Genomic DNA, 173083 nt, shown 5'->3' with positions numbered 1-173083 from the left:
GCACGCTGACCGCAATCCGCTATTCGGGTTACCTCAATGCCTTCTACCGGCGCATCAAGGACCGGCGTGGCCCGGGAAAGGCCATCATCGCCACAGCCCGCAAGCTGCTCACCATTATCTTCGACACCCTGAAAAACGGATGGGTCTTCGAGGACTTTCCAAACTTCATCATCGCCGGAAAAGAAAATCCGGCTCGACAATCATCATAGGAGGAGGAACAAGGATGACCGAAAGCGAGAAGACGGCGGTAGTGACAGGTGCAGCGGGAGGCATCGGCAGGGTCCTCGTGAAGCAGTTCGTCGAGCGGGGTTTCAACGTGATTGCGGGCGACGCGGACGCAAAAGCTCTGGAGGACGTCGCGTCCAATCTCAATCGAAACGGTCCTGCGGTCTGGACAAAAGCCGGCGACCTCAGGTCGAAGGCCTATTGTGAAGAACTGATCGATTTCGCCGTTCAAACGACGGGTCGGCTCGATGCACTCGTCAACAACGCCGGGATTATTACGCGTGGCACCATCGTTGAAACAAGCGACGAAGATTGGGAAAGGACGTGGGACATAAACGTCACCGCGATTTTCTACACCTGCCGGCGGGCAATTGCCTCCATGAAGGATCATGGCGGAGGATCGATCGTCAATATCTGGTCTTGTTGGGGTCTCTATCCCGGGCCTGGCCATCCGGCCTATTGCGCCAGCAAGGCAGCAGTTGCGAGCCTCTCGAAATGCCTTGGGCGCGACCATGCCGGCGACGGTATAAGGGTCAACGCGGTTTGCCCGAATGAAGTGAACACGCCGATGCTGCGCACCGGCTTCATACGCCGCGGATTTGATCCCGACACGGCGATCGAGCAACTGAACCGAACCGTCCCATTGGGGCGGATTGCCGAGCCGGAAGACATTGCAGACGTCGTGAGCTTCCTGACCTCCGATGCGAGCCGTTACATCGTGGGGACAGCGATAGAAGTCAACGGCGCGAAGCCCGTTTACTGAGGAGGCAGGAATGGCTGACAGACTCAAAAATAAGGTTGCCGTCGTAACAGGCGGCGGCCGAGGCATAGGATCGGGCATCACGACGCGCTTTGTCGAAGAAGGCGCGACGGTAGTGATCGTTCAACGCAATGCGCCGTCGGAACACATGCTTAACGATCGAACGTTCTTCGTGGAAGCCGATCTCTCCCGGTCGTTCGATATTGCGAAGGCGATCGAATGGACCGTCCAGCGGTTCGGCGGCCTCGACATTTTGGTCAACAATGCCGGGATCATGTTCGAAAAGACCGTGGAGGAGACCTCCGAAGAGGATTGGGATCAGATGATGACCATCAATCTGAAAGCGCCCTTTCTTCTCACCAAGATGGCGGTTCCCCATATGCGGCGGCGCGGCGGCGGAAGCATCATCAACATCGGTTCGATCGAGGGACTAGGTTCCAACCCGGGTCATCTGGCCTATTCCGCTTCCAAGGCAGGTATCCACGGGTTTACCGCTGCCGTCGCCGTGGATCAGGGCCGCGATGGAATCCGTTGCAACGCGATCGCGCCGGGATGGATCAATTCGGACCTCAGCGACACCTATATCGACAGTCTGCCCGACAGCGCCCGCGTGCGTCGTGAACTCCTCATCATGCACCCGGTCGGGCGCCTGGGCGAGCCGCGGGACATAGGCAATCTTGCGGTTTGGCTTGCCTCGGATGAAAGCGGTTTTGTGACAGGGCAGGTTTATGTCGTTGATGGCGGTCGGACCAAGAAATTGCCGCTTCCTGTGTCGTAACGAGCCGTGATTGCAAATCCCGTTTCAGCGGGTGGAGAGCGGCGCCGTCGTCGGCGCCAGCGCTCCCGCGCCGCTGCGGTCTGCCGCGTCCCCGCTGCCAGGACGTCTCATTGGGGCGAGTTGTCTGGTGGGCGCCTGCTTCGAAGCGCACGCCAGATCGACGGAGCAGCTATAAGAAACATTATGAAAGCAGCCAGCATAACAAGTGCAATACCCGTCTGCAGAAGGTCGAAGCGCACGCTGTCCCGGGAAACAAAATGCCCAGCAATCATTCCGGCAAAGGCGAGCGGAAGGCGAACGAATATTGGCATCTCCATCGTCTTTTCCCCCAATAAGAACCGCTAATTCGTTTGGCGCTTAATCGTAAGAATGCCGGCGTTCCGCGGAAGTATAGCATTAAAAAAGGTCCTCCTCACTCTCGGACGGCAAATCTCGTCCCGGGGGACCGCCGCTTCCAATGCGACTGAAGACCCGTTCGCTGATGTCCTTGCATAGCTTCCACAAGCTTGTGCGCAAGGCACGCTAAAGCTTGATGAAAGATCATATCCCTATCGCCCAGAACATGATCCGGCCGGAGTGAAGGGCGCTCTAGCCAGAAGGATGGAGGTATGATGACCATTGCATCACCGATTATCTGTAACGGCACGCCAAAATCGGGCACGCATGCGCTTCTGCAGGCGGTAGAAGCCATAGGGTTTGAAAAATATGCATTCGTGCGCGCCCTGCCCAAGGACCAGCCCTGTTACGCTCGTCGGATAAATTACAACGAAGAATCGATCTTCCTGTCGCAGCAGGCGAAGAGAAACTTCGACAATTACCTCAAGAATACACCCAAGGTTCAGGGATATAACGATGTCTCCAGGCTCCTGCATGGTGCTCCATCCCGGATCGTTGTCCATGGTCATGTGTGCTGGAACAAACGTGCGCTGCTGCGCGGTATGACGACCGTGACGATCATCCGCGATCCGCGCGACAATTTCCTGAGTTGGGCGCGCTGGTTTGGCCCCAGTGCCTCCGACGAATTCTTCTCGACCTATGCCTCTTTTACGTCCTGGCGAAAAGATAACCTATTCATCTACGAACGTTTGTGGGAGCCGGATCATATCATCGCGCTGGGAAATACTCTCGGCCATGCGATCACATCGCATCAGGTGAACGAAATCGTTCACAAATCGCACGGTAAATCGCTGACATGGACAAACAAACCCAGCAATCACCAGTCTGTCTGGAACAGCGATCTGGATAGTTTCTGGCGCGCGAATCACGGTGAGTGGCTTGATGCCGCCTACGAACAGATCGCATCCGAATGGCAGGCCGACCGCTTCCATTAGCGGGTGGAGAGCGGCGGCGGTGGCGGTGGGGTGGTCGAGCCGGCGGCGAGCGAACGCTGGACCATCACGGTGTCGGCCCAGCGGCCGTAACGATAGGCAACCGCCGGCAACAGGCCGACGCGAACAAAGCCGAAGCGTTCGTGCAGGGTGAGCGAAGCAGCGTTATCGGCGTCGATATAGCCGATCATCTGCCGGAAGCCGGCCGCCGCGCAGGCGTCGATCAACCCGCGCATAAGCAGGCTCCCGACACCTTGGCCGACATGATCGTGATGCACATAGATCGAGTGCTTGACGGTGTAACGATAGGCCGGGCGTTTGCGGAACAGCACGACATAGGCATAGCCCACGACCTTCTCACCTTCGACCGCAACGACATGCGGGAAACGGCGGTCCTTTAAATTCTTGCGCCGCTCCCGCAGATCGTCCGGTTGCGGCGTGTCGCTATCGTCCACCCCAGCCTCGATGCCGCGGCGAATATGGCGGCGATAGATCGCCAACATGGCATCGACGTCGGTCTCCCGGGACGGGCGAATGACGATGGTCTTCTCCTGCTTCATGACCGAACCTGAATTCCCAGCCTATTCCGCAACGACGTAGGTATAGAGCCGGATGCGGCCGGATGCATCGATCTCGCGATAAACGCCCTGAATCTCCACCTCGAAGCCGGGGAAGGTGTTGAAGCAGGTCTCGAACATCTTGAGATAGTCGATCATGGGCTTTGCATTTTCCGTCAGGCGTTCGCCCGGCACGATGGTGGCGATACCCGGAGGATAGACGACGAACGGTGTTGTTGCGATGCGACCGGCGATGCCGTCGATCGGCAGATATTCCACGTCGTTGCGAACCAGGCAGCGCGCGGCATCATGGGGCGACATGGCCAACGGGGGCAGGTGCTCGGCAGAAAACTGCTTTGTCTGAAGCGCGCTGACGTCGGCTTGGCGGAAGAAATTGTGCATGTCCATGCAGAGATCGCGCAGCCGCACTCCGGCATAGCGGCCCGGCCGGCGGCGATAGAATTCCGGGATTGCCTCTTCCAGCAGCGCATTGTCGTCGTGGAGTTTTTTGAAGGCGACGAGGCCGCTGATCAAGGTGCCGGCTTTGCTGGCTTCCACGCCCGGGGTGAGAAGGAATAGCAGCGAATTGAGGTCGTTCTTTTCCGCAACGATGCGGTTCTCGCGCAGATACTGCGCGACGACAGGCGCCGGTATGCCATGTTCGGTGTATTTTCCGCTTTTCCGGTCGAAGCCGGGGGTGAGCAGGGTGAGCTTGTTCGGATCGGTCATGGCAAAGCCCGGTTCCATGTCGGAAAAGCCGTGCCATGCCGCGCCGGGCGTCAGGTGCCAGAAGGCGGGATTGGTGGCGAGCTGATCGGTGGCGATGCTTTCCCATGGCACGTCATGCACCGCGCCGGGGCTCGACACATCCGGGATCGCCACGCGATCGGGCACGAACGGCTCGAAGAACCAGCGGCGCTCGGGGCGATGTTCCTTTTCCTCGAATTCGCGGCGCACTGCGCGGATCTTCTTGCGCAGCTCGATGCCGAGGCGGATCGTGTCGTCCCAGAGCACTTCGCCGGAGCGGCCCTTCATCATCTGTGCGCCCACATCCAGCGAGGCAAACAGCGGATAGAAAGGCGATGTCGAGGCGTGCTGCATGAAGCTTTCGTTGAAGCGACGGTGCTCCACGCGGCGCTTCTGGCCGGTGATATGCCGATCCTTCATGTGGATCTGGGAGGCTTGCGAGAAGCTTGCGAGCTGCTTATGGGTGGATTGGGTGGCGATGATGCCCGGCGCGTCCGGGCCGAGGTCGGTAAGACCCATGGCGAAACGGCCGGCATAGAGCGGGTGAAACTTCATGAAGCCCGCCCAGGCCTCGTCGAAGAGGATGTAGTCGCACAGATGCCCGATACGCTTCAGGATCATCTCGGCATTGTGAATGGTGCCGTCATAGGTGCATTGCTCCACCACCGCGACGCGGAAGGGACGGGCCTTCTTGTAGGCCTCAGGGTCTTTCACCAGCGGATGGGTGCGGATGCGCTCTCTCAGCGCATCCTCGTCCATGGTCGCAAAATCGATGGGACCAATCAGCCCATAAAGATTGCGTATGGTCGGCAAGTAGACCGGAATGCCGCCGGAGATCATCAAGGCGCCGTGATGGGCGGCCTTATGGTTGTTGCGGTCGAACAGCACGAGGTCGCCATCGGTGACGAGCGCTGACAGTGCGACCTTGTTGGAGGTGGAGGTGCCGTTCAGGACGAAATAGGTCTTCTCGGCGCCGAAGATTTTGGCGGCTTCCTTCTGTGCGGCAAGCGCCGGACCCTCGTGGGTGAGCAGGTCGCCGAGATCGAGCACGGAATTGTCGAGATCGTCGCGGAACACCGCCTCGCCGAGATGCTCCATGAAGACCCGGCCGATGGGGCTGCGGCTATAGAAGATGCCGCCATTGTGCCCGGGGCAGGTCCAGAGGTGGTTGCCCTCTTCGGCATAATCGACCAGCGCGCCAAAGAACGGCGTCTTCAGCGTCTCGGCATATTGCTTGAGCCGGCTGATGAGGCTCTTGGCGATAAAAGCGGGCGTTTCTTCGGACAGGAAGACATAGCCGTCGATGAAATCGAGAACCTCGACCGGCACATCCTCGAAGCGTTTGCGCCGGATCAGCAGGATGATCGGGAATTCCAGGCCGCGCCGACGCATCAGGTTGATGAGAGACGCAGTCTTGCCTTCAAGCCCCTTCTTGCCCCAGTCGACCAGCATGCAGCCGATGGCGGCGTCCGTCTGTACGGCGATCTCCGCATCTTCGAGATTGCGCGCGCGCACCACCTCAAAGCCGGAGCGCTCGATCTCCTCGATGATCTGGTTGTAGCGGGCGCCCTCCAGATCCTCGCTGTCAAAGGCTGGCGTTGCGAATAGAAAGTTGAAACGTCTGAAATAATCCATCTGGGTACCCGCTCTTGATCTGGCACGACGTGTCGACGCATTTCATGACATGGATGTGACAAAGCATCGAATGCCCGAAACACCGCACAGAATGGCACCCTGTCGGATACCGGAACTTCCCTTCATATCTCCAGCAGGCGCGGTGAATGCTCTTGGCTGCGTCAGAGGACGCTATCGAAAGAGGTTATTGCCTCATCCCGCATTGGCGGATCGATCGTCAGATGAATCATCTGCATGAATTCGATCGCGGCCGCCAAGCTTTGCCATATAAAGTGCCCGGTCCGCGCGGGCATAAAGGCTGAGGGCTGTGTCACCCGGCTGGGCGCACGCTAGACCTGCCGAAAATGTATATTGAAAATCTGGATGCTCCTGCAGCGGCCTTGCTTTGCGAACGGAAACGAGCATCCGTTCGACAATCAAGCGTGCCTGAGCGATGGGCGTGGATGGAAGTGTGAGCACGAACTCTTCCCCGCCTATCCGTCCAAAGCAGTCCGTGCGCCGGACCAGGTTGTGAACCCGCTTTGCGAAATCTCTGAGCACCAGGTCGCCGATCTGATGGCCGAATTGGTCGTTGATACTCTTGAAGCGGTCGATATCCAGGACGCAGAGGCAGCCAAGCAATGGCTCAGCATCTCCTCGTGGCTGCAACATGTCTTCGATGCGCGCGGTGACGAAGCGGCGATTGGCAATACCGGTCAGTTCATCCGTATAAGAGGCCTTTATCGCCAGATCCCGGTCCTGCCGGACGGCGCGCGACTTTGCCTTCAAAGCCGTCACATCGCTGGCGACACAAAGCATCCAGCCATCCTTTTGGACCATCTCGGTCATCCAAAGCCAGCGTCCGTCGACAAGATCGGTCTCAAAGGCTCTGAAGCCAGTCTTCCCGCGGCGAGATTGAGTGGAGATCAGCCATTCTTCAAAGTCTGCGGCGTGGATGACGGTCCCGCGTTTCGCATTGAAATTCCGCCGCATCAGATCTGGCCAGAACGGTGTCGCATCCGGCTCTATGAAAAAGGCCGTCCGAAACGCCTTATTTGCATAGCGCAATCGGTCGAACTCATCGTAGGCAGCTACGAGAACAGGAGTGGTCTCGAACAGTTCAAACAGTCGGCTGATGTCGTTATCCATTCGATCGATTTTGACAATCCTGGTTGGACGTTCCGATGAAGCCGGACGTTGAAGCCCCCGCAGCGTCTGTTAGAAGTTTGTGGTGGAACGATGACCAGGTCAAGCTTGAGTGCGCCGGTAGACCCCTGTTTGCTCATGCATTCTTCGAATGGTTTCGAAGCGACAGGCACCAAGCGGTCTAATACCTAGGCCTCGATTGCGCTCGCGGCGATATCGATCGGATCGCTTCGTCCGCTCCGTCTGATAGCCTGCGGCGGCTGTCCGAAGGCGCGCAGGAAAGCTCGCCGCATGCGGTCGCGGTCGGCAAATCCCGTCTGGCGGGCGATGACCTCGATCGGGTGGCGGCTCTGCTCCATCATCAGCCGTGCCGCCTCGACGCGAAGGCGCTCCACCACCTTCGCAGGCGGCTGTCCGGTCTCCGCCAGAAACGCCCGGCTGAACTGACGCGGACTGAGGCTCGCCACCTTGGCCAATGCGGTCACGGACAGTTCCGTCTGCAGGTTGCGCCGTGCATAGGTCAGCGCGCGCTGAATGCGATCAGATCTTGGCGCGAGGTCAAGAAGCTCGGAGAACTGCGACTGTCCCCCTGGTCGTCTGTGATAGACGACCAGCTTGCGTGCGACCGAGCGCGCAATTTCCACGCCATGGTCCTGCTCTACGAGCGCAATCGCCAGATCGATCGCAGCGCTTGCGCCCGCAGAGGTCCATATCGGACCATCGACGATGAAGATGCGGTCTTGCTCGACCTTGACCTGCGGAAAGCGCTCGGCGAGTTCGCGAGCGTAGAACCAATGCGTCGTCGCCCGTCTTCCATCGAGGAGACCTGCTTCGGCCAGGACGAAGGCGCCGGTGCAGGTCGAAACCACCCGGCGGTGACGACTGGTCGCGTCGCGCATGTGTTCGATCAGCTCGGGTGGCGGCGGAACGATCGTCGGACCTCCCGCGATCATAAGCGTATCGAAGCTCTGTTCGCGCAGTTCGACGCTGTCGACACCCACACCTATGGAACTGCGAACGAGCCCCCCGGTCATCGACACAGTCACGACCTCATAGACCGGTTCCGGCATGGCGCGATTGGCAAATTCGAACGCCGACAGCGCACCCAGAGAGAGCATGTGGAAGCTTGGATAGACAAGGAAACCGATGGTTTGCATCGTTCTCACCGTGAATGTCTCAAATCGTCGTATATATGACATTTGTGCCGTGGCACTGCAACCCCACATCCTTTTTGCAAGCGTGCAGCTCGTCGAATTCGAGCCGGCACGTCCTCACAGAAAAGGATGGAAAGCCATGCCAATGAAAACCCTTTACACTGCAAAGGTTCATACCGTCGGCGGCCGCGAAGGCGCGGCACGCAGCGCAGACGGCCGGATCGACGTTCGGCTTGGCACGCCAGGCTCGAAACGGCCCGGCACAAATCCTGAGCAATTGTTCGCCGCCGGCTGGTCAGCCTGCTTCGAAGGCGCACTGGCCCACGCTGCGGGAGAGGTCGGCGTCACTCTGCCGGTCGACACGGCTGTCGATGCGGAAGTCGATCTCAACATCGACGAGATCGAAGGTTTCTCAATCAGCGCTCGGCTCGCCGTCAGCCTGCCGGGGCTTGAACGGGAGGCCGCGCAGGCGTTGATTGACCGCGCCCACGCAATCTGCCCTTATTCGAAGATGGTCCGCGGCGGGATCGTAGCCGCTGTCATGCTGGCCTGATCGGAGACCCAAAATGTCCATTACCGAAACCAAGATTGATCGCCGCAACTTTCTCGCGTCGTCCCTGGTCGGCGCGGTCGCTTTGAGCATTCCGTTCACTAAGCCGGTGCGGTCGGCCGCCGCGGCAGGCGACGCGGAAATTCGCCCCTTCAGTTTCGAAGCGTCGAAGGTGTCGCTTAGCGACCTGTACGCGCGTATACGCGCGACCAAGTGGCCGGAACGCGAGACCGTTGGCGACGCTACGCAAGGCGTGAACCTCGCCACGATGAAGAAGCTTGCTGACTATTGGGCGAACCACCACGACTGGCGTAAGGCCGAGAAGGCAATCAATGCTCGGCCGAACTTCATCACCAAGATCGATGGGCTCGACATTCACTTCATCCATGTGAAGTCGAAGCATCCCGATGCCCTTCCGGTCATCATTACGCATGGTTGGCCGGGCTCCGTCATCGAGCAGCTCAAGATCATCGACCCTCTGACCAATCCGACCGCCTATGGCGGGACCGAGGCGGATGCCTTCGACGTCGTCATACCGTCGCTTCCCGGCTACGGCTTCTCCGGCAAGCCGACCAAGACCGGCTGGGATCCTCAGCATGTCGCGCGAGCATGGGTCGAACTGATGCGGCGTCTCGGATACACGCGTTACGTCGCCCAGGGCGGTGATTGGGGAAATGCGGTCACCGAGCAGATGGCGCTCCTCAAGCCGGCAGGATTGATCGGCGTTCACACCAACATGCCGGCCACCATTCCAGGCGACATCGCCAAGCTTCTGCCCGGTGGCCCCATGCCGGCAGACCTCTCGGCCGACGAACGCTACGCCTGGGAGCAGCTCGCATTTTTCTATAAGCATGGGCTCGGCTATGCGCAGGAAATGGCAAACAGGCCGCAGACGCTCTATGCACTCGCCGATTCGCCCATCGGACTGGCAGCCTGGATGCTCGACCACGATGATCGCAGCCGCGATTTGATCACGCGCGTCTTCGACGGCGCCCACGAGGGACTGACGCGAGACGATATCCTCGACAACATCACCCTCTATTGGCTGACGAACACCGCCGTCTCCTCGGCACGCCTGTATTGGGAGAGCAAGCTTGCCTTCTTCCAACCGAAGGGCGTCGAGTTACCGATGGGCGTCAGCGCGTTCCCCGACGAGATCTATACCGCGCCGGAAAGCTGGGCTCGCAAGGCCTATTCGCATCTCGTTCACTACAATCGTCTGCCGAAAGGCGGCCATTTCGCCGCCTGGGAACAGCCGCAGCTCCTGACCGCGGAACTGCGCGCGACCTTCCAGACGCTGCGTTGAAGCGGCTCATTCCGCCGCCAAGGAATTTATGAAGGCCTCACACATGAGGTCTTCATAAATCAATCGAGGTCACGAGCAGGGCTCCTTCACAATTGGGCCGAGGGTGCGTGACCCATCCAAGCTGCGCTTCACCGGCTTCTTCCTTGGCGCCTGCACCGGCGACCTTGTCTCCATCGATATCGGTGTGAGAGCCGAGCATGAGCGGAGTCTCGTCGGCAACGCCGACGGGCTTCCATATGCCGAAAATATTGCCGATGCGGTCGACGGCAAGTTCTAGCCCAGCCCGCTCGATCCAGGAGACGAACTTGCCGCGACCCAGCTTTTCGGAGTCCGTGGCGGCGAGACGGGTGAGTTGACCGGGCCATCGCGGCCGATGTTGCCGAGTTCCGCCAGCCGGCCAAGCAGCCGTTCGGGATTGATCGAGTTGACGCTCATCCTGCGATCCTTTCTGCATTCCTCGACAGCACTTCCGACGGCGTTGCTCCGACGAGCTTTTGATAGAGGTCCGGATCGGTCGCGCCTTCGGTGTTGATCAGAAATATGCGCGATGTCGCGCCGAGACCGATCTTGTCGCGCAGTCCCTTGTCGGAGGCCAAATTCAGAAGGGCGGCAAGCCCGACGCCGCCGCTTTCGCCCGCAATCATCGCAGGGTCGGAACCCTTAGGATTGGCCAGAAGCTTCATGGCCGCGATATAGCACTCGAGCATCGCCATCACCGTGGCTTCGCCATGCTCGACCCTCACCGGATGGCCAGCACATGCGGTCTCGAAAAGGCAGGCTGCGCGAGACGGATCGACGACGATGAAACAGGGGCGAGCGTCCCCGAAAAGGACGGAGAAATGGCCGGCCACGGTCGCGGCGATACCTCCGACGCCGGCCTGAACGAACACATGGGTCGGCGGCTCCGGCATCTGCCGAAGCGCTTCGCTGAGGAGGGCGGTGTATCCTTGCATGACAAGGCCGGGGATGCGCTCGTAGCCGGGCCAGGACGTGTCTGACACGGTGATCCAGCCCTTCTCTTCGCCAGGAAATTACGGTGTTCGTGGAAGTGGAGATGAATAACGAATATCAGGACATGCATGATCAGGCCAAGAAGGCCTTCAGCGAAGCGCCCGAGGTGCAGCAGTGCTACTACGTCACCGGTGAGGTGGACTTCATTCTCTTGGTCGTCGTCCGGACGATGGCGGACTACGAGGCCATGACCAGACGTCTGTTCTTCGCCAACAACAACGTGAAGCGCTTCCGCAGCTTCGTCACCATGGACAGGGTGAAGGTTGGCCTGAACGTTCCCCTCGATATTCGCCGAGACCGTGCATAAAGGCGCGGCCTGCATTCGGTGGCTGCCTCCTGGAAAGCTGGTCAAAAAGGAAGACGGTGAATGCACCTTTGCAAAGTCGACGATATAGTCGCGGACCACGAGGCGCTGGCGCAACGGGGCGTGTTGTTGCTGCTCCGTTCATCCGTCGGCGGCTCAAATCGCCTTGCCCGATAAACGCCGATATGTCGGCGCGATCAGGAACACGATGAGGAAGAGATCATGAGTAATCATTTGTTCGACGCGATCCGGAATGCGGGGCGGGGCGAGGCGGTTTTCATGGAGTTGGCAAGCGGACGGACATGGACCTATCGACAGGCCCTGTCCTTTTCTGCTCGCCTGGCGCACGCGATTTCGGCGCTTGGCGTGCAGGCAGGAGACAGGGTCGCCGTACAGGTCGAAAAGAGTGCCGAAGCCCTGATGCTTTATCTCGCCTGTATTCGGTGCGGGGCCATCTACCTTCCGCTAAATACCGCGTATACGCTGGCAGAACTGGAATATTTTATCGCCGACGCCGAACCTCGGCTTTTGATCGTCGCGCCGGCGGCGAAGGAGGCCGTTTCACCGATTGCCGCGGTTTACGGCGCCGTCGTGGAAACTCTGGATGCCGACGGCGGCGGAACGTTGATCGAAATCGCCAACGGCAGAACGGACGATTTTGCCCAAGCCCATCGTGGCGCGGATGACCTTGCGGCGATCCTGTACACATCCGGAACCACCGGTCGTTCGAAGGGCGCGATGCTCACGCATGGAAACCTGCTCTCCAATGCATCGACCTTGTGCGACTATTGGCACTTCACATTGGCCGACCGGCTCATACACGCCTTGCCGATCTTCCATACTCACGGTCTCTTCGTCGCGACGAATGTGACGCTGCTGGCGGGCGCCTCGATGTTCCTGCTTCCGAAGTTCGATCCCGAGGAAGTCATTTCGCTGATGGCGCGATCGACAGTGCTCATGGGCGTTCCGACCTTCTACACGCGGCTCCTGCAAAATCCGCGCCTCGACAAGGACGCTGCCGCGAACATGCGTCTTTTCGTATCGGGTTCGGCCCCGCTGCTGGCCGACACCCACGCGGATTTCCGCAGCCGTACCGGTCATGCGATCCTGGAGCGTTATGGAATGACGGAAACGAACATGAACACTTCGAACCCCTACGATGGCGAGCGTGTTGCTGGCACCGTCGGTTTTCCCTTGCCGGGCGTGAGGGTTCGTGTCGTCGATACGGCGGCCGGAAAGCCGTTGCCTGCCGATGAGACGGGCATGATCGAAATCAAAGGGCCGAACGTGTTCAAGGGCTATTGGCGCATGCCGGAAAAGACGGCCGCCGAGTTCACGCCGGATGGCTTCTTCATCACCGGTGATCTCGGAAAGATCGACGAGCGGGGCTACGTCCGCATTGTCGGGCGAAGCAAGGATCTCGTGATCTCCGGCGGATTTAACATCTATCCCAAGGAGGTCGAGGGGGAGATTGATCAAGTCGAGGGCGTGCTCGAAAGCGCCGTCATCGGTGTCCCACATCCGGACTTTGGCGAGGGCGTAACGGCTGTCGTGGTGCGCCGGCCTGGAGCATCGGTCGACGAAGCCGCAGTGCTAAAGGCGCTCGCTAGCCGGCTTGCGCGCTACAAGCAGCCGAAGCGAGTGATGTTCGTCGACGAACTCCCGCGCAACACGATGGGAAAGGTCCAGAAAAATGTGCTGCGCGAGCAGTATGCCGGTCTGTTCGTGAACGATTGATGCTCGGAGCCCGAGTTTGGCAAGGGTTTTTAAAGCCTCATCGCTGTGTGTTCGACGGAGAATATCGGCCGTTTCCAGTGCAGCGCTGCTCCCAGCAAGCATTGACATGAAGGCTGGAGAGCAACATGCCGAGACTGCAGGTCGGTTAGCCGTCGCTATCGCTCAGCGACTACCTTATTCGCTGAAGGGTTTACGCTGCTTTGTTGCGGTGGAGGGCATTTCGCCGAAGGATCTGCGATAAAGCGCTGCGAAGCGCCCCATATGGGAGAAGCCCCAACTCTGCGCGATTTTCGCGATCGACAGAGATGTGGTGGGATCCATCAGCGCGTTGCGAGCCCCCTCCAAGCGGATTGTCCGCAGATAATTGAGGGGCGTCGTGCCTTTGAATTGCTGAAAGGCAGCCTGTAGCGATCGAATGCTTGTGCCGGCCGCCTCTGCGATATCGGCGGTGTTCATTGGCGACGCGACGTTGGCGTGCATATATTCGATTGCTCTCTTCAAATGTTTGGGTATCGCCGGCGACGCTAATTTTGCGAGCCGTCCCGAATAGTTGTTCGGGACCGTTTCCAACAACATGATCATCATTGCATTCAATAGGTGTTCGATGAGCATTGATGGGGGATGGGCAAAAAGGCTTGTGTCCAGACAACTCCAAATGAGGGTACCCAGCATCGCTATCCGGGCGCCTCTTGCGGTCGTCAGACCAATTTCACCTGTAAAACTTATATCGTTGACAACGGGGGCGTCCAGCAAAGTGCTCAGTTGCCGGATCATGGCGGACTTTTCGCATGCTATGCCGATATGGCCGAGGTCTACATGGGGTGTCAGCGTCTCGAAGCTTGACATGTCGCATATTAGAACGCTCGTCGGCTTCGAAGTGTCCTGTCTCTCGCTCGTTCTTATTGCTCTCGTATCCGCAAATGGGATGTAGAGTACAAAGACGTCCGGTCCGTCCGAAAGTTTCGCTTTTATTTCGGAATGACGTCTTCCGTTCCAGATTCTGTAGTGCCCGACGTGGTAATGCCGGTCTTCGGCAGAAATCCACGCGTTTCGGCGTAACGCTTCCATCATCAATTGCGTCACGGGCCATGCGGAGAGCTTGGACCCTTTGTCGAACTTAAACCCGAAACCCACATGATTTACGTACCTCAGTATTACCCTGCGGAATTGGAAGCGGCCAAGACCTATCCATAGATAAAGGGATTGCGCGCCAGCGAATCCGGTTCCGCATATGTGGGATTGAGTGTCGTTTCGTACAGCAATCCGATATACGCCCTGCGTATTTGATATCCGCTTAGCGCAAAATAATCTGCTCGCACGTGCAGCATTTTCCTCGTGGCGGACTGATGGCGCGGTACATCGCCTGATTGCGGACCTGAAAATCTTTAGCACCGTGGTCTCGGCAAAAGCAGCTGCGACGCGGTTTTCGTGGATTTGAAAGCAACCGTCGGCGGCATCGAGCTCCTGCTCCGACGCGATGCGCCGCAGCGTGAGCGAGACTTAACCGCCGACCCCGGTCGGATATCCAGGCCGGCCGATATTGTCGGGGAGCTTGCGGCTTCGTAGGCAACAAGATTTGCCATCCCACAAAACGGAACCGCTACGCCGCCGATGCCTGTTCGATGGTGGCGAACATTTGATCGAGGTTGAGGAAGCAGACCATGCTGTGGTCGAGTGGGATAATCCCATACGAGAAAGTAGGGTCGAACTCGGTGCCGAAGTCCGGCACCGGCTGGATTTGTCCATTGCCGATCGACAGGATGTCCGACACGCGATCAACCACCAGGCCGGTCGTGCTTTCTCCGACCTCGGCAACGACGATGGCGCTGCGGCTGGTGTGCACGGAGCTGTGCACACCGAGCTCGGCTGTCGGACGGACCGGTTGAAGTCCTGGCGTGGCGCCTCGAAATCCGGCGCGAAGGCCTCGTTGATTTGGAAAGCGACGCCAAGTTTTCGGACGCAAAGCGCAACCGTTCGGCTTCCTGCTCGGTGCGGCGCTGCACCTCGGCGCGCTCGGCCTCCTGGTGACCGCGCGAGGCGGCCGCCTCTTCCTCCAGACGCCTATTGGCGACGGCGTTCTGTTGAAAGACCTTAACGGCTTCACACATGGCACCTATTTCATCCCGGCGCATCTTGAAGTCGATATCGACACTTGTGTCGCCGTCAGCAAGTCGGCGCATCGCCTCGGTCATCATCTTCATGGGCTTGGCAACGTCAATCATCAATACGATCGCCGATGCGAACAGGACGAAGATGACGCTTGCGCCAATGATCAAGGAGACAGTTTCGGCGCTTGAAACGGCGGCCGCTAACGCTGTTTTTGCTTCCTCCGTAAAGTGACGAGCGTTCTTGATGGAAGCCTCTGTTGCTGTGCGCGTGCGCTCCATGACCTGGTCCATATCCGCCGCAGGTACGACCGCCAATGCCGCATCGGTCTCCGCCTGGCTCAAGGAAGCACCATTCCTTTTCGCCATAGCCGCCATCAGAGCGGAGGCTCGCTTTGCGATAAGGCCTTCATACTCGCGCATGCCATTGCGGATGTCTTTCAAGACATCCGGCTTCAGAGCGATATTGATGGGCTGTTCAAGACCATCCCAGGCCTGTTGGCTGCTCGTTTTAGTCTGGTTTAGCGCGGCTTCGACATTCCGAGCGGTCGTGCCGGAGCCGACTTCATTGGAAGCCGCCTGCATTTCCGAGAGATACGGCGGCAGTCTGAATGCCATTGAGAATCGTTTGCTCACGAGAAACGCCGGCATTCGCCGAACCGATCTCACCGCTGGCTATCTGCTGATCTATGAGGATGCCCGCGATCAGTACAATTCCGATACCTTATGAAAGCGCGAGCTTTGTGCCAATCTTGAGGTTTGCCAGGAAGGATATAGTCGAAATCCTTTCTGTTTGAGCGTCGGCAGCCTCCTCCCTGCCGCCGTGCGCCTTGAATCGTTTTTCGTTAGTGATGAAAGAGCGCGCAAGCCCTCACGCCTTTTGCACGGCTCGCCCGTCTGTGTTCACGGCATGGTCCGCCATGGCATCGATGTCGTGCTTCAGCGACGTACAAAGCGCCTCCAGGTAGTTCGTCGCGCGAATGAGAAGCTCACGTTTGTTCGTGAACAGGAATTCAAGTTCTTCATCTTTTTCCCCCTCTGTAGGAACGAGGTCGTTTATGGTGCGCTTTGCTTCACAAATGCCCGGCCATTCACGCAGGGCGAGCGCGAGTTCTTATCAATGATGGTCGAACCGCTGCACAGCGCCGTCACCAAAACCATCATGGATAGGTTTGCTGCCGATCATCTTCGCCTGACCAGAGGCGAACTGCTTTGCTTGAAGCTCGCCAGTCGCGGTTTGACGAGCGAGGAAATCGCAAATCAATCCTGCTACACGTTGGAAACGATCAACAGCTATCTCAAATCGGCGACCCGGAAGCTCGGAGCGTCCAATCGGGTCGAGGCGGTCGCAGAAGCGATAAGAAAACGCTTGATTGATCGCGCGGCATGCGACTCTGACTATCCCGATTGCGCTTGTGTTGTCCGCACAACGCAGCATAGAAACGCATCGTTCTGGTTTTTAAGAATTTGTTGACCCCCTGGCGGTCCTGTCAAAAGCGCTATGATTGACTTTCGTCCCGATGCGGTGCGCTCAGCGTGCCGCAGCAAGGACCCGGTCGGGCAAGTGCGTTCCTCGCGGTGCGCAGCCGCGGGATGATCCCGCTCAAATCTCTGAACTGTGCGGCGCGCGGAGTTATCCGCCTCGCGGGGCCCGTCCGGAAGGCGGGCGTATCCGTAGACACAGATGGGACACATGCATTTGAGCGTTCGAAAGCGGGACTAGTCGATCTCCCGCCCCGACGCCTTTTTAGAGTAAGACGGTGAATCGATTAATTAAAGTTGTCCTGCGTTATTTCTGTTCGCTCGGTAGTGATCGCAAAGGCAGCATCGCCATCATGACCGCCATTTGCCTGCCGGTCGTCCTCGGCTTCGCAGCACTTTCCATCGAATACGGTTACGGACTTTTGGTGCGTGACCAGAACCAGCGCACGGCGGATCTCGCTTCCTATGCCGGCGCACTTGCCTACAGCGATACGAACTCCGAAGATCAGATGAAGGACGCCGCGCTTCCGGTGGCGGAACTCAATGGTATCGATTCCGCAGATGTTACGGTATCGCTGACGAATTCCCCCCAAGGATGCGCGCGCTCAAGCGGTGCATGTGAACGTGACCACCACGGACACGCTTTTCCTGGCGCCTATTCTGGGCGTCAGTTCCAAACTCGATATTGCAGCCGAAGCCTATTCTTCCCTGGGGTCTGCCGAGAGTGGCTGCATCATCGCCCTGGACAAGTCTGCATCGGGCGTGACCCTGTCGGGTGGGGTGCAGGTCAACGCAAGCAATTGCTATGTGGCCTCCAACAGCAATCTGGTTGCCCCCTGCGGCACGAAGATCACCGCAAAAAGCGCCACCTACGATGAGGGTTCTTCGCAGCCTTGTCCCTGGACGGCGAACATCGTTCAATCGGACGGCAACTCGGCCCCGATCACCAAGCAGTACACCAGCGATCCGCTCGACGGCAATGATGGGGTCAGTGAACTGACCGGCCGTTTTGACACAATGCGCAGCGCCTCGTGGCCAAGCAAGGCCAAGGTAAGCAATGGCCAGGACATCGAATTCGGCGGCAATTCCTCTCCGAAAGATACTGCGGCGGCGATCGAGGCCGCAGGATGCACCTATAACCCGGCCAACTACAATCAATATTGGACGACGAAATGGGACATTAGCTGCTCCGGCTCGAAGATCAGCATCGGTTCGCTCCTTGTACACGGCAACATGCAGGTCAATTTCAATACTTCCGGAAACAAGAACACGACCTACAACTTCTCGGGCAGCATCCAGAATGATTTCGGCACAAAGCTGGTCTTTGGCGATGGCACCTTCAACGTTGCCAAGGGGGTCTACGGAGCTGACCTGACGTTCGGAGCCGGCACCTTTCATTTCGGCATGGGCGACCAGAGTTGCGGAGACGCGCGTTACAGCCTCTGCAGCTCGGGGAAACTTACCATCGACGGGCCGAGCACCTTCACCTTGGACGCTGGCTTCTATACGGGCGACGGTGCTACCCTGAAACTCGGAGCGGGCGCGACCAATAGCTATACGATCGGCAAGTCCAGCGGCAGCAACGGAATCCCACTGGGCGGCGGGTCGGTCACTTTCATGGCGGACGCCAACGCAGGAACAGGAAGTTTCCGCGTCGACGGCGGCATCAACGGCGGCGGAGGCGGCAGTTGCATCACTATTCCCGCTAGCGCCCAGCACGACATTTCCGGCAGCGTTAACTTGGCAGGCGGTGCCAAGCTTGGAGCCGGGATTTACACGGTCGATGGCTATTTCTCCGTCAATACGGGCGGCGCAAGTTGCGGCAATTCAGTCGCTGTTTCCGGAACCGACGTCACGATCGTCATTTCAGGCACAGCCACGCCTTCGGATTGGGAGTGCAACGAAAAGGCATTCTGCCTGACCGGCGGCAATGCCATCACTCTTACCGCACCTCAATCCGGCTCCAATGCAAATTTGGCGGTGATTGGTCCGCAGTCGTCGAGCAATACCAAAGGCGCAGAGATCACCTCCGGCGGCGTCGGCAAGATTTCTGGCGCATTCTATTTTCCGAACGGGATGATCGACTTCGGCGGCGGTGGCTCCTTGGGCAATGTTCCAGGCGGCTGCCTTCAGTTGATCGGCGCGAGCATTTCATTGTCGGGTGGCTCCCAGGCGCTTTCGGAATGCGCCTTGTCCACCAGCAGCGGGAAGGTGGCCTTGATCCAATGAGATTTGGTCCGTTCATCATGCAGAAAATCAGCTTCAACATATTTCGTCAGGCGAATGCCCTGAAGCAGGACGTGAGTGGCAACGCCGCCATCGAGTTCGCGATCCTGGCTCCGATCTTTACGCTGATCCTGGCCGTGAGCTTCGACATAGGCGCGCTCGTTTTCGCCCGCTTTCAGTTGGAAGCCGCGATCTCCAACAATGCGAGTTACGCCATCGTCCATTCCGACCAGATCGATGGCAAGAGCGACAATCAATTGGCCAAGAGTCTCGCCCTCATGATCGCTGGCCAATTCACCTCAGGCGACGCAAGTGCTTCGGTCGTCGTCAATGACGGCGTGCAGGCCAGCTATGACGGCGCAATCGTCAAGATCGACGGCACCCCTGGCCCGACAGGTGCCTGCTATTGCCCAAAAGGCATGGCGTCCTCTTTTAACTGGGGCTCTCAACAGACCTGCGGTTCCTCCTGTCCCGATGGCGCGGTGCCGGCAAGTACGTCGTGATGACAGCGAAACAGGCATATGCTCCGATGTTTTCCGGCTATGGTCTTGCCGAACACGGTTATATTTATGCCAGCGCGGTGGTGCAGACGAAATGATCCGCGACCTGCGCAGACTTTGGCACGCCCGCGCCGGCGCGAGCGCCGTGGAATTCGCTCTGGTGGCGCCGCTGTTCTTCCTGATGCTGTTCGGCATTATAGAGTTCGGCCGATTATTCTGGGCGAGCCACGCCCTTCATGAAACAGCAATCGCGACTGCCCGATGTATGGGCCTCCCGCAGCTCGAATGCGAAGACGGAGGTCTACAATGCTTCCATGGCAATCGCCTTTGCGCAGACCAAAGCATCGGGCTGGCTCATCAATCTCGATGCTTCTTCGATCACGCTCAACAAGGATGCGAGCTGCTACGGTCTGGAAGGTTTTTCGCAGGTCAAAATCGCCTATCAGTTCGCGACCGTGCTCCCCAATCTTCTGTCTTCGATGGCTGGTGGAACCGATTTGACAGCGCAGGCATGCTACACGAACCATTGACCCTACCGACAGCGGGTCCCGCAAAGACGATGACCCAGCTTTCCACAATTAATGCGCTATATGGCAATTTGATACCACATTTTCCGGTTGCTGCACGCGTACCCTCAACAGCCGGGTGGCTACCAAGCATATAGTCCGCTGATGCAGACTCCTTCGATATCGATTTTCAATTTTTCCACCTGATATTCCCCGAAAAGGATCGATTTCAGGCTTGGGTGGGGGACAATCATTGCGATTGCAAGTTGCGGGACGAGAATTCAATTTCCTTCAATGCGGAGGCAACCGGTGCTCCCCTTGGTCCGCTTATCATATCGGGCAGGAAGTGGCTCGATCAGGGCCGGGCTCCCGCCTATGAAATCCGCAGAACGGAAAGACTTGCCGCATCGACGGCCATGATTTCTTCCGGTTCAGCCTGATGCTAAGGGGTCGATTGATTTGCTGGTCGACAAGCCAAAACCCCACCAAAACCGCCGGCGATCTGTTCGTCGTCGATGCTGCGCAAGTCAACGAAAGCCTAGTCGAGGCGGATGACGTGATTTCGCTTCTGGTACCCAGGGATTTCCTGACGGGACGAACGGAGCGCCTGCACGGGCACACGCTGTCAAGCGGCGCGGCGCGCCTTTTAGGCGACCATATGATCTCGGTGTACCGAAATCTTGCCAATCTGAAGCAGCATGAAATTAGGTTTGTCGCGCAATAGCGTGCAGCGGTTTTGCGACGGCGACATGCGAAACCAGGGCTCTAACACGTCAAGAGCAAATCTCGGAGATCGCGATCGCTTTAGGCCACCGCCATGATTACGTGTGCCTGAATTTTGGCTGCCACATCGCTGCTACCATGTTTCGCTGCGATCGCGGATGCAACATAGTCGGTCGCGGCCTCCAGGCTTCCCGCTTCTCTAGCCTCTATTTCGTTGCGAAGAACTGTCCCCTGACAATAGGCGACAGCCGGTAGGCGGGGCGATGATGCTCGGCTTTGTTCGGCTCTCGTTTCGATCACCACATGCGAGAAACCGGCATCCTCCAGCTCGGCACGGATCAGCTCACGGTCATGATAGCCGTGCGGCGTGCGCGCCAGAAAGCGCGGCGGATGGTTCGGAAAAATCTCGGCGAGCGCATGGGTCACATCATCCGCAAATACATTCTCCTCGATGCGATCCCATACGCTGAACAAAAAATGCCCTTTAGGCTTCAGAACCCGCTTTGCTTCGCGATAGGCAGACGGGCGGTCGGGAAAGAACATTGTTCCGAACTGACAACAGACGAGATCGAAGGTCGCATCTTCAAATGGCAGCGCCAGAGCATCGGCCTGGCGCCATTCGATGCGGTTGTCGGGAGCTTGCCGCGAAGCGGCGTAGTCGATCATCGGCTGGTTAAGGTCGGTTACGACATAGCGTGCATCGGGAGATAGTTTGGGCGCCAGCGCGCGGGTTACGACTCCCGTTCCCGCAGCTATTTCCAATACGGCGCCTGGCGCCAAGGACGCTGCGCGCTGCGCCAGATCTGCGGCGAAGGCCTCGAAAATCAATGGAACCATATAGCGGTCGTAGTTTTCCGGAATCGAGCCCGCGAACACCTTGTCCGTTTCCAACATCGCTGACACCCGCTATGCGTTCGATGGCTGACGAGATTAGCACGGATTGCCCGGGTCGGCCATCAAGCCTTCCCTGCCGAATAAGCCGTGCGGTGTGTCACGATTGATCAAGGTACCCGAACGAGCAGATGGCGGGTTGAGATGAACTGCAGCAATGGCTATCTGCTGCTAACCCCAAAACGACACTTCGCGAACCACAAGGCCCATCTCCCGCATGATCCCAGATTTCCTCGTCACCCATTCCGGCGGCTTTCATGCCGACGAACTGCTGTCCAGTGTCATCCTGACGCGGCTTTTTCCGAACGCTCGCCTGATCCGTAGCAGGGCGCTGGAATGGACGACGCCCGGCGAAGACCGCATCATCTACGATGTCGGCGGCCGATATGACGAGGCCGAGCGGATCTTCGATCATCATCAGCGCGGCGCACCGCTGCGGGAGAATGGCCAACCCTACAGTTCGTTCGGATTGATCTGGAAACATTATGGCCGTGACTATCTTGCGGCGTCGGGCCTTCCCGAAGGCAATATCGAGGCGCTTCATGCCTCTTTCGATGCCAGTTTCGTGCTGCCGATCGACCTGGTTGACAATGGCGCGCTTAGCCCTTCCATCGCAGGATCGCTGGCTGGGCTCACGCTGCCCGCGCTGCTGGAAACCTTAAAGCCGGTTTTCGACGAGACGAATCCCGAGGCCGAGGATCGCGGCTTCCAAAAAGCCCTTGTCATTGCCAGGAGTTTTGTTGAGGCAAGGATTGCCCAAAGCGCCGCCAAGTTGCGGGCCGAGGCGCTCGTGCTCCAGGCCATTCTGGATGCAGGCAACGGCCGCATTCTGGAACTGCCAAGGGGGATGCCGTTCCGCCCAGCCATCGTCAAGGCAGGCGCCGATCACCTGCTGTTTGTCGTTCACCCGCGTGAAAATGATTGGTGCCTGACCGGTATCCGCCGTGCGGATGAGGGGTTTGAACTCAGAGCAGACCTGCCCGCCGCCTGGGCAGGCCTGACCGACCATGATCTCGCCGCGGTTTGCGGCATAGAGGGCGCGACCTTCTGCCATAGCGGCCGCTTCATCGCTGCCGCCAACACCCGCGAGGCCGCGCTCGCCATGGCCGAGTTGGCGGTTGCGGAGGCGATCCAGGGATGAAATCGGTGTGAGGCTCGAGATCAGCAAAGCAACATAGCCAAGGAGGCGTGCGCGCGGTGCCAGAGGCGGCGCGCGAAACGCCGTGCCTGTCCGGAGTTGATCCAAAGCGCATTTGCATCCGAGCATCGACGCTTGCGGTCGGGTTATACATTTCACGAGTGACTATCCACAAAGCGCATGAAAAATACACGTTAATTTCTTTGTTTAAGAGTTCTCAATTTCTGGTTCACAAATAGCGACTTCAGCTATGAAAGCGTAAATGATGTCCTGAAATTATATGGCCAATGTGGCGAAAGTCGGCGGCGCAGATCAGGAATAGCCGGGTGACAATATGCTTTTCTCGCCAACCTGAATATCAGAACAAAATACTTTCCGTCGTTTTGCCATTATGTGCGGTGGGGATCGCTGACTTGCCATGATGTCCGTCAATTACAAGGATGCGGACAACAGATACTCCGATTTTAACGCCCACGACAACTTCGCGTCTATTAAGGCGGCGCAAGCCAGCCAGCGGTTGATGGCACTTGGATACGATCTATATCAAGTCATCAAATATAAGCCAGAAACCGACGACTTTAGGCGTGCACAGGCAGATTATAAGGACAGTACCTCGCGGCTTATGATCATCCTTGACGATGCGATTAGGCTTATCCCCGATCCGGCGACTGAACTGGAAAAATTCAGGAAGCAGGCCGTCGATATAGTCGCAACGACCGACAAGGGGTTAGAGTTCGGGAGATAGGATCTCGACGACCAGGCTTACGAGCAAGCGGCGATCGCAGATGACAAGATCGCCACTACCATCAGTCGGATCCGGCCCTTGGGAGGGCACATACGTGTCGGTTTCGAGAACAATCTTTTCACGGTAAACGGCAGTTTGGCTTCGTCGGACGCCGATCTGGTGCGCGACACGGTGTCAGCCCTTCAATGTTTGGAGCTCCGGCCATAGCGGCTGCGTGAAGTGCGGCCGGGAGCAAGGCGTTGCTCTTAGCCAGTCTCCGAAAGTTCCTTATCCTTCGCACGGCAAAATTCGATCAACTGCTGCGAGGTCATTGGTCGTGCCAGGGCATAGCCCTGCAGCAAATGGCAGCCAAGATCTTTCAGGATCTTCGCATGCTCCATCGTCTCCACGCCCTCGGCAACGATGTCGATGTTTTGTGAGCGGCCGATTTCGATAATCGAGGAGACGAGACGGCGTTGAGACGGAGACGTGACGATCGGGTTGATGATTTCCCGATCGATCTTCAGCCTTCTTGGCTCGAATCTGAGCAAACTAACGATGCTGGCATGCCCGGTGCCGAAATCATCGATCTCGATTTCAATGCCCAGCTCTTTGATTGCGGGAATTATCTCATTGAGAACAGGTTGGAAATCGTCGAACGAGATGGTCTCAAGCAGTTCGAAACACAGTCGGCCCCTCGCCAAGGGAAGTGCCGCCAGCTCGGCAAGCAGATTTGTCTGCGCGAGCCGCCGCGCCGAGATATTTACGGAGACGCGCGGGATGTGCATTCCCAGGCTGTCCCATCTCGTAAGCTCGAACAACGCCTTTTGCAGGATCAGCCTGTCCATGTCGCCGGAACGTCCCAGATTTTCGGCGACGGCAAGGAATTTATCCGGGCCGAGCAGACCTTTTCGCGGATGATCCCAGCGGGCAAGCGTCTCGACGCCGGCAATTTCCAAGGTGTTCGCGTTAAACTGCGGCTGGAAGAATGCAACGAGTTCATCGCGATCGAGCGCATGATTGAATTCGTTTGCCAATTCTTTCGAATGGATGGCGGCGCTGCGAAGCTCTTCGGTGAAGATAGCAGCCCGGCCGCGGCCCGTCTGCTTTGCCTCGTACAGCGCCAAATCGGCGTTTAGAAGCAATTGGCTGAGGTCCCGCCCGCGCGCACATTCAGTTTCCCAGGCGACGCCAACGCTTGCACCGACAACGCATTCCGAACCATCAATGAAGAGGGGTTGCTCGAGCGTGGCGACAATCTGTTGGGCCAATGTGTTTGCTTTGGACTCGGGAGTGTTGCTCCAGCTCGCGAAGATGAACTCATCTCCGCCGATCCGGGCCGCTACGTCATTCGGGCCGGCCAGATTGGCAAGACGCGAAGCCGTTGTCTGCAGGACTGCGTCGCCTCCGGCGTGCCCTTTCGTGTCGTTGATCTCCTTAAATCGATCGAGATCGATATGGATGAGTATCAGACAATCCTCTGGGCCGGGTCTCGAGGGTTGCGAGATCATCTGGTCAACAAATCGTCTGTTAGGGAGCCCCGTCAGTGCGTCGTGCAGCGACAGGTACTCCAGCCTTTGCCGTGCCCGGACGAGCTTTTTCTTGTGAAGGCGAAGCTTCTCGATGGTTTTCTGGCGTGATTTGGTCAGAACGCCAACCCAGACAATCGGTGCAACGACGCAAAATGACAAAAGGCAGGCATAGAGTTCAAAAGTGGCAATGCCTTTATTTTGACCCCATCCGCCCTTGGGCAGCGCGCCGAGGGTCCATCGGCCATAAGTCATATCGACCGATGCCACGACGGGCCGCTTCGAAAAGGTTTCCAGGCCGCCGAGAAAAACCTGTTTGGTCAAGCTCGGCTCCGGTACCGTGCTGATGGCGATCTCAAGGTCGGTCGATCCAAGGCCGCTATCTTGGTAGAGCCTTGGTATGTCTACCACTCCCGAAAGAAGGCCCCAAAAGACCTGGCTTGTTCCGTCATTGACATAAACTGGGCATCTGACCAGGAAAGCAGTTCCACCCTGGACAAGTTCAACGGGGCCGGTCAGAACGATATTGTGGGTGTTGCGCGCCAGCATCGCGCTGTCCCGTTGCTTTTCGTTCGTTCGATAGTCGAGCCCTACTGCCTTTTCGTTTCCTTTTTCAGGGTAGACCCACTTGACCACCATGCCGGGGGCGGCAGCGAAGCTTCGCAATTGTGAATCGGGCTGCAAAATCTGTGCGGCAAGTTTGGAAAAAGCGTCCTGCTCCATCTTCGGATTGACTGCAATTCCGGCCGCCAGGCCTTGCAAAAGCTTCACGTTACTATTGAGATTTGTCTGAAGCCGAGATGATATGGTGGCAAGCTCACCGGCAACGATTGCCCGTTCATTGGCCAGCGACCGCTCCAGCCGCCAGTTCGTTGCAACATAGACGACGATTACTGCAATAGTTGCCGCAAATATTGCTGGAGCAAATGCGCTGGTGTGCCCTATCGCAGAGCTCGCGAACCCGCCTAATATTTTTGGTTTTCTTCGAAACTTCATCAGGTTGCCGGTATAGAGAACAGGCGGGCATCCTTGCACAGTTTCTTTAAAGCAACGCTAAGCCGATTTTCTCTGCTCAAGCTTGGAGCTCCGCAGCGAAAATCGCCTGCGAAACCGAGATGGCAGGATCGAAAGCAATCGGTTCCGCAGGTGTCGGTTCGGCTCCGGTCGATGCCGTGCTGGCCGAATCCCGGTCGCCGCCTTACCGGCAGCGACGAGGACTGCCGGTGCGTAGCTGCGACGAGCACGTTGGTTTTGCCGCCCGGAATTACTACTTTCCGTCAGCGTTTCCCGATTGTTGTATCGCGGTCTTCAGCACACCTTTCTGCAGATCAGCCTCATCGGCAAGAATAGAGGCGGCCTCGTTCAGCAAGACGTCCTTGACGTTCTTGCGCGCATTTTCAATGGCAATATCCGCACTCAGGCTGCGCTCGTTTGCCTGCAGGCCATCGTCGTCACCAGCGTTCACCCCATCGTTGATTTTGTCGCCCGATTTGTGACGATTTGCCTGGGCAATCAGTTCGTTGCGACGCTGCGTCTCATTGAGGGAGACAACCCGTTTGTCGCGCTGCGCCTTCAAGTCTGCAACGTCCGCCATAAAGCGTTGGAAATCCGGATTGTCCTGCACCCGGGCATCATGGCGGCTTTGCAGCTCAGGTAGAAGCGCCTTTATGTCACCCGAAGGTTTGTAGTTTGCGGGTTTGACTTGGGTCCAAGGCAGAGCGTTGTCGAAACTCGACTCGCCAAAGGTCTTGAGATCCGAAAGACCCGGCAGGCTGATATCGGGCACCACGCCGCGTAGCTGCGTCGTGCCGCCATTCACCCGGAAGAACTGAGCGATGGTTACTTTCAGCTCGCCGAATTTTGGTTTGAGGTTATGAGCCACCTGATCGAGATTGACCACGGTCTGCACGGTACCTTTGCCGAAACTCGGTTCGCCGACGATCACGCCTCGGCCGTAGTCCTGTATTGCCGCGGCAAAAATCTCCGAAGCTGACGCGGAGCCGCGATTGATCAGCACGCTGACGGGACCAGCCCATACGGGAGCCGAGAGATCGTCTTTCGCCACCTCCACGTCGCCATCTGCATTGCGCTGCTGAACGACCGGACCCTTGCCAACAAACAGGCCAGTCATATCGATCGCCTCGGACAATGAACCGCCGCCATTGTCGCGCAGGTCAATCAGGACGCCGTCGACCTTGTCCTGCTTCAGTTCGCCGAGGAGTTTGGCAACGTCGCGGCTGGCGCTTCGGTAATCCTTGTCGCCCTTTCGCCGTGCTTCGAAGTCCTCGTAGAAGGCGGGCAGCGTAATCACGCCGATCTTGCGCGTGGCATCGCCATCCTTTACCGGCAGGATCGTCTTCTTGGCCGCCTGTTTGTCGAGGCTGATCTTGTCGCGCACCAGGCTGATGATGTGATGCTTGCCATCCGGTCCGGCGTCCGCCGGCAAGATGTCCAGGCGCACGACCGAACCCTTTGCCCCGCGTATCATCTGCACGATTTCGTCGAGGCGTGTACCGACCACTTCCTTTATCGGGCCGTCCGCACCCTGACCGACGCCGGTGATGCGATCCCCGACGGCAAGCTTGCCGGACAGTTGTGCCGGGCCGCCAGCCACCAGCTCGCGGATCGTTGTATAATCATCCCGTTCCTGCAGCACTGCGCCGATACCAACCAGCGAGAGCTTCATTGAAATATCGAATTCAGCCGAAGCGGCGGCGCCGAAATAGTCGGTATGCGGGTCTATCGATGTCGTATAGGCGTCCATGAACGTTTGGAAAACATCATCGCTCTTGTACTTATAGGCGCGTTCCAGGGAATTTTCGTAGCGTTTGTCGAGCGTGTCGCGAATGGCGGCATCGTCTTTGCCAGCAAGCTTCAAACGCAGCCAGTCGTTCTTGACGCGCTTGCGCCACAAGTCATTGCTTTCCGCTTCGGATTGCGGCCAGGGCTCATTGTCGCGGACGAGAGGATAGTCTTCCTGAACGCTGAAGTCGATCTTCTGGTTGAGCAGACTGCGCGCATAACTCATGCGATCGACGACCCGCTGCTCATAAACGTTGAAAATCGAAAATGGAATCTGCAAGTCTTCCTGATTGATGGCGTCGTCGATCTTGGCGCTGTTCGCCATGAACTTGTCGATATCGGCCTGAAGGAAGAGGACACGATCCGGATCCAGAGATTTGATAAACCGGTTCATGATCTTGGCCGACAAGGCATCATCAAGTGGAACGGGCTTATAGTGGAAACGGGTCAGAAATTGCGCGCTCAGATGAGCCGCTTGCGCCTGCTGCTGTAGCGGCGCCAAAACGGGTGGTGAGCCGGTTTCCAGCGCATATGCCGAAGGGGCAATTGCCAGGAACACCCACAGGAAACCGTGTCGTATACGCATTAAGCTTCGATCCAAATTGTCAACGTTGAGTCTTTAATGTGTGATGTTCGTGGAACAATTATGGTTTTTTGGCAATAAACGAACATGCTCGGTCTAAAAGCGCGTTTCACAGACTCCCGGACATGGATTTCGGTAGGTCACCGATCGCTGATTCAGGCGTGGATTCTCAGTCTGCCGCTTCTGCAGCAGAATCACGGGAGCCGATCTACCCAACCGGCCGGGCGCTGTTGAGAACCTGCTCTTCCTGACGGCTGCGTCGCCCTTCTTCGACCAGCCAGTCACGCACGCGCCTTGCTTGGGCATTGAGTTCTCTCGATCGTGGCCAGACGACGTGGAAAGCCGCGTTGGTGTGAAGAACATGCCCGCCCACGGGAACCAGCGCTCTCGATCGGATCTGCTCCTCGATAAGATGCTGCCAGCCGAGAGCCACGCCTTCGCCTGCCAGAACGGCCTGTATGACGAGCACATAGTCGTTGATCGCCAGCCGCCGCGCTTGAGCGGAATATCGCACTCCCGCACTTGCAAACCACTCCGACCAATCGCACGCAACTCTGACGGGTTCTTCCAGATGAATGAGAGGTAACGTCAGGAGGTCTTCTGGCCGCTCGGGAAGACCGCGCCGTTCCACGAAGCCGGCGCTTGCGACGGGAAAGACAACTTCCGGCGCAAGCATGACGGAGTGGTAGCGCGGCCAGCTTGCCGAATCGCCGCCACGAACGCCGAGCGGGATGGGCTCCTCGTCCAGATCGAGGTCTCGCATGCTGGTTTGGATGCGCAGATCGATGTCCGGCAGGTCGGCACGGAAACGGGTCAGACGCGGCAGCATCCACATGGAACCGAATGCGGTCGAGGCTGCCAGAGTGACGTTGAATTCCCGGCCTTTCGTTCGAATGTCCTCTGCAGATTTGTGGATGCGCGAAAGACCGACGGTGACATCCGCATGGAAACGCTCGCCCACCTCGGTCAATTCGACACTGCGATGCTCGCGATGAAAGAGGGGTACGCCGAGCTGGTCTTCAAGCTTCCGCACGGCAAACGAGACCGCAGCCTGGGTCATTCCGAGTTCTTCGGCGGCCCGACTAAAATTCTGATGCCTTCCCGCTGCCTCGAAAATTATCAGGCTGGAGGCGGACGGCAAAAGTCTTCTGAAAGTTTCCATAAATGGAGCTTATACAAAGGCCAAGTTTTTTCCAGCGTTACAAAGCGCCAAAGTCGTTTAGCCTCTCCTTGGATTATGGAGGTGGAAATGACCGAGGCGGCAATTGAAGAGAGAGTTGACAGACGTGGACGAAGTGGGCGATCCGCCCGGCGCGATGGCGCGGAAAAGCTTCACGTTCCCTATATCGTCCGCAACATCCCGGCCTATGACATTCTGTCTGAAGAGAACCTGCAAAAGATCGAGCGAACGGCGGACCGTATCCTGGCGGAAATCGGAATAGAGTTTCGCGACGACCCGGCTGCCGTCGAACACTGGAAGAAGGCTGGGGCCAAGGTGGACGGCGTGCGCGTTCGCTTCGAACCAGGAATGCTTCGTGAGATTGTCTCTTCTGCCCCGAGTGTCTTCACCCAGCACGCCCGCAATCCAGCGAACAGCGTGCAAATCGGGGCAGGCAACGTGGTCTTCTCGCCAGCCTACGGTTCGCCTTTCGTCATGGACCTCGACAAAGGCCGCCGCTACGGCACCATCGAAGACTTTCGCAATTTCATCAAGCTCGCTCAGGCAAGCCCGTGGCTGCATCATTCCGGCGGCACGATCTGCGAGCCGGTGGACGTGCCGGTGAACAAGCGTCACCTCGATATGGTCTACAGCCACATCAAATATTCCGACCGCGCGTTCATGGGGTCGGTGACGGCGGAGGAGCGGGCCGAGGATTCCATCGAGATGACACGGATCCTTTTCGGCGCTGACTTCGTCGACCAGAATTGCGTCATCCTCGGCAATGTCAATGTGAACTCTCCCCTAGTCTGGGACGGCACCATGACGAAGTCGCTGCGGGCCTACGCCCGCGCTAACCAGGCCGCCGTTATCGTGCCATTCATCCTCGGTGGCGCCATGGGGCCTGTCACGAATGCGGGCGCCATCGCCCAGTCCTATGCCGAAACGCTCGCCGGCTGCGCGCTGACACAGCTCGAGCGCAAGGGCGCGCCGGTCATCTTCGGCAACTTCTTGTCTTCAATGTCGCTGCGGTCGGGATCCCCCACCTTCGGCACCCCCGAGCCCGCCATTGGCTCGATGGTCATCGGGCAGCTCGCGCGGCGGCTGAAGCTGCCTCTGCGGTGTGCGGGCAACTTCTCCAACGCCAAACTGCCGGACGGCCAGGCCATGCAGGAAGGGCTGATGTCCATGCTGTCGGCCATCCACTGCGGCGCGAACTTCATCCTGCATTCGGCCGGCTTCCTTGATGGTCTGCTGTCCATGTCCTATGAAAAATTCGTGATGGACGCGGATTTCTGCGGAGCGCTCCATTCCTATCTCGCTGGCGTCACGGTGGACGACAACACGCTGGCCTTCGACGCGTTCGAAGAAGTGGGCCCCGGCAGCCATTTCCTTGGCTCCGCCCATACGATGCGAAACTACCAGACCGCCTTCTGGCAAACGACGTTGTCGGACAACGAGCCTTTCGAGAAGTGGAGCGAGGAGGGCGGATCGACCGATATTGCGACCCGCGCCAATCGCCAGTGGAAAAGGACGCTCGAAGACTACGAAGCCCCACCTCTCGACAGCGCCCTTGATGAGGCCCTTCGTGACTTTGTAAACAGACGCAAGTCGTCGATGGCCGATGGCTGGTACTGAAAGGAAAGGTGCGGACAGGGAAGCCTTATGAAGGCCCTTGTTGCATTCGTTCGAAGGCGTCCTAATTGCGATCAGAGAAATGGTGGCAGAAGATTGCACCGCTGCCGCCAAATGCCTGCCATCCACGGATGCGCCGCGAGGAACTGATCATGAGCATGTCGCGGCAGGGAGATTTGTTTGCTGAAGCGGAGCGACGACTGCCCGAAGGATTCCGCTACCAACCCGATGTCGTTCCGGAAGCTATGCAGTCGGACCTGCTTCGCGAGGTCAGGCAACTGCCGCTGAAGCCGTTCGACTTTCATGGTTTCGAGGGCAAGCGGCGGGTCGTCTCCTATGGCTGGAAGTATGATTTCGATACGGAGCGGGTGGCGCGTATCAACGACATACCCTCCTTTCTTTTCCCGGTCCGCGATATTGCGGCAACGTTCGCTCATATTCAGCCCGACAGGCTGCAGCAGGCGCTGATCACGGAATATGCGCCTGGTGCGCCGATCGGCTGGCATAAAGATAAAAGAGTGTTCGGCAGAGTGGTCGGCATTTCGCTGCTCTCGCCATGCGTCTTCAGACTGAGGCGCCGTGCCGGCGCAAAGTGGGAGCGCGCCTCACTGATTGCCGAGCCGGGTTCCATCTACGTGCTGTCGGGCGCGGCCCGGAGCGAATGGGAGCATTCGATCCCACCCGTGGAGCAGCTTCGCTACTCGATTACCTTCCGGGAAATCGGCTGACGAAGCGCGGTTTCCTGAACCGTAACCAATGCCGAGGCGTTCATAGTTAAATGGACCATTGCAGCACGACGAACATGAAGAGCGGCGAAGAGAACCACACCAAAGGGGATGATTGGGTGGGCGCGGCGGCGACCTTTCCCTATGATCGTATGACGGTCGAACGGTTCCGCAAAAGCTTTCCACGTGCCCGCTGGAGTGACGATCTCAAAGCTTGGTTCGTGCCCGGAAAGACGGCAGCGCGGCGTTTCGACCGTTGGTTGGAGCGCGAGGCTGCTGCCGCGGATGCCTATGCCGATATCAAGGGCCGTGACGCCTATGCTTTCGACCCGATTTTTTCGAACTATCTCCTCGTGCGCGACGATCGCCTGGAGGTGAAAACGCCTTATTCCCATACGGTCGTCGATGAGATGCGGGACGTACCATTTGCCTCGTGGGATGCGGACAATCGGGTCTGGATCATTCCCTACCGATCTTACGAAGATTTGCGTCGATGCTGGGACCGGATCGAGGCTGCCGCCAAGCGCAACGAACCTGAGGAGCGCAGGAAGCGGCAGGCGGAAAGACGTGGATCAGAGCAAGAGCGGGCATCGCGTGCCCGTGCAGCCGAACGGCGCCGCCGGCGCTATCCTTTGCTACCGGATGAACTTCCGCCCCTTGGCCGGCCCGTGATGACACAAAGCTACGGCATCGTCGTCTTCACCGGCTTTGACGGGGAACTCGTTGAGCCGGAAGCCCTTCGTGCCCTCTACGGCGGCGTTCCGCCGGATGACGATTATATCTGGGGACGCTGGCGCCCGGCCACTTTCGATGAACTCTTAAAAACCTGGCCGTCGCGGCAGGGTTCACAGACTAGCGACAGCGGCGCCCTCTGGGCACAGCCCACACTTGAGGAATTGCGTGTGGCAAGGAAAGCTGCCCGCGCACTGGAGCGGCGGCGAAAGCCATCAGACTCGCCGCCGCATCGCCTCGGCGCTTGATCCCCAAACGTCGGTCCAGCGCTCAGGCGCCTTCGGCATCGAGGAAAATTGGTCAAAAACGTCACACCGAGAGGGGATTGGTTCAAATGCACGCTTTTAGAGAAATCGTTGTTGAACAATTTCGATCTAAACTTTTCTGCGAGACTGTTACCACCAAATGCAAAAGCAGGTTGTGAAATTCTCGAGGACAAAATGCGAAGGGTGTTGGGATTTTTTTCGATCAATAGCAAATTTGGAACGACTGTAATCTTGGAAGGAAGGTCGGACCTTCCCATTGGAAAAGAGCTTCGTGCCGAGATCTACGCTCCAGGCCGAGCAGTCGTTGAAGCCACCGCATATAAGGACTGGCCGCATCCGAGGCCCGTTGCCTACGAAGGCTATATTTTAATGGGAATTGCGAAAGCCGATCTCATCGACGGAACGGCTGTTAAGCTCAAACTGCAATAACGCGTAAGCAGCTCTAAAAACCGCCGATCTCGCGGGCGACAGTCTGCAGGGCAGGTGCGCCAAATCCGTTACCCGGTATTAAATCGTTTCACGTGATCGATGAACGCGCGGAGTTTCACTGCCATGTTGCGGCGGTTCGGATAGTAGAGATAAAAGAGACAGCGCGCGGCTCGGGCCACATCATCAATCTCGCTTCGGTGGGAGCGCTTTCGGTGTCACCGACGGCTGCCGTCTATTGCGCGACAAAATTCGCGGTGCGGGCCATTTCGGACGGATTGCGTCAGGAGCGGAGCGACATCCGTGTGACCTGCATCCATCCCGGCGTGGTCGAAAGCGAGCTTGCCGATTCGATTACCGATCCCGCTGCAGCCGAGGCGATGAAGACCTACCGCGCCATAGCGCTTCGGCCGGAGGCCATCGGACGGGCAGTTCGGTTCGCGATCGAGCAGCCGGAAGACGTCGACGTGAATGAAATCGTCGTGCGTCCAACGCAGGCGGCGCATTGATGCGCGCCCGCCTTCATGTCGGGGCAGTCCCGTAGTTTGCGGCGCTTTTGCGAGGACGATATGAATCGCACGAGTGAAATGCATCCCTTCGTTGGCACTTGGGTGACCGCCGACGGACATATCCGTCATGAACTGTTGCCGAACGGCCGGTACGACGAAGCGCGGGGAAATCGGAAGAGCGCTTATCGGGGCCGGTACGAGGTGACCGGGCAGCATATCGAATACTGGGATGATACGGGCTTCACTGCCGATGGTGACTTCGTCGATGGCGTGCTGCATCACGCCGGAATGATACTCCATCGCGAGCGGTAGAATAGCAGGTGCGCCGGCGGGCTATATCACCCTGCCGGCGCCCCGTTTGGATGTCCGCGTGGAGTTGGCATCCGATGGATTGGTGACGGCGCTCGAAAGATTCCTGCCGGAGAGCGCCAATCTGTATGCGGTCACGAATGGCACCGCGGCCAGTCATCGCGTTCGAGCCCTTATCGATTTCCTGGCGGATGAGTTGCAGCAGGGGGGTTGATCTCGAAAACCGTCTCCATCGATTTTGGCGGTCTTCTTTTGAGGACAAGCAGATTTCCGCATAGAACGAATGCGAGACCGACACCAATCATAGGCGTCGGTACATATGCCTCCAGAAACACGGAAATCGTCAGCGCGACGACGGGAAATAGCACGGTCATATAGGCCGCTTTCTCCGGTCCGACCCAATGCAACACTGTAAGATATGCAGTAAAGCCGATGACTGAGCCGCCGATTGCCAAATACAGCAGAGAAATCAAATAGACCGGTGACAGATCAAGGGTGAACGAGGCTCCGCGGAGCAGCGCAAATGTCGAAACGATGATTGCGCCATATAGCATCGCCCAGGCATTGACGGAGGCGGTCGGCAAACCCTGTTTCTGATTGCGGGCCGAGACGAGGTTTCCAACGGAGAAAAACCAGGTACCCAACAACGCCAGAAACAGCCCGATGATCATATCCCTGTTCATCGCTGCATTTGCGATGCTACCCCAGAACAGGATCGTGATGCCGGCAACTCCGAAGATGGCGCCCGCCAGAATGTTTTTGGCTGGCCTGCGGCCGTAGAAGGCGAAGGCGTTTAGAATATTGAATATGGTTGCGGAGGAAAACACGACGGAGACAATTCCGCTCGGGATATAAATACTTGCGATATACAGGCATATGAAATTGCACGAGAAGAGGCATAGCGCCTGTAACAGGAGGTAGGGCTGCTGCCGAAGCGGGATCCGCTGCAGCTTCCGCCTCGCAAGGAGGACACAAATCAAAATGACGCTCGCAAGTGCGAATCTGTAGGTGATCGATGCCTCGACCGATACGATGCCGACCTGGTGCTTGATGGCGATCCAGGTTGTTCCCCAAATGAAGACGGTCAAGATGTAATAGAACGCGGTCATTGCCGACTTTCTCCTGAAGACTGCTGGAACCTCCATTTCCAACGTCACGAGGAGTCGGTCTTTCACGATCTTGGCTCGATGTTATAAGATCTTGGGTATTTCTGGGGCTCACCCGCGCAAATCATAGAACACGGATTTGCATCGCCAAAGAACGGTTATGCATGTGGCGGAATAATTCCAGCGTGAGTGAGGCCCTTACCGGGACCGGCGCCTACCTTGAGCGGGCGGGTTCCCTTTCCCATGGGCTCTCATTGGCCGTTTGGAAAAATGACGGTTATCCCACCGACTATGAGTGGCCCGATCATCACACTTTGAGCCTATATCTGTCCGGCGGCGACAAGGTGGTGCGGGAGGACAGGAAGCTCTCGGGTGGTGCCCCGGGTAAGATTTGCCTCCTGCCCGCGGGACATCTGAGCCGATGGAGTGTCGGCGCGCCCGTTCGGATGCTGCATCTCTATATCGCCCCGACGATCATTGAGCATCAAGCTCTCGATTGTTTTGGTATCAGGCAAGGCGCTTTCGAACTCAAGGATCTGACTTTCCTGGATGATCCTTCAATTGCGATGATTATGGGTGGCGGGGTATTGCCGTTTGACTGGGGCGACAGGAGCGATCGGCTGGCTCTGGACTCTGCCTGCCACCTGCTGATCCATCACATCATCAAACGTCATGTTGGGGATGTAAGAAGCCAAATCGACCATGGCGGCCTGTCACCGCGTGTGCGGCGCCGGATATGTGATTTCATCGAGGCGAGCCTCGAGCTTCCACTGACATTGGATCAACTGGCCTCGGAAGCACGTCTGAGCAAGTTCCATTTTGCGAAGATGTTTCGCGTGAGCTTTGGCGTTTCTCCGCACCGCTACCTCATGGAAAGGCGGCGGCAGCGCGCCAAGCAGCTTCTGCGCCATGACAATCTCACGCTCGCCGATGTTGCCTTGGCTTGCGGCTTTGCGTCTCAAAGTCATTTTACCAAGGCCTTCAAGGCGGAATGCGGAGTTACGCCTGGCGAGTGGCGTAAGACACGATAAGTCCTCCGATCCAAGCGTTGCGAGCCATTCACACATCGGAAATCGCGGGACGGTGACCAGTGCCAGGAGGCCTCAGATGTCCCCCTTGCCGGTTGTGAAAAAATTTTTGGACACCGTCTTGAATCTGAAAAAAGCACAAACCAAATCGATGTTCACCGGCAGCCCAAAGGGGGCCGGAGAGCCGGAGACGCAGGTTTCCGACGCGTCTCCTTTCCATCTCGCTTTACGGAGGATTTGGCTATGAGAAACGAATTCGACTTCGCACCGCTGTACCGGTCCAGCATCGGCTTCGACCGTGTGTTCAATCTCCTCAACAACGCCCAGCGCCTGCAGGCCATCGATACCTGGCCGCCCTACGACATCGTCAAGACGGGTGAGAACGACTACCGCATTCAGATGGCGGTGGCTGGTTTCGCCGACGCCGATCTGGACATTACGCAGGAGCGCAACGTCCTTGTCGTGAAGGGTCAAAAGGCAGAGCAGAAGGAAGGGGAGTATCTGCACCGCGGTATTGCCGGCCGCGCCTTCGAACGGCGCTTCGAACTGGCCGACCACGTCAGGGTCGAGAATGCCTCGCTGACGAATGGCCTTCTCAGTATCGAGCTAAAGCGCGAAATCCCCGAAGCAATGAAGCCGCGTAAGATTGCGATCGGTGGCAGCCAGCCCCAGGCGACGCCGCTTCAGATCGATGCCGAAAAACAGGTGGCCTAAAAGCAGCGGATGCCGCTCGACCTCGGGCGGCATCTCTCAGTCGGGTACCTCGAAATGGAAACGATCAACGTTCAAAAATCGGCTTTTCTCGATGCCCGCGATCTCGCCGCCTGCCAGTTCGTTTTCGACGAACTGCTGAAGGAGATCGCGGTAGCCAAGGACTCGGAAGAGGCCGAACGCATTGCGGCCATCGTAATTGAGCTCTATCGGCAGGGCATGCACGATGTCTCCCATCTGAAGGTCATGGTGGAGAGTGCGCGTGGCCTGTTCGGCCGTTCCAAGCCGGAGGCGGCCGCATTCGGCTAGTGTTTTCCGGTCGCTCGCGATCGTCGGGCGACCGGATCCGCCGGGGCCAAATCTGGATCGGACATAAGCAATTTCCGAAAGGGGAGTGAGGCAGCAGGTATCAGCTACTGCCTACTCCGGTTATGGGCAGTTTGAGGAGGCTGCGGGATTGGCCGCCTGGTCCTGCTTCATCGTGGTCGTGTTTTTCGATGTCGACATTGCGTTGCAGTCGCTGGCCTTTCCGGCGTCGTTGCTGGCGCCGCTGGTGCTGCCGCTTGTGGTGCTGCCGCTGTTGGTCTTGGAGCCATTGGTGCTGTTGGTGCCGGTGTCTCCGGAGCCCGAAGATGTCGATGCCCCCGAACCGCTCCCTGAATTGGATCCGCTACCGCTGCTGCCGGACTGCTGGGCCAATGCCGACGTTGCAAGGCCAATGGAAAGAACCGACACTGCCATGATCTTTAAGAACATGATTTTCTCCTTCGATGTTCTTTGTTTGCCGACGTCGAACAAATATCGGCCTGGCATGTTCCACACTTTCCGGTCACCAATCGTTGAATCAGCTTATCCTTCGCCGGTGGGGCATAAGCGGCGTCGTTTCTGTTTAGCCTGGTGGCGTCTTAAGTATCTTGTGCCGGAACTGCTGCGTTCATCTTTGCGTTATTCCTCGCCGTTGTAACGCGAGGGTATCATGACCGACATTTCCGCCTCCAAATTGTTCTCCAAATTCGCCGCCACGATCGCAGACCTCTGCGGAAAACCCGCTACCTTCGTTGTGGCGGCAGGGCTTGTCCTTGTCTGGGCGATCTCCGGACCTTTCTTCGCCTTTTCCGAAACTTGGCAGCTTGTCATCAACACCGGAACGACGATCATTACCTTCCTGATGGTATTCGTGCTTCAGAACTCCCAAAACCGCGACGGTAAGGCCCTGCAGGCAAAGCTCGATGAGCTCATTCTGACATCGCAGGCCCAAAACAGATTTGTCGGCATTGAGAAGCTCGACGAACAGCAGCTCCGAGAAATGAGCGAGGCACTTACGCGCAAGGCGGAATGTATTGGAGACGCCGCTGATGATCGGGCGAACCTGCGGGAAGAGGCCCGCAGTTCTTCGGCTGATTAGCACGGTCCGGCCGTTGCCGGATCAGGGCCGGCCCTGGCACAGATCCGAATGGCCGCGCTTTTCGGCATGCTCGGGAGGCGAACGTCTACGTCTTCGCGAGGGCAGCCGTTTCGATCGGATTCAGCAGCGTTGCGAGTGATACCGGGCGGCGCAGACTCTGGGCGTCGACGCCGACGTCATACTGGCGGGGGAGCGGTTTGAGCCTTCCATGGGAGTGGCCGTGCAGATTGATCGACTTCTTGCCCATCTTGTTCCAGGTTCGAAAAGGATAGTGACAGAGGATCAGCAGGTGGTCGTCGAGGATCATCTCGGTGTAGTGCTGGACGCTTTTCCAGCCGCTCGCCTTGACCGTGGCTTCGGGGTCGTTGTTCCCGATAATAAGATGCTTACGGCCATTCAGCATCGAGAGAAGCTGATCGCAGTCGCCACCGCGTGACGACATGAAGTCGCCAAGGTGCCAGACGTCGTCTTCGGTTCCTACGATCTCGTTCCAGTTCTTGATCAGGGTTACGTCGTGGAATGCCGTGTCCGGGAAGGGACGGCGGTCGATCTTCAGCACGCGTGGATCGGCAAAATGGGTATCGCTCGTAAAATAGATCATTCGGTCAAGATGGCAGACTTCGATGGGAAACCAAGGGCTTTCTGGTGATTTGCCTGATGGAGGGAACGCCGCTTCGCGGCGTGGCGATCTATTTGGGGATTTCCTCAAGCACGAGCCGAAGTTCGATGATCGGCTTGCGTTCCGCATCGAACACTTCGACCGTCAGCATATTCAGCGGTTCTTCGGGAAGACCGTCGCGCGCCATCTCGGCCAATGCCGTCCGAGCTTGGCGCTTGGCCTCCTCTGCGGTGGCAAAGTCGTGTTCCACCTCGACCGGTTCCGCGCTCGTCCGGTCGATGATTTGGAAAAAGAATTTCGGCAAAGGACCCTCCTGTCACGGAAGAGAATGCGCCCGGCTGATTGCGGTTCCCTGGCGGATCAACCTATCTTTTCCGATCTTCACCCACGGACGACGACAGGCGCAATCTGCGCAGCCGCTCCGTTTTCTCCTCGCGTTTCCTGCGCTCTTCGTCCGCAGCTTCCATTGCCACCCTGTTTGTATGTTCGAACGCGGCCATGCGTTGTTGCACGGTCAGCGTCTTTCTGATCCTGCTAACCATCGTATCGTCTTTTTTGTTGAGCGTTTCTCGACAGATGGGGATGTCGGTCCGTCCGATCAATGGTCTCAAACGTACGAAGCCGGGCGCAACAAGGAAAGCTCGCAGAAATGGATGGCCGTTAGCCATAAATCCGAGGGCAAGTGCGGTCTGTAAGATGAGGGCGGATACGAGCGAGGCTCGGAATACGATCCTGATCGGGCGAGCTCGGAGGGCGCTTCCGAACGTTCCTTTATCAGACGAAAACACCTGGCGTCCAGGCAGATGTCTCGCCGGGAACAAACCGGGCGATTGTCGGGTTCTGTCGCAAAGAAGGCCTTCGCCGGCCCAGAGCGTGCGAGCTGGATGCAGTCCTACGGCAAACGAAGCATAGCTCTTGCAAGTCGCATGAGCAGCAATTGGCATAGCAGCCGCCCGTCGGAAGCAGCTTCGGAGGAGCAGATTTGAGCGTGGATGATCATCGTGATATCCAGAACCTCCTTCTTGCGACGCTCTTGCCCGAGGACATGAAGCTGCTGCGCCCGCTTCTCGATGCGGTGACCCTAAAGCAGAAAGATGTGCTGTTTGAGCCGTTGCAGCCCATGGAGCATGTCTACTTCTTCGAGAGCGGTCTTTCCTCCGAGATTGCGATCAATGCCGGCTCCAAACAAATCGAAGTTGGATGTGTGGGGCGCGAGGGTTTTTCGGGAGTGCCGGTGGTGCTCGGGGTGGACAGGACACCTCACCGGAGCTTTATGGAAGCGGGCGGGGTCGCCCTGAAAATGCGCTCCGACGATCTCCAGCGCGTCATGGATGTCAGTCGCCCATTACGCCAGCTTCTGCTTCGGTACGCGCATGTCTTCATGATGCAGATCGCCTCGACTGCGCTTGCAGACGGGCGCTACAACGTCGAGCAGCGCCTCGCTCGCTGGCTCCTGATGTGCAACGACAGGATTGGCAATGAGCTTCCTTTAACCCACGAATTTTTGGCTCTGATGCTGGGTGTCAGGCGTCCAAGCGTAACGGACGCACTTCATATCCTTGAAGGACAGCGGCTCATCAAAGCGGAACGGAGCCTGATTTCGATCAAAGACCGTAAGGGGCTTGAGGCTCTCGCCGGCGAAGCCTATGGACTTCCCGAAGCAGAATATCGTCGTCTCATTGCAGAAATTTAGGCTGTCTTGCACGGAGCAATTGAGCCTCCTCCCGTGCCGTAATGCTAGCACATCCGCAGATCTCTGCGTTTGACTGCCACCGTACGAACGCACGCTTTCGCTCTATCAACCATTGATTAGTGCATCTCTGCATGACACGATCACTTTCCCGCCGGCCCGAATTGGCACAAGGAACCGCTTGCATGCTCTTGCTCGCTCTCTCCCATGGCATTTTTCAGCCGGAAGATCTTGTCGTTCCGCAGCGCGTGTTCGATCGCGTGAGCTCCGAGTCCTGGTTTACGTCGGCGCCAGACGCGCGGGAGGAGTTTGCCCGCTATGTGCTGCGAATGTATTCGCGGGGTCTGGTCTTGCCAGAGCGGTTGGAAGAGCTGTGCCGGGTAGCGGCCAGAAATCGTTTCGCCACCGTGACGGTCCAACATGATATCACGGGCCGCCACTTTCTCGTGGTCGAAGACGAATACATGATCGCTCGGGAAGCAGCCCAAAGGTTGACTGAGTTGGGCGCAAAAGTTGTCGGCCCGGTGGGAAGTGTCAGCGACGCTTTCGAAATCGTCGAGTCGCCGCATGTTCGGGTCGATGCAGCTCTCCTTGACATCGTTTTGGACGGACAGATGATTTACCCGGTCGCTGCATTCCTCAAAATGAAGCACATTCCGTTCGCCTTCGTGTCAGGTCGCGACGATAGGCAGATACCTGCCTTCTATCGCTCGACACCGAGATTTTCCAAGCCGGTGGATTGGGGATTGATTGCGGCCCATCTGACGGAAAGGTCAACGACCATCCCATCCGATCCCGCCGAGTCAGCGGTCGACCGCTGCCTGAATTCCCAACCTGTTTGTTGGCGATCTCAGTAGCTTCGAAAAGATGGCGTGCGTCTTGTGGCTGTGTCGAATACCTAAAAGCCGGCTGATGCAATGGCCATGGCGGCGGCTAGCAGTCCGAGCAGGTTGAGCGATAAGGCGATCATGCCTGCCAGACCTTCGCTAGCCAAATGGCGCCTTCCGAAACGGGAATCGACGGAAACGGATATAAGCCCGGCCAGGAACCAGCTTGTGAGTGTGAGTGAGCCGAACAGGATGGCGAGTTGCGCTACGGTCATATGAATATCCTCTTCAGCGGTTGGCCATTCCACAGGTTGCCCGGATGATCGGCGGGCATGGTCCGCTCGATCCGAGGCGTCTTGTTATGGAGGCTAACGCGTTCTCGCCGGCTGATGCTTTTCGCGACCGTGGTGCTCGGCGATGTAAAGATATCCATTCCCGCGCAGTGCGCGCCTGCTTGATCCAAGATGTCAAACTCGTGCCAACTATAAAAGTGGCGATCAACAGCAATGGAAGATACTGCATCATAATAGTCTCCAATGGCCCCAACTGCCGAAATTCAGCATAGTTCCTTCGGGAAGTGATTTTTAACTGATCAGCTCTTTCGAAGCCGGCGGATATACCCGCGTGATCAAATTCTGCTGGAAAAATCTCAGCTATCGTCTGGCTCGTTGCTTTGGCAGCAATGGACACCTTCGGGAATGGAGCGAACGGATCGGTAAAACTTGCCGTGGATGCCGGAGATTATGCGACATCGGTAAAGGGCTGCTCCGTGATTTGCAAAGCTCGCGTTCTGGCAAGATCGCTCAACATCCGCTGCGCTACGCTAGGGGCCACGTGATGCGGCAGGTGCCCGACGCCGTCGAGCAGTTTGACAACGATCGCAGGGTGCCTCTGACGAAGCCAGTCGATATGCACAGCCGGGTCAACGATGTGATCTTCAGAACCGAAAAGAACATGTATGGGCATGTCCGCCGGCAGGTTCGGCAGCAATGCCATATCCCGGTTGAAGGCCCGTAGTTCATCGGCCATTGTTTCAATTGCAATCGGATTGACCATATGACTGGCCGGCAATGCTGCGAGGTGTGGCGGCAAGGTATCGGGAAACGATGATGCTCGAAGGCCACGATCCAAGAAGAATGTCGCCAGCCGGCTGATGACGTGGCGGCGGATCAGCCCCCCAACGAGCGGAGCCGACGCAGCCCTCAAGACAATCAAGGGCTTTGCCCGAACCGGACTGCAGCAAGGAGAGATGAGCAGAAGCGCCTTCACCAGATCGGGCCTGCGGGCAGCCAGGTGCAGCGCTGAGGCGCTGCCGATCGAGTGCGCGACGATCCAGACTGACGCGAGCCCAGAGGCATCGAGAAAGCGCTCCAACCAAAAGGACTGGCCAAGCGGCCCACGATCCGCAGTGGGGAGTGATGTACTGAAACCATATCCCGGGCGATCAGGGGCAATCAGCCGAAACTCGCCGTTCTCAAAAGGGATCAGCACTTCTTCCGCAAGGCTGCCGCAGCCGTGAAGAAGGACGACGGGGCTGCCGTTTTGCGAACCGCTTTCCAGAATATGAATCTGCTGATCACCGAGAAGGCGTGTGGTGCCGGATCTAGGTTGAATTAACTGTTTCGTGAACATGAGCCGTAGAACGCCTACGATTCAGCAAAGTTCCGGTAGATCAGTCCTGGAGGCTTCGTGAGGTAAGGCGGCGCTTTGCTGCGGAGCGATTGCGTGAAACTTCTCGAAAGAGCGGGCAAAAAAAAGCCGTTAGCAGGGACGGGATCCTGCCAACGGCAACAGGACACGATCTTGGGCACAAGCGTGCCCAGCCATGTCTCCGGCGGCTCATCGAACTTGCCGGGATCATCATTGTTCCCGCCTCGGGCTCCGATTTTTGCCGAAGCGTAGGAACGTCACCGATCCTGCAGACCATGGCTTGCTATTATCCGCCGTCGAAAGCGGGAACGGCAAATGCTGCTGGCCTGTCCAGCGTAATCTCTAGCCGACCTGGTTGACCACGAGCATGCCCGCAGGAAGCGGCTTTATCAGCGACTTTGCCGACATGGTTGGATCGAGCCAGTCGGCCCATGCATTGCGCTCCAGGATGGCGATCTGCCGATCGTGGTATGGGGCGATGTCCGGCCCCGGCTCCGTCGTCAGCATGGTGAAGGCCTGGCCAACATCCGGCGTTTCGCGCCAGACGCCCGCGATGCAGAAGATCGCTTCATCGTTCTTGGTGAACAGCCACTTGTCCTTGCGCTTCTTTTGCGGGTCCTTCGGGTCGGTGAACTCGTAAAAGCCATCCGCAACGATCAGGCAGCGGTTGGAACTGAACTCGCGGCCCTCCGACCGGAAATTATAGACCGGTCGCTTGTTCGGTCCGGACCAGCTCCAACGCCTCTGCACGAGTTCGGCTTCATCGCGCGTTCCGTCGATTGTCCTGACGATCGGTCCGACATCGGTGATCTTGATATCCTCCCGCGCTTCGAGGTTCGGCGTTCCTTCCGCGAAACGGATATTGATCTTCAGGTGGGAGAACTCCCTCACGATCGAGGCGACGTCCACTAACAGCCGATAATCATTGCACATTGGTCGTCCTTTTTGCCGTAGATTGATCCGCTCGCGGCCAAGCCGATGCAGGTGCGATATCGATGCTTTTGGAGAGGGGCGGACACGCCTTGTCTTTTCCTCTCCCCCGGGTCGCGTCGGCGCTGCTCTAAAAAGCGTTTAATTAAGACGTGAGATTTCGAGCTTGAGTTCCGTGTGGGGCCATCATCCTCTTCGTCCATCACAGAGAGGAACGATTTAATTCAGCAAATAGCTGAGGAGTTCCCGCCGCCAAATCCTGTCGGCATCTCAGAACGGCGCGTTTGGTGGCTCTAGGGTAACAAAATCCGGGATGAAATATCCGAGCCTCATATAGATGCGGGCTTCGTAAGCCGCCACGATGAAGGCATCTCTTGCAAGCTCAGGATCGGATCTGCCCTCGATTGCGGCGCGACAGATCATCAGCGCATCCTCATAAGCCTGGTCTTCTTCGGCCGGCCAATCTGCCACCAGACAATCGAGTGCTTCGGAACTGCTCCTGATCGTTCGAAATTCGCCGATCCGGTGTAGCTCAAGACTTACGGGCTCCTGCCATGTTTCATGCGCCAACATGATGTACCTCTGGTGCTAAAACGGAGCCACGGGCATCTTTGTTCCTGCGGAAGGATGAATGCTGGGCCTTTTTCCTCCTGTCACTCGTGTGAGCTTGAGCGAATTTGGCGAGGGTAGGCGCAGGCACATTGCACGGCGGTGCATTGAGGTTTCGGCGTTTGCCAGTAGCAACACACAGCTAAATTGAGTTGGCCGTCAAAACGGCAACGAAGCGTGTATTATCTTATTTTAAAATTTATCCGTGTATTAATCGTGCAAAAGAACAGGATGAGGAAGCTTATACGGCAGAATTGCTTTAAATTACCGGAGCAAGTGAAAGAAGGCGGCCGCGCGAATTGAAAAGCTCAGCCTTGGCGGGCAATTCTCTTTGCGAGACCAGTCGCCAAAATCTGATCCGAGGCGGTGCACGAGCACCAAACATACGAAGAGAAATGGGGCGGAATGAAAAAGCTTATGATTTTGGTGGCCGCTGTGGCGGCTTTTTCTATGTCGGCGAACGCCGCGTCGGTCACGAGCAAGGGCGGATATGAATATGATAGAAATCAACTGAGCGATGCCACGGTTCTCAATTGGAACGTCCAGGCATGCAGCCACAGTGGCATCGAGCCGGACGCGCAAAAGAAGCTTGCGAAGCTGATGGGCGTTTCGGAGGCCAATGTCCGCCTTGAGTTTCGCCACCGGATCCTCACCGCTTACGCGAAAGGCGCCATCCCCTACGACGACTATGTTCAGTTTGTCCAAGGTCACGTCATGGCTCCCAGCATCTCCAGGGCTTTGAGGATTGCTGGTTCGAGCCCCTCGAAGAGCCGTGGACAAGATGACATAGTACTTCCGGTTTTGGCGAAAATGGATTCCGGCGAGACCTTCAAAGGCTCGACGAGAGCATCGCACGGCAACGGCCACTTCTCGGTCCAGTCGTCACGGCATTCGGTGAAATGTTCCGGCGCTTACGACCTGAAGGATCGGCGCCCGACAGTTACTCTTCCGATTAAATGCTCGGATGGTCGTACCGGGCAAGCCGAGGTCACGAGAGCGCCGGATTCCATGTCGGCTTGGGGAAAGGTAAAGCTTTCCGATGGAAGCGCCGGTCGACTGGTGGTGGGCACAGTTCGAAAACAGCCGTGACAGGCAGGCGTGCGCCCACGCCTTCATATCCGACGACAAGATAAGATTTCCGGCACGGAACAAGCCGGGGCGGTCGCTCCGGCTTCTTCTTAGCTGTGCAGTCGCGTCGACTTTTATTGGTAATGACAAGGGCTTTCCTAAGCCGTTCTGCAGAACGTCACCGTGGCAGGCTACCGCGCCAAAAGCAAACACGCGCAAGCTTCGGATCAGGTGCCTCTGTTACGGATGTTAGCAAGAAACATCCTAGCGAGTAGCGCGGGCACTATGAAAACAAAAGCAGTCAGCTAGTTCGCATCGCGTTTATTCCGACGCCTTTCCCTCCGCGGCCAGCCATCCCAAAACCACTATGGCGGCCTGATTAGGCAAGGCGTGATCAAGCTAACATTTGGAACGCTCGTCTATGACTATCATTTCTTCTCTGTCCGCCAGTGCGATCAAATCTCTTTCCACCGCCACCATAGCGTCTCTGAGTACGGATGAGGTCGCGGCGCTGAGCACTAGCGCAATCAACGCGCTTACCTCAGTCCAGATCGCCGCGTTGGATACCGAGGACGTTGCTGTCCTTAGCTCGAAGCAAATCAATGCTATATCGGCGAGCGCCATTGTTGGCTTGGGGTTGGACCAACTGGCCGTTCTGTCGTCGGTCCAGATTGGGGGGCTCTCCACGGTCGATGTCAAACGGCTGACCACCACTCAGATCGGGGCGCTGTCGACAGAGCAGATCGGTTCATTGACGACGACGCAGATCGCCGCTCTGTCTGCCGCAGAGGTCGGTGCCCTGTCCTCCGAGGATATTGTGGCGCTGTCGAGCACCCTAATAGGCGCCCTCAGCGCGTCGGTGCTATCCAAGCTTTCCACCGCTAATGTTGCATTGCTCACCACCAGCACGATCGCCGGCTTGACGACGGCACAGATCGCTGCACTGACGACCGGCCAGATTGCGGCGCTTACGACCGGTCAGATCGACGTCTTGAGTTCCACCCAGGTAGCCGCTCTGAGCCTGAGACAGGTTGCGGCTCTGGGCGCCGACGGCGTGGCCGCACTTTCGACCGCGCAAATCGCTGCGCTGAAGACTGCCTCGATCGCCGGGCTGACCACTGGTGAGATCGCCGCTTTGTCGACGACGCAAATCGCGTCGCTGTCGACGGCGCAGATCGCAGCACTCTCTGCCGCCGAGGTCGGTGCCCTGACGACTGCGGATCTTGCGGCACTGTCGAGCAGCCAAATCGGCGCCATCAGCGCGTCGGTTTTGTCGAAGCTTTCCACTGCTAATGTCGCATTGCTCACCACCGGCACGGTCGCAGCTTTGAAGACGGCGCAGATCGCGGCGCTGACGACCAGTCAAATCGCGGCGCTAACGACCGGTCAGATCGACGTTTTGAGTTCCACGCAGATCGCTGCTTTGAGCCTGAAGCAGGTTGCGGCTCTGGGCGCCGACGGCGTGGCCGCACTCTCGACCGCGCAAATTGCCTCGCTGAAGACTGCCTCGATCGCCGGGCTGACCAGCGATGAGATCGCGGCGCTGTCGACGACGCAGATCGCGTCGCTGTCGACGGCACAGATCGCCGCGCTCTCTGCCGCAGAGGTCGGTGCTTTTTCGTCGGAAGAGATTGCGGCGCTGTCGACCAGCCAAATCGGCGCCATCAGCGCGTCGGTCCTATCGAAGCTTTCCACCGATAATGTCGCGTTGCTCACCACTGGCGCCATCGCCGCTTTGAAAACGGCGCAGATCGCGGCTTTAACGACTAGCCAGATCGCCGCGCTCACGACTAGTCAGATCGATGTCTTGAGTTCCACGCAAATCAGTGCTTTGAGCGCGAAGCAGGTTGCGGCTTTGGGCACCGACGCGGTGGCTACGCTTTCGACCGCGCAAATCGCTGCGCTGGGGACGGCCTCGATCACCGGGCTGACCACCGGTGAGATCGCGGCGCTGTCGACGACGCAGGTCGCCGCATTGACGACGACGCAGATCGCCGCTCTTTCTGCCACAGAGGTCGGTGCCCTGTCGTCGAAGCATATTGCAGCGCTGTCGAGCAGCCAAATGGGAGCCATCAGCGCGTCGGTCCTATCGAAGCTTTCCACCGATAACGTCGCATTGCTGACCACCGGCACGATCGCCGGCTTGACGACGGCCCAGATTGCTTCGCTGACGACCAGCCAGATTGCGGCGCTCACGACTAGTCAGATCGATTCCTTAAGCTCCACGCAGATGGCTGCTCTGAGCCTGAAGCAGGTTGCGGCTCTGGGCACGGATGCCGTGGCCACGCTCTCCACCGCGCAAATTGCCGCGCTGAAGACCGCCTCGATCGCCGGGCTGACCACCGGTGAGATCGCGGCACTCTCGATGACGCAGGTCGCCGCATTGACGACCTCGCAGATCGCCGCTCTCTCTGCCACAGAGGTCGGTGCTCTCTCGACGGCGGATATTGCGGCACTGTCGAGCAGCCAAATCGGCGCCCTCAGCGCGTCGGCTCTATCGAAGCTTTCCACTGCTAATGTCGCGTTGCTCACCACCGGCACGGTTGCGGCTTTGAAGACGGCGCAGATCGCGGCGCTGACGACCAGCCAGATTGCTGCACTGACGACCGGTCAAATCGACGTTTTGAGTTCCACACAGATCGCTGCTTTGAGCCTGAAGCAGGTTGCGGCTCTAAGCACCGTCGCCGTGGCGGCACTCTCGACCGCGCAAATTGCCTCGCTGAAGACCGCCTCGATCGCGGCGCTGACGACCAGCCAGATTGCCGCGCTGTCGACGGCGCAGATCGGCGCATTGACGACGACGCAGATCGCGGCACTGACCTCCTCAGAGATCGGCGCCCTGTCTTCGAAGGACATTGAGACCTTATCGACTGATCAAATCGAAGCGATTGGCACCCGAGGCGTGGCCGGACTGTCCACCTATGATATTTCCATCCTGTCCAGCGCTCAATTATACGCTATTACGACAGCCCAGGCGGCGGCATTGGACTCGGCCCAAGTGGAGGCGATCATTGCGGCCTATGCGGCTTATAGCTGAGGATGCCGCGCTGTAGAGGCCTAGTCGCTTGCATGGCTTAAGCTCTTCGCGGGACGCCGCGTGTGTCGGCCATGCTTTGAAACAGCTCGCCATCAGGCGAGTTGTGGCTTTGGATGAACCACCGAACTCGTGATGGCAGGCGATACGCTCCCGCGTGGTGACGGGAGCGCATTGGCTCTATGCGCCTTCGGTGAGCGACACCCGCTTGGTGGAGGGTCTGAGGACATTGTCGAGCGCCCAGCTACCTGCACCTACAAAGGCGATATAGAGGAAGATAAAGCAGAACATGATGGCTGCCTCGCCCATATTAAGCGCCGGCCAGAAGCCTTGCGGCGCATGCGCCATCCAATAGGCGGCGGCCATCTCGCCCGAGGCGATAAAGGCGGCAATGCGGGTGAACAGGCCGGCGGTGATCAGCAATCCCGTGACGATCTCGATTGCGCCGGCGACGAGCATGATGGCTGGCAATGGATATGGTACGCCAGGAATTGCCGCCGGGAACTGGAAGAACTTCATGGTCGCATGTTCGAGGAACAGCAAGGCGGTCACGATTCGCAAAATCGCGAGGACATGAGGTGCCCATTTGGTGGTGTTCAACATAATACTTCTCCTGAATGGCCGTTGAGGTCGTCAAGCGGCAGTGGTGTTGAGGTCGAAATTTCGGAACTTCATCACGGCGCGCTTTTGATGAGACTCTTGCACGCGCACATGTCGGCAGGTTTCGACGGCTTGCTCAGCTATTGCGCTTTTCCGTAGCTGATTGGCCCTTGGGGGCATTGCCGAAGCGGAAGCTGGATGCCGTGAGCCCGCCTGCGAAGTCTTTCTGGTGATAGGTAAGGGCGCCGGGTTCATCCCTTGCGGCTCCGACTGCCACCATCAGCGGAATGAGATGATCCTCGCGCGGATGAGCGGCCCGTGCGGATGGTGCTTGCTCCCATTCGAGCAGTAGTTTCGCGCGCTCATAGGGAGAAGAGTGGATGAGCGTCTGCTGGAGCCAGGCATCGAACTGACGGGATGGCTCGTAGCCGTCGTTGCCCCGCATTGCCCTCAGATTGTGATAGCTGAGGCCGCTTCCTATGATCAGCACACCCTCGTCGCGCAACGGCGCCAGCGCGCGTCCAGCTTCGAGATGCAGTGCCGGATCGTAGCTTGCATACAGCGAGAGCTGAACGACAGGAACCTTTTCCTCGGGGTAGAGCGGCTTCAGGATGCTGAAGGTGCCGTGGTCAAAACCGCGGGTCGGGTCGAGCTTCGCCTCGATGCCGCATCCCTGCAGCAGAGACTGCACCTGCTTGGCAAGCTCGGGCGCGCCCGGCGCGCCATATTTGATGTGATAAAGATATTCCGGAAAGCCGTGATAGTCGTAGACCATCCCCGGCTGGGCGCCTGAAGATATGGCAAAACCCTGCTCTTCCCAATGACCCGAGACGACCAGGATCGCCTTGACCGCATCGTCCAGTTCGGCGCGCATCTCGATCAGCGATTGCTCAAGCTTGTCGAAGTTGCGGCGGAACCCATCGGTGATGTAGGGCCAGGGGCCACCACCATGACTGACGAAATAGGTCGGAAGGCTAAGCTGATTCATATGGTCTGCCCTTGTCGAATGGTGCCAGTGCCGAACAGCATGCGGCGTTGATGAGGGACCTTGAACTTTTCATTGATGTTGATCAATGTGGCTTACATTGAAGAAACAATTCCTCCTGGTTGATGATCTATGGACACCTTGACGAGTTTGCGGGTCTTTTGTGCCGTGGCTGAATTCAAGAGCTTCACCGTGGCAGCAGACCGCCTTGGCCTATCGCCCGCAATGGCAAGCAAACATGTGATGCATTTGGAGGGGAGGCTTGGAACCCGGTTGCTGAACCGAACCAGCCGGCACGTCAGCATGACTGAAAGCGGCACGCTCTATTTCAACCAGACGAGGCAAATGCTCGACGGGCTGGACGAGGTGGAGGCGGCGGTGAGCAATGTCACGGTCATGCCACGCGGAACATTGAAGCTCAGCGCCCCGGTGTGGGCCGCAAATTCGCTGATCGCCCGGGCGCTTGCCGAATATCAGCAGCGCTATCCCGACGTGCGCTTCGACATCGATCTCAGTGGCCGGATCGTCAATCTGGTGGACGAAGGCTTCGATCTCGCTTTGCGTGCGACCGCGCCCGAGCGGCTCGATCCGAGCCTTGTTGCACGTCCCCTGATGCAGGTCGCCTTTCATCTCGTGGGCTCTCCTGCCTATCTGTCGCGAACGGGGCGTCCCGCCGAACCTGCCGATCTCAACGGCCACGCATTGTTGGCTTATAGCGGCATGAATACGAACGGCAGCTTGGCGCTTAGAGCACCCGGCGGGCCGGAAACGGTGAACTTCCGGCCCGTCATGCAAAGCGAAAACGAGATCATGTTGCATCTGGCCGCGCTCGAGCACATGGGGTTGGTCTTTCTGCCGATATGGATGACGCAAAATGACATTGCCGACGGCCGGCTGGAAATGGTGCTTCCGAACGCCGCGACATTCAACGCCACTCTTCATGCCGTATATCCCAGCAAGAAATACCTTTCAGCCAAGGTTCGCACCTTCATCGACTTTCTCGCCGCCCGAAAAAACCTCTGTTCGGTAGCAGCCGGAGAGCAACCTGCCGGGTAGGGGCATCCGATCGAGCGCTGAGCAAACCCTGCTTGCGATCGCCCCGCGGCTGAACTTCAGATGCGGCTTAAGGCCGAGCCTGCTCAGGCGCGCTTGCTTGCCGGTGCGTAGGCCGCCGGCCTTCGAGGAATTTCAAGGGTGATGGTCAAGCCGCCGGCCGCCGGCAGCGATGCGGAGACTCGCCCGCCGTGATGCTCGATCGCCTGCCGCGTGATTGCAAGGCCGAGGCCATATCCCCCTTCCGGCACGGCGTCGTTGCCGCGGGAAAATGGCTGAAAAATGCGTTCCAGCTCATCTCGCCCGACCCCCGGTCCTTGATCCGTCACGCGGATCTTGAGGAGATCGGCCGTCGTTTCACAGGACACCGAGATGCTTGAATGCGGGGCCGTATATTTAATGGCATTGCGAACGACGTTTTCGAGTGCCCGATAGATCAGCTCGCCTTCGACTTCGGCCAAGAACATGCCGCCGACGCCGGGCGTGATCGAGATCTGTCTGGCCTGGGCTTCGAATGCTGCGTCGCCCAGGATCTCGTTCAAAAGCTCGATGACATCAAGGGATTGCGTTTTCAAAGGCAAGCTGGAGCCGGCGGTCAGTCTGGCAAGTGTCAGGATTTCTCCCACTAGCATATCGAGCCGCTCGACCTCCCTGTCCATGCGATCCAGCATGACGTCGAGTTTCGCCGGATTCTGCCGGAGGACACCCACGGCGGCCTGCAGGCGGGATAGAGGCGAACGCAGCTCATGGGATACGTCGTGAAACAGCCGCTGCTGCGCATCCTGGAGCTCCTCCAGCCGCGAGGCGCTGGAATCGAAATCATGGGCGAGCGCAGTGACTTCGTCCCTGCGTCCCGCCATCTTGTCTCCGATACGGAAGTCGAAGCGCCCGTGGGCCAGCGCGCTCAGGCCATCACGCAGATGGACGACGGGGCGAATGAGGTATCGGGCGAGCGCACCCGCGGCTATCGTGCTGGCGATCAGGGTGATGATCCAGGGCAATATCGGAGCCAAGTTCTCAAGGGTGAAACTCATCGGCTTCGCGACGAAGATTCGGTAACAACTCCCCTCCTTTAGGAGTGAGCGTGCATCGGGCGTGGTCTCCTGCACACACGCATTGTCGTCTGACGTCTTCGACATGGACAGGCCGAGCGGCTCCGTCCTTTCGCTCGTGAGCATGAAATGTCTGGCGGCATCTTCGCCATCGGCTAGCAAGACGTTTGCAGTGAGATTGACGAGAAGCGTCCGCCTATCCTGTTCCAGTTCATGCGCGAACGGGACCGCCTGACTGAGCTTGAAGATGATCATGATGACGCCGACGGTTGCCGCCAGCGTTAGCCAGACGATCGCGAAGAATTTCCAGAACAGCCGGGGCATGATCAATCCACCAGAAGTTGGTAGCCTTGGCCGCGCACGGACTGAATCCAGGGTTGTCCGTCCTCCCGCAACCCGAGCTTCTGGCGAACGCTGCTGATATGGACGTCTATGCGGCGGTCGAACGGTGTCAGCGGCTTTCCGAAAGCCCGTTTCGAAATGTCCTGCTTCGACACGAGCTGGCCGGCGCCGCGGGCGAGGACTTCGAGGAGGCTGAATTCGGTGCCGGTCAGATCCAAAGCCTCGCCGCGCCACTCGGCGGTTCTGCTGCCCGGATGGATGACGAGCTGGCCTGCTCTTAGCGTATCGGTCGACGCCCCGGTTGCAGCTTGGCCGGTCCGTCGCAGGATCGCCCGCAGGCGCGCCGCAAGCTCGCCAGGCGAGCATGGTTTCGGGACATAGTCGTCGGCGCCAAGGTTCAAGCCCGAAATCCGGTCGATGTCATCGCCTCTCGCCGTCAGCATCAGCACGGGAACCTGGCTTAGCTTCCGGATTCTCTGCAGAACCTCGATCCCGTTCATCCGAGGCATCATAATGTCGAGTACGATGATGTCGACCGTATTGCCGGCGGCAGCGGCAATAGCCGCACGGCCATCCGTGTCCGTTATGACCTCATATCCTTCCTCGATCAGATATTCCTGAAGAAGTGTCGTCAGCTCGACGTCGTCGTCGATGAGAAGAACCTTGTTCATGCACGTTACCTGTCATTCCTATCAGCGATTCATACCGCACAAATGCGGGCGCAGGACGAAGTTTTACCCACCTTAACACTAACTTGACCGCACTTAACGTTCGCCCGGCTACTGATCAATGTGGCGGCATCGGTCGCGCGGCGGGAATAGCCGCGCCCGTGCCGGAACTCGCAAGGAATGCATCGTTGAAAAAGCCATTCATGACATTCGCCGCCGCATTCGTCGCGGTTGCGCTTCTTTTCCCTCTCCGCAATGCCACGGCGGAACAGGTTGCCGCCCCCGCGCTCACCGTCTCTCTGACGGCCCCGACGCAACGGGATTGGCCGGAGACCGTTCCCGCGAGCGGCTGGTTGAAGCCTTGGCAGGAAGCAATCATCGCCTCCGAAACGAGCGGCCTGCGCATCACCGAAGTTCTGGTCGATGTCGGCTCGGTGGTCACGAAAGGTCAGACGCTGGCCCGGCTGTCGCAGGACAGCGTGCTGGCAGACCTTCGCAAACAGGAGGCGGCTGTTGTCACCGCCAAGGCGAAACTCGCCAAAGCCACGGCCGACGCGGATCGTGCGCGGCAGCTTCGCTCCTCTGGCGCTCTCTCCGCTGAGAAAATCACCGAATATTTCGCCGACGAGCAGACGGCGACGGCAAGCCTGAGATCCGAGGAAGCAGCGCTCGACAGCGAAAAGATCAAGCTCGCGAAGACAACCATTACAGCCGTTGACGACGGCCTCATAACCTCGCGTTCCGCCGACCTCGGCGCAGTCGTCTCCACCGGCACCGAGCTGTTCCGCATGGTGCGCCAGCAGCGTGTCGAATGGCAGGCCGAAGTATCGGCGCGTTATCTGCCGCGGATTTCGGAGGGCCTGAGCGTCGCGATCAACGGACCGGACGGCCAGGCCATCGCAGGTAAGGTGAGGCTGGTCGGACCCTCTGTCAGCACCGACACCAGCCGGGCGATCGTCTATGTCGCGCTTCCCGCCGACGTTCGTCCGCGCACCGGCCTCTACGTCACGGGCAGCATCGAGCTGCAGACCACGCCGGCGCTGACCGTGCCCGAGACGGCAATCGTGTTCCGCGATGGCATCAGCTATCTCTTCACCGCCTGCGAGGACAAGCGGGTGCGGCGGGTCCGCGTGGAAACCGGTCGCCGCAACAACGGCGAGGTCGAGATCGTCTCCGGCATCGACCGATCGGCGAAGGTCGTAACCACGGGCGGTGCCTTTTTGTCTGATCATGACCTCGTGAAGATTGCGGAGGCGAACTGATGAACTTCTCTGCCTTCTCGATCCGTAACCCTGTCCCAGCGATCCTGCTATTTGTCATGCTTGCCGTCGGCGGGCTGTTGGCCTTCCGCCATCTGTCGGTCCAGAATTTTCCCGATATGGACCTGCCGACGATCAGCGTCACCGCCACCCTCGATGGCGCGGCGCCGACGCAGCTTGAAACCGAGGTCGCCCGCACCATCGAGGATAGCGTTGTTGCTTTGAGTTATCTCGACCACATCACGACGACGATCACCGACGGCACCGTCTCGATCAAGGTGTCCTTCAAGCTGGAGAAAGACAGTGAAACAGCTCTCAATGAGGTCCGCAATGCCGTCGACAGCGTCAAGGCCGATCTGCCCGCGCAGATGGAGTCGCCGAGCGTCACCAAGGTCACGGTGCAGAGCTCCGCGCTCGTCACTTATGCCATCCGCTCGACCGCTCTCAACGAAACCGAGCTTTCGTGGTTTGTCGACAATGATCTGACGAAGGCGCTGCTGTCGGTGCAGGGTGTCGGGCAAGTCAACCGCATCGGCGGGGTCGACCGTGAGGTTCATGTCGATCTCGACCCTAAGACCATGGCATCGGTCGGCGTCACCGCCGCCACCGTATCGTCGCAGCTAAAGGCCGTGCAGGCGGATACGTCCGGCGGACTTGGCGAAGTCGGCGGTACCCGGCAGACCCTGCGTACGCTCGGCGCCTTACCGTCGGTCGAGGCGCTGAAGGGGCTGCGGATCCCACTCGCCAATGGCCAGCAGGCCCGCCTGGACGACATCGCCTCGGTCAAGGACAGCTTCGCGGATCGTTCCTCGATCGCCTATCTCGACGGCAAGCCGGTGATCGCCGTCGAGATCAAGCGTTCGAACGGCTTTTCCGACAGCGGTGTCGCGTCTGACGTCGGCAAGGCGATCAAGCAGTTCGCAGCCGCCCATCCCAATGTGCAGATCGATGAGGCCTACAGCACGATCGGGCCGATCATCGACAACTATGATGGTTCGATGCACATGCTCTACGAAGGGGCCATCCTGGCGGTCGTGGTCGTCTGGTTTTTTCTTCGGGACTGGCGCGCGACGATCCTGTCGGCGGTGGCTCTGCCTCTCTCGGTCATACCGACTTTCCTGGTGATGTATTTCGCCGGCTTCAGCCTGAATATCGTCACGCTGCTTGCGCTGTCGCTGGTGGTCGGCATCCTGGTCGACGACGCCATCGTCGAGATCGAGAATATCGCCCGCCACCTACAGATGGGCAAGCGACCGATGGATGCCGCTATGGAAGCGGCCAACGAGATCGGGCTTGCCGTCATCGCGACCACCTTCACGCTGGTTGCCGTCTTTCTGCCGACGGCTTTCATGAGCGGCATTCCGGGCCTTGTGTTCCGCCAATTTGGCATAACCGCCTCCGTCGCGGTCGTTGCCTCGCTCGTCGTGGCGCGTTTGCTGACGCCGATGATGGCAGCCTATTTCATGAAGGCCCATCCGGCGGAGGAGAAGGATGGGCGCATCATGCGCGGCTATATGACGATCGCTAAGGCCGCTTTGAACCATAGGGAGACCACGATTGCCGCAACCGCTGTCGTCGTCGCGCTCTCGCTATCCACCATCCCCTTGCTGAAATCCGGCTTCCTGCCTGCTTCCGATGATGCCCGCACCCAGGTCACGCTCACCATGCAGCCCGGCGCCACTCTCGAGCAGACGGACGCGAAGACCCGGAAGGCTGCGGATATCATCGGCAAGCTGCGCGACGTAACGCATGTCTTTTCCTCCGTCGGTACGGCATCTTCGAACGGCGGTGGACCCAACGTCACGACCACGAGCGATGTCGGCTCGGCCACGATCGTCGTCGTGCTGACCCCGATCGCCGATCGAGACCGTAAGCAGTCGGAAATCGAAAATGACATTCGGCAGGCGCTTTCCGTCCTTCCCGGTGTGCGCGTGGAGGTCGGTAGCGGCGGTAACGGCACCAAGCTCGAGATCACGCTTGCCAGTGACGATGCTGGTGCACTTGATAGCGCCAGCACGGCGCTGGAGGAGCAGCTTCGCACGCTGCAGGGTATCGGCGCGGTGACATCGACGGCGGCGAGGCAAGCGCCGGAAATCCAGATTACGCCCGACTTTGCGCGCGCCGCGGCGCTCGGGGTAACGTCGAATGCGATCGCCAGTGCCGTGCGCGTGGCAACGAATGGGGAATATTCCTCCGACCTGCCGAAGCTCAACCTGCCACAGCGGCAGATCCCGATCGTCGTCCGCTTCTCGCCTGAGACGCGCACCAGTCTCGACGACATCAAGAGCATGCGCGTCGCCGGCACCAACGGCAATGTCGATCTCGGATCGATTGCCGACATCCGCATCGGCGGCAGCCCTTCGGAGATCGACCGCATCGACCGCATGCGCAATGTCACGGTCTCGGTCGAACTTAACGGCCGCATCCTGGGCGACGTCAACCGAGAGGCGAAGGCGCTGCCGGCGCTCCAGCATCTGCCGCCGGGTGTGACTCTTGTCGAACAGGGCGAGTTGCAGCGCAGCTCCGAACTGTTCCAGAGTTTTGCGCTGGCAATGGCGATCGGCGTCTTCTGTATCTATGCCGTCCTCGTCCTGCTTTTCCATGACTTCCTGCAGCCGCTCACCCTGCTGATGGCCCTGCCGCTCTCGCTCGGCGGCGCGCTGGTACCGCTCGTGGTGACTGGCACCAGCTTCTCGATGCCCGCCGTTATCGGTCTGCTGATGCTGATGGGCGTGGTGACGAAGAACTCCATCCTGCTGATCGAATATGCGATCATGTCTCGCCGCCAGGGCATGTCCCGGTTCGATGCACTCGTCGATGCCTGCCACAAGCGGGCGCGGCCGATCGTCATGACCACCATAGCCATGGCCTCGGGCATGCTGCCGGCTGCACTCAGCTTGACAGGCGGGGATTCGAGCTTCCGGCAGCCAATGGCCATCGTGGTGATCGGCGGCGTTCTGATGTCAACGATGCTCAGCCTGATCGTCATTCCGGTCATCTTCACCTTCGTCGACGATCTGGAACAGGTGCTCAAGCGGCTCCTGCGGCGGGTCGGGKTGAGCCACGAGAGTGCAGAGGATCAGGCGCCGCAGGCATCCAATGACCGTGAGGCGATCGCTTTCAAGCCTGACCAGAAGCAAGCCCGCGGCCACAGATGATCTGGTGTCGGCAAGTTACTGGTCCGAGCATCGACAATGCCTGTCAATGCTCGTGGCAACCTCTTCGGTCGCGTTCCTCCCCCGGAACGAGGCCGCGGGACGTATTCCCCACGCAGGCGGCGTCATGCCGCCTGCGCGTCCTGCCGTCCGACGGAAAGGTCGATGAACTTCCAGGCGATCACGGCCGGGGCTCGCGACCTGCGAGCCAATCATGAAAGGCGGCAACCTCGTACCGGCGCAGCGCCTTCGGTGAGGCGGCGACGTAATAGGCCCATTTCACAGGCCAGCGGACTTCCGGAAGGAGATGGACCAGCCTTTCACTGTCGAGTTCCTGCGCTACGAGGGCTTTGCGCACAAGGGCTATGCCCCTCGCGGCAACGGCCGCCTGGATCACGGCGGCCGTGGAATTGATCTTCAGCCCACGGTCAGCCGGCGCCTGGTTTGCACCGGCTTTAGCCAGCCATTCCGCCCAGGTGGGAAAGTCGCCGCCCGGATGAGGCGTTCCATCATGGATCAGCGTCTGTTCGGCGATCCAGCCGGACGTCACGTCCTGATCCTGCGGTAACAGCCGGTTTTGGCAAACCGCGATGACCTCCTCGCTCATCAGAAAGGTTGACCTCACGCCTTTCCAGGAGCCGAGGCCGCACCTAATGCCGATATCCGCTTCCCCTTGCGCCAGATCGATCACCCGATCGGAGACGTCGAGCCGGACATCGATGTTCGGGTAGTTCGTCGAAAACTCGTCGAGCCGGGCAAGAAGCCAGTTAGCGACCAAAGCCTGAGACGCCGTCACCACAACGACCGAACGGGCCTTTCGGCCTCTGAGCTTCTTCAGCCCAGCCTCCAGAAGATCGAGTCCTTGCGCAATATCCCCAAGCGCGTCCTGCGCCTCGTCTATCGGCGTCAGACGCTCCGTGCCCGATCGGCTTCGGCGGAACAGAGGATAGCCGACCCAGTCTTCCAGCGAGCGCACGAGCTGGCCGACCGCAGGCGGCGTGACGTCCAGCTCCGTTGCTGCGCCGACGAAACTGCCGTGTCGAGCCGCGGCTTCAAGAGCCTGAAGAGATTTTAGCCTCGCAAGGTTTCTCATGACGCCTGCCTTCCGCTCGTCCTCGATCGACAAAGATTTTCTTTCTATCCGGTATGGCTCGTTTGCCTCGCCAAGGCAACGCTGAAGGTCGCATATGTCGGGCAGCAACAGGAGTAGCACTCATGCTTCATGGAAAAAGGCGCTCGTTACGGGCGGTTCGAGCGGAATTGGTCTGGCGGCCGCCAAGGCGCTGCGTGACAATGGCGCGCGCGTCGCCGTCGCCGGCCGGTCGTCGGAAAAACTTCATTGCGCAATGGCCGAACTCGGCGGCGAGGCCCTTGCGATCCAGGCCGACGTCTCCTCGCTCGATGATCTAAGGCAGATGAGAGAGACGCTTCAAGAGGCGTTCGGATCGCTGGACATCCTGTTTGCCAATGCGGGCATCGCGCTCGCTACGCCGCTCGCAACGGCCGACGAGGAGACCTATCATAGAATCATGGATGCGAATGTAAAAAGTGTCTTCTTTACCGTGCAGGCAGTGCTCCCGCTCATGCGCGACGGCGGCTCCATCGTCCTCAATACCTCCTGGCTGAACCAGGTCGGTATGCCTGGACGTGCGATCCTCTCCGCTTCCAAGGCGGCTGTTCGCTCCTTTGCACGGACGATGTCGGCTGAACTGATCGACCGCAAGATCCGGGTGAATGCCGTCGGTCCCGGCTCGATCGAAACGCCGATCCACCGCGGAAAGAACCAGAGCGAGGAAGAGTTCCGCGCCTATGCGGACCGGGTTGGTGCGCAGGTGCCAATCGGACGCATGGGCAGGCCGGAAGAGATCGCGTCCGCCGTCCTCTTCCTGGCCAGCGACGCGTCGAGCTACATGCTCGGGGCGGAAATCGTCGTCGACGGCGGTAGATCGGAGCTTTGAACATGCTACTCAACGACGACCTCTTAAGGCGCGCTATCGTCCATGCCGCCCGGCTCGAATGGCTGCCGAGCCCGGTGGCGGGCGTGGACCGGCGGATGCTTTTTCGCATCGGTGGCGAGAAGGCCCGCGCCACTTCCATCGTGCGCTACGCCGCCGGCAGCCGTTTTTCGCATCACGAGCATCCGGGCGGCGAAGAATTTCTTGTTCTGGACGGCGTATTCCAGGACGAGAGCGGCGACTTCCCGGCCGGCACCTATGTTCGAAATCCCCCAGGAACCGGGCATGCACCGCAAAGCGAGGAGGGGTGTGTGATCCTCGTGAAGCTTTGGCAGTTCAAGCAAGACGATCGCGAACGGATTGTCCGGCTGCCCGGTGAAGGTGAGGCAGGCGAGCTTCGCGATGGGGTCATGTCTTCGAAGATCCTTTTCGAGGGCGCGGGCGAGCATGTGATGCTTGAGGACTGGCAGGCAAACGCCGATGTCGAGCTGACCAATCCGCAGGGGCTTGAACTCTTGGTGATCGACGGCTCCTTGACCGAAGCGGGTGATGAGCTCGCGCGCTGGTCTTGGCTGCGCCTCCCTCCGGGGCAACCTTTTCGAGCTCGCGTCGGACAGGACGGTGTGCGGGTCTGGTACAAGTTGGCGCCTCTCCTTCATGATGACGTATGCGTCTTCGATGGTTCCGAAGCGCACAAGGACAAGTGAAATGAAAGCTTGCAGAGTAGCCGTCGTCGGAGCGGGCCTCGCCGGATTGTATGTAGCACGCGCGCTTCACGCTTCGGGCGTCGACGTGGCAGTCGTGGAAGCCAGAAACCGGCTGGGCGGCCGTATTCTGACCGCCAATGAATCCGGCAAGCCGACAGATGACGGGTTCGACCTAGGTCCCTCATGGTACTGGCCGCAGATGCAGCCGGCGATGGACACGCTCGTCGGCGAACTTGGCCTGCACTCCTTTCCGCAGAACGGCGAGGGCGATGTAATGTTCGAACGGATGTCTCGGGAAAAGCCGCAGCGCTACATGCCCGCAATGCAGGAACAGTCGTCGATGAGGCTCTCCGGCGGTACTGCCGCGGCGGTGCGCGCGCTGGCTGGGGACATACCAGCCGACCGAATTCTTGTCGATGCAAAGGTGACGGCGATTGCCTTATCCGATGCCGGGACTGAGCTCACGCTGGAAAGAAGCGATGGCCAAGTCGATCTCCTCCGGTCCGAGCAGGTCGTGGCCGCATTGCCGCCGCGGCTGCTGGAAGCGACCGTAACCTTCAGCCCCGAACAAGATCCGGCGACCGCTGCCCGATGGCGCGACACGCCGACATGGATGGCGCCGCATGCGAAGTTTTTCGCCATATATGATGAGCCGTTCTGGCGGGCCGCTGGACTTTCGGGCACCGCTCAGAGCATGGTGGGGCCACTGATGGAAATCCATGATGCGACGACCGCCTCGGGCAAGGCGGCCCTCTTCGGCTTTCTTGGTGTCGGTGCGGATCAGCGGGCGACACTCGGCGAGGAAATGTTGAAACAAGCTTGCCTCGCACAGCTTGCCAAGCTTTTCGGGTCCGATGCGCTCAAACCGCAGTCGGTTCTGTTCAAGGACTGGGCAGCCGATCCGCTGACAGCCACCGTCGCAGATCGTGTAAGCGGCGGGCATCCAATGCCGGGGCGCTCGCTATGGGTATCCGGCGCGTGGAAAGGCCGCCTGTGGCTGGCCGGAAGCGAGACCAGCCCCGCCGAACCCGGCTATCTCGCCGGTGCGGTCATCGCGGCCGGTCGGGCAGTCGCCAACATCCTGTCGAATATGGATCTCAAATGAACTTGATATATCAAGCCTCGGCAGACCCGGCGTCGCAAGGTGTTGTCGAGCCGGATCGCCCGGAATTGCGGACCTTGATCGCCAGACATTCAAGAATGGAGGGAATGTCGAAACATTCCGATCCCATCAGCGTGTATTTCAAGATTGCGATCAGGCCCGTGACTGCAGCGTCCGCGTAGGTATATCCGATACCGCAATGGCTGCCCGCCCAAATCTCGACCATGACCATTGTCGTCGAATCCCACTCGAAGGTGCCGTCTCCCTCCGGGGCATCGGTGGGAATTTTATAAGCGGCGCATTCGAGGCGATCGATCAATGGTGAAACAGACGTCACTTGTCGTCTCCGCCAGGCAGGAGAGCACGAAGGAGCTGTTTCGCGGTACCTTTGATAATGCCGGCCTCATGCGGATCGCCCTTCATTAAAGCTTCGGTGATGTGCTGCATCTGTTCGAAGGTGATGTGCGGCGGCAGCGGCGGCACTTCCGGATCGGTCTTTACCTCGAGAAGGACCGGGCGTTCGGCGGCCAAGGCTTCGTCCCATGCCGGACCGACGTTGTCGGCGCGATCGACATATATTCCTTTCAGGCCGATGAGCTCGGCGAAACGATGATAGGGGACGTTCGGAATTTTCTGCGATGCGTCGAACTTCGGATCGCCTTCCATCACGCGCTGCTCCCAGGTCACCTGATTGAGGTCTTCATTGTTGAAGACACAGATGATGAAACGTGGATCCGTCCAGTCCTGCCAGTATTTTGCCGCCGTGATCAATTCGGCCATATTGTTCATCTGCATGGCGCCGTCGCCGACCAGACCGATGACCGGGCGATCGGGATGGGCAAATTTGGCGGCGATCGCATAGGGCACAGCCGCCCCCATCGATGCCAGTCCGCCCGACAGGGAGGCCATCATGCCTCGCTTCATCTTGAGATCGCGCGCATACCAGTTGGCGCAGGARCCTGAGTCGCTGGTGAGGATGACGCGCTCCGGCAGGCGGGGCGAGAGTTCCCACGTGACGCGCTGAGGATTGACGGGATTAGCGTCGACAAGCGCGCGCTCTTTCAGCGTGTCCCACCACTCCGAGACATTCTTTTTGATTTGCTTGCGCCACGTATCGTCTTTCTGATTGAGGAGCGGCAAAAGAGCTTTGAGGGTCTCGGCGGCATCKCCGACAAGGTTGACGTCCATCGGATAACGCAGCGACAGCATGCTCGGGGCGATATCGATCTGAACGGCTTTCGCCTGGCCTTCTTCAGGCAGGAATTCGGAGTAGGGGAAGCCCGATCCGATCATCAGGAGCGTATCGCAATCCCGCATCAGGTCCCAGGAAGGCTTTGTGCCAAGCAAGCCGATCGACCCGGTGACCCAGGGAAGATCGTCCGGCAAGACAGCCTTTCCGAGAAGCGCCTTGGCGGCGCCGGCCCCGAGGCGGTCTGCGACCTCGATCACCTCGTCGGTGGCCTTCAGTGCGCCAGCGCCGACGAGCATGGCAACCCTTTTGCCACGGTTGAGAATATTGGCCGCAGCCTTGAGATCTTCGATGTGTGCAACGACGCGCGGCGGACTGAAACCGATGCCCGAATGTATCGTTCCATGCTTCCGAGGCGGTTCCTCGTAGGGCATTTCCTGAAGGTCGCTGGGCAGGATGATAGCCGTGACGGTTCTGTTGGCTAAGGCGATCCGAACGGCGCGGTCAACGAGATGCCGCACTTGTCCGGGCATCGCGGCCTGGTGAACGAAATCGCCCGCTACATCCTTGAACAAGGCGGCAAGGTCGACTTCCTGTTGGTAGTGACCGCCTATGGCGCGGCGGGCTTGCTGTCCGACGATCGCCAGAACCGGTTGGTGATCCAGTCTGGCATCATAAAGACCCGTCACCAGATGAGCCGCCCCGGGGCCGGAGGTGGCTATGCAGACRCCGAGTTCACCGGAAAACTTGGCATAGGCGGACGCCATGAATGCGGCCATTTCCTCGTGCCGGGCTTGCACGAATGAAATCTTGTCCTTTGCGCGGTTCAGTGCCCCGAACATGCCGTTGATGCCATCGCCGGGATAGCCGAACATTCGACGCACGCCCCACTCCAGCAGGCGCCTTACAATGAAATCGCCAACCGTCATCGCCATGTTTCGGCTCCATAGAAATTCGGATGTGCCTCGAACGGTCCGAAGTTCAGAATGTTCCTATTCGAAGACAAAAGGTCGCAGAGCCGCAACTTGTCCGTCGAAAGCGTGGCATGTCCCCCCAACAGGGACGCCAAGCTCTCTATTGCAGTTCCCGGCTTCGCCGTGAGGCAAGCACGCCAAGTCCTGCCGCCAAAACGCCGGCAATCAGCCAGTTGCGTTTCATGGTCAGGAGGAGTTGCAGGCTGAAGCGTCGAGCCTCGGCGTCGAAGCGACCATGTGCGCCGTGGTCGCCGGGCACCGGTTGCCACAAGTTATCCTGGCGGTCGTAGGCTATCCGTTCCGCATCCTGTTGACTCTTGAATCCGGTCCGGCCGAGGTAACGATCCAGAAGGGTCGACGCCAAGCGGTCTCCCCAAATAGCTTCGAGCGTCGGCAGGCCGACCATGATTTGCTTGCGCCTGTGAAACGCCGCGAAATGAATAGCCTCGGCAGCGACCTCCGGCTGGTAGGGAGGACTTGCGGGCTTGGGCTTCATGGGCAGATTGGTCTTGATCCAGTCGAATTGCGGCGTGTTGATGCCCGGCAGTTGCACCATCGAAACATGGACGCGGCTTCGAGCATGAAAGAGTTCCGCCCTCAAGGCATCCTGAAAACCCTGGATCGCATGTTTGGCGCCGCAATAGGCCGACTGTAGGGGAATGCCTCTATAGGCAAGCGCCGAACCGGTGAGCACGATCGAACCGCGGTTGCGCGGCAGCATGCGCTTCAGCGCGGCCCGGGTGCCGTTGACCTGACCGTGATAGGTGACATCCGTTACGCGCCGATAGTCTTCTGGCGAAATATCGACGAAGCGTGAAAGGATGCCGGCGAAGGCGACGTTGATCCAGATGTCGATCGGTCCAAGGGCATCTTCGATGGCTTCTGCGGCGTGTTCCACGGCGCTCGCATCCGCGACGTCGCAAGGCAATACGAGAGCGGTCCCACCAGCATCTTCCACCTCGCGGGCGGTGGCATCGAGGCCGTCGCGACCACGCGCGATCAACGCTATCTTCGCTCCATCGCCGGAAAACCGCCGTACGACGGCGCGTCCAACGCCGGCGGAAGCACCGGTGACGACGACAACAGGATGATTGTTGCGGCTAGACATTGTTGATTAATGGTTTGGGCGATCAAGAGTTCCCCGGGCGCGGCCTCGAAATGGGACGAGCCGAAATCGATCGGTATTCCCTTAATTTATATCATAACATGATATATAATAGGCGCTGAAGGCAGGTCTGCTCGGACCGTCGTCAGGCGCCTTGCCTGATGGCTCCGGCGTTTTGAGGCGGAGCATGGTCCTGGTGGGATCGTGCTCACGGTTCTCTATGCAATCAGGTGGCTGAAATGCTGCAGTTCAAAAGGACCAGTCCAAGTTCGAGGCGAGGTGGCCCCAATAATGGCAAGCCGGCTGGCACGCTGGTGAAATCGCATACCCCGTTGGCGGCGCTGATTTCCACAAAGAAGGATCTGCAAACTATAAGATCTGCCGGAGGAACTTTAGGACTGATCATCATTCCCCTTCTTATCGTGCTGTGCTCGATTGTCGCTGGTTTTGCCGTCGCTATGCATATAAGCGGGCAGCCCGGCTATTCGGCGAGAGTGAACATGTCGTCGTCGATAATGTCCGAATGATTGATCATAGCGATTGGCACCGAGTTGTCAGGCGACTTGGCTGAGGAGCCACTCCTGAAACTTTTTTGTCGTCAATGACTGTTGCTTCATTTCGGGCGTGACGATGTAGTAATTGTTGGTGGTCGCCATCGGCCTGTCCCACGCAATTTGAAGGCGCCCCGAAGCGATCTCCTCTTCGATCAGATATTTTGGAAGCAGCGCAAAACCGAGCCCGAGTATCGCGGCCTCGATGATCATGCTGAACTGATCGAACCGGCTTCCATGATACGGGCTGAACCCCTCACAGCCGTTCAACTGGAACCATTCGGCCCATAATCTCGGCCGCGTTGCCAGATGAAGAAGCGGGCCCTGTTCCAAATCCTGGGCTTGGGTGACGGGGAACGAGTTCAACAGGGACGCGCTGGCAACGGGCAAAATGAGCTCGCTGCAAAGATAGGTGCAGGTGGCGTGCGCCCAAACCGGTTGCCCATAGTGAATGGCAAGATCGAAATCCTCCAGCGTCAGATCGAACGGCTCCGAGCGCGAGGCGATGTTCAAAACCGTGTTCGGATTGTCTTTCAGGAAATCAGGAAGACGCCGAAGAAGCCAACGGCTTCCAAAGGTCGGGAGCGTGGCGATGGACAGGACATTCTTGCCATCCGAGGAAGCCATTGCCCGCAACACCATTTCTTCGGTGCGTGCCAGCAGCCGCCTTACTTCGGGCAGCATCGCTTTGCCGGCGGAGGACAGAACCACGCGTTTTCTGATTCTCTCGAACAGATTGACGTGCAGTTGGGTCTCCAGCGTTCGGATCTGGCGGCTGACTGCGCTTTGGGTGAGGTTCAGCTCCAGCGCGGCTTGCGTGAAGCTTCCATGGCGCGCTGCGCACTCGAATGCCTGGAGAACGGCTAGATCGGGGATGATGGAACGGCTTAGGTTCATTCCTTACTCGCATCAACTAGGTCGAAATCATCGCAAGATTGGGGTCGGCTTTCGGCATATCATGAAAATCAAGAATGAATAATCCTTTTGCTGAGGTGCGACACGATGACAAACGTGAGCTTCGTAACGGCCGATACCATCCGTTCGGACTTTTCAGCCGCCATGTCCGCCATGTATCGCAACGAGGTGCCGGCCTATGGCACGCTGATGTCGCTCGTGGCCAGGGTGAACGATGAGGCTCTTGCCGCCGATCCGCAGCTAAAGGCTCGCCTGGAAGCGACGGATTCTCTCAGCCGCATCTCCGAAGAGCGCCATGGCGCCATCCGTCTCGGCACGCCGCACGAGCTTACGATGATGCGCCGCGCCTTCGCTGTCATGGGCATGTATCCGGTCGGCTATTATGACCTATCGACAGCCGGCGTTCCTGTCCACTCCACCGCCTTTCGGCCCGTGGGCGAAGAAAGCCTGAAGCGCAATCCGTTCCGTGTCTTCACGTCATTGCTCCGCCTCGATCTGATCGCTGATGAGATGCTGCGCAAGGAGGCCGCCGAAGTCCTCGCAGCCCGCAAGATTTTCACGGACGAAGCGGTTCGGCTGGTGGAGAAGGCGGAGCGGGATGGCGGTCTCGATGCTTCCGATGCGGCAGGGTTTGTGCGGGAAGTGCTGGAAACCTTCCGCTGGCATGATCGCGCCATCGTCAGCGCCGGCATGTACAAGCGCCTTCATGACGCGCATCGGCTGATCGCCGACGTCGTCTCCTTCAAGGGGCCGCATATCAATCATCTGACGCCGCGCACGCTCGATATCGACAAGGTTCAGGCGTTGATGCCGGAGGAAGGAATAGCGCCGAAAGCGATCGTCGAGGGACCGCCGACCCGCAAGTGCCCCATCCTGCTTCGCCAAACCTCTTTCAAGGCCCTGGAAGAAGCCGTTTCATTCGCCGGCGAGCACGGCGCCTGGCAAGCTGGCTCGCACACTGCCCGTTTCGGCGAGATCGAGCAGCGCGGCGTCGCACTGACGCCGAAGGGCCGAGGCCTCTACGACAAGCTCTTGAAGGACACCCGCGCCCGCGTCCGGCCGGCCGCCGACGGTTCCAACGCCGGCGAATACGAAGCCGCACTTGCCGCCGTCTTCCAGGCGTTTCCGGACGATTGGAATGGCATCCGCAAAGCCGGGCTCGGCTATTTCAGCTACTCGCTGACGGAAAAGGGCAAGGCTGTCTCGAAGCGAAAGGCCGACCTTGAAACGGCAATCGAGGACGGTCTCGTTCAGTTCGATCCGATTGTTTACGAGGATTTTCTGCCAGTCAGCGCCGCCGGCATCTTTCAGTCGAACCTTGGCGATGACGCGGCGCAGGAATTCGTCGCAAGCCCCAATCAGGTGATGTTCGAACGCGACCTCGGCGCCTCGGTTCTCGATGAATTCGCGCATTATGCAGGCATCGAGCGGGCCTCCCTGGCAATGTGCATGGCTGTCCTCAACACGGCTGCCGCCGCAGAATGACGGGCGAATAATGATCGAGGCACGCCATATCGAAGCACTCAACAGCCTGCTCGGCGAGAAAGGTCTGCTCACCGAGGCAGCCGACGTCACGGCTTACGAGACCGGCGCGCGCTATGATCGGGGAAAAGCGGCATTTGTGGCGCGGCCCGCTTCCACGAAAGAGGTTTCCGCGGTTGTTGCCTATTGCGTCAGGAACGATATCGCGCTCGTGCCGCAGTCGGGCAATACTGGGCTCGTCTCGGGCTCGACGCCCGACGACAGCGGTCGCCAAGGCGTCCTCAGCCTTGAACGCCAGACCAGCACTTACGAACTCGATCGGGTCAACCGCACCGTGAAAGTCGGCGCTGGTCTTCGTCTTTCCGACCTCAATGGGAAGCTGCAGGAGAGCGGCCTTTTCTTCCCGATTGATCTCGGGGCAGACCCCCTCGTCGGCGGCATGATTGCGACGAATACTGGCGGCTCGCGATTCCTGCGCTATGGCGACGTGCGCCGCAACACCCTCGGCCTGACCGTCGTGCTGGCCGACGAGACCGGCACTGTCCTCGATCTTTCGTCGAGCCTGCGCAAAAACAACACGGGCGTCGATTGGAAGCAGTTTTTCATCGGCACGTCCGGTGCTTTCGGCGTGATCACCGAATGCGTGCTGAACCTCGAACCGGCACCGCGCCAGACAGCGACGGCTTTGCTCGTGCCGACGTCGGGCGAGCAAGTGCCAACCCTTCTCTTTGCGATGGAAGAAGCGCTCGGCCGCTATCTTTCCGCCTTCGAAGGCATGTCCGGCAATGCGGTCCGCGCGGCGCTCGATCATGTGCCTTCGCTGCGCAATCCGTTTCAGGGCGGCATCGTGCCGGAATACGTGATCCTTGCGGAGATTTCCCGCTCCAACCTGCCGCGTGAGGGTGAACAGCCGCTCGATGGCGTGCTGGAAGAGGTGCTGGCTTGCCTGTGGGAGAGGGAGGACGCTGCGCTTGCCGATGCTCTCGTCGGCCCGCCGCACGAGATATGGGCTTTGCGTCACGCTCTATCGGAAGGCGTGAAGCACATGGGACGGCTGATCGCCTTCGATCTATCCTTCCGCCGCGGCGACATCATGCGTTTTCTTGCCCATATGAGGGCCGAAATGCCCAAGCACTTTCCGGGGATAACGATCTGCGACTTCGGCCATATCGGCGACGGCGGCGTGCACTTCAATCTCGTCGTGGACAAAAATGATCCGAGGCTTGTCGACACCGGATTCGAGATGGCGTTGCGCGAATGGGTTTTTGCCGTTGCGGTCGAAGAGTTCGGCGGCAGTTTCAGCGCCGAACATGCGATTGGTCGCAAGAACCAGGCTTTCTACAACAAGTACACCCCGGCCGAGATTCGCCGATTGGCATCCGGTCTGAAAGCAATCACCTCACCTGGCGCGCTCGGCGCGGTGACCTTCTGAAATTTGCCATATCCGCGGCATTCCAAGACAATAAGAGTGGAGACAGATCATGACCATCGACGTGAAAATGGAAACCGCAGGCCTTCTCGACAAGCTGGGCGTTGATCGCGCCGTCTGGACCGGCGGCGACATCGCGTCCTATAGCCCGGTAACGGGCGAAGAGATTGCCCGGGTGAAGACCGTGTCCGCAGCCGAGGCCACCAAGGCGATCGAAGCGGCACATGAGGCCTTCAAGGCATGGCGTCTCGTGCCTGCGCCAAAGCGCGGCGAACTGGTTCGCCTTCTGGGCGAAGAATTGCGTGCCGCCAAGACCGATCTCGGCCGCCTCGTCTCGATCGAAGCCGGCAAGATCATTTCGGAAGGTCTGGGCGAGGTCCAGGAAATGATCGACATCTGCGATTTCGCTGCGGGTTTGTCCCGCCAGCTCTACGGTCTGACGATCGCGACCGAGCGCCCGGGCCACCGGATGATGGAAACCTGGCATCCGCTCGGTGTCGTCGGCATCATATCGGCCTTCAATTTTCCGGTCGCCGTCTGGTCGTGGAACGCCGCGCTTGCGCTCGTCTGCGGCAACCCCGTCGTTTGGAAGCCCTCGGAGAAGACACCGCTGACGGCGCTCGCCTGCCAGGCAATCCTCGAGCGCGCCCTTGCCCGCTTCGGCGACGCACCGAAGAGCCTGAGCCAGGTCCTGGTCGGTGATCGCGCGATCGGCGAGGTCCTGGTCGATCACGAGAAGATTGCGCTTGTTTCGGCCACCGGCTCGACGCGCATGGGCAGGGAAGTTGGCCCACGTCTCGCCAAGCGGTTCGCCCGCTCGATCCTCGAGCTGGGCGGCAACAATGCCGGCATCGTCTGCCCCTCCGCCGATCTCGACATGGCGTTGCGCGCCATCGCCTTCGGCGCCATGGGGACGGCCGGACAGCGCTGCACTACGCTGCGCCGTCTCTTCGTACACGAGAGCATCTACGACCAGCTCGTTCCGCGCCTGAAAAAGGCCTATTCAACCGTTTCCATTGGCAATCCTTTCGAAACCAACGCCCTCATCGGTCCGCTGATCGACAAGGCAGCCTTCGACAACATGCAGAAGGCGCTGTCGGCGGCGAGGGTTGAAGGCGGCATTGTTACCGGCGGTGAGCGGGTTGCGGCTGCGAGCCGGGACCCGGCCTACTACGTCCAGCCGGCGATCGTCGAAATGCCGAGGCAGGCGGGCCCGGTGCTCGAAGAGACCTTCGCGCCGATCCTCTACGTGATGAAATATTCCGACTTCGACCAGGTGCTCGAAGAGCACAACGCCGTAGCAGCCGGCTTGTCGTCTTCCATCTTCACGCTGAACATGCAGGAAGCCGAGCGCTTCCTCGCGGCCGACGGGTCGGATTGCGGCATCGCCAATGTCAATATCGGCACTTCGGGAGCTGAAATCGGCGGCGCGTTCGGCGGCGAGAAAGAAACCGGCGGCGGCCGCGAATCCGGCTCGGACGCATGGCGTGCCTACATGCGCCGCGCCACCAACACGGTGAACTATTCGAAGGCTCTGCCGCTTGCCCAGGGCGTCTCCTTCGACATCGAATGACGAGCGGTATCGAGCCAATGGCCACGAACACACAAACCCAAATCGACGCGATCAGCTTCAGGCCGGCCTCGCGGATCGCGTCGATCGGCGTCTCGAAAATTCTGCAGATCGGCGCGCGCGCCATCGCGATGAAGCGTGACGGTCTTCCGGTCATCATCTTAGGCGCCGGCGAACCCGATTTCGACACGCCCGATAATGTGAAAGAAGCCGCGAAGGCAGCGATCGACCGCGGTGAAACGAAATACACCGCGCTGGACGGCACGCCCGAACTGAAGAAGGCGATCGCCGCGAAATTCAAGCGGGAAAATGACGCCGACTACGCGCTCGACGAAATTACCGTGGCGACCGGGGCAAAGCAGATACTGTTCAACGCCTTCATGGCAAGCATCGATCCAGGCGATGAGGTCATCATCCCGACGCCTTACTGGACGTCCTATTCGGATATCGTGGAGATTTGCGGCGGCGTGCCGGTGCTGCTCCCCTGCGACGCCGAAGTCGGCTTCCGGCTCAAGGCCGATCAACTGGAAAAGGCGATCACGCCGAGGACACGCTGGCTGTTGCTCAACTCGCCATCCAATCCATCGGGCGCAGCCTACAGCGAAGCCGACTATCGGCCGCTCATCGAAGTGCTGCTTCGCCATCCGCATGTCTGGCTGATGGTCGACGACATGTACGAGCACATCGTCTATGACGGCTTCGAGTTCGTGACCCCGGTCGGCATCGAACCGCGGCTCAAGGAGCGCACGCTGACGATCAACGGCGTCTCGAAAGCCTACGCTATGACCGGCTGGCGCATCGGCTATGCCGGCGGCCCAAAAGCGCTGATCAAGGCGATGGCGGTGATCCAGAGCCAGGCGACGTCTTGCCCCTGTTCCGTCAGCCAGGCGGCCTCCGTCGAGGCGCTGAACGGTCCGCAGGACTTTCTCAAGGGACGTCAGGCGGGTTTCAAGCACCGCCGCGACCTTGTCGTCTCCGCCCTCAACGCAATTCCCGGCATCACCTGCCGCGTCCCCGAAGGCGCGTTCTACACCTTCGCCGGCTGCAGCGGCGTGATCGGCAAACGGACGCCCAAGGGCAAGCGCATCGAGGCGGACAGCGATTTTACCGACTATCTGCTGGAAGAGGCCCATGTTGCCGTAGTCCCCGGCTCCGCCTTCGGACTGTCACCTTATTTCCGGATCTCCTATGCCACCTCGGAAACGGAGCTGATTGAAGCCTTGCGCCGGATTTCGGAGGCTTGCTCGAAACTGCAATGAAAGAGGCGGGTCGCAGATCAGAATCCGAAATCGGGCGACCAGAATGTTGAGAAGGCAAGATGACCGCGGAATCCATCCTTTGGCGTGCAAGCGCACGTGAACACAGTGACGCCTTGCCGCTCGATCGCAATCTGACGGTTGATCTCGTCATCGTGGGTGGCGGCTTCACAGGATTGGCGGCGGCGCTTGAGGCCGCTTCACGCGGAGCTTCGGTCTGTGTTCTCGAGGCCGAGACGGTTGGCCACGGCGGTTCCGGTCGTAATGTCGGATTAGTCAATGCCGGATTGTGGCTGCGGCCCGACACCGTCATTGCCCAGATGGGGGAGGCCTCCGGTCGTCGCCTGATCGACATTCTAGCCGACGCACCACGCAGGGTTTTCAGCCTGATCGAACGCGAGCGGATCGATTGCGAAGCAACGCATAATGGGACCTTGCACCTGGCGCATTCCAAATCGGGGCTGAGGGATTTGGAGGAACGCTATCGGCAGGGCAACCGTTACGGCGCTCCGCTGAAGCTTCTCGATGCTGCGGAGACGAGCCGGCGCGCGGGGACAACCGCATACCACGGCTGTTTGCTGGATCCACGCGCAGGCACCATTCAACCGCTGTCCTATTGCCGGGGACTTGCGCGTGCCGCTCAAAAAAGGGGCGCAACAATTCACAGCAAAACGCCCGTCTCCTCGATAAACCGGCAGAACGATCTCTGGGTGGTGGAGGCCAACGGTCATACGGTGCGGGCAAAAGCGTTGCTCTTGGCGACCAATGCCTATCAGCTTGGCATTAAAGCGCCTTTCAGCCCGCAATACACTCCGGTGAGTTATTGCCAGTTCGCCACGGAACCCATCCCGGAAACAGCGCGCAGCCAGATATTACCGGGTGGTGAAGGCTGCTGGGATACGGCGCCGGTAATGTCCTCTTTCCGCGTAGATCATGCAGGCCGAATGATTGTCGGCGGCATCGGCAACACCGAGGGGCCAGGGGCTGCTGTCCATCGCGCATGGGCCAGACGCAAGCTTCGAAAGCTCTTCCCGGCGATTGCCAAGCTCAATTTCGACTATGTTTGGCGTGGCAGGATCGCGATGACGGACGACCACGTACCGAAAATCATCGCTTTCGGGCCGAACGCCTATGCCTGTTTCGGCTATTCCGGCCGGGGCATCGGACCAGGTACCGTATTCGGCACGCAGGCCGCCACTGCCCTTCTTGATGGCAATCCCGATCCACTGCCGATCGATCCAATCGAGCATTACGCAGAGCGTTTCAGCAGCATCAAGGCGACCTACTACGAGTTCGGTGCGACACTGATGCACTTGGTCTCTCCGGCTGCTCTGTAGGTGCCCGAACGGATCGAACGGCGAGCAATCGACACTATTCAGCGTCTGCGGATGCGTGATTGCGATCGATATGCAGCACGATCTTCTCGGGACGTTCGCCATCCTTTTGCAAGAGAATGATCACAGTGCATTTCTCGTCGCCTTGACGAAACGACAGCAGCCGACCGCTGGTCTTCGACAGGACGTGTTCCACCACTTCGGTGCAGTCGGCCAAACGATTCATTGAAGGAGTTGGCCGCAACGCCTGCGCATGCGCCGACGTGGCCAGAACCGAAACCATCGCTACGGCGGCCGAAAATGAATTCACACTATTCCGGCAACTTATCGGAGATAAGCTGCGAAACGGGCTCGATAGGTCCACTCGTAACTCCGGCAGCATAATTCCTGCTTCTGCTTTGCTCAACATCTTGGCAAGGCGTCGACACCGGTTCGGCTGAGCGTCAGCGTCCACTGGTCCGGACCTCCCTCGTCATGAATGTAAACAGATCGGCCATCGCTTTCGGCGACTTTGAGCAGCATCACCACCCAATCCGAAGGCGCCTCTCCTGGAAGCTGCTGCCGTTCCAGCCACCGAATGAGATGTCCTAAGTCACCAAAGCCCCTTTTGGGTTCAATGCGTGGCCGATAAAGCGCCCAAAGATAAACGGTCACACAGATCCTCTTAAATTGTGCCGTTGCTGACGAGTGATTGCAAAACGCGATCAGGCTTCCTTCCGGGTTGACTTGGCGGCATCCAGATCTTGGATGTCCCCCGCAGATCCACTCAGCAATACATCTCCCCCCTTGTTGATCAGGTTGCCGTGAATCGTTCAGCAAGCGATCGCGGCCGCGCCTTTCTCGACAATGAGATCGCGCCCAATGCTTCCGTGAAGTTCGAACCGTCGGCCGGCAGGAACCGTCAGCGAGCCCGCAATAGATCCAAAGAACCGCATGTCGCGATCCAATACGATCGATCCATCGATATTGGCGTTGAGATCGTCCAAGCGGTGCCCCTTTCAGTCACGAAGTTTTGGGATAATGTTCGCGAGCGCTGCAGTGGTGGCACCCTGGCGCATACGGACCTAGCCTGAGCGCTCAGTGTGGCGCGCCCGCGAACGTCCTCCCAGTGCGGACATCATGAAAATATATCATGCCATGATATAAATAAAGGAAAATTTGCATGCCCTCAGGAAAGCGGTCCAGTCGATCAGACGAAAACGAAGTTGAGGCTAGCCGTCCGCTGGATTCGGGTATCTATGAAGGTCTTGCCGGAGTGAGGCTGGCCATGCGGCTATTTCTTTCTTTCAGCGAAGCCGCGGTATCTGAGGCAGGGGTGACATCCCAGCAATATCAGGCGCTGTTGGTGATCAAGGTCGCGCCCGGCGGCCAGATCATGGTGCGCGATCTTGCCGACCAGATGCTTCTGCAGCACCATGGCGCAGTGCAGCTCGTGGACAGACTCGCGACAGCAGGATTTGCCGTGCGTATTCCCTCGGCGGAAGACAAGCGAAGCGTGCTCATCGGCCTTACTTCCGAAGGAGAAGAATTGGTCGAACGCCTGGCCAGAACCCATCTGAAAGGAATGTTGGCGAATGAACGACTGCTTGTCGAATCCTTGAAGAGGCTCCGGCGTCTTTCGAGATTGGGTTGAGACGGGCCGCGACGTCGACATCCGTTTAGCGCATTTGACGTTTGAGGAGGAGCCGAACCATGAGTTACCAGGACAAATTTCGTCTCAGCGGCGAACGCGCGGTCGTCACTGGCGGCGGCCGTGCCATCGGTCTTTGCTGTGCGCACGCACTGGCTGAAGCCGGCGCCGCGATCGTCGTCATAGAGCGCACTGAAGCCGACGCGCAGGACGCACTTGCATTGCGGGACAAAGGCTATGACGTCGAGCTGCGGGTCGGCGATGTCACGGATGCCGAGCGCATGGAGGCGATCGCGACTGAACTCGCGGAAGGGGGCCGCCCGGCCACGATCCTGGTAAACAATGCCGGAATCGGCCAGAGCGGCATTCCGTCGGAAGATGTCACCGATGCCGACTGGCTTCGAATGATGAACGTCAATGTCAACGGCGTGTTCTGGTGCTCGCGGGCCTTCGGCCGGCACATGATCGCGATGAAGCGGGGCTCTATCGTGAATCTCGGCTCTATGTCGGGGACCATCTGCAATCGGCCGCAGCCACAGACCCCGTATAACGTATCGAAGGCCGCGGTTCATCACCTCACGCGCTCGATGGCCGCCGAGTGGGCACAGCACGGCATAAGAGTAAACGCCGTGGCTCCGACATACATCGAAACTCCCATGGTCTTGGCGGTCGAGGCCAATCGCGATCGGATTCCGATCTGGCTGGGCGATACGCCGATGGGGCGGATGGGAACTCCGGAGGAGGTTGCAAGCGCAGTGCTCTTCCTCGCCTCTGATGCCGCAAGCCTCATGACGGGCGCCATAGTGAACGTCGACGGCGGTTTCACCTGTTGGTAGCCAGCCGGAATGTCGTCGGGCGCTCTCGATCTCGAACGACAAAACCAGCCTTGCGGAGATTTGGACCGACGCATTGTGATCAGCCGCGGAGAGGCGGCGCGATAGAGACGCGCAATTCGCGAAGGGAAGATGCTATGCTATCGTGGCCTTACGTCTTCCACGGATTCCTTGTCCTTCTGAAGTTAAACGTCTCAAGCAGCAAGCATCCGTCAAAATGCATAGGCCGTTCGGCAAATGCAATTTTGGCCATTCGGCAGATCCGACATGGCGGGCGACAAACCATCTCTGAGTAGTCAGCCTGAATATCGCCGGAAAAGACAAAATCATTTGATGGAGATTAAAATGAAAAAATATCTGCTTGCCGCTTCCGTGATTGCTCTTATGGCGACGCCGGCTCTTGCCGAAGAATGCGCGCCCATCACCAAACCCCAGGTGGAGCAGTTGTTTGATCGCTGGAACGCATCTCTGGCGACGCTCGATCCTGACAAGGTCGTCGCGAACTACGCTCCCGACGCAGTCCTGTTGCCGACTTTGTCGAACAAGCCGCGGCTGACGCAGGCGGAGCGCAAGGAATATTTCGTGGACTTCCTGAAGAAACATCCTCAGGGCAAGATCAACAGCCGGACGATCAAAATCGGCTGCAACGACGCCCTCGATACCGGCATCTACACCTTCACCTTGAAGGGCGGCGTGAAGGTTCCGGCACGCTACACCTTCACCTACGAGTTCAAGAACGGCAAGTGGCTGATCTCGTCGCACCATTCCTCGGCGATGCCGGAGAAGAATGCGGGCTAAGCGGCCAGTCAGCGGGAGCACTGGGCTATTCCTGGTGCTCCGCGGGGGACACCTTCAAGCGATCGTTATGATCTCCAGTTCATTGTCACCGACCAGGACGAGGTCGCCGACAAGTTTTCCTATGAGAGCCTGGGCGACGGGTGAAACGTAGGAGATCGTGCCCTGTTTGGGCTCGGCTTCGTCTTCTCCGACGATGCGATAGGTCTGTACGCGTCCGTCATCCCGGCTGAAGGTCACCGTGCTGCCGAAGGCGACGGTCTCATGGGAGGCTGGCGCTGCCACGACCTCGGCAGTGCGGACCCTCTCGGAGAAATACCGCAGGTCACGGAGGGGGACTGCCGCCTGCCGCCGCCGCTCATTCACGTCCTCGACAGCGCTTGCAGCTTCGTACTGTTCGCGAGCCTCCTGAAGCGCGGCGTTGAGCGCCGTCCATCCCGCTTCGGTGACAAGGTTCGGATGGGGCGAGATAGTGCGGTCAGGAAGCTGCGTCTCCGCAGCCGTTTCCGCACTTTCCTCTTTTGTAAATGCGACTGCCAAAGCAAACTCCGAAAGCAAACGATCCTGTACCGGAATGATATAGTCTAGTGATAGCGGAAGTTAAGATGTTACCGAGGCTGCGTACGCTTTGTAGCGAACGTTCCAACACGGGTATGTCGCCGCCTCCGGAATAGAACCCTGGGTCCTCGCGTGGAATTGGCAGATCTGAAGACGTTCTTCCGGACCTAACTCATGTCTCGGCGAGCGAACAGCTCACCACTTCGGTGGGTGACAAATTCGCCATTCCGCCAGCTTCTGGAAAAACTTTCTCCATCGGGCCGCAGGCTGCAAAATAGATAGCCTATCAAATACATGGATTATATCGCAATACTTACCTATCGCGGCTTCATCCCAGCCAAAACCTGCAATATGGAGAGGAACCTATGAAAAGACAGATCAAGCTCGGCGCATTTCTCCCCGGCGGCGGCCAGCATATCGCGTCCTGGCGCCATCCGGACCAACCGGTCGACGGGGCGGTTAATCTCAAGTTCCACATCGAGCTCGCGCAGGCCGCCGAACGCGGCTTCTTTGATGCGTACTTCCTGGCAGATGGGCTTGCGATCTCCTTTGGCGGCGGCGTGGAGGGCGGCAATGCGAGGGTAGGCGGCTTCGAGCCCGTCACGTTGTTTTCGGCACTGGCGCCGTTCACCAAGCACATCGGCTTCATCGCGACGTCATCGACGACCTATGAGGAGCCTTACTCCGTTGCGCGCAAGTTCGCCTCGCTCGACTTGATCTCCGGCGGTCGGGCCGGATGGAACGTTGTCACGACCGCCACGGAAGCCGCGGCGAGGAATTTCAATCTCGAGCGACAGTTGCCTCATGCAACTCGCTACAAGCGGGCGGCCGAACATGTCGAGGTCGTCAAGAAGCTTTGGGAAAGCTTTGACGACGACGCCTTCATTCGCGATCGCGCAAGCGGGGTCTATTTCGACGTGAACAAGGTGCACCGCACCGATCACCGCGGCGAACATTTTCGGGTCGAGGGACCATTGAACGTCCCCCGTTCGCCTCAGGGGCATCCCGTCGTCGTGCAGGCGGGCCAGTCGGACGATGGGCGCGGACTTGCAGCGGCGAGTGCGGAGGTGATCTTTACGGCGCACCAGAAGCTCGATACCGCCCAGGAATTCTATCGCGATATCAAAACGCGTGCACGCAGCCTCGGTCGTGATCCCGCGCATGTGCTGGTCATGCCGGGCGTGTCGCCCTTTGTCGGCCGGACGGAGGCAGAGGCGCGCGAGAAATATGAGCGGCTCACGAGCCTGATCATCGAAGAGGACGGGCTCGCGCTGATCAGCGGGCTCACCGGCGGCGAGTTGGATCTTAGGGGTGCGGATCTCGACGGTCCGCTGCCTCCGGCACCGCCGACAGAGGGCATGAAGAGCCGCCAGGAATTGATCCGGCGCATTGCGGACGAGAACAATTTCTCCATTCGCCAGCTCTACCAGTGGATCGCTTCCGCGCGTGGCCATTTAACCATCGTGGGCTCGGCGGTCCAGGTCGCCGATACCCTGCAGGAATGGTTCGAAAACGAAGGCGCGGATGGCTTCAACATCCTGCCGCCATGGCTGCCCACCGGCCTTAATGATTTCGTCGACCTCGTCATTCCCGAGCTGCAGCGCCGAGGCCTGTTCCGCACCGCGTATGAAGGCAAGACCCTCCGCGAAAACCTGGGCCTGCCTTTCCCGCAAAATCGATGGGCCGCTGCCTATACCGAAGCCGCCGAATAACTGAGACAGGAATAGGGGAAAAGCTCATGGCGCTTGAAACTGAACAACAGGCTCTCCTGGGGAGCTATCGCGAAGCATATATCTCGCAGAGCAGGCTGGTACGGGAAGCAGCGGCGCTGCTGCGCGGTTTCATATCGCGCTATGGCCTGATCATTGTTTTCGTTGCTCTCTGGCAGATTTCGCCGTCGCTTGGCTGGAGCAACCCCGCGGTCCTGCCGCCACCGGATGCAATCCTGCGAGCGCTCTGGAACGGGATCAGCGGCGGCCCGCTACTGGGCGATATCGCCATCAGCCTCCAGCGCGCCGGCATCGCATTTGGCGCAGCGGTCGGCGTCGGCATTCCGCTTGGGCTGTTCATGGGGCAGATCCGAATTATCGAGCGCAGCCTCGATCCGATCCTGCAACTGTTTCGTCAGACCTCCGCGCTCGCGCTCTATCCGGTATTCATTTTGCTGCTCGGCCTCGGCGAGGCGTCGAAGATCTTCGTGATCTTCTGGGCAACGCTGTTCCCGACGCTTCTCGCCACCATCGGGGGCGTCAAACAGGTGGACCCGAAGCTCGTGGAAATGGCGCGTGTCTACGGTGCCAAGCCGCTTACCGTGTTTCGTCGCGTGATCCTGCCGGCTGCCCTGCCGCAGATATTCATTGGGTTGCGGCTGAGCGCCACCACCTCGCTTCTGCTGCTCATCGCCGCCGAAATGATCGGCGCCAATTCCGGCGTCGGGTTTCAGGTGATGAATGCGCAATACAATTTCCAGATCCCGTTGATGTTCGCGGCAATTCTGTTGCTCGCACTTCTGGGTCTGTCGGCCAACTTCATCCTCGAAGCATTGCAGGCCCGGCTCTGCCGTTGGGCCATCCCCAAGGACTGACGGGTCAAACGCCCCACCATTTTTCATCTCATTCGATCCATGGAGTTCACATGCAGATTTCGCGTCGTTCTTTCGGCATCGCCGCAGTCGCAGCCGGCATGCTTGTGGCCGTTCCGGCAGGCGTTGCCTTCGCTGCCGATACAGATCAGGTCACCATCCGTTATCTCTCAAGCCAGGGCGGTCTTTCTGCCCATGAACTTGCCGACGCGCTCGGTTATTTCAAGGATACCGGCGTGACCGTAAAGGATGTCGGCTACGCCCAGGGCGGTCCGGCCTCTCTCTTTGCGCTGGCGTCCGGCAATGTCGAAGTCGGCGGCGCCGCGACGGCCGCGGTGCTGAACTCGATTGCCGGCGGCAATGATTTCGTTGCAGCCTATCCTTCGAACGGTATCGACAAGACCACCGAGAGCATCTTCTATTCGCTTGACGGCAGCCCGATCAAATCGATCAAGGATCTCGCCGGCAAGACGATTGCCGTCAATACGCTTGGTGCCCATCTCGATTATACGGTGCGCGAGGCGCTGCATTCCGTCGGCCTGCCGGAAAATGCGGCCAAGCTCGTCGTCGTTCCAGGTCCGCAGCTCGAACAGGTTCTGCGTTCCAAGCAGGTCGATGTCTCCGCCTTCGGTTACTGGCAGAAAACCTATGAAGGCGTCGCTCTGAAAAACGGAGGTCTCCAGAAGATCTTCGGCGACACCGACGTACTCGGTGAGATCGCCGGCGGCTTTACGGTGCTGCGTCGCGATTGGATCAAGCAACACCCGCAGGCGGCCAAGATCTTCGTCGAGAAGTCGCAGGCCGCGCTCGAATATGCTCGTCTGCATCCGGAGGAAACCAAAGCGGTGATCGCCAAGGTTCTCGCCTCGCGCGGCGAGAATGCCGACATTGCGCAATATTTCACCGGTTATGGCGTGCGTGAAGGCGGCAAGGCCGTGCCGCGCGACCTGCAATTCTGGATCGATATCCTCACTCGCGGCGGCGTTCTGAAGCCGGGACAGCTCAAGGCAGAAGACATTCTCTACGATCCGGCGAATTTCGCCGTTGCCGGCAACTGAGGAGCAAGCCGATGACTGTTGCTGAACTGACCTTGCGCGGAGAGGTGACGATCAAGAATGTCTCCAAATCCTACTCGATCAACGGCCGCCATCTCAATGTGCTGCAGGGGGTCAGCAACCACATTCGCGCCGGCGAAAGCCTGGCGATCGTGGGAGCTTCGGGTTCCGGCAAGACGACCCTGCTCAGGGTTCTCGCCGGGCTTGAGAATGCGGATCGCGGCGATGTGCTGATCGACGGCCAGCCCGTTCGCGGGGTCGGCGCGGATCGCGCGGTCATCTTCCAGGAGCCGAGGCTTCTGCCCTGGCTCACAGTGCTCGACAACGTCGCCTTTCCCCTCAAAAATCAAGGTCTGAGGAAGGCCGAGGCGAGGGCTCGGGCGCGCCACTATGTCCAGCTCGTGGGCCTCTCCGATTTCGCCGACGCTCTTCCGTCGCAGCTTTCGGGCGGCATGGCGCAGCGCGTCGGCATTGCGAGGGCGCTCGCGGTGAAACCTGAAATCCTGTTGCTCGACGAGCCGTTCGGCGCACTCGACGCCATGACCAAGATCACCATGCAGGAAGAGCTCGCTCGCATCTGGCGGGAGGAAAAGGTGACGATGATCCTCGTCACGCATGATCTCGAGGAGGCGGTCTATCTCGCTGACCGCGTTCTCATTCTCTCCAAGGAAAAGGGCGGTCGCACCCGCGAGATCGACATCGACCTTCCGCGGCCGCGCAACCGCAGCGAGGCGCGCTTCGTCAAGTTTCGTGAGCAACTGTTGAACACGTTCGGACTGCACTGAACTTTCGCTAAATAGCCTGTTCGCGGCTGGGGCAGCCGAATAACTGCCCCAGGCCGGCGCGGGCGCTCGCCGCCTGAGGAAACCGGGAAGCGGCACTCCCGCACTCAATGCTTTTCGAGCACCTCATGCTCGTAAAGCTGATCCATGCTGAGGGATGCGACGGCGGCGAAGGGGGTTTGATTGCGGACCCGCCCGCCGGAGAGGATGACGACATCGTCGCAGAAGGAGATCGTGCTGCGATGATGGCTGATCACGATCGTCGTTCGGCGTCCGGCTCGCGATTTCAAAGTCTCGACGATGGCCGCTTCCGATAAGCCGTCCATGGCATTGGTCGCTTCATCGAGGATGAGGATGTCCGGATCTCGCACGAGCGCTCTTGCGAGCGCGATCCGCTGCCGCTGCCCAGCCGACAGGCTCGCACCCCGATAGCCGACGATGGTTTCATATCCATCCGGAAGCTTTTCGATGAATTCATGCGCCTCGGCAAGTCTGGCAGCACGTTCGGCTTCGGCGAGCGAAGCACTCTGCCCATAGGCGATGTTTTCAAGAATAGTGCCGTCCACCAGTTCGAGTTCCTGGCTGGCGAGGGCGATCCGATCGCGCCATTGGGCGGGATCCATTCGCTGGAGCGGTGACCCGTCGATGAGAATGTTGCCCTCGTCGGGTTCGACAAAGCGGCAGAGAAGATTGACGATCGTCGTTTTTCCCGCGCCGGAGCGGCCAACGATCGCGGTGGAGCGGCCGTGACGGATTTCGAAGCTGGCGGAGCGCAGCACCGTGGGCCGGGAAGCCGAGCCTGGGTATTTGAAGCTCACGCCATCGAACTTGATCTCTCCATGCAGCCCATGCGCCGGCTCATTTCCCGACGGCGGTCTCGGCTTGTCGGTGGAATCCAGCAGCCAGCGCACCTCCTCTAGCGAACCGCTCCAGCCTAGCACCTGGCTCCATGCCTGCTGCAGGGCACGCACGTGTGGCTGCAGCCGATAGAGCAGGACGACAAAGGCCACGATGATCGGAAAGCTGACACCCCAAGCCCATGCGCTCACCACAACTGCAAGGAAAAGGGCCGAATGCATAACCTCGGTCAGCGGAGGCAGGGCGCCCTGACGGGTCTGCAGAATGAAGCTCGCTTTGCGAACGGCGTTCGAAGCACCGTCGAAGATTGCTTTTTCGCGTGCCTCCTGGCCGAAGGCGCGGATCAGCCTGCCGGCATGGACGAGATGCAGCATTCTGCTAGCGAGCTCATTGTTGAAGGACGTGACGTCGCGGCTCGGCATTTTCAGGGTGGAGGAGAGAATAGCATGGGCGATCTGCACGAGGATGAGGCCGATCGTGACGCAGAACGTCATTTGCCATGAAAGCAGCAGCAGGAATGTCAGCAGGATAATCGCCGCCGATGCGTTTACGATTGCGCCGAGCACTGTCTGTATCGCATCCGATGCCCGCCAGGATTCGTTGGAGATGATGTTCAGCAGCCGACCGGGGCTTTCCTGCAGGAAAAAGGGATATCCGATCTTCAGGAGTTGATCGGCGAGCGCGCTGCGGATCGCATGACCGGCCTTGCCATAGATGAAGTTGGTGAGCGCCGTGTTGGTGAAGGCAAGAATGTTCTTCAACGTGATCAGTGCCAGGATGCAGGCGGCGATGGCCATCAGCCTCTGCCGATCATCCAGGCTCGAACCCACCTGCTGAAAGAGCGCGGAAAATCCGCCAAGCCCCGCCTGATCCTTTTGACCGCCTATGATGCTCAGCATCGGGATGATGAGCCCGATGCCGGTGCCTTCGAGTACGGCGCCGATCAGGCCGAAAACGACGACGACCGGCAGGAGGCGCATCTGCCGGCCAAGCGCCTGGCGCAGGATCTGCAGGCCGGGCAGAAGGAGTTTCAGCATGGCGGATTACCTCAAAGAGCGGGTTGCCTGTTTGATCTTGTCCAATTCCGGCTGCCGGCGTCGGCCTGTCACGGCAAGCCGCGCGAACTCGGCCGCACCCAGCAGATTCATGGACACGATCGGCCAGTGGGACAAGGAGACTTCCGGATCGAAGCGGTCTCCGCCCCACGATTCCCGACAGGCCGAGCGAAAAGTCCAGTAGAAATGCCGCAGGAGCCACGGTGCCTTGAACAGATGCTTCAGGCAAAGACCGCCGTTTCCGAGGCTGTAGTTGCGGTGAAGCCGCTCGATCGCCTCCCGCGTATCGCGTCCATGATAATGCAGAACGCTCATGTCAGGCACATATTCGATAGGGATGCCGAGTTGAAAGGCGCGAACGATATAATCGGTATCCTCGGCCGATTGCAGAAAGCTGCCGGCGCCGAAGCGTTCGTCGAAATAGCCGACCCGCAAGGCAACCTCCCTGTGCATCGTCATGTTGCAGCCCAGAATGAAGCCGCCTGGATGGATGTCGGGGGTGAAGCGGGCCCTTTGCAGCGATCGCTTGATCGTAAACGGCAGATCGAGCGCATTGCCCAGTTCGACGCGGCCGCCCCGGATGATGCAGCCTTCATCGTTCAGATAGTGCCGCTCCAGATCCCGCAGGTAATGCAGCCCCACTTCGCAATCGTCGTCGATGAAAATCAGGATACGCCCCCGAGACCGCTCCATCCCCGCATTGCGGGCTGCTGCCAGGCCGCGCCGGTGCTCCACCACCAACGTAATCGTCATGCCTGAGGTGGCGGCGAGGCGGGCCAGTCGCTCGGCAGTGTCGTCGGTCGAGCCGTTGTCGACGACCACCAGTTCGCTGGTCATCGAGGCATGCGAACGACAGGTCGCCTCGATCGATCGGATACACGCCTCAAGCGCTTCGGCGCGGTTGCGGGTGCAGACGATGAAACTCGCTGCGGGATCACGACCGCCGGAGGCCTTCGGGGGCTTTGCGGATGGCTGCGCACGCTCGCGCAGGATTTCGGAACGCTCCCCGGCCATCTCAGGCAAGCCCCTGCAGCGGCGGCACGCTCTTTACCGGTACCGATTGCCTGTATCTCGCCAGCGCATCGAGGCGAAGGCTCGCGTCGCTCCAGATGCGGCTGCACCAGGGCGCATAGGCCGCGGCGCGCAGGCCATATCGTTCCCGGCGCCGGATTGCATGCCATTTCCCGGTTTGCGTCAGGAACTGATGCGTGAGCTGCGGCTGCTTCTCGTCGGCGATGAGCTGATAGACGAAATAGAAGAAGCACATGAGGCCCTCCTTATGGCTCGCAGAGGTCTGCATGCCGAGCGCGGCGATCTTTTCTTCGATGGAGAGGAGACAGTCGGCAGCACGTCGAACCGTGTCCGGCGTCACCGCCGCGCCGATAGCGTGCAGAGCGTCGGCATCGTCGATCAGGGATTCCCGTTGGAGATTTTCTGCCGCGATCTTCAGATGCGTCCGGCGCATCGGCCGCTTGTGCTTGTTGGTGACGCTCTCGTCGTGAACCCGGTAGGCAACGAGGCTGTCGTCGATCATGGCGGCGGGAAATTCGCGCGTGATGCGCCGGAACACGTCGAAGTCCTCCGCATGCACATAAGTCGCATCGTAAGTCAGCATGTCCGTGGGAATGATATTGCGATTGTACATTACGGTGGAATGCATGAAGGCGGTGTAGAACATCGACAAGACATGCCAGTCGGCCGATTGGTGAATCGGATTGGGCGTGCCGCGCACGACGCGATTGCCGATGAGCCGATCGACGCCCGTGCCGCAGATCGCCAGTCGAGGCCGTTCTTGGAACAGGGCAATCTGGCGGGAAAAGCGGGTTGGATAGGCGATATCGTCGGCATCCATCCGGGCGACAAGCTCCCCTTTTGCCATGGCGATGCCTTCGTTGAGGGTCGCGATGAGCCCGCGGTTCTCGCGCGAGACGATACGGAGCCGGCCGTTGGCCTCCTGGTGCCGTTGCAGGATGTCCAGCGAGCGATCGGTGGAGCCATCGTCGATGGCAATGACATCGAGGCGCTTGTAATCCTGCCGCAGGATGCTCTCGATAGCGGCGGCGAGATAGGGTTCGCCGTTATAGACAGGCAGCACGACAGAGACCAATGGGCCGGACATTCTTCAACTCGTCAGCTTATTGCAAATCGGATGTTTGGACGGCGTCGCCACGGTTGCCATCATCGCGGTGGTAGAGCGCCGTGTCGTATGCCTTGGAGCCATGCCTATGCTCCAGCAGCTCCCCCGCCATCGCAATCGATGGGGCAGCGGGCCGATGGCTGCGGGCGACATAAGGGAAGTGGCGTTTAAGGTTGTTCAAAGGCTTCTCGAAAAACAGCCAGGAAATCGAGGCGAGCATCAATGTCGCGACGCTTCCGACGATCAAGCGCCCGAGGCCTTGTTCGGACACATTGACCGGAATCCAGGCTTGCGCCTTAACGATCAGCGAAAGGACGATCGGATGGAAGAGGTAGATGCCGTAGCTTACCCGGCCGGTCGCCGCTATCGGCGAGGATTCGAGCAATCGGCCAAAGAGGGATCGAAAGCCCGCGGCGGCGCAGCCGACGAGCATGACGAGCGGCACGAGCGGGAAAACTTCCGAGCCTATCCAGATCACCCAGTCCAGCATCGGTGTGATGGGATCGGGCCGCAGCCATAACGCCACGGCGGCAGCCGCGGCCAGCGGCATCCAGCTGTGTCGCATCCATTGCGGCCAGGCCTGCGTTCGCTCGCGATAGGCTGCGAGCAAGGCGCCGCCCACCAGCGCATCCATCGAGGCCGAAGGGAGAAGGTCCCGCATCAGGGAAGGAGTCCACGTCAGCGGCCAGCAGAACCGATAGGCGAGCGAACATGCGATGACGGCAATACAGATTCGTTCGATCAGCCGGCGCGGCGCCAGCAGGATCACCAGCGGCCAGACGATATAGAATTGTTCCTCGATGCTGAGGCTCCAGGTATGGCAGAGCACCCACGGCGTCCATTCGGCGCGCATCGCATACCAATAGTTCGACAGATAAAGTGCGTGCCATTTGACGTTGCTGCGGGCTCCTTCGAGGTCGAGGAAATAGACGAAGGCCAACATGGCAAAATAGGATGGAAATATGCGTAAGATGCGGCGGATATAGAAGGCTTTAAATGCCGTGATCGGCTGGTATTGGGCATCGGCCCGCGCCTGCAGCAACAGCCGCGTTATCAGGAAGCCGCTGAGTACGAAAAAGAGCCGGACTCCGAGGTGGCCCCAAATAGACCTGTCGGCTGCAAAGAAATGTGCATACAGCACCATGCTGACAGCAAGAGTTCTCAGCCCGTCCAATTGGCGGTCGCGTATATTCGCCATCGACACTCCCCGCTTTCAGCCTTGTAGGACACTCTCTTTGACGCGCCCACTCCCCGATGCTGTGCCGCTTGCGTCTATCATTCATCTTGCGGCCTCGCGCTGATGAACCAACGAGCAACTTCACGAGGGTTCACGGGCGAATCCGGCCAAACTTGGGCAGGCGCGGCGCAATCGGTGTGGGTTCGATCACGTGTTTGAAACAAAGGGAGATGTTTTCGAACATTCGGAAATGTTCGGACCGCCATCGATGCACTCAAAGGGAAGGCGCGGAACTTACGCGGACCGTCGCCAGCGGACTGCTCACGCATCTACAAGCTACGCCTTGAAGAGCTTTACACCCGTCATGTCCGCCAGCTTGTCCATGAGCCGATCCTGATATGCTGGATCGGTGACTTCCTCGGCGGGCTGGCGTCGTTGGCGATGGTACCAGTAGGCGCCGCTGATTTTCGCGGCTTCATCGTCGCTCGTCGCCAGCCAGGTCTGGGTTTGGTGACCCATCTGAAGATCGTCAGGTGCTCCGGCGCCGCCCATTTTTGTGGGAACCCAGCCGGGATCCACCGCATTGCTGAGGACGTCTGGCCAGTGTCGCGCAACGGCGGCCGCGATCGTGGCCACATATAGCTTGCTTTCGGAATAGGCGCGGCTCGCATTCCACGAGCGTTGTTTCCAATCGATATCGTCGATGGGCCCGCCGCCGCTCTGGTGCATGCCGCTGCTCAAGTAGATCAGGCGATCGGGTCGTTCGATCAAGGCCGTGAGCAGGTAGGGAGCGAGCGTATTGACCGCCAAGATCTTCGCATGGCCTTCGGTCGTCTCTCCTCGGCTTCTCTCGAGATAGATGCCGGCATTGTGGATGACGGCGTTCATACGTCCGACCTCATTGACTTGATCCGCGATCGAGCGCGTCTCCGCGTCGCTGCTGAGATCGCCGATGACGATTGCCAGCGCCCTGAATTTCAGGTTGACGAGAGCCGAAGCTCGATCGTTTGACCGCGCATGCAGTACGACTTCATGGCCTTCATCCATAAGGACGCGCGCCGCCGCCAAACCGAGGCCATCGGTGGATCCTGTAACGAAAACACGGCTCATGGTGATTACCTTTCATGCTGCTCTCGCTGAGGCACGCGCCGAACCTGCAACGGATGGAAGCCCCAAAGCAGTAGCGTTGATCGCGCAACGCTACATATGGCTAAAGCCTGCGCAAACCAGTCGGCCGTTTAAAATATTTAAATGACGTGCGTTCGTCCGGCACCGCAAAGTCCGGTTCCGGGTAATGCCGGACGAGCAATATGACCTGACCTCCCTCCGCCGGCGCCGGTGGAGGGCTTTTTTTGTAGCTGCGGCGCAAAGCCGGATGTCTAACCGGTGATCATGCCGCTCTTAATGATGCAGGTCGATCGGCGCTTTGTGGAACACATCGTCCGAGGGCGGAATGGCCTGACGCTCGATCATGCGATGCACATGCGGCGGCTCGTTGCCGCTATGGAGCGCCCTCAGCCGATCCATATTTTCCGCATCCGCCTGGGTGCGCCGTTGGTTGTGGCGGATATACTCAACCCAGGTCGGCGTGTGGTAGGATTCCGTCCAGATGCCGGGATTTTCCAGATCGCGCATCAGCGCCCAGTTTCTGGCGCCGTCGCGGATACGGATCCGCCGCCGCTCGGCCATCAGCTTTAAAAACTCCGGCAGATCCGCATCGCTGATCTGATAATCGACAAGGATGACGATCGGGCCGCTGCGCGGTTTGATGTCCAGGCCAAGCGCGGGTTCGATGAAGCGGTTCAACGGATCAAGGTTAAGCGAAGCGAAGGCTGGCATCGGAAAACGCACACCAATGACGATGCCGATCAGCATGACCACGGCCGAGCCGTAGAGCGCGTTCGCAACACCATATTGATCGGCCGCAATACCCCAGAGCCAACTGCCGCCGGCAATGCCGCCGAACGTCACGGTCTGATAAAGCGACAGAGCGCGGCCGACGACCCAGCGCGGTGTCGACAACTGGACGATCGTATTGAAGAGCGAAAGTGCCAGCACCCAGCAAGCGCCGGAAACGAGCAGCCCGGCGCAGGTGAGGGTTACGAAGGGACTTGATGCGGTCAGCGCCATGCTGCCCGCAAATCCGGCGAAGGCATAGCGGATGATCGTCTCGCTGCTCAGCGCCTCGCGAAGCCTGGCATTGAGAGCACCGCCGCCGATCGCTCCGATGCCGAAGGAGCCCAGCATGAAGCCGTAGGTCAGTGGCCCGCCGGAAACGAGATTGATCGCGACGATTGGCAGAAGCGCCAATACCGAGCTGGCTCCCACGCCGAAGACGAAACCGCGCACGAGCACTTTTTCGAGATTCGGCGACATGGAGATGTAACGAAACCCGGCAAAGATCGCGCTACCCAGATTTTCGCGCGGCAGCGTCGAAGCAGGAAGTACGGGTTTCCAGCGCATCAGCGCATAGATGAGTGCAAAATAGCTGACGGTATTGACTGCAAAGGCGGCCGCAGCGCCGGCAGCCGCGACGATGATGCCACCGAGCGCCGGTCCGACGCTTCGGGTCATGTTGAAGCCCATGCTATTCAGCGTCACGGCATTCGGCAGATCCTCACGGGGCACCATGTCTCCGACCGACGCCTGCCAGGATGGATTGTTGAGCGCGGTTCCGCAGCCGATCAGGAAGGTAAAGAGCAGAAGCAGCCAGGGCGTGATCCAGCCCAGCAGAGCACACAATGTCAGGACTGCGGAAAAGGTCAGCATCAGACACTGCGCCGTCAGCATCACCCGACGACGGTCGAAATTGTCGGCAAGCGCCCCGGAAACCAGTGAGAACAGCATGATCGGCAAGGCGGTCGAGGTTTGCACCAGCGCCACCATGTCTTCCGAAGCCGTGATGGTCGTCATCATCCAAGCGGCACCGACGGCCTGGACCAGCCCGCCGAAATTCGAGGCAAGGCTCGCGATCCAGATCCTGCGAAAGATCTCATGTTTAAGCGGTGCGAGTGTGGACGAATTCGATGACAAGGTCCCTCCGGCGTCCCTGATTCCCCCTCCGCTCCAATATATGACGAAGCTTTGCGGTGGCTAGCCGGGATCGACGGGCGAGTGCGATGAAGTCGTCGATCGTGGTTTCTGCTCTGCTTACCGACGCCGATGCCGATGGCGCTCAGGCGCGGCCCTCAGCGAAGATAATGGATATGCGGCCGTGAGTGATGAGGCGAAACCTCCACGCGGGCTTCGATCGAAAAGACGTTTCTTAAAAGCTCGTCCGTCAACACGGCCTCCGGCGCTCCGGAAGCGACGATCCTGCCTTGCTGCATGATGATCAGTTGGTCGCAGAACATGGCCGCGTGGTTCAGGTCATGCAAAGCGATGATGCTGGTCACTGGAAGGTCGGAGACGAGCCGCATCAGGCTGATTTGATATTGGATGTCGAGATGATTGGTCGGCTCGTCGAGGATCAGTTCCTGCGGAGATTGCGCCAGGGCTCTCGCCAGATGCGTGCGCTGTTTTTCACCACCCGACAGGCTCTGCCAGCGATCATTGCGTTTCTCCGTCATGCCGGCACGTTCGAGCGCGCCCTCGACGGCCTTTTCGTCGTCGGCAGTCCAGCCCGAAAACATCGACAGATGTGGGAACCGGCCAAGTTTTACGACGTCGATAACGCGCAGATTGGCATTGGTCGTGGCATGCTGTTCGACGAAGGCGACGCGCCGGGCGACCGAGCGCCGGCCGATCGTCGTGATATCTCTTTGGTCGAGCGTGATGCGGCCGGAATGTGGTCGCTTCAGACCGGCGAGAAGACGGAGGAGCGAGGTCTTGCCGGAGCCATTCGGCCCGAGCAGGCCGATCATCTTGCCCGGCCGCGCCTCAAACGAGACGCCGTCAAGAATGGTCTTCTTGCCAATTTTCCAGACGAGGTTATCGGCCTTGATAGTCATGACGCACGCTGGAACCGGTAGAGAATGATCGAGAAGATGGGCACGCCGACCAACGCCGTGACAACGCCGATCGGCAGGACCTGATGCGGAACGAGGACACGCGACGCAATGTCCGCGAGCACCATGAGGATCGCGCCCGCCACCGCGCAGGTCGGAAGGACACGGATATGCAGCGGTCCGACCAGAAAGCGCGCCGCATGCGGCACAACGAGGCCGAAGAATCCGATCGAGCCGACGATGCTGACAATCGTCGCCGTCATCATTGCCGTCAGAACGAACAGCACGATGCGCGCCCTGGCGACATTGACGCCGAGCGAGGATGCCGTTTCGTCACCGAAGGCAAAAGCATCCAGCACACGGGCGTAAAACAGGCAGGCGACGAGCCCGAAGCCGACGACGATCGAGACCAGCGTGAATTCCGGCCACCGCACACCGCCGAAACTGCCGAGCAACCAGAACATCACGTCGCGTGCTTGCTGTGCATTGCCCGAGGTCGTGACGATATACGACGTCGCGGCATTGAAGAGCTGCGATGCGGCGACACCCGCGAGAATGGTGCGGTCGGCCCCGCCGCGCGTGCCGTTCGACAGCAATGCCACCAGGAGGAAGGCGGCGAAGGCGCCGGCAAAAGCGCCGGCTGACAGGGATATAGCACCCGCGCCGACGCCGAGGATGACGATCGCAACGGCGCCCGTGGACGCGCCGGCCGAGATGCCGAGGACATAGGGTTCGGCGAGCGGATTGCGCAGCAGCGATTGCATGATCGCTCCTGATAAGGCGAGGCCGGCGCCACAGAAGACCGCCACCAGCGCCCGGCTGAGACGGTAGTCCCAGATGACGGCCTCATGGATTTTGTTGAGCTCCACCGCCGTCCATCCCATGCGATTGGTAACAGCGGAGAAGGTGGTGGCGAGCGGGATCGGCAGATCGCCGATCCCGACGCTGATGCCGACGACGAGATCGATGGCGGCGAATGAAATCAGCAGCAGAAAGCCGAAAGCGAAAAACTGCTGAAAAGGATGATGCGTTTCGGTCACTTCAGAAGACCAAGCGCCTTTAACTGGTCCGCCACCTGTTCGGCACCATAGACCGTCCGAACGGTCGGATTCATGGCTTGGCCGTCCATGACGACGATCGCTTTGTTCTTGACCGCCGAGATCTGGCTGACCGCCGGATCGGTGGTCAGGAACTTGATTTTGGCGTCGGACTTGTCGAGTTCCCAACGGTTGCGGTCGAGGTTGGCAACAACGATGACGTCTGGATTGGCGGCGATGATGCTTTCCCATCCGAGCGTCGGCCATTCCGCTTCCGCTGTGACCGCGTTATGCCCGCCGAGGAGGTCGGCGACGAAGCCCGATGCCGCGTTCTTGCCGCCGAGATAGGCGTCGGCCGACGGGCTGGGGCTGGAGAACCAGAAGACGTAGGAAAGATTCTTGCCGTCTTTCGACACGCTGGAGCGAAGCGCGGCCTCACGCGCCTTGAAATCGGCAATCAGCGCTTGACCGCGATCGGCGACGTCGAAGATCTGCGACAGCTCATCGATTTCCTCGTAGAGAAGGTCCGTGTTCCATAGCTGAGCGCGGCTGCCGTACTGGTCCTTGACATCTTTGGTGCTGAGGCAGGTGCTGGGAGAAAGATAGGTCGGGATGCCGACCTTGTCGTAATCCTCGCGCTTGGCAACTTTGCTGCTCGGTCCCATCAAGCTCGGCAAAGCCGCCGCCACGAAATCGGGGTTCTCCGCGAGGATGGATTCGAAGGTCGGGAACTCGACCGTCAGCAGTTTCACCTTGGCGTTGGCTTCGGCAAGCTGCGGCAATACTTTGCTCGGCCAGAAGGCAGTGCCGACCATCTTATCCTGAAGGCCCAATAGCAGCAGGATCTCCGCGCTGTTCTGCCCAAGCCCGATTGCCCGCTCAGGCGCCTTTTGAAAGGTAACCTGCGCGCCGCAATTTTCGATCGTCAGCGGATACTTGGTGGCGGCGAATGCCGCGGCGCTGGTGAAGCTGAGCGCGGCGCAGAGGCTGGAAACCGCGAGAAGTGATTTCAATAGGGTCACAAGAAAGGTCCTGATTGTTCGGTAACCCGAAGGGCCGGGCGCAAATGCCGGCGGTATAGCCTTTGAATGGTGCCAAAAACAAGAGATTTTTAGTCATATTTTATTGGAGAATGAGAAAAGCGGCACATGAGGCGAAGCTAAAGGGCGCAACTCCCGTGAGAAATGCTTCCTATGCGGCGAAACATTTCTGATACAGTTGCAATGCGCATTGGAATGGCAACCATTCTCAGCGATTGGATGGGACGCATGACCCTGGATTTCGAAGCGATCTTCAAACGGGAGTTGGATGTCGTCAACTTCCGGCGCCAGTCACTTCAAAATGGCGGAGTGAAAGCCAATCGGGCAGAGTGCGGCGTCACAAAGGAAGGCGCAGAGAGTACGAAATTTCATATTCGCCGTGGTCCGGCACAATTATCGGAAGACCATGCCGAGGCAGGCAAACGTGGCACTGTTCGAATGGAGGCCGGCAGCAACCTCACCGGGCTTTCGTTTTCCGGCGGCGGCATCCGCTCGGCAGCCTTTTGCCTGGGCGTCTCGCAGGCACTGGATGCACTCACGCGCGACGGCGAGCCACGTGTCTTCGACGCCTTTGACTATCTCTCTACGGTGTCCGGCGGCGGCTATATTGGGACATCGATCGTCTCTGGCATGATGCAGGAGCCCTATACTTTTCCTTTCGCCAGCAAGCTCGATTCTCAGGAAACGCCGGAAATCCAGCATCTGCGAAACTATTCGAACTTCCTCGTCCCGAACGGTACGATCGACTATCTGACGAGCTTTGCGCTTTTGATGCGCGGTTTATTCGTGAACGCGCTGATCGTCCTGCCCGTCCTGCTTCTGCTCGCAGTGTTCACCGTCGCCTGCAATCCTCGCTCCACCGATCTGGGGCAGCCGGATATCTTCGGCTTTCCACTCAGCGGCGGATGGCTTCCGTTGATCACCATCAACGGCCTTGAAGCCTTCACATTGACGATCAACGTTACCGTCATCGTCCTGGCCCTGATGTTCGTCAGCGCAATTGCAACCTCCCTGACATTTCAGACCAGCCGGCTGATGATGCGCGAGCGCCTGGCGTGGATCCTCGGCTGGCTCGTCGCGGCTATGGCCGGTGCCTTTCTCATCGAACTGCAGCCGCTCATCCTCAGCGGCATGTTCAAAGGGACCATGACTGCAACGGCGGAAATCGCTGGCGTCGAGAACGGCGGCATAAAGAGCGTTCTTCTGGCGGTCGCGCATATCGTGCCTGCGCTTGCTGGCGTTCTGCTGCCGGCCGCTCTTGTGTTGATAGGTGCGGCGCAGAAGCTCGCGAACGTCGCAAGAGCGACGCTCGGAGAGGCGACCTGGACGGCAATGCTGCAGAAATATGCAAGCCGCATCGCCCTCTATCTTGCGGCCTTCGTCGTGCCGCTGCTGCTATGGATTTGCTATCTCTATCTCAGTTTCTGGGCGATCATACCCGTAGCCGATCTGGCTTCCGCTCCTCCGCCGGCTCCCGTCGCTCCGTCATGGCTTTCTGTCGTGTCGGCGCTTGCCGCGAACCATCTTCCTGTCATCGGGAGGTTGGGCGAGATCGGCTCGTTCTATCTGTGGGTCGCCTTGGTGCTCGCCTTCGTCTGCCTCTTCATCGGGCCAAACTCCAACTCGCTCAATCAACTCTATCGCGACCGTCTCAGCCGGGCTTTCCTGTTCGAGCGCGTGCGTCTTGGAAGCGGCAAGCCGTCGATCGATGTCGACCGTTGGAAATTCTCGTCATTGAAGCAGTTCGATGCCGAGAGCGGTCATTGGAACTCCGGAGCGGCCTATGCGCCCTATCTTCTCGTCAATACGACGATCAATTTGATCGCGTCGAAAGCCCTCAACAAGCGCGGTCGCAACGCCGACAATTTCATCTTCAGTCCGCTGTACATCGGTAGCCAGGCTACGCGCTATGCGGCGGCCAAGGAGATGGAGGAAGCCGTTCCGTCCCTCAGTCTCGCAACGGCGATGGCCACCTCCGGTGCCGCGGCATCGGCGAACATGGGAAACCATACCGTCAGAATATTGACCTTCAGCCTTTCCCTGCTCAACGTCCGGCTCGGTTATTGGCTGGCCAATCCGGCAAAGCTCGACGCTTTGCGCCATTGGTGGAACCGGCGGTGGTCGAATTTCGGCACGTGGTACTTTGCCAATGAAACCGCCGGCCGTTTGGACGAGAAGAGGCTGAACGTCTATCTGACCGACGGCGGTCATGTGGAAAATCTCGGCATATACGAATTGCTGCGTCGTCGCTGCAAGGTCATTCTGGCCATTGATGCCGAAGCCGATCCAAGCATGACGTTCGAATCCTTCGTGAAGCTCCAGGTCATGGCGCGCATTGATCTCGGCATTCGCATCGAGCTCCCTTGGCAGGATATCCAGAAGAGAACGCTGGAAGTGACGAAGGCGATGGCATCGAATGCAGGTGGGCCGGCAAGATCCAAGGGACCCCACGCCGCCGTCGGTATCATAGAATACGGCGAGGACGAAAAAGGCATATTGCTCTATATCAAGTCATCGCTGACCGGCGACGAGAACGACTACATTATGGACTATAAGAGGCGGAATCCGACGTTTCCGCATGAGACGACGCTCGACCAGTTTTTCAGCGAGGAGCAGTTCGAGGTCTATCGCGCGCTCGGCTTTCACGCTGCTCATCACTTTCTGAGTGGCACGAACGATTTTGCGCAGCCGTCGGCCGTGCCGGCCGGCTGGAATGACGACCTCGTCGTGGCACTCGCATTGCTCAATATCCCGCCGCAGATGCGCGCGGCCCTCAGCGCGCGACTTTAGAAGCCGCCATGCGCGTGCCGTCAGGACTTGGCGGAGATCGCGCTTAGCTCCTCGAGATCAAGGTCTCGCTCCAGTTCGCGCAGTGTCTCGTCGTCGATATCACCGGCCCGGTGAAGCCGTATGAGTTCGCGGCGCCCCGTAGCGACCGCTTCGAGAACAACATTGAAATGCGCCTGGAGCATGGGCGAGTATTGTTCCGTACGAGCTGCATAATCGACGATTGCCACGGCCCTTCGCTGATATCGCTCCAGCAGTTGCGGATGAATGAGTTTTCCTTCGCCGTCATAGGCCAGTCCTTTGACGGTCGCAAATTGCGCCTGGGCCATGGCCGCTTCGGCCTGGCTCATGGTGAGGCGCGCCTTTTCCGACTCCGGCTCGGTCAGCCGTGCCCAGGTGATTACCTGCCCAAGGGTCGTGCCTTGGATAAGCACGGTTCCGACAATGACTGCGAACGACGTTACGAGGATAAAGTCGCGACCGGGAAAGCCCTCCGGCACGCTCAGCGCCAGCGCCAGAGTGACGACACCACGAACGCCCGCCCAGCTTATGACGGTGACCCCGCGGATACCGAGCGGCGTATATCGATGGAGGTTCAAAACGTTGCAAAGCTTGATCACAAGGTCGGATCCGAATACCCAGCCGAAGCGCGCCAGGGTGAGTGCAATCAGGATCACCAGTATCGGCAATCCCATCGTTGCGGTCACCACGCCAAAGCCGCCGCCACGTTCAACAACACCCCGAAGCGACAATCCGATCAATATGAAAACCGCGGCTTCCATCAAAAAGACGATCACGGTCCAGAACGACGTGCCGCGCATGCGTGTTGAGGCGGAAAAGACGGTATGCTGATGCCAGCTCGCAATCAGACCCGTGGTCACTGTTGCGATGACGCCCGAAACATGGATTTGTTCGCCGAGTAGATAAGAGGTCCAAGCCAACAGCGTGGTCGCGGCGATCATCAGATATTCGTCGCGCAGCCGCTTCACGAACAGGACCCAGATTGTCCCGACGACGATGCCGACAAGGGCGCCGCCTGCCGCCAAAAGCAAAAAACTTCCCGCCACATCGACAGTGCTGAAAGCACCGGTGACACCGGCAGCGATGGCGAAGCGGAAGAGTACCAGGCCGCTCGCGTCATTGAGCAGGCTTTCGCCTTCGAGCAGGATTTGCAGGCGCCGGGGCAATTTCACCCGTTGCAGGACAGCGCGGGCGGAAATTGCGTCGGGCGGCGAGACGATTGCGCCGAGCGCCACGCACGCTGCCCAGGGTAGCGATGGAAAGAGGAGATGGGTCACCACCGCCAAGACGGCGCATGTGAAAAACACCGCGCCGATGGCGAGCGAGGCAATGCCGATTATGTGACGGCGCAATGGACGAAGCGCAATAAACCAGGCGCCGTCCATGAGCAGCGGCGGAAGAAAGATGACGAGCACCAGGCCGGGATCGACGGCGATTGCAGGCAGCCCCGGCAGGAAAGCAAGCATTGCGCCCCCGGCAAGCAGAGCCACCGATGGCGGCAGCCCGAACCTGTGGGCGGCATAATGCAGCGCGATGATCGCTACGAACATCCCGATAACGAGTTCGAACAAATGTGTAGGGTCCATGCGCCTGCGCCCTGATAGAACTTTTGCTGAAATAGGCTCTATTACAAAGCGCGTTTCGTCGAAACGCAATTGCCGAAACATCGTGGCCCACAATGAGAGAACCTGGATCGCCCGTGCGAACGCGGCCTCAGACGGTTCTCGGCGACCAAAGCGTCCGAGGATGGGTGTTTCACTCGCACCTTCGCAGCCCGACCCGTGCCGTTAATCAGCGCTCACCTTTCCGAGTCACTTGCATCGAATCCGACGATCAACCGCGTGAGTCTTTCCCGCAACACCCGGCGGGTAATTCGAGCCTCGAAGGGTTTCGGCTGGATTCGTGGGATTCAGTCGCGGTATTCGTGGAACTGAGAGGCGATTCGAATAGGCGGGGACAGCGCCGAAAGCGTCCGCCCGTATCTCCTTGGACAGGATGGTCATGAACGCGGACATGATAGCCGCATGGGCGGCCCAGAATGGGTTCCATTCACTCGATTCAGCGAATTTTCGTCGGCAGGACGATGCGCGAACGATCACGATCGAGATAAAGAAGATGTCGGTCGTACTGATCGACGAAAGGCCAGGGTCGCGCCCCCGCCTCATCTCGCGACTGTTCAAAGATATGCGCCCTGCAAACGAAAGTGGCCGGTTCGAGGGGCTCCTGCCAGCCGGCTATCTGCCATAGACCTCGCTTATAGCGTGACATAGGTTTGCCGGACCTGAATCTTCGGTCGCCAGCCAACAGCGGCGACTTGCCTGTGATCTCCGGGAAACGACTGCGCCCCAGCCCCCGCGCGCGCCGTGCGATGGAACAAACAGCGTCCCGCTGCGTTGAAAACGCCGGACCGATGCCGGTCAAGAGGGAGCGCCGAGGCGGGCGATGAATGGCTCAGCCGAGTCTGTCTAAGGGAAAGCAAAAATCACGCATTTACGCGCTCGCAAGAGCCTCTCGAAACATTCCGGCCGCCATTTCCTTCAGCGCTGCCGGGATCGGACTGGTGCGCACACTCGGATGCATCACAGTAGTTTCGGGCAAATCTCCTTACCTTCCGCCGCTTTCGACACGAGCAACGCGCCTGTCGGACGCAACAGGGCGATACCAGAACGGTCGTGCGCGCAGATGGCACCGGCATTCGGTTGAATGCAGTGGCGCCTTGGCATCGCCTCCGCTGAGCTGGCCGTCGGTGCCAGACCCGGTAAGGCGCAGTGTTTCCAGGGATATAGGCAGTAGCGTCGGATTACGGGCGGCTGGACTGCCGTCCCCTATCGATTTTTAAGAGGATTGACGATGGCGTTGGAGGGGTTGCGCGTACTTCTTGTGGAAGACGAGGGTCTGATTGCAATGTTGACCGAGAATATGCTCCAGGACCTTGGCTGTAGCGTCGCTGCCAGTGCCAATACGATTGCGGAGGCTATCGAGAAGGTGCGGGCAGGCGGGTTCGACCTGGCCCTGCTTGATGTCGATCTCGCCGGCAAGAAGGTCTTTCCGGTTGCCGAGCTTCTGGCGACGCAGCGCATCCCCTTCGCCTTCGCAAGCGGCTACGGGGAATCGGCACTACCTGAGGAATTCCGCCAAAGACCGGTGCTGCCGAAGCCTTATCAGATAAACGAACTCGCGGCTGCCCTTTCGGCCGCTCTCAACGCCGGGGGCTAGTGATGGCCGATCGTCAGCGCGCGACACCATGCCCCTCGCAAATTCAGCGCCTTCAGATCGGGGACTTTGCCGCCATCGACTCTGCTGTTCTCTGTTTAAACCTATGCTCGGCACCGCAATGGGTGGTCTTGAGGGCACCTATGTCGAGGAGCAGCTTCTGATCATGGAGCGCCATGGCTATCCAGAGGAGACCTATTACACGTTTTCGTACAGCCCGATTCCGGATGACGACGGCACGCCCGGCGGGATCATCTGCGCGAACACGGACGATACGCAGCGAGTTATCGGTGAACGCCAACTTAAGCTGCTCCGGGAGCTTGCGGCAGAAACGACCGATGCCCGGTCATGGAGCGAAGCTTGTCAGCGCAGTATCGCGGCGTTGGCTACCGATCCGCAGGACATCGCTTTCGCACTTCTCTACATGATCCCCGCGAATGGCGGATCGGCGACGCTCTGCGCGCGCCACGGCTTACCCGAAGAACATCCCTTGGCACCGAAGACGCTTTCGGTAGAAAGCAATAGCCCTTGGCCGCTCGCCGAAGTACTGCGCAAGCACGAGACAATTCCGATCGAGGATATGGCTGGTTCTGCTGGAAAGGTTCTTTCAAAAGGTGCCTGGGACAAGGCAACCACCAGGGCCGCCGTTCTTGCTGTGCTTCCGTCTGGAGAAAATGGCCGCTCGGGTGTTTTGGTCGTTGGGCTCAATCCTTATCGATTGTTCGATGAAAGCTATCGGGGGTTTCTCAGCCTGGGTGCTGGTCAAATCGCAGCAGCAATCGCAAACGCCGACGCCTATGAAGAGGAGCGTCGGCGTGTCGAGGCGCTAGCGGAGCTGGATCGCGCCAAGACTGCCTTCTTTTCCAATATAAGTCATGAATTTCGGACCCCCTTGACCCTGATGCTTGGTCCTCTCGAGGAGGTTCTTTCCGGCCAGGTTTCCGCCGAGGAAATGCGTACCCAGGTCGAACTTGCCCACCGCAACGGAACGCGTCTTTTACGGCTCGTCAACAACCTGCTCGACTTTTCCAGAATTGAGGCCGGGAGAATCAGCGCCACATATGAACCGACGGATCTAGGCTCGTTCAGCGCCGAAATCGCCTCAGGCTTCCGTTCCGCGACGGAAAAGGCTGGATTGAAGCTGAGCCTGCAATGCCGGTCTCTGCCGCAGTCCGTTTATCTCGATCGTGACATGTGGGAGAAGGTTCTCCTCAATCTCATGTCAAACGCCTTCAAGTTTACGCTGGAGGGCGAGATTTGCGTTTCGGTCGATACCTCGGCTGATGGCCGCACCGCCGAGGTGAAGGTTGGCGACAAAGGTATCGGTATTCCCGCAAAGGAGATACCGAAGCTTTTTGAACGTTTCCATCGGATCGAAGGCGCCCAGGGGCGGAGTTTCGAGGGGAGCGGGATCGGCTTGGCTTTGGTGCAGATGACTCTGCCAAGCGCACTTCGGCCAACTCGTCTGCAGGCATCTCTTGGCAATGGCAGCCATGAAAGGACAACCGATGACTGAACTGGACTCGACCACACCGGAGCCGGAAGAGCCGCGAATCTCTACCGGTAGCCCCGGCCTCGATGACATCCTTGGTGGCGGTTTGGATCCGAACCGGGTCTATCTTTACGAGGGGCGGCCAGGAACTGGAAAGACGACTTTGGCTCTCCAATTCCTGCTGGAGGGAGCCCGTCAACGGGAGCCCGTGCTTTACGTCACATTGTCGGAAACCTCGCGCGAACTGCGGCTGGTCGCCAAGCGACACCATTGGTCCCTCGAAGGGGTAAGCCTTTTCGAGTTGGTGCCCCCGGAGACGACCTTGGATCCGGAGCGGGAGCTGACGGTCTTTCATCCCGCCGAGATCGAACTCGGCGAGACCACGAAGCTGATCGTCAATGAAGTTTCGAGACTCAACGCCACTCGTGTGGTCATCGACAGCCTTTCCGAGTTGCGCCTTCTCGCTCAGAGCCCGCTCAGATACCGTCGCCAAGTGCTCGCCTTGAAGCATTTCTTCGCGGAGCGGCAATGCACCGTCGTGCTGCTCGACGATCTCACCGCCCACCAGGATGATCTGCAACTGCATTCCATCGCACACGGTGTTGTCACGCTCGAACAGCATGCTATCGACTACGGCGCCGAACGCCGTCGCTTAAGGGTCGTAAAAATGCGCGGCATCGCTTTCCGCGGCGGCTTTCATGATTTTACCATCGAGACCGGCGGCTTGCGAATTTACCCACGCCTTATCGCCGCCGAGCATCACCGCGATTTTTTCGGGGACTTCACATCGAGCGGTGATCCGGCGATTGACCAGATGCTTGGAGGCGGCCTGGAACGCGGCACCAACGCTCTGTTCATCGGCGCCGCCGGTGTCGGCAAATCCTCGTTGGCGCTCACTTACGCCATCGCCGCCGCCCAGAGGGGCGAACATGCGGTCTTCTACGCCTTCGACGAGGGGCGCGGCACGATCGAGGCGCGTGCGCGGACGCTTGGATTGCCCCTTCAAACCTGCGTGGATTCCGGATTGCTACGCATTCAGCAAATCGATCCTGCCGAAATGTCGCCCGGCGAATTCGCCGCAAATGTCAGGCGAAGTGTCGAAACGAATGGCGCCCAAATTGTCGTGATCGACAGCCTCAATGGCTATCTGAATGCTATGCCGGACGAGCGCTTTCTGACCCTGCAGATGCATGAGTTGCTGAGTTATCTGGGTCAACAGGGCGTTCTCACAATTCTCGTGCTTGCGCAACACGGCTTGGTGGGGCCGATGGATACGCCGGTTGATATGAGCTACCTGAGCGACGCGGTCGTCATGATCCGCTATTTCGAGGTGGCAGGGCATGTCCGCCGCGCCCTTTCCGTCGTCAAGAAGCGCAGCGGTCATCATGAACATACGGTGCGGGAGTTCAGGCTCACCTCCAAGGGCATCCAGCTTGGGCCGCCTCTAACCCAGTTTGCCAGCGTGCTCTCGGGCACGCCCCAATACATCGGCGATGTCGCGCCGCTATTCGGTGATGCTGATGACAGAGATGGATGATCTCGACGGCCGCGTCCTCGTCTTTGCCCCGGTGGGCCGCGACGGTCAGGCGGCGGCAGATGTCATTCGTCGTGCCGACCTTACTACCTTCGTCTGCAGCCAGTTGCCGGAGCTCGTGCGCGAGATTGCGCGCGGAGCTGCCGCGGTTCTGATCGCCGAGGAAGGGTTATTTGATCAGGATTTCTCGACACTGACCGATTGGGTCGCCAATCAGCCGCCGTGGTCTGAGCTGCCATTCGTCGTGCTCACCAGCTGGCAGGAACAGCCGGCCATAGGCCCGTGGCGTACCAAGCTCATGGCGGAGCTGCGCAACGCCTCGCTGCTGGAGCGACCGGTCCAGATCATGACGCTGACGAGCACTATGAGGACGGCGGTTCGCGCGCGCAATCGTCAATATGAAATTCGGGCCTTGCTTCAGACTCAGGCACGCGCCGCCGAAGAACTCGAGGCAAAAATCAAGGCGCGTACGACGGAGCTAGCCGCCAAAAATGCAGAGCTGCGCGAGCAGATGGCCGAGCGAACCCGAATGGAAGAGGCGTTGCGCCAGGCGCAGAAAATAGAAGCGATCGGCCAACTGACGGGCGGCGTCGCGCACGACTTCAACAATTTGCTGATGGTGATATCGGGCGGTTTGGAAATGCTGGAGCGCCAGACTGATCCCGCGCGCCGGCGCCGGCTGCTGGAGGGCATGCACCAGGCCGCGCAACGGGGCGCCGCGCTCACGCGTCAGCTTCTGGCATTTTCCCGGCGCTCCGCCTTGAGGCCCGAGCCTATCGACCTGCGCGTGCAGATCGGGGGCATGCGTGAGCTCCTCGATCGCAGCTTGCGCGGCGATGTGCATGTGGCGTTGCACTTTGCCGACGATCTCTGGCCGATCTCCGTCGACCCAGGCGAGCTGGAACTCGTCGTCCTCAATCTCGCAGTCAATGCCCGAGATGCGATGCCGCGTGGCGGCGCGATCGAAATCAGCGCAGAAAATGTCCGTGGGTACAGAGATACCGAGCTAGCCGGAGATTACGTACGCCTCAGCGTGACGGATAAGGGCACCGGCATGTCGGACGAGGTCAAGGCGCACGTCTTCGAGCCTTTCTACACAACCAAAGAGATAGGGCGCGGCTCGGGTCTCGGCCTTGCCCAGGTTCACGGCTTTGCCAAGCAATCGGGGGGCACCGTCCAGATCGAAAGCGACCTCGGCCACGGCACGACCGTTTCCCTGCTCTTGCCACGTTCGTCGGAGCCGCCGCTGCGCGCCGAGCGGCCGCTGGTCGATCTTCACGTGCAGACACGGACGTCGCCCGAGCTTGGTTCGGTGTTGCTGGTCGAGGATGACGACGAGGTCGCCGCGCTCGTTACGGAGATGCTGAAGCAACTCGGCTACCAGGTGCTGCGTGCGGCGAGTGCCGTAGCCGCCCTTGGCGCGCTTTCAGACGGCCGTGCCATCGATCTGGTACTGTCTGACATCATGATGCCGGGAGACATGAACGGCATCGAACTCGCCCGCGAAATCCGCCACCGCCGCCGGGGCTTGCCGGTTCTGCTGACGAGCGGATATGCCGAGGCGGCAAAGGATGCCGCTGCGACGGAAGGCATTCCGGTCCTTCCAAAGCCATACCGGATCGATGAACTTGCGGCCGCGCTGGACGGTCTTATGACTGACGCGCCATCGCGTCTTCCGAAGTGATGTTTTCTGGTGCTGTGCACGCCCTCAAAAGCATCGAAATTGATCGGGCGCTATCATTCTTTGTTATCGGTTTCCTCCTAAAATGTTCAAAACACGATCATGGGGGAACAGATGATCGCTCGGCTTGTGCTTATCGCCTTATTTTTTGCAGGCTCGCTTGGCTTGGCAACGGCGGGCGATCAGCTTCGTATCGCCACCGAAGGCGCATACCCGCCCTTCAATTTCAAGGACACGTCCGGGCATCTCGCTGGCTTCGATGTCGATATCGCCAAGGCACTTTGCCAGCAGATGAAGACCGAATGCTCGCTGGTCGCCGTGCCGTGGACCGAGATCATTCAGGGTTTGGCGGATGACAAATACGATCTCATCGTCGCCAGCATGGCTTTTACCGAAGAGCGTGCCCAGAAAATGGAGTTCTCCGAACCCTACTACCGCTCTCATTCAGTGCTGATAGGCGACTCGGAAAAGTTTCAGGATAGTGCGCCGGCGGCACTGGCAGGCGTTCGCATTGCGGCGGCAACGGGAACCATTCAGGCGGAATATCTGCAAAAGGCCTACGTCGGCAGCAAGGCCGTGCTGGCGAAAGACCAGCCGGCTGCCCAGCACTTGCTTCTGGATAATCAGGCGGACCTTTTGATTGGCGATGCCATCGAGCTTCTCAGCTTTCTGCAGACGCCGGAAGGTGCGCGCTACGGCTATGTCGGCGATCCGATTTCCACCGACTTTCTGCAGAGCTCGGCGCATATCACTGCAAAAAAGGGAAATGTCGCTCTCATCCAGAAGGTGAACGACGCCTTGAAGCAAATCAAGCTCAACGGCGTCTATGACCGCATCAACGATGTCTACTTCCCCTTCAGCATTTATTGAGCCACGGCATGGATGACATCAACGGGTCGAGAAGGCGCCGACTCTCGCTCAGCTTTGTTGGTCGCCTGGTTCTCCTCGGCGTCGTCGGCTACTCGCTGGTCGCCGCCGGGATTTCGCTCGTCCTGCTGAATAGAATTGAGACCCAGGCGAACTTTACCCGTGATACGCAAATTCCGCTCATCCTGACGCAGACCCGGAACGCCGTAAAAATTGAACGTCTATCCTCTCTCCTGCGCTCCATCTATCTTGCGAAGGACCGCAGATTGGAGCGGCAGATCCAATTGCAGATCCAGGCGCTCGCGCAGGGGTTCTCGTTCGATCAAAATGCCCGTCTTGTCGAAGGGGCACGGCAAGTTGCCGAGGAAACCAAGATAATCGCCAAACTTCGCCAGCAGGCCCGCGACCTGCGCGAAAGCAAGACATCATCGTCCCCCACGGATACGACGGATGCTGACGACGCCGACAGGCTAACGACACAGGCTTACGACCGAGCCATGCACACCATCGATGCGATGGCCTCGCAGTTAAGCGGCGATGCGGCCGTCGTCGCTGACGATCTCGCACGTGAAATCCAGCGCAGCGCGGGTCATATGCAGATTGGATGGATTTTGATCCTGCTCGTTCCCAGCCTCTTTGCCACTGCCTTGCTGATCGCAGCCAGACATCATCTTACGGCGCCTATCGTTGCCGCGATCGATAATCTGGAGCGAATTGGAAAGCACGAGCAGGTCGTCGGGCTAAAGCGCGTTCCGCTCCTTGCCGAGCTGGCAATGATCGATGCGGCAATCGTTGCCTACGGACAGGTCTCCGACGATCTGCACCGAACCAATGCCATTCTGCATGGTTTGGCGGAACAGGATTCGTTGACCGGTCTCGCAAACCGGCGGACCTTCGAGAACTATCTCACGGCGGCCTTGAGCAGAAGAGCCGCCCCTGTTCTCGCGGTTGTTATGATCGACGTCGATCACTTCAAATCCGTCAATGATACCTTCGGCCATCTGGTTGGCGACAGAGCTCTTGCCGCCGTCGCCAACGTGCTGGCCAGCTTGCCCTGGCACGCCAACAGCCTGATTGCACGGTATGGCGGGGAGGAGTTCGTTATTGTTTTGGAAGACTGCTCGCAGCAGCAGGCGATCGAGCGCGCAGAAAACTTAAGGCGTTCCATTCAGGAACTTTCGATCGAAACGCATGCGGGGCCATCGCTACGGCTGACGGCCAGCTTTGGCCTCGCCGTGGCAAACCATGCCTGCAAAGCGCCGGCAGAAATTGTTGCCGCGGCCGACGCTGCCCTTTACAGCGCAAAGAGAAACGGTCGCAACAATGTGCAGGTCGCATCGCGGCCGGGCGAGATGTCAAAGGCCAGTTAAGTCTGCGGCCTCGATGGCATGATCCTGCTGCCAGTCCTGCTAAACGCCGCCGGACCCAGTCTCGGAATTTAAGCGGCATCTCATGCGCCGCTTCGAACACTAAAGCGGTTCTGCGTTTCACTGAATCGCTTTCCCGCTCTATTTCTTTGTTTTTACGCAATTCCGGACGGAAAACCGCTTCGCATTTTTCCTGGAATTGCTCTAGCCGGCGATAGACTCCTTTTCCTGCTTCCGACGCGTGCGGCACGATCCGCGAAGATCATCTTTCGTCGGCCTGTAAGGGGCCTGTCTCGTTTTTATGAGCCGTGTATGGAAACGTTACCACATTCGTTGACTCGTCGTTCCAATGCAGTTACTTTTTACATGGAAACGTTACCATAAGGGAGGAACCGAATGAAAACCGCACGGCTCAATCGCCTTTTTGGCGTGTCTGGAAATTGCTTCGACGTTGCCATCGATCACGGCATGTTCAACGAGCGGACTTTTCTCGCTGGCATCGAGAACATGAAGACGGCCATCAAAGTGATCGCCGATGCCGCACCGGATGCCATTCAGCTTCCGCCAGGCACGGCGCCTTTGCTGCAGGCGATCCCCGGCAAGCATCGTCCTGCATTGGTGCTGCGCACCGATATTGCCAATGTCTACGGCAACCCGCTGCCTTCGGCGCTTTTTTCGGAAATGATCGACCGGGCCGTCGAACAGGCCATAGCGCTGGATGCTGCCTGCGTCGTCGTCAATCTCCTGATGCTGCCGGACCAGCCGGAAGTCTATCGCGCCTGCGTGCGCAACGTGAACAGCCTGAAGCGCGAATGCGAGATCTATGGCATGCCGCTGATGGTCGAACCCCTGGTCATGCAGGATAATTCCAAGGGCGCCTACATGGTCGATGGCGCGATCGACAAGATCCTGCCGCTGGTGCGTCAGGCGGCCGAACTCGGCGCCGACATTATCAAGGCCGACCCATGCGACAATGTCGATGAATATCACCGCGTCGTAGAGATCGCCCAAGGGCTCCCTGTGCTGGTGCGCGGCGGTGGCCGCGTTTCGGATCAGGAAATTCTGACCCGCACAAAGCAGTTGATGGAGCAGGGCGCGCGCGGCATCGTCTATGGCCGCAACGTCATTCAGCATAACAATCCCGGCGGTATGACGCGAGCTTTGATGGCAATCGTCCATGACAAGGCATCGATCGAACAAGCCTCCGGGTACCTCGCCTGAATGCGTTCGTAGGGAGGACATGTCATGACGAAAATATTCCGCTTCGGCGTCATCGGCTGCGGTCTGATGGGGCGCGAGTTCGCGAGTGCTGCGGCGCGTTGGCTGCATTTGGTCGATGTGAAGGCGCGCCCGGAAATCATCGCTGTCTGCGATACCAACACGACGCTGCTCGACTGGTTCAGGGATAATGTGCCGACGGTTCGGCAATTCACCGCCGACTATGGGGAGCTTCTGGCCAATCCCGAAGTTGATGCCATCTATTGCGCTGTCCCGCATGTGCTGCACCAGCAATTTTACATCGATGTCCTGAAGGCAGGGAAGCATCTTCTCGGCGAAAAGCCGTTCGGCATGGATGCCGCCCAGAACCGGGAGATCATGGCTGAACTCGCCAAGCATCCCGATCTCCTGGTTCGCTGCTCGTCGGAGATGCCGTTCTTCCCCGGCGCGCAGAAGGTCATCGCGCTCGCAAAAAGCGGCGAGATGGGGGACATCCTCGAAGTCGAGGCGGGTTTCCTGCATTCCTCGGATATCGACCGGCAAAAGCCGATCAACTGGAAGCGCATGGCCGATATCAACGGCGAATATGGCTGCATGGGCGATCTCGGCATGCATGTGCTGCACGTGCCGCTGCGCCTCGGCTGGCGCCCGGCTACCCTGCATGCGCAACTGGTCAAGAAGGTCACCGAGCGACCTGACGGCAAGGGCGGCATGCTGCCCTGCACCACCTGGGACAATGCGACGATCAGCAGCCGCGTGCGGACGGCGGATCAGGATTTCCCGATGGTACTGAAAACCTGGCGCATCGCGCCCGGCGAATCCAACACCTGGTACATTCGCATTCTCGGTATGAAGAAGAGCGCATTCTTCAGCACCAAGTCGCCGCGCCAATGGCAGTGGATGGACTATAATGGCGGGCCGCAGGCCTGGAGCACCGAGGATCTCGGATATGGTTCGCTGTTTCCGGCGATCACCGGCAAGATCTTCGAATTCGGCTTTGCCGATGCCATACAGCAGATGTGGGCGGCCTTCGTCGACGAGCTTGCGGGCGGAAATGCGAATGGTTTTGGCTGTGCCACGCCGACCGAGGCGGAGGCCCATCATGCGGTATTGACGGCCGCCCTCAAATCCGGCCGTGAGGATGCCGTCGTGTCGGTCGACTATGACGGAGCGAGGGTCCGATGAAGCGCTCCGAAATCAACGCCGCGCTGCGGCGCGCGAGCGACACCCTCGAACGCTGCCATTGGTCCCTGCCGGAGTGGGGACATTGGACGGCGACGGAGTTTGCCTCTCGTCCGGAGGCCGCAAACTATCTGCGCGCCCATCAGCTCGGTTGGGATGTCACCGATTTCGGCTCGAGCCGGTTCGCCGAATGCGGTCTCGTGCTGTTCTGCCTGCGCAACGGCATTGTCGGCCTCGATGGCGAGCGCACCTATGCCGAAAAGCTGCTCTTCGTCGAGGAGGGCCAGCTTACGCCGACGCATCGTCACGCCGCGAAGATGGAAGACATCATCAATCGCGCCGGCGGCGATCTCGTCATCGAATTCGCCGCGGCCGATGCCGATGGCAATGCAACAAAGGATGATGTGACGGTTCCGGTCGATGGACTGCCGCGTACGCTTGCCGCTTGGGAGCCGCTGGTGCTTGCGCCTGGCCAGAGCGTGACGATCCGCACCGGGCTTTATCATCGCTTCTACGGCAGGAAAGGCCGCGGACCCGTCCTTGTCGGCGAGGTCAGCCAGGTCAACGACGATAAAAGCGACAATTTCTTTCTTGAGCCGATCGGGCGCTTTGCGGCGATCGAGGAAGACGAGCCGCCTCTTAGACCCCTATGGAATGAAGGAGGCGGCTGATGCGAGCCGGGGAGGTGGTCCACCATCGCGATAGCCACGAGCAGGGCGGCATCGTCTGCGCGGGAAATTTCATTATCGATCGCGTCCACACCCTGTCCTATTGGCCGGACCAGGGCAATCTCGCCTATATCCTGCATCAGGATCTGGGTGTTGGCGGCGGGGCGGCGAATGTCGTTACCGACCTCGCCTCGCTCGGATTTCCCGGAAAGCTGGCGGCCGCCGGGTGCATCGGCGCCGATCAGGACGGAGAGATCGTCAAGGCCCGTCTTGCGGATGCCGGCATCGATGCCGGGGGACTTCTGGCGCTCGCCGATCGAGTGACGGCGCACACGCATGTCATGAACGTGCCGGGCCAGAACCGCACCTTCTTCTATCATGGCGGCGCCAACGATGCGCTCACCGATGCGCATGTCTCGCCTGAGATCTTCGCCAAGGCCGGTTACCGGCTCTTCTATCTCGGCTATCTGATGCTGTTGCCGGGGCTCGACCGGATCGGTCCCGAGGGCCGTTCGGGGGCATCGCGCCTGTTGGAATCCGCGCGGCGCGCAGGGCTTACGACCTGCGTGGATTTCGTATCGAGCGAAGATCCGGAATTCGCCGCCAAGGTGGGTGTTGCGCTGCCCTTCTGCGATTTCCTGATCATCAACGAGATAGAGGCCGGCCGGGCAACTGGCGTCACCGTTCGCAATGCGAAGGGCGATCTGTTTGAGGCCGGACTTTTAGAGGCGGGCGAACGCCTGCTTGCGGCTGGTGTCGGTAAAGCGGCGATCATCCATGCGCCGGAAATCTGTTGCTGGTTTGCGCCCGGCGCCTCGCCGATCGTCACGCGTTCGCGGCCTGTCGACCCGCATGATATCGTCAGTACCGTCGGCGCGGGAGATGCCTTCTGCGCCGCCGTGCTCTACGGCCTGCACGAGAACTGGCCTGTCGAGCATATCTGCGCCGTCGCCCATGGTGCGGCCGCGCATTGCCTGGCCGGCGCGACGGCCACGGACGGCATTCCCGGCATGGAAGTCCTTCTGGAGGACATGAAGGAGAAGGCGGCCCAATCATGATCCAAGCAGGGGAGGAGCAGACATGAAGCTAGGCGAAATATCGGCCGCATCAGCCATCGGAGGCGTCAGGACGATCAAGGAGTTGACGCTATGACCTCTGTGCAGACATCTCGACTTTCCGGAAAGGTGGCGTTGGTCACGGGGGGCGCGAGCGGTATCGGCAAGGCTGTGTGTGAACGCTTCGCGGCGGAGGGCGCGAAGGTCATCGTGGCGGATCTGGATGGTGAACGATGCACAGGTGTCGCGAAGGCGATCGGCCCCGACGCCCGCGCCGTGGCGCTCGACGTGACCAGCCAGGAAAGCATCGACGCTGCCGTGCGCTTTTCGCTGGAGGCCGCCGGCCAGATCGACATCCTGGTGAACGCCGCTGGCATCTACGAAGTCCAATCCATTCTGGAGATATCGCGCGAGCGCACGGCCAGGGTCTTCCAGGTCAATATCGAAGGCGTGATTTTCATGACGCAGGCCGTTGCCCGCCATATGGTGGAGAGAGGCGAGGGCGGACGCATCATCAACTTCTCGTCCCAAGCCGGCCGCCGGGGCGAGGGGCCGGCCGTCGCCTATTGCGCCTCCAAAGCGGCCGTCATCAGCATCACGCAAAGCTGCGCGCTGGAACTGATCCGTTACGGCATCAACGTGAACGCCATCGCTCCCGGCGTGGTCGACACGCCGATGTGGGATGTCGTCGACGCCAAACTCGGGAGTCGCGAAGGTTTGCAGCCTGGCGAGGTGAAGCGCCGCGTCGCTGCCGCCGTCCCGGCCGGACGATTTGGCACTGCCGAGGAGCAGGCTGCGATGGCGGCCTTCCTAGCCGGACCGGATGCGGCATACATCGTCGCGCAGTGCTACAATGTCGATGGCGGCAACGTCATGGGATGATCGTTCGGGCAGGACCTTCCGGGGCCTGCGATATGGAAGCATGAGTGAGGAGGAGAGGAATGAAAGCTGTCCGCTTCGAGTCGATCGGGTTCATGACGATGCGCAGCGTCGAGAAGCCGGTTGCCCGGCCTGACGAATTGCTGGTCCGTGTCCTGGCCGCCGGCATCTGCGGCTCCGATCGTCACATGTATAAAGGCGAGTATCCGACGGCGATTCCGGTCACGATGGGCCATGAATTCTGCGGCATCGTGGAAGCGGTCGGCGATGAGGTTGCGGGTTTTACCGGCGGCGAACTCGTGACCGCAGATCCCAATATCGCCTGTGGCCGGTGTCATGCTTGCACACGCGGGCGGGTGAATTTATGCGAGGGCCTGACTGCGATCGGGGTGACGCGAGATGGCGGTTTTGCCGAATATGTGGCGGTGCCGTATCGGCAGGCTTTCACGCTGCCGGCCGGTCTCAATCCCGTGCACGGCGCTTTCTGTGAGCCGCTTGCCTGCTGCCTTCATGCGATCCACAAGGCGGAGATCCGTCCAGGCGAGAGCGTAGCTATCCTCGGAGGCGGGGTGATCGGTCTGCTTATGGTGCAATTGGCCCGCCAGGCTGGGGCAAGCCAGGTGATTTTGATCACGCGGCAGCTCTCGAGACGGCAGACTGCCCTCCGCCTGGGCGCGACGCATGCCTTCGACCCGACCGCTTCGGACGCCGTCGCGGCTGTTCGAGACGTCACCCACGGTGGCGCGGATGTCGTCATCGAGTGCGCCGGTGTTCCCGAGACCTTGCAGACCGGTCTGCGGATGGCAAGGCGCGGCGGCAACTTCGTGCTTTTCGGGGTGACGCCTAGAGGTGTCGAGGTGCCTGTCCTGCCCTTCGATCTGCTGGTCAACGAAGTGGATATAAGACCGGCCTATCTCAATCCTTTCACCCATTCGCGGGCTGCGGCTTTGGTTGCGAGCGGGGCACTGGAGCTGGATATGCTGGTGACCAAGACCATCGGTCTTGAAGAGGTCGCGGAGGTCGTTGGCAGCGCGCCATTGCCAGGCGAGATCAAGGTCATCGTCCGGCTCTAGCTTAGGGGCGGGCACGCCATGACCCGCTCCGCTTCAGCCGCGGACGGGTCCCGTCGAGTCCCTCTGGATGAGGGTAACCGGCACTTTCACCACGGCGCCTAGTCGCGGTTCGTGCCCTGCATGGTGTTCCGCGATCAGCGTTTCCAGCCGCTGTGCCGCCCGCTGCCCGACATCGCGGATCGGCTGCGCGACCGTCGTTAGCCGGGGAAAGACATAGGCTGCCTCCGGCAGGTCGTCGAAACCGATCACCGAATAATCGCCCGGAACGGAAAAACCGCGATCCTGGACGGCATGGATCGCCGCAATCGCTGAAATATCGCTCGTGCCGATGATCGCGGTGATTTCCGGATGCGCCGCCAGTAGATCCCGCGCCAACGGGTAGGTCGCCGCGAAGCTGTGCTCCTCGGCCATGGTTACGACGGCTGGCGCAATCCCGTGTTTCGCCATTTCCGCCGAAATACCTTGGAGGCGAAGCTGAACGGGCTGGCTATGGGCCGGCGCGCCGACGATGGCGATCGACCGGTGGCCGAGGTCGATCAGGTGACGCGCCATTAGGCGTCCGCCTTCCTCATGATCGGCCATGACCGCGTCATCGGCAATGCCGCTCAGTTCGCGGTCGATGGCGACCATCGGAATATGGGCCTCCCGCAGGACCTCGAAATGCTCGATGCTGCCGAAGGCACTTGCCACGATGACGCCGTCGACGCGCTGGGCTAGCAGCATCGACATATAGCGCGCCTCGTGATCTATGTTTTCCGCCGTGCTGCAGATCAGCGTCTGATAGCCGCGCTGGAACAATTCCTGTTCGATGGCGTGGGCGAGAATCCCGAAGAACGGCACGTCGATCGACGGCAGCATCAGCCCGATCATCCGGCTCGGTGCACCCCGCAGCATGCGCGCGCCTTTGCTCGGCGTGTAGTTCAGCGCACGAATAGCCGCTTCCACGCGGTCTCTGAGTTCCGGCGAGGCATAACCGCTGTTGTTGAGCACGCGCGATACCGACGAGACCGATGTTCCCGCGAGTTTGGCGATATGTCTGATGCTGGTCGTCACGTGCTCGTATTCTTTCCCGGGTCTTCGAACAAGTCATGAGACGAGCTGCTGAAATTCACCCCACGTCGTCATTGACTTAATCATCAGCAGGCACCGCATCAAGCGCAAGACGAGCCAATCAAGGGCCTTTCCGCCTCCGCCCCCCAATCAAACCGAATAATGGTGCGGGCTAACCAAAAGGGCGCCAATCGGCGCCCTTGCATGCTCCGAACATATTCCTCGAACTACTCGGACTTGTCATCCGGAGTCCACTTAAAGTGATCGCCTTCTGCCGCGATATAGCCCACGCCGGGGAACGGGAAGTGCGGCGCGAAAATCCTCTCGTGATCTTTGGCGAGCGCGGTCAGCGTTTTCACGCGATTCTGCTCGGCTTCCGGCTTGTCGCCGTCGAACGATAACGCCCAGTTCGGTTTGGCGAGCGAAATGATGGAGCTGTGAACGGTGTCGCCAATATCGAACAGCTTCTCCTTTCCGGATGTGATCTGGTAGCCGACATGGCCAGGGGTGTGCCCGCTCATGGCAACGGATGTGATACCGGGAAGAACCTGACCGCCAGGCTTGAACGTCTTAACATGGTCTTTGATGACCTTGACGACGTCGGCCAGCGTTTCATTTGCCTTGGCATAGGACCACTCCACCTCCGACATGCGAATCGTGGCATTTGGAAAGGCGAGCTTTCCGTTCGAAACCAGTCCGCCGACGTGATCGGGATGAGAATGGGTGATCAGGATTTCATCGACGGCATCCGCGCGATAGCCGGCTTTTGCCAGGCTGCCCTGAAGTGCGCCGCCGGCGCCGGTATCGATCAGGATGAGATGCGGGTCCGACTTCACCAATAGAGCGTCGACGCTAAGGGTCACCGTATCGGTCGGTGCCCCCGCCGCCTTCAGCAGATCCGCGACCTCGGTCGGGCTATGGTCAAGACCAAATATCTTGCCGTTATTCGGTTGGACAAACTGTGCGTCGTGCAGGGCGACAATGTCGAGCTTGCCTAATTTGAAGGCTTTCGCATCCGGCTGTTGGGGCGGCATCTGTGCGAAAGCAAGTCCTTGGTTCGCGACCACCAGAATAGCCGCCGCCAGCAACTTTGCTGAGATTTTGCGATCCGTCATACCAGTTCCTTCTTGAGCGAGAATGCCAGCCCATCCTACCCGAATCTTTGCGGTTCACCCATGTCAAAAATCGGTGTTCGGCAAGATTGGAAACCAGCCGATCTATGCGCCACCTCCGCCATGCGGCATCGCGCGGTCCGGACGTTCCCATTCGACATCCGCCTCCGATCCTCGCCACGTCATCCTCTTGGCGTAGAAGCGCTGGTCTTTTCATGCGGCATCGCCGCTCCAAATATCACTGATAGGTTGCTTGGATTGTCTTGGTCCGCGATCCGAGCCCGTGTCTTTGAGCAAGGAGACGCACCATGACCGCGCCGCATCCATCGAAAACCCGCGTGGGAAATCAGATCCTGCATCCGGAAACCCTGATGCTCAATTACGGCTACGATCCCGAACTCTCCGAGGGGGCCGTGAAGCCGCCTGTCTTCCTGACATCGACCTTCGTCTTCAAGTCCGCCGAGGATGGCCGCGACTTCTTCGATTACGTCTCCGGTCGGAAGGTGCCGCCGGAGGGAAGAGGCGCAGGTCTCGTCTATTCGCGCTTCAATCATCCTAACAGCGAGATCGTCGAGGATCGTCTCGCGGTTTATGAAGGCACGGAAAGTGGCGCCGTGTTCTCTTCCGGCATGTCGGCCATCGCCACCACCCTGCTGACATTCGTCCGCCCCGGTGACGCCATTCTCCACTCGCAGCCGCTCTATGGCGGCACGGAAACCTTGCTTGCAAAGACGTTCCTCAATCTCGGCGTCTCAGCGGCAGGATTTGCTGACGGTATCGACGAAGCGTCTGTCTGGGCCGTGGCGGAGGAAGCAATGGCCAAGGGACGCGTTTCCGTCATTCTCATCGAGACGCCCGCCAATCCTACCAACACTCTCGTCGACATTGCGATGATCAGACGCGTAGCGGATGCGATAGGGGAGAGGCAGAGGCACCGGCCGATCTTCGTGTGCGACAATACGCTTCTCGGCCCGGTCTTCCAGCGGCCGATCGAACATGGTGCGGACATCTCGCTTTACTCGCTGACGAAGTATGTCGGCGGCCATTCGGACCTCATCGCGGGCGCCGTGCTCGGCAAAAAGGCGATTGTTGCCCAAGTGAAGGCCCTTAGAGGCTCGATCGGCACCCAGCTCGATCCGCATTCATGCTGGATGCTGGGCCGGTCTTTGGAGACGCTGCAGATCCGCATGGAACGCGCAAACAGCAATGCAACGGCCGTGGCGGATTTCCTGCGCAACCATGCAAAGGTCGAGCAAATTCATTATTTGTCTTATGCCGATGCGAGCTCGGCCATAGGCCGCACCTTCGCAGCCCAATGCAGCGGCGCCGGCTCGACGTTCTCCTTCGATATCAAAAGAGGCCAACCTGCCTCGTTCAAGTTTCTGAACGCATTGCAAGTCTTCAAACTCGCCGTGAGCCTAGGCGGGACGGAATCGCTGGCCTCCCATCCTGCGACGATGACGCATTCGGGCGTGCCGGCCGAAGTGCGTCAGCGCATCGGAGTGCTGGAATCGACGATCCGTCTTTCGATCGGCATAGAGCATCCTGACGATCTCATCGCCGACCTCGGTCAGGCACTCGATGAAGCGTAATGCCGAGCTCCGGCGGGGATTTCAAAAGGATTGCAAATATATGCGCGCGGATCGGAAGCCTGACAAACGGGTCGAGAATCATGCCGCTGATTAGGGCAGTCCGGCGAACACCACTCTTTTCAGTGACTGGGCCGGTCGATTAACCGACCCAGTAAGCTGCCATTAATAGTAGCGCCAACCGCCGTGCCACCGCTCGCGATGCACCCAATAACGGCGGCCATCCCAGTAGCCGCGTCCATGATAGTAAACGCCGACCCTCGGACCTCCGGGCACGACAACAACCGTGCCGCCGGTGGCGACGTTCGGACGGCAATGGCCGTAGGGACCGCGGTGATATCCGGCGCCGCAGCCTTGAGCTGCGTTGGCTGTAGAAGCAATTGCGAGTAATGCCCCTACGGAAGTGAGGGCTATGATAAGCAGCTTTTTCATCATGTCTTCCTCTGATCTCATCCGAAACGCACCGTGCATCCGGAATACACACCGTAACGCTGAATCCGGCCATTTTGTCGTGCACGTCGAAATTTTTTTGGATGCCGCAGCGGGTGGTTTGCTGTTTGCCAAAAGCGGCGTGCTCTGCCGAAAAATTTCTTCCATTGGTGTCTCAGCCGCGCCGCGCCGCTTCGATCGCGGCGACGTCGATCTTCTTCATGGTCATCATCGCATCGAAAGCGCGCTTTGCCGGATCACCGCCCATGGCGAGCGCTTCCGTCAATACGCGCGGCGTGATCTGCCAGGAGACACCCCATTTGTCCTTGCACCAGCCACAGGCACTTTCGCGGCCGCCATTGCCGACAATGGCGTTCCAGTAGCGATCGGTTTCCTCCTGATCGTCCGTTGCGATCTGAAATGAGAAAGCCTCGTTGTGCGTGATCGCGGGACCACCGTTCAGACCGATACAAGCAATACCCGCAACCGTGAATTCGACAACCAGGACGTCCCCCTCTTTACCCTCAGGATAGTTTCCAGGCGCACGAATGATGGCACTGACTGCACTGTCGGGAAAAGTCTCGGCGTAGAAGCGGGCGGCAGCCTCCGCGTCTTTGTCGTACCACAGGCAGATCGTGTTCTTTGCCATTGCATGACTCCCTTCGCTCTTCGTTTTCCATTCCCTGCTGAAATATGAGGCAAACCGTCTTTCTCCAGCCCTGCGCGGCAAAATGATCGAGGTGCCCGGCATTTTCAAAGGTAGCGTCGGCTCGTCGATGATCCCGGCAAGGGCTAATTGATCTCATCAGGAATAAAGCCACCGGTCTGACGCTTCCACAGGCGGGCAAATAGCCCATCCTGTTCGACCAGTTCATCGGGCCTGCCTTCTTCTACAATGCTCCCCTTATCGAGCACGACGATCCGGTCCATCCTTGCAATGGTTGAAAGGCGGTGTGCGATGGCAATCACCGTCCTTCCCTTCATCACAAGGTCGAGCTTTTCCTGAATAGCGGCCTCGGATTCGCTATCGAGGGCAGAGGTCGCCTCGTCCAGCACCAGAATTGGCGCATTCTTCAACAGAACGCGCGCGATGGCGACACGCTGGCGCTGCCCGCCGGAAAGCTTGATGCCGCGGTCGCCGACAAAGGCGTCGTAGCCCTTGCGGCCCTCACTGTCCGCAAGATCGGCAATGAAGGCATCGGCACTTGCCATCGTCGCCACCTGTTCGATCTCGTCCTGCGTCGCCTCCGGCCGTCCGTAACGGATATTGTCGCCGACCGAACGATGCAGCAACGCTACGTCCTGCGCGATGACCCCGATATTGCGGCGAAGGCTCGCCTGCGTCACCCGCCGGATGTCCTGCCCGTCGATCAAGATCGCGCCGTCCCCTATCTCGTAGAAGCGCAGTAGTAGGCTGACCAGGGTCGTCTTGCCGGCTCCTGAAAGGCCGACCAGGCCAACCTTTTCGCCGGGCCAGACCGTCAGCGACAGCTCATTGATCACCTGCTTGCCGGACTTATAGGCGAAGCGCACGCCTTCGAAACGGATTTCTCCGCCGCTGACCTTCAGGTCGGCCGCGTCTGGTCGATCGATTATGGTGGGTGGCGTCGTCATTACCGGCATGGCGTCCTTGATGGTGCCTATCGCCTGGAAGATCTGCTGGCCCATCTGCAGAAAGGTAAAGGTGTGACCGGAGAAGCGGTTGAGAACATAAACGGCGGCAGTGAATTCGCCGATCGTGACGAAGCCATCAACGAGCCCGGTGAAGCCGATCGCCAAGATTGCCAGCCAGTGCATCATGTTGAGAACAACAACGATGACCTCCGAGGTGCGATAGATGCGCTGCTCACCTTGCTGCGCGTCGATGGCCTCGCCGATTATGCTGCGGATAGCGTCCGCCTCGCTGTCTTCGGCAGCAAATTGCTTGACCATCTGCATATTGGCGTAGACATCGGTGATGGCGCCGGAAACTAGGCTGCGGCGCTTGGCGGAGCGGCGTGAACCTCAGTGAAGACGGGCGCCATCCTAACGGCGAGCAGGACGTTAAGTGTGATCCAGACGATGGTCGGAAGGGCAAGCTGCCAGGAGAGCGCGCTTAGAAGGATGACGGAGCCGACCATCTGCATGATGAAGCGCGGGATGGACTGGAAGGCTGAAATGATCTGCTGCTGCACAGCCGACGCTACCTGCTGCAGGCGCGAGGCAACCTGGCCGGCATAGAGATCGTGGAAGAAGGCGAGATCCTGCCGCTCCACAGCCCTGTGGCCCTGCCATTGAATCGCGGCCGGCATGCCGATGCCAAGCGTATGCGAGTTCAGCGTATTGACGAGGAAAGAGCCAATTGGGATGCAGGGGAAAAGCATTAGGCCAAGGAAGATCAGCAGCATCCGGTCGTTGTGCAGGAAAGTGGCAGCACCCTGTTGCGTGACGCCGTCGACGATAACTGACAGGCCCCAGACCATCGTCAGACTCATGACCTCAATGGCCATGGTGCAGAGAACGAGCGTGATCAAGATGCCGCGAAACATCGCAATGAAGTGTAAGAGAACGGCGACTGGCCCCTTCGACGGCAAGGGCCGGTAGGGGATATCGAGGGGCCGGATCAGCTTCTCGAAGGGATGGTAGATCGCATCTGAAATCGACATGGGCCGCTCGGTCAAAAATCGGAAGGAGGGCGAGGGCAGTCAGCTACGCGGACCGCATAGGACCATCTTCCGGCTGCAATCTCAATTAGAAATTTTGATGGATGTAAGTAACGGGAGGTTTCCGGCCGCGCCCCGGAGATCGTCGCAACCGAAACCTTCGGAACACGTTGCGGCGCACGATTGGAACAAGATCCGCTTTTGACCATTTGATGTTCCATGAAAATCTATGCTGTGATCGCAATTCTCACGCTCATGCCCGCATTCGGCGGTGCAGCCGCGCAAGAGCTCGGTCCTGAGGCGATCAACACAGCGTCCCTTACAACTGTCGCACCGAAGCACACCGCCAAGGCTTCAAAAGAGCCGGATCCCGCGATCATCCGGCTTCAGGTGCTGCTCGACCGAGCTGGCTCGTCTCCCGGCGTGATCGATGGCTTTTATGGAGACAATGTCAGCCACGCCATAGCGGCATTCCAGGCGATGAACCACCTTCCTGTCGACGAAAAGCTCGACCCCGAAGTGATCGCGCGCCTCGAGACAGACGCACCGATCACCCAGAGCTACCTTATCACGCCAGAGGATGCCATCGGACTCGTCGACCACATTCCCGACGATTACGGTGAAAAAGCGAAGATGCCGAGCATGGGATATACCAGCGTGGCGGAGCGGCTGTCGGAACGGTTCCATATGGCTACTGGCCTGCTGAACAAGCTCAATCAGGGCTCGGACTTTGCTCCCGGCAAGACGGTTTTGGTCGTGGCGCCCGGTGCGCCGAAGGAGGGCCGTGCCAAGCGCATCGAGGTCAACAAGAAGACCAGCCAGGTCGTAGCCTATGATGAAAGCGGCGCGCTGCTCGCGGTCTATCCAGCGACGATCGGCAGCGAAGACAATCCCTCGCCTTCAGGGACCCACAAGGTGAAAGGCGTCGCAAGGATGCCGGTCTATCGCTACAATCCGAAGCTTAACTTCAAGCAGGGTAAGAATACGAAGATCCTGACCATACCGAAGGGGCCGAATGGGCCGGTCGGCAGCGTATGGATCGATCTGGACAAGCCCACCTACGGAATCCATGGAACGCCCGATCCGGAACTCATCGACAAGGGGCAGTCGCACGGGTGCGTGCGACTTACCAACTGGGACGCCGAGGAGCTGGCAGGCATGGTCAAGTTTGGTGTCGTCGTTCACTTCAACAATTGAAGTCAATTCCTATGCTCGTCGTGGCGCAATGCATGATGCGATCGTCAAGCGAGCTTGAACACGGCCGCCAGTTTTGAAACTCCGCGCAATTTGAAATCTCCCAATCGCTCGCATGCAAGGCCGCAGGCCGCCGCGAAGCTTTCGGAAAGCAGGAGATGTTCCTGCAGTTGGTCGCAGAGCTTTTCGAGCCTCGATGTCTCGTTGACCGCCGGGCCAATCACCGTGAAATCCAGTCGGCCGCGCGCGCCGATATTGCCGTAGAAAACTTCGCCGAGATGCAATACCACATCGATGTCGACCGGCGGACCGGACCGGCGGGCGCGGTCATCGTTCAGGGCTGCGTTTGCCGCAAGAATATGCCGGGCGGACGCGATGGCGTTCCGGCACGCCTCGTTGGGGCTTTCGATATCGGCGGGAAAGATTGCAAGAATGCTATCTCCCATGAACTTCAGTATCTCGCCATTGTGTTCCTCGACATTTTGCCCGACCAGTTCGAAGCGCTGGTTGAGAATGGCGACGATCTCGTCGCGCGAATGCCATTCCGTGAGGGCGGTGAAGTTGCTGAGGTCGGCCAACAGGATTGCCGCGTGAAGCGCGCCACCTGCTCCCCTTTGTGTTTCGCCGCCCAAGATATGCACGCTGGTTTTTGCTCCGGTATAGACTGCCAGCATGTCCGTCGCCGTCTTGGTCGCGGCCATGCGGTAACAGGTGAGCCCGAGGCTTGGCAGCAATGCCTTCAAGGTTTCAAGATGTGCATCGGAGAATCCGGTGGCACAATCGGTGGTCACCGAGAAGGCCATGCCGCGCAGGGCAACTTCTGTGGGAAAGGCGACAAGGTTGACGACATGGTCGGTCCCGCCTTTTCGCAGCAGCTCGGCCAGATCAGGATAGAGCTCGACACCTTCGCCACGCGAGATTTGCCACCTGCCGAAGAGCATGCCCGTCTCCAACAAATGAAAGATCGATGTGCGCGCGAAGCTCTCCTCGTTGGCGCTCCCATATTCGTCATTTTCGGTGACGGCCTCCGCGCCCCTCGTAAAGCTTGCCGAGACGCCACGGTAGACGGGATGGATCGAAGGCATTGCTATGCTCGCCTGCCATATCGGCAAGCCGTTTGCGATCAGCCGCCGGCACAGTGCGGCGACAAGCTGCCCGATATCGTTGCAGGCCATACCCTGCTGGATCAGCCAATCGACGTGGTCTTGAATGTTGAGCCTCATAAATTGACCTGCCCAGACACGGACCTGCGCCGGCCGAATAGACCGGCGCAGGTCCGATGCTTCGCCTTATGCCAATTTTTCTTTTGCCGTTTCTCTCGGTATCCGGAACCACGTCACGTAGAGAGCGGGCAGGAACAGCAGCGTCAGGACGGTACCGACCACAATGCCGCCCATCATGGCGTAGGCCATCGGTCCCCAGAACACCTCGCGGGAAATGGGGATCAAGGCGAGGGTGGCGGCTGCCGCCGTCAGCATGATCGGCCGCATGCGGTGTTCGGTCGCCTCGATCACGGCATGCCAGGCGCTGACCCCCGATCTTCTGAGATCCTCGATCTGTACGACGAGAATGACCGAGTTTCGGATCAGGATGCCGATCAGCGCCAGCACGCCCAATATCGCCACGAATCCGAGCGGCGCATTGCTCATCAGCAGGGCGGCAACGACGCCGATGAGAGCCGTGGGGGCGACCGCAAAGACAAGGAACAGCCGGCTGAAGCTCTGCAACTGGATCATGAGGATTGTCGCCATGACGAAAATCATCATGGGTGCGACAGCGGCGATCGGACCTTGAGCCTTGGCGCTTTCCTCGACCGCACCGCCGACGACGACCGAGTAGCCGACCGGCAGAGTCTTCCTGAATTGCTCGACCTTTGCGTCGAGTTGCTGGACGACGGTCGCGGGCTGGACGTCGCCGGTCACGCCTGCCTTGATCGTGATCGTCGGGGTGCGCGAGCGACGCCAGATGGTCGGCTGCTCCAGCTCGTAGCGGAAGGTCGCGACGGCCGACAGAGGAACCGCCTTCCCGTTCGCGGCCGGCAATTGCAGGTTCTGCAGCGTTTCGATGGAGCCGCGTTCCGACGTCTGGGCCCGTCCGATCACATCGATCAGATAGATGTCATCGCGGATTTTGGTGCTGCTCGATCCTTCGACGATGCCGTTGAGCGCGGTCGCGATGTCTTCGGACGAGACGCCGAGCTGGCGCGCCTTATCCTGCAAGACGTCGACCTTGATGACGCGGGCAGGCTCGTTCCAGTCGAAGTTGATGCCGTTGAGCAATGGGTTGGCACCCATGATGCCCGCGAAATCCTGCGCTATGCTGCGGACCTTTTGAACGTCCGGGCCGCTGATCCTGTATTGAACAGGCTTGCCGACCGGCGGACCGATATCGAGCAGCTTCACGAACGCATCCGTACCAGGGAAGGTTTTCTTGAGGTATTCCTGAAGCTCCGCCCGCACCTTGTCGCGCACATCCAGGCCCTTCGTCACGACGACCGTCTGGCCGAAGGTCACGTCTGGTGTCTGCACGTCGAAGGAAAGGATGAAGCGGGGCGCGCCCTGGCCAATATAACTGGACCAATGATCGATGCCCGGATTGTTTGCCAGCATTTCCCGTTCGAACTGGGCCATTTGCCGGTTCGTTTCGGTGATCGAGCTGTTGTGCGGCAGGTTCCAGTCGACGATCAATTCCGGGCGGTCCGAGGACGGGAAGAACTGCTGCTGCACATAGCCCATGCCGAAGATGGAAAACCCGAAGGCAAGAATGGTGAGAGCGATGGTTGCCCAGCGGAAGCGCATCGCAATACTGAGCGCTCCCGAAAACAGTGAGCCGAACCAGCCCTTTTTCTCGTGATGCTTCTTCATGGTTTTGGGCAGGATCGTCACCCCTAGCAGGGGGGTGAAGAGAACCGCGACAATCCAGGAGACGAGCAGCGATACGGCGATCACGACGAAAAGAGTGAAGGTGAACTCGCCGGCGGCACTGTCGTTGAGGCCGATCGGAATGAAGCCCGCGACGGTGACGAGCGTGCCGGTCAGCATGGGGAAGGCCGTCGAGGTATACACGTAGGTCGCCGCCTTGCGCAGGTCGTCGCCGACCTCCAGCCGTGCCACCATCATCTCGACGGCGATCATGGCGTCGTCGACCAACAGGCCGAGCGCGATGATCAGGGCGCCGAGCGAGATGCGCTGCAGCGAAATGCCCGAATAGCTCATCACCAGGAATGTAATGGCAAGAACGAGCGGAATGGAGATCGCAACGACAAGGCCCGCTCTCAGCCCGAGGCTGATGAAGCTGATCGCAAGCACGATGGCGATTGCTTCGAAAAGGGCGCGCGTAAAGCCGGAAACAGCCTCGTCGACCACGGCCGGCTGATCGGAAACCTGATGAACATCGACACCCACCGGCAAAACGCCGACGATCTCGTCGACCTTCTTATCCAAAGCCTTGCCGAACTCCAGCAGATTGGCGCCCTGTTTCATGCCGATCGCCACGCCGATGGCCGGCTGGCCGTTGAAGCGGAAAAGCGCCGATGGCGGATCGACATAGCCGCGCTTGATCGTCGCGACATCGGTCAATGGAAAGAAGCGGTCATTGACGCGAAGGTTGATTGCTCGCAGGCTGTCCTCCGAAGCGAACTGGCCACCGACGCGAAGCGCGATGCGCTCAGGCCCGGCTTCCACGAAGCCGGATTGCGTGACGGCGTTTTGTGCCTGCAGTGTCGAGATGATCGACTGGCGGTCGATGCCGAGCGCTGCGATCTTGCGGGTGGAGAATTCGAGATAGACCGCTTCGTTCTGCGCACCGATGATATCAACCTTGCCGACGTTCGGAACGGTGAGAATCCGGGCGCGCGCATCTTCTACGAGATCGCGAAGCTGCCTTTGCGAGAGGCCGTCGCTGGTGAAGGCGAAGATATTTCCATAGACGTCGCCGAAGCGGTCGTTGAAGAATGGGCCTACCACGCCCGACGGGAAATCGCCCTGTATGTCCGCGACCATGTTGCGGACGCGAACCCAGGTGCTTTCCACATTCTTGGCTTTTGTCGTCGGAAGCAAATTGACAAAAATGGTCGTCTGCCCGGCAACGGTTTGGCTGCGGGTATAGTCGAGGGACTCGAGTTCTTCGAGCTTCTTCTCGATACGGTCGGTCACCTGCTTGGTGACTTCCTCAGCGGAGGCACCCGGCCATTGCGCCTGGATGACCATGGTCTTGATGGTGAAGGACGGGTCTTCTTCGCGGCCGAGTCCCATATAGGAAAACACGCCGGCGAGAATGAAGACAATCATGAAATACCAGACCATCGAACGGTGTTCGAGCGCCCAGTCGGAGAGGTTGAAGGTCTTCAAAGTTGATTCTCCTGCGTGAGTTTGACCTTCTGGCCTTCGGTTAGGTGATGAACGCCGGCTATCGCAACGCGATCGCCGATCTTGAGGCCGCCGAGGATCCGCACCCGGTCCGGATCGCTAAAGGTGCTATCGAGGGTTACTGCCTCGCGAGATACCGTCGCTTTTTCAGGATCGATCACCCAGACACCCGGCTGGCCGTCTTTGTCGAGAATGGCGGTCGATGGGAGGGAAATGGTCGGCGCGCTGTCGACGACCGCGCTTGCCGTGATGATCGAGCCCAGGCGGAATGCATCCGGTGGATTGGTCAGCGTTATCTTGGTGCGTCTCGTCCGCGTGGTCGCCTCGGCTTCGGGCGCAATTTCGCGCACGATGCCCGTAACCCTTATGGTCGGATCAAGCTGTAGAGCGATCTCGAACGGTGAACCCGGCTTCAGGCCGTCGAGGCTTGCTTCCGGGATGTCGATGACCGCTTCGCGCACGTCCGGACGCGCAACGGTCAGGACAGTTTGCCCAGCCGAAACGACCTGTCCGATCTCCGCTGATGTCGCGGTCACCACGCCATCGAACTCCGCTTCCAACTGAGCATAGCCAAGCTGTTCTTCCGCTTTCGCCAGATTGGCTTGCGCCTTGGCGACGGAAGCGGCGGCTGACTTTTTTGCCTGCTCGGCGCTTTCGAGAGCGGCTTCGCTGCCCGATCGGGATTCGGCAAGGGCGCGCTGGCGGTCTTCCGATGTCGAAGCATTGGTCAATTGCGCCTGGCTGTTTGAAAGGTCGGCGCGGGCGCTGCGGACGGCAAGCTCGAGTGAAAGGGGATCGATCGCGGCGACCACCTGTCCCTTTGTGACGAGATCGCCGACATTGACCTCACGCGCGACGATCCGGCCGAGCACGCGAAAGCCCAGTTCCGTTTCGATCCTGGGTTCGATCGTGCCAGGCAGTTTCAGGCTGATGACAGGCTCTGGTTTGATGAGGGTGGATAGGACCGGCCGAACTTTCTGTTCGGTCTCCGCGGGCTTCGCGTCGCAGGAAGTCAGCATGGATGTTACCAGCAGCAGCGATGCTGCAATCAAGACGTTTTTCATTTCGCAGCCTCTTGGGAAAAGTCGACGTGCTGGCCCGGGCGCAGGAATTTGCCGCCTTCGGCAACCACGATTTCATGGGGCTTGAGCCCGGCTCTGACCGCGAACTGTCCCGTGTCATATTCTGCGACTTGCACTTTTCGTAAGGAGACCTCGCTTGTCGCGGGGTCGACCACCCAGACTGCCGGCTGGCCGCCCGCCGATGTCATGGCGCCCCATGGAAGGACGATTGCTTCTGCCGACGGCATGCTGAAGGTTCCGGTCACAGCCGCCCCGAGCGGCATGCCGGCGCCATTTTCCAGCCCGACCTTGACCCTTATCGTGCCGGTGGCGGCATCGATCGTCGGCGATATCTCACGCACCGTTGCCGACACCCGCTTGGTGGCATTGGAAATCAGAGCGACCTCGACCTGCCTGTCGGGCTGCTCCTTGAGAAACAGGGACTCGAAGACATTGAAGACGGCATCGCGCGGACCATCGTGGGCGAGCGTGAAGACGGACTGCGCCGCCTGCGCCACCTGGCCGACCTCGGCATTGCGTTCCGTGATGATCCCGTCCGCATCGGCGCGAAGTTCGGTGTAGGAAAGCGCGTCCTTCGCCGTTTCAAGCTGAGCCTTGGCTGCCTCCTCGGTCCCCTGGGCGGTCAGCAGCGTCTCCCGGGCGGCATCGTAGGCGGCGCGGGTGGTGACCTGATTTTTGAAGAGGCTTTCCTGGCGTGCGTCCGCTAGCTGTGCTTGCGTCAACTGTGCTTCGGCCGCCTGCAGGCTTGCCGTTGCCACATCCACATCCGCCTGCTGTTCCTGCGGATCTATCTTGGCCAGCAGGTCGCCGGCTTTAACCTTTGCTCCAACATCGACATTTCGCTCGATGATCCGTCCGCTGACGCGGAACGAAAGCTCCGATTCGATCCGCGCCTTCACTTCGCCGCTGACGGTCGTCTTTGCCGTGGGTCTGCTGAGCGCCGTCTCTACGGTTCTGACGCTCTGCGGCACCTGCGTGACCTGCTTTTCGTTCTGATCGCATGAAGCGAGCGCGAGCGTCAGCGCCAACCCCATGATCATTGCCCATTTACCCATTTCATCCCCTCGATCGCGGATTTCATGTTCGTGGGCTGTCAAATATTATTGACTGACTGATTAGTCAATGAAATAGTTGATGACAGTGAAAGTGATTATGTCGAAGTATCCCGCGCCAGGGAGGGCGTAACATGTCAGCAGGAAAACAGGCGGGTTTGCGGGCGCAGCGGAAAGCACAACGGCCCCAGGAAATCCTCGAGGCGGCCTTCGAGGAATTCGTCGAGCGCGGCTATGTGGCGACACGCGTCGAGGACATCGCCAGCCGCGTTGGTGTCACGAAGGGGACGATCTATTTCTATTTCGAAACGAAGGAGCGGCTGTTTGAGGAGATGATCCGCCATCTCTCCGTTTCGTTCGCCGATGTCAGCGCCTATGCAAAGACATTGAGCGGACCTTATACGGAGAGGATCAAGGCCTTCCTTCGCATGTCCTATGATCGCCTAGTATTGGACCGGAAGACGAGGGAGCTCCTACGCTTCGTGATTGCCGAGGGCTCCCGGTTTCCTCAGGTCGTGGATCGCCATCACGACGAATTCGTCGTCCCGCTCATGGACGCGGCGCAAAAGCTTTTTGAAGAGGGCGTCGCTGCCGGCGAACTGCGAGCTGCGCCAGCGATCAAGATTCCGGATACGGTGATAGGGTCGGCCGTGATGTTATGCATATCGCAGATGATCTTCGCGGATCGCAAACCGCAGGACGTCGACGCATTTTTCGAAGCGCATGTGGATATCATTCTCCACGGATTGATCGCTAAGGACTGAGTTGGCGGAGCTGCAAGAGGAGGTTGGCGCACTTAGCTAACGATCTCGCGCGATATCGCCGATGTCAGGATGCTGGAGTGGGCCGCGCGCCTCTTCAGTCACGATCTGAATAGAGTCCTCCTCGTGCCGTTTCAGAACCTAAGCGTCCCTTTCCATCGCGTGCTCGCAGCAGGCGCTGTCCTCAGATGGGAGCATTCTCCTTAAGGCGAACCGATATAGTTCCGATGGCTTGCCGATCCTAGCCAAATTGCCGCGTCGGAGGCGGATTGAAATATATCGTATTACGACATATTTTAAGGGTCGGAGGATAGCGTAATGACCGAAACGACCACAAAATTGAATGAGGATCTGGAACTGTTTGCCAAGCGCCTTTCCCGTGGGCGCAAACTGAGGCACTCACTACAACATTCGCCAACGGCCGACGAGCTTGCTCACCTCAAGCAGGCGCTGGACCTGCGGCTCCAATCAGGTTCCATGGACTTGAAGCTTTTGGCTTTGGAATGGCGATATGATGTGGCGCTTCTGCTCGACCATTTGCGCCACTGGATGTATGAAGTTGACCGCAATTTCAGTCATTGAGGGTGAGAGGCTGGCTTTTTGTGGCCACGTGTTATCGGCCGTCCCTTAAGCTTCGATTGCCGGCTATAGCGTGCGGGTTCGCCCGAATGACCGCAGCAGCAGATTGATTGAGACTGCGACCTTGTCGATGTCGCGGATGTCCTGCGAATATTGACCGGTGTAGAGCTTCACGATCATTTTGTCGCGATCAGATTTGCTGAGATCGAAATGCAGGTGAAGATAATAGGCTTGTCTGTCGCCGCCACGGGCTATGCTTCTTCGCCGTTGGGTGACCTGTTTGAGTTCTGCTTTGAACGGTGCAAAGCCATCAAGCTTCAGCGCAACTAGGCTGGACTGAAAACGCGCTTCGGTGGGCACTGCGACCACTGCCTTGTCCAGCGCCAAACTAACGACCTGGCCAGGGATATCGTCCACCTTGGCGGTCTCATCAAGTTTGAACGCATCAAACAACCGTCGGGGTTTTTCAAAGCAGATCAGAGACGCTATACCCAAAACGATGACATTGATGCCGGCCCACAAGGCAGCGATTGGCGAAAACTGGCCTTGAACATGGGTTGTCTCCGGTACGATATTGATCAATAGGCCGATGACGGTGATCGCGATTAGGCTTGAGATCCAGGTAAAAGTATATTTGTCGAACTGGTTCGCCTCGTTGCCGCTGCCCTTCGGCGTCACCCTGAACGATTTGCCGAACGGCCGAATAAGGCTGGACACAACGGTCGGCAGCATTCGGAACGTCGTAAATGTACCGACTGCGCTTGAAATTATCGGCAGGTAACGTGTCGGCGTTATCCAGAGCATGAGAAGGAAATAGGCCGTCAGCAGCGGCAGTTGATAGGAGACGTAATCGGAAATGTTGGTGAAATAAAGCGGCAGCAGCCCGAACCACAGATAGACGATCGGGACGATCAATATCATGAAACGGACCAGATATTGCACCAGCCACGATGCCGGCAGGAACATGATGCGTTGAAACAGCGACAATCCCGGACCGCGCAGCGGGCCGTTGTGCAGAAACAACGTCTGAATACCGCCCTGACACCACCGCTCGCGCTGCACGAAATAGCCGGTGAGATTCTCGGCAGCCAATCCCATCGATAAGCGCTCGTTTAAATAGCGCGTCTTGTAGCCCATGTTGAGCATGGACAGCGTTGTCAGCAAATCCTCCGTGATGGATTCCGTTGGAAAGCCGCCAATAGCGTCGACAGCCTTGCGGCGGGCGATCGAGCACGAGCCGCAACAAAAACTGACGTCCCACACGTCTCTGCTGGGAGCGATCTCGTCAAAAAACAAGCGCTGCTCATCCGGCCAGATTTTCTCCAGACCGAGGTTCGACTGGACCGGATCGGCATTGAAAAAATGTTGCGGCGTCTGGACGATGCCAATGCTTTCATCGGAAAAGAACGGCAGCGTCCGGCGCAAAAAATGTCGATAGGGCACGAAATCGGCGTCGAAGACGGCGATGAAGTCGCCCGAACTGACCTTCAGCCCATTGTTCATGTTGCCGGCTTTGGCGTGCGCATTATCGCCGCGTGTGACGTGAATTGCGTTCTTTTCCTCGCAGAAACCCTTGAGCCAATCGCGGCGCTTGTCGTCGAGGACATATACCTTCAGCTTGTCGGCAGGGTAATCGAGCGACAACGCTCCGACGATGGTTCTTTCAAGCACGTCGAGCGGCTCGTTGTAGGTGGGAATGAAGATATCGACCGTCGGCAGTTCTTGCTCGTCGCGTGCAAAGAAGGTGCGCGCCAGCTTGTCCGCCTCGGCGCTTCGATCGACGTAGCGGCTCATCAGGACAAGGAAAAGCACGACCTCCGTAAAGGCCAACATCTCGACGATGAAGACAAACCATACCCAATAAAAATTGACGCCGTCATAGGGGTAGGGAAGAACGGTTTCGGTCAGCCGCCAGAGCATATAGCGTAATGCGATCGCTCCGACGAAGGCGCAGGTAATTGCCCGCGTCCAGGTATGGTGACGCGACCAATTGAACGGCCCCAACAGAAAAAAGGCTAAAACGACAAAGGTCGGCGCCAGCGCTAGAAGATACTGAACCACAGGCTTTTAACCCAATTCGACAAGCCAATACGGTGTTTGGGAAATCGTACCTGGACCGTTCGACCGACCTGGCAAAAATTCGCAAAATCGTCGTTCATGAAGGATGGCTCCAGGCGCACCCGAATGCGGGCATTGCGCTGGGACGAAGCCGGTAGACTGGCCGCAAAGGAGTCGCTTTCGACCGCCGCTGAACTGCCTTTTACGGACGCTACCGTGCCATTGAAGACGTCGCTGCGCCCGAACAGCCGCACCTGCGCAGAAAGCCCAGGATAAATCTCGTCATAGTCGACCTCGGGAACAAGAATATCGACGAACATCTCTCGGCAATCTAGGAGACGCATTAACTCGCTGTTGAGGACGACATTGGAGCCGTTGACGACGCTCCTGCTCCAAACCACACCATCGAATGGCGCTACCGCGGTTGCGGATTCAAGGCTGCTGACGCGGCCACGTTCTTCGTTCAATTGCTTGTCGACCTCGGCAGCTCGCGTCTCATTTTCCGCTATGCGTGAGTTCAAGTCACCGATCCGGACGATAACCTCGTCCTGGCGTTGTCGCGAATAAGGCACGTCATTCTGCCCGTCGCCGAACACGAAAATACCCTGGCGAAGCGCATTGAGCCTCTGTTCCAATTGATCGACAGTCAAATTGCTGATTTCGACTTCGCCGCCCGTCGCGGCTCCTGCGGCGCGCGCAGCGTCGACCATCCTCTGCGTGAGAATACCTTTCGACTCCAGATCCATCCGGCGGCTGAGGTCGACCTGGGCGGCAAGATCCTGAGCTTGGGAGACCTGCACTTTCTTTCTCAGGATCTCCACCTCGCGTTCAAGATTGGAAATCGTGGCTTCCTTGAAAATATCCAATCGTTTGGATAGCTGCTCGCGAAGTGCGGTAAGCGCGTCCCGCTCGGTCTTCAGGGCCACTACGCGGTCGCGCGCCGTGTTGCGATCCGCTTCGAGCGAAGCAAGGATTGCACGATTGACCCGGGGGTTGCTGATTTCTGCGACCGCTTGGCCCTCTTTGACAGGCGTGCCTACCTTGGCGGGCTCTCCTGAAATCATGCCGTCAATGGGCGAATTGACAATGGCGAAGCGGGCGTTGACTGTACCGTCTCGGCTCGTGAAGCCGGTGATTGCCGGTAACGAGACGACGACAGCGATCGCCAGCAGCACGAGGCCGATAACAATTCGTGTAATGCGATGATTCAAAATCATGTCGCTAGACGAAAAACCCGCGTTGAAAGCCCGCGCGCCGCCGAATGGCAGCCGTGATAGATACAACTAAGTCTTGCGTAATTTAGCGTAATGAAAATTAGCTAGCAAGTGTGGGTCGCGAAATATGGATAACGGAAAAAGCGAGGGCGCGGCACGGAATTAGCTGGACGTTAACGCGCGGTTTTCCGGAAAAGAATATGGTCTGCGAGAGAGCCGTACTGGTGACAGGTCACCGGTCCAAGAATGAAGGTTTATGTCGGCAGGCTCTCATCGGGCAAGCAGCGACCGCTGTTGCGGTGAAGACCATTTGCCCGATAAAAATGCTCTTTCGCGTCAAGTGACGAGCATCCCGCGGAAGACATGCGTTCTGCGCCTTAGAACTCCTCCCAGGAGGTCGCGGCATTTGCCGCGGCCGCCCGCCCTCCAAAAGCGCCTGCCAGCTTCGCCGACAGTCTGCGTGCTGGCGATTCCACCGGCCTGTGCTGCTGATGTGCTTCTGCGACAGGGGCTACGGCCGGTTGATTGGCTGCGCCGATGCGGAAGCGGCCTAGAAGATTGAAGAGAGCTTCGGCTTCATTCGCAAGGCTATGGCTGGCGGCGTTGGATTCCACGACCATGGACGTATTTTGTTGCGTGCCCTGGTCTATGGCGTTGACCGCCTGGTTGATTTCCTTAAGGCCGGTTGCCTGTTCGCGCGAGGCATCGACGATCGCCGCTACGTTGACATTTATGGCCTCCACTTCCCGGCCGATCTGATCGAGCGCCTGGCCGGTTTCCCCGACGAGGGCCACGCCATTCTTCACCTGCTCGCCGGAGGTGTTGATCAACGTCTTGATTTCCTTGGCGGCGCCTGCCGAGCGTTGCGCAAGCTCACGAACTTCCTGGGCGACGACGGCAAAACCCTTGCCAGCTTCTCCGGCGCGCGCGGCTTCGACGCCGGCATTCAGCGCCAGAAGGTTGGTCTGGAAGGCGATGTCGTCGATGACACCGATGATGTTTGAAATCTCGTTCGAAGATGCCTCGATCTCGCCCATCGCGGTGATCGCTCGGCGAACGATATCACCTGATTTCTCGGCATTTTCGCGAGCCGTTACGACCAGCCGGCCGGCCTCGTCGGCACGACGGCTGGAATCCGTGACGGTGGTGGTGATCTGTTCGAGCGCTGCGGCGGTCTCCTCGACCGAAGCGGCTTGCTGCTCCGTCCGTTTGGATAGGTCGTCGGTTGCCGACCTGACCCGATTGGAATCGGTCGCAATCGCCTGCGCATTCTGGCCGACCTTGCGCAAGGCATCCTCAAGCTGTTCTACCGCAGCGTTGAAATCTCGCCGTACGACGTCGAGGGGCGGCGCGAAGGCAACATCTATCCGATGTGTGAGATTACCGCTGGCGAGCTGGCCAAGGCCGCCGGCGAGTGCATCGACCGCGACCTTGATATCTGCCGCCTCCCGGGCTCGGACTTGCTCCTGCTGCGCGCGTTGCTGTTCAGAAAGCGTGCGATTGGTTTGCGCTTCCGTCTCAAGCCGCTGGTGCTCCTGAGCCTTGGCCTTGAACACGGCAACTGACTTCGCCATCGCGCCGATTTCATCGGAGCGTTCGGAATGCGGCACCTCCTTGGTGTAGTCGCCACCGGCAAGCACACCCATGTAGGCCCTCATGCTTTCCAGGGGCACGATCGCTCGCCGCCGCAACAGGAGCGTTCCGCCAATCAGCAATAGGATGGACCCGCCTGCAGCGGAGAGCGAGAATATCGTCCAGCGGTCAATCTCTTCGCGCGCGCCCGATTCCTGACCCGAGAGAAAATCGTTCGAGCTGGTCACCAGTTCCTCGACGGCGTCCTGATGCAAGTGGAACGTGCCTTTGAGATGAACGAGCAGCTCCTTGACCTTTGCGGTGTCCTTTGCCGCCAGGGCGGGCAGAACCTCGCCGTTCATTTCCTGCCAGAAGACATCAGATTTGGTCAGCACGGCATCGGCCAGTTGATCCTTCAAGCTCTGAGGCAGGCTGGAGGTTTTCCAGTAGGCGCGGCGCTCGTTGTAATCGCGCTGGAGTTTGGCGATTTTGGCCGCATTCGCGTCGGCGAGGTCCGGAAAATCACTCGCTTCCAAAGCCAGCATATAGGATTCGACCACGAAAAGTGGCGGCGGCAGGATATCGGCAACGAGATCCTTTCCGTTGACGACCTGCTCATAGATCGGCCCATTCACTTTGAGGCGGTTCAAGGCGATTTGCTGCAGCCCTACCGAGCCGGCAAGCCCTATGGTCATCACGACACCGAAAGCAATAAGGCTCTTTGCAATACTGATGTTCATAACAGTTGCCCTAATAAAAATGAAATTTCAACTAGAGCTATTTGCTTAAATTGTATTTAATAATGAATTAAATTTTCAGGAATATTCGTAAAGTGGATATATTTAGCGTCTTTTGCTGTGATTTCGATGAGGCTTGAGCTATGGGGCGGCTGGCGTCGAGGGCCTGTGCCAGTTCCGCTTGTGTCTCAAGCTCGTTTCTGCCGCGTCGGGGTCTGGTTCAGGTCGGCGGCGGCCTGCTTCAAGCAGGCGAGGTAACGTTCGCGGTTGGCAAGGCCATCGTCACGCGGCGTTACGAGGCAGAGCGTGCCGGCTACATGACCTTCATCGTCGCGTACCGGCACGGCAAAACAGTGTGTGAAGCTGTCGACGATGCTGTTGAAGGTGAAGAAACCTTCGCGCTCAGCCTGACGCACCTCGGCGATGAAGGTTTGCGGCTCTAGCCATTCGCCGCTTGGCAGGCGGAAATCCTCCGGCGGGATGAAGTTCAGTATCTCCTGATCCGACAGATGCGCGACGAGCAGGCGGCCAGACGCCGTCCACGGGATCGGAACCGATTGGCCGATATCGGTTGAGATGCGGAATGGCCGAGCGCCTTCCCGCATGCGAACGACCGTATATTTGTTTCCATCCAACATGCAGAACTGCGCGGTTTCCCGCGTCTCGTCGGCGAGCCGCTCCAGCGTCGCCTCGCATTCGCGGGTGAAATCGAAATGGTTCTCATAGGCCGCGCCTAGGAAATAGAGCTTGCGGCCGAGATAGACACGTCCCTCGCCACCCGTAAATTCCAGAATACCGTTGCGCAGCAGCAGGTTGACCAGCTCGTAAACCGATGAGCGCGGCGCGCCGATCTGCGCGGCAATTTCATTCGGCTTCAGGGCCTGCCGCTTGTGGCGCAGGAAATCAAGGATCTCGAAGGCGCGGTCGAGCCCTCGGGCGCGCTTGCCGGCTGCTTCGTCCTGAACTGCATCCATCATCGTCAATTCCTGTTTCTAGCCGGCCAAGCTTTTCAGGCCGTCTGCTGCCTGTGTCAATTGATCCCGCCGCTCCCCGCGAACGAAATTTTCGTAGCCCTCTTGCGAGGCAAAAAAATCGGCATAAGATCGCCGTGTCCAGTATAAAGGTCATATGTACAATATATTGGACATCGACAAATGGCAAGCCGCAAACGCTGCCGCACACAAAAGGGGAACGACATGAAGAATTTTGAGAACTGCACCTCAGCCTCGCTACGCAACCGCCTTCTCGCGGGCGCTGCCGCCGCTGCGGTCCTCCTTGCCTTTTCCGCCGGCACCGCCTCGGCGGCAGCCAATTGTATCAAGGGTGATCGCAAGGCGCCCTACACGATTGGCTGGGCGAACATCTATTCCGTCCCGACCTGGATGAAGCAGACGGAGGGCACGATTACCGATGAAGTGGCCGCCCTCAAGAAAGACGGCTTGGTCAAGGATCTGAAAATCACCGATGCGCAGGGCAATGCCCAGACGCAGATCCAGCAGATCCAATCGATGATCGATGCGAATCTCGATGCGATCATCGTCGAAGCCGGTTCGTCCACGGCGCTTGACCGCGTCATCTCGGACGCCTGCTCGAAGGGCATTGCCGTCGTCAATTTCGACAGCCTCGTGGACACCAATAATCTGACGGCGAAGATCAACACGGATTCCAGCGAGTGGGGCGCGAGGGCTGCGCAGTGGATGGTCGATCAACTTCACGGCAAGGGGAAGATCATCATCATGAACGGTCCTGCCGGCGTTTCCGTCAGCGATGACCGCCGCAAGGGAGCGCAGCCGGTGCTTGATGCGAACAAGGGCATCCAAGTCATCACGGAAACCAATACCGAATATAACGTCGCGCCGGCTCAAGAAGCCATGACAAGCCTGCTGTTCGCCAATCCGGAAATCGATGGCGTTCTGTCGCTCGGCGGCGCATTGTCGGCCGGCTCCGTTCTTGCCTTCGAGCGCCAGGGCCGCGAACAGGTGCCGACCACCGGCGAAAACGCCCGGCAGTTCCTGGAACTCTGGAAAGAGAAGGGCCTGAAAGGCTGGGCAACCATGCAGCCGAATTGGCTCGGCGCACTCTCCGTCTATGCGGCCGTGCAGGCACTGCAGGGCAAGAATGTTCCGGCCTTCGTCAAGGTGCCGCTGCCGGTCATCGACGACAGCTCGATCGGCGGCTATCTCGCAAGGGCCGACAAGTTCCCGGCGGATGGATATATTTACTCGGACTATGACAAGGCGCTCTTCGACAAGCTGCTTGCCCAGTAATCCGTCTTGAGGAAAGCCGTCATGAAGGAAGAAAGACCCCTGCTGGAGGCCCGGCAGGTGTTCAAGGGATTTTTCGGCAATCCCGTTTTGAAGGGCGTCGACATCGCCCTTTTCCCGGGCAGGGTTCACGCCCTGCTCGGAGAAAACGGCGCCGGCAAGTCCACGCTGATCAACCTGTTGTCCGGTGCTCTCCAGCCCGACAGCGGTTCCATCGTCGTTGACGGCAAGCCTGTCGGTCGCTTCAGCCCGGCGGCTGCGCGTGCGGCTGGCATCGCCGTGGTTCAGCAGGAGCTGAGCCTCACGGCGAATCTCTCGATTGCTGAAAATATCGGGCTCGGCGCGTTTCCGCGCCGGTTCGCCCTCATCGATTATCAAGTGCTTCATCGCGGTGTGCGGGAGGTCTGCGACATGGTGGGGCTTACCGAGCCGATCGATATGCCCGTTGCCGATCTCGCGCTCGGCCGCCGTCAGATGGTGGAAATCGCCAAGGCACTGTTCCGCAAGCCGCGCGTGCTCATTCTGGACGAGCCGACCTCGTCGCTTTCCGCTCACGAAGCCGGCATCCTTGCCCGCCTCATCGAGACGCTGAGGAAGCGCGGCATCGCACTTCTCTATATTTCTCATCGCCTCAATGAGGTGCAGGCGCTCTGCTCGCATGTCACGGTGCTGAAGGATGGCGGCGTCACGGCAGACCAGTCGCTATCCGGCATCGATGGCGAAGGGCTGGTGCGTCTCATGGTCGGCCGCGAGACCGGCGACCTGTTCCCTCCGCGCCCAGTTTCTACGCCCGGTGCGATGCGCATCAGCGTTGAAGGCTTTTCCGCCGGCATGGTGCGCCATATCGGCTTCTCCGCCCGCGCCGGCGAGATCGTCGGCATTGGCGGGCTCGTGGGGCAGGGGCAGGAAGACCTGTTGCTCGGCCTCTATGGCGCGATTCCGGCCGCGGCTGCCCGAGCGGAAATTTGTGGGAAACCCGGCCTGCCCGCCCATGTCGGCGAGGCAAATGCGGCTGGCATCGTCTATGTCCCGGCCGACCGCAAGCATGAGGGGCTGGTATTGCCTCATTCTATCGCATCCAATCTCATCCTGCCCTCCCTCGGACGGCTCGCCAGCAAGGGGTTGCGCGACCTGCAGGCCGAAGACGGCCTGGTCGCCGATCTTGCGCGCCGCCTGACGATCAAGGGCGATACGGCTCGCCCGGTGCAGGCGCTTTCCGGCGGCAATCAGCAGAAGGTGGCGCTTGCCAAATGGCTGCCGTTCGATCCGTCCGTCCTGCTCCTCAACGATCCGACGCGCGGCGTCGACATCGAAACCAAGCGCGAAATCTACCTCATGCTCCGTGCCTTCGCCGCGGAGGGACGGCTCGTGATCCTGGCGAGTTCCGACACGCCGGAGCTGGTGCATCTTTGCGACCGCGTCGTGGTTCTGCTCGAGGGGCACGTCGCGGCAACGCTATCGGGCGCTGCGATCAGTGAAGGGGCGATCGTCGGCGCGGCCATGGGCGTCACGACACAGGGAGTCGCAGCATGAGCGCAGTTTCGTCCTCCGGCAGGCTCTATGGCTTGATCCAGCTTCGCCGCAACCGCGGGCTCGGTGGCCTTTATCTGGTCGTCTCCGCTTTTCTCATTCTCTACGTCGTGCTCTTTCCGGGCATCCTTTCCATCAGAGGCTTTTCGAAGTTCACGCAGAACTGGTTCCCGCTGGCGCTCGTCACCATGGCGCAGGCAGTGCTCATGCTGAACGGCGGCATCACGCTGGCGATCGGGCCGCTCGTGAGCCTTGGGGCCGTGATCGCCGCAACGACGATGGAAGGGACGCTCGGTGTGCCCGGCGGCATTCTTGCGGTCGCGCTCGCCGGCCTTGCGATCGGCGCCGTCACCGGCGCCATCGTGACGCATCTGAGGCTGCCGGCGATCATCGTTACGCTCGCCGGCTCCTTCATCATAACCGGCGTCGCGCTCATTCTGCTGCCGCGGCCGGGCGGCTTCATTCCCGACTGGCTGTCAACAACGCTTGCCGGCGATACGCCCGTTGCCTTCGTGCTGCTCGTCGTGACCGTGGTGCTTTGGAAAGCCTTTCTCGCAACGCCGCTCGGCCTCGGCATCTACGCGGCCGGCGACAACCCGATCGGCGCATTTCGCTCCGGCGTTCCGGTGGAACGGGTGAAGGTCGTCGCCTTTGCGCTCTCCGGTCTTCTTGCAGCTTTGACCGGGCTCTTCGTCGCTGCGCAGACCGGGTCGGGCGATCCGGTCATCGGTACGCCCTTTACGCTGAATTCGATCGCCGCCTCCGTGCTCGGCGGGGTCGGCTTCCTTGGCGGCAAGGGCACCATGCGCGGCGCGATCTGCGGCAGCCTGCTGCTCTCGGTCATGATCAACGTCATGTTCTTCCTGGGTTTTCCGCCGGTCGCGCAATATGTCGCGCAGGGGCTGATCATCGTCGGCGCGGTCGCGGTTCCGGAACTTCTCGCACAATGGAAAGCAAGGCAATGAACATCATCAGGACAGCATTTCGCAACCCGCCGCTCCTGACCTTCGTTCTGGTCTCGCTCGTCTGGATCGTCGCAAGCTTCCTATTGCGTGGTTTCGGTGCTTACGGCCACCTGCGCTATCTGCTTGAACTCGCCGCGGTGATCGGCATTGCGGCGGCCGGCCAAACGCTGGTCGTCCTGATGGGAGGCATCGATCTTTCCGTCGGCGCAGTTATCACCGTCACGGCGATCCTGCTGCCGCTGATCTCGCCCGCCTGGGATCACACAGGCTTCATCGGCATCGCGACAGCACTCGCCATCGCTGCCGGCATTGGCCTCATGAATGGTGCGGGTGCCGCCTATCTCCGCGTGCCGCCGATCATCATGACGCTTGCCATGGCGACGTTCCTGCAAGGCCTGCTCGTCATCATTGCCGGCGGCAGCGCAGTCACCGTCAGCAATCCGGCGGTCATTCTGCTCGGCCAGGCGCGGCCGCTCGGCATTCCGGCGGGCATCGTTCTTTGGCTTGCCGTCTCGGTTTTCGTCCTGCTGCTCATTCATCGCATGCCGACCGGCGCACGTTTCCTGGCGCTCGGAGCGAACCCGCTGGCTGCCCGGCTTTCCGGCGTCCGCGTCGAACGCAACACGCTGCTTGTCTATACGCTATCGGGCTTTTTCGCAGGCCTTGCGGGCATTCTCGTGCTGGGCATGAACCGGCAAGGTTATGTGGGCATCGGCGATCCCTATCTGCTGACGTCGATTGCGGCCGTCGTGCTCGGCGGCACATCCATTCTAGGTGGCCGTGGCACCTATGCCGGCACTATTCCGGGCGCGATCCTGCTTGTTACAACGACGGCGCTGATCACGGTCGTCAACGCTTCGCCCGGCTGGCGGTCCATCATGTTCGGCACGCTGATCCTCGCGCTTCTCCTCGTATCCGGCCGCGAGGCGCGCAGATGACCGGATGCTACGACGGGCCGTTGATCGACCCGCATCATCATCTCTGGGACCTTTCGCTGGAGCGCCATCCCTGGCTTCAGAAAGCGCGGGCGACCAGCGGGGACACAGCTTTCGGAAGCCTCGCACCAATCCTGCGCAACTACGGCATCGAGGATTATCGCGCCGACGCTGCGCGCCAGAACGTGATTGCAACCGTCCATGTCGAGGCCGGTTGGTCCGATGCGCATCCACTGGAAGAAAGCCATTGGCTGGATGGCCTCGACCGCAGCTCCGGCGTCGCACACCGCTATATCGCGCGGGTTCCTCTAGACGCACCGGACGCGATGCGCCTGCTCGACTTGGAAGCGGCGAACCCAAACGTCGTCGGCATCCGTGACATCGTGAGCTGGCATCCGGACCCGGCGAAAAGGTTTGCCCGGCGCGCGGATCTCATGAGCAATCCGGCCTGGCGGAAGGGGCTTGCCCATGCTGCGCGGCTCGGGCTGGTGTTCGACCTGATGCTTTATCCGTGGCAGATGAAGGATGCGCTCGAGCTCGTGCGCGCTTTTCCGGAAATGCTGTTCGTGCTCAACCACGGGGGAAGCCCGATCGACCGGACGAATGATGGCATGGCGCTCTGGCGTCATGGCCTGCGGGCGCTTGGCGATGAACCGAACGTGCGCCTGAAGATTTCCGACCTTGTCGCTTACGACAACGAATGGACGTTCGAAAGCCTGCGGCCGGTGGTCGAGCATTGCCTCGATTGTTTCGGCCCGACGCGCGCTATGTTCGCAAGCGATTTTCCAGTGGCAGGCTTGTATGCCTCCTTCGACGAAATCTATCGGGTCTTTCGCGCGGTCGCCGCACAGTTGTCTATCGATAAGCAACGCGCCTTGTTCTTCGCCACCGCCAACGACACCTATCGTCTCGGTATAGCTGATCCGGCCGAGGCTCGAGGAGGCTGCCATGCCTGACCTTCATACTCCAATGGAAGTCATGCTGATCGATGACCGGGTGCGCGGTTTTCCGCCAGGCCATCCACCGCTCCCGCTCGCTGCGATCGGCAAGCAGGGATGGAGGCCATATGACGGCAGGATGGCCCTGCCACTGATCTCGCTCGACCGGCAGGCCTTCTCCAACAATGTCGAATTGATGATGGCCTATGTGAAGAGCCACGGCGCGGAAATTGCGCCGCACGCCAAGACACCAATGTCGACGGCGCTATCGGATGCGCTTCTACAGGCAGGCGCCTGGGGCTCGACGGTCGCCGACATTCGCCAGGCCGCCGTCCTGCTCAAAGCCGGACAGCGCCGTCTGATCCTCGCCAACGAGATCGGCGGGGTCGCCGCGGCGCGCCGGCTCGCAGCGGTGCTCGCCGATTATCCTGATGCGGAATTCCTTATTTTCGTGGATTCGACGGCGCTCGTCGATGCTCTTCGGTCCGCATGGGGAGAACGCAAAGATCTGCCGCCGCTCGGCCTGATGGTAGAGTTCGGCGCCGGTCGCGCCGGTGTTCGCAATATCGACACCGCGGCTGAAATTCTCGATGCAATCGTTTCGGCCGAGACGCCGACCTTCCGGCTGACCGGCGTCGCCGCTTATGAGGGCGCCGCCGCAACTGCCAATGCGGAAGAGACGATGCGTCGGATTGACGTGTTGATGGCAATGACGGCTGACTTCCTGCCGAAAATGCGCGCCCGCATAGGCAACGAGCGGCCGCTTCTCGTCACGGCTGGCGGTTCGATCTTTTTCGACGTGGTCGTTGCGCGGCTTTCAGCCGCCGTTGCGGGCGATCCAGCCTGCCATCTCGTGCTGCGGAGCGGCGCGATCTTCTTCCATGATCACGGCGTCTACGAGCGTGGCCTCGCCGGCCTCGATGCACGCGGCGGCTTGCGCATCGGCGCCAAGTTGCTTTCTGCGGCGGCGGGTTTCCGTCCCGCCCTGCGGGTCTGGGCCGAAGTTCTGTCGCGGCCGGAGGCCGGGCTTGCGATCTGCGGCATGGGCATGCGCGACGTGGCGATGGATCAAGGCATGCCGCGGCCGCTCGCCCTTTATCGCAACGGTGCGCGGCTCAACGATCTTGCGAGCGCTGAAGTTCTCCGCCTCAACGATCAGCACGCCTTCGTCGCGCTTGCGGAGGGCAGCGATGTTTGTGTGGGTGACGTGATCGAGTTTGGCATCTCTCATCCCTGCACCTGCCTTGACCGGCACGCAATCCTCTATGGCCTCGACCCGGATCATTCGGTAACGGCGGCCTATTTTACCAGCTTCGGCTGAACCTCCCTTCCAAAGCAAAGAAAGGAAAGAACTGACATGATCCAGCGTTACCAGAAAGGTTCGCGTATGAGCCAAGCCGTCAGCTACGGCGGGCTCGTCTATATTGCCGGTCAAGTCGCGGAAAATCGCAAGGCGGGCGTTGAGGATCAGACCCGCGACGTACTCGGCAAGATCGACGCGCTTCTGAAAGAAGCCGGCACGGACCGCTCCCGTCTCCTCGCTGTCAACGTCTTCCTGCCGGCGATCGTCGACTTCGAAGCGATGAACGGGGTTTATGATAGCTGGATAGACATCGAAAACCCGCCGGCCCGCGCCTGCGTCGAAGCACGCCTCGCCGATCCGGACCTGCGCGTCGAAATGACGGCGGTCGCGGCCCTCTAACGGCAAGGCAACAGCCCGGACTGGAGACATCATGCACAGCGGCCTCGTCAATCCCATCGACTTTTCGCGCGAGGGCCGACAGGCCGGCCATCTCGCCATTCCCTATTCGATCGACCGTTCGCCCTATTATCAGATCCGCATACCGGTTCTTCGCCTGAAGAATCGCGAGGGGCCGTCCCTGCTTCTGATGGCCGGCAATCATGGCGACGAATACGAGGGCGAACTCCAGCTCGGGCGGTTGATGCGCCGGTTGCAGGTGGAAGAAATCCGTGGTGCCGTCACCATTCTGCCAATGGCGAACCTGCCGGCAGTGATGGTCGCCAGGCGCTGCTCGCCCTTTGATGGCGGCAATCTTAATCGCGCATTTCCCGGCGATCCGACCGGGACGCCGACGGCGCGTCTTGCCCATTTTCTCGAACACGACCTCTTTCCCATCCACGACGTCGTGCTCGATCTGCATTCGGGCGGCACATCCATGGCGCACCTGCCCTGCACGCTGATCGAGCGGCAGGCCGACGCCGCCCGCTTTGAGCGGTCGGTGTCTCTGATGCGCGCCATGGGCGCCTCGCATGCCTTCATCGCGGATAACGGCCCGACAGCGCCGACATCGATGGGCGCTGCCGGACGGGCAGGAAGCGTCGGTCTGTCCGGCGAATTCGGCGGCGGTGGAACCGTGACGCCGGAGACGATGGCATTTACGGCGGCGGCCATCGACCGGCTGCTGATTGCACTCGGCATCGTCGATCGCCCGGTTCTGTCGCACGTATCACTCACCGAACCGGGGCCGTTGCAGCTTCTGTCATTGTCTCGGCACAGCCAGGGCATCTATGCGAGCCATAGGGGCTGGTTCGAGCCGGCCGTTGCACTCGGTGCAACCGTTTCCGCCGGCGATCTGGCCGGTTGGTACCATGACCTGGAGCGTCTGGAGCAGGCAGAGGAGGAGCTGCGCTTTGCGGAGAGCGGGATCGTCATTTCCCATAGGCTGCATTGCGACAGCCAGGCCGGCGACTGCCTGATCCAGGTCGCCGAACCCATCTCATCCTGAGAAGAGGGATCAGGTGATCGCGTCGACCGCGGCCTTGACCCAGTCGAGGCGCTTTGCCGGTATCAGGCCGTAATTATAGAAGTTGACGCCGTCAGCGCCGGCATCAACGGCCGCCTTGGCGCGTGCCGCAAGGATCGCCGGCCCGTCGACTTCGGGATAGAAGACGCGCAGGCCCACGCCGAGGAACTTTTCCGGTCCGATTGCCGCCCGCCCGCCCTGGATGACATCGGCGACGGTCTCCGGCTCCATGTCATAACAGCAGAGGATCGCCCCATCACATAGCTTGCCAGCCGCGGCGAGATCGACGCCGCCGAGCCAGCCGTCCTTCAGGTCGATAAGCACGATGCGTGTCGCCGGATCGGCTGCGGCCTTGATCTCTGCGATCAGGCTGGTCACCGGTTCGCTGCGCCAGGCGAGATAAGCGTAGAGCTCCGGATGGTCGCGAAACGCATCAATGCCGGCGGCCGGAAAGTCCGGAAACTGTTGTTCCGGAACAGCCCGTTCGCAGAGTTCCGCGATGAAGCGGGTGACCGATCTGCGCGCGCCTTCGACCGGCACGCCGGCCTTCGTGGCGCGCGCCGCGCAATGATCGCAGAAGCACAGCGACAGCAGGAAATCGTCTTCGGCGTTCAGGCCGACACCGTCTTTCTCGTGATGATACTCGTGCGCGAATCCCATGAAATTCGGACTTTCGAGTTCCACCATATCCGGCCGATAGTTGGTGATGTCGCGAACGAGGGTGACGGCATAGGCGCGCGCCGCCGGGCTCGATGGGCAGAGACTATAGTAGTTGGGGTTGCCAAAAGCGTTCCGCGTTACGTGGTTTGGATGCAGCATGCCGAGGCGGGTATTGTGCAGGCAGACAGTCCAGCAGGAGACCTTGAGGCCGGTCGTGTCGCGTCCCCTAGTGAGCGCTTCCAGCATATCGCCGCGCTCTGTCACGTTCGTGGCCATCAGCGGCCGGATCAGCTTGTCCTGCCATAGTCTTTCATCCGGCCGGAAGTAGACGGTTCCGTCCTCGGGAAAATAGGCTTTCTGTCGCGGGCTCCTCGGCTGAAAGAAGCGGCCGGCGTGGTAGGAAATTGCCATGCTGACTGTGGTGAGGCCGGCGCGGCCGCTGAGGTCGGCGGCAAGCGCCTCAAGCCCCTGATCCTGGATGTCCCAAGAGTAAGTCCACATGGAAAGATGCATAGCGTGCTCCCGTTCGTCCGTCCATTATTTAGAACATGTGTCGATAATAGTGTCCAGACCATCCTTGGCCGCGACCGGCTGCGGCACGCTTCCCTAGTGATCTTGTTTGAAGAGCAATCCAGCTATCGATGCTCAGATTGCGGTAAAGCCGTTGTCGACGAAGAGATGGATGCCGTTGACGAAGCTGGATTCGTCCGAGGCGAGATAGAGGGCAGCACGGGCCACATCTTCCGGCTCCCCGATCCGGCCTTGCTGCGCCGCGATTGCCGCATCCGAAACGTCAACGCCGAGGGCCTGCAGTTCGGCCACCTCGCGCAAGCCGTGCGGCGTGCGGATAAAGCCCGGGCAGACGGCGTTGCATCGAATATTGCGGTCGCGGAACTCGACGGCAATGGCGCGGGCAAACATGTGCACAGCGCCCTTCGTCGTATCGTAGAGCACTTCCATCGGCGTCGCGGCAACCGCCGAGATCGATGATGTGCAGACGATGGAGCCACCGCCGGCGGCGATCATGCCTGGAAGCACCGCCTTAGTCATCAGGAACATCGAGCCGACGTTGACGCCGTGCAACCATTCCCATTCTTCCAATGTCGTTTCGAGAAACGGTTTGATGACGATAGTGCCGGCGTGATTGAAGAGTACGGTCACGGCACCGAAACGGTCCTCAATGCCTTTGACCGCTGCATTGACCGCTGCCTCATCCGAAACATCGGCGACCCAGTAATCGGCGATGCCGCCAGCATCCTGGATGGTCCGCACCGTCTCCGCGGCCGCATCGCCGTTGCGGTCGATGATCGCAACCTTCGCGCCCTCCGCCGCAAACAAGCGTGAAGCCGCCCCACCCATTCCGGTGGCTCCGCCCGAAATAATGGCGATCTTGTCCTTGAGCCTGTCGGTCATTTGTTCCCCCTTGTCGTTGTCCGTTAATCCCGCAAGTCCTCGAACTTGCCGACGTCATCCCGGAAACTGCGCCCGGATTTCTTTCGAGGCAAGCCCGTTGGAGGAAGCAATCTCGAAATCCTCATTCGTGCGTCAGGCGAATCCGAGCTCATTGTGAAACGGTAGCGCACGTGCTGGCGCTCCGCAGGTTCGGAACGCCTGAGGAGCCTGTGGAGGCGGAGGCTGGATCGATCATATCGTAGTCCGGTGTGCGCCAGCCTCGCGCATCGGTGCGGGCAGGGTTTCCCAGGCCCGGATCAGTTCCCCGATGGAGGCAGCCTCCATTTTGTGCATGACATTGCTGCGGTGCAGCTTGACCGTCACTTCGCTGATGCCGAGATCGAAGGCAATCTGTTTGTTGAGGCGCCCGCGCGCCACTTCATGGAGAACCTCACGCTCGCGCTGCGTCAGCGTCTCGAGGCGCTCGATGTTGCGCTTGGCGACGGCGGCTTGCACCCGTCGTTCGGCATCCATCGCAATGCCGGCGGTCACCGCGTCGAGCAATGTCTGGTCCCGCACCGGTTTGGTGAGAAAATCCACCGCGCCGGCCTTCATTGCTTCGACGGTCATCGGAATATCGCCATGCCCGGTCAGGAAGATGATCGGTTTGGGGTTGCCGTTTTCGGTCAGGTGACGTTGCAGATGGAGACCGCTCGCTCCTGGCATGCGCACATCGAGGATCAGGCAGCCGGGATCGTCCAAGATATCGGCATCGAGCAATTCGCGGGTCGAGGCAAAGCTGACAGGCCGGAAACCTGCCGACAGGATCAACTCGGACAGCGCCTCCCGAACGGCTGCGTCGTCATCGACAATAATGACGAGCGGCTGATCTTCTTCGCTTCTGCGCTGCGGTGATGACGGCGCTGATCTCCGCCGGAAAGAATGTTCAACTCTCATCTCACCCTCCATCTTTCGATTTGTGTAAAGCATTGGCAATGGCCGCGAGCAGGGCCTGGGCATCGAATGGCTTCCGGAAAAATCCGCTGATGCCCTGAGCGCGGCCCTGATCCGCTATTTCGTGGCGGCCCGTGATCAAAAACACCGGCAGCTCCGGCCGCAATTTTCTCACCAGATCACGAAGTTCGAAACCATCAATCCCAGGCATTCCGATATCGGTGATGAGCAGGTCGAGGTCCGCCAGCCCATTGACGAGCAACGATCCGGCCGAAGAGTACCCGTGGGCCACATAGCCTGCGGATTCCAGAAGGTCGCCCACCGATTCCAGTAGTCTTGGATCGTCATCAACGATCGCCACAACATGTCGTGTCTTGTCCATATTCAACTTCCTCCCACGCGGCGCGAGTGGGTAATCGGTATTTCCAATCTCTCCGCAATACGCACGAGATCGGCGAGCGACGCCGCCGCCATTTTCTGCATCACGTTCCGTCTATGGATTTGCAGCGTGACTTCGCTGATCCCGAGTTCCGCGGCTGCCTGTTTGTTGAGAAGACCGCTGACGACGAGCGGCAAGACATCGCGCTCTCGTGGGGTCAGTTCGAGATAGCGTTGTCTCAGCATGCCGAGTTCGGCGCGCTCCAATCTCTTTTGCCGATCCTGGGCGATCGCGGCGTGGATGGCGGCCATGAGATCCGCGTCGCTGAAAGGTTTGGTCAGGAAGTCTACGGCGCCGTGCTTGATCGCACGCACCGACGATGGAATGTCGCCATGTCCGGTGATGAAGACGATTGGCGGATGATCGCCCTCTGCGATCTGCCGCTGCAAATCGAGGCCATTGATATCAGGCAACTCGACATCGAGGATGAGGCAGGCGGGGAAATCCGGTTTGTCCGCGCGCACATAGTCGCCGGCCGATCCGAAGGCGATGGCGCGCATGCCGTGCGACTCCAGCAAGTCGCCGAGCGCCTCCCGGATGCGTTCGTCATCGTCCACGATGAAGACAATATGGTCGTCAATCGTCATTGCGCTGCCTTCATTCAATCGGCAAGGTGAAAATGAACGTCGCTCCACGCGGTTCATTCTTTTCCGCCCACAATCGTCCGCCGTGCAGCTCGACGATCGAGCGGCAGATCGCCAGCCCCATGCCCATGCCATTTTCTTTCGTCGAAAAGAACGGTTCGAATATTCTCTCGGGGAATGCTATCCCGTGACCGCGGTCGCTGATCTCGGTCTGCACGACATCGCCCATATGGCGCACGTGGATCCCGATCACCCTATCGTCTGCACTGGAATCCATCGCATCTATGCCGTTGCGAATGAGATTGATCAGAACCTGCTGAATTTGGATGCGATCAACCGCGATGAACGGCAGGCCGCCATCGATCTGCACGTCCATCCGGACGCGATGCCGCAACGCTTCATCGGCCATGAGGTTGCGTGCTTCGTTGATGATGTTCGAAACGGCGGTATGAATCCTCGTGTCGATGGATTGCTTGAACAGGGCGCGAATGCGGCTGACGACGTCAGCCGCTGAGTTGGCATCGCGGATGATGCGCTCCACCGTTTTTTCCGCCCGCTCGATATTTGGCGGTTCGGCCATGAGCCAGCGCTGGCATGCATGCGAGTTTGCAACAACGGCCGCTAAGGGCTGATTCACCTCATGCGCGATGGAAGCCGAAAGCTCGGCAAGGCTAGCCGCCTGGCTCGCTCGCGCGAGGCCTTCCCGCGCACGTTGCAGCTCTTCCTGAGCGCGAACTTCACCATCGATATCCATGCAGATGACGTTCCACTGCACGATCGCGCCTTCGGGATTGCGCATCGGGGCGGCGCGTGTCTCGATCCAGCGATATTCGCCATCGAACCGCCTCAGGCGATGCCTGCGCGCATAAGGCTCGCCGGTGGCTAGGCAATGGGCATAGCTCTCCTTGACGCCCTGGAGGTCATCGGGATGGACTCCGGCATCGAGTGTGCCGGCCAGCCGGGATTTTCCGGTTCCGTCCAGATCTTCGAGTTTGTAACCGAGGAAGTCACGGAGTTGCGGATTGCGATAGACCGGCTCCCCGTCGGGAGCGGCGCAATCGATCATTGCGGGCAGCGTTTCAACGAGCTGCCAGAGCGAGCGCTCCCGGGTGCGCAATTCTTCCTCGATGCGCAGTTGATCATCGATGTCATGCGAGAGACCGTACCACTGGACGATTCTGCCGCTTTCATCGCGCAGCGGCTCCGCGCGGCCCGACATCCAGCGATAGACCCCATCCGCACGACGCAGGCGATAGGTCAGAGAAAAGGTCTCGCCCGTGGCGAGCGAGCGGTCGAGCGTTGCCGTCAATCGCCCGACATCGTCGGGATGGACGAGAGATGCTATGACGGCGGCGAGGCTACTCATTGCCGGCCCCCCATCGGTATCCAAACCGAAAAATTCGATCATGCGTTTGCTGAAGAAAACCGGCTCGCCCGTTGGACTTAACCGCCAAAGCAGGCTCGGGACCATGTCGACGAGCTGCGAGAATTCCCGCTCCCGGTTGCGCAATGCTTCCTCGGCCTTCTTGCGCTCTGTGATGTCAATGAAGCCGACCAGGCTCTTGTCGGCCACGGCGCCGGGGCGGGCTGTCGTGAAAAGGACGTCGATGACGCTGCCGTCCATTCGGGCTACTTTGGTTTCTTCCTGAAAGATCTCCTCACCGCGGTAACGGGCCTCGATGGAGCGGCGTATTGTGGCAATGCCCGGCTGCCAGTAGCGGGTAATCGGCGCATACATCTCCTCAGTATTCTTGGCGCGGAACATCTCGATGATGTGTCGGTTGACTTCTTCAACTTCCAGGGCTTCCACGGCACGCGGCAGGAATTCCGGGTGCTCGTCTATATAGGTTTTAAGTTCCATCACGCCTTGCGCCCGCAGTTCCTTGAACAGGGGTATCAGTTTGCCGGCATCCACCTGGGCCAGCCCGATCGGCATGTAATGGAACAGGTCTCGGTAGCGGCGCTCGCTTTGCCGCAAGGCCTCCTGTGCGGTCTCCAGGTCATCGATGTCGAGGCAGACGCCATACCACTCCACGATCCGGCCCTCCGGATCGCGCAACGGCTCCGCGCGCCCCTCGGTCCAGCGATAGTTTCCGTCAGACCGATACTGACGATACTTCATTGCGAAGGGGGCACCTGTCTCAAACGAGCGCGCCAGTGCCTGTCCCACCGCCTGCCTGTCATCCGGGTGGACATCGGCCAGGGATCGCGATCCGTCGGGCGCTGTCAAATCTTCCAAGGTGACGCCGACCGTATCCATCAGCCGCTTGTTGATATATGACAGCGTTCCTTCGGGCGTCGCGCTCCAGATGAGCGCGGGGACGGCGTCGATCAGTTGCCGCAACTGCCGCTCGCTTTCGCGTAACGCGTTCTGCGCACGCACTTCATCGTCGATGTCGATGGAGATTGCGAACCATTGCACAATGGCTCCACTCTGATCCCGCAGCGGCTCCCAGCGGCCGTCGACCCACCGGTAAGCGCCATCGGCGCGACGCATGCGATATTTCATGGAGTCGGGCTCGCCGGCGGCAAGGGAGTGGCGAACCGTTTCCAGCAGGCGGGGTGAATCTTCCGGATGGACGAGAGTCGTTATGGCTGCCGCAAGCCGGCTCATGCCAGGCTTGTCCAATTGCGCCACCTCCTTCAAACCGAAGAAATCAAGCAGGCGCTTGTTGAAGAAGGTCGGCTCGCCTTCTGGCGTGAGGCGTCTGATTTGCACGGGCACCATGTTCACGAGCTGCGAAAGCTCGTTTTCCCGCTCACGCAATGCCTCCACGCTTTGACGCAATGTGAGCAAAGCTAGCTGGTGCTGCCGGGATATGGCGGCCACGATGAGCGCTGAAAATGCCGAGATCGCCAGAAAAAGCTGCAGCATGATTTGCCTGTGCTTCTGGGACTCGGGATCGCCGGCAAATTGACTGGCACCGGATATCGTGAATATCGCCGTGATGAGGGCGAGTAGCGTCAAGGTGACGGCGGCGCCTTTGAACTCGAAGCGCACCGCGGCCCAAAGCAGAGGTGGCATGATAATATAGCCGAAAGGCAGAAAGCCGCTCAGGGAAAGGGCGGCGACGCCGAGAAAGATCAGCCCCACGAGGCAAGCTTCCAGCCAGCGCGCCGGCGAGAGCGGGGCTTCACCGCGCCAGTTCTGGAACACGACCAATGCGAGCGGCGCAACGATCAAGACGCCCGTGGCATCTCCGATCCACCATAAAGGCCAAGCTGTCGTGAAAGATTGCGATTGCATGGCAAACCAGGCAAGCGTCGCACTTCCTATCGTGGCACTTACGACCGGCGCAATGACGGCAGCAAATACGACGAATGCGAGAACTTCCTGCAAGGTTTCCAGCCGCACAGGACGCCCGCAAATGCGGTTCACAAGCCATGCGCCGACAACCGCTTCAAGAGCATTGCCGGCATAGATCAGGAGGGCTGCGGGCAATGGACTCTGGAACCACAGATTGCTGAATAGTTCAGCCAGGCACCCCGCGAGCACCCACCACGGCCAGCTTTGCCTGGGGGCGAGAACAAGCGTGGCGATGAAAAGCCCGCTCGGAGGCCAAATGGAAATACCTGTTCCGGGCACGATTGCGAGCAATTGAGCGAAGGCGCAGCCCAGAACATAAGCCACGATGAAAAGCCCTAGATGCAGGACCTGAGGGCGGGACGACCAGACACGCATCATAGGCTGCTCCTGCGGGGCAAAGAAAGCCTGGGATCGCCAGCGTTTCGAGTGGCTAATCTCGATATCGGGACTGACGAGCCCATGTCGCACCCTAATCTCGCGACCACAGCGCTGCAACTTATGGAAATCCATGTATTGATGGACACGTGCCGGCTTTGCGGTTCGTATGGCGAGATATCTGGCGGAATGCGCGTAGCGAGCGCGCTAAACCATGCAAAGCTTCCATCTTTGCCTTGGTGCCTATCGCCAGTTTCAGGCTGGATGGATCTCCCAGGCAATCTGACGTTCAGCCGTGACGAGAACGTCAACATGTGGACGACATCCTGGGACGCAGTTTCTTTGACCTCGGCAATGCTGACCACGAACGCCGCAAAATACGGTGCTCTGTCGGTTCCCGAAGGTGAAATCCACGTGAAGTGGTCGCTTGAAACCGGAACAAAAGGCCGGACTTACCTGAATTGCGAGTGGCGGGAGAAGAACGGGCCGCCCGTGACGGTACCAGCACGCAACGGCTATGGCACGGAATTGATCGAGGGCACCGCTGCTCATTTGGGCGGAGAGGCGGAACTTGTCTATGACGTCGGTGGTTTGGCTACAACGATCAAACTCCCGATGTGAGGATCTGATGAGCGGACCTGCGACAGGAGATGATGAACGCAGGCGCCTCATCCTTATCGTCGAAGACGAGTTCTTCATAGCGATGGACCTAAAGGCAGCGTTGATCAGGGGAGGCTTTGGCGTGCTCGGACCCGTCAGTTCGGTCCAGGGCGCCGTTGATCTCCTGCAAAACAAGCGCCCAGATGCAGCAGTCCTTGATGTCAATCTTGGCGATGGAAAGGTGACGCCTGTCGCAGTTCTATTGTAATCGCTGGGCGTACCGTTCGTCCTCGCCAGCGCCTGCGAAAGCTCTGAACTTGCCCAGACTGCAATCCTCGCCAGCGCAGTAAATGTTGGAAAGCCGACCGAGACGAAACGCCTGCTCGATGCGATCCAGGCTCTTGGGATATAGACCGGCAGCCGCATGCGGCTATGCAGGATTTCGAAGACGCTGCCATAAGAGCAGATAGAACACCCCGGGATCTACCGCCTGTTCATCCAAGCCAATACCGCGGCCCTGGCCCTTTGCGCCCCGCCACATCAGCGGGGTTCGCCAAGTTGCAGCGGTCGATCGACAGGCAGCCGCAACCGATGCACTCGGTTAGTCCGGAGCGCAGGCGCTGCAATTCGGCTATGCGCTCATCGATGCGCTCTGCCCATGCGCCAGACAATTGCGACCAATCCCGACGCGACGGCACGCGATCGGCGGGCAGCCTGGCTAGCTCGGCGCCGATCTCCTCCAGCGTGAGACCGATCCGCTGTGCAAAGGCGATGAAGGCGATCCGGCGCAAGACGGACCGGTGATAGCGCCTATGCCCCGAGCCGGCGCGCTCGGATGCGATCAGCCCGCGCTCCTCATAGAAACGCAGGGCTGACGAGGCAATGCCGCTGCGTCGCGATACGTCTGTGATGGTCAGCATCGAATCCATGCACAAACAAAAGCACGATTCCCGCTTGACTTCAAGTTAACTTGAACTTGTAGCAATCGTTCGTACCCATTGAAGGAGCACCGGCAATGCAGACGAATATTGATCTTCAAGGACTTCGCGTGGCGGTCACGGGCGGAACTTCCGGGCTCGGACTGGCGCTTGTGCGGCAGCTTGCCGCGAAAGGCGCGCGTGTCGCCTTCGTCGCTCGCACGGCCGCGAATGTCGAACGCGTCGCATCCGAGACGGGCGCACATGGCATCGTCGCCGATGTCGGCAAGAAGGACGACATCTATCCCATCGCGATGCAGGTCACTGCCAATCTCGGCGGGGTCGATGTCCTGATCAACAACGCATCCAGCCTCGGTCCCACCCCTCTGGCGCTTCTGGCCGATACTGAATGCGAAGAGCTGGAAGCGGCGCTTGCGGTCAACCTCGTCGGCGCATTCCGGCTGACCAAAGCGTTGTTCGGCGCGCTTGCCGCGTCCGCGCGCGAGGGCGTCGGTTCGCTGATAATCAACATCTCCAGCGACGCGGCGGTCAACGCCTATTCCGGCTGGGGCGCTTATGGCGCGAGCAAGGCCGCGCTTGCCCATCTGACGGCGATTTGGGACGAGGAGGCGAAGCCCGACGGCATAAGGCTGCTCGCGCTCGACCCCGGCGATATGGACACCCCGCTTCACGCACTGGCGGTTCCCGACGCCGATCCATCGACTCTGAAAGCCCCCGAGCTCGCCGCTGCGGAGATCATTGAAAAGATGGTCAACTCGTTGCCGATCCGTGCTGAGCTCATGGCTGGGAGACAAGCATGATTGCCGCCGACCGTTCAGACCGGTACTCCGCCAAGCTGTTGGTCGTCGAGGCTGATGGCACGATGCGCCACCTGCCGCGCAGCGGGCTCGCGGCGCTGTTTAATCCCGGCGATCTGGTTGTCGCCAATGACGCCGCGACCTTGCCTGCCAGCCTGCGAGGCACGCATGTTGCGAGCGGCGAGGCGATCGAGATCCGCCTGGCGGGCTGGCTATCACTTTCCGATCACACACGCTTGGTGGCGATTGCCTTCGGCCCGGGCGACTATCGGACACGCACGGAAGACCGGCTGCCACCGCCTGCGCTGGCAATAGGCGACGCCCTCCGGCTCGGTCCGCTTGAAGCAGTTGTCGAGCGCCTCTTCGACCATCCTCGGCTTGTTGAACTGCACTTCCTCGGTAACCGCGCAGCAATGTTTGCGGGGCTGGCGCAGCACGGCCGGCCGATCCAATATGCGCACGTTCCCGAGCCGTTGGCGCTGTGGGATGTTTGGACGAAAATTGCCGCCCGGCCGCTCGCGTTCGAAGCGCCGTCAGCGGGCTTCGCCTTGGACTGGAAAACCCTGCAGGGCTGGCGCCAGCGCGACATCGGGTTCGCAACGCTGACGCATGCCGCGGGCGTTTCTTCTACGGGCGATCCCGCGCTTGACTCGCGCCTTCCCTTCGATGAGCCCTATCTCATTCCCGAGCGCACGGCGGCGCAGGTTGTGCGCGCGAAACACCGCGGCGCCCGCATCATCGCGATCGGCACGAGCGTCGTGCGCGCGCTTGAGGCAGCCGCCAATGCCGACGGCAGCGTTCGTGTTGGCAATGGCATTGCAACAGGCCGCATCGCGCAGGACACGCCGCTCCGTGTTGTCGATACGATTCTTACGGGCGTCCATCAGCCCGGCGAAAGCCATTTCGAACTCCTGCGCGCTTTCGCCGATGACTCCCTCCTCGCCAAAGCCTCCGCAGCGCTTGCCGCGGGCGGCTATCGCACGCATGAATTCGGAGATTCGGTATTGTATAATTTGCCAACCACTGCCGCCGCCGGGGCCGGCGAAAGAAAGCCCGAGGAAGCACCGTGATGCTCGCAGCCTGCCCAAGCTCAAAAGCATGCCCTGTCATGTGACGAGGTTCATCGCCAGAAACGCTTCGCGTCCAGTACGTGGTCAAGCGAAACCTGCGCATCGTCTATCAAAGTATCCTTGTCCGTATGGGAGAGAACGCTATCGGAGGCTGGATGGTCAGTTAGACCATGCTTGCTCAGAACGTTAGGCCCGGTTGCAAGATCGTTCAGTGCCCCAAGATGGTCCTGAAGCTTCTCCATCGCGCCGATAAAACGCCGATGTCGACGGACGCCACGCTTGTTGTCGAACAGCGATCCGAAGAACTCGGCCGCATAGCGCAGCTTCTTCGCGTCCTTGCGCGCCTCATGGCGTTGGTAATCGTCGACCTTGGCGAGCGCCTGCCCGTGTTTCTTCAGCTTCTTGCGCATCCGGTTGAGCGCAATTTCGGCAAATTCCGACGCCTGCAGGCCTCGAACGTCCTCAGTCTGCAGAAGCGAAAGGTATTCGCCGCACCGAAGCCATTCGTTGAAGTCCAGCATGAGCGCGCGGGCACGACTGGAGTTCAATCCCTCGACCACATCGTCGTAAGTCGCCTCTCGGGCGTCCTTAAGCCGACCTCGCAGGTCGGGATCCGTCGCCTTTGCCAGCAGCACATCCAGATTGCGGCCCTCTCCAAGAACTCCCGCCAGCCAGCGGAACTCGTCTTTCAGCCGTTGCGGCTCGTCGCCCGGAAGCATCTGCTTGAACAGCGAAAAGTCGGAGCGCAGGCGACGCAGCCCTACGCGGGCCTGGTGCAGTGCTTCAGCGTTTCGCTGTCGCAGCAGAACGTCCTCATTGAGACGAAAGTGCCGGAAGCACGAGGCGGCAATTGTTTGAAACGCATCGGATGCATGCATATTCTGATCAAGGTGGACAGGCTCCGCCTTGAACAACGACTTCTGCTGGTCGATCAGCGCGAAACCCTTTTCCGCCTTGGAACGAACGCCAAAACGAATGGGAGCGACCGCTTCGATCTTGCGCGCAAATACGAATAGGTCTTTCTCGTTGCCGTCCTTCAACTCAAGCTCGGCTTCTCGTACGGCACTGTTCCTGTCACCGGAAACAACCGATCCCTGGTCGATGACCACCTCAATTCGAGAACCATTTTCCTCCACGGTCCGAACGCGCCTTTCGATTTCCACGTCGAAGGCGGGCGACACGGCAAGTTCCTCACCGAACTCGGCTTTCAGCGGACTGGAATCGTCGACGATCGGCTCGTCCCCATCGATAGGCATCTCCCATTCCGATCTGGTAAAAATCGACTGGTTTTGGCCCACCGCTTTCACCGTCTGAACATGGACATCACCGGTCCGGCGGACGCGAAGGGTGAATCCCTTCTGACGAAGCTTGTGGTCGCCGGTGTCGAAATAGGTTGAAGTCTGTTTCAGCACCTTGTCGGGATTGGTGAGGGGGTTGAACCCCAGCAGCCGCCTTGCGGCTTTGGTCGAAAGTTCAAGCTTCAGTTCGATTTCGGACGGCATCGAAGACCTCCGGCGCGGATTGAGAGCCCATAAGAACCTATAACGCCTCAAGCGTCGATTGGTTCAGCGAAGTCACTCCTTTATGCGCCATTGATGTGCGCTGAGGGCTTCGATGAAATTCCCTTCCTATTCGGCCCCGGCGTTCCATTCTCGGTAGGCCAGGTGAAGCTTTGCTCCGATCGTGGTCAAAGGCTGTGGCGGCAGGGATGTCGGAGCGGCCAGTTGGCGGTAGACGCGGCCAAGTTCGGACTCGTGCCCCAGAGCAAGCTCTGCGGCGGCGATACCAGATGCCGTGGAATTCGAGGCTCCAAGGCCGTTGCAGCCGCATGCTGCGAAGACATTGCGTTCGATTTCCCCGAAGGCCGGGACGTGATTGCGCGTGATCGCCATCGCGCCGGCCCACCGATACTGCATTCCGACATCCCTTAACGCCGGGAAACGATGGGAGAACTTTCCATCGTGCAGCCGGCCGGCCCTGCGAATTGCGGCGTCACTGACTTCGATGCCCGGGTTATAGCTGTAGCGCGACCGCACGAGGATTCGATCACCGCCAGCAGTGGGGATCCGTCGCACCGTGGTACCCATGGGCAAAGCGGGCGTGGCTGCCCACTTCCGCTCGCCGCCCAATCGTGACGGATCGAATTCCTCGGTGAGGGACGCGTAGGTGAAGACATGCAGCAGCCGTCCCCGGAAGAAGCCGAAGCTTTCCGCATGTCCATTGTTGGCCATGACGATCTTGGCCGCCTGCACCGAGCCCTGCGGCGTCTTCACCAGCCAGGCTTTACCGTCGCCTTCGAAGGAGAGGACGGGTGTGCGCTCGAACAGCGAAACAGGTTCTTTCAGGCAGTCGGCGACGCCACGTATATATGCGGCGGGTTGGACGATGACCGTGCCGGGCGTAAAGAGACCGGAGGTGAAGGCTTTCGATCCCGTGACAGCCTCCATCTCGCTGGTCTTGAGAAGCCGATGGACTTCGCCCATTTTCGATAGCTGCCCGGAATAGGCCTCCAGGTGCTTGTCGCCGTCCGCGCTCATCGCCACGCTATAGCGTCCGCAGTGATCGAACACGTCCTTGCCCCAACCGTTCTCCTCCGCCATCTCCGTGGCCAGGGCAATCGCCGAGCGCTGTATCACGACGGACTGCCTGAACTTGGCTTCCGAGTCGCCGCTGAAATCGTCGGAGGAAACCTCGTGGGGTAGATCGATGATGAACCCCGAGTTCGCGCCCGCCGGTCCTTCGCCGACGACGCCAGCCTCAAGGACCGCTACACGGGCGGTAGGGTCCAGTTGCGAAATGCGGCGCGCGGCGGAAAGCCCTGCAAAACCTCCTCCGATAATCGCGATGTCGGCAGTAACGGGTCCGTTCAAGGCAGGTCGTGGCATGCGTGGCGGGAGCGTTGCGACCCATCCCGAGACGCCTGCGCGTTTCGGAAGCCTGGACGCCACGAAGATATTGCTCGCGGTTTGAGTCACGTCAGATCGCTTCCCGCTCCATGAGCGCCTCGAGAGATTTACGGAGAAGTGGAAGCTTTTCGGGAGCGAGCCCGCGGAGAGGCTTTCTCGGCACGCCCGCGGCGTAACCGGTCAGCTCGGCCGCGGCGTAGACGGACTGTACGTAGTCACCTTCCCAGATCAGCCCCATAACCGGCTCCAGAATCTTCCAGAGCTCGCGGACCTCGTCCCACTTACGCTCCGACGCCGCCTCGACGAGCGCGACCGAGGTTCGCGGAGCAAAGTTCGCGCCGCCCCAGATCAAACCGTCGCATCCCGCATAGAGCGCGTAGGGAACGAGAGGGTCGGCGCCGTTCATCACGAACCGGCCGGTGCGAATGAGCGCCGCCTGCTTCGCCAGATCTCCGCTGCTGTCTTTCACGGCGCAGAATCCGGGAATTTCGTTCAGCTTTTCCAGAAGTTCAGGCGTGATCGCGACGCCAACGGCCTGCGGTACGTTGTAGCCGATAACCGGCAGACCCGCCTTCGCAACCTCGCTGTAGAAATCAAGAATTCCCTGATCATCGCTAGGACCTTCGAAGAAAGGCGGAAGAACCATGACACCTTCGGCGCCGGCATCACGGGCGCGGAGCGTGCGCTCGACCACGTCCTCCACCAGGAGCGCGGATGTCTGAGCGATCACCTTTGCCCGGCCGTTGACGATACGTGCGCCGCGCTTGATGAGTTCCTCGGATTCCTCCTTGGAAAGATAGACGTGCATTCCGGTGCCGGAGCTGAAGAGAAAACTTCTGACACCTGCTGCGAGGTAGCGCTCGACATTGTGTTCGAGCCTCCCGTAGTCGATACGCCCGGCATCGTCGAACGGCGTGGCGATGGCAAGGTTTAGGCCTGGAAACTGGAAGTTAGACATTTTTGCTGTGTCCCCCCGATGTTAGGCTGCCGAAAAGGGCGAGCCATATGGTTTGAGCTGGGTCTATCGACTCGGAGGTCGAGCAGAACGTCGGCTCGACTTCGAACGCTGACTTTCGCATGCGCTGCAAAGCTAGCGTGACCCGAGCGTCTAATCTACCGCTCGATAACGAGATCGCTCAGCGGCTTGGAGCAGCAGGGAAGGAACAGTCCCGCGTCGATCTCGCGCTGGCGGATACCGCCATTATGCTTCATGTCGACCGAGCCGGACACCAGCTTCGACTTGCAGGTTCCGCAGACGCCGTTGGCGCAGGACGAAGGAATCCTGACGCCGGCCTTCTTGGCGCAGCTCAGGACCGTTTGCTCGTCGGCCACCTCGATCTTGCGACCCTGCTTCGAAAACTCGACCTGGTATGTCTTTCCAACCGGTATTTCGGGGGCAGCGACCTCCGTCTCGTCGATTACAGCGGCGTCGAAGCTCTCCTCGATATAGCTCGACGGGGGCACTCCGAGACTTGCAGCGATTGTCCGGGCTGCGGCCATGAAGGGCGCGGGGCCGCAGCACATCACTGTCCGCTCGGCGATATCAGGAACCGCAAGCTTCATGAATTCGGCGGAGATCCGGCCTGTCAGTCCGGACCAGGACGGCTCTCCGGTGAGGACTTCGGGAAGGAAATGCAGCCTGACGGTCTTCATCCTTCCGGCTAGGTTCGAAAGCTCCTCGCGAAAGATGAGATCTCGCGGAGAGCGGGCTGCATGCATGAAAACGATGTCGGCAGGGCGGCATGTGTCGCCGAAATCCCGGAGAATGGACATGACCGGCGTAATGCCCGAGCCGCCGGAGAGCAGCAGGAACTTACTGGCCGCGTTCGGCCGAACGAAGTGGCCGAGCGGCCCCTGCGCCTTGACGGTCGTTCCGACAGCCATCTTGTCGTGAAGCCAGTTCGCAACCCGACCGTTTGCAACCCGCTTCACTGTCACGGTGAAAGCGTTTGTCCGATGCGGCGAGGACGAGATGCTGTAACAACGGCTTTCGGTGTCCGCGCCAATGGCAAAGTCGAAAAGGAAGTATTGGCCTGCCTGAAAGGCGAAATGCTTGCCCTCAGGAGAGGCAAACGTGAAACTCTTCACGTCGTGCGTATCCTGATGAACGTCTATGCAGACGAGGGTGTCGTCGCGCTCGATATCCCAGAACTCCGCTCTCTGCGGAGCCAATAAAGTCTGCATCGCTTTAGTATCCATGGGCGCGCATCCGGTCGATGTACCACGTTGCGAATTTGTCGAGGGTGGTCTCTGAGAAGCGCGAATAGGGACCGGGAAGGTAGGCCGGATCAAGCGCGCCCGCATGCGCCCTGGCAACGAGTTCTGCATCCTGATCGGTCGTTGCGATCCAGACGTCGGTCAGCTTCTGCAGATCGTAGTCCACGCCCTCCACGGCATCCTTGTGGACCAGCCACTTGGTGCGAACCAGCGTCTTCCCTGCCGAAAGCGGAATGACGATAGACACGACGGCATGGTCGCCCATGAAGTGATTCCAGCTATTGTGACCCCAAAGATGGGTGTCGCCGAGGTCCTTTCGCGTGATGCTGCCGAGAAGTTTCGATGACGCAGCCGTCGCATCGGGCGTTTGGGATTCGCCGGCGCCGGCAATGATGAGACGCTGGGTCCTGAAGTTCGTGGCGCAGCCCACGAGCTGTTCGATGGCAGCGGACGGAAAACCGTCTGCCTCCCAGCGTCTGGTGCGTTCGGCATAAAGCGCTTCGTGCTCTCGGGCCTCTTCCAGATCTTCAGGGCTCAATGCCTCTGGGTCGAAGCCGAAATCGAGATCGACAAAGGAGACGCACAGCTCCGGATGATTGGCGGAACAGTGATAGCACTCGCGATTGTTTTCAATCGTGAGCTTCCAGTTCCCGTCCTCGATGACATCCGTCTGGTGCGCCACCTTGGCATTGCGGATATCATAGGGAGCTAGGCGCTCGGTCATCACCTGCTCGAGCCTGTCGATGTCCTCGGGAGGATTGTCGGAAAGGCAGGCATAGATCAGTCCGCCGATCGACTTGAAGTTCACCGGGCGCAGGCTCTTGCAGCTCTTGTCGAAGTCTGAGCCCATGTGAGGCGCATATGTCAGTTCGCCGTCAAGCTCGTAGGTCCATTGATGATAGGGACAGACCAGCTTCGAAATAACCGTCGATCCTGCGTTCAGAATGCGGGAGCCGCGATGACGGCAGACGTTGTGAACGGCGCGGATCTGGTTGTCGTCGTCACGCAAAATGATCAGGCTGCTGTTTCCGATGTCGACCACCGTGGCATCGCCCGGCTCCGGCACGTCGCAGTCGAGACCGATGCAGATCCAATGCTTCCTGAAAAAGACATCGAGGTCGGCCTCGAAGACATCGTCTCTGATGTAGAGTCCAGCGGGAAGCGAATGACCGTCGGCTCGGCTGTCGAGCAGCGAGGAGATCGGCGAAGCGAATGTCTGCAGCATGAACTTACCTTATGGGTTGGATGCGCAATTCTTCGCCGAACTGGTTGACTCTTCAACGGCATAAATTTGCAGCTTTCACATAATCTATAGTAATGTGATGCCAGGCGCGGGAACGTCGCCGTTGCAAGGATTGGCGCCTATGAATATTCGCAGGAAGCTCCCGCCGTTGGCAGCGCTTACGGCCTTTGAGGCCGCGGCACGGGTCAGGAGCTTTACGAAAGCGGCCGCGGAACTCGGGGTGACGCAGGCCGCGGTCAGCAGACAGATCCATTTGATGGAGGAAACTCTCGGATTTCCGCTTTTTCGGCGTCTGCACCGGAGCATCGAACTGACCGACAAAGGGCAGGTGCTATCGACCGCAGCGACGTCAGCCTTCAATCTCATGGCCGACACGATCGCAGAACTGACGAGAGAGGAGGACGAGGGAGCATTATCGATTTCGGCAACACTGGCGATCTCGCACTTCTGGCTCATGCCAAAGATCGCGTCCTTCTCGCGCCTTTACCCGGATAGCCGGCTCAGGATCGTCTCCCAGGACAGTGCTGCGGGGCTAGGGGGAAGCGATCTTGCCATAAGATACGGAAATGGGGCGTGGCCGGATGGCAGGGCCGAATATCTCTTCGACGACGAGTTGTTTCCGGTGTGCAGTCCGGAATACGCCGCGAAACTGGGCAGCGCCCCGGCTCTGGAGGACATCGCGCGGCAGCCGCTTATCAGCTACGACAGCCAGAACCCAAGCTGGATTGGCTGGGAAGAATGGCTCGCGGCCTTTTCGATCAAGCTGGCAAAGGCCCCGTCGGGGCTGCGTACGAGTTTCTATACCGAGGCCGTGTATGCCGCACTCAGTGGCCAGGGAATTGCTCTCGGTTGGAAGCGGCTTGTGCAAAATCTCCTGGATACCAGGTCTCTGATCCGGCTGACGGAGCAGTCGATCGTCACGAGGGACGGATATTTTCTGATCGTGCCGCCAAGAAGCGCCAACAGCGCAAGGGCCTTGCAATTTATCGAATGGCTTAAGGCGGAGGCTGCTGACCGGGGATGATTCCGTCTCGGCCTTCCGGTTTGCACGCAAAATTGTCAATCATATCGAGCGGTTCAGCCATCATAGTTCCAATGCTGCCTTCCTGCCCTCATAGAAAGCATAAGGTGCCTGACGCGGGGCGGCGCAGTCCCCGATCGAAATGACCCGGTGTTCCGACGAGCGCAGTTCGTCCGCAAGCAACGTCATGGACATGTTGGTCGTCGCGAGCACAAGACAGTCGCCCTCCAAGAAGCGCCGCTCGCCGGTATTGTGATCGAGCAAGGTCGCGCCGTTGCCATGCCATTCGAGAATGCTGACTTCCAACAGCCAATTGACCCCCAACTTGGCCAGGATGCGCCGAAGCGGAACGTCGGCAGTCGTGCGCTGCAGTTCTTTTCCGATCAGAGGATCGGGCGAGAGCATGGTCACCTGGTGACCCTCTTCGGCGAGCTTCCATGCCGTGCCGCCACCACGCCATCCACCCCCTTCGTCAAACACCAGCACACGGTTGCCGGGCCTGACCTGACGGGCCATCACCGCTTCGATCGAGAAAACATTACCTTTTTCCAGACCTGGCAGCACAGCCACCCCTGGCAGAGCCTTCTGGAAGCCGGTTTCGGGCGCATAGGAACCTGTGGCAAGGATCACGACATCGGCGTTGAACTGAGGGATATCGGAGGCATCGACATAGCAGTTGAGCCGAACATCCACTTCGAGGCTTGTCAACTGCCGTTCGTGCCATTCGATGAGGTCGAGGATCTGCGCCCGTCGCGGCTGCATCCCGGCAAGGAGGAAATTGCCTCCCAGTCGGCTCGCCGCTTCGGCAAGGATGACGCTGTGGCCGCGTTCGGCAGCCACCCTCGCGGCCTCAAGTCCGGCGGGACCGCCGCCAACCACCAGGACCTTTTTCGGATTTCCGGCCGGCGTGAAGCGGTCGCCACCCCACTCGAACTCCCGGCCAACGGACGGATTGATAAGACAGCTTATCCAATAGTCGCGCGAACGCCGGCCCCAGCACATTTGGTTGCAGGAAATGCAGCCTCTGATGTCTTCTGCTCGTCCCTCATTTGCTTTCCGCGCCAGATGGGGATCGGCTATCTGTCCTCGCACGATCGACACGAGATCGGCCGCACCTTCTCCCAGCACCGTCTCGGCGTTCTCCGGCGTTCGGATATGGCTTTCGGCGATCACCAAAGCTTTTTTGACGACGCGCTTGATCGTTGCGGCGAGATCCACGCCCAGCTTTTCGGGATAGAGAAATGTCGGCATCAATTTGTGAAAATCGAGATATCCACCCGATCCGCACGTCACATAATCGACCAGACCGAGATCGTCGTGAAGGGCAATGATTTCAGCAAGCTCGTTTCTTGTCAGTGCAACGCTATGGTCGGGCTCGTCGCTGATGGCGAGACCGATGATGAAATCGGGGCCGCACAGCGCACGGATGCGCGTCATGATTTCGCGGGAAAATCGCGTGCGATTTTCAATCGATCCGCCCCACTCGTCCTCGCGACCGTTGGACCAGGGCGTCCAGAATTGATCCACGAGGCCAAGATAGGCGGCCCATACTTCAACGCCGTCGAAGCCGGCTTCCTTGCAGCGGCGGGCCGCCTGAACAAAGCCGTCGATTGTCTCCCAGATTTCAGCTTCGCTCATAGCATGGGAGCCATCGCTGTCATGGTAGCTGGGAAGGCCCGAGGGCGACCAGTGGGGATGGTAGGAATTGTCGGAATCGCCATGCGCTCCGATGTGATAGAGCTGCTGAACGGCAATGGCGCCGTTGCCCTTGATTGCTTCGGCGACCCGCTTGAAGTGGGGAATGACGCTGTCGTCGCAAGGTCGAAAGTTTCCGCGCGTGAGCACCGCGGCCGGATGCACCGGCATGGGCTCGACGACGATCATTGCCGCGCCGCCGATGGCGCGTTCCGCGTAATAGGCTATATGCCGTTCGCCGGGAAGCCCGCCTTCGGCCATGTTGGCCGTATGCGCTCCGAAGACGATCCTGTTGCGCAGACGGTGACCGGCAAGCTCAATCGTCGAAAACAGATGAGGGAAAGGCTTTGACAATAGTCGCTCCCTAGGAATGAACGGGGAAATGGCAAAGTTGCGATGCCTTCGCTTGCCGCCTCATGGCTTCAGAGCTTTCGTTGGACCCCATGGGAATCTCCCGAAATGCTCTTTCGAACGTGATGTACCGTTTTCCAGACGGCGAAGAATACCAGAGGTGTGGCCCCTAAAACGGCAAGTTTCGCAAGGTGGGGGTCGATGCCAAACTCGGCAACGCTTTCGGAGACCATCTTGAGCAGAGCCACGGAATAGTAGGTTATCGCGATAATGGAGAAGCCTTCGACGGCCTGCTGGATGTGCGTTTGGATTCGAGTTCGCTCGTCAAGGGACGCCAGCAGCGACGCGTTTTGATCTTCGAGCTGCACCTGGACGGTGGTTCTCAGCAAATCCCCGGCCAGACTTATCCGTTCGGCAAGTTCATCAAGGCGCCTTTCAGCCGCCTGAAAGGAGCGCACCGCCGGTTGGAATCGGCGATCGATAAACGTTCCGATCCGCTGCCGCTGCTCGACCCGCTCCTCACGCAGTTCCTTCAGCCGGCTTGCGACGATGTCGGCATAGGCTTTCGTCGCGCCGAACCGGTGCCTGGCGGTCGCCGAGAAATTCAGGAGATCCGAGGATAGCTTGGTGACCTCTGACAGAAGGGCTTTTTCGACTTTTTCGGCGCTCTGCATATGTCGGATGAGGCGATCGAGGCGTTGGTCAAACTCGGCCAGTCTCGTAACGGTTTCCCGGGCCACAGGCATCGCGAGCAGCGCCATCATCCTATATGTTTCGATTTCAAGGAGACGGCGCACCATCCGTCCGGCGCGGTATGCATTAAGGTTCCTGTTGAAGAGCAGGATTTCAACGAAACCGTTAGCGCCTATCCGGAATGTGGAAAGAGCTTCCGCGTCACCGCCGCCAACCTGAGAGGCCACGAAGTCTGCTTGCGGCCTCTCCAGTCGGACGTCGCCTTTTTCCTCCCGAACGGTGACACGCACCGCAGCGATGATTTTCCCGTTGACACTATCGCAGAGCTCTTGGAAGGGCTCGGGCGCGCACTCGCCCTGAGCCCCCGCGATCGGAGCGACGAACGTCAATGTAAGAAATTCGGTATGCAGCTCCCACTTCAGGCGGCCGCCGCCGAAGCGGCCGATGCCATGCTTTCCCTGTTGTGTCGTCGACACTTCCTCCAGCCGCGCAAGATCATCCGAAGGGCAGGGGGCCCATCTTCGCCGATGACGGCAACGTGCCAGACGTCGACATCGCCCTCGAAATATAGCGAGGGCCGCGCGTGGAGTTCATTATGAAGCTCCTCGCGCAGGGGATGCTCTAAGAGCAGGCACATCACATCACTCATGAAGCCGTCGCAAGCGACGGGCTGCTCGTCGATGTGTCGTGTGAACTGACCAATGCGCGGGTGAGTTGCCGGAGGTCCACCGTTCCAATTGGCTCGCCTTTCTCTCCAACCACTGTCACATCCTCATTCGGGCCTGACACGAGGGTTCGGACTGCGTCTTCAATGGTCGTGCGGGCCGAAATCGTTCTGCCGAAAGGCTGCGCGCCTGGCTGAGCGGGGCTCATGACCGCCTCCACGTGAACCACGCGGCCCCTGTTCACCTCTTTGACGAAATTCGCGACATAGCCGTCGGCAGGCCGTAGGACGATGTCCTGGCTCGTGCCTTGCTGGATGATTTGTCCGTCCCTCAAAATGGCGATCTGGTCGCCGAGACGAAGCGCCTCGTCGAGGTCATGGGTGATGAAGACGATGGTTTTCTTGATCTCCTTCTGAAGATCAAGAAGAACTGTCTGCATGTCCATGCGGATCAGCGGATCGAGAGCCGAATATGCCTCGTCCATCAGCAAGACCGGCGCGTCGTTGGAAAGCGCGCGCGCCAGGCCCACGCGCTGCTGCATGCCGCCCGACAATTGATTTGGATATTTCTGCTCAAAGCCGTTGAGACCGACACGTTCCAACCACTTCATGGCGGTGTCGACACGTTTGGATCGGTCCATTCCCTGCACTTCGAGCCCAAACATCGTGTTGTCGAGCACATTGCGATGAGGAAGAAGCGCGAATTTCTGGAACACCATCGCGGTCTGATGTCTACGGAACTCGCGCAATTCGCTTTCGCTCATCTTCACGACGTCGACACCGTCGACCAGCACCTCGCCAGCGGTGGGGTCGATCAGCCGGTTGACGTGCCGGATCAAGGTCGATTTTCCCGATCCGGAAAGGCCCATGATGACCTGAATGCAGCCAGACGGGATCTCGATGTTGATGTCGCGCAATCCGAGAACGTGGCCGTGCTTCTCGTTGAGCTCAGTCTTGCTGAGGCCCTTCTGGACGGCATCGATATATGCTTTGGGATTGGGGCCGAAGATCTTGTAGAGATGCCGGATCTCGATGCCGCCGAAGTGATGATCAGCCATGGACGGTCTCCCGATGCTTCTGGAGCCGCTTGCCGTAGGACTGACTGACTCGATCGAAGATGATGGCGATGCCGACAATGGCAAGGCCGTTGAAAATGCCCAGCGTGAAGTACTGGTTCGCAATTGCCTTGAGAACCGGCTGGCCCAATCCTTGAACGCCGATCATGGATGCAACGACGACCATGGCGAGCGCCATCATGATCGTCTGGTTTATGCCGGCCATGATCGTGGGAAGAGCGAGCGGCAACTGCACCTTGAACAATTTTTGCGAATTCGAGGTGCCGAACGCGTCCGCCGCCTCCAGCACGTCCTTGTCTACCAGTCGAATGCCGAGATTGGTGAGCCGGATCATTGGCGGAATGGCGTAAATGACCACGGCGATGAGACCGGGAACCTTACCGATTCCGAGCAACATGACGACGGGGATGAGATAGACGAAACTCGGCATGGTCTGCATCACATCCAAAATAGGATTGACCATCTTCTGGACACTGTCTGAACGCGCCATCAAAATGCCAATGGGGATACCGATGGCAATAGAGAGCACCGTACACACGAAAATCATGGATATCGTATGCATGGTATCATCCCACATGTCGAAATAGCCGATCAGCAGGAGAGTCACCAGACAGCCCAAAACCACCTTCACGCTGCGGCTGGCGAACCAGGCGATCGCGAGGATGATTGCGATAATGATCGGCCATGGCGTTTGCGTCATGAAACGATCGGCCGAGATCAGAAAATGCTGCAGTGGCGCAAACAAGCCTTCGATCGTATCGCCATAAGCGCGGGTGAACCCCCGAAAGCCATCATCGATCGCTTTTTTCAGCGTGCGAAGAGCATCGTCGTCCATGTGCGGGAATTTGTAAAACCATTCCATTTTGTTCCCCTTTTCTCGAAGCAGGGCTGGCAAGTCTTTTGATTTTATCGCCCAGTGAGAAGCGGTGCGCTACGCGCGCACCGCGTGATTGTTCGATTACAACGAAGCTTCGATTTTCTTGGCCGCTTCCGGTGAAACCCACTTCGTCCAGATGTCCTTATTCTCTTTCAGGAAGTGCTTGGCGCCGTCTTCGCCGGTGGCCTGGTTGTCGGTCATCCAGGCCATCAGTTTATTGACGGTGTCATTGCTCCAGGAGCGGTTCTTAAGGTATTCCAGGACGTCAGGACCTGCTTTTTCCGAAAAGGATTTGGCTACGAGCGTCACGACGTGATCGACCGGCCATGCGTTCGGCTTCGGATCGGGGCAATCGGCGACGGTATTGCAGCGCTTCCATTCGGCCGCATTCTCAGGCACGCCGGCGTCGAGCTTCACCATCGCATATTTGCCGAGCAAGGCGGTCGGTGCCCAATAGTAACCGACCCAGCCTTCCTTGCGCTCGTAAGCCTTGGCGATCGAGCCGTCGAGGCCGGCAGCCGAGCCGGTGTCGACGAGCGTGAAACCAGCCTTCTGAGCCTCAAAGCCCTTGTAGAGCTGCGAGGTGACGACCGTGCCGCCCCAGCCCTGCGGGCCGTTGAAAATCGCACCCTTCTTGGAATCYTCGGGATCGGGGAAGAGTTCGGGATGCTTCAGCRYGTCGGGGATCGTCTTGATATCCGGATGRGCGTCGGCGATATATTTCGGAATCCACCAACCCTGTACACCGCCGTCGGGCAGCGACGTGCCGGCGATGACCAGCTTGCCTTCCTCCGTGCCCTTCTTGACGACATCCGGAAGAAGATCGATCCAGGCTTCCGGCGCGATATCGGGCTGGCCCTTTTCCGCCATCGAGGTGATCGTCGGGACCGTATCACCGACGGTGATCTGGGCGTCGCAGCCATACCCTTCGTTCAAGATGATCTTGTCGAGGTTCGATAGAACCTCCGCACTTTGCCAGTTCATGCTGGCGATAGTGACGCTCCCGCATTCTGCGGCGCTTGCAAACGACGCTCCGCCGAAAAGGCCGAATATCATGCAGGTCGAAGCCAAAAGTTTCTTCATTATCGTTCCCTCTGTTTGCGGCACATCCTAGCGAGCGGGACGCCGCGAACCCCGCTCCGACGGTTGTCAGGATGCGTCTCCCATACTTACCGATTTGATAAACGCGGCGGCCAGACCCTTCGAAATTGCGGCATCGAAGCCGGCAGCGCGCATCTCCTCGATCGCTGCCGCGGTCGTGCCCCGGTAGTCGACAAAGGTGCGCACGATGTCGTTTGGACATTCCTCGCGTTGTTCCAGCAGGCGACCTGTCCCTGTCAGCAGGGTAAGGACAGCCCGTCGAGCCACATCGGCGGCAAGGCCGTGGTTTACCGCGTCATCCATCATCGCTGCAGCCAGCAGTGCAGGAAAGGCAGGCCCAGAACCAGTCAGGCCGGTCAGATAGTCTATGTCGCGCTCGCTTGCCACTTCGTCCTGAACGCCGCACGCGTTGAAGACAGCACGGATGATCGCGCGATCATCTTCATCCACGCCGCTCGACGCAATCCACGGCGTATAGGACTTTAAAACTTCGGCTGCCGCGTTCGGCAGCGTCCGGACGGCGCGTTCGGTCTTATGATGGTGGCAGAGCGCTGCCAGACGAATGCCGGCCATGACGGAGATCACGAGTTTGCCTTTTGCATCGACCGATATTGCGGGCCAGTCTTCCGGTCGTACGGAGAGAATGATCACGTCCGATCGATCAGCGAGTTCCTGGTTATCCATCGTCCAGAATGAACCGGAAAAGCGCTCCGGCTTGCTCCGGCGATAAGACATTGAGAGGTCTCCAGGGCTGACGATGCCGGCCTCGAGAGCAGAAGCGGCAATGGCACCGCCGAGCCAGCCGGCCCCGCCAATTATGCCGAGTCTCAACGAGCCGCTCATTGTCTGCCTCCTCCTAGTCTGGCTTATATCCATGCCTTGCGTAGAAGCGATCAAGCTCCCGCTGCTGGGGAACTTCACCCGTGTAGATCGCGATATATTCCGGAATTCTTTTCATACGGAGGGCGATGTCTTCGTTGGACTGCATGGATATGTATCCGATCTGCACCAGATAGGTGGTCCGGGCACGGACATCAGCCGTAATTTCTGAAAGGCCGAAGCGCATGAACATGCGGCAAAGCGCCTCCATGCGGGTCCTGTCGGCCTTCTGAACCTCGGCGAGAATTTCTTCCGACTGAAGAGCCCAGCTTCGAACGGCGAATTCAAACTTGCTGTCGAAAAGCTTTTCGTTGAGCCAGCAATCGAACACGTTGAGCATCGCCTCCGCCAAAGACTCCGCGTAGGCTTCCGACTGCTGAACGATGCCTCCCGTATTCTTGTCGCGCCAACGCGCGATCAACGACGCCAGCAATTGTTCACGGTCCTGGAAGAACCAGTAGAAGCTGGTTCGCGAGAGGTTCAGTCTCTTTGCCAACGGAAGAATTTTGACCGAGTCGACGCCAGACGAGAGCAAAGAGTCATACGCAGCTTCCAGCCACGCCTCCTGTGATCCCCGCCAACCACTATCGTTCAAAGTTTGCTCCATGAACCATCTCCTAGCAAATTGTTAAACGTCGCACAAGAAAAATGTACATATGTGTCAATATTGATGACCTTAGTGTTTTCATTATTGACACATGTGTACATTGTGCTTACCGTTCCCGATCGACATACCTTATCTGGAGCACGGCGCATGTCGAACGATCCTCTTCTTCAGCCCTATCAGCTTAAGCACCTGATCCTGCGCAACCGCATCATCGTGACGTCTCACGAGCCCGCATATCCGGAAGACGGCATGCCGAAGGAACGGTACCGCGCCTATACGGTGGAACGGGCGAAAGGCGGCGTCGCTCTGACGATGACGGCCGGATCCGCTGCGGTATCAAGGGACAGTCCGCCGGTTTTCAACAATCTGCTCGCCTACAAGGACGAGATCGTTCCGTGGATCCGCGAGATGACCGACGCCGTCCACGAGCAGGGCGCTGCGATCATGATCCAGCTAACGCATCTCGGACGACGCACGCGCTGGGACAAGGGCGACTGGCTACCGGTCGTGGCACCGTCGCACCATCGCGAAGCATCGCATAGGGCGTTCCCGAAGAAGATCGAAGATTGGGATATCGAACGCATTATCAAGGATTTCGCGGATGCCGCCGAGCGTATGAAGGCGGGCGGCATGGATGGCGTCGAGCTCGAAGCTTACGGCCACCTGATCGATCAGTTCGCATCGCCGCTCACGAACGAGCTCGACGCGCCGTATGGTGGCTCGCTTGAAAATCGTATGCGCTTCTGTCTTGACGTGTTCAACGCCATGAGACAGCGGGTAGGGGACGAATTCATTCTCGGCGTACGCTACACAGCCGACGAGCGCCTCCCCGGGGGCACGAGCAAGGAGGACGGCCTCGAAATCTCCCGCCGGCTCAAAGAGAGCGGCCTCGTCGACTACCTCAATGTCATCCGCGGACACATCGATACGGATCCCGGATTGACCGACGTCATCCCGATCCAGGGCATGGCCAACTCTCCACATCTCGACTTCGCAGGTGAGATCCGCGCGGCGACGAACTTCCCCACCTTCCACGCAGCCAAGATCCCTGACGTTGCGACCGCCCGCCATGCCATCGCGGCCGGAAAGGTCGACATGGTCGGCATGACCCGCGCGCACATGACCGACCCGCATATCGTGAGGAAGATCATTGAAAAGCGCGAGGAGGATATCCGTCCTTGCGTCGGTGCGAACTACTGTCTCGACCGCATCTATCAGGGCGGCGCTGCCTACTGTATCCACAACGCCGCAACCGGCCGCGAGCAGACGATGCCGCACATCGTTGTAAAGGCGGATGTTCGAAAGAAGGTTGTCGTCGTCGGCGCCGGTCCTGCGGGTCTCGAGGCGGCTCGCGTGGCGGGGGAACGCGGCCACGAGGTCGTCGTCTTCGAAGCGGCGCCGAACGCCGGGGGCCAGATCCGACTCACGGCGCAGAGCGAACGCCGCCGGGAGATGATCAGCATCATCGACTGGCGCATGAGCCAATGCGAGAAGTATGGCGTCAGGTTCCATTTCAACACCTGGGCGGAAACGGAAACGGTTACCGCCGAGAATCCGGACGCCGTCATCATTGCGACGGGTGGTCTGCCGCATACGGACGTCCTGTCGAGCGGTAACGAACTCGTCGTATCCTCGTGGGACATCATCTCCGGCGACGTGAAGCCCGGCACGAATGTTCTGATATTCGATGACGCCGGCGATCATGCGGGCCTGCAGGCTGCCGAATTCCTGGCAAAGGCTGGGGCCAAGGTCGAGATCATGACGCCTGACCGCTCGTTCGCGCCGGAAGTCATGGCGATGAACCTCGTTCCGTATATGCGCTCGCTGCAGAAGCTCGATGTCACCTTTACGGTGACGTTCCGTCTGGAGTCCGCCGAGAAGAATGGCAACCAGATCGTCGCCCATGTCGGAAGCGATTATGGCGGCGTTTCCAAGCAGCGCGTGGTCGACCAGATCGTCGTCAACCACGGCACCATTCCGCTCGACGAGTTGTATTTCGAGCTGAAGCCGCTTTCGAGCAATCTCGGCGAGATCTCGCACGACCAGCTCCTTGCCGGAAAGCCTCAGTCGGTCACCCGCAATCCCGAGGGCAAGTTCCAACTGTTCCGCATCGGCGATGCGGTTGCCGCCCGTAACACGCACGCGGCGATCTACGACGGTCTAAGAATAGCGAAAGACATCTGAGAGCGAGAGGTCGGTCGCGGTTCTGTCTGGGAGGAGACGGGATGATGGAAAGAAGTGAAGATCTGCAGCGCTTTGTCGAGGCTGCTTTCATAGCCTTCGACAAGTTCGCCAGAGATCCGGAGGCTCGCCGTTCGATCCCGCAGATATTTGCGAGATTGGAATATCCTGGGCAGGAACGTGAGGGTCCCGGCAACCGCCTGCCTGTCTGCGAGTTTTTACCCGCAGCGCTTTCCATAGAGACGTCGGAGCCAGTCTTGCGGCAATTGATCGAGTGCTTCGAGGGCATCGAGCACAAGCTCGCGTGGCGTCGACGGACCATGCATCATACGGCTAGCGAGAACTTTGCCGACGGCCACGCGAACGCGATGATCATCGGCCCCGGCGGACTTGAAGAGCGTAACGACCTGTGGCTTGGCGTCACCTTGATGGCGCCGCATGTGCGCTATCCGGATCATGAACACGCGCCGGAGGAAGTCTATCTTGTCCTGTCCGAGGGCGAGTTCCGGCAAGGGGACGGAGACTGGTTTTCGCCTGGGATTGCCGGGTCGTTCTACAATGTCCCGCAAATCAAACATACCATGAGATCGGTCGACACGCCTCTCTTCGCCTTCTGGGCACTGCTTGCCGAACGGCCGCATTGAATACAATCTTCGGAACAAATAAAAAGGGGTCCGCCATGAAGATTCTCGTCCCCGTGAAGCGGGTGGTTGATTACAACGTGAAGATCCGGGTGAAGCCGGATGGTTCGGGCGTCGAGCTTGCGAATGTGAAGATGTCGATGAACCCGTTCGACGAGATTTCGGTCGAGGAAGCGCTGCGGCTGAAGGAGGCCGGCAAGGCCGAGGAAGTGGTGGTCGTGTCGATCGGCCCGGCCAAGGCCGAGGAGACGCTGCGGACGGCGCTTGCCATGGGCGCGGACCGCGCCATCCTCGTCGAAACCGACGATCAGGTCGAGCCGCTCGCCGTCGCCAAGATCCTCAAAGGCGTCGCCGATGCCGAACAGCCGGGCCTGATCATTGTCGGCAAGCAGGCGATCGATGATGACAGCAACCAGACCGGCCAGATGCTGGCGGCATTGCTCGGTTCGGCGCAGGCAACCTTTGCCTCGAAGATCGAGATCGGCGAGGGAAAAGCCCAGGTGACCCGCGAGGTCGATGGCGGTCTGCAGACGATCGAGGTCAAACTGCCGGCGGTGGTGACGACAGACCTTCGCCTCAACGAGCCGCGTTATGCCTCGCTGCCGAACATCATGAAGGCGAAGAAGAAGCCGCTCGACAAAAAGGCACCGGCCGACTTCGGCGTCGATACGACACCGCGCCTGAAGGTGCTGAAGACCGAAGAGCCGTCCGGCCGCAAGGCCGGCGTCAAGGTCAAGTCGGTCGCCGAATTGGTCGAAAAGCTTAAAGTCGAAGCCGGCGTGCTCTGAGGATAGGAAAGGGAGAACTTCACCATGGCCATTCTTCTTCTGGCTGACCACGACAATGCCCACCTCTCCGACCAGACCGCCAAGGCGCTGACGGCGGCCTCAAAGATCGGAGGCGACGTGCAT

General features: G+C 59.4%; 151 protein-coding genes and 11 pseudogenes. 87 read left to right on the top strand and 75 right to left on the bottom strand.

Going from position 1 to position 173083, the window contains the following annotated elements:
• The 4 genes and pseudogenes from QDY28_RS14565 to QDY28_RS14550 form a co-directional block, all read left to right on the top strand.
• Nucleotides 1-209 (top strand): annotated as a pseudogene (locus QDY28_RS14565) (IS110 family transposase); the annotation flags it as partial.
• A 14-nt stretch (nt 210-223) separates the two neighbouring features.
• Nucleotides 224-988: an SDR family NAD(P)-dependent oxidoreductase gene (locus QDY28_RS14560; RefSeq protein WP_331382386.1), complete on the top strand. Its 765-nt coding sequence runs from the start codon at nt 224-226 to the stop codon at nt 986-988.
• Between the two features lie 10 nt (nt 989-998).
• A complete protein-coding gene (locus QDY28_RS14555; protein ID WP_331382385.1) occupies nt 999-1763 on the top strand; it encodes an SDR family NAD(P)-dependent oxidoreductase in 765 nt (254 codons plus the stop codon).
• A 608-nt stretch (nt 1764-2371) separates the two neighbouring features.
• Nucleotides 2372-3094 (top strand): hypothetical protein, encoded by a 723-nt coding sequence (locus tag QDY28_RS14550; protein WP_331382384.1) that lies wholly within the window; start codon nt 2372-2374, stop codon nt 3092-3094.
• Here QDY28_RS14550 and QDY28_RS14545 read toward each other — a convergent pair.
• The 4 genes from QDY28_RS14545 to QDY28_RS14530 form a co-directional block, all read right to left on the bottom strand.
• Complete coding sequence (locus QDY28_RS14545) at nt 3091-3651, bottom strand: GNAT family N-acetyltransferase (protein WP_331382383.1); 561 nt, start codon at nt 3649-3651, stop codon at nt 3091-3093. The genes QDY28_RS14550 and QDY28_RS14545 overlap by 4 nt on opposite strands.
• A 21-nt stretch (nt 3652-3672) precedes the next feature.
• Nucleotides 3673-6030: an Orn/Lys/Arg decarboxylase N-terminal domain-containing protein gene (locus QDY28_RS14540; protein ID WP_331382382.1), complete on the bottom strand. Its 2358-nt coding sequence runs from the start codon at nt 6028-6030 to the stop codon at nt 3673-3675.
• A 192-nt stretch (nt 6031-6222) separates the two neighbouring features.
• Entirely contained in the window at nt 6223-7158 is a 936-nt protein-coding gene (locus QDY28_RS14535; RefSeq protein WP_331382381.1) for a sensor domain-containing diguanylate cyclase, read from the bottom strand.
• Nucleotides 7159-7343: 185 nt separating this feature from the next.
• Entirely contained in the window at nt 7344-8312 is a 969-nt protein-coding gene (locus tag QDY28_RS14530; protein ID WP_331382380.1) for a GlxA family transcriptional regulator, read from the bottom strand.
• A gap of 136 nt (nt 8313-8448) precedes the next feature.
• Between QDY28_RS14530 and QDY28_RS14525 the strand changes: the two genes are divergently transcribed.
• Nucleotides 8449-8862, top strand: a complete 414-nt coding sequence (locus tag QDY28_RS14525; RefSeq protein ID WP_331382379.1) for an organic hydroperoxide resistance protein — start codon at nt 8449-8451, stop codon at nt 8860-8862.
• Between the two features lie 13 nt (nt 8863-8875).
• Complete coding sequence (locus QDY28_RS14520; protein WP_331382378.1) at nt 8876-10165, top strand: epoxide hydrolase family protein; 1290 nt, start codon at nt 8876-8878, stop codon at nt 10163-10165.
• A 178-nt stretch (nt 10166-10343) separates the two neighbouring features.
• Here the strand turns inward: QDY28_RS14520 and QDY28_RS14515 are convergent.
• Nucleotides 10344-10600, bottom strand: a pseudogene (locus tag QDY28_RS14515) (Zn-dependent hydrolase); the annotation flags it as partial.
• Nucleotides 10597-11187 (bottom strand): annotated as a pseudogene (locus QDY28_RS14510) (pyridoxal-phosphate dependent enzyme); the annotation flags it as partial. The pseudogenes QDY28_RS14515 and QDY28_RS14510, both read right to left, overlap by 4 nt.
• Between QDY28_RS14510 and QDY28_RS14505 the strand changes: the two are divergent.
• Both QDY28_RS14505 and QDY28_RS14500 read left to right on the top strand, forming a co-directional pair.
• Nucleotides 11184-11483: pseudogene (locus QDY28_RS14505) on the top strand (Lrp/AsnC family transcriptional regulator); the annotation flags it as partial. The pseudogenes QDY28_RS14510 and QDY28_RS14505 sit on opposite strands and share 4 nt — an antisense overlap.
• A 219-nt stretch (nt 11484-11702) precedes the next feature.
• Nucleotides 11703-13217 carry a malonate--CoA ligase gene (locus QDY28_RS14500; RefSeq protein WP_331382376.1) on the top strand — a complete coding sequence of 505 codons (1515 nt, stop codon included), beginning with the start codon at nt 11703-11705 and terminating at the stop codon, nt 13215-13217.
• A 174-nt stretch (nt 13218-13391) separates the two neighbouring features.
• Here the strand turns inward: QDY28_RS14500 and QDY28_RS14495 are convergent, their stop codons facing one another.
• The 3 genes from QDY28_RS14495 to QDY28_RS14485 all read right to left on the bottom strand — a co-directional run bounded on the left by QDY28_RS14495 (nt 13392) and on the right by QDY28_RS14485 (nt 15940).
• On the bottom strand, nt 13392-14063 hold the full coding sequence (locus tag QDY28_RS14495; RefSeq protein WP_331382375.1) for an AraC family transcriptional regulator: 672 nt from the start codon (nt 14061-14063) through the stop codon (nt 13392-13394).
• 754 nt (nt 14064-14817) lie between these two features.
• Nucleotides 14818-15060 (bottom strand): chemotaxis protein CheW, encoded by a 243-nt coding sequence (locus QDY28_RS14490; RefSeq protein WP_331382374.1) that lies wholly within the window; start codon nt 15058-15060, stop codon nt 14818-14820.
• Entirely contained in the window at nt 14993-15940 is a 948-nt protein-coding gene (locus QDY28_RS14485) for a HAMP domain-containing protein (protein WP_331382373.1), read from the bottom strand. The genes QDY28_RS14490 and QDY28_RS14485 overlap by 68 nt, the downstream gene beginning before the upstream one ends.
• A 175-nt stretch (nt 15941-16115) precedes the next feature.
• Between QDY28_RS14485 and QDY28_RS14480 the strand changes: the two genes are divergently transcribed.
• The 6 genes and pseudogenes from QDY28_RS14480 (at nt 16116) to QDY28_RS14455 (ending at nt 20060) form a co-directional block, all read left to right on the top strand.
• Nucleotides 16116-16796, top strand: a complete 681-nt coding sequence (locus QDY28_RS14480) for a helix-turn-helix transcriptional regulator (RefSeq protein WP_331382372.1) — start codon at nt 16116-16118, stop codon at nt 16794-16796.
• A 361-nt stretch (nt 16797-17157) separates the two neighbouring features.
• Nucleotides 17158-17220 (top strand): annotated as a pseudogene (locus QDY28_RS14475) (hypothetical protein); the annotation flags it as partial.
• A gap of 202 nt (nt 17221-17422) precedes the next feature.
• The gene (locus QDY28_RS14470; RefSeq protein ID WP_331382397.1) at nt 17423-19033 is read left to right on the top strand and encodes a hypothetical protein; all 1611 of its coding nucleotides are present in this window, start codon (nt 17423-17425) and stop codon (nt 19031-19033) included.
• Complete coding sequence (locus QDY28_RS14465) at nt 19030-19533, top strand: TadE/TadG family type IV pilus assembly protein (protein WP_331382371.1); 504 nt, start codon at nt 19030-19032, stop codon at nt 19531-19533. Before QDY28_RS14470 ends, QDY28_RS14465 begins: the two co-directional genes overlap by 4 nt.
• Nucleotides 19505-19732, top strand: a pseudogene (locus QDY28_RS14460) (TadE/TadG family type IV pilus assembly protein); the annotation flags it as partial. The gene QDY28_RS14465 and the pseudogene QDY28_RS14460, both read left to right, overlap by 29 nt.
• A 34-nt stretch (nt 19733-19766) precedes the next feature.
• The gene (locus QDY28_RS14455) at nt 19767-20060 is read left to right on the top strand and encodes a pilus assembly protein (RefSeq protein WP_331382396.1); all 294 of its coding nucleotides are present in this window, start codon (nt 19767-19769) and stop codon (nt 20058-20060) included.
• A 780-nt stretch (nt 20061-20840) separates the two neighbouring features.
• Here QDY28_RS14455 and QDY28_RS14450 read toward each other — a convergent pair.
• A complete protein-coding gene (locus QDY28_RS14450; protein WP_331382370.1) occupies nt 20841-21653 on the bottom strand; it encodes a class I SAM-dependent methyltransferase in 813 nt (270 codons plus the stop codon).
• Nucleotides 21654-21867: 214 nt separating this feature from the next.
• Between QDY28_RS14450 and QDY28_RS14445 the strand changes: the two genes are divergently transcribed.
• The 3 genes from QDY28_RS14445 to QDY28_RS14435 all read left to right on the top strand — a co-directional run bounded on the left by QDY28_RS14445 (nt 21868) and on the right by QDY28_RS14435 (nt 23740).
• Nucleotides 21868-22791, top strand: a complete 924-nt coding sequence (locus tag QDY28_RS14445; protein WP_331382369.1) for an MYG1 family protein — start codon at nt 21868-21870, stop codon at nt 22789-22791.
• A gap of 415 nt (nt 22792-23206) precedes the next feature.
• A complete protein-coding gene (locus QDY28_RS14440) occupies nt 23207-23533 on the top strand; it encodes a hypothetical protein (RefSeq protein ID WP_331382368.1) in 327 nt (108 codons plus the stop codon).
• Nucleotides 23534-23566: 33 nt separating this feature from the next.
• Nucleotides 23567-23740: a 3-keto-5-aminohexanoate cleavage protein gene (locus QDY28_RS14435; RefSeq protein ID WP_331382395.1), complete on the top strand. Its 174-nt coding sequence runs from the start codon at nt 23567-23569 to the stop codon at nt 23738-23740.
• Between the two features lie 38 nt (nt 23741-23778).
• On the opposite strand, the gene QDY28_RS14430 is transcribed toward QDY28_RS14435, so the two are convergent.
• From QDY28_RS14430 to QDY28_RS14420, 3 genes are all read right to left on the bottom strand, one after another.
• The gene (locus tag QDY28_RS14430; RefSeq protein ID WP_331382367.1) at nt 23779-26037 is read right to left on the bottom strand and encodes a bifunctional diguanylate cyclase/phosphodiesterase; all 2259 of its coding nucleotides are present in this window, start codon (nt 26035-26037) and stop codon (nt 23779-23781) included.
• Between the two features lie 271 nt (nt 26038-26308).
• Complete coding sequence (locus QDY28_RS14425) at nt 26309-28429, bottom strand: carboxy terminal-processing peptidase (RefSeq protein WP_331382366.1); 2121 nt, start codon at nt 28427-28429, stop codon at nt 26309-26311.
• A gap of 205 nt (nt 28430-28634) precedes the next feature.
• Nucleotides 28635-29588 carry a LysR substrate-binding domain-containing protein gene (locus QDY28_RS14420; protein ID WP_331382365.1) on the bottom strand — a complete coding sequence of 318 codons (954 nt, stop codon included), beginning with the start codon at nt 29586-29588 and terminating at the stop codon, nt 28635-28637.
• A gap of 81 nt (nt 29589-29669) precedes the next feature.
• On the opposite strand from QDY28_RS14420, the gene QDY28_RS14415 reads away from it, so the two are divergent.
• From QDY28_RS14415 to QDY28_RS14390, 6 genes and pseudogenes are all read left to right on the top strand, one after another.
• Nucleotides 29670-31223 (top strand): trimethylamine methyltransferase family protein, encoded by a 1554-nt coding sequence (locus tag QDY28_RS14415; protein ID WP_442967520.1) that lies wholly within the window; start codon nt 29670-29672, stop codon nt 31221-31223.
• Nucleotides 31224-31372: 149 nt separating this feature from the next.
• Nucleotides 31373-31948, top strand: coding sequence for an alpha-ketoglutarate-dependent dioxygenase AlkB (locus QDY28_RS14410; protein ID WP_331382394.1), 576 nt, complete (start codon nt 31373-31375; stop codon nt 31946-31948).
• Nucleotides 31949-31998: 50 nt separating this feature from the next.
• Nucleotides 31999-32925: a hypothetical protein gene (locus tag QDY28_RS14405; protein WP_442967519.1), complete on the top strand. Its 927-nt coding sequence runs from the start codon at nt 31999-32001 to the stop codon at nt 32923-32925.
• 111 nt (nt 32926-33036) lie between these two features.
• On the top strand, nt 33037-33372 hold the full coding sequence (locus tag QDY28_RS14400) for a hypothetical protein (protein WP_331382363.1): 336 nt from the start codon (nt 33037-33039) through the stop codon (nt 33370-33372).
• Nucleotides 33373-33530: 158 nt separating this feature from the next.
• A pseudogene (locus QDY28_RS14395) lies at nt 33531-33878 on the top strand (SDR family oxidoreductase); the annotation flags it as partial.
• Between the two features lie 60 nt (nt 33879-33938).
• Nucleotides 33939-34190 (top strand): Atu4866 domain-containing protein, encoded by a 252-nt coding sequence (locus QDY28_RS14390; protein WP_331382362.1) that lies wholly within the window; start codon nt 33939-33941, stop codon nt 34188-34190.
• Between the two features lie 170 nt (nt 34191-34360).
• On the opposite strand, the gene QDY28_RS14385 is transcribed toward QDY28_RS14390, so the two are convergent.
• Both QDY28_RS14385 and QDY28_RS14380 read right to left on the bottom strand, forming a co-directional pair.
• On the bottom strand, nt 34361-34858 hold the full coding sequence (locus QDY28_RS14385) for a DMT family transporter (protein ID WP_331382392.1): 498 nt from the start codon (nt 34856-34858) through the stop codon (nt 34361-34363).
• Between the two features lie 48 nt (nt 34859-34906).
• Nucleotides 34907-35296 (bottom strand): annotated as a pseudogene (locus QDY28_RS14380) (DMT family transporter); the annotation flags it as partial.
• 182 nt (nt 35297-35478) lie between these two features.
• On the opposite strand from QDY28_RS14380, the gene QDY28_RS14375 reads away from it, so the two are divergent.
• The 5 genes from QDY28_RS14375 (at nt 35479) to QDY28_RS14355 (ending at nt 38437) form a co-directional block, all read left to right on the top strand.
• Nucleotides 35479-36324, top strand: a complete 846-nt coding sequence (locus tag QDY28_RS14375) for a helix-turn-helix transcriptional regulator (RefSeq protein WP_331382361.1) — start codon at nt 35479-35481, stop codon at nt 36322-36324.
• Nucleotides 36325-36564: 240 nt separating this feature from the next.
• Complete coding sequence (locus QDY28_RS14370; RefSeq protein ID WP_331382360.1) at nt 36565-37035, top strand: Hsp20 family protein; 471 nt, start codon at nt 36565-36567, stop codon at nt 37033-37035.
• Nucleotides 37036-37089: 54 nt separating this feature from the next.
• Nucleotides 37090-37341, top strand: coding sequence for a hypothetical protein (locus tag QDY28_RS14365; protein WP_331382359.1), 252 nt, complete (start codon nt 37090-37092; stop codon nt 37339-37341).
• Nucleotides 37342-37489: 148 nt separating this feature from the next.
• A complete protein-coding gene (locus QDY28_RS14360; RefSeq protein WP_331382358.1) occupies nt 37490-37996 on the top strand; it encodes a hypothetical protein in 507 nt (168 codons plus the stop codon).
• Between the two features lie 12 nt (nt 37997-38008).
• A complete protein-coding gene (locus QDY28_RS14355; protein ID WP_331382357.1) occupies nt 38009-38437 on the top strand; it encodes a low affinity iron permease family protein in 429 nt (142 codons plus the stop codon).
• A gap of 85 nt (nt 38438-38522) precedes the next feature.
• Here the strand turns inward: QDY28_RS14355 and QDY28_RS14350 are convergent, their stop codons facing one another.
• Nucleotides 38523-39038 (bottom strand): hydrolase, encoded by a 516-nt coding sequence (locus QDY28_RS14350; RefSeq protein ID WP_331382356.1) that lies wholly within the window; start codon nt 39036-39038, stop codon nt 38523-38525.
• Between the two features lie 88 nt (nt 39039-39126).
• The gene (locus QDY28_RS14345) at nt 39127-39360 is read right to left on the bottom strand and encodes a DUF6894 family protein (RefSeq protein ID WP_331382355.1); all 234 of its coding nucleotides are present in this window, start codon (nt 39358-39360) and stop codon (nt 39127-39129) included.
• Here QDY28_RS14345 and QDY28_RS14340 point away from each other — a divergent pair.
• From QDY28_RS14340 to QDY28_RS14330, 3 genes are all read left to right on the top strand, one after another.
• Nucleotides 39335-39751, top strand: coding sequence for a hypothetical protein (locus QDY28_RS14340; protein WP_331382354.1), 417 nt, complete (start codon nt 39335-39337; stop codon nt 39749-39751). The genes QDY28_RS14345 and QDY28_RS14340 overlap by 26 nt on opposite strands.
• Before the next feature lie 293 nt (nt 39752-40044).
• Nucleotides 40045-40749 (top strand): Crp/Fnr family transcriptional regulator, encoded by a 705-nt coding sequence (locus QDY28_RS14335; protein ID WP_331382391.1) that lies wholly within the window; start codon nt 40045-40047, stop codon nt 40747-40749.
• 182 nt (nt 40750-40931) lie between these two features.
• Nucleotides 40932-41603 (top strand): hypothetical protein, encoded by a 672-nt coding sequence (locus QDY28_RS14330; protein ID WP_331382353.1) that lies wholly within the window; start codon nt 40932-40934, stop codon nt 41601-41603.
• A gap of 41 nt (nt 41604-41644) precedes the next feature.
• Here QDY28_RS14330 and QDY28_RS14325 read toward each other — a convergent pair whose 3' ends face one another.
• The 4 genes from QDY28_RS14325 to QDY28_RS14310 all read right to left on the bottom strand — a co-directional run bounded on the left by QDY28_RS14325 (nt 41645) and on the right by QDY28_RS14310 (nt 44726).
• Nucleotides 41645-41848 carry a hypothetical protein gene (locus QDY28_RS14325; protein WP_331382352.1) on the bottom strand — a complete coding sequence of 68 codons (204 nt, stop codon included), beginning with the start codon at nt 41846-41848 and terminating at the stop codon, nt 41645-41647.
• A 466-nt stretch (nt 41849-42314) separates the two neighbouring features.
• The gene (locus QDY28_RS14320) at nt 42315-43205 is read right to left on the bottom strand and encodes an alpha/beta fold hydrolase (protein ID WP_331382351.1); all 891 of its coding nucleotides are present in this window, start codon (nt 43203-43205) and stop codon (nt 42315-42317) included.
• A 360-nt stretch (nt 43206-43565) separates the two neighbouring features.
• On the bottom strand, nt 43566-44156 hold the full coding sequence (locus QDY28_RS14315; protein ID WP_331382350.1) for an SOS response-associated peptidase: 591 nt from the start codon (nt 44154-44156) through the stop codon (nt 43566-43568).
• A 267-nt stretch (nt 44157-44423) separates the two neighbouring features.
• Nucleotides 44424-44726 carry a DUF982 domain-containing protein gene (locus QDY28_RS14310; protein WP_331382349.1) on the bottom strand — a complete coding sequence of 101 codons (303 nt, stop codon included), beginning with the start codon at nt 44724-44726 and terminating at the stop codon, nt 44424-44426.
• Between the two features lie 441 nt (nt 44727-45167).
• Between QDY28_RS14310 and QDY28_RS14305 the strand changes: the two genes are divergently transcribed.
• Both QDY28_RS14305 and QDY28_RS14300 read left to right on the top strand, forming a co-directional pair.
• A complete protein-coding gene (locus QDY28_RS14305; RefSeq protein ID WP_331382348.1) occupies nt 45168-45851 on the top strand; it encodes a hypothetical protein in 684 nt (227 codons plus the stop codon).
• Between the two features lie 400 nt (nt 45852-46251).
• Nucleotides 46252-48867, top strand: a complete 2616-nt coding sequence (locus tag QDY28_RS14300; RefSeq protein WP_331382347.1) for a beta strand repeat-containing protein — start codon at nt 46252-46254, stop codon at nt 48865-48867.
• A 177-nt stretch (nt 48868-49044) separates the two neighbouring features.
• On the opposite strand, the gene QDY28_RS14295 is transcribed toward QDY28_RS14300, so the two are convergent.
• Together QDY28_RS14295 and QDY28_RS14290 are read right to left on the bottom strand one after the other, a co-directional pair.
• Nucleotides 49045-49467, bottom strand: a complete 423-nt coding sequence (locus tag QDY28_RS14295) for a DoxX family protein (protein ID WP_331382346.1) — start codon at nt 49465-49467, stop codon at nt 49045-49047.
• A gap of 133 nt (nt 49468-49600) precedes the next feature.
• The gene (locus tag QDY28_RS14290) at nt 49601-50452 is read right to left on the bottom strand and encodes a DODA-type extradiol aromatic ring-opening family dioxygenase (protein ID WP_331382345.1); all 852 of its coding nucleotides are present in this window, start codon (nt 50450-50452) and stop codon (nt 49601-49603) included.
• A 129-nt stretch (nt 50453-50581) separates the two neighbouring features.
• Between QDY28_RS14290 and QDY28_RS14285 the strand changes: the two genes are divergently transcribed.
• A complete protein-coding gene (locus tag QDY28_RS14285; protein WP_331382344.1) occupies nt 50582-51505 on the top strand; it encodes a LysR family transcriptional regulator in 924 nt (307 codons plus the stop codon).
• An 83-nt stretch (nt 51506-51588) separates the two neighbouring features.
• On the opposite strand, the gene QDY28_RS14280 is transcribed toward QDY28_RS14285, so the two are convergent.
• The gene (locus QDY28_RS14280) at nt 51589-52878 is read right to left on the bottom strand and encodes a HAMP domain-containing sensor histidine kinase (RefSeq protein WP_331382343.1); all 1290 of its coding nucleotides are present in this window, start codon (nt 52876-52878) and stop codon (nt 51589-51591) included.
• Between the two features lie 2 nt (nt 52879-52880).
• Nucleotides 52881-53567, bottom strand: coding sequence for a response regulator (locus QDY28_RS14275; protein WP_331382342.1), 687 nt, complete (start codon nt 53565-53567; stop codon nt 52881-52883).
• A 200-nt stretch (nt 53568-53767) separates the two neighbouring features.
• Here QDY28_RS14275 and QDY28_RS14270 point away from each other — a divergent pair, with 200 nt between their 5' ends.
• On the top strand, nt 53768-54826 hold the full coding sequence (locus QDY28_RS14270; protein ID WP_442967522.1) for an efflux RND transporter periplasmic adaptor subunit: 1059 nt from the start codon (nt 53768-53770) through the stop codon (nt 54824-54826).
• Nucleotides 54826-57981, top strand: a complete 3156-nt coding sequence (locus QDY28_RS14265) for an efflux RND transporter permease subunit (protein WP_331382340.1) — start codon at nt 54826-54828, stop codon at nt 57979-57981. Before QDY28_RS14270 ends, QDY28_RS14265 begins: the two co-directional genes overlap by 1 nt.
• A 178-nt stretch (nt 57982-58159) precedes the next feature.
• Here QDY28_RS14265 and QDY28_RS14260 read toward each other — a convergent pair whose 3' ends face one another.
• On the bottom strand, nt 58160-59071 hold the full coding sequence (locus QDY28_RS14260; protein WP_331382339.1) for a LysR substrate-binding domain-containing protein: 912 nt from the start codon (nt 59069-59071) through the stop codon (nt 58160-58162).
• A 94-nt stretch (nt 59072-59165) separates the two neighbouring features.
• Between QDY28_RS14260 and QDY28_RS14255 the strand changes: the two genes are divergently transcribed.
• Genes QDY28_RS14255 through QDY28_RS14245 form a run of 3 tightly spaced genes read left to right on the top strand, consistent with a single transcriptional unit; the run spans nt 59166 to nt 61745 of the window.
• Nucleotides 59166-59936, top strand: coding sequence for an SDR family oxidoreductase (locus QDY28_RS14255; RefSeq protein ID WP_331382338.1), 771 nt, complete (start codon nt 59166-59168; stop codon nt 59934-59936).
• Nucleotides 59937-59938: 2 nt separating this feature from the next.
• A complete protein-coding gene (locus tag QDY28_RS14250; protein WP_331382337.1) occupies nt 59939-60640 on the top strand; it encodes a cupin domain-containing protein in 702 nt (233 codons plus the stop codon).
• 1 nt (nt 60641) lies between these two features.
• Nucleotides 60642-61745 (top strand): flavin monoamine oxidase family protein, encoded by a 1104-nt coding sequence (locus QDY28_RS14245; RefSeq protein ID WP_331382336.1) that lies wholly within the window; start codon nt 60642-60644, stop codon nt 61743-61745.
• Between the two features lie 10 nt (nt 61746-61755).
• Here QDY28_RS14245 and QDY28_RS14240 read toward each other — a convergent pair whose 3' ends face one another.
• The 3 genes from QDY28_RS14240 to QDY28_RS14230 form a co-directional block, all read right to left on the bottom strand.
• The gene (locus QDY28_RS14240) at nt 61756-62079 is read right to left on the bottom strand and encodes a hypothetical protein (protein WP_331382335.1); all 324 of its coding nucleotides are present in this window, start codon (nt 62077-62079) and stop codon (nt 61756-61758) included.
• Nucleotides 62076-63866, bottom strand: coding sequence for a thiamine pyrophosphate-requiring protein (locus tag QDY28_RS14235; protein ID WP_331382334.1), 1791 nt, complete (start codon nt 63864-63866; stop codon nt 62076-62078). The genes QDY28_RS14240 and QDY28_RS14235 overlap by 4 nt, the downstream gene beginning before the upstream one ends.
• Nucleotides 63867-64005: 139 nt before the next feature.
• The gene (locus QDY28_RS14230) at nt 64006-65013 is read right to left on the bottom strand and encodes an SDR family oxidoreductase (protein WP_331382333.1); all 1008 of its coding nucleotides are present in this window, start codon (nt 65011-65013) and stop codon (nt 64006-64008) included.
• A 236-nt stretch (nt 65014-65249) separates the two neighbouring features.
• On the opposite strand from QDY28_RS14230, the gene QDY28_RS14225 reads away from it, so the two are divergent.
• Entirely contained in the window at nt 65250-65537 is a 288-nt protein-coding gene (locus QDY28_RS14225; protein WP_331382332.1) for a hypothetical protein, read from the top strand.
• Between the two features lie 27 nt (nt 65538-65564).
• Here QDY28_RS14225 and QDY28_RS14220 read toward each other — a convergent pair whose 3' ends face one another.
• Nucleotides 65565-66458 carry a LysR family transcriptional regulator gene (locus QDY28_RS14220; protein ID WP_331382331.1) on the bottom strand — a complete coding sequence of 298 codons (894 nt, stop codon included), beginning with the start codon at nt 66456-66458 and terminating at the stop codon, nt 65565-65567.
• A gap of 105 nt (nt 66459-66563) precedes the next feature.
• On the opposite strand from QDY28_RS14220, the gene hglS reads away from it, so the two are divergent.
• From hglS to QDY28_RS14195, 5 genes are read left to right on the top strand one after another with little or no spacing between them, the layout of a single operon-like run.
• On the top strand, nt 66564-67961 hold the full coding sequence (hglS, locus tag QDY28_RS14215; protein WP_331382330.1) for a 2-oxoadipate dioxygenase/decarboxylase HglS: 1398 nt from the start codon (nt 66564-66566) through the stop codon (nt 67959-67961).
• Nucleotides 67962-67971: 10 nt separating this feature from the next.
• Complete coding sequence (locus QDY28_RS14210) at nt 67972-69390, top strand: FAD-binding oxidoreductase (RefSeq protein WP_331382329.1); 1419 nt, start codon at nt 67972-67974, stop codon at nt 69388-69390.
• Between the two features lie 49 nt (nt 69391-69439).
• Nucleotides 69440-70960 (top strand): L-piperidine-6-carboxylate dehydrogenase, encoded by a 1521-nt coding sequence (gene amaB / locus QDY28_RS14205; protein ID WP_331382328.1) that lies wholly within the window; start codon nt 69440-69442, stop codon nt 70958-70960.
• A gap of 17 nt (nt 70961-70977) precedes the next feature.
• Nucleotides 70978-72216: a pyridoxal phosphate-dependent aminotransferase gene (locus QDY28_RS14200; RefSeq protein ID WP_331382327.1), complete on the top strand. Its 1239-nt coding sequence runs from the start codon at nt 70978-70980 to the stop codon at nt 72214-72216.
• 59 nt (nt 72217-72275) lie between these two features.
• Nucleotides 72276-73550, top strand: coding sequence for an NAD(P)/FAD-dependent oxidoreductase (locus QDY28_RS14195; RefSeq protein ID WP_331382326.1), 1275 nt, complete (start codon nt 72276-72278; stop codon nt 73548-73550).
• A gap of 34 nt (nt 73551-73584) precedes the next feature.
• On the opposite strand, the gene QDY28_RS14190 is transcribed toward QDY28_RS14195, so the two are convergent.
• Both QDY28_RS14190 and QDY28_RS14185 read right to left on the bottom strand, forming a co-directional pair.
• Nucleotides 73585-74001: a hypothetical protein gene (locus QDY28_RS14190; RefSeq protein ID WP_331382325.1), complete on the bottom strand. Its 417-nt coding sequence runs from the start codon at nt 73999-74001 to the stop codon at nt 73585-73587.
• A 358-nt stretch (nt 74002-74359) separates the two neighbouring features.
• The gene (locus tag QDY28_RS14185; protein WP_331382324.1) at nt 74360-74533 is read right to left on the bottom strand and encodes a hypothetical protein; all 174 of its coding nucleotides are present in this window, start codon (nt 74531-74533) and stop codon (nt 74360-74362) included.
• Nucleotides 74534-74814: 281 nt separating this feature from the next.
• On the opposite strand from QDY28_RS14185, the gene QDY28_RS14180 reads away from it, so the two are divergent.
• From QDY28_RS14180 to QDY28_RS14170, 3 genes are all read left to right on the top strand, one after another.
• The gene (locus QDY28_RS14180; RefSeq protein WP_331382323.1) at nt 74815-75180 is read left to right on the top strand and encodes a MarR family transcriptional regulator; all 366 of its coding nucleotides are present in this window, start codon (nt 74815-74817) and stop codon (nt 75178-75180) included.
• A gap of 59 nt (nt 75181-75239) precedes the next feature.
• A complete protein-coding gene (locus QDY28_RS14175) occupies nt 75240-76013 on the top strand; it encodes an SDR family NAD(P)-dependent oxidoreductase (RefSeq protein WP_331382322.1) in 774 nt (257 codons plus the stop codon).
• Between the two features lie 381 nt (nt 76014-76394).
• On the top strand, nt 76395-76808 hold the full coding sequence (locus QDY28_RS14170; protein ID WP_442967521.1) for an SgcJ/EcaC family oxidoreductase: 414 nt from the start codon (nt 76395-76397) through the stop codon (nt 76806-76808).
• A gap of 54 nt (nt 76809-76862) precedes the next feature.
• Here QDY28_RS14170 and greA read toward each other — a convergent pair whose 3' ends face one another.
• Entirely contained in the window at nt 76863-77345 is a 483-nt protein-coding gene (greA, locus tag QDY28_RS14165; protein ID WP_331382320.1) for a transcription elongation factor GreA, read from the bottom strand.
• A gap of 383 nt (nt 77346-77728) precedes the next feature.
• Here greA and QDY28_RS14160 point away from each other — a divergent pair, with 383 nt between their 5' ends.
• From QDY28_RS14160 to QDY28_RS14145, 4 genes are read left to right on the top strand one after another with little or no spacing between them, the layout of a single operon-like run.
• Nucleotides 77729-79075 (top strand): LLM class flavin-dependent oxidoreductase, encoded by a 1347-nt coding sequence (locus QDY28_RS14160; RefSeq protein ID WP_331382319.1) that lies wholly within the window; start codon nt 77729-77731, stop codon nt 79073-79075.
• 26 nt (nt 79076-79101) lie between these two features.
• Entirely contained in the window at nt 79102-79947 is an 846-nt protein-coding gene (locus QDY28_RS14155; RefSeq protein ID WP_331382318.1) for an ABC transporter permease, read from the top strand.
• Nucleotides 79948-79997: 50 nt separating this feature from the next.
• Nucleotides 79998-81002: an ABC transporter substrate-binding protein gene (locus QDY28_RS14150; protein WP_442967518.1), complete on the top strand. Its 1005-nt coding sequence runs from the start codon at nt 79998-80000 to the stop codon at nt 81000-81002.
• Nucleotides 81003-81013: 11 nt separating this feature from the next.
• Nucleotides 81014-81784 (top strand): ABC transporter ATP-binding protein, encoded by a 771-nt coding sequence (locus tag QDY28_RS14145; RefSeq protein ID WP_331382317.1) that lies wholly within the window; start codon nt 81014-81016, stop codon nt 81782-81784.
• A 104-nt stretch (nt 81785-81888) separates the two neighbouring features.
• Here the strand turns inward: QDY28_RS14145 and QDY28_RS14140 are convergent, their stop codons facing one another.
• From QDY28_RS14140 to QDY28_RS14100, 9 genes are all read right to left on the bottom strand, one after another.
• On the bottom strand, nt 81889-83676 hold the full coding sequence (locus QDY28_RS14140) for an ABC transporter ATP-binding protein (protein WP_331382316.1): 1788 nt from the start codon (nt 83674-83676) through the stop codon (nt 81889-81891).
• Between the two features lie 6 nt (nt 83677-83682).
• Nucleotides 83683-84708: a glycosyltransferase family 2 protein gene (locus QDY28_RS14135; RefSeq protein WP_331382315.1), complete on the bottom strand. Its 1026-nt coding sequence runs from the start codon at nt 84706-84708 to the stop codon at nt 83683-83685.
• A gap of 1 nt (nt 84709) precedes the next feature.
• Entirely contained in the window at nt 84710-85813 is a 1104-nt protein-coding gene (locus QDY28_RS14130; RefSeq protein ID WP_331382314.1) for a glycosyltransferase family 2 protein, read from the bottom strand.
• Between the two features lie 16 nt (nt 85814-85829).
• A complete protein-coding gene (locus tag QDY28_RS14125; RefSeq protein WP_331382313.1) occupies nt 85830-87029 on the bottom strand; it encodes an acyltransferase family protein in 1200 nt (399 codons plus the stop codon).
• A gap of 315 nt (nt 87030-87344) precedes the next feature.
• Nucleotides 87345-88118, bottom strand: coding sequence for an SDR family NAD(P)-dependent oxidoreductase (locus QDY28_RS14120; protein WP_331382312.1), 774 nt, complete (start codon nt 88116-88118; stop codon nt 87345-87347).
• 291 nt (nt 88119-88409) lie between these two features.
• Nucleotides 88410-90041, bottom strand: coding sequence for an MFS transporter (locus tag QDY28_RS14115; protein ID WP_331382311.1), 1632 nt, complete (start codon nt 90039-90041; stop codon nt 88410-88412).
• Between the two features lie 155 nt (nt 90042-90196).
• Complete coding sequence (locus QDY28_RS14110; RefSeq protein WP_331382310.1) at nt 90197-90958, bottom strand: ABC transporter ATP-binding protein; 762 nt, start codon at nt 90956-90958, stop codon at nt 90197-90199.
• The gene (locus QDY28_RS14105) at nt 90955-91995 is read right to left on the bottom strand and encodes a FecCD family ABC transporter permease (protein WP_442967517.1); all 1041 of its coding nucleotides are present in this window, start codon (nt 91993-91995) and stop codon (nt 90955-90957) included. Before QDY28_RS14105 ends, QDY28_RS14110 begins: the two co-directional genes overlap by 4 nt.
• Nucleotides 91992-93014: an ABC transporter substrate-binding protein gene (locus QDY28_RS14100; RefSeq protein ID WP_331382309.1), complete on the bottom strand. Its 1023-nt coding sequence runs from the start codon at nt 93012-93014 to the stop codon at nt 91992-91994. The genes QDY28_RS14105 and QDY28_RS14100 overlap by 4 nt, the downstream gene beginning before the upstream one ends.
• Nucleotides 93015-93260: 246 nt before the next feature.
• On the opposite strand from QDY28_RS14100, the gene QDY28_RS14095 reads away from it, so the two are divergent.
• Complete coding sequence (locus QDY28_RS14095) at nt 93261-95822, top strand: patatin-like phospholipase family protein (RefSeq protein WP_331382308.1); 2562 nt, start codon at nt 93261-93263, stop codon at nt 95820-95822.
• 20 nt (nt 95823-95842) lie between these two features.
• Here the strand turns inward: QDY28_RS14095 and QDY28_RS14090 are convergent, their stop codons facing one another.
• Complete coding sequence (locus QDY28_RS14090) at nt 95843-97426, bottom strand: Na+/H+ antiporter (protein WP_331382307.1); 1584 nt, start codon at nt 97424-97426, stop codon at nt 95843-95845.
• A 415-nt stretch (nt 97427-97841) separates the two neighbouring features.
• On the opposite strand from QDY28_RS14090, the gene QDY28_RS14085 reads away from it, so the two are divergent.
• The 13 genes from QDY28_RS14085 (at nt 97842) to QDY28_RS14025 (ending at nt 112069) form a co-directional block, all read left to right on the top strand.
• Nucleotides 97842-98087, top strand: a complete 246-nt coding sequence (locus QDY28_RS14085) for a hypothetical protein (RefSeq protein WP_331382306.1) — start codon at nt 97842-97844, stop codon at nt 98085-98087.
• A 603-nt stretch (nt 98088-98690) separates the two neighbouring features.
• A complete protein-coding gene (locus tag QDY28_RS14080) occupies nt 98691-99056 on the top strand; it encodes a response regulator (RefSeq protein WP_331382305.1) in 366 nt (121 codons plus the stop codon).
• A 118-nt stretch (nt 99057-99174) separates the two neighbouring features.
• A complete protein-coding gene (locus tag QDY28_RS14075; protein WP_331382304.1) occupies nt 99175-100569 on the top strand; it encodes a sensor histidine kinase in 1395 nt (464 codons plus the stop codon).
• Nucleotides 100562-102082 carry an ATPase domain-containing protein gene (locus QDY28_RS14070; RefSeq protein WP_331382303.1) on the top strand — a complete coding sequence of 507 codons (1521 nt, stop codon included), beginning with the start codon at nt 100562-100564 and terminating at the stop codon, nt 102080-102082. The genes QDY28_RS14075 and QDY28_RS14070 overlap by 8 nt, the downstream gene beginning before the upstream one ends.
• The gene (locus QDY28_RS14065) at nt 102066-103763 is read left to right on the top strand and encodes an ATP-binding protein (RefSeq protein ID WP_442967516.1); all 1698 of its coding nucleotides are present in this window, start codon (nt 102066-102068) and stop codon (nt 103761-103763) included. Before QDY28_RS14070 ends, QDY28_RS14065 begins: the two co-directional genes overlap by 17 nt.
• 111 nt (nt 103764-103874) lie before the next feature.
• The gene (locus QDY28_RS14060; protein ID WP_331382302.1) at nt 103875-104630 is read left to right on the top strand and encodes a transporter substrate-binding domain-containing protein; all 756 of its coding nucleotides are present in this window, start codon (nt 103875-103877) and stop codon (nt 104628-104630) included.
• Between the two features lie 8 nt (nt 104631-104638).
• The gene (locus QDY28_RS14055; protein ID WP_331382301.1) at nt 104639-105997 is read left to right on the top strand and encodes a GGDEF domain-containing protein; all 1359 of its coding nucleotides are present in this window, start codon (nt 104639-104641) and stop codon (nt 105995-105997) included.
• A gap of 393 nt (nt 105998-106390) precedes the next feature.
• On the top strand, nt 106391-107215 hold the full coding sequence (locus tag QDY28_RS14050) for a class I fructose-bisphosphate aldolase (RefSeq protein ID WP_331382300.1): 825 nt from the start codon (nt 106391-106393) through the stop codon (nt 107213-107215).
• Between the two features lie 24 nt (nt 107216-107239).
• Nucleotides 107240-108397, top strand: coding sequence for a Gfo/Idh/MocA family protein (locus tag QDY28_RS14045; protein WP_331382299.1), 1158 nt, complete (start codon nt 107240-107242; stop codon nt 108395-108397).
• Entirely contained in the window at nt 108394-109065 is a 672-nt protein-coding gene (locus QDY28_RS14040) for a D-lyxose/D-mannose family sugar isomerase (RefSeq protein WP_331382298.1), read from the top strand. The genes QDY28_RS14045 and QDY28_RS14040 overlap by 4 nt, the downstream gene beginning before the upstream one ends.
• Nucleotides 109065-110120 (top strand): carbohydrate kinase family protein, encoded by a 1056-nt coding sequence (locus tag QDY28_RS14035; RefSeq protein ID WP_331382297.1) that lies wholly within the window; start codon nt 109065-109067, stop codon nt 110118-110120. Before QDY28_RS14040 ends, QDY28_RS14035 begins: the two co-directional genes overlap by 1 nt.
• Before the next feature lie 90 nt (nt 110121-110210).
• Complete coding sequence (locus tag QDY28_RS14030; protein WP_331382296.1) at nt 110211-110999, top strand: L-iditol 2-dehydrogenase; 789 nt, start codon at nt 110211-110213, stop codon at nt 110997-110999.
• A gap of 59 nt (nt 111000-111058) precedes the next feature.
• On the top strand, nt 111059-112069 hold the full coding sequence (locus tag QDY28_RS14025; RefSeq protein ID WP_331382295.1) for a zinc-dependent alcohol dehydrogenase family protein: 1011 nt from the start codon (nt 111059-111061) through the stop codon (nt 112067-112069).
• Between the two features lie 33 nt (nt 112070-112102).
• On the opposite strand, the gene QDY28_RS14020 is transcribed toward QDY28_RS14025, so the two are convergent.
• Both QDY28_RS14020 and QDY28_RS14015 read right to left on the bottom strand, forming a co-directional pair.
• Complete coding sequence (locus QDY28_RS14020; RefSeq protein WP_331382294.1) at nt 112103-113122, bottom strand: LacI family DNA-binding transcriptional regulator; 1020 nt, start codon at nt 113120-113122, stop codon at nt 112103-112105.
• Nucleotides 113123-113346: 224 nt separating this feature from the next.
• Nucleotides 113347-114234, bottom strand: coding sequence for an MBL fold metallo-hydrolase (locus QDY28_RS14015; protein WP_331382293.1), 888 nt, complete (start codon nt 114232-114234; stop codon nt 113347-113349).
• Nucleotides 114235-114539: 305 nt separating this feature from the next.
• Here QDY28_RS14015 and QDY28_RS14010 point away from each other — a divergent pair, with 305 nt between their 5' ends.
• Nucleotides 114540-115823 (top strand): cystathionine gamma-synthase family protein, encoded by a 1284-nt coding sequence (locus QDY28_RS14010; RefSeq protein WP_331382292.1) that lies wholly within the window; start codon nt 114540-114542, stop codon nt 115821-115823.
• A 162-nt stretch (nt 115824-115985) separates the two neighbouring features.
• Here the strand turns inward: QDY28_RS14010 and QDY28_RS14005 are convergent, their stop codons facing one another.
• From QDY28_RS14005 to QDY28_RS13995, 3 genes and pseudogenes are all read right to left on the bottom strand, one after another.
• Nucleotides 115986-116252, bottom strand: coding sequence for a GCG_CRPN prefix-to-repeats domain-containing protein (locus tag QDY28_RS14005; protein WP_331382291.1), 267 nt, complete (start codon nt 116250-116252; stop codon nt 115986-115988).
• A gap of 172 nt (nt 116253-116424) precedes the next feature.
• Nucleotides 116425-116898 (bottom strand): VOC family protein, encoded by a 474-nt coding sequence (locus QDY28_RS14000; RefSeq protein ID WP_331382290.1) that lies wholly within the window; start codon nt 116896-116898, stop codon nt 116425-116427.
• A 143-nt stretch (nt 116899-117041) separates the two neighbouring features.
• Nucleotides 117042-118894: pseudogene (locus QDY28_RS13995) on the bottom strand (ABC transporter ATP-binding protein).
• A 216-nt stretch (nt 118895-119110) separates the two neighbouring features.
• Here QDY28_RS13995 and QDY28_RS13990 point away from each other — a divergent pair.
• Entirely contained in the window at nt 119111-120088 is a 978-nt protein-coding gene (locus QDY28_RS13990) for a L,D-transpeptidase family protein (protein WP_331382289.1), read from the top strand.
• 44 nt (nt 120089-120132) lie between these two features.
• On the opposite strand, the gene QDY28_RS13985 is transcribed toward QDY28_RS13990, so the two are convergent.
• From QDY28_RS13985 to QDY28_RS13970, 4 genes are all read right to left on the bottom strand, one after another.
• Nucleotides 120133-121308 (bottom strand): adenylate/guanylate cyclase domain-containing protein, encoded by a 1176-nt coding sequence (locus QDY28_RS13985; protein WP_331382288.1) that lies wholly within the window; start codon nt 121306-121308, stop codon nt 120133-120135.
• Between the two features lie 66 nt (nt 121309-121374).
• Nucleotides 121375-124434 carry an efflux RND transporter permease subunit gene (locus QDY28_RS13980; RefSeq protein ID WP_331382287.1) on the bottom strand — a complete coding sequence of 1020 codons (3060 nt, stop codon included), beginning with the start codon at nt 124432-124434 and terminating at the stop codon, nt 121375-121377.
• Complete coding sequence (locus QDY28_RS13975) at nt 124431-125516, bottom strand: efflux RND transporter periplasmic adaptor subunit (RefSeq protein WP_331382286.1); 1086 nt, start codon at nt 125514-125516, stop codon at nt 124431-124433. The genes QDY28_RS13980 and QDY28_RS13975 overlap by 4 nt, the downstream gene beginning before the upstream one ends.
• Nucleotides 125513-126589 carry an efflux RND transporter periplasmic adaptor subunit gene (locus QDY28_RS13970; RefSeq protein ID WP_331382285.1) on the bottom strand — a complete coding sequence of 359 codons (1077 nt, stop codon included), beginning with the start codon at nt 126587-126589 and terminating at the stop codon, nt 125513-125515. Before QDY28_RS13970 ends, QDY28_RS13975 begins: the two co-directional genes overlap by 4 nt.
• A 131-nt stretch (nt 126590-126720) precedes the next feature.
• Between QDY28_RS13970 and QDY28_RS13965 the strand changes: the two genes are divergently transcribed.
• Together QDY28_RS13965 and QDY28_RS13960 are read left to right on the top strand one after the other, a co-directional pair.
• Complete coding sequence (locus tag QDY28_RS13965; RefSeq protein ID WP_331382284.1) at nt 126721-127350, top strand: TetR/AcrR family transcriptional regulator; 630 nt, start codon at nt 126721-126723, stop codon at nt 127348-127350.
• A 315-nt stretch (nt 127351-127665) separates the two neighbouring features.
• The gene (locus QDY28_RS13960; protein ID WP_331382283.1) at nt 127666-127929 is read left to right on the top strand and encodes a hypothetical protein; all 264 of its coding nucleotides are present in this window, start codon (nt 127666-127668) and stop codon (nt 127927-127929) included.
• 63 nt (nt 127930-127992) lie between these two features.
• Here the strand turns inward: QDY28_RS13960 and QDY28_RS13955 are convergent, their stop codons facing one another.
• From QDY28_RS13955 to QDY28_RS13940, 4 genes are all read right to left on the bottom strand, one after another.
• On the bottom strand, nt 127993-129987 hold the full coding sequence (locus QDY28_RS13955) for a glycosyltransferase (RefSeq protein ID WP_331382282.1): 1995 nt from the start codon (nt 129985-129987) through the stop codon (nt 127993-127995).
• Nucleotides 129969-131201 carry an HlyD family secretion protein gene (locus QDY28_RS13950; protein ID WP_331382281.1) on the bottom strand — a complete coding sequence of 411 codons (1233 nt, stop codon included), beginning with the start codon at nt 131199-131201 and terminating at the stop codon, nt 129969-129971. Before QDY28_RS13950 ends, QDY28_RS13955 begins: the two co-directional genes overlap by 19 nt.
• Nucleotides 131202-131575: 374 nt before the next feature.
• The gene (locus QDY28_RS13945) at nt 131576-133510 is read right to left on the bottom strand and encodes a methyl-accepting chemotaxis protein (protein WP_331382280.1); all 1935 of its coding nucleotides are present in this window, start codon (nt 133508-133510) and stop codon (nt 131576-131578) included.
• Between the two features lie 185 nt (nt 133511-133695).
• The gene (locus tag QDY28_RS13940; RefSeq protein ID WP_331382387.1) at nt 133696-134481 is read right to left on the bottom strand and encodes an IclR family transcriptional regulator; all 786 of its coding nucleotides are present in this window, start codon (nt 134479-134481) and stop codon (nt 133696-133698) included.
• Nucleotides 134482-134703: 222 nt separating this feature from the next.
• Here QDY28_RS13940 and QDY28_RS13935 point away from each other — a divergent pair, with 222 nt between their 5' ends.
• The 8 genes from QDY28_RS13935 to QDY28_RS13900 are packed head-to-tail and all read left to right on the top strand — an operon-like array spanning nt 134704 to nt 142886.
• Complete coding sequence (locus QDY28_RS13935; RefSeq protein ID WP_331382279.1) at nt 134704-135774, top strand: ABC transporter substrate-binding protein; 1071 nt, start codon at nt 134704-134706, stop codon at nt 135772-135774.
• A gap of 21 nt (nt 135775-135795) precedes the next feature.
• Nucleotides 135796-137304, top strand: coding sequence for a sugar ABC transporter ATP-binding protein (locus QDY28_RS13930; protein WP_331382278.1), 1509 nt, complete (start codon nt 135796-135798; stop codon nt 137302-137304).
• Entirely contained in the window at nt 137301-138266 is a 966-nt protein-coding gene (locus QDY28_RS13925; RefSeq protein WP_331382277.1) for an ABC transporter permease, read from the top strand. Before QDY28_RS13930 ends, QDY28_RS13925 begins: the two co-directional genes overlap by 4 nt.
• Complete coding sequence (locus QDY28_RS13920) at nt 138263-139204, top strand: ABC transporter permease (protein ID WP_331382276.1); 942 nt, start codon at nt 138263-138265, stop codon at nt 139202-139204. Before QDY28_RS13925 ends, QDY28_RS13920 begins: the two co-directional genes overlap by 4 nt.
• The gene (locus QDY28_RS13915) at nt 139201-140157 is read left to right on the top strand and encodes an amidohydrolase family protein (protein WP_331382275.1); all 957 of its coding nucleotides are present in this window, start codon (nt 139201-139203) and stop codon (nt 140155-140157) included. Before QDY28_RS13920 ends, QDY28_RS13915 begins: the two co-directional genes overlap by 4 nt.
• Entirely contained in the window at nt 140150-141460 is a 1311-nt protein-coding gene (locus tag QDY28_RS13910; RefSeq protein ID WP_331382274.1) for an alanine racemase, read from the top strand. The genes QDY28_RS13915 and QDY28_RS13910 overlap by 8 nt, the downstream gene beginning before the upstream one ends.
• A gap of 36 nt (nt 141461-141496) precedes the next feature.
• Nucleotides 141497-141841, top strand: a complete 345-nt coding sequence (locus QDY28_RS13905) for a RidA family protein (RefSeq protein WP_331382273.1) — start codon at nt 141497-141499, stop codon at nt 141839-141841.
• Nucleotides 141842-141872: 31 nt separating this feature from the next.
• Nucleotides 141873-142886, top strand: coding sequence for a succinylglutamate desuccinylase/aspartoacylase family protein (locus QDY28_RS13900; protein ID WP_331382272.1), 1014 nt, complete (start codon nt 141873-141875; stop codon nt 142884-142886).
• A 9-nt stretch (nt 142887-142895) separates the two neighbouring features.
• Here QDY28_RS13900 and QDY28_RS13895 read toward each other — a convergent pair whose 3' ends face one another.
• From QDY28_RS13895 to QDY28_RS13870, 6 genes are all read right to left on the bottom strand, one after another.
• Nucleotides 142896-144077, bottom strand: a complete 1182-nt coding sequence (locus tag QDY28_RS13895; protein ID WP_331382271.1) for a hypothetical protein — start codon at nt 144075-144077, stop codon at nt 142896-142898.
• Between the two features lie 132 nt (nt 144078-144209).
• Nucleotides 144210-144977 (bottom strand): SDR family NAD(P)-dependent oxidoreductase, encoded by a 768-nt coding sequence (locus QDY28_RS13890; RefSeq protein WP_331382270.1) that lies wholly within the window; start codon nt 144975-144977, stop codon nt 144210-144212.
• 231 nt (nt 144978-145208) lie between these two features.
• On the bottom strand, nt 145209-145913 hold the full coding sequence (locus QDY28_RS13885) for a response regulator transcription factor (protein ID WP_331382269.1): 705 nt from the start codon (nt 145911-145913) through the stop codon (nt 145209-145211).
• Between the two features lies 1 nt (nt 145914).
• Nucleotides 145915-146292, bottom strand: coding sequence for a response regulator (locus tag QDY28_RS13880; protein WP_331382268.1), 378 nt, complete (start codon nt 146290-146292; stop codon nt 145915-145917).
• A gap of 2 nt (nt 146293-146294) precedes the next feature.
• On the bottom strand, nt 146295-146936 hold the full coding sequence (locus QDY28_RS13875) for a response regulator transcription factor (RefSeq protein WP_331382267.1): 642 nt from the start codon (nt 146934-146936) through the stop codon (nt 146295-146297).
• 10 nt (nt 146937-146946) lie between these two features.
• Nucleotides 146947-150618 carry a PAS domain-containing protein gene (locus QDY28_RS13870; RefSeq protein ID WP_331382266.1) on the bottom strand — a complete coding sequence of 1224 codons (3672 nt, stop codon included), beginning with the start codon at nt 150616-150618 and terminating at the stop codon, nt 146947-146949.
• Between the two features lie 48 nt (nt 150619-150666).
• Here QDY28_RS13870 and QDY28_RS13865 point away from each other — a divergent pair, with 48 nt between their 5' ends.
• Both QDY28_RS13865 and QDY28_RS13860 read left to right on the top strand, forming a co-directional pair.
• Nucleotides 150667-151236 carry a sensor histidine kinase gene (locus QDY28_RS13865; RefSeq protein ID WP_331382265.1) on the top strand — a complete coding sequence of 190 codons (570 nt, stop codon included), beginning with the start codon at nt 150667-150669 and terminating at the stop codon, nt 151234-151236.
• Nucleotides 151237-151243: 7 nt separating this feature from the next.
• Nucleotides 151244-151483: a hypothetical protein gene (locus QDY28_RS13860; protein WP_331382264.1), complete on the top strand. Its 240-nt coding sequence runs from the start codon at nt 151244-151246 to the stop codon at nt 151481-151483.
• Between the two features lie 226 nt (nt 151484-151709).
• On the opposite strand, the gene soxR is transcribed toward QDY28_RS13860, so the two are convergent.
• Nucleotides 151710-152144, bottom strand: a complete 435-nt coding sequence (gene soxR, locus QDY28_RS13855; RefSeq protein WP_331382263.1) for a redox-sensitive transcriptional activator SoxR — start codon at nt 152142-152144, stop codon at nt 151710-151712.
• 86 nt (nt 152145-152230) lie between these two features.
• Between soxR and QDY28_RS13850 the strand changes: the two genes are divergently transcribed.
• Both QDY28_RS13850 and QDY28_RS13845 read left to right on the top strand, forming a co-directional pair.
• Nucleotides 152231-152953 (top strand): SDR family NAD(P)-dependent oxidoreductase, encoded by a 723-nt coding sequence (locus QDY28_RS13850; protein ID WP_331382262.1) that lies wholly within the window; start codon nt 152231-152233, stop codon nt 152951-152953.
• Nucleotides 152950-154020, top strand: coding sequence for an S-adenosylmethionine:tRNA ribosyltransferase-isomerase (locus QDY28_RS13845; RefSeq protein ID WP_331382261.1), 1071 nt, complete (start codon nt 152950-152952; stop codon nt 154018-154020). Before QDY28_RS13850 ends, QDY28_RS13845 begins: the two co-directional genes overlap by 4 nt.
• 50 nt (nt 154021-154070) lie before the next feature.
• Here the strand turns inward: QDY28_RS13845 and QDY28_RS13840 are convergent, their stop codons facing one another.
• From QDY28_RS13840 to QDY28_RS13820, 5 genes are all read right to left on the bottom strand, one after another.
• The gene (locus QDY28_RS13840; RefSeq protein WP_331382260.1) at nt 154071-155522 is read right to left on the bottom strand and encodes a CYTH and CHAD domain-containing protein; all 1452 of its coding nucleotides are present in this window, start codon (nt 155520-155522) and stop codon (nt 154071-154073) included.
• A gap of 126 nt (nt 155523-155648) precedes the next feature.
• Complete coding sequence (locus QDY28_RS13835) at nt 155649-156995, bottom strand: NAD(P)/FAD-dependent oxidoreductase (RefSeq protein ID WP_331382259.1); 1347 nt, start codon at nt 156993-156995, stop codon at nt 155649-155651.
• Between the two features lies 1 nt (nt 156996).
• Nucleotides 156997-157884 carry a dihydrodipicolinate synthase family protein gene (locus tag QDY28_RS13830; protein ID WP_331382258.1) on the bottom strand — a complete coding sequence of 296 codons (888 nt, stop codon included), beginning with the start codon at nt 157882-157884 and terminating at the stop codon, nt 156997-156999.
• 155 nt (nt 157885-158039) lie between these two features.
• On the bottom strand, nt 158040-159125 hold the full coding sequence (locus tag QDY28_RS13825) for an FAD-binding oxidoreductase (protein ID WP_331382257.1): 1086 nt from the start codon (nt 159123-159125) through the stop codon (nt 158040-158042).
• Complete coding sequence (locus tag QDY28_RS13820; protein WP_331382256.1) at nt 159115-160368, bottom strand: aromatic ring-hydroxylating oxygenase subunit alpha; 1254 nt, start codon at nt 160366-160368, stop codon at nt 159115-159117. The genes QDY28_RS13825 and QDY28_RS13820 overlap by 11 nt, the downstream gene beginning before the upstream one ends.
• A gap of 139 nt (nt 160369-160507) precedes the next feature.
• On the opposite strand from QDY28_RS13820, the gene QDY28_RS13815 reads away from it, so the two are divergent.
• Nucleotides 160508-161410 (top strand): LysR substrate-binding domain-containing protein, encoded by a 903-nt coding sequence (locus QDY28_RS13815; protein WP_331382255.1) that lies wholly within the window; start codon nt 160508-160510, stop codon nt 161408-161410.
• Between the two features lie 60 nt (nt 161411-161470).
• On the opposite strand, the gene QDY28_RS13810 is transcribed toward QDY28_RS13815, so the two are convergent.
• The 7 genes and pseudogenes from QDY28_RS13810 to QDY28_RS13780 all read right to left on the bottom strand — a co-directional run bounded on the left by QDY28_RS13810 (nt 161471) and on the right by QDY28_RS13780 (nt 169350).
• Entirely contained in the window at nt 161471-163456 is a 1986-nt protein-coding gene (locus tag QDY28_RS13810) for an oxidoreductase (RefSeq protein ID WP_331382254.1), read from the bottom strand.
• Nucleotides 163457-163524: 68 nt separating this feature from the next.
• Nucleotides 163525-164783, bottom strand: a pseudogene (locus QDY28_RS13805) (DUF3422 domain-containing protein).
• Between the two features lie 8 nt (nt 164784-164791).
• Nucleotides 164792-165868, bottom strand: a complete 1077-nt coding sequence (locus QDY28_RS13800) for a quaternary amine ABC transporter ATP-binding protein (RefSeq protein ID WP_331382253.1) — start codon at nt 165866-165868, stop codon at nt 164792-164794.
• Entirely contained in the window at nt 165861-166748 is an 888-nt protein-coding gene (locus QDY28_RS13795) for an ABC transporter permease (protein ID WP_331382252.1), read from the bottom strand. The genes QDY28_RS13800 and QDY28_RS13795 overlap by 8 nt, the downstream gene beginning before the upstream one ends.
• A 96-nt stretch (nt 166749-166844) precedes the next feature.
• Nucleotides 166845-167846, bottom strand: a complete 1002-nt coding sequence (locus QDY28_RS13790) for an ABC transporter substrate-binding protein (protein WP_331382251.1) — start codon at nt 167844-167846, stop codon at nt 166845-166847.
• Nucleotides 167847-167912: 66 nt separating this feature from the next.
• Nucleotides 167913-168707, bottom strand: coding sequence for a pyrroline-5-carboxylate reductase family protein (locus tag QDY28_RS13785; RefSeq protein WP_331382250.1), 795 nt, complete (start codon nt 168705-168707; stop codon nt 167913-167915).
• A gap of 13 nt (nt 168708-168720) precedes the next feature.
• Nucleotides 168721-169350 (bottom strand): TetR/AcrR family transcriptional regulator, encoded by a 630-nt coding sequence (locus QDY28_RS13780; protein WP_331382249.1) that lies wholly within the window; start codon nt 169348-169350, stop codon nt 168721-168723.
• Nucleotides 169351-169497: 147 nt separating this feature from the next.
• On the opposite strand from QDY28_RS13780, the gene QDY28_RS13775 reads away from it, so the two are divergent.
• The 4 genes and pseudogenes from QDY28_RS13775 to QDY28_RS13760 all read left to right on the top strand — a co-directional run.
• A complete protein-coding gene (locus QDY28_RS13775) occupies nt 169498-171534 on the top strand; it encodes an NADH:flavin oxidoreductase (protein WP_331382248.1) in 2037 nt (678 codons plus the stop codon).
• Between the two features lie 41 nt (nt 171535-171575).
• The gene (locus QDY28_RS13770) at nt 171576-172175 is read left to right on the top strand and encodes a dimethylsulfoniopropionate lyase (RefSeq protein WP_331382247.1); all 600 of its coding nucleotides are present in this window, start codon (nt 171576-171578) and stop codon (nt 172173-172175) included.
• A 35-nt stretch (nt 172176-172210) separates the two neighbouring features.
• Complete coding sequence (locus QDY28_RS13765) at nt 172211-172960, top strand: electron transfer flavoprotein subunit beta/FixA family protein (RefSeq protein WP_331382246.1); 750 nt, start codon at nt 172211-172213, stop codon at nt 172958-172960.
• 24 nt (nt 172961-172984) lie between these two features.
• Nucleotides 172985-173083 (top strand): annotated as a pseudogene (locus QDY28_RS13760) (electron transfer flavoprotein subunit alpha/FixB family protein); the annotation flags it as partial.

Origin of the sequence: Rhizobium sp. BR 362 (assembly GCF_036528765.1) — a bacterium.
Classification (GTDB): domain Bacteria; phylum Pseudomonadota; class Alphaproteobacteria; order Rhizobiales; family Rhizobiaceae; genus Rhizobium.
The sequence above is the reverse complement of the archived record's forward strand: the minus strand, read 5'-3'. Positions and strand labels throughout refer to the sequence as shown.

Coding starts and splice junctions, on each gene's coding strand:
- QDY28_RS14275 (WP_331382342.1), bottom strand. CDS start 53,567: ATGAACAAGGTTCTTCTCATCGACGACGACGTCGAGCTGACGACACTT.
- QDY28_RS14245 (WP_331382336.1), top strand. CDS start 60,642: ATGAAAGCTTGCAGAGTAGCCGTCGTCGGAGCGGGCCTCGCCGGATTG.
- QDY28_RS13890 (WP_331382270.1), bottom strand. CDS start 144,977: ATGACCGACAGGCTCAAGGACAAGATCGCCATTATTTCGGGCGGAGCC.
- QDY28_RS14330 (WP_331382353.1), top strand. CDS start 40,932: ATGCTCTTGCTCGCTCTCTCCCATGGCATTTTTCAGCCGGAAGATCTT.
- QDY28_RS14145 (WP_331382317.1), top strand. CDS start 81,014: ATGACTGTTGCTGAACTGACCTTGCGCGGAGAGGTGACGATCAAGAAT.
- QDY28_RS14300 (WP_331382347.1), top strand. CDS start 46,252: ATGACTATCATTTCTTCTCTGTCCGCCAGTGCGATCAAATCTCTTTCC.
- QDY28_RS14270 (WP_442967522.1), top strand. CDS start 53,768: ATGACATTCGCCGCCGCATTCGTCGCGGTTGCGCTTCTTTTCCCTCTC.
- QDY28_RS14560 (WP_331382386.1), top strand. CDS start 224: ATGACCGAAAGCGAGAAGACGGCGGTAGTGACAGGTGCAGCGGGAGGC.
- QDY28_RS13970 (WP_331382285.1), bottom strand. CDS start 126,589: ATGGGTAAATGGGCAATGATCATGGGGTTGGCGCTGACGCTCGCGCTC.
- QDY28_RS13940 (WP_331382387.1), bottom strand. CDS start 134,481: ATGGATGCAGTTCAGGACGAAGCAGCCGGCAAGCGCGCCCGAGGGCTC.
- QDY28_RS14525 (WP_331382379.1), top strand. CDS start 8,449: ATGCCAATGAAAACCCTTTACACTGCAAAGGTTCATACCGTCGGCGGC.
- QDY28_RS14025 (WP_331382295.1), top strand. CDS start 111,059: ATGAAAGCTGTCCGCTTCGAGTCGATCGGGTTCATGACGATGCGCAGC.
- QDY28_RS14070 (WP_331382303.1), top strand. CDS start 100,562: ATGACTGAACTGGACTCGACCACACCGGAGCCGGAAGAGCCGCGAATC.
- QDY28_RS13900 (WP_331382272.1), top strand. CDS start 141,873: ATGCACAGCGGCCTCGTCAATCCCATCGACTTTTCGCGCGAGGGCCGA.
- QDY28_RS14520 (WP_331382378.1), top strand. CDS start 8,876: ATGTCCATTACCGAAACCAAGATTGATCGCCGCAACTTTCTCGCGTCG.
- QDY28_RS14455 (WP_331382396.1), top strand. CDS start 19,767: ATGAAACAGCAATCGCGACTGCCCGATGTATGGGCCTCCCGCAGCTCG.
- QDY28_RS14485 (WP_331382373.1), bottom strand. CDS start 15,940: ATGGCATTCAGACTGCCGCCGTATCTCTCGGAAATGCAGGCGGCTTCC.
- QDY28_RS14195 (WP_331382326.1), top strand. CDS start 72,276: ATGACCGCGGAATCCATCCTTTGGCGTGCAAGCGCACGTGAACACAGT.
- hglS (WP_331382330.1), top strand. CDS start 66,564: ATGACAAACGTGAGCTTCGTAACGGCCGATACCATCCGTTCGGACTTT.
- QDY28_RS13990 (WP_331382289.1), top strand. CDS start 119,111: ATGAAAATCTATGCTGTGATCGCAATTCTCACGCTCATGCCCGCATTC.
- QDY28_RS14160 (WP_331382319.1), top strand. CDS start 77,729: ATGAAAAGACAGATCAAGCTCGGCGCATTTCTCCCCGGCGGCGGCCAG.
- QDY28_RS14420 (WP_331382365.1), bottom strand. CDS start 29,588: ATGGAAACTTTCAGAAGACTTTTGCCGTCCGCCTCCAGCCTGATAATT.
- QDY28_RS14410 (WP_331382394.1), top strand. CDS start 31,373: ATGAGCATGTCGCGGCAGGGAGATTTGTTTGCTGAAGCGGAGCGACGA.
- QDY28_RS14390 (WP_331382362.1), top strand. CDS start 33,939: ATGAATCGCACGAGTGAAATGCATCCCTTCGTTGGCACTTGGGTGACC.
- QDY28_RS14250 (WP_331382337.1), top strand. CDS start 59,939: ATGCTACTCAACGACGACCTCTTAAGGCGCGCTATCGTCCATGCCGCC.
- QDY28_RS13885 (WP_331382269.1), bottom strand. CDS start 145,913: ATGAGAGTTGAACATTCTTTCCGGCGGAGATCAGCGCCGTCATCACCG.
- QDY28_RS14210 (WP_331382329.1), top strand. CDS start 67,972: ATGATCGAGGCACGCCATATCGAAGCACTCAACAGCCTGCTCGGCGAG.
- soxR (WP_331382263.1), bottom strand. CDS start 152,144: ATGGATTCGATGCTGACCATCACAGACGTATCGCGACGCAGCGGCATT.
- QDY28_RS13800 (WP_331382253.1), bottom strand. CDS start 165,868: ATGGCTGATCATCACTTCGGCGGCATCGAGATCCGGCATCTCTACAAG.
- QDY28_RS14095 (WP_331382308.1), top strand. CDS start 93,261: ATGACCCTGGATTTCGAAGCGATCTTCAAACGGGAGTTGGATGTCGTC.
- QDY28_RS14065 (WP_442967516.1), top strand. CDS start 102,066: ATGACAGAGATGGATGATCTCGACGGCCGCGTCCTCGTCTTTGCCCCG.
- QDY28_RS14045 (WP_331382299.1), top strand. CDS start 107,240: ATGACGAAAATATTCCGCTTCGGCGTCATCGGCTGCGGTCTGATGGGG.
- QDY28_RS13870 (WP_331382266.1), bottom strand. CDS start 150,618: ATGATGCGTGTCTGGTCGTCCCGCCCTCAGGTCCTGCATCTAGGGCTT.
- QDY28_RS14200 (WP_331382327.1), top strand. CDS start 70,978: ATGGCCACGAACACACAAACCCAAATCGACGCGATCAGCTTCAGGCCG.
- QDY28_RS13880 (WP_331382268.1), bottom strand. CDS start 146,292: ATGGACAAGACACGACATGTTGTGGCGATCGTTGATGACGATCCAAGA.
- QDY28_RS13860 (WP_331382264.1), top strand. CDS start 151,244: ATGAGCGGACCTGCGACAGGAGATGATGAACGCAGGCGCCTCATCCTT.
- QDY28_RS13985 (WP_331382288.1), bottom strand. CDS start 121,308: ATGAGGCTCAACATTCAAGACCACGTCGATTGGCTGATCCAGCAGGGT.
- QDY28_RS13975 (WP_331382286.1), bottom strand. CDS start 125,516: ATGAAAAACGTCTTGATTGCAGCATCGCTGCTGCTGGTAACATCCATG.
- QDY28_RS13950 (WP_331382281.1), bottom strand. CDS start 131,201: ATGATTTTGAATCATCGCATTACACGAATTGTTATCGGCCTCGTGCTG.
- QDY28_RS13905 (WP_331382273.1), top strand. CDS start 141,497: ATGATCCAGCGTTACCAGAAAGGTTCGCGTATGAGCCAAGCCGTCAGC.
- QDY28_RS14150 (WP_442967518.1), top strand. CDS start 79,998: ATGCAGATTTCGCGTCGTTCTTTCGGCATCGCCGCAGTCGCAGCCGGC.
- QDY28_RS14295 (WP_331382346.1), bottom strand. CDS start 49,467: ATGTTGAACACCACCAAATGGGCACCTCATGTCCTCGCGATTTTGCGA.
- QDY28_RS14365 (WP_331382359.1), top strand. CDS start 37,090: ATGGAAACGATCAACGTTCAAAAATCGGCTTTTCTCGATGCCCGCGAT.
- QDY28_RS14350 (WP_331382356.1), bottom strand. CDS start 39,038: ATGATCTATTTTACGAGCGATACCCATTTTGCCGATCCACGCGTGCTG.
- QDY28_RS14110 (WP_331382310.1), bottom strand. CDS start 90,958: ATGACTATCAAGGCCGATAACCTCGTCTGGAAAATTGGCAAGAAGACC.
- QDY28_RS14015 (WP_331382293.1), bottom strand. CDS start 114,234: ATGACGGATCGCAAAATCTCAGCAAAGTTGCTGGCGGCGGCTATTCTG.
- QDY28_RS13775 (WP_331382248.1), top strand. CDS start 169,498: ATGTCGAACGATCCTCTTCTTCAGCCCTATCAGCTTAAGCACCTGATC.
- QDY28_RS14310 (WP_331382349.1), bottom strand. CDS start 44,726: ATGTTGGCGCATGAAACATGGCAGGAGCCCGTAAGTCTTGAGCTACAC.
- QDY28_RS13850 (WP_331382262.1), top strand. CDS start 152,231: ATGCAGACGAATATTGATCTTCAAGGACTTCGCGTGGCGGTCACGGGC.
- QDY28_RS14530 (WP_331382380.1), bottom strand. CDS start 8,312: ATGCAAACCATCGGTTTCCTTGTCTATCCAAGCTTCCACATGCTCTCT.
- QDY28_RS14125 (WP_331382313.1), bottom strand. CDS start 87,029: ATGGCGAATATACGCGACCGCCAATTGGACGGGCTGAGAACTCTTGCT.
- QDY28_RS14540 (WP_331382382.1), bottom strand. CDS start 6,030: ATGGATTATTTCAGACGTTTCAACTTTCTATTCGCAACGCCAGCCTTT.
- QDY28_RS14055 (WP_331382301.1), top strand. CDS start 104,639: ATGGATGACATCAACGGGTCGAGAAGGCGCCGACTCTCGCTCAGCTTT.
- QDY28_RS14285 (WP_331382344.1), top strand. CDS start 50,582: ATGGACACCTTGACGAGTTTGCGGGTCTTTTGTGCCGTGGCTGAATTC.
- QDY28_RS14010 (WP_331382292.1), top strand. CDS start 114,540: ATGACCGCGCCGCATCCATCGAAAACCCGCGTGGGAAATCAGATCCTG.
- QDY28_RS14535 (WP_331382381.1), bottom strand. CDS start 7,158: ATGGATAACGACATCAGCCGACTGTTTGAACTGTTCGAGACCACTCCT.
- QDY28_RS13765 (WP_331382246.1), top strand. CDS start 172,211: ATGAAGATTCTCGTCCCCGTGAAGCGGGTGGTTGATTACAACGTGAAG.
- QDY28_RS14260 (WP_331382339.1), bottom strand. CDS start 59,071: ATGAGAAACCTTGCGAGGCTAAAATCTCTTCAGGCTCTTGAAGCCGCG.
- amaB (WP_331382328.1), top strand. CDS start 69,440: ATGACCATCGACGTGAAAATGGAAACCGCAGGCCTTCTCGACAAGCTG.
- QDY28_RS13930 (WP_331382278.1), top strand. CDS start 135,796: ATGAAGGAAGAAAGACCCCTGCTGGAGGCCCGGCAGGTGTTCAAGGGA.
- QDY28_RS14500 (WP_331382376.1), top strand. CDS start 11,703: ATGAGTAATCATTTGTTCGACGCGATCCGGAATGCGGGGCGGGGCGAG.
- QDY28_RS14090 (WP_331382307.1), bottom strand. CDS start 97,426: ATGGACCCTACACATTTGTTCGAACTCGTTATCGGGATGTTCGTAGCG.
- QDY28_RS13965 (WP_331382284.1), top strand. CDS start 126,721: ATGTCAGCAGGAAAACAGGCGGGTTTGCGGGCGCAGCGGAAAGCACAA.
- QDY28_RS13785 (WP_331382250.1), bottom strand. CDS start 168,707: ATGAGCGGCTCGTTGAGACTCGGCATAATTGGCGGGGCCGGCTGGCTC.
- QDY28_RS13830 (WP_331382258.1), bottom strand. CDS start 157,884: ATGTCTAACTTCCAGTTTCCAGGCCTAAACCTTGCCATCGCCACGCCG.
- QDY28_RS13875 (WP_331382267.1), bottom strand. CDS start 146,936: ATGACGATTGACGACCATATTGTCTTCATCGTGGACGATGACGAACGC.
- QDY28_RS13920 (WP_331382276.1), top strand. CDS start 138,263: ATGAACATCATCAGGACAGCATTTCGCAACCCGCCGCTCCTGACCTTC.
- QDY28_RS13935 (WP_331382279.1), top strand. CDS start 134,704: ATGAAGAATTTTGAGAACTGCACCTCAGCCTCGCTACGCAACCGCCTT.
- QDY28_RS13895 (WP_331382271.1), bottom strand. CDS start 144,077: ATGCATCTTTCCATGTGGACTTACTCTTGGGACATCCAGGATCAGGGG.
- QDY28_RS14325 (WP_331382352.1), bottom strand. CDS start 41,848: ATGACCGTAGCGCAACTCGCCATCCTGTTCGGCTCACTCACACTCACA.
- QDY28_RS13795 (WP_331382252.1), bottom strand. CDS start 166,748: ATGGAATGGTTTTACAAATTCCCGCACATGGACGACGATGCTCTTCGC.
- QDY28_RS14225 (WP_331382332.1), top strand. CDS start 65,250: ATGCTGCAGTTCAAAAGGACCAGTCCAAGTTCGAGGCGAGGTGGCCCC.
- QDY28_RS14340 (WP_331382354.1), top strand. CDS start 39,335: ATGATTTGGAAAAAGAATTTCGGCAAAGGACCCTCCTGTCACGGAAGA.
- QDY28_RS14255 (WP_331382338.1), top strand. CDS start 59,166: ATGTCGGGCAGCAACAGGAGTAGCACTCATGCTTCATGGAAAAAGGCG.
- QDY28_RS14130 (WP_331382314.1), bottom strand. CDS start 85,813: ATGTCCGGCCCATTGGTCTCTGTCGTGCTGCCTGTCTATAACGGCGAA.
- QDY28_RS14000 (WP_331382290.1), bottom strand. CDS start 116,898: ATGGCAAAGAACACGATCTGCCTGTGGTACGACAAAGACGCGGAGGCT.
- QDY28_RS14320 (WP_331382351.1), bottom strand. CDS start 43,205: ATGTTCACGAAACAGTTAATTCAACCTAGATCCGGCACCACACGCCTT.
- QDY28_RS14355 (WP_331382357.1), top strand. CDS start 38,009: ATGACCGACATTTCCGCCTCCAAATTGTTCTCCAAATTCGCCGCCACG.
- QDY28_RS14085 (WP_331382306.1), top strand. CDS start 97,842: ATGAACGCGGACATGATAGCCGCATGGGCGGCCCAGAATGGGTTCCAT.
- QDY28_RS14280 (WP_331382343.1), bottom strand. CDS start 52,878: ATGCCCCGGCTGTTCTGGAAATTCTTCGCGATCGTCTGGCTAACGCTG.
- QDY28_RS14135 (WP_331382315.1), bottom strand. CDS start 84,708: ATGGCCGGGGAGCGTTCCGAAATCCTGCGCGAGCGTGCGCAGCCATCC.
- QDY28_RS14385 (WP_331382392.1), bottom strand. CDS start 34,858: ATGATCATCGGGCTGTTTCTGGCGTTGTTGGGTACCTGGTTTTTCTCC.
- QDY28_RS14060 (WP_331382302.1), top strand. CDS start 103,875: ATGATCGCTCGGCTTGTGCTTATCGCCTTATTTTTTGCAGGCTCGCTT.
- QDY28_RS13820 (WP_331382256.1), bottom strand. CDS start 160,368: ATGCTGCAGACATTCGCTTCGCCGATCTCCTCGCTGCTCGACAGCCGA.
- QDY28_RS13770 (WP_331382247.1), top strand. CDS start 171,576: ATGATGGAAAGAAGTGAAGATCTGCAGCGCTTTGTCGAGGCTGCTTTC.
- QDY28_RS13925 (WP_331382277.1), top strand. CDS start 137,301: ATGAGCGCAGTTTCGTCCTCCGGCAGGCTCTATGGCTTGATCCAGCTT.
- QDY28_RS14030 (WP_331382296.1), top strand. CDS start 110,211: ATGACCTCTGTGCAGACATCTCGACTTTCCGGAAAGGTGGCGTTGGTC.
- QDY28_RS13910 (WP_331382274.1), top strand. CDS start 140,150: ATGCCTGACCTTCATACTCCAATGGAAGTCATGCTGATCGATGACCGG.
- QDY28_RS14440 (WP_331382368.1), top strand. CDS start 23,207: ATGATGTCCGTCAATTACAAGGATGCGGACAACAGATACTCCGATTTT.
- QDY28_RS14290 (WP_331382345.1), bottom strand. CDS start 50,452: ATGAATCAGCTTAGCCTTCCGACCTATTTCGTCAGTCATGGTGGTGGC.
- QDY28_RS13840 (WP_331382260.1), bottom strand. CDS start 155,522: ATGCCGTCCGAAATCGAACTGAAGCTTGAACTTTCGACCAAAGCCGCA.
- QDY28_RS14175 (WP_331382322.1), top strand. CDS start 75,240: ATGAGTTACCAGGACAAATTTCGTCTCAGCGGCGAACGCGCGGTCGTC.
- QDY28_RS14220 (WP_331382331.1), bottom strand. CDS start 66,458: ATGAACCTAAGCCGTTCCATCATCCCCGATCTAGCCGTTCTCCAGGCA.
- QDY28_RS14405 (WP_442967519.1), top strand. CDS start 31,999: ATGGACCATTGCAGCACGACGAACATGAAGAGCGGCGAAGAGAACCAC.
- QDY28_RS14430 (WP_331382367.1), bottom strand. CDS start 26,037: ATGAAGTTTCGAAGAAAACCAAAAATATTAGGCGGGTTCGCGAGCTCT.
- QDY28_RS14445 (WP_331382369.1), top strand. CDS start 21,868: ATGATCCCAGATTTCCTCGTCACCCATTCCGGCGGCTTTCATGCCGAC.
- QDY28_RS13915 (WP_331382275.1), top strand. CDS start 139,201: ATGACCGGATGCTACGACGGGCCGTTGATCGACCCGCATCATCATCTC.
- QDY28_RS14080 (WP_331382305.1), top strand. CDS start 98,691: ATGGCGTTGGAGGGGTTGCGCGTACTTCTTGTGGAAGACGAGGGTCTG.
- QDY28_RS14155 (WP_331382318.1), top strand. CDS start 79,102: ATGGCGCTTGAAACTGAACAACAGGCTCTCCTGGGGAGCTATCGCGAA.
- QDY28_RS14035 (WP_331382297.1), top strand. CDS start 109,065: ATGCGAGCCGGGGAGGTGGTCCACCATCGCGATAGCCACGAGCAGGGC.
- QDY28_RS14230 (WP_331382333.1), bottom strand. CDS start 65,013: ATGTCTAGCCGCAACAATCATCCTGTTGTCGTCGTCACCGGTGCTTCC.
- QDY28_RS14120 (WP_331382312.1), bottom strand. CDS start 88,118: ATGAGCCGTGTTTTCGTTACAGGATCCACCGATGGCCTCGGTTTGGCG.
- QDY28_RS13845 (WP_331382261.1), top strand. CDS start 152,950: ATGATTGCCGCCGACCGTTCAGACCGGTACTCCGCCAAGCTGTTGGTC.
- QDY28_RS14140 (WP_331382316.1), bottom strand. CDS start 83,676: ATGCTGAAACTCCTTCTGCCCGGCCTGCAGATCCTGCGCCAGGCGCTT.
- QDY28_RS14450 (WP_331382370.1), bottom strand. CDS start 21,653: ATGTTGGAAACGGACAAGGTGTTCGCGGGCTCGATTCCGGAAAACTAC.
- QDY28_RS14495 (WP_331382375.1), bottom strand. CDS start 14,063: ATGTCAAGCTTCGAGACGCTGACACCCCATGTAGACCTCGGCCATATC.
- QDY28_RS14555 (WP_331382385.1), top strand. CDS start 999: ATGGCTGACAGACTCAAAAATAAGGTTGCCGTCGTAACAGGCGGCGGC.
- QDY28_RS14370 (WP_331382360.1), top strand. CDS start 36,565: ATGAGAAACGAATTCGACTTCGCACCGCTGTACCGGTCCAGCATCGGC.
- QDY28_RS13945 (WP_331382280.1), bottom strand. CDS start 133,510: ATGAACATCAGTATTGCAAAGAGCCTTATTGCTTTCGGTGTCGTGATG.
- QDY28_RS14550 (WP_331382384.1), top strand. CDS start 2,372: ATGATGACCATTGCATCACCGATTATCTGTAACGGCACGCCAAAATCG.
- QDY28_RS14315 (WP_331382350.1), bottom strand. CDS start 44,156: ATGTGCAATGATTATCGGCTGTTAGTGGACGTCGCCTCGATCGTGAGG.
- QDY28_RS13815 (WP_331382255.1), top strand. CDS start 160,508: ATGAATATTCGCAGGAAGCTCCCGCCGTTGGCAGCGCTTACGGCCTTT.
- QDY28_RS14050 (WP_331382300.1), top strand. CDS start 106,391: ATGAAAACCGCACGGCTCAATCGCCTTTTTGGCGTGTCTGGAAATTGC.
- QDY28_RS14005 (WP_331382291.1), bottom strand. CDS start 116,252: ATGAAAAAGCTGCTTATCATAGCCCTCACTTCCGTAGGGGCATTACTC.
- QDY28_RS14075 (WP_331382304.1), top strand. CDS start 99,175: ATGGGTGGTCTTGAGGGCACCTATGTCGAGGAGCAGCTTCTGATCATG.
- QDY28_RS14425 (WP_331382366.1), bottom strand. CDS start 28,429: ATGCGTATACGACACGGTTTCCTGTGGGTGTTCCTGGCAATTGCCCCT.
- QDY28_RS13825 (WP_331382257.1), bottom strand. CDS start 159,125: ATGGATACTAAAGCGATGCAGACTTTATTGGCTCCGCAGAGAGCGGAG.
- QDY28_RS14180 (WP_331382323.1), top strand. CDS start 74,815: ATGCGGCTATTTCTTTCTTTCAGCGAAGCCGCGGTATCTGAGGCAGGG.
- QDY28_RS14040 (WP_331382298.1), top strand. CDS start 108,394: ATGAAGCGCTCCGAAATCAACGCCGCGCTGCGGCGCGCGAGCGACACC.
- QDY28_RS14465 (WP_331382371.1), top strand. CDS start 19,030: ATGAGATTTGGTCCGTTCATCATGCAGAAAATCAGCTTCAACATATTT.
- QDY28_RS14305 (WP_331382348.1), top strand. CDS start 45,168: ATGAAAAAGCTTATGATTTTGGTGGCCGCTGTGGCGGCTTTTTCTATG.
- QDY28_RS14170 (WP_442967521.1), top strand. CDS start 76,395: ATGGCGACGCCGGCTCTTGCCGAAGAATGCGCGCCCATCACCAAACCC.
- QDY28_RS13780 (WP_331382249.1), bottom strand. CDS start 169,350: ATGGAGCAAACTTTGAACGATAGTGGTTGGCGGGGATCACAGGAGGCG.
- QDY28_RS13960 (WP_331382283.1), top strand. CDS start 127,666: ATGACCGAAACGACCACAAAATTGAATGAGGATCTGGAACTGTTTGCC.
- QDY28_RS14545 (WP_331382383.1), bottom strand. CDS start 3,651: ATGAAGCAGGAGAAGACCATCGTCATTCGCCCGTCCCGGGAGACCGAC.